The following is a 230686-nucleotide window of genomic DNA, read 5'->3' on the forward strand; positions in this document are numbered from 1 at the left end:
TCTCAAGGAGTTTTCCGTTTCGACTGCGCCGGAAGTGGGGCGAATTATAGACCTCTGGAATCTGCCGTCAACCGTTAATTTCGCTTTTCTTTCAATAACTTGCGTATTGGTTAAAAAACATCCAATCAAATGAGAAAAGAGCTTCTTCTATATAGAAGAAGACTTAAAGGACGCCTTCCTCCTTCAACGCAGCCACCGCGCCTGCCCCCAGACCCAGCACCCGCTGCAGAACCTCTAATGTGTGCTCACCTAATAAAGGAGGCGCATGAAGATATTCAACGGGCGTCTCCGACAATCGAATCGGGCTGGCCACCTGAGGCACCATCCCCGCCAATGCATGCGGCAGCTCTATCGCCAGACCGCGCGCCTTCACCTGGGGATCTTTAAACACCTGCGACAGATCATTGATCGGCCCACAAGGCACACCCGCCTGCTCCAGTTGAGCAACCCACTCGGCCGTGGTCTTGAAGACCGTAGCTTGGCGGATCAACGGGATCAGCACCGCGCGGTTCGCTACCCGCAGCTTGTTGGTCGCGAAGCGCGGATCATCCGCCCACTGCGGTTGGCCAGCCACCTCTGCGAACTTGCGGAACTGCCCGTCATTACCCACGGTAAGAATGAAGTCACCATTCGCCGTAGGAAAGTCCTGATAAGGCACGATGTTGGGATGCGCATTTCCCAGACGCTTTGGCGCATTGCCCGTGGTCAGGTAGTTCATCGCCTGGTTCGCCAGACACGCGACCTGCACATCCAGCAACGCCATATCGATGTGCTGGCCGCCACCGTCGTGATCGCGATGAGCCAACGCCGCGAGAATCGCCACCGTTGAATACAGCCCAGTAAGAATATCCGTGAGCGCGACACCGACTTTCACCGGACCGGCGCCCTCATCTCCGTCAGGCCGGCCGGTCAGGCTCATCAAGCCGCCAAGCCCCTGGATCATGAAGTCATACCCTGCGCGCTTCGCGTACGGGCCGGTCTGGCCGAAGCCGGTGATTGAGCAGTAGATCAGATTCGGGTTGAGAACCCTTAGCGACTCATAGTCCAGACCATAGGCCGCCAGACCGCCCACCTTGAAATTCTCGATCAGAATGTCCGACTTCGCCGCCAGGTCGCGCACCAGCTTCTGCCCTTCAGGCCGGGTGAAGTCGATGGTCACCGATTGCTTGTTGCGGTTTGCCGAGAGGTAATAAGCCGCTTCCGATGTGTTCTCGCCGTAAGCGTCTTTAAGAAAGGGCGGGCCCCAGGCGCGGGTATCATCACCATTGCCCGGGCGCTCGACTTTGATCACTTCGGCGCCAAGGTCGGCGAGGATTTGCCCGGCCCAAGGCCCGGCCAGCACTCGCGATAAATCCAGTACCCGTAGATGCGACAGCGCGCCCATGGTCCGCCCTCCTATTAATAGAACGCCTGCAGACCGGTTTGCGCACGCCCGAGGATCAGCGCGTGAACGTCGTGGGTACCTTCATAGGTATTCACCACTTCCAGGTTGACGAGGTGACGGGCCACGCCGAACTCATCGGAGATACCATTGCCACCGAGCATGTCGCGCGCCATCCGCGCAATATCCAGCGACTTGCCGCAGGAGTTGCGCTTCATGATCGAAGTGATTTCAACGGCGGCGGTACCTTCGTCCTTCATCCGGCCCAAGCGCAGGCAACCTTGCAGCGCCAGAGTGATCTCGGTCTGCATGTCGGCGAGTTTCTTCTGTACCAGTTGAGTCGCGGCCAACGGTCGACCGAATTGCTGACGATCCAGAGTGTATTGACGCGCGGTGTGCCAGCAGAACTCGGCCGCGCCCAGCGCCCCCCAGGAAATGCCGTAGCGTGCGGAGTTGAGGCAGGTGAACGGACCTTTCAGACCTCGGACGTCCGGGAAGATGTTTTCTTCCGGCACGAACACATTGTCCATGACGATCTCGCCGGTGATGGAAGCGCGCAGGCCGACCTTACCGTGAATCGCCGGAGCGCTCAGACCTTTCCAGCCTTTCTCCAGAACGAATCCACGGATATCGCCGGCATCATCCTTGGCCCAGACCACAAATACGTCAGCAATAGGGCTGTTGGTGATCCACATCTTCGCGCCGGTCAGGCTGTAGCCGCCATCGACCTTGCGCGCCCGGCTGATCATCGCGCCCGGATCGGAACCGTGGTTCGGCTCGGTCAGACCGAAGCAACCGATCCATTCGCCGGAAGCCAGTTTCGGCAGGTACTTCTGCTTCTGTGCTTCGGTACCGAATTCGTTGATCGGCACCATCACCAATGAGGATTGCACGCTCATCATCGAGCGATAGCCAGAGTCGACGCGCTCGACCTCTCGGGCAATCAGGCCATAACTGACGTAATTCAGACCACTGCCACCGTATTGTTCGGGAATGGTCGCACCGAGCAGGCCGACTTCACCCATCTCGCGGAAGATTGCCGGGTCGGTCTTTTCATGACGGAAAGCTTCGAGCACACGCGGGGCGAGACTCTGTTGAGCGAACTGCGCGGCGGTGTCGCGGATCATCCGCTCTTCTTCGGTGAGCTGTTGATCCAGCAGTAGGGGATCGATCCAGTTGAAGCTAGCTTTACCGCCCATGAGTGTGCCCTCGCAATCGGATGAATTAACGTGGCATTGATCCTAGGCGCGGTTCGCCGTCGGGGCAAACGAGGATTTCGCATTCTGTTGTGCTAATTTCTCACTCCGTACCGTCGCGAATAGCCTTTTATGCGACGTATTAGTGAGGTTGACGTACATGCGCAGGAAGATCCCCAGCACCGCCGCCCTGATCAGTTTCGAAGCTGCCGCCCGCCATGAGAGCTTTACCCGTGCTGCTGAAGAACTGTCGCTCACCCAAGGCGCCATTTGCCGACAGATCGCCAGCCTGGAAGATTTCCTCAGCGTGGAACTGTTCCGACGCTCGCGACGTGGAGTGAAACTGACCGAGGCGGGTCTTTCCTACAGTCGTCGGGTGGCGACTCAGCTTGATGCGGTGGAGCGCGACACCCTCTCGGTGATGGGCCAGCAGGGCACCAACGTCATCGAGCTCGCCGTCGTCCCGACCTTCGGCACGCAATGGCTGCTGCCACGCCTCAAGGATTTCCAGCTCAAGCACCCGGAAGTGACCGTCAACCTGACCAACCGCACCCGGCCATTCCTGTTTGCCGACACCGAATTCGATGCCGCGATTTACTTCGGCGACGCCGACTGGTCGGGTACCGAATCCCACAGATTGATGGGCGAGAATCCGATGCCGGTGTGCAGCCCCGCCCTACTCGGCGATCACACGCAGCTGACAGCGCAAGCCATCGCCGAGCTACCGCTGCTGCAGCAGACCACCCGACCTTACGCCTGGCGCCAATGGTTCAACTCGCAACAGCTGAATATTCCGCGCGACATGACAGGTCCACGCTACGAGCTATTCTCCATGCTTGCCCAGGCAGCCATGCACGACATGGGCGTTGCGCTGATTCCGCCCTTTCTGATTCAGCGCGAGCTGACAGAGAAACGTCTGGTGGTTGCCAACTCTCAAGCGCTCTCCAGCATCAAGGCCTATTACCTGATGATTCCGGAGCGAAAGGTCGAATCGGCATCGCTGAAAGCATTTCGTGACTGGCTGGTAAATCAGGCGCAGAGCTACAGCCTAGAAGAATAAGGGCTTTGCGCAATACATAACCCCGTAGTCAGAAAAATCGAAGCCCTACAGATATAACTATTTGTCGCTTCTGAGCAGACTGTATCCGAATGTCGTACAGACGTCCCACAAGCTGCCAAACACGTGGCTTTGAGCCTCTAATGGCGACTCATTGCTGCCTATTCACGCCACCGATGCGAATTTTTTTCAAATTCAGCCAGAATCCTTGCAGGGCACGGCCTGCAAGGGGTTCAACTGGCCATCTGCGACATTCGGTCACGGCATGACTTGTAGTTAATTTTCCGTCACCCGTCATAATCCCTTGAAGGGCATAAAGTTCGCCTGCAAAATGCCGCGCCCCGCCCTGATTCGGCGGGATCGTGCTGATCGGCCGCCCCAGTCGCACCATCCGTAGTGCATGGGTTTACTCAATAAGATCACGCAGGAGATTTGACGTGCACATTGGTGTTCCTCTCGAAACCCAGACCGGTGAAACACGGGTTGCTGCAACCCCGGAAACCATCAAGAAGCTGATCAGCCAAGGCCATAAGGTCACTGTGCAAAGCGGCGCTGGCGTCAAAGCCAGTGTCGTCGACAGTGCCTATGAAGCGGCCGGCGCAAGCATTGGCAGCGCCAATGACGCGTTTGGCGCCGAGCTGATTCTCAAAGTGGTCGCGCCAAGCGATGCCGAACTGCCGCTGATCAAGCGCGGCACGGTGCTCGTGGGCATGCTCAACCCGTTCAACAACGAGACCATCGCGAAGATGGCCGAATGCGGCATTACCGCATTCGCCCTCGAAGCGGCGCCGCGCACCTCGCGGGCGCAGAGTCTTGATGTGTTGTCGTCGCAGGCGAATATCGCCGGCTACAAAGCGGTGTTGCTCGCGGCTCACTATTACCCACGCTTCATGCCGATGCTGATGACTGCTGCGGGTACCGTGAAAGCGGCGCGGGTGCTGATTCTTGGCGCAGGCGTGGCCGGTTTGCAGGCGATTGCCACGGCGAAACGCCTGGGTGCGGTGATCGAAGCGTCCGACGTGCGCCCAGCGGTGAAGGAACAGATCGAATCCCTCGGCGCGAAGTTCGTCGACGTGCCTTACGAGACCGATGAAGAGCGCGAATGCGCCGTCGGTGTCGGCGGTTACGCGCGGCCGATGCCGGCGAGCTGGATGCAGCGTCAGGCCCAGGCCGTGCACGAGCGCGCCAAGCAGGCCGATATCGTCATCACCACCGCGCTGATTCCGGGCCGCAAAGCGCCGACGCTGCTCAGCGCCGAGACCGTGGCGCAGATGAAGCCGGGCTCGGTGGTCATCGACCTAGCGGCCGCTCAGGGTGGCAACTGTCCGCTGACCGTCGCCGATCAGGTCGTTGTGGAAAACGGTGTGACGATCGTCGGTCCGACCAACCTCGCCGGTGAAGTCGCCGCCGACGCTTCGGCGCTGTACGCACGCAACCTGCTGGACTTCCTCAAGCTGGTGTTCACCAAGGAAGGCCAGTTCGACGTCAACCTCGAAGACGACATCGTCGCCGCGTGCCTGATGTGCCGCGACGGCCAAGTCATCCGCAAAAACGCCTAAGCAGGGATTCAGACGATGGAAGAGCTTATCTCCCCCGGTATCTACAACCTGATCATCTTCGTGCTGGCGATTTATGTCGGTTACCACGTGGTCTGGAACGTTACGCCTGCGCTGCACACGCCGTTGATGGCAGTCACCAACGCGATCTCGGCGATCGTGATCGTCGGCGCCATGCTCGCCGCTGCGCTGACAGTCACGCCTTTGGGCAAGACCATGGGCACGCTGGCTGTGGCACTGGCGGCGGTCAATGTGTTCGGTGGCTTCCTGGTCACCCGCCGCATGCTTGAGATGTTCAAGAAGAAAGCCCCGAAAGCAAAAGAAGAGGCGCCGAAGTAATGAGCATGAATCTCGTGACGACGCTCTACCTGATCGCGTCGATCTGCTTTATCCAGGCCCTCAAAGGCCTGTCGCACCCGACCACCTCGCGGCGCGGCAACCTGTTCGGCATGCTTGGCATGGCACTGGCCATCATCACCACGGTCGGCCTCATCTATAAGTTGGGCGCTGAACTGGCCACGGCTGGCATCGGTTATGTGATCGTTGGCCTGCTGGTCGGCGGCACCGCCGGTTCGATCATGGCCAAACGCGTTGAAATGACCAAGATGCCGGAACTGGTAGCGTTCATGCACAGCATGATCGGCCTCGCGGCGGTGTTCATTGCCATTGCGGCAGTGGTTGAGCCGCAGTCGTTGGGTATCGTCAAACAGCTGGGCGATGCGATCCCGGCGGGCAACCGTCTGGAGCTGTTCCTCGGTGCGGCAATCGGTGCGATCACTTTCTCCGGTTCGGTGATTGCCTTTGGCAAGCTCTCGGGCAAGTACAAGTTCCGCCTGTTCCAGGGCGCACCGGTACAGTTCAGTGGCCAGCACAAGCTCAATGCGATTCTGGGTCTGGCAACGCTGGTTCTCGGTCTGACTTTCATGTTCACCGGCAACCTTACGGCGTTCGCACTGATGCTGGCGCTGGCGTTCGTGATGGGCGTGCTGATCATCATCCCGATCGGCGGCGCCGACATGCCGGTGGTGGTGTCGATGCTCAACAGCTATTCCGGCTGGGCGGCGGCGGGGATCGGCTTCTCGCTGAACAACTCGATGTTGATCATTGCCGGCTCGCTGGTGGGTTCGAGCGGTGCGATTCTCTCGTACATCATGTGCAAGGCGATGAATCGGTCCTTCTTTAATGTGCTGCTCGGTGGCTTCGGCAATACGGCAGATGCAGGTCCTGCCGGTGCGCAGGAAGCCCGCCCGGTGAAATCCGGCTCGGCTGACGACGCAACCTTCCTGCTGACCAACGCCGACACCGTGATCATCGTCCCGGGTTACGGTCTGGCAGTGGCCCGTGCACAACACGCACTGAAGGAATTGACCGAGAAGCTGACCCATCGCGGCGTAACCGTGAAGTACGCGATTCACCCGGTGGCCGGTCGGATGCCTGGGCACATGAACGTTTTGCTCGCCGAGGCCGAAGTGCCTTACGACCAGGTGTTCGAGATGGAAGACATCAACTCCGAGTTCGGTCAGGCCGACGTGGTGCTGGTGCTCGGCGCGAACGACGTGGTCAACCCGGCCGCGAAGAACGATCCGAAGTCACCGATTGCCGGTATGCCGATTCTCGAAGCGTTCAAGGCCAAGACCATCATCGTCAACAAGCGCTCGATGGCCAGCGGCTATGCCGGTCTGGACAACGAACTGTTCTATCTGGACAAGACCATGATGGTTTTCGGCGATGCGAAGAAAGTCATCGAAGACATGGTCAAAGCGGTCGAGTAATTCACCACTGCAATAGCGAACGCCCCGACTTGTCGGGGCGTTTTTGTTTGCGCCAGACGCTGGACAATTTGCCGCGTTGTTGCAGATCCGGTAACGGTGTTTTACTGCAAACCCGCGAAATAGAGGCCTCGTTTGCGACCTTGGTAGCGGGACAGGCGCCGGCCAAATTCACTAGACTGCGCATCCTGCTACTCGTTGCCCGAGATAATAATCCATGTACCGTGACCGTATTCGCCTGCCTTCGTTGTTGGATAAAGTGATGAGCGCTGCCGACGCCGCTGCTCTGATTGAGGACGGCATGACCGTCGGCATGAGCGGTTTCACCCGCGCCGGCGAAGCCAAGGCCGTTCCCCACGCACTGGCCGAGCGCGCCAAGGTCACGCCGCTGAAGATCAGCCTGATGACTGGCGCCAGCCTGGGCAACGACCTCGACAAGCAACTGACCGAGGCCGGCGTGCTGTCGCGGCGCATGCCGTTTCAGGTCGACAGCACGTTGCGCAAGGCAATCAACGCCGGTGAAGTGATGTTCATTGACCAGCATCTCTCGGAAACGGTCGAGCAGTTGCGCAACCAGCAATTGAAGCTGCCGGACATCGCCGTCATCGAGGCAGTCGCCATCACCGAACAAGGCCATATCGTGCCGACCACTTCGGTGGGCAACTCGGCCAGCTTCGCGATCTTCGCCAAACAAGTGATCGTCGAGATCAACCTGGCCCACAACGCCAACCTCGAAGGCCTGCACGACATCTATATCCCGACGTACCGCCCGACGCGGACGCCAATCCCGCTGGTGAAAGTCGACGATCGCATCGGCAGCACGGCGATCCCGATTCCACCGGAGAAGATCGTTGCGATTGTCATCACTCAGCAGTCGGACTCGCCATCCACAGTATCGGTACCGGACGTTGACACCAATGCCATCGCTGAACACCTGATCACTTTTTTCAAGCAGGAAGTCGCGGCCGGGCGCATGACCAACAAGCTTGGCCCACTGCAGGCAGGCATCGGCAACATCGCCAACGCGGTGATGTGCGGCTTGATCGACTCGCCGTTCGAAGACCTGACCATGTACTCGGAAGTGCTCCAGGATTCGACCTTCGACCTGATCGATGCCGGCAAGCTGAGCTTCGCCTCGGGCAGTTCGATCACCCTGTCCGAGCGCCGCAACAGCGACGTGTTCGGCAACCTGGAGAAGTACAAGGACAAACTGATTCTGCGGCCGCAGGAGATCTCCAATCACCCGGAAGTGGTGCGGCGCCTGGGTATCATTGGCATCAACACCGCGCTGGAGTTCGACATCTATGGCAACGTCAACTCCACCCATGTCTGCGGTACGCGGATGATGAACGGCATCGGCGGTTCCGGCGACTTCGCACGCAATGCGCATCTGGCGGTATTCGTGACCAAGTCGATCGCCAAGGGTGGCGCGATTTCCAGCGTGGTGCCGATGGTCAGCCACGTCGACCATACCGAGCATGACGTCGACATTCTGGTGACCGAAGTCGGCCTCGCCGACCTGCGTGGCCTGGCGCCACGGGAACGTGCACGAGTGATCATCGACAACTGCGTGCATCCGGACTTCCGCCAGGCACTGAATGATTACTTCAGCGCTGCCTGTGCAATCGGCGGTCACACCCCGCATATTCTGCGCGAAGCCCTGAGCTGGCATATGAACCTGGAAGAAACCGGGCGCATGCTGGCAGTGTGATTCACACAGATAACCACCGAGGCAAACACAGTTTTGCGTCGGTGGATGTTCGCAAAGAACACGATCACCAAAAACTGTACTGCTGTACCGGTCTTTTCCTACAGCAAAGCCCCACTCAACCCCCTGATACAAGCCAAAATGCACCAATCAAGTGCAGACAGGTACAGTTTGCTCAATTTAGACCCGTACACCACCCATAAACAGTTAACTGCTCACTCACAATACAAATGAACTGTATCTACAGAGACTAGGCAAACGAGAGGATCATGGGCACCAGTCAAACCACTACCTGATCCCGCCACAAGCGGAAGGATGTCAACCATGGAACGTACACTCAGTTCCGAACTGTTCTTCGAAGACAAAGCTGTAAACACCCAGGCTTCCCTGCCTCTGCGCGTTATCGCCAACCTGATGTTGTGGCAGCGCCGCATCTCCAGCCGCCACCAACTGGCCCGTCTGGATTCGCGTCTGCTGGCCGACGCCGGTATCAGCGAAGCACAACGCTACGAAGAGCTGAGCAAGCCGTTCTGGCGCTAAGCAGCGTCGCTGGCTCTGGTCGTCAGACCCACCGCCAGCAACCCGAATTGCACAAGCAAAACCCGTCGTGGGCAACCACGACGGGTTTTGTCGTTTCAGGGCCTTGAATGCTCTAAAACGTATAACTGAATGAGTAGAGGTACAATTCACGAAAGCCCCAGATAACACCAGTACAGTTATGCAGAACCTTTGGAGTATCACTGGCCACCACTGGGCGAACCGGATTTGGCAGCCTAATATCCATGCAGAACGTGGCGAACGTTGCGCAACAGGCGTCTGACTCCTCAGATACCGAGCCACCTCTCACTACGGTTTATCCAAAGGAGTTACATCATGACCCGTCTTCGCCTGCTCAGTGCCGCCGCTCTGCTGGCCGTGGCTGCCAACGCCAGTGCTACCAGTTTCATCGTCACCACCGACTCGATCGTCGGCGCGCTGAAAGCCACTTCCGACGCCACTTCCGATGTGACCTCCTCGTTCCGTGACGACAAGATCGTCCTCGCCGCCCGCGACGATGCCGCCAGCTTCGTGGCCAGCGAAGGCGATATCCGTGGGGTAAAGCTGGAAAGTGCGCTCGATCACATCCGCCATCAGGCGCCACAACTCAATGCCACCGATGCCCAATTGGCTCAGGCCATTCTGACGCTCTGATCGCTTGCGGTATTGCGGGACACGCCAGCCGTGTCCCGATGTTTCAACGCTGGCTCTGGCCCGGGCATTTGCGCTAGCCTTCAGGCTCGCTAACAGTTGTCGAGTCCCATGCGCTTTCTTCCAACTTTGCTCATCTCTTCTACTCTATTCACCGCCTGCTGGGCGATGTCTGTCAACGCCTTCGATGCTTTCAATGCATCGACCCAAGGCACGGTTGTCAGCGGTTACGCCACCAGCATGGTGTCTTCTGCGCCGTTCGACCGTAAACTGCTGCGCGCCGCCCATGATGACGCGGCCGCCTTCGTCGCCAGTGACGGTGAATGGCGAGGCGCACGGCTGGAGTCCGCGCTGCATTACCTGCGCAAAACCCGGCCGAAACTTCATGCCAGCGACCTTGAACTGGCAGAGGCAATTCTCGTCCAATAGTTATCCTTGTCCTTCCGGAGTCGTTCCATGCGTAGCCCGCTGATTGCTGCCGCCCTTGGCCTGTTTGTGTTGGCCGATGTGGCCCAGGCGCACACCCTGGTAGCCACCAGTAACATCATCGTTCGTGCCTCCCAGCGCAGCATCGATTTCACTTCCGATACCACCACGTCGATTCGCGATTCGAAAATCATCCGCGAAGCCCACGACGACGCCGCCAGTTTCGTCGCCAGCAACGGCGACATCCGTGGCGCGCACCTCGAGGCCGCTCTCAACACATTGCGTACACGGGTGCCGGAAGCGCGCGACGCCAGTGATCAGGTACTCGCCGAAGCCATCCTCGCACTGTGAGGTCCGTTGGCGCCTGGCTGCTGGCCGGGGCGTTGTTGCTGCTTGGCAACAGCGCCCACGCCGGCCTGCAATTGCGGCTCAAGACCGAGGGTCTGAGCCCCGCTCAACAACAGGCCAGTCAGGCGCTGATCGATGAGGCCATGGCGAAACTGCCGCCGAGCTTCATCGAGCGGCTGGATCGGCGTATCGATGTCGGCTGGACCGACGACATGCCGGCCAATGCTTACGGGCAGGCGACGCTGGTTGCCGAACTTGATCTGAATCGCAAGCTTCTCGCAGCTCTCACCGATGGCAGCGCGGCGAAAGAGAAAACAAATCGCCCCCACGGCACTGTGCGCCAGGAACTGCTAGCCACAGTGCTGCACGAAATCACGCATATCTACGACCGCGCGCGTTTATGGCCAAGCGCCGAACGCACGTTGATCCAGCGCTGCACCCGACGCTTCAACAGCGCCGGGCTGATCGGTATTCCCGATGAGTGTCGCGGGCAGAACCGTCGGCGCTTCACCATCAGCGACGACCCGCGCCTGCTTGACCTCGCCGGGTGGCAACAGTACGTCGGCCGCCGTGGCGAGCGTGAACAACACAACCGCCAGATCGCGCGCAGCCCGGATCTCTACGAGATTTCCAGCCCCAAGGAGTTCGTTGCGGTCAACATGGAGTACTTCCTCCTCGACCCGAGCTACGCCTGCCGCCGCCCGGCGTTGTATCGCTACTACAAGGAACATTTCGGCTGGGCGCCGCCAGCGCAGGACACCTGCAGCAAGAGCTTTGCCTTTCTCAATGCGGGCAATGACTTCGCCAAGCAGCCTCTGGGGCAAGTCGATCCGGAGCGCGTCTACGCTGTCGATTACCTGCTGGCCGAGGCCAATCAGAACTGGGTCAGTCGCTGGGGCCACAGCATGTTGCGCCTGGTGATCTGCGCCCCCGGTCGCCCGCGCGGTCCGGATTGCCGCCTCGACCTTGACCAGCACCTGGTGCTGTCCTATCGCGCCTTCGTTGGCGATGTGCAGCTGTCGAGCTGGGATGGACTGGTCGGCAAATACCCGTCGCGGCTGTTCGTGTTGCCGCTGGCACAGGTGATCGACGAGTACACCAAGACCGAGCTGCGCAGCCTCGCTTCAGTGCCGCTGAACCTGTCTCGCGAGGAGATCGAGGGCGTGGTCGAACATGCCGCCGAGATGCACTGGAGCTACGACGGCAACTATTTCTTCCTGTCCAACAACTGCGCGGTAGAGGGTTTGAAACTGTTGCGCAGCGGCAGCAATAACAGCCAACTGGTCGGCCTCGACAGCATCATGCCCAACGGCTTGCTGGAAGTGCTCAAGGGCCGTGGTCTGGCCGACACCAGTGTGCTCGACGATCCGAAAGAAGCGCTGCGTCTGGGTTACCGCTTCGACTCGTTCCGCGATCGCTATCAAGCGATGTTCGATGTATTGAAGAAGCAGCTGCCGATCAAGCAGACCACTGTCGAAGACTGGCTGTCACTCAGCGCTGAGCAACGCCGCGAATGGTTCGACCGCGCCGACCTGCGCACCAGCGCGGCGCTGTTGCTGCTTGAGCAGGCGAGTTTCCGCCGACAGTTGTTGCTGGCACAGGATGAGGTCAAGCAACGTTACCTCGGCGCCCGCGAGCTGGAAAACGGCGGCATGGACAAGGCCAACGCGACCTTGCAGGAGATTCTCGCCAACAGTGGTTTCCTCAGCCGCCCGGCGGAACTGCTCGACTCTAAAGGTTACGGACTGCCCCAGCCGAGCGAGTTTGGCCGACTGGAAGCGGAAAGCAGCCAGCGGCAGAAGAAGCTGCTCGCCCTGTCCGGCGACCTCGATACTGAAGTGCGCAAGCTGCTCGAACCCAAGCGCGCCGCCGAGATTGCCGCCAGCGAGGCCAACGTCAAGCAGATTGGCGAGCATTTGCGCAAACTGCACAAGGCTTCGGGCGGACTGCAATTGCCCTGAGCACAAAAAAGGCTTCAGAACGCCTGTTCTGAAGCCTTTTTGTTTTCCCCTGCGGCCTTAGACGCGAGCCTTGCGCACGCCTTGGGACAGCGCCGAACACAGACTCAACACGCCATCGATGGCCTGCTCAGGCGTATCGGCACTGGCGATGTGATCAATCAGCGCCGAGCCCACCACCACACCGTCAGCCAGACGCGCGATGGCCGCAGCCTGCTCCGGTGTACGGATACCGAAGCCAATGCTGATCGGCAGGTCGGTATGCCGACGCAGACGTGCAACCGCCTCTTCCACGTGTTCCAGAGTCGCTGCACCGGCGCCGGTGACACCCGCGACCGACACGTAGTAGACAAAACCGGAACTGCCGTTGAGCACACGCGGCAGACGCGCGTCGTCGGTGGTCGGCGTGGTCAGGCGGATGAAATCCAGCCCGGCAGCCTGCGCCGGGTCGCACAGTTCTTCATTGTGCTCTGGTGGCATGTCGACCACGATCAGGCCATCGACGCCGGCATCCTTGGCTTCTGCGATGAAACGCTCGACGCCGAATTTGTGAATCGGGTTGAAGTAACCCATCAACACCAGCGGCGTGTCGCTGTTGCTTTCACGGAATTCGCGCACCATTTGCAGGGTTTTCGCCAGATTCTGTTTGGCGCCCAGGGCGCGAATGTTGGCCAGCTGGATCGCCGGGCCATCGGCCATCGGATCGGTGAACGGCATGCCCAGTTCGATCACGTCGGCACCTGCGGCAGGCAGGCCTTTGAGGATTGCCAGCGAAGTGTCGTAGTCAGGATCACCAGCGGTGACGAAGGTCACCAGCGCGGCGCGGTTCTGTTGCTTGAGGTCGGCAAAGCGGGTTTGCAGGCGGCTCATCAGTGTTTCTCCTGCTGCGACTGTTGCATATGGTGCATCACGGTTTGCATGTCCTTGTCACCACGGCCCGAGAGATTGACCACCATCAGGTGATCCTTCGGCAGCTTCGGTGCACGTTTGAACACTTCGGCCAGAGCGTGGGCGCTTTCCAGGGCAGGAATGATCCCTTCCAGACGGCAGCATTTGTGGAACGCTTCAAGCGCTTCGTCATCGGTTACCGAGGTGTACTGGACGCGGCCGATGTCATGCAACCAGGCGTGTTCAGGACCGATGCCCGGATAGTCGAGGCCGGCGGAGATCGAATGGGCGTCGATGATCTGCCCATCGTCGTCCTGCAGCAGGAAAGTGCGGTTACCGTGCAGCACGCCCGGCACCCCGCCGTTGAGGCTGGCCGCGTGCTTGCCGGTTTCGATGCCGTAACCGGCGGCTTCGACACCGATGATCTCCACGCTCTTGTCATCGAGGAACGGGTGGAACAGGCCCATGGCGTTGGAACCGCCACCGATGCATGCCACCAGACTGTCCGGCAGACGACCTTCTTGAGCCTGCAGCTGATCGCGGGTTTCCTTGCCGATGACGGCCTGGAAGTCGCGGACCATTGCTGGATAAGGGTGTGGGCCGGCCACGGTGCCGATCAGGTAGAAGGTGTTGTCGACGTTGGTCACCCAGTCACGCAGGGCTTCGTTCATCGCGTCTTTCAGGGTGCCGGTGCCGGCCACGACCGGAATGACTTCAGCGCCCAGCAGCTTCATGCGGAAGACGTTGGCCTGCTGACGTTCGATGTCGGTGGTGCCCATGTAGATCACGCAATCGAGACCGAAACGCGCAGCAACGGTGGCCGTGGCCACGCCGTGCATGCCGGCGCCGGTCTCGGCGATGATGCGCTTTTTGCCCATGCGCCGCGCCAGCAGGATCTGGCCGATGCAGTTGTTGATCTTGTGCGCGCCGGTGTGATTCAGCTCTTCACGCTTGAGGTAGATCTTGGCGCCGCCGCAGAACTCGGTCAGGCGTTCGGCGAAATACAGCGGGCTCGGACGTCCGACGTAATCACGCTGGAAGTAGGCCAATTCTTCTTTGAATGCCGGATCTTCCTTGGCCGCTTCGTATTCGCGAGCCAGGTCAAGGATCAACGGCATCAGGGTTTCCGCTACATAACGGCCACCGAATGCACCAAACAGGCCGTTGGCGTCAGGGCCGTTACGCAGATCAGAGGTGTTCGAAGTCTGGGTCATGGGTCGCTCCAGGTGAATTCGGTCAGAAGACAATGACGACCACTCTACCCCTGACTTTCCAGGCTGAAAACCGATAAGATCGCCACAACCTGTCAGGAAAACTCACAGATACCATGAGCCACGACCTTCCCCCGCTCAATGCCTTGCGCGCCTTCGAGGCCACCGCCCGTCTGAACAGCGTCAGTCAGGCTGCCGAGCAGCTGCATGTCACTCACGGCGCTGTCAGCCGCCAGCTGAAAGCGCTTGAAGAACATCTCGGCGTGAGCCTGTTCGTCAAGGACGGGCGCGGCTTGAAACTCACAGATGCCGGCGTGCGTCTGCGCGATGCCAGCGCTGAGGCGTTCGATCGCTTGCGCACTGTTTGTGCGGAATTGACCCAAAGCACTGCCGATGCGCCGTTCGTGCTTGGTTGTTCGGGGAGTCTGCTGGCGCGCTGGTTCATTCCGCGTCTGGGACGGCTGAATGCCGATTTGCCTGATCTGCGCTTGCACCTGTCGGCCGGTGAAGGCGATCTCGATCCTCGGCGCCCGGGCCTTGATGCGCTATTGCTGTTCGCCGAGCCACCGTGGCCGGCCGATATGCAGGTCTACGAACTGGCGGCGGAACGCATCGGCCCGGTGATGAGCCCGTTATTCAGCGGTTATCAGAACCTGCACGACGCTCCTGGCGCAGAATTGCTCGAGCAGCCCTTACTGCATACCACTTCCCGCCCACAAGCCTGGCCCAGCTGGGCGCAGCAAAACCACCTCGATCCCAAGGCGTTGAAGCTCGGGCAAGGTTTTGAGCATTTGTATTATTTGCTGGAGGCGGCTGTTGCAGGTCTCGGCGTGGCAATCGCACCGGAGCCGTTGGTAATCGAAGATCTGAAGGCAGGACGCCTGGTTGCGCCATGGGGCTTCTGCGAAACCCCGGCGCAACTGGCGTTGTGGCTACCCAAGCGCGCCGCGGACGGGCGCGCCCGGCAACTGGCGCAGTGGCTCAAAAACGAGCTGCGCCAGCCTGATCACTCACCGCGCTTGAACAAAAAGTAGGCAGCGAGCAGACCGATTGCACCGACAGCCACGCCAGCCGTGGTCCATGGGTGTTCCTGCGCATAGTCACGAGTGGCAATGCCGGTCTCGCGGGTTTTCACTTTGACTTCTTCGTACGCGTCGCTGAGCAGATGACGGGAATGTTTCAGTGCACTTTCGGCATTGCTTTTCAGCGCCTTGAGGGTCTTGCGCGACTCGTCCGAAGCATCGTCTTTCAAGCTTTCCAACGATTTGAGCAGACTCTCGATCTCGGCTTCCATGCTTTGCAACGAGGCTTTACGTAAAGAGGTGTTGGCCATGGTGGCTCTCCTGCATTGGTGATGAGTGGCGTGTGTTGGTTGGGACTTCAGCATGTCGAGAAAGTGCAGAAATTCTGAACTTCGGCAGCGCAGCGCCGCCGAAATCAACAGTGCAATTGCCTGCTAGGCTCAATTTCACACGCCATTCCAACCCAAGGAGAACGCCATGAGTGACCATCACACGTACAAGAAAGTCGAGCTGGTCGGTTCGTCCACCACCAGCATCGAAGACGCCATCAACAACGCACTGGCCGAAGCCAACAAAACCCTGCGCAATCTGGAATGGTTCGAAGTGACCGAAACCCGTGGCCATATCGAAAACGGCCAGGTGGCGCACTTTCAGGTCACGCTGAAAGTCGGCTTCAAGATTGCCGCCAGCTGAGTTTGAGCTAGTCTTCTGAACTTGCGCGCTGGCCGAGTGCCATAGGGAATGGCAAAGCGCTACAAGGTGAGCGCATCGGGTGGATGACCCGATGCCCGCCTCATTCAATCCGACCAGGGAGTGCGACCGATGAAGAAGTTCATGTTGGCAGTAGGTTTGTTGAGCCTTGCGGGTGGTGCGTTTGCAGCCGGCAAGCCATGTGAAGAGCTGAAAAGCGAAATCGCCGCGAAGCTCGACGCCAAGGGCGTATCCGGTTATTCGCTGGAAGTTGTCGACAAGGGTGCGGCCGCTGATGGCGACGTCGTCGGCAGTTGCGAAGGCGGCAGCAAGGACATCGTCTACAAGCGAGGTTGATTGCACCTGAAATACAAAAGCCGACGTGGATGCGTCGGCTTTTTTGTGGACGATGATTTTCCGGGTAGGAGCTGCGGGACGCTGCGATCTTTTGATCTTGATTTCAAATCATAATCCAAAGATCGCAGCCTCGTTGCACTCGACAGCTCCTACAAGGGTTCGCGTTATCCCTTCATGACTTGGGCCAGCAATTCGTAGGAATGGATGCGATCGGCGTGTTCGTAAAGATCACTGGTGAAAATCAGCTCATCCGCCTGGGTCTGCTCGATCAACACTTCCAGTTTGGCGCGGATCTTCTGCGGGCCGCCGACCATGGCGAGGCCGAGGAAATCGCCCACCGCTTCACGTTCATGGGGCAGCCACAGACCGTCCATGGTTTTCACCGGCGGACGCTGCACGAGACTCTGACCACGCATCAGCGCAAGAATGCGCTGGTACACAGACGTCGCCAGGTAATCGGCTTGCTCATCGGTATCGGCGGCCACCAGCGGCACGCCGAGCATTACGTACGGTTTGTCGAGCACCGCCGACGGTTTGAAGTGGTTGCGGTAGATGCGGATCGCCTCGTGCATGAAGCGCGGCGCGAAGTGCGAGGCGAAGGCGTAAGGCAAGCCGCGCTCACCCGCCAATTGCGCACTGAACAGGCTTGAGCCGAGCAGCCAGATCGGCACGTTGGTGCCGGTGCCGGGCATGGCGATCACCCGTTGCTCCGGGGTGCGCGGGCCGAGGTAGCGCATCAGTTCGGCAACGTCTTCAGGGAAGTCGTCAGCGCTGCCCGAGCGCTCACGGCGCAAGGCGCGGGCGGTCATCTGGTCAGAGCCGGGCGCGCGACCCAGACCCAGGTCGATCCGTCCCGGGTACAGGCTCTCGAGGGTGCCGAACTGCTCGGCGATCACCAGCGGCGCATGGTTGGGCAGCATTACCCCGCCGGAACCGACGCGGATGGTCGACGTGCCTCCGGCCAGATAACCGAGCAACACCGAAGTTGCCGAACTGGCGATGCCGTCCATGTTGTGATGTTCGGCGACCCAGAAGCGCGTGTAGCCGAATTTCTCGGCATGCTGCGCCAGATCCAGCGAGTTGCGCAACGATTGCGCTGCGCTGCCGTTTTCGCGCACTGGCACCAGGTCGAGGGTGGAAAATTTTACGTCGGACAGTTTTTTCATGAACCTGCATCTCCGGGTGGGGAGGCAGGTTTTTCTTGCGAGCGAAAACCTGCCAAATCCATAAGCGTGTTTTATGGAATGAGGGCATATACCCGAGATTCAATAGCAGCGACGAAATTTCCTACTAAAAAAGTCAACGATTCAGCCAGGCTGAACTTTGTTCCGCCGTCTATCCTCAGAAGCCTTGCTAGTAAAAACCGCGACGGCGCGGCGTTCCGCGCCACATTTGAGGAGGCAGACATGGCTATCGTGAAAAAGGCATCGGCGCATTGGGAAGGCGATCTGAAAACCGGTCTCGGCTCGATCTCCACCGAAACCGGCGTACTGCGGGAAGCACCGTACGGCTTCAAGGCGCGCTTTGAGGGCGGCAAGGGCACCAACCCGGAAGAACTGATCGGCGCGGCTCACGCCGGCTGCTTCTCCATGGCGTTTTCGATGATTCTCGGCGATGCCGGCCTGAAGGCAGACAGCATCGACACCAACGCTGAAGTCACCCTCGATCAGGTTGACGGCGGCTTCGCAATCACTGCGGTAAAGCTGATTCTCAAGGCGAAGATTCCAGGCGCAACTCAGCAGCAGTTTGAAGAACTGAGCAACAAGGCCAAGGAAGGTTGCCCGGTTTCCAAGGTGCTGAATGCGAAGATCACGCTTGAGGCTTCGCTGGTCAGCTGATTCGGCGTTTGCCGGGCTGACGCCTTCGCGAGCAGGCTCGCTCCCACAGGGGATTTGTGCACGTCGCAGATCCAGTGTGGGAGCGAGCCTGCTCGCGAAGGCAGTCTCGAAACCTGCTCAGCGGCCGGCAATTAATACAAGGTGTGAGCAAAGTCAGAACCCGCTCTGCAGAATTGTGGTCGAATAATCGACAGCAGCTTCAGCGCACACCCGTGCGCGCTGCCTCAAGGAGCTTCATCGATGAAACGTATTGGCTTGGCGATCCTTTGCAGTGCACTGGCCACTTCCGCTTTCGCAGCCCCCAAGGACTGCGAAAAGCTCAAAAAGGAAATCGAGGTCAAAATTCAGGCGAAAGCGGTCCCTACGTACACCCTGGAAATCATCACGGCGGAGGAGGCGAAGCAGCATGACTCAGCCATGATCGTCGGTTCTTGCGAGAACGGCACCAAACGGATCATCTACCAGAAAAACGACAGCTGAAGCGCTAGATGATGCAGTGGAACTCGCGGTCTTCAGCAACGATCTCGCGCTTGGCATTGTACAAACGCGCGCTCGGCGTAAACGCCAGCGAGCGGCCTTCCAAGAGATAACGCTGGCCGGCCTCGAAGTGGTCATAGCGGATCGTCAGATAACACAAACGCTCCACCGGGCCGGTGAGCAGACTGCCACCACCGCCAAACACTTCGAAGTCGAAACGCACCCGCAGCTCGTGGCTGCCGGGCGTCACCTGAAAGAAGCGCCCGTCGCTCAAGCGCTGGTTATCGAGACGCTCGGCCATCAGCAACTTGCCGCCGGGGCTTGGCGTAGAGAAGTCGACCCAGGCCATGTGCGGGTCAACCGGTGGCAATGGCGTCTGGCAACCGGCGACAAGACCGACAACGAGCAACAGTAGCAAGGTACGCATGATGGATATCCGCAGATTCGAATAGCCAGCATAGCGCCGATCAACTGCTCTGACAGCCCGCCGGTGTGCCCTGACCGACAACCTTGCGCTGTTCGTCATACAGCTTGGCCCAAGGCCGGAAGCCGATGCTGCCCGCCTGCAGCTGATAGCGCTGGCCGGCATTGAAATCCTTGAATTTCACGCTCAACTGGCAATCGCGCCACAGCGGTTCGGCAGTCGGGCCGATGTTGGTGGCTTCGACCGGAAATTGATAGCGCACCTTCAGCTCATGGCTGCCGGGCTGCACTTCGAAATAGCGTTTGTCGATGGCCTGGGTGGCATCGACTTGTACGGCTTGCAGCGCCGTGTCGTGTTGGCGAGCGTCAAGATCGATCCAGGCTTGCGAAGGGTCGGGGTCGGGCATTCCGAATCCGGCACAACCGGCCAGCGTCAGCAGGCCTCCTGTCAGCATCAACATGCGCATAGCGGTGCTCCTTGAGGCGGGATAGTCTTGGGCAGACTTTCCGGGGAATTTCTTATTTTGATCAGGCCGTTTTCCAGCCTTGGGTTACTTGATCGCGTTTTTCCGATTTTGTTTCCGGGTGTATTGTTTTTGTTGCTCAACGGTTGCGCCAGCGTCAGCTATTACAGCCAGCTCGCCAGCGGCCAATTGCAATTGCTGCGCGCCCGGGAGCCGGTGGAGAAGGTCATTGCCGACCCCAGCCGCGATGCCAAATTGCGCGCGCATCTGGCTCAATCACAAAAGGCCCGTACCTTTGCCAGCGAGCATCTGCATTTGCCGGATAACCAGAGCTATCGCCTTTACGCCGATATCCATCGCCCCTACGTGGTGTGGAATGTGTTCGCTACTCAAGAGTTCTCCCTGACACCGCAGAATCACTGCTTCCCGATTGCCGGCTGCGTGGCCTATCGCGGCTACTACAGCCAGAGCGCAGCCCGTGGCGAAGCGGCGATTCAACGCTTGCAGGGCATGGACGTGTCGATCGGCGGGGTCGAGGCGTACTCGACGCTCGGCTGGTTCAATGACCCGATCCTCAATTCGATGATGGGCTGGGGCGATGAACGACTGGCCACACTGATCTTTCATGAGCTGGCGCACCAGAAGTTCTATGTGAAGGACGACACCGAGTTCAACGAGTCATTCGCCACCTTCGTCGAGCAGGAAGGCACGCGGCAATGGCGCGCCTTTCGCGGGCTACCGGCAGAGTCGGATGCGAGGCTCAAGCAGCGTGACCAATTCATCGAACTGGTACTCGCCACGCGCTCACGACTGGAGAAGCTGTATGCGCAGCCGCTGTCGGTTGAGCAAATGCGTGAGCACAAAGCAGCTGAATTCGAGCGCTTGCGCCGGGAGTATCAGGCAACGCGCGACAGTCAGTGGGCCGGGGACAAACGCTATGACGCTTGGGTCAATGCGCCACTGAACAACGCGCGATTGTTGCCGTTCGGGTTGTATGACCAGTGGGTGCCGGCGTTTGCGGCGCTGTTCAGGCAAATGGATGGGGATTGGCTGAGGTTTTATGCCGAGGTTGAGCGGTTGGGACGGTTGCCGGTTGATGAGCGTAAGGCGGCGCTGGAAGCGCTGGCCCAGTCCTAAGGAACTCGGAGGCATAACGGCTCTTTCGCGAGCAGGCTCGCTCCCACATTGGATCGCGCTGCCTCTGTGGGAGCGAGCCTGCTCGCGAAGGCTATTTCATCAGCGCTGCAAAAACGCCTGATGCAACTCGTCCAAGGTTTCAAAGTGATAAGCCGGCGCCTCGGCATTCAGTTCTTCAAAACTGCCGAACCCATAGCCCACCGCCGCCGCATCCAGGCCATTGCTGCGCGCGCCGATCAGGTCGTGCTTGCGATCGCCGATCATCAGGGTCTGCGCCGGGTCCAGGCGTTCTTCCTCAAGCAAGTGCGCAATCAACTCAACCTTGTTGGTCCGCGTGCCGTCCAGCTCGCTGCCGTAGATCACCTTGAAGTGGCGGGCGAAGTCGAAGTGCCGGGCGATCTCGCGGGCGAACACCCACGGTTTGGAGGTGGCGATGTACAACTGCCGCCCCTGCCCGCTCAAGGTTTCCAGCAACGGCGTGACCCCGTCGAACACCCGATTCTCATAGAGGCCGGTCACCTTGAAGCGCTCACGGTAGAAATTCACCGCTTCCCAGGCCTTGGCCTCGTCGAAGTCGTAAAACTGCATGAACGCTTGCAGCAGCGGCGGGCCGATGAAGTGTTCCAGTTTGCTCAGGTCCGGCTCGTCGATGCCGAGATTGGCCAAGGCAAATTGAATTGAGCGGGTGATGCCCTCACGCGGGTCGGTCAGGGTGCCATCGAGGTCGAACAGTACAGTCTGGTAGTGCATGGAAATTCCCGAGCAGGTGTAAGGCGATTCAGAGCTGGTCGTAGCCTTCGGCCAGATGCAGGTCCTTGAGCTTGACGTAATTCGCCGCGCTGTAGGTGAAGAAGGCGTTTTCCTTGTCGGTCAGCGGGCGCACTTGCTTGACCGGGCTGCCGACATACAGGAAGCCGCTCTGCAGGCGCTTGCCCGGCGGCACCAGGCTGCCGGCGCCGATGATCACATCGTCTTCCACCACGGCACCGTCCATGACGATGCTGCCCATGCCGATCAATACGCGGCTGCCAACGGTGCAGCCGTGCAGCATGACCTTGTGGGCGATGGTCACATCATCGCCGATCAGCAAGGGAAAACCGTCCGGGTTGAACGGGCCGGCGTGGGTGATGTGCAGCACACAGCCGTCCTGCACGCTGGTGCGCGCACCGATGCGGATGCGGTGCATGTCGCCACGGATCACCGTCAGCGGCCAGACCGAGCTGTCTGCGCCAATTTCGACGTCGCCGATCACCACCGCCGAACCGTCGACGAATGCGCCGTTGCTCAGGCGTGGGGTGTGATTCTGATATTTGCGAAGGGACACGATTAGTTCTCTCTCTGTCGCCGATAGCTGCGGTGAGTGTCGATTGTAATTAAGATGGGCGCATGTTTCTTCCAGCCAAGGTGCCAACCGTGAGCGTGAACAACCCTCTTTTGCAGTCCTACGACCTGCCGCCGTTCTCCACGATCCGTGCCGAACACGTCCTGCCCGCCATCGAAACCATCCTCGCGGACAACCGCGCCGCCATCGCCGAAATTCTCAAGACCCAGGGCAAGAACCCGACATGGGCCGGTCTGGTGCTGGCGATGGACGAACTCAACGATCGCCTCGGTGCGGCATGGAGCCCGGTCAGCCATCTTAACGCCGTGTGCAACAGCGCCGAATTGCGTGAAGCCTACGAGTCGTGCCTGCCGGCTCTGAGCGCCTACTCCACCGAGATGGGCCAGAACCGCGAACTGTTCCAGGCGTATGAAGCGCTGGCCAACAGTCCGGAAGCTGCCAGTTTCGACGTCGCGCAAAAAACCATTCTGGAACACGCCCTGCGCGATTTCCGCCTGTCGGGTATCGACCTGCCGGAAGCCGAGCAGAAACGTTACGCCGAAGTGCAGAGCAAGCTGTCCGAGCTCGGCAGCCGCTTCTCCAACCAATTGCTCGACGCCACTCAGGCGTGGACCAAACACATTACCGATGAAGCCGCCCTCGCCGGCCTGACCGATTCAGCCAAGGCGCAAATGGCTGCCGCCGCCCAGGCCAAAGGTCTGGATGGCTGGTTGATCACTCTGGAATTCCCCAGCTATTACGCGGTGATGACCTACGCGCAAGACCGCGCGCTGCGCGAAGAAGTCTACGCCGCCTACTGCACCCGTGCCTCGGATCAAGGCCCGAATGCTGGCCAGAACGACAACGGCCCGGTGATGGAAGAGATCCTCGACCTGCGCCAGGAATTGGCCCGACTGCTGGGCTTCGCCAGTTTCGCCGAGCTGAGCCTGGCGACGAAAATGGCCGAATCCAGCGATCAGGTGCTGAGCTTCCTGCGGGATCTGGCCCAGCGCAGCAAGCCGTTCGCCGCGCAGGATCTGCAACAGCTGCGCGCTTACGCTGCCGAACAGGGCTGCGCCGATCTGCAAAGCTGGGACAGTGGTTTCTACGGTGAAAAACTTCGCGAGCAGCGTTACAGCGTCGCCCAGGAAACCCTGCGTGCCTACTTCCCGATCGATAAGGTCCTGAGCGGTCTGTTCGCCATCGTCCAGCGTTTGTACGGCATCGAGATCGCCGAGCAGAAAGGCTTCGACACCTGGCATCCGGACGTCCGCCTGTTCGAGATCAAGGAAAACGGCCAGCACGTCGGCCGCTTCTTCTTCGACCTGTATGCCCGCGCCAACAAGCGTGGCGGCGCATGGATGGACGGCGCCCGCGACCGTCGTCGCACCGTCGACGGCGTGCTGCAAAGCCCGGTGGCCAATCTGGTGTGCAACTTCACCCCGGCCGACAGCGGCAAGCCTGCGCTGCTGACCCACGATGAAGTGACCACCCTGTTCCACGAGTTCGGCCACGGCCTGCATCACCTGCTGACCCGCGTCGAACACGCTGGCGTATCCGGCATCAACGGCGTGGCCTGGGACGCGGTCGAGCTGCCGAGCCAGTTCATGGAAAACTGGTGCTGGGAGCCGGAAGGCCTCGCGCTGATCTCCGGCCACTACGAGACCGGCGAGCCACTGCCGCAGGACCTGCTGGAAAAAATGCTCGCGGCGAAGAATTTCCAGTCCGGGCTGATGATGGTGCGTCAGCTGGAGTTTTCGCTGTTCGACTTCGAACTGCACGCCACCCACGGCGATAGCCGCAGCGTGGCCCAAGTGCTGGAGGGCGTGCGTGACGAGGTGTCGGTGATGCGTCCACCGGCGTACAACCGCTTCCCTAACAGCTTTGCGCACATTTTCGCCGGCGGTTACGCAGCCGGTTACTACAGCTACAAGTGGGCCGAAGTGTTGTCCGCCGACGCCTTCTCGAAATTCGAGGAGGACGGCGTGCTCAACGCTGAAACCGGTCGTGCGTTCCGTGAAGCGATTCTGGCGCGCGGCGGTTCCCAGGCACCGATGGTGCTGTTCGTCGACTTCCGGGGCCGTGAGCCGTCGATCGACGCGCTGCTTCGCCACAGCGGCCTGAGTGAGGACGCGGCAGCATGAGCGACGGCCCTGTGATCACCAAGAAGCGCTTCATCGCCGGGGCGGTCTGCCCGGCGTGCAGCGAGCCGGACAAGTTGATGATGTGGAACGAAGACGGCGTGCCGCACCGCGAATGCGTGGCCTGCGGTTACTCCGACACGCTCAACGAGCAAGGCCTGTCGGTGCCCAAAGAGCTGGGCACGCGGGTCAATACCAGCGCGCTGAAGCCTGCCGCCGACAAAAAGGTTCAGGCGGTGCAGTTCTTCCCCAACCCCAAGTTGAAGAAAAAGCCCGACGAGCAACAATGACAACGACCGCTGCCTGCCGATCATCGTCGGCAGGTGGCGGTATCTATCCACCACCTTGCCTCTGCGCTTCCTGATTAGGCTGGCCAATCCAGCCCTCTCTCACGGAAGACGCCATGCCTGACACCAACCCACTCCTGCAACATTGGCAGTTGCCGCCCTGGGCGGCGATACGCGCCGAACATCTGCTGCCAGCAGTCGAGCGCATCGTTGCCGACAACCTGCTGATCATCGAAAACGTCATCGCCACTCAGGTCGATCATCCCAACTGGGACGACGTGGTAATTGCCATCGATGAAGCCGATGCGCGCCTGGATGAAACCATGGCGATCATCGAATTCCTCTCGATCAGTCATGCCGATGAGCCCCAGTGGTTGATGCAGGAAGCCCTGAGTACGCACGCCGCGCAGCGTTACAAGACTGCGAAGGCCGGCAATCGACAGTTGCTCCAGGTTTATCAACGATTGGCACAGAGCTCCATAGCCGCTAGCTTCAGTGATGCACGCAAAGCCTCGCTGGCGAAAATCCTGCGCCGGTTTCACTTGGCGGGAAGCGAATTGTCGAGTGCGCAGCGCAAGGATCTGGCGCGATTGAACGGCGAAATCGATCTGCTGGAAAAGCGCTTCATGAGCAACCTCAAATCGGTCAACGCGGCATGGAGCAAGGACATCGACGATGCCGCGCTATTGGCGGGACTGCCGGCCGAAATGCAGGCGCATCTGGCCGCCAATGCCCACAAGGCCGGCCTGCCCGGGTGGCGGCTGACCCTGGATCAGAACACTTACCAACAGGTCATGAGGCGGGCACAACACCGCGGACTGCGCGAGGAGTATTTCAAAGCCTGGTGCACCCGCGCTTCGGATCAGGGGCCACAGGCCGGTCGCTTCGATAACGGGCCGGTTTTGCAGACGCTGCTGGCCGCACGTCATGCCAAAGCCCGGCTCTTGGGTTTTGACAACTTTGCCCATCTGCGCCTGCACAACCGGATGGCTACCGGCACCGATCAGGTTGGCCGTTTTTTGCGCCAGCAGATCGCCCGCAATGCCGTGTCACTGGCGGGCGAGACCGATGATTTGCAGGCCTTGGCCCGCGAGCACGGGGTTGAACAGCTAGAAGCGTGGGATCACGATTTCCTCGCCGAGCAATTACGCCTGAGGCAGTCCGGCGGCACGGAGCAGGACCTGCGCGAGTTCTTCGCGCTGCAAGCCACACTGCACAGCCTCTGCCGCTTCAGCGAGCATATGTTCGGTATCAGCATCAGCGAAAATACCGTCCACGAGCGTTTCGCCGAAAATGCTCGCCTGTTCGAAATCAGCGAGCGTCAGCAACCGGTTGGTTACATCTACATCGACCCGTTCCACCGCGACGCGGGCAACGACTATGCCTGGACCGGTGTACTGCGCAATCGACGGATCACCGCCGAAGGCCGACCATTACTGCCGATTGCCTCGCTTCAATGCAATTACCCGGCAGCGGAAAACGGGCAAACGCACCTGCTGGATCCGCAGGATCTGCGCGTTCTGCTGCACGAATTCGGCCATTGCCTGCATCACGTGCTGACGCGTTCGCCGCATTACAACCTGTCCGGCATTTCGCATCTGAGCCGCGACGCTGCCGAGTTTGTCGGGCAACTGTTCGAAAAATGGGCGTTATCCGGGCAATTCCTGCGCTGGCTGGGTACGCATCACCAGAGCGGTGAGCGTCTGTCCGAAGCGCAGGCCAATACCGCGTTTTCCGCCACAGGCATCCAGCGCAGCCGGGAAACGGCAATGCTGTTGCTGAACGCGCTGGTCGACTTCGAACTGCACCGCTGTCACGGTGACGGTCGCACTGTTCAGCAAGTAGTCGAGGATGTGCAAAGTGAGTTCGCGCACCTGTCCATCCCGGCCTACTGCCGCTTCGCCAACAGCTGCGATTATCTGGTTACCGGTTATGAGGCTTCGCTGTACGCCTACAAATGGTCGGGTGTGCTGGCGAGCGAGGCGTTCAAGCGCTTCGAACGTGAAGGTCTGTTCAACGAACAGACGGGCCGCGACATGCGCGAACACCTGCTCTCGGGGGACAGGCAGGCACTGCCCGCCGCACTGCAAGCCTTTCTCGGAAAACCCATCGACAACGCGCTATTTCCTGCGCCAGCCGCTTGAGCTGATCAACGCTGAACGTGGGCCGAGTCGAACCAGCTCTTCATCGAACACATGGCGAATGCACTGGTGCTGCATTCGCCATTGATCAAGGCTTCATGCAACCGATCGACATCGGCCTGCATCACGTAGCGCACGCTGTCGTGGAAATGCTGACTGTCACCAAAACCGCCCTCGGTCATTTCCTTGAGCGCCTGCTCTTTACTCCAGCCCTGTACCACCACGCGGTACATCGCCGCCATCAGTCCGGTGCGGTCAGAACCGTGCTTGCAGTGCATGAGCACCGGGCCGTCGGCTTCGGCGGACTGAATCGCGCGCAGAGCCTTGAGCACATCGCTGTCGTCGACGTGATTGGTGCGATACGGCAGTTGCACCTGCTTGATGCCCGGCGCGGAGAGCCAGTCGCTATCAGCGTCAGGCAGGAAGTTGATCACCGTGACGACATGCAGATCGTTCAACAGCGGCACCGCACTGCGGCTGGGCAAGGCGCTGCGATACAGCGTCGGTGACATGCGGAACAGGTTGAACTGCGCCTCTACCGGTTGCGCCCACTCGGCCGGGCGAGATGGCGTGGCGTCGGCCGCCCGGGCGGCAATGCCATGCAACAGTGCAACAAGCGAAAAACATAACGCGGGGAAAAAGCGCACTCGAGACATGCTGGGCTGACCGTTTCGGCAATCTTCATGGGAGGAATTGCAGCTTCGCTATCAAGCGGTCAATACGCCGTGAGCCGGCCGTCAAAGAAACGTGAATCGGCGCCTCGCCGGGCTTTTTTCCGTGCAAACGGTTTTTCTTGATGCTTAGCCTGCTACCATTTGTCACATGATGTTGCAGAGGGAACGGCTTTTACCCGACCGGACCCTGATCGTCGCAACGCAAAATTCCTCGAGCTGCTCGCAGAAGCGGCTGACTTCTATGCCTGATGAGGTGCCCCCCATGTCTGATCAAGATCGAGACAACCCGCGGCGTGAGTTCTTGCGCAAATCCCTGACCCTGATTCCGGTGGTCACGCTTGCCGGTACCGGCCTGGGCAGCAGCGTGCTGCAAGCCGCACCTGAAAGCACACCGGCGCCGGCCGCAGCAAAACCGGCCTCTGTCGCTGGTGACTATCAGCCGAGCTTTTTCACCGCTGAAGAATGGGCATTCATCAATGCCGCCGTCGCCCAGTTGATCCCCAACGACGCGCAAGGCCCCGGTGCCCTCGAAGCCGGCGTGCCGGAATACATCGACCGGCAGATGAACACCCCGTACGCCGCCGGTGCCCTGTGGTACATGCAAGGCCCGTTCAATGCCGACGCGGCACCGGAGATGGGCTGGCAGAGCAAACTGGTGCCCAAAGACATCTATCGCCTCGGCATCGCCGCCACGGATCAGTGGGTAAAAGGTTTGAGCGGTAAAACATTTGCCGAGCAAGACAGCGCTACCCGAGACGATTTGCTCAAGCAACTGGAAGCCGGCAAGCCGCAGTTCGATGCGGTGCCGGCGAAGATCTTCTTCAATCTGCTGCTGCAAAATACCAAGGAAGGTTTCTTCTGCGACCCGATCCACGGTGGCAATAAAGGCATGGTCGGCTGGACCATGATCGGTTTCCCCGGCGCCCGCGCCGATTTCATGGATTGGGTGGAACGCAACGAGCAATACCCCTTCCCGGCAGTGTCGATTCGCGGCGAGAGGGCGTAAGCATGGCAACGGTAATGAAGAAGGTTGATGCAGTCATCGTCGGTTTTGGCTGGACCGGCGCGATCATGGCCAAGGAGCTCACCGAGGCGGGTCTGAACGTGCTGGCGCTGGAGCGCGGGTCGATGCAGGACACCTACCCCGACGGCAACTATCCACAGGTGATCGACGAACTCACCTACAGCGTGCGCAAGAAACTCTTTCAGGACATCTCCAAAGAGACGGTGACCATTCGCCACAGCGTCAACGACATCGCCCTGCCCAACCGCCAGTTGGGCGCGTTTTTGCCGGGTAACGGCGTCGGCGGCGCCGGTCTGCACTGGTCGGGCGTGCACTTTCGCGTCGACCCGATCGAGTTGCGTATGCGCAGCCACTACGAAGAACGCTACGGCAAAAGCTTCATCCCCAAAGACATGACCATCCAGGATTTCGGCGTCAGCTATGAAGAGCTGGAACCGTTTTTCGACTTCGCGGAAAAAGTCTTCGGCACCTCCGGCCAGGCCTGGACGGTGAAGGGCCAACTGGTCGGTCAGGGCAAGGGCGGCAACCCATACGCGGCGGATCGTTCCAACCCGTTCCCGCTTGAAGCGCAGAAGAACACCGTATCCGCACAGCTGTTCGGCAAAGCGGCCACAGAAGTCGGTTACAAACCCTACAACCTGCCTTCGGCTAATACTTCGGGGCCGTACACCAATCCCTACGGCGCACAGATGGGGCCGTGCAATTTCTGCGGTTTCTGCAGCGGCTACGTCTGCTACATGTATTCCAAGGCCTCGCCGAACGTGAACATTCTGCCGGCGCTCAAGCCCCTGCCGAATTTCGAGCTGCGGCCCAACTCCCATGTGCTGCGGGTCAATCTCGACAGCACGAAAAGCAAAGCCACCGGCGTCACCTACATCGATGGCCAGGGCCGCGAGATCGAGCAGCCGGCGGATTTGGTGATCCTCGGCGCATTCCAGTTGCACAACGTGCGTCTGATGCTGCTGTCCGGGATCGGCAAACCGTACGACCCGATCAGCGGCGAAGGCGTGGTCGGGCGTAACTTCGCCTACCAGAACATGGCCACCATCAAGGCCTTCTTCGACAAGGACACCCACACCAACAACTTCATCGGCGCTGGCGGCAACGGCGTGGCGGTGGACGATTTCAACGCCGACAACTTCGACCACGGCCCGCACGGCTTCGTCGGCGGTTCGCCGATGTGGGTCAACCAGGCTGGCAGTCGACCGATTGCCGGCACCTCGAACCCGCCGGGCACACCGGCCTGGGGCAGCGCATGGAAACGCGCGACCGCCGATTACTACACCCACCAGGTGTCGATGGATGCCCACGGCGCGCATCAGTCCTACCGTGGCAACTACCTCGATCTCGATCCGGTGTACCGCGATGCCTACGGCCTGCCGCTGCTGCGCATGACCTTCGACTGGCAGGAAAACGACATCAAGATGAACCGCTTCATGGTCGAGAAAATGGGCAAGATCGCCCAAGCCATGGGCCCGAAAGCCATTGCAGTGATCGGCAAGCAGGTCGGCGATCACTTCAACACCGCCTCGTACCAGACCACCCACCTCAACGGTGGCGCGATCATGGGCACCGATCCGAAGACCAGCGCCCTGAACCGCTATTTGCAGAGCTGGGATGTGCACAACGTATTCGTCCCGGGCGCCTCGGCGTTCCCGCAGGGCCTGGGCTACAACCCGACCGGGCTGGTGGCGGCGCTGACCTACTGGTCGGCAAAAGCGATCCGCGAGCAATACCTGAAAAACCCCGGCCCGCTGGTGCAGGCTTAAGGAGCGATGACCATGAAAACCCTCGTTATCGCCACCGTCGCCCTGCTCGGCAGCACTGCAATTTATGCGGCCGATGTTGATCAAAATCTGATCAAGCAAGGCGAATACCTTGCCCGCGCCGGCGACTGCGTGGCCTGCCACACGGCCAAGGGCGGCAAGCCGTTCGCCGGCGGTCTGCCGATGGAGACGCCGATCGGCACGATCTACTCGACCAACATCACCCCGGACAAGACCGGTCTGGGCGACTACAGCTTCGAAGACTTCGATCAGGCCGTGCGCCACGGTGTGGCCAAAAACGGCAGCACGTTGTACCCGGCGATGCCGTATCCGTCCTACGCGCGGGTCAACCAGGCCGACATGCAAGCGCTGTACGCCTACTTCATGCACGGCGTCGAACCGGTGGCGCAGGAGAACAAGGCCAGCGACATTCCCTGGCCGTTGAGCATGCGCTGGCCGCTGATGGGCTGGCGCTGGCTGTTTGCGCCGAAGGTCGAGGATTACCAGGCCACATCGGCCGATCCGGTGATCGATCGTGGCGCATACCTGGTCGAAGGCCTCGGCCACTGCGGTGCCTGTCATACCCCGCGCGCGCTGACCATGCAGGAAAAATCCCTGAGCGCGGCGGACGGCAGCGAATTCCTCGCCGGCAGTGCACCGCTGGAAGGCTGGATCGCCAAGAGCCTGCGCGGCGATCACAAGGATGGCCTCGGCAGCTGGAGCGAAGAACAACTGGTGCAGTTCCTCAAGACCGGGCGCAGTGATCGCAGCGCAGTGTTCGGCGGCATGAGCGATGTGGTCACCCACAGCATGCAGTACATGAGCGACGCCGACCTCACCGCGATTGCCCGCTATCTCAAATCGCTACCGGCCAATGACCCGGCGGATCAGCCGCATCAGTACGACGAGAAAGTGGCCAAAGCGCTGTGGAACGGCGACGACAGCCAACGCGGCGCGTCGGTGTACATCGACAACTGCGCAGCCTGCCACCGTACCGATGGCCAGGGCTACACCCGGGTGTTCCCGGCGCTGGCGGGCAATCCGGTGCTGCAGACGGATGACCCGACATCGCTGATCCACATCGTGCTCAAGGGCGGGACTTTGCCGGCAACGCACACCGCGCCATCGACCTTCACCATGCCCGGTTTCGCCTGGCGCCTGTCGGATCAGGAAGTCGCGGATGTGGTGAGTTTCATTCGTGGCAGCTGGGGCAACAAGGGTGCGCCAGTGAAAGCTGCCGATGTTGCCGAGTTGCGTACGGAGGATATGAAGCAGACCTCCGGTGACGATCTTGGGCAGCTCACCTCGCATAACTGAGCGAAATGTGTCGACAGACCGCTGGCACGACATGACTTCGCATGTTGAGTCAGCGGTGTTCATCGTGTCGATTTCAGACCTCTGAACTGCACAAACGCATCCGCCAACTGCAAGTACAGTCTCTTGTCATGGTTATCGATATCGCCATCCCCGTCGCTATCGATAACCTCTTCGGAAAGCAGGTCATAGCGATCGTTTGCCTGCGATGAAGAGGCAAATAGCGCGTAGTCGTAGTCCATCATTTCGGTGGCGTTATCACCATAATGATAAAAAACAACCTCGGGACTTCCGTCGCGTTCCATGTCTGTAATTTCAAGCAAAATTCTGATTGGCATCACATTCAATCCATTCCGGTTGGCAAGACGTTATTAGTCATGAGGCTTTAACCTAAGACGGCGCTTGCAACCACGTCTACTGTCATATCTGACAGGGTGTATGTGCACACAGTTGTGGGAACGTCGGTTACGATCAGAGAAAGCCCTGAATGCTGTTCCTCTCCGCGAACATAGCGGACATGAACAACCACAACTGACCACTCGCCCGACGGCACTAGCCAGATGAGGATCGCCCCGATACTGTGCGCATATACAGTATCGGGGCGTTTTCATGTCTACTCCATTGCCACCTCGCGGTCGCGGCACCGCAACCAACCCGCACAACCGCTTTGCGCCCAGTCGTTCGGTGGCCGAGGACGATGGCTGGTATCAGGAAGTGCCAGAGACGCAAAACACCGAAGTGATCATCGAGAAGGCCAAATCGATCATCAGCCGCAACACCTCGCCGGATCTGCCCTTCGATCGTTCGCTCAATCCCTATCGCGGCTGCGAACACGGCTGCATCTATTGCTACGCACGGCCCAGCCACGCCTATTGGGACATGTCGCCGGGCCTGGATTTCGAAACCCGGCTGATTGCCAAGACCAATGCCGCCCAGGTCCTCGAGGAACAGCTGAGCAAACCCGGCTATCAATGTGCGCCGATCAATCTCGGCTCCAATACCGACCCGTATCAGCCCATCGAGCGCGAATACAAAATCACCCGTCAGACCCTGGAAGTGCTGCTGCGTTACCGGCATCCGGTGACCATTGTCACCAAAGGTTCGCTGATTCTGCGCGATCTCGATTTGCTGACCGAGTTGGCGCAGCAACGGCTGGTGTCGGTGATGATCAGCCTGACCACCCTGGACGACGAACTTAAACGCATCCTTGAACCGCGCGCCGCTGCGCCCAAGGCACGCTTGCGCGCGATCCGGGTGATGCGCGAAGCAGGCATTCCAGTCGGCGTGCTGTGTTCGCCGATGATTCCGATGATCAATGACAGTGAAATCGAAAGCCTGCTCAACGAGGCCCACGCCGCCGGTGCGCAAAGCGCTGCCTACATGATGCTGCGCCTGCCGCTGGAAGTCGCGCCGCTGTTCGAGGAGTGGTTGCAGGCGCACTATCCGCAACGTGCCGCCCATGTGCTGAGCCTGATCCGCCAGAGTCGCGGCGGTGAACTCTACGACAGTCGATTCGGCGCGCGGATGCGTGGTGAAGGGCCGTTTGCCGACCTGCTCGCACAAAGATTTGCCAAGGCCATCAAAAAGCTTGGCCTGAACAAACGCGAGGGCTATAACCTCGACTGCTCGGCCTTCTGTCCGCCGGGTCGCCAGATGTCGTTGATTTAGCGACAATTGGCTTTGGGTTGACGGGTTGGAATCCTTCCGCCGAAACACGCCGGTCACGTTTTTTGTGACCTGGAACACACGTTCTAGAGCGTTTGATTCAGTTTCAGTTAAGTTTCGGCGGCTACCTTGTTCATCGAGTGACTGACGGGTCGGGATGACCCGGATGGTTTAAACAGCCACTGGCTTCATACCGGAATACCGGGGAAGACTCCCTGAATCCGCACAAGAGGATGAATCATGAGTGACAAGGATAAACAGTCGTTGGCTGCCTCGGCGCAAAGCCCTGAAGCACAATCCGCCGATGCAGCACTGCGACAGATCGTTGATGGCTTTTTACGCTTTCACCATGACGTTTTTCCGCAGCAGGAAGAATTGTTCAAGAAGCTCGCCACCGCTCAGGCGCCCAAGGCGATGTTCATCACTTGCGCCGACTCGCGCATCGTTCCCGAGCTGATCACCCAGAGCTCGCCGGGCGATCTGTTCGTTACCCGTAACGTCGGCAACGTGGTGCCGCCCTACGGTCAGATGAACGGCGGCGTCTCCACCGCGATCGAATACGCGGTACTGGCGCTGGGCGTGCAGCACATCATCATTTGCGGCCACTCCGATTGCGGCGCCATGCGCGCGGTACTCAACCCCGACAGCCTGGAAAAAATGCCGACGGTCAAAGCCTGGCTGCGCCACGCTGAAGTCGCAAAAACCATGGTGCACGACAACTGCAACTGCACCGACGAAAAAGACAGCATGCCGATCCTCACCGAGGAAAACGTCATCGCCCAACTGCAGCACTTGCGTACCCATCCTTCGGTAGCCTCGCGCATGGCGAACGGTCATCTGTTCATCCATGGCTGGGTCTACAACATCGAAACCAGCGAAATCAAAGCTTACGACGCGGACCAGGGTCGTTTCCTGCCTCTCGACGGCAGCCATCCGATTCCTGTGGCGACGCCCAAAGCGCGCTTCTAAATCTTCCCAACAATCTGTGTGGTATGACGCCGGCCGCTGATTCAGCGGTCCGGCCTCGCCACGCCTGAAGAAAACTTCGGGAGAATCGCCATGCGTGCGGCTCAATTGAAAGCTGTGTTGCCACGGGAGCTGCTCGCTTCCGTGGTTGTGTTTCTGGTCGCCCTGCCGCTGTGCATGGGCATCGCGATTGCGTCAGGGCTGCCGCCGGCAAAAGGTCTGATCACCGGCATTATCGGCGGTCTGGTGGTCGGTTGGCTGGCGGGGTCGCCGTTGCAGGTCAGCGGTCCGGCGGCGGGTCTGGCAGTGCTGGTTTTCGAGCTGGTGCGCCAGCATGGCGTCGAGATGCTCGGACCGATCCTGCTGCTCGCCGGTTTTCTGCAACTGGTCGCCGGGCGGCTGAAGCTTGGCTGCTGGTTTCGGGTCACGGCGCCAGCGGTGGTCTACGGCATGCTCGCGGGCATTGGCGTGTTGATTGTGCTCTCGCAAATCCATGTGATGCTCGATGCCAAGCCGCAGCCTTCCGGGCTGGACAACCTCACGGCGTTCCCGGCGGCCGTGGCGCAGGCCTTGCCATCGTTGGGCTGGCAGGCGGGTCTGCTCGGCTTGTCGACGATTGCGGTGATGTGGCTGTGGGAAAAATTCCGTCCGCATTCGCTGCGCTTCATTCCCGGCGCATTGCTCGGTGTGGGTCTGGCGACGGTGGCGAGCCTGATGCTGGCGTTGCAGGTCAAGCGCGTTGAGGTACCGGCGAACCTGGCCGAAGCGATCGATTGGCTCAAGCCGGCCGACCTGATGAATCTGGCCGACCCGACACTGCTGATTGCCGCGTTCGCCGTGGCGTTTATCGCCAGTGCCGAAACCCTGTTGTCGGCGGCAGCGGTGGACCGCATGCACAGCGGCGTGCGTTCGGACTTCGACCGTGAACTGTCGGCGCAAGGTGTCGGCAACATGCTCTGCGGTCTGGTCGGCGCGCTGCCGATGACCGGGGTGATCGTGCGCAGTTCGGCCAACGTCCAGGCCGGTGCGACCACACGCTACTCGACGATTTTCCATGGCCTGTGGCTGCTGGCATTCGTGCTGTTGCTGTCGAGCGTGCTGCAAAGCATTCCGGTGGCGAGTCTGGCGGGTGTGCTGGTGTATACCGGCTTCAAGCTGGTCGACCTGAAAGCCTTCCGTGGTCTGGGCCGGTACGGGCGGATGCCGATGTTCACCTACGCCGCTACAGCGTTGGCGATCATCTTCACTGATCTGCTCACCGGTGTGCTGATCGGCTTCGGTCTGACCATGTTGAAGCTGGCGTTCAAGGCTTCGCGCCTGAAGATCAGCCTGATCGACTTGCCGCAGGACGGCGAGATGGAACTGCGTCTGGTTGGTGCAGCGACGTTCCTCAAAGTGCCGGCGCTGACCCAGGTGCTGGGCAGCATTCCTCACGGCACCACAGTGCATGTGCCGCTCAACAACCTGAGCTACATCGACCATTCGTGTCTCGAGTTGCTTGAGGAGTGGGGCCGGGCGAATGCGGCGAAGGGGTCGAAGCTGTTGATCGAATCGCGTGGGTTGAAGCGACGGCTTGAGGGGCGGGTGCGGACCAATACCGGGATTGGTGCGGCTGGCTAGATCTTCCTGCCTGAGCACAAACCCTGTGGGAGCGAGCCTGCTCGCGAAAGCGGTGTATCAGCCAACAGAGATGTTGAATGATCGACCGCATTCGCGAGCAGGCTCGCTCCCACATTGCATCTATGGTGTATGAGGGTTACGCAGCAGGCTGATCCAGCTCAAGCCCCACACCCAACCGGCGGCTCATGCACGGCCAGCGTTTCCACGCCGCGCCAGTGTCCGGGCTGCTGAGTTTTTCGCGGTAGGCTTCTACCGATTCCAGGGCAAAACTTTCCTCGTTGAGCATCTCGTCGATCGCGTGATGCACCGCTTCGTCCAGTTGGTTGGCAAATTCCTCACCGATCAATTGGTGAGCAATCAGGTTGGCGACCGTCATGTCCAAGGGGATCAACGGCTGGCCGAAGTGCTTGATGTACAGGTCGTTGACCTCTTCGACAAAACGGTGTGCCAGATAGGCCTCGTCGAGCAGGCTGTCCAGGCCGACATGTCCGGCCATGATCGCTGGCGGCTGGAGGAAATACTGCTCGGCGATCTTCAGCACCGGTTTGATCTGCGATTCGATGCCGGCTTCCCTGGCGACTTCATTGGCTGCATCCAGCAGATCGGGTACTTCATCGATGTAGGCGGCGACAAAACGTGTCAGAACGCCCTGGGCGTCGGCTTCCGGCAACTGGATCGCCGGGTGCAGGTGAGGCAGCTTGCTTTCCAGCTGACGGGTCAGCAGGCCGGTGTCTTTTTCGTGCTGTTGGGCTTGTTGGATCTGCTCGCGCAATGCGGCGGTGTTCATGAAAACTCCAGGAAACAAGGCAATGAAATAGGGAAGACATAACTTAGCTGGCTTACGAAAAACGCTAAGACGCATTTGTCATAATTATTTCATCCTTGATGCAGCTGCGTTATATCCATTCGCCACCACTCGTCTGCATCCTTCTCCATTCGGGCACTTGAACGCAAGCGCCGGGTGTTTCAGCTCATTTACGTGCCCGGGTTGCAAATCCCGGGCGCTGTCTATACTCGCCAATGAATGGAGTTAGCTGATGACGCCCGACTGCACCCGCAGCAAGGCCCGGCGATTCAAGTTCGTAGTCTGATGCAGCCGCTCCCTTGCCGCAGGCGATACGCCGGCGGGATAACAAGAACGATAAGGGGAACCCGCAATGATGCGACATCCACATGTCTGGATGGGCCTCCTGTTGTGGTCGATTTTCAGCCCGGCCAACGCGGCCTGGACTGTGAATATGGCGCCTGGAGCGACTGAAATCAGTCACGCAGTATTCGACCTGCACATGACCATTTTCTGGATCTGTGTGGTGATCGGGATCATCGTCTTCGGCGCCATGTTCTGGTCGATGATGGTGCACCGCCGCTCTACCGGCCAGGTCGCGGCCAAATTCCACGAAAGCACCGGCGTCGAGATCATGTGGACCATCGTGCCGCTGCTGATCCTGGTGGCCATGGCCGTCCCCGCCACCGCGACGCTGATCAAGATGTACGACACCAGCGAGCCGGACATCGATATCCAGATCACCGGTTATCAGTGGAAGTGGCACTACAAATACCTGGGCCAGGACGTTGAGTTCTTCAGCAACCTGGCCACCCCCGCCGAACAGATTCACAATAAAGAAGCCAAGGGCGAGCACTACCTGCTCGAAGTCGACAAGCCGCTGGTGCTGCCGATCGGCGCCAAGGTGCGCTTTCTGGTGACCTCGGCTGACGTCATTCACTCATGGTGGGTGCCGGCGTTTGCGGTCAAGCGCGACGCGATCCCCGGGTTCGTCAACGAAGCCTGGACGCGCATCGACAAACCCGGCCTCTACCGTGGCCAGTGCGCCGAATTGTGCGGCAAGGACCACGGCTTCATGCCGATCGTGGTCGAGGTCAAGGAACAGGCCGACTACGAAAAATGGCTCGCCGAGCGCAAGGCCGAGGCCGCGCAGCTCAAAGAACTGACCAGCAAGGAATGGACCCTCGACGAGCTCAAGGAACGCGGCGACAAGGTTTACCACACCACTTGCGTGGCCTGTCACCAGGCTGAAGGCCAGGGCCTGCCGCCGATGTTCCCGGCGCTCAAGGGCTCGAAAATCGCCACCGGGCCGATCAAGGACCACCTGAGCATCGTCTACCACGGCAAACCGGGCACCGCCATGGCGGCGTTCGGCAAACAGCTGTCGGAAGTCGATATCGCAGCGGTCGTGACTTACGAACGTAACGCCTGGGGCAACAACAAGGGCGACATGGTCACGCCAAAAGAAGTGCTGGAGCTGAAACAGGCGGAAAGCAAATGAGCCGGTCAATTGCGTATTCAGTGAACCGGTCGGGGCAGCGCGCCCTGGCCTGCCCCGTCCACTTTCGTGAAGGAGACCGGCCATGAGCGCTGTCATCGATGACCACGGTCACGCCGACCACGCCCACGGCCCCGCCAAAGGCCTGATGCGCTGGGTGCTGACCACCAACCACAAGGACATCGGCACGCTGTACCTGTGGTTTGCCTTCTGCATGTTCCTGCTCGGCGGCTCGTTCGCCATGGTCATTCGCGCCGAGCTGTTCCAGCCCGGCCTGCAGATCGTGCAGCCGGAATTCTTCAACCAGATGACCACCATGCACGGTCTGGTCATGGTGTTCGGCGCGGTGATGCCGGCCTTCGTCGGCCTCGCCAACTGGATGATCCCGCTGATGGTCGGCGCGCCGGACATGGCGCTGCCGCGGATGAACAACTTCAGCTTCTGGCTGTTGCCGGCGGCGTTTCTGCTGCTGGTCTCGACCCTGTTCACCCCCGGTGGCGGGCCGAATTTCGGCTGGACGTTCTACGCGCCGCTGTCGACGACTTATGCACCGGAAAGCGTGACGTTCTTCATCTTCGCCATCCACTTGATGGGCATCAGTTCGATCATGGGCGCGATCAACGTAGTCGCGACCATCCTCAACCTGCGCGCACCCGGCATGACCCTGATGAAAATGCCGCTGTTCGTGTGGACCTGGCTGATCACCGCGTTTCTGCTGATCGCAGTGATGCCGGTGCTCGCTGGCTGCGTGACGATGATGCTCATGGACATCCACTTCGGCACCAGTTTCTTCAGTGCTGCCGGCGGTGGTGATCCAGTGCTGTTCCAGCATGTGTTCTGGTTCTTCGGCCACCCCGAGGTGTACATCATGATCCTGCCGGCGTTCGGCGCGGTCAGCCAGATCATCCCGACCTTCGCGCGCAAACCGCTGTTCGGCTACACCTCGATGGTCTACGCCACGGCGAGTATCGCGTTCCTGTCGTTCATCGTCTGGGCGCACCACATGTTCGTGGTCGGCATCCCGCTGGTGGGCGAGTTGTTCTTCATGTACGCGACCATGCTGATCGCCGTGCCTACGGGTGTGAAAGTGTTCAACTGGGCCAGCACCATGTGGCAGGGCTCGATGACCTTCGAGACGCCGATGCTGTTTGCCGTGGCGTTCGTCATCCTGTTCTCGATCGGTGGTTTTTCCGGGCTGATGCTGGCGATCGCCCCGGCGGACTTCCAGTACCAGGACACCTACTTCGTTGTCGCGCACTTCCACTACGTGCTGGTGCCCGGGGCGATCTTCGGCATCTTCGCCTCGGCCTATTACTGGCTGCCGAAGTGGACCGGGCACATGTACGACGAAACCCTCGGCAAGCTGCATTTCTGGCTGTCGTTCGTGGGCATGAACCTGACCTTTTTCCCGATGCACTTCGTCGGCCTTGCGGGGATGCCGCGACGGATTCCGGACTACAACCTGCAGTTCGCCGACTTCAACATGGTCTCGTCGATCGGCGCGTTCATGTTCGGCGCCACGCAGATCTTCTTCCTGTTCATCGTCATCAAGACCATCCGTGGCGGCGCACCGGCCCCGGCCAAACCGTGGGACGGCGCCGAAGGGCTGGAGTGGAGCGTGCCGTCGCCGGCGCCGTATCACACCTTCACCACGCCGCCGGAAGTGAAATGAACACCTCCTGTTTTTTGCAATGTGTACAGAGGCACAGATCCCCAGTGGATGCTCACATATCTTCTGTGGATGTACACAGATCCCCCGTGGCGAGGGGATTTATCCCCGTTGGGCTGCGCAGCAGCCCCAAAATCTGCAATCGGGGTGTATCAGGCACACCGCATGCGCCGGGTTTACGACTGCTGCGCAGCCGGTCGGGGATAAATCCCCTCACCACAGCATCACCGGCCACCAGGGAACACGAGGGAGGCATGAACCATGGCTGACTCGATCTCGCTGGAGAAGCTCGTCACCCGCCTGCTGCTGGTGGTGGTGGCGATGTTCGTCTTCGGTTTCGCCTTGGTGCCGATCTACGACGTGATGTGCAAAGCCTTCGGCATCAACGGCAAGACCGGCGGCCAGTATGCGGGGGAGCAAGTAGTGGACACGTCGCGCCAGGTGCGCGTGCAGTTTCTCTCGACCAACACCGCCGACATGCCGTGGGACTTTTACCCGAAACACGACGAGATGACCGCCAATCCCGGCGCCGTGAACGAGATGGTCTTCATCGCACGCAATCCCACCGACAAACCGATGAGTGCGCAAGCGGTGCCGAGTATTGCGCCGAGCAACGCCGCGGCGTTTTTCCACAAGACCGAATGCTTTTGCTTTACCCAGCAGGTGCTGCAACCCGGTGAACAGATCGAGATGCCGGTGCGTTTCATCGTTGACCGCGACATGCCCAAGGAAGTGAAGCACCTGACGCTGTCCTACACGCTGTTCGATATCACCGCCCGACATCCGCCGGTGGCTGTTAACACTGGCGGTTGAGCGTGGCCGATAAGGAGAACAATAAATGGCAACTCATGAGCATTATTACGTCCCGGCCCAGAGCAAATGGCCGATCATCGCCACGCTCGGGATGTTCGTCACCGTGTACGGCCTCGCCACCTGGTTCAACGATCTCAAGGCCGCACGCCCGGATTCCCACGGCCCGCTGATCTTTTTCGTCGGCGGCCTGCTGTTGGCGTACATGCTGTTCGGCTGGTTCGGTGCGGTGATCAAGGAGAGTCGCGCAGGGCTATACAGCCCGCAGCTGGACCGCTCGTTCCGCTGGGGCATGAGCTGGTTCATCTTTTCCGAGGTGATGTTCTTCGTCGCCTTCTTCGGCGCGCTGTTCTATGTGCGCCATGTGTCCGGGCCGGCGCTGGGCGGTGAGGGGCCGAAAGGCATCGCGCACATGCTCTGGCCGAACTTCGAATTTGTCTGGCCGCTGCTGCACACACCTGATCCGAAACTGTTCCCGCCGCCAAAAGAAGTCATCAGCCCGTGGGGCCTGCCGCTGATCAACACCATTCTGCTGGTCAGCTCCAGCGTGACCATCACCATCGCCCACCATGCGCTGAAGAAAGGCCATCGCGGTGCACTGAAACTGTGGCTGGCGATCACCGTACTGCTGGGCATCGCGTTCCTCGGTTTCCAGGCCGAGGAATACATCCACGCCTATAAAGAGCTGGGGTTGACCCTCGGCTCGGGCATCTACGGCGCGACGTTCTTCATGCTCACCGGATTCCACGGCGCCCACGTGACCATCGGCACGATCATCCTGTTCGTGATGCTGATGCGCATCATGAAAGGCCACTTCGACAACGAGCACCAGTTCGGTTTCGAGGCGGCGAGCTGGTACTGGCACTTCGTCGATGTGGTGTGGATCGGTTTGTTCTTCTTCGTTTACGTCCTCTGACTGCTGGCGCTACCAGGGCGCATGGGACACCAACTGGCCGCTATAGAAACCCCAGGCCATCAGGCCGACGGTGACCACGGCCAGCGCCACCCGAACACTCAAGGCGATGACCAGGCGATTGGAGCTGCTGTCGTCCTTGACCAGGAAAAACAGGCCGCTGAACAGGCTGACGACCGTGGCAATCAGCATCAGGACGATCGCTGCTTTGAACATGGCAAGACTCCGGGGGACAGGCGATGCAATTGAGTATAGCGATCGCGATGACTGACTTTATGGCGCGCCCATGAAGCGCTTTCGCCCGGGCGTGATTCCCACTGTCGTGGTGGCGCTGTTGCTGCCGCTGATGGTTGCGCTGGGCTTCTGGCAACTGGGCCGGGGCGCGGAGAAAACCGCGCTGCTGGCCAGTTATGCCGAACGTCGCGTGGCCGAACCGCTGGCCAGCAGTGAACTGCTCGCCAGCGCCGACCCGGCTTACCGCCGCGTGCGCCTGCACGGCCAGTTCGACCCCGCCCATACCCTGTTGCTCGACAACCGCCAGCGTGGCGGCAAGGTCGGCGTTGAACTGCTGCAACCGTTTCAGGATCAACGCAGCGGTCTCTGGCTGCTGGTCAATCGCGGCTGGCTGCCTTGGCCCGACCGGCGTGTGCCGCCGCAATTCACGACACCCGCCGAGGCGCTGACGCTCGACGCCTGGGTCTATGTCGCCCCCGGCGCAACGTTCCAGTTGCACGCCGATCCGGTCAGCAGTGTCTGGCCGCAGACCATCACCGCCGTCGAGCCGGGCAAATTGTGGCAAACCCTGGAGCGCGACGGCTTCGCCTACGAATTACGGGCCGAACCCGGCCCGGTCAGCTATCAGACCGATTGGCCGGTAGTCGCGATGGGTCCGGAAAAACACCTCGGCTACGCCGTGCAATGGTTCGCCATGGCCACGGCCCTGCTCGGTCTTTACCTCTATTTGGGCTGGCACAACGCAAAGGAGAAACGCCATGGGAAGCGCCATGAATCCACCCAGCATGTCTGAGGCCAAACCCGTTCCCAGCCGCCGGCGCGGGCGCATTCAGTTGTTGCTGATCGTGCTTGGCGTGGTCGGGCCGATGCTGCTCGCCACCGGCATGTACAAATTGCAGTTCTGGGTGCCGGAAGGACGCAGCTATCACGGCGAGCTGATCGGCAACGGCCAGACCCGCGCCGACCTCGGCGTGCAGGCCGACGAGCAGCGCTGGCAGATTCTGGTCACGGCGCCGAAGGATTGCGCCGTCGATTGCCAGCAACTGGTTTATCTGGCGCGGCAGATCCAGATCAGCCTCGGCCGCGAAGCCGGCCGCGCCAGCCACGCCCTCGCCGCCGCGCAACCACTGAGCGCCGATTACGCCGCCAAGCTCGACCGTGAATATCCGCAGCTGCAGCGCTATCCGCTGGATGCCGGGGTGTTCAACAAGACCACCGGCGACAAAGCCGTGCCGCAGCTGTGGATCGTCGACCCACACGGCAATCTGGTGCTGCGTTACGAGCCGAATGTGAAGGGCAAGGATCTGCTTAACGACCTGCGGCATCTGCTGAAACTGTCGAACATCGGATGAGGGCATCGTCATGGCCAAACCTGGATTTCGCCTCGCGCTGTTTGCCACCCTGCTGGCACTGATTGTAGTGCTGCTCGGCGCCTACACCCGCCTGACCCACGCCGGCCTCGGCTGCCCGGACTGGCCAGGCTGCTACGGCTTTATCAGCGTGCCGAAAAGCGAGGCGCAACTGGCCCATGCCGAACTGCACTTCCCTGACGCGCCAGTGGAGGCGCACAAGGGCTGGAACGAGATGATTCACCGCTACTTCGCCGGCACCCTCGGTTTGCTGATTTCAGTGCTGGCCGGGCGCGCGTGGGTCAACCGGCGCCATCCGGGCCAGCCGCTGAAACTGCCGCTGTTTCTGCTGGCGGTGGTCATCGCCCAAGCGGCGTTCGGTATGTGGACGGTGACGCTCAAGCTCTGGCCACAAGTGGTCACCGGACATTTGCTCGGCGGCTTTGCCACGTTGAGTCTGCTGTTTCTGTTGACGCTGAGGTTATCCGGCGTGCTGCCGGCGCTGACGGTACCGAAGCGCCTGCAATATTGGGCGACGGCGGGGCTGCTGCTGGTGATCGGCCAGATCGCCTTGGGCGGCTGGGTCAGTTCCAACTACGCAGCGGTGGCCTGCATCGACTTCCCCACCTGCCACGGCCAATGGCTGCCGCCGGCGGACTTCGCCAACGGTTTCCACCTGACCCAGCACATCGGCCCGAATTATCTCGGCGGGCAACTCGATAGCGATGCACGCACGGCGATTCACCTGACTCACCGCATCGGCGCTTTGCTAGTGACGGTCGTACTGCTCGGTCTGGCCTGGCAGTTGAAAGCGGTAGGCATGACCCGATTGGCCGGATTGCTGCTGATCGCCCTTGCGGCGCAGATCACCCTCGGCATCAGCAACGTGCTGTTTCATCTGCCGCTGCCGGTGGCCGTCGCCCATAACGCTGGCGGTGCGGCGTTATTGCTGACGCTGGTACTGGTCAATTACCACGCCCGCACCAGCCTGCTGCGGGTGAGCCAACCGGTGCTGGCGCGCTGGCGCTTGAGTGCGCACAAACCTGCCGTTGCGCCCATCGCATTGAAAGGAGAAACGCCATGGCGAGTCTGATCGGCGAGCGTGCGGCGCAAGCGCTGTGGCGCGATTATCTGGAGCTGACCAAACCGAAAGTCGTGGTGCTGATGCTGATCACCTCGCTGGTCGGCATGTTCCTCGCCACCCGCGCGGGCGTACCGTGGACAGTGCTGGTGTTTGGCAATCTGGGCATTGCGTTGTGTGCCGGCGGTGCGGCGGCGGTCAATCATGTGGTCGATCGGCGTATCGATGCGGTAATGGCGCGCACGCACAAACGTCCCTTGGCCGAAGGCCGGGTTTCACCTGCGGCGGCGCTGACCTTCGCCTTGGTGCTGGCGCTGCTCGGTCAGGCGCTGCTGCTGACTTTCACCAATCAGCTGACCGCGTGGCTGACCCTCGCCTCGCTGCTCGGTTACGCGGTGGTCTACACCGGTTTTCTCAAGCGTGCGACGCCGCAGAACATCGTCATCGGCGGCCTCGCTGGCGCGGCGCCACCGCTGCTCGGCTGGACCGCCGCCACCGGCCATGTCAGCGCCGAACCGCTGTTGCTGGTGCTGATCATCTTCGCCTGGACCCCGCCGCATTTCTGGGCGCTGGCGATTCATCGCAAGGAGGAATACGCCAAGGCCGACATTCCGATGCTGCCGGTGACCCATGGCGAGCACTACACCAAAGTGCACATTCTGCTCTACACCTTCGCGCTGCTGGCAGTGAGCCTCTTGCCCTACGTGATTCACATGAGCGGCGTGCTGTATCTGGTCTGTGCGCTGGCGTTGGGCGCAAGGTTTCTGCAATGGGCCGTGGTGCTGTACCGTGGCACTAGGCCGCACGCGGCGATCAATACCTTCAAGTACTCAATCTGGTACTTGTTCCTGTTGTTCATCGCCCTGCTCGTAGACCACTACTTACTGTTGAACCTATGACCCGAACCCAGAAAACCGTCTTCATCCTCGTCGCCGTGATCGCGCTGATCCTCGGGCTTACCGTCAACAAAGTGCTCAGCGGCAAAGGCCAGGGCGACCCGACTGCGCTGATCGACGCCGGAATCATCCTGCTGCCGCAGAGCCGCAACCTGCCGGACGTGACCATGACCGATCAGGACGGCAAACCGGTTGCCATCGATGAGTTGAAAGGCAAGTGGAGTCTGTTGTTCTTCGGCTACACCTTCTGCCCGGACATCTGCCCGACCACCCTGGCGCAACTGCGACAGATCAAGAGTGAATTGCCGAAAGAGGCTGTGGATAAATTGCAGATCGTACTGGTCAGCGTCGACCCCAACCGCGACACGCCGAAGCAGTTGAAACAGTACCTGGGCTACTTCGATCCGCAGTTCATTGGCCTGACGCCTTCATCTATCGAAGAGCTGCAGAAGGTGGCGAATGCGGTGAGCATTCCGTTCATTCCGGCGGATACGAGTAAGCCGAATTACACGGTGGACCACAGCGGCAATCTGGCGGTGATCGGGCCGGATGGTACGCAGCGCGGGTTTATTCGCGCGCCGTTGAATAACACCAAACTGGTGGCGCAATTGCCGGTGATGCTCAACCGCAAATAAACGCAGAAAGCGAAAAGCCCCTCACCCTAACCCTCTCCCAGAGGGAGAGGGGACTGATTGGGGGATGCTGAAGCAATACGCCGACTTGTAAGCGCTGTGCTGAATCCATAATCGACTGGATCTTTCAGGTCGATGCATAGCGCCAGACACCTCGGTCGGCCCCCTCTCCCTCTGGGAGAGGGCTGGGGTGAGGGGCAGCTTCAAAGCAGGTCCAAAGCCAGACACCAGACACAAAAAAGGGGACGCCATTGGCGTCCCCTTTTTCATTGCAGCCATCCAAATCAGAACGCCGGCAATACCGCGCCTTTGTACTTCTCGGTAATGAACTGCTTCACTTGCGGGCTGTGCAGTGCAGCCGCCAGTTTCTTCATCGCGTCGCTGTCCTTGTTGTCAGCGCGGGACACGAGGATGTTCACGTACGGCGAGTCATTGCCTTCGATCACCAGCGCATCCTTGGACGGATCAAGCTTGGCTTCCAGCGCGTAGTTGGTGTTGATCAGCGCCAGATCGACCTGGGTCAGCACGCGCGGAATGGTCGCGGCTTCCAGTTCACGGATCTTCAGGTCTTTCGGATTCTCGGCGATGTCTTTGACGGTCGACAGGATGTTCTTCGAATCCTTGAGCTTGATCACGCCAGCCTTGTCCAGCAGCAACAGCGCACGGCCGCCGTTGGTGGCGTCGTTCGGGATCACCACGTTGGCACCGCCGGGCAGGTCTTTCAGATCCTTGATCTTGCTCGAATAAGCGCCCAGTGGCTCCAGATGCACACCGGTCACGGCTACAAGATCCGTGCCCTTGGCCTTGTTGAACTCATCAAGATACGGCTGGTGCTGGAAGAAGTTCGCGTCCAGACGCTTTTCCGCGACCTGTACGTTCGGCTGAATGTAGTCGGTGAAGACCTTGACCTTCAGATCCACGCCTTCCTTGGCCAGGGCCGGTTTGACGAACTCGAGGATTTCCGCGTGCGGCACCGGAGTGGCGGCAACGGTCAGGGTCTCGGCGTGGGCCGAAAACGCCGCAACAGCGGCGAAAGCAGCGATCAGTTTTTTCATTCAGCTAACTCCTTGTGAGGGCGCCCGCCAGCGAATGGCCCGCGCCTCTTGATTAAAAAACCGCTTATTTGCGCGAGAAATGCACGACCAGGCGGTCGCCAACCATTTGCAGCACTTGCACCAGAATCAACAGCAGCACCACGGTGACGATCATCACGTCGGTCTGGAAACGCTGGTAGCCGAAACGGATCGCCAGGTCGCCCAGACCACCGGCGCCGACCACACCGGCCATCGCCGTGTAGGACACCAGTGTAATCGCTGTCACTGTAATCGCTGCGAAGATGCCCGGACGGGCTTCCGGCAGCAGGGCGTTCATGATGATCTGCCGCGTGGTCGCGCCCATCGACTGGGTCGCTTCGATGATGCCGCGATCGACTTCGCGCAGCGCGGTTTCCACCAGACGCGCGAAGAACGGCGTGGCGCCCACCACCAGCGGCGGGATCGCCCCGGCCACACCCAGCGAGGTGCCGGTGATCAGCACGGTGAACGGGATCATCACGATCAGCAGAATGATGAACGGCAGCGAACGCAAAATGTTCACCACCAGCGACAGCACGGCGTAGAGGCCACGGTTCTCCAGCAACTGACGCGGGCTGCAGAGAAACAGCAGCACCCCCAGCGGCAGGCCGAGCAGCACGGTGAACAGCAACGAACCGCCGAGCATCAGCATGGTGTCGCCAGTCGCCAGCCAGATTTCGTACCAGTCGATATTGGCGAAGAAACTCATCAGGTCGGCCATTAGCGCAACACCTCCATGTGAACGTCAGCGGCGGTGAAGCGGGCGAACGCCGCCTCCATGTCGCCACCGGTGACAGCGAGGGTCAGTTGCCCGTACGGAATGTCTTTGATGCGGTCGATGCGACCGGCAAGGATGCTGTAGTCGACGCCGGTTTCCCGGGCGACGGTGCCGAGCAACGGCGCGTAGGTCGCTTCACCCTGGAAGGTCAGACGCACGATGCGCCCGGGCACGTGGGCGAAATCGTCACGCTGCTCGCTCTCGTCAATCTGCTCGCTTTCCTGGACGAAACGCTTGGTGGTCGGGTGCTGCGGATGCAGGAACACATCGGCCACCGGACCCTGCTCGACGATCACGCCGGCGTCCATCACCGCGACCTGATCGCAGACGCGCCGGATCACGTCCATTTCGTGGGTGATCAGGACAATGGTCAGTTTCAGTTCGCGATTGATTTCGGCCAGCAGTTGCAGGACCGATGCGGTGGTCTGCGGGTCGAGGGCGCTGGTGGCCTCGTCGCACAGCAGAATCTTCGGCTTGGTCGCCAGCGCACGGGCGATGCCGACGCGCTGCTTCTGACCGCCGGACAGTTGCGCCGGGTACTTTTTCGCGTGGTCGGACAGACCGACCCGCGCCAGCAGCTCGGCCACCCGTTGATTGATTTCACTGCCCGACAACTCACCGGCCAGGGTCAGCGGCAGGGCCACGTTGTCGGCGACGGTCTTGGAGGCGAGCAGATTGAAGTGCTGGAAGATCATCCCGACCTGCTGGCGGAAACGGCGCAGTCCGTTGGCGTCCAGTGCGGTGACTTCTTCGCCGTCGACGATGATCTTGCCGCCACTGGAGTCTTCCAGGCGATTGATCAGACGCAGCAGGGTACTTTTGCCCGCACCGGAATGGCCAATCAGGCCGAACACCTGACCGTTCTCGATGGCGAGACTGGTCGGGTGCAGCGCGGGAATATCCTTACCGGCAACGCGGTAAGTCTTGTGGACGTTTTGAAACTCGATCACGTAGCGAACCTTGTGGGGCGCGTTGGAAAAGGATCAGCGGTTAGCCGGGCGCGCATTTTAGCCTGTCCGTATAGAGGTTCTTAGCATTTATTTCGCAATTAACCTTCAATTTGGCAATAACGCGATCAAAGGTCAGATAAACGGAACGGCTGAAACGCTCATCAGTCACTACTTAAGCGACTTGAAACCCCTGGGTGCCGTGCCCGGGAATCACTCAAGGGTCTTCGGAAGGCATCCGGGGCCAAACGAGGAGTTTACGTCTGATGAGCATCAAAAAGCCTGCACCTGATAAAAGCGAAATGGCCGGGACCGATACCCCGGATCGCGCCAACACCAACGCCAAGCTCGACAGCCTGGAAGAATTCCGTTCCGACGCCACCGGTCAGGCACTGCGGACCAATCAGGGCGTGAAGATCGCCGACAACCAGAACACCCTCAAAGCCGGGCCGCGCGGGCCATCGCTGCTGGAAGACTTCATCATGCGTGAAAAGATCACGCACTTTGACCATGAGCGCATTCCGGAGCGTATCGTCCATGCGCGCGGTACCGGCGCCCACGGTTTCTTTCAGACCTACGAGAACCATGCAGCACTGACCAAGGCCGGTTTCCTGCAGGATCCGGGCAAGAAAACCCCGGTGTTCGTGCGTTTTTCTACGGTGCAGGGGCCACGGGGTTCCGGCGATACCGTGCGTGACGTGCGCGGCTTTGCGGTGAAATTCTTTACCGACGAGGGTAACTTCGACCTGGTCGGCAACAACATGCCGGTGTTCTTCATTCAGGACGCGATCAAGTTCCCGGACTTCGTCCACGCGGTGAAACCCGAGCCGCACAACGAAATCCCGACCGGCGGCTCGGCTCACGATACGTTCTGGGACTTCGTCTCGCTGGTGCCGGAATCGGCGCACATGGTGATCTGGGCGATGTCCGACCGGGCGATCCCGAAAAGCCTGCGCAGCATGCAGGGCTTTGGCGTACACACCTTCCGCCTGATCAACGCCGAGGGCAAATCACGCTTCGTCAAATTCCACTGGCGCCCTACCGCCGGCACTTGCTCGCTGGTGTGGGACGAGGCGCAGAAGCTCGCCGGTAAGGACACCGACTACCACCGCCGCGACCTGTGGGAAGCGATCGAGATGGGCGATTACCCGGAATGGGAACTGGGCGTGCAAATCGTCGAAGAAGAGAACGAACACGATTTCGACTTCGACATCCTCGACCCGACCAAGATCATCCCCGAAGAAATCGTCCCGATTACGCCGTTGGGCAAAATGACCCTGAACCGCAACCCGGACAACTTCTTCGCCGAAACCGAGCAGGTCGCCTTCTGCCCTGGCCACATTGTGCCGGGTATCGACTTCTCCAATGACCCGTTGCTGCAAGGTCGGCTGTTTTCCTATACCGACACGCAGATCAGCCGACTCGGCGGGCCGAACTTCCATGAGCTGCCGATCAACCGTCCGGTGGCGCCGTTCCACAACGGCCAGCGTGACGCGCAGCACCGCACCACCATCGACAAGGGTCGTGCCTCGTACGAGCCGAACTCGATCGACGGCGGTTGGCCAAAAGAAACCCCGCCAGCGGCACAGGACGGTGGTTTCGAGAGCTACCCGGAGCGCATCGATGCGGCGAAGATCCGTCAGCGCAGCGAATCGTTCAGCGATCACTTCTCCCAGGCCCGCTTGTTCTTCAACAGCATGAGCGACCACGAAAAAGAGCACATCATCGCTGCCTACAGCTTCGAGCTGGGCAAGGTCGAGCGTGAGTTCATCCGTGCCCGTGAAGTGAACGAGATCCTCGCCAATATCGACCTGACCCTGGCCAAACGTGTGGCTGAAAACCTTGGTTTGCCGGCACCAGCCAAAGGCACGGTCGAAGTGCGCAAGACCTCGCTGGAGCAATCGCCAGCGCTGAGCCAGGCCAACCTGCTGCCAGGCAACATCAAGACGCGCAAAGTGGCGATCCTTGCTGCCAACGGTGTTGACGCTGCGGCCATCGATGCGATGAAGAAGGCGCTGGAAGCCGAAGGTGCCCACGCGAAACTGCTTGGCCCGACCTCGGCGCCAGTGAAGACCGCTGATGGCAAAGCATTGCCGGTGGATGCCTCGATGGAAGGCATGCCTTCAATTGCGTTCGATGCGGTGTTCGTACCGGGTGGCGCGGCGTCGATTACCGCGTTGAGCGGTGACGGCGTAGCGCTGCATTATCTGCTGGAGGCCTACAAACACCTGAAGGCGATCGCGCTGCACGGCGAGGCCAAGCAGTTGCAGGACTTGCTGAAGCTCGACGCGGATGCGGGGCTGTTGCAGGGCGCGGATGTGGGTGCGTTGACCAAACCGTTCTTCGCCGCGATCGGCGAGCATCGGGTCTGGGCGCGGGAGCCTAAGGCCAAGGCTATTCCAGCGTAAAAGCAAAAGATCGCAGCCTTCGGCAGCTCCTACAGGATGTACTCGATCCCATGTAGGAGCTGCCGGAGGCTGCGATCTTTTTATGGTTTACGCGGGCTTAAAACCATCTGCGCCGGAACCGTGCGCAAGATCTGCTTCTCGATCTGCAAATCAAAATCAGGATCGAGCTTCTTGACTCGCTTGCTCAGCAACGTCGCCAGCCACGGATAATCCGCGGTGCGCGGCGCCTGAATGCTGACGGCGCATTCGTAATTCACCACATCGGCGGCGATCGCATCGAGTTGTCGTTGCAGCTTGTGAATATCGCCGATGTTCAACGCAACAGTGGTGCTCTCGGCGGTCGGGTCGATGACCTTGGCTTTCGGCCTGGCTTCGGCAGCCAGCAGCGCGGCCTCAGCCTTTTCCAGCTCGGCCTTGCGCGCTTCGGTGATCGCGCCGTTGACGCCGCCGGTCAGCGCTGGCGCCTTGGGCATCAGAGCACGGGCGCGGCTGAGCGCGGTGGCGGCAGCGTTGACATCGCCCTTTTGCAGAACGATCTGGCTGCGGCGCAGGTACGCCTCGGCCAGCTGCCGCTGGTACTGCTCAAGGGACTGATCGTTGGGGGTCGCGGCCTGCAAAGCGGCCAACTGGTCTTCGGCGGTGGCCAGTTCGCTGCTGGCCAGGCTTTGCTCCAGCTGTGCGATGGCCGTAGCCCGCGCATCGGGGACTTCAGCCACCGGCGGCGTGCTTTGGCAGGCGCCCAGCAGCACTGAAAATGCGACAAGGAGCAGATAACGGGAGGCGAACGGCTTCATTCCTGCGACTCTCTAATTGCGCAAAAAGCGGCCAAGTCTACACCCCACGACGGGGCAGAACAAAACTCAACAGAAACAGCGCGGCTGCCGTCACAACGATAGACGGCCCCGCCGGGGTGTCCTTGAACCACGACAACGCCAGCCCGCCGCACACCGCGAGCATGCCCAGCAGGCTCGCGCCCAAGGCCATCTGCTCCGGCGAACGGGCGTGACGCTGTGCCGCAGCCGCCGGGATGATCAGTAGCGATGTAATCAGCAACACCCCGACGATTTTCATCGCCACGGCGATCACCACCGCGATCAACAGCATCAGCGCCAAGCGCAAACCCGCAACCGGCAAGCCTTCGACCCGCGCCAGTTCTTCGTGCACGGTGACCGCCAGCAGCGGTCGCCACAGCGTCACCAGCAACACCAGCACCGCCGCGGTGCCACCGAGAATCCACGCAAGATCGCTCGGACTGATTGCCAGCAAGTCGCCGAACAGATAGGCCATCAGGTCGATCCGCACTTCATGCATGAAGCTTAGTACCACCAGGCCGAGAGAGAGCGTGCTCGGTGCAAGAATTCCCAATAGTGTGTCGGACGCCAGTGGCTGACGCTGTTGCAGCGTCACCAAGAGCACCGCCAGCAGCAGGCAACCGACCGTCACCGCCACGGTCGGGCTGACGTCCAGCAAAAAGCCCAGTGCCACGCCGAGCAATGCGGCGTGGGACAGGGTATCGCCGAAATAGGCCATGCGCCGCCACACCACAAACGAGCCGAGCGGTCCGGCCACCAGCGCCAGGGCCAGACCTGCAAGCAGGGCGTACAAAAGAAAATCAGCCATGCTTGCAGCCGTCTCCATGAACATGAGGTTGCCCGCCGAGCGGGCCTTTGACCACCGAACCGTGCAGGTCGTGGGCGTGGTCGTGATGGTGGTGATAGATCGCCAGACTCGGCGCGTTCTTGCCGAACAACTCGACAAATGCCGGATCGCCGCTGACCTGCTCGGGGTGCCCGGAGCAGCAGACGTGACGATTGAGGCAGACCACCTGATCGGTAGTGCTCATCACCAGATGCAAATCGTGGGACACCATCAGCACGCCGCAACCGTGGCGGTCACGCAGACGGGTGATCAGGCTGTACAGCTCGGCCTGCCCGGCCACGTCGACGCCCTGCACCGGTTCATCCAGCACCAACAGTTCCGGCTCACGCAGCAGTGCCCGAGCCAGCAGCACACGCTGCATTTCGCCGCCGGAAACGCTCTGCACCGGGCTGTCGATCACGTGTTCGGCGCCAACTTCCTTCAACGCGGCCAAGGCACGCGAACGATCGACGCCAGGCACCAGGCGCAGGAAGCGCAGCACTGACAGCGGCAGCGTCGGGTCAACATGCAGTTTCTGCGGCATGTAACCGACGCGCAATTTCGGCTTGCGCCAGACGCTGCCACTGTTCGGCTTCAACAGCCCGAGCACGGCGCGTACCAGCGTGGTCTTGCCGGCGCCATTGGGGCCGATCAGGGTGACGATCTGCCCCGGCTCGACGCTCAGCTCGATGTTGTCCAGCACGGTCTGCCCGGCAAACGTGACGGCGACCTGCTCCAGACGGATCAGCGCGTTGCTCATCAGGCCCCCTGGCAACCGGCGCACAGACCAACCACTTCGACCGTCTGCGCTTCGACGATGAAACCGACATCTTTGGCGCTGCTGATGATCGCGTCGCTGATCACTTTTTGCTCAAGTTCGATGGCGGCGTGGCACTCGCGGCAGATCAGGAACTGGCCTTGATGCGCGTGTTCAGGATGCACGCAGCCAACGAAGGCGTTGAGCGACGAGATGCGATGGACCAGGCCGTTTTCGAGCAGGAAATCCAGTGCGCGGTACACGGTAGGCGGCGCGGCGCGGCGGCCGTCCTGCTCGCTGAGCACCGCGAGGATGTCGTAGGCTCCCAGCGGCTTGTGGCTTTGCCAGACCAGTTCCAGCACGCGGCGGCGAAGGGCAGTCAGACGCAAACCTTTCTGCGCGCACAAGGTATCGGCCTCGGACAGAGCGCTGTGCACGCAATGGGAGTGGTCGTGGGGACGGCTGGCAATCGGTGTAATAGGCATGAGCGGCGACGAGATTTGCTGGAGACGTTATTATGTTACCCGTTCTCGCTTCCTTGAGTGGTCATCGTGTCCCGACTTTTTTCTGTTTTTGTGGCTTGTGTTGCCAGTTTTCTGCTGATCGGTACGGCCCAGGCCGAGGTCAAAGTGCTCACCAGTATCAAACCGTTGCAGCTGATTGCGGCTGCCGTGCAGGACGGCGTGGCGATTCCCGAGGTGCTGCTGCCGCCGGGTGCCTCCCCACACAATTACGCCCTGCGCCCATCCGACGTACGGAAGGTGCAGTCGGTCGATCTGCTCTACTGGATCGGCCCGGACATGGAAGGTTTCCTGCCGCGCGTACTCGGCGGTCGCAGCCTGCCGAGCGTCGCCGTGCAGGATCTGCCGGGGCTCAAGCTGCGGCATTTCGGCGCGGACAACCATTCCCATGCCGAAGAAGCCGACGAGCATGATCACGATCATCGCCCCGGCTCGCTGGATGCACATTTGTGGCTGTCACCGGTCAATGCGCGGGTGATCGCCGACAAAATGGCCGCCGACCTCAGCGCCGCCGACCCGGCCAATGCGCAGCGTTATCAGAGCAATGCCAACGCCTTCGATGAACGTCTGGATGCGCTGGATCAGCGCTTGAAGACGCGTCTGGCCAATGTCGAAGGCAAGCCGTACTTCGTGTTTCATGAGGCGTTTGATTATTTCGAAGACGCTTACGGCCTGAAGCATGCGGGCGTGTTCGCGGTGGCCGCTGAAGTACAGCCCGGCGCCCAGCATGTCGCGGCGATGCGCAAGCGTTTGCAGGAAGTAGGCAAGACCTGTGTGTTCAGCGAGCCGCCATTGCGTCCGCGCCTGGCAGAAACACTGGTGGCTGGCCTGCCGGTGAAGCTGGCGGAACTGGATGCGTTGGGCGGGTACACCCCGGCGACGGCTCAGGGCTATGAGCAGGTGCTGGAAAAGTTGGGCAATGATTTGGCGGGATGCCTGGAATCTCTGTAACCACATAGAAATAGATCGCAGCCTTCGGCAGCTCCTACAGGGTGTACATCAATCCCTTGTAGGAGCTGCCGAAGGCTGCGATCTTTTGATCTTAAAGGGCGAAAGGCAACGGTGTGTGCACCTTCTGCCGCTGCGCCAGGCGCTGCTCGAATTCCTGCGGATCGTGAATCAACACATCCTGCCCGGCGAACTGCTCGGCGGCGATCAGGCGTGACAGCCAGAAACGCACACAAGCCACACGCAACATCGTTGGCCAGAGCTCAGCCTCCGCCGCCGTGAACGGGCGCAGCGCCGCGTAGGCACCGAGGAATGCCCGGGCGCGCGGGCCATCGATCACGCCCTCCTCGTCCGAACACCAGTCATTCAACGCGATCGCCACGTCGTACAGCATCGGCCCCGAGCAGGCGTTGTAGAAGTCGATCAACCCGGTCAGATGGGTGCCTTCGAACATGGCGTTGTCGCGGAACAGATCGGCGTGAATATTGGCGCGAGGTAGCGCAAGAATCTTCTCTTTGCGCTCGGTGATCTCATCCAGCGCCTTTTGCAGCAAGGCACGCGGCTCATCGCTCAGGTGCGAGAGAAATTCAGTGCCCTCCTCCAGCATCCAGTCCAGGCCGCGATCGGTCTTGCGCTTGATCATGCGCTCGCCCTGGGTTGCCAGATGCAGATGCGCCTGCAACTCGCCGACCTGCGCGCAATGCTGGGCGTTGGCGACCTTGATGTGCTTGCCCGACAGACGCGGTTGCAGCAGCGCCGGTTTGCCTTTGAGCTCACGCAGGGCCAAGCCGTCGGTGGTGCGCAGGGCGTAAGGCACCGGCAGTTCGGCTTCGTGCAGCACGTCGAGCAGGTCGATGAAGAACGGCATCTCCTGCACCGGGCCGCGTTCGACCAGGGTCAGGACAAACTCGCCCTGCTCCAGACTGATGAAGAAATTGGTGTTTTCGCTGCCGGCGGCGATCCCCTGGAAATCGAGCAGGCGGCCGAGCCCGTAAGGGGCGAGAAAGGTTTCCAGCTCGGGCCGAGCCAGGGGAGTGAACACAGACATGTCTTAACTGCCAGTACGGGCGCCGCAACGGCGGCGCCACAAGTGAATTAAAAATCTACTACCACTCGAATATCTTCCATTCAGGGATCAGCATATCCGGCTGGTCCGAGCGGATGAAGTTGGCATCCGTTCCGTCGGCGCGCACCAGAAAGTACGGCGGCGCGCCCTTCGGCGTGACCTTGATCGCATACAGGAAACCGTTCTGACGGTACTCCTGAATAGTCTTGTCGCCCTCCGTGCGGATGGTGACCTCGGGGTCGCCGCCCGGCGCATCATCCGCCGCAATCGCGGCCAGTGGTGAGACAGCGATCAACCCGACCAGCAGCAAGCGATTTAACGTACGCATGATAACCTTGTCCCTTTGTCGTCAACGGTCCCGCTATTCTAGCGCCGGACCCGCCGAAAAGGTTGATCCTGCTCATGAGCCAAGCCCCCCTCGTCCTGGTGGACGGTTCGTCTTACCTGTACCGCGCCTTTCATGCACTGCCACCACTGACCACGTCCAAAGGCCTGCCGACCGGTGCGGTCAAAGGCGTGCTGAACATGCTCAAGAGTCTGCGCAAGCAGTACCCGGACAGCCCCTTCGCCGTGGTGTTCGACGCCAAGGGCGGAACATTTCGTGACGAGATGTACGCCGAATACAAGGCCAACCGGCCGAGCATGCCCGATGACATGCGCGTGCAGATCGAGCCGCTGCACCAGAGCGTGATCGCCCTCGGCTTCCCGCTGCTGTGCGTGGACGGCGTCGAAGCCGACGACGTGATCGGCACCCTCGCTCGCAGCAGTGCGGCGGCCGATCGCCCGGTGATCATCTCCACCGGTGACAAGGACATGGCGCAACTGGTCGACGGCCACATTACCTTGGTCAACACCATGTCCGGTAGCTCGATGGATGTGGAGGGCGTTAAGGAGAAATTTGGCGTCGCACCGGAACAGATCATCGATTACCTGGCGCTGATGGGCGATTCCTCCGACAACATTCCGGGCGTGCCGGGCATCGGCCCGAAGACGGCGTCCGGCCTGTTGGTCGGCGTCAACGGCGGTCTGACCGAGCTGTACGCCAACCTCGACATCGTGCCGACCCTGCCGATCCGTGGCGCAAAAACCCTGCCGGCCAAGCTCGAAGAGCACAAGGAAATGGCTTTCCTGTCCTATCAACTGGCGACTATCAAGGTCGACGTGCCGCTGGATATCGGCCTCGATGATCTGCAGATGGGCCAGGAAGATCCGGCCAAACTCTACGAGCTGTACACCCTGCTGGAATTCAAGAGCTGGCTCAATGATCTGGATCGCGATGCCAAGCGTCTGGAACTGAGCGCGGCGGCCGAACCTGCGCCCGCCCATGATCTGTTCAGCGCCCCGCAAGCCGAGGCACCTGCTGCCCCTGCCGAAGCCGCCTACGAAACCATCCTCGATCAGGCTCGCTTCGACGTCTGGCTGGAAAAACTGCGCAACGCCAAGCTGATCGCCTTCGACACCGAAACCACCGGCATCGACGCGCAGCGAGCGCAACTGGTCGGTCTGTCGTTCGCCGTACAGGCCAACGAAGCTGCGTACATCCCGCTGACCCACTCCTACATCGGCGTGCCGGAGCAGCTGGATCGCGACACCGTGCTGCGCGCACTCAAGCCGATTCTGGAAGACCCGAGCAAACTCAAGGTTGGCCAGCACGCCAAGTTCGACATGAACATTCTGGCCAACTGCGCCATTGGCGGCGATCAGAGCCAGGGCATCAGCGTGCACGGCATCGCCTTCGACACCATGCTCGAGTCCTACGTACTCAATTCCACCGCGACCCGTCACGACATGGACAGCCTCGCGCAGAAGTACCTTGACCACACCACGGTGAGCTTCCAGGACATCGCCGGCAAAGGTGCCAAGCAACTGACCTTCGACCAGATCGCTCTGGAACAGGCCGGGCCGTATGCCGCCGAAGACGCCGACATCACTCTGCGCCTGCACCAGATCCTGTTCGACAAGCTCAGCGCGATTCCGAGCCTGGCCAGCGTCTTGACCGACATCGAAATCCCACTGGTACCGGTATTGGCGCGCATCGAACGCCAGGGCGCGTTCGTCGATGCCGAACTGCTCGGCATTCAGAGCATTGAGCTGGGCAACAAAATGGTCGCGCTGGAGCGTGAAGCCTTCGAAATTGCCGGAGAGGAATTCAACCTCGGCTCGCCGAAGCAGCTGGGCGTGATTCTCTATGAGAAGCTCGGCCTGCCGGTGCTGAAGAAAACCGCCAAGGGCCAGCCGTCCACCGCTGAAGAAGTGCTGGCGAAACTCGCCGAAGACGATCACCGCTTGCCGAAGGTGCTGATGGAGCACCGCTCGATGAGCAAGCTGAAAAGCACCTACACCGATCGCCTGCCCGAGCAGATCAACCCGCGCACCGGGCGCATCCACACCTCGTATCACCAGGCTGTGGCTTCGACCGGACGCCTGTCCTCCAGTGATCCGAACCTGCAGAACATTCCGGTGCGCACCGCCGAAGGCCGACGCATTCGTCAGGCGTTCGTCGCGCCGAAGGGCTACAAACTACTGGCGGCGGACTACTCGCAGATCGAACTGCGGATCATGGCGCACCTGTCCCGCGACGAAGGCCTGATGAACGCCTTTCGCAACAATCTCGACGTGCACACTGCAACCGCTGCCGAAGTATTCAAGGTCGAGCTTGATCAAGTGTCCTCGGACCAGCGCCGCAGCGCCAAGGCGATCAACTTCGGTCTGATCTACGGCATGGGCGCGCAGAAGCTCGGCAAGGACATCGGCGTCGACACCAAGACCGCCAAGGCCTACATCGATACTTACTTCGCCCGTTATCCAGGCGTTCGCGAATACATGGAGCGCACTCGTGCGCAGGCGGCGGATCAGGGTTACGTCGAAACTTTCTTCGGTCGTCGCCTGTACTTGCCGGAGATCAACTCGAACAAGCCGCAGGAACGCGCCGCTGCAGAACGCACAGCGATCAACGCGCCGATGCAGGGCACGGCAGCGGATATCATCAAGAAAGCCATGGTCGCAGTGGACAACTGGCTGGCGACGTCGGGGCTGGATGCCCGGGTCATCCTGCAGGTGCACGATGAACTGGTGCTGGAGGTTCGCGAGGATCTGGTCGAGCAGGTCAGTGCCGAAATTCGTACGCACATGAGCGAAGCGGCGAAACTGGATGTGCCGCTGCTGGTGGAAGTTGGCGTGGGCAACAACTGGGATGAGGCGCACTGAGTTTGTATAGGTGCCGCGACGCGACGTCGCGGCAAGCCCCGTAAACCGGCTTAGAACGATAAATGCTTGAGGCTATTCCAAAGCTTTTTGAAAAAAATCTGAACTAATCTGTCGACCGAACACTCAGAGGTACTGAATGGCTGGTGAAGCCCTTCGATGCTCCTATGTTGTGTTAAGTGTTGGCAGATATCTGAACCCCGCCCTAGCGGTTCGGAACTTGAACCCCGGAACTTCTCCCTCCCCAATGAAGTCCGGGGCTTTTTTTGCCCCAAAACTGGCTGTGATGCCGTCATGCTGCGTTAAAAGCACCGCTAAAAATGCTCATTTAGGTACCCTAAACTCCGCTTTTTAGCGGTGCTTTCACCTTGCCTGACAGCACCACAGTCAGTTTTGAAATTGTCTTACTCGGCTGCCGCCTCGGTGTTTTTGTCTGCCAGTTCCATCCAGTCGGCCAATACGGTGTAGGCCTCTTCCAGGCCCATGCGTTTTGGTGCCGAGAACAGTTGGATGGTGATCGAGTCGCCCCAGCCCTTGCGGATTTCCGACTGTACTTTCAGCAGGGTGTTCTTGGCTGCGCCGTAGGTGAGCTTGTCGGCTTTGGTCAGCAGAATGTGCATCGGCATGCCAGCGGCGACGGCCCAGTCGAGCATCAGCAGGTCGAAGTCGGTCATCGGATGGCGGATGTCCATCATCAGAATCAGACCTTTCAAACTCTCCCGACCACCGAGGTAAGCCTCAAGGTGGCGCTGCCAGTGTTGCTTGAGCGGGATCGGTACTTTTGCATAACCGTAGCCCGGCAGGTCGACCAGACGGCGATCTTCGTCTAGCTTGAAGAAGTTCAACAGCTGTGTGCGACCCGGAGTTTTCGAGGTGCGCGCCAGGCTGGCGTGAGTCAGGGTGTTCAGCGCGCTGGATTTGCCGGCGTTGGAACGACCGGCAAACGCCACTTCGAAGCCTTCGTCGTCAGGGCATTGATCGACTTTGGCGGCACTGAGCATGAACGTGGACTGTTGGCACAGGCCGAGGATGGGATTCTTGAGTTGCATGGGATTTCCGATGTGGGCGGCGCCGGGATTGGGCGCGGAACGCGGTGTCGCTTCCGTTTCAGTGACGCCAGTATATAATGCCGCAGATTTTGTGTGTGCTTTGTCCCAGCGAAGGATGAAGTTCACGAGAGCGACAGACTTTGATTGCGCATTAGAACGCAGAACGCTCTCAACCCTGAAAAGGTCGTTTTATGACGAAATGGCTGCTGGCTGCCGGAGTCTTGATGCCGCTTTGCAGCGCACAGGCTACACAGGATCCAGAAGCCGTGTACAACCGTGTTTGTGGTGCCTGTCATTCCGGCCAACTACCCATGGCGCCCGCAAGAGGCGATCAGGAAGCTTGGACGCCGAGGTTGGCGAAAGGTATGGGGACGCTGGTGCAACACGTGACCCAGGGTTTCAAGGCGATGCCGCCGCGTGGTTTGTGCATGGACTGCAGTGCCGAGGATTACCAGGCCATCATCCTGTGGATGAGCGAGAGTAAGCCCGGTCCATAACTTAACCCTTAGCCGTAGTTGGATTAGCTGATGAACAAATTGATCGTGAGTCTGCTGTTGACCGTGGGAATTTCAGGTATCGCCCATGCTGCCGGCGATGCCGCAGCAGGCCAGGCCAAAGCTGCCGTGTGCGGAGCCTGCCATGGCCCGGACGGCAACAGCATGGCGCCAAACTTTCCGAAACTGGCAGGTCAAGGTGAACGCTACCTCGACAAGCAATTGCACGACATCAAGTCGGGCAAGCGCGTAGTGCTGGAAATGACCGGGCTGCTGACCAACCTGAATGACCAGGATCTGGCCGACATCGCTGCGTACTTCGCCAGCCAGAAAGGCAGCGTCGGCGCCGCCGATCCGAAGATCGTCGCTCGCGGTGAAGCGCTGTTCCGTGGCGGCAACCTGGAAAAAGGCCTGCCAGCCTGCACCGGCTGCCATTCGCCGAACGGCTCCGGCAATGCTGCAGCAGGCTTCCCGCATCTGGGTGGCCAGCATGCGCAATACATTGCCAAGCAACTGACCGATTTCCGCAAGGAAGACGGCGGTCGCGCCAACGACGGCGACGCAATGACCATGCGCACCATCGCACGCAAGCTGAGCGACGAAGACATCGCTGCGGTTTCCAGCTACATCCAGGGCTTGCACTGAGACCCTGATTCGAGGGTTGCACGAGGCGCGTAACGCCGGCCACGTTAACGCTCGATTAATCCTTCGCAGCAAGTATAAAAAGGGTGGCTTTGGCCGCCCTTTTTTGTGGCCGCTGCCGTTACACTACAGCACTCATGCCCGCCAGGATCTGTGTCGAAACAGGTCGAGCGAGGCGACCCAAATTGTTCAGGAGTAAAGCATGCGTAATCTGATCATCAGCGCCGCCCTCGTCGCTGCCAGCCTGTTCGGCGTCACCGCCCAGGCCGCTGAAGCCCCTGCCGCCCCTTATGTCGAACTGGCCAATCCGGTGCCGGTTGCAAAGCCTGGCAAGATCGAAGTGGTCGAGCTGTTCTGGTACGGCTGCCCGCATTGCTACGCTTTTGAGCCAGTGATCAATCCATGGGTTGAAAAACTGCCGTCCGACGTCAACTTCGTGCGCATTCCCGCCATGTTCGGCGGCCCATGGGACGCTCACGGCCAGATGTTCCTGACCCTCGAAGCCATGGGTGTCGAGCACCAGGTACACAACGCCGTGTTCAACGCGATCCAGAAAGAACACAAGAAGCTCACCGACAAGAACGACATGGCTGACTTCCTCGCCACTCAAGGCGTGGACAAGGACAAGTTCCTCGCCACTTTCGACTCGTTCGCTATCAAAGGCCAGATCGTCAAGGCCCGTGAGCTGGCGAAGAAGTACGAAATCACTGGCGTGCCAACCATGATCGTCAATGGTAAATACCGCTTCGACATCGGCTCTGCCGGTGGTGCCGAGCAAGCATTGAAGCTGGCTGACGATCTGGTCGCCAAAGAGCGAGCGGCTAACAAGGCTGCTGCCAACTAAGCGCGGCATTCGCCATGCGCCGCTGGAAGTCCGAACGCATCGTTGGCCTGCATGATCCGCAGGTCAACGAGCATCATCTGGCGTCTACGGGCCTGCCCGCAGACCAGCGTCTGCGCTTGCTCAGTTTCAACATTCAGGTCGGCATCAGCACCGAGCGCTATCGGCATTACCTGACCCGCAGCTGGCAGCATCTGCTGCCGCACACCGGGCGTTCCGGCAATCTGCAGAAGATCGGTGACCTGCTCGGCGACTTCGATCTGGTCGCCCTGCAGGAAGCCGATGGCGGCAGCCTGCGTTCGGGCTACGTCAATCAGGTCGAACATCTGGCCCACCTCGGCGCCTTTCCCTACTGGTATCAACAACTCAATCGCAACCTCGGTCGACTGGCCCAGCACAGCAATGGCGTGCTCAGTCGCCTGAAGCCGTGGGCGATCGAGGATCATCCGCTGCCCGGCCCGAAAGGTCGCGGCGCGATCCTGCTGCGCTTCGGCGAAGGTCCGGAAGCGCTGGTGGTGGTAATGATGCACTTGGCCCTCGGCGCGCGGACCCGCAGCCTGCAACTGGCCTACATTCGTGATTTGATCAGCGGTTACAAGCATCAGGTGCTGATGGGCGACATGAATACCCATGCCAGCGACCTGCTCGAACACTCGCCATTACGCGATCTCGGCCTGCTGGCCCCGCAGGTGGAAGCGACCTTCCCCAGCTGGCGCCCACAGCGTTGCCTTGATCATATTCTGCTCAGCCCGACCCTGACCCTGGAAAAGGTCGAGGTACTGGCCCAGCCCATTTCCGATCACCTGCCGGTCGCGGTGGAAATTCGTCTGCCGGGTTCGCTCACGGCCGACGCATTGCCCGCGTTGAGCCCTGCCCCTCGCGGAACCTGTGAATGAGCGACGACGCCCAGCGCTGGAAAGAGAAGTACCTCAAGAGCATCGAACAGCAGGACAAGCTCGAACGCCGCTGGGCCGCGCGACTGGACCTGCTGCGGCGCGGTCTGGTGCGCAGCACGCTGGCGGCCGAGGGCACCGACAAGGTCGTCGATCAGTGCATGAAAGAAATGCGCGAAGTCGTGCGCACCGATGACATGGACGCCGGCCTCGCGGCCCTGCTGCCGCGTCTGGAAAAAGCCGTGCTCGACTCCGAGCAGCGCCGTGAGACCCGCATTGATCAGGTCAGCACCGCGCTGACCGCGCTGGTCACCCAGTTGCAGGCTTTGCCGCTGCCGCGCGAAGTCGCGCAACCGCTGAAGAAATTCGCCAAACAACTGGACAGCCGCGTCGGTCAGGCGCGGGAAATGCCACTGCTGCTGAGCGAACTCAGTGGCTTGCAGGGCAAGGCCTTGAGTCAGTTGGAAACGCCTGCCGAGCCGGGTCGGCCGGGGTTGTTGCAGCGTTTGTTTGGTAGTCGCGACGGTGAAGAAGCCGTTGCACCGGCGGCCGACATACCAGCAACACCAGTGCCGCAGCCGGTCGAAGCCCGGCAGCCTGAACCGGAGCCTGCGCAATCGGCACCGGTGGCCAACGCGGAGCCAGCGATCGCAGCGCCCGCGACCATCATCGAAACGCCCGCCCAGACCCCGCCTGATGTGCCGCAAGTCGTTGCGTTCGCTGCGCCTGTGGTCGTCGTTGAAGCCGAGCTAGCGCAAGTTGAACCCGCCGCGGACGCCGAGATGACCGTCGCTGCGCAAGCAACCGAAGCACTCAACCCCGACGAACTGATCCACCCCGGCGATCCCTCGCCGCTGCTCCTCGACAGCCTGCCCTTGCCCGAGCCAATCGCTCAAGCATTGGCCGCTATCGACCCGGAGCAGTCGGAACACGACATCCTCTTCGCTCTGCCGGATTCCCCGGAGCCGTCCTACAGCTCCGTGGCCAGACACATCGAAGACACGCTGATCGGCCTGCTCGACGACCTGACCCTGCCCGAGCGCCACCGGCCGCAAGCCGAAGCCATGCGCGAACGGCTCAAACACGGACTGAACTGGTACGAGCTGCTACCGATCCTCGACGATCTCGCAACCTTGATGCTGGCGATTACCGATAGCGGTCAGCACGAATTCGAAGCCTATCTGCAACAGCTCAACGAACGCCTTGAAGCGTTCCAGAGCAACCTGCAAGCGGCCAGCGAAGGGCATGCCGACAACAGCTCGGCGGCGCGGGCCATGGACACGCAGATTCGCGAGCAGGTCGACGGCTTGCAGAGCAGCGTCCAGCAAGCAGCCGACCTCGATGACCTCAAGCATGTGCTGGAGAATCATCTGGAAGGCCTGCTGGGAACGATGGATCAGCACCAGAAGCAGCGCGACGCCCGCGAGCAGGAAGTCGCCGCCAGGTTGAAGAGCCTGTCGGAGCGCGTGGCGCATATGGAGCAGGAAGCCATGGGCTTCCGTGAACATCTTGAAGAGCAGCGGCAGAAAGCCCTGATCGATCCGTTGACCGGCCTGCCTAACCGCGCGGCGTGGAGTGAACGCCTGGAGCATGAAATCCAGCAATGGCAGCAGCACGGCAACACCCTTAGCCTGGCCATGCTCGACCTCGATCATTTCAAGCGCATCAACGACAGCTACGGCCACCTGGCCGGCGACAAAGTCCTGAAGATCATCGCCACAGTGCTGCGCAAGCGCCTGCGCGGCTCGGATTTCATCGCCCGTTTCGGCGGTGAAGAGTTTGTGCTGTTGCTGCCGGCGACGCCGCCAGCGGTTGGCGCAAAACTGCTGGAAACCCTGCGCGCGGCGATCGAAGCCTGCCCGTTTCATTTCAAGGGCGAGCGAGTGACCATCACCATTTCCATGGGACTCGCGTCATTCCGGGTGGGAGAACACAGCGATCTTGTGTTGAAAAGAGCCGATCAGGCGCTGTATAGGGCAAAAAACGCCGGGCGCAACCGAGTGGAGCTCGGCTAAGGCAATTGTTCCATTTTGTTTAAATCCGCCCGCTGGCGGACTCTGAGCAAATCCGTACGTTACACTGTTGCATTATCGTTTTCAGCGTATCGTCCCCTGCCATGAAATTCCTTGCCCTTGTTGCCTCGCTGCTCGTCCTCGCTGGTTGCGCCAGCGGTCCGCGCTATGACACCAGCCACCCTTCGGCCAATTACGACAGCCGCATCCAGTTCGTTGTGGTGCATTACACCTCGGCGTCGCTGGAGCGTTCGCTGCAATTGCTGACCCATGGCGACGTCAGCAGCCATTACCTGATCGGCGATGACAACAACGCCACAATCTACAAGCTGATGGATGAAAACCAGCGCGCCTGGCACGCCGGCGAAAGTCAGTGGCAGGGCCGTACCTGGCTGAACTCCAGTTCCATCGGCATCGAAATCGTCAATCCCGGCTACAAGGACACCCCGACCGGGCGCCTGTGGTATCCGTACAGCGAAGCGCAGATCGAATCGTTGATCACCCTGCTCAAGGACATCAGCAAGCGCAACGGCATCAGCGCGCGGCACATCATCGGTCACAGCGACATCGCGCCGCTGCGCAAGCTTGATCCGGGGCCATTGTTTCCGTGGAAACGTCTCGCTGATGAAGGGTTGGGTCTGTGGCCGAACGAGCAAGCGGTAGCGCGTCAGCAAGCCGTGTTCAACAGCAGTCCGCTGCCGGAACCAGGCTGGTTCCAGGCGCAACTTGCGCGCCTGGGTTACGACACGCCGCAGACCGGCGAGCTGGACGTCGCCACGCGCCACGTCCTCGCCGCGTTCCAGATGCATTACCGCCCTGCTCGCTTCGACGGGACGCCGGATGCGCAAACCGCGGCACTTCTTCTGGTCCTCAATCAGACAAAATAATGACGCCCGCCCGACGGTCAGGGCGAAATCGCAATCAGCAGCTATAACTCATGGTAATTCTTCGGAAAATCCTTGATGGCTGCGACCCGAGAGACGCTGCGTAGCTGGTTTTATCGCCCTGCTTTTTTGGCGATGATCGCGGCTGTCCTCAGCGCCAGTCTGTTGATCGCCGGCGGTATGTTCGCGGCGATACGCCAGATGGAAATGCGCGAGAGCCAGGAAATGAACGCCCAGGGCGAGCGTTTCCTCGCTCGCCTCGAACAATTGTTCGGCCAGTTGCGCGAAAGTCTCGACGATCTTGAAGCCCAGCCCTTGCGTGGCTGCGACGAAGAAATGATCGCGACCCTGCAGCAAGTCACCTTCAACTACCGCTTCGTCTATGAAGCGGCATATATGGACGCTTCGCGATTCTGCTCCAACCGTCCGCGCCAGGAAGGTCTGTCGTTGGTGCGCGCGCCGGACATTCAGGGCCCGACCTACAGCTATTGGCTGAATACCACCACCGAACCCGATGAAAACCGCGCGGCACTGATGCTCGGGCGCGGTAACTTCCGTGTCGCTACCTCGCGCGGACATTTGACCGACATGGTCGATCTGTCGCCCGGCAGCAGCCTGCTGGTGGTACTCGATCACGGCACTCGCGCGATTCCGGTGCTCGGCACCGCACAGACCTGGCCACCGACCGAACCCTGGCCACCGAAGAGCCGTGATGCGCTGCAAGTCACGCAAACGCGGCTGATCTATCGCATGCCCACCGACAACCCGGAATATCAATTGGTGCTGATCACGCCGCGCACGGGCATGCACGTCCCGGCTGTGTGGTGGTGGCTGTTGCCGGTGTGCCTGATCGCCGGCGCCGTTGTCGGCTTTCTGACCTTGCTGCTGGTGCGTCAGCGCCAGTCACTGGATGCCGAGCTGCACGGGGCGATCCGCCGGGGTGAGTTGCAGGTGCTGTATCAGCCGATCTTCGACCTCGACAGCCGCCACTGCGTCGGCGCCGAAGCGCTGCTGCGCTGGCGGCGCCCGGACGGCACCCTGACCAGCCCCGACCTGTTCATTCCCATGGCGGAGAACACCGGGCAGATCCGGCAGATGACCGACTTCGTGTTGCAGCGTCTGCTCGAACAACTGGGCCAGTTACTGCGCGCCAATCCGCAGCTATATATCTCGGTGAACCTCGCGGCCTGCGATGTCATGGTGCCGCGCATCGGCCAGGTCATGGCGCGGCTGCTGGCGCTGCACCGTGTCGCCGCGCGGCAGATAGCCTTCGAAGTGACCGAACGCGGTCTGATCGATGTAGTGGTGGCGCGGGAAAACCTGCAAGCCTTGCGCGACGTTGGCCATCAGGTGCTGATCGATGATTTCGGCACCGGCTATTGCAGCCTTGCCTATCTGCAGACCTTGCCGGTGGACTGCCTGAAGATCGACAAGGCGTTCATCGATGCGCTGGGCCATGACGCGGCGAGCAGCGGCGTCGCTCCGCACATCATTCACATGGCGCAGGCGCTGGATCTGAAAGTGATTGCCGAAGGCATCGAGCTGGAATCCCAGGCAGCGCTGCTCAGCAGTGAGGGGGTCAAGTTCGGTCAGGGCTGGCTGTTCGCCCACGCCTTGAGCGCCGTGCAATTCATCGAACTGATCACCCGAGGTCGACGCCTGGCCGGGCGGCGTATGGACGACGAGGCTTAAACCGCCAGCGCCATGTAGAACTGGGTGCCCTGCCCAGGCCGCGAGTAGACGCCCATGCGCCCGCCGTGCAGCTGGACGATTTCCTTGCACAGCGCCAGGCCAAGGCCGGCACCGCCCTTCTTGCGCCCGACCTGCACGAACGGCTCGAAAATCCGCCCCTGCTGGCCGTAGGCAATGCCTTCGCCATTGTCTTCGACGCTGATGATGACCCGCTCGCCATGGCGGCGCGCCTGCAGACGGATCTGGCCGTCGCGGGCGGTATGGCGCAGGGCGTTGTCGATCAAATTGTCGAGGACCCGATCGAGTTGCGCCTGATCAGCCTGCAACCTCGGCAGCGGGCCTTGAATCTCGACGTTCAGCGCAACACCTTTGGCCGCAGCCACGTCGGCAAAGCGCAGTTGCGCCTGCTCCAGCAGGTCCTCAATGGAACATGGCGCCAGGGTGAGTTTCTGTAGACCGTTCTGGTAGCGCGAGAAATTCAGCAAGTCGTTGATCAATTGCATCAGCCGCTGCATTTCTTCGTTGACCGTATCCAGCAGGTCAGCTTCGCGCGATTCAGCCGGGAATTTCGCCCTCTCGCGAAACAGTCCGAAGGCCATGTGCATGCCGGTGACCGGCGTGCGCAGTTCATGGGAAGCGCGCAAGACAAACTCACTGCGCACGCGCTCGAACGCGCGTTGCTCGGTGACGTCGTGCAGCACCATCACCGCACCGAGAATATGCCCTTGGGTATGACTGACCGGCGTCAGGCTGTAAGTCAGCAGGCGCGATTCGCCATCGACTTCGATGCTCAGATCTTCCGGCGCCCGCTCCAGCGTGCCGCCGCGCAGGACCAATTGCAGTTGCGCATCCAGTTCCGGGCGGCCGAGCGCGGTGCCCAAGCCTTGGCCCAGTCGATCGTCTTCCCAGCCCAACTGGCGCTGAGCAACAGGGTTGAGGTGCTCGAGCTGGCCCTGGCGATCAATCATCAATAAACCGTCGTCGATGCTGTCGAGCACCGCTTGCAAGCGCTGCTGACCGGCCAACAGTTCGTCGACATTCATCGCCTGGTGTTCGCGCAACGCCTCGGCCATCAGGCCGAAGCGCCGCGACAGCAGGTTGACTTCCATGGCCGTGGAAATCGGCAGAGTCACGTCATAGTTGCCCTGGCCGATGTTGTCGGCAGCCTTGGCCAGCGCTTCGATCGGTGCGCCGAAGCGCCGAGCAATGCCCTGCGCCGTGACAAAACCGATGATCAGCACCGCCAGCCCGACCAGGCCAAGCAGCCCGGCTATCAGCAGGGCACGTTCGCGAGCGGCGTGCTGCACCTCATTGATACTGTCCAGCGCGTGCTTGTGCTCAGCAATCAACCCATTACGCAGAATATTGAAGCGCTCGCGGAAATCCGTGCTGGTGCTGGCGTTCTTTGCCGCTTCGGCAGTCACGTCGAATGAGGCGAGGAAGTTCAGGTAATCGGCCTTGGCCTGGCGGAAACCGTAAGGCTGGCCATCGCCCTCCTGCTGCTGGGCGATGCCTTGGTCGAGCAACTCGAAGTAGTGCTGCTTGGACGCTTCGAACGCGACGGGGTCGGGCTTCTCGGCGAGCATGATGATCAATTGATCACCGAGGGTCTGGCGCAGCTTGAGGCCCAGATCCAGAGTGACAAAGTTGCTGCGCACCAGCGCTTCCTGCGACCCGGCCATCTGCATCACGCTGACCAGCCCGAGCAAGAGCCCGAGCAAGGCCACGGTGATCAACGCAGAAATGCTCAGGAACAGGCGCGTGCGCAGCTTGATCGCCAGTTTCATCGCGCAGTGCTCACAGGTTGTACTGCTTGCGTTTGCGATACAGGGTCGAGGCGTCGATGCCGAGGGTTTTCGCCGCTTGATCCAGAGTGCCGGCGGTGGCCAGAACCGCGCCGATGTGCGCTTTCTCCAGCTCGTCCAGGCTCAGTGCCGCGCCGACCCGTGGCGCGTTGTTGGCCGGTTGTTCGGCCATGCCCAGATGGCTGATTTCCACGCGTTCCTGCGGGCAGATGATGCTTGCTCGCTCGACCACGTTGCGCAGTTCGCGAATGTTGCCCGGCCAGCGATAACCGAGCAGCGCTTCGCGCGCCTCATCGCTAAAGCCGCGCGCTGGGCGTGCGTACTCTTTGACGAAGCGTGCGAGGAAGCGATCGGCGAGGGTCAGGATGTCTTCGGCGCGCTCGCGCAATGGCGGCAGATGCAGGGTGATGACGTTGAGACGATAGAGCAGGTCTTCGCGGAAGCGGCCGTCACGGACCATGTCTTCGAGGTTGAGGTTGGTGGCGGCGAGGATGCGCACATCGGCGCGGCGAGTGACCGGATCGCCTACCCGCTCGTATTCCTTGTCCTGGATGAAGCGCAGCAATTTTGGTTGCAACGTCAGAGGAAAGTCGCCGATCTCGTCGAGAAACAGCGTGCCGCCATCAGCCTGATTAACACGCCCCAAGGTGCTTTCACTGGCACCGGTAAACGCGCCACGACTATGGCCGAACAGCTCGCTTTCCATCAACTCGGCAGTCAGCGACGGGCAGTTGATGGTGACGCAGGACTTCTTCTCGCGCTTGCTCCAGCCGTGGATCGCACGGGCCAGTTCACCTTTACCCGTACCGGACTCGCCAAGGATAAGAATGTTGGCGTCGGTGCTTGCGACCTGCCGTGCGGTTTCCAGCACGACTTTCATCGCCGGGCTGTGGGAATCGAGACCGTCTTTCGGTTTGCGGATCTCGCCTTCCAGCGCTTCGAGCCGCGCGGAGAGCTGGCGCACTTCCAGTTGCTTGGCGGTGGCCAGGCGCAGTTGATCAGGGCTGCACGGCTTGACCAGATAATCGGCGGCGCCAGCCTGGATGGCATCAACCGCGGTGTCGACCGCCGAGTGGGCGGTGACGATCACTACGCGCATCCACGGCGCCTGAATGCGCATCTGCGCGAGGACGTCGAGACCGTTGTCCTCGCCCAGGCGCAAATCAAGGAAGCACAGATCGAAGACCTGACGTTGCAGCAAAGCATCGGCTTGGGCCGCGCTATTGGCGGTGGCTACCGTATAGCCTTCGTCTTCGAGGCAATAACGAAACGTACGCAGGATGGCGGATTCATCGTCCACCAGCAGAATGCGGCCTTGTTGCTCAGTGGCAGATTCCATTTTTCCTACGCTCCATAGTGATTAGTCTTGGGTTAGTCCCGGAAAAATCGGGCAAGTTGCATGGTTGATTCTGAACGATACCAGCCATAGGAGGGTAGCTCTCTACTGCCATAACGGCCAATTCATTGATTTCGTTGGGTTTTAAAACATTCTGCGTTTTGCAGGGCAGATCCTGCGTCCTCTTCTGACATCTGCGTACCGGTAGCAATTCCATATCATCGAAATTTCCCACGAAATAATCGTGCATTGCGCACGACCGCAGAAGAGCCATCGTGCAGGATGCGTCTTAGGAAATTTCTCAACCACGTATAACTCATTGTTTTCATTGGTTTTTTCACAGATTAAAAAACTGGCATGCAGGCTGCAATACCTCACTCAGCCCGGGCAGAACAGCACTGCCCCAACCGAACAAGCGTGAGGAACACAGGATGACTCGCCCAATCGCCGCCCAAGTACGTATTTCGCCACTGCAGATCCAGCAAGGTCTGTTCGGTGTACTGGCGTTGCTGATCACCCTGATCGTTTGCCAGCAGTACATGAGCTGGGAAAACAGCCGCAAACCCGAGCCACTGATTTCGATGCAGCACAGCACTCAAACGCACTTCAGTGCCGTGAGCAGCAGCCAGGCCGAGAAAGCTTCGATGCACATGATCGATGTCGACCAGGCGCAACCGCTGGATCAATTGCCACGGGAAGAGCGCTGGGTTTTCTAAGCCTTTGAACACATTCAGGCGCGTAGCGTCGGAAACCGGAAACACCCCTAAATAGAGAAGTAAGGAGAATCACCATGTTGAGCTGGGCAATTACATTCTTGATCATTGCCATCATCGCCGCCGTTCTGGGCTTCGGTGGTATCGCGGGCACCGCCACGGGTATCGCCAAGATTCTCTTTGTCGTGTTCCTGGTGATGTTCATCGCTTCCTTCTTCTTTGGCCGTCGCGGCCGAGGTTAACGATGATCGGTCTCAAGACATTGGCCGCCGCCCTGCTTCTGGGCGGCAGTGCCATGGCCATGGCGGCCAATGACGGCCAGACCCGGGTCAACGAACTGCTCGCCTCCGACGCGCAGTACCGTGAAACCTGGGAAGGCGTGATCAAAAAGGAAGAGCGCGTACCGGAATGGGTGATCAACCTGTCCGGCACCTCCGAACAACAGATGCATGCCGTTACGGAAGATGGCGATCAGTATCTGGTCGGCCCGCTCTGCGAGAGTCAGGACAAGTGCCTGAATCACCGTTTAATCGTGGCCTTCAGCTTCGACAAGGATGACGCCTACGCCATGCTGGTCGATGTGCCGGAAGGTCTGCCGCAGGACAAGTCGCCGACGCGACACGCGACTTATCGCTTCTTCGGCAAACCTGATCAGGGCATGCAGGATCTGCTGATGGAAACCCTGAAGAAAGATCCGAAGTGGTACTGACGCAGGACGCAAAGGTTTCGAACACGAATGCAGCGCCCCGCTGCTTTCCATTGCACCGCCCGATGAGGGTCGGTGCATGACCAGGGGGCCGGGATGTTCTGACTGATACAGGGTCGGAGTGACCTACGGGTACAGGGAGTACCTGCGCAAGGGCCGGGTCAGGGTAAAAGCTGCGCCGCAGGTTCGTCGACCCGGTGGTCTGACGAATCTGCGCTGGGCTTTGAATCCGCTAAAACATTGATCCAGCACGCCAAATTCCTTTTTTCAATCGTCGACACTGCGAGGAAAACATTTCGCGGTGTTTCCTGGCGACCGTATATCGACAAAGATCGCGCTCGTTCCGTGTGACTTCTAGTCTTGCGATTCAGACTTTTTCCGGAAATTTCCGCCGGTTTTGCCTGTGCAAAATTTAACCAGCCTACGCTGTAACGGCCGGTTCACGGCACTTATGCTGGCACAAATGTCACAATCGAACCGCTTGGGACGCCAGTTTCAAATGAAAAAGCTCATGCCGATTAGGCATAGGGTAGGCGTTTACGGCATTAGACGGCGCCACCTTGCATCGGAATAGTTGCGCCTTTTTTCGCCTGCCGAAGAGCCGTAAACACGCGCTTCGGGGCACCTTATACGGAGGCAGATGCACAGACTTTTCCGCTGATGAGCGTTCCAGTTCCTGCATGTGCCTGAGTCAAACGCAAGTAAGGGTAAAGATAATGAAGAAGGCAAAAATCAGCCTCGCCTGGCAGATCCTCATCGGTCTGATTCTGGGGATTGCAATTGGTGCGTTGCTCAACCACTTCAGTGCTGAAAAGGCCTGGTGGATCAGCAACGTCCTGCAACCGGCAGGCGATATCTTTATCCGTCTGATCAAGATGATCGTGATCCCGATCGTCATTTCCTCGCTGATCGTCGGCATCGCTGGCGTCGGCGACGCCAAGAAACTCGGGCGTATCGGCCTGAAGACGATCATCTATTTCGAGATCGTCACCACCATCGCCATCGTCGTCGGCCTGGTGCTGGCCAACGTGTTCCATCCGGGCACCGGCATCGACATGAGCACCCTGGGCACGGTGGACATCTCCAAGTACCAGGCTACCGCCGCCGAAGTGCAGCATGAACATGCGTTCATCGAAACCATCCTCAACCTGATCCCGTCGAACATCTTCGCGGCCATGGCTCGCGGCGAAATGCTGCCGATCATCTTCTTCTCCGTGCTGTTCGGTCTCGGCCTGTCGAGCCTGCAGTCGGACCTGCGCGAGCCGCTGGTGAAGATGTTCCAGGGCGTTTCGGAAAGCATGTTCAAGGTCACCCACATGATCATGAACTACGCCCCGATCGGCGTGTTCGCACTGATCGCGGTGACCGTGGCCAACTTCGGCTTCGCCTCGCTGCTGCCGCTGGCGAAACTGGTGATCCTGGTTTACGTCGCCATCGCCTTCTTCGCCTTCGTCGTGCTGGGCCTGATCGCCAAGCTGTTCGGCTTCTCGGTGCTCAAGCTGATGCGCATCTTCAAGGATGAGCTGGTACTGGCCTACTCCACCGCCTCCTCGGAAACCGTGCTGCCACGTGTCATCGAGAAAATGGAAGCCTACGGCGCGCCGAAAGCCATCTGCAGCTTCGTGGTACCGACCGGTTACTCGTTCAACCTCGACGGCTCGACCCTGTACCAGTCGATCGCGGCGATCTTCATTGCCCAGCTGTATGGCATCGACCTGTCGATCAGCCAGCAACTGCTGCTGGTGCTGACCCTGATGGTCACCTCCAAAGGCATCGCCGGTGTACCGGGCGTGTCTTTCGTGGTGCTGCTGGCGACTCTGGGCAGCGTCGGCATCCCGCTTGAAGGCCTGGCGTTCATCGCTGGTGTCGACCGCATCATGGACATGGCGCGTACCGCACTGAACGTGATCGGTAATGCCTTGGCGGTGCTGGTTATCGCGCGCTGGGAAGGCATGTACGACGACGCCAAGGGCGAGCGTTACTGGAACTCCCTGCCGCACTGGCGCAGCAAGGAAAAACTGCCGGCTGGCGAAATCTCCAAGAACTGACACCCCCCTGTAGGAGCTGCCGCAGGCTGCGATCTTTTGATCTTGCTTTTAAAAAACAAAATCAAAAGATCGCAGCCTTCGGCAGCTCCTACAGTAGATTGAGGCCACCCAGTAAATCGGGGGGCGGCAGATCCATACGAACCCCGGAGCAATCCGGGGTTTGTCGTTTCTGGTGACCCCGCTATCATTCGCCGCATTCTTCGGGGGATTTGACTGATGCTTAATGGCCTGTGGCTTGGCTTCTTCATCGTGGCAGCCGTGTCGGCGCTGGCGCAGTGGCTGATCGGCGGCAACGCCGGGATCTTTGCGGCGATGGTGGAAAGCATTTTCGCCATGGCCAAGCTGTCGGTCGAAGTCATGGTGCTGCTGTTCGGCACCCTCACCCTGTGGCTGGGCTTTCTGCGCATCGCCGAAAAGGCCGGGATCGTCGAGTGGCTGGCCAAGGTGCTCGGTCCGCTGTTTCTGCGGCTGATGCCGGAAGTCCCGGCCGGCCACCCTGCCCTTGGCCTGATCACGCTGAACTTCGCCGCCAACGGTCTGGGCCTGGACAACGCCGCCACGCCGATCGGCCTCAAGGCCATGAAAGCGCTGCAGGAGCTGAACCCCAGCGCCACCATCGCCAGCAACGCGCAGATCCTGTTTCTGGTGCTCAACGCCTCGTCGCTGACCCTGCTGCCCGTGACCATCTTCATGTACCGCGCCCAGCAAGGCGCGCCGGATCCGACGCTGGTGTTCCTGCCGATTCTGCTGGCGACCAGTTGCTCGACCATCGTCGGCTTCCTCTCCGTTGCCTTCATGCAACGCCTGCGCATCTGGGACCCGGTGGTGCTCGCCTATCTGGTGCCCGGCGCGCTGATCCTCGGCGGCTTCATGGCCCTGCTTGGTACGCTTTCTGCGACAGCACTGGCGGGATTGTCGTCGATCCTCGGCAATCTCACGCTGTTCGGCTTGATCATGCTGTTCTTGCTGATCGGCGCGCTGCGCAAGGTCAAGGTGTACGAGGCGTTCGTCGAAGGCGCGAAAGAGGGCTTCGATGTGGCGAAGAACCTCTTGCCGTATCTGGTGGCGATGCTCTGTGCGGTTGGCGTGTTGCGCGCCTCTGGTGCGCTGGATTTCGGCCTGGACGGTATTCGTCATCTGGTCGAGTGGGCCGGCTGGGACACGCGCTTCGTCGATGCGCTGCCGACGGCGATGGTCAAACCGTTCTCCGGCAGCGCCGCGCGGGCGATGCTCATCGAGACCATGCAGACTTCCGGCGTCGACAGCTTCCCGGCGCTGGTCGCGGCGACGGTGCAGGGCAGTACCGAAACCACGTTCTATGTGCTGGCGGTGTACTTCGGCGCGGTAGGGATTCAGCGCGCACGGCATGCGGTGGGGTGTGCGTTGCTGGCGGAGTTTGCTGGTGTGGTGGGCGCTATCGGGGTCTGCTACTGGTTCTTTGGTTGATAAAGAACCCTGTGGGAGCTGGCTTGCCAGCGATGAGGGAAGCACATCCGAAATATCTGGTAGCTGACACACCGCCATCGCGGGCAAGCCCGCTCCCACAGGGATTGTGTTGGGCTTAAGGCCTTTGGGGGGCCAGTTTCTGGCCTTGCTCCACGGCCCAGGCCACAACCTTGGCCGTAAGGCGATCACTGGCCTGGCCAAACCCGGCGACCACCGCTGGCACCTGCACATCATTCAACGACTGGCGCTCTTCAAAACGGCGGCTGGCGAGGATGCGCTGGTCGTAACCACGCACCAGCAACGCATCAACCCGCACCACAACGCCGGCCTGGGTGCCCTGATATTCGGTCTGAAACGCCTGCAAACTGCCGCCCAGTTCCAGATCCGCCTGGAAGTTGCTGTCGTCGGTGCTCAGCAACGTCACTCTGCCGTCACGCTGGAATCCATCGAGCAGGCGATTGCGCAGCAGCACCGGCGCCGGATCACTCCAGCGCGAGCCTTTGTAGCTGCTGATCACATCGCCCTGCGGGATAACGGCAATGCTCGGCCGGTTCAGTGCTTCGCTGGCCTGCAATTTATTCAAGCGCAGCGACCACGACTGCGCCGCCGCCGGGCTGGCCGAGGCGGGCGCTTGCGCGGCGGGCAGGCGGTAGACATCCGAAGGTTCCGACTTGGGCAAGATCGAGCACGCGCCGATCAGGGTCAGGCCAGCGCCGAGCAGGGCGATTCGAGTCAGCTTCATGGGGTGAATTCCTTGTTCTTGTCGCTGCCCAGCAGGTAGCCGCTGGGGTTGGCCTCAAGGCGTTGGGAAATGGCGCGCAGCGAGGTCAGCGTCTCGCGCAGTTCGCGAATCGCCGGGGCCAGGCCGTTGAGGCCCTGCATGCCGTTATCCAGCGAATTCTGGTTTTTGCTGAGCAAGCCGTTGATGGTCACGCTGCTTTGCTCCAGCGACTTCATCGCCTGCTCGGCGCTGCCAAGGGCCTGTTTGCCCTGATCGTTGAGCAGGCCGTTGGCGTTGCGCATCAGCAGCGAGGTCTGCTCGAGCATGCTGCCAGCCTGTTTGCCGACGGTCGCCAGTTGCTGCATGGCTTGCTTGATGTCGCCGCGCTGGTCATTGATGGTGCCGGTGGTCTGTTCCAGATGGGCGAGGGTCTTGCTCACGCGCTCGACGTTTTCCGCGGAGAACATGTGGTTGGCGTTCTGCAGCAGGGCGCTGATGCCGGTCATCAAGTCGCTGCTGTCGTTGAGCAGACGCGAGATAGGCGAGGGCGAGGCGACCAGCGTTGGCAGCTTGCCGTCGTGCCCGCGCAATTTCGGGCTCTCGGGTGTGCCGCCGCTGAGCTGGATGATCGACGTGCCAGTAATACCGGTCAGTGCCAGCTTGGCCTGGGTGTCTTCTTTGACCGGCGTGTCGCCCGCCAGACGAATCCGCGCCAGCACCCGGCGCGGGTCCTGCGGGTCGAGGCGCAGGCTGACCACGTCACCGACCTTGATGCCGCTGTACTGCACCGAGCTGCCCTTGGACAGACCGCTGACCGCCTCGTTGAACACCACTTCGTAATCCTTGAACTCGGTGTCGACGCTGGATTTGACCAGAAACAGGCCGAAGAGCAGGGCGCCGGCCACGAGGATCACCGTGAACAGGCCGATCAACACATGATGGGCTCGGGTTTCCATATCAGACCTCGTTGAGCAGTTTGGCGGCGTCCAGCGCCGAGCGGCCGCGCGGGCCGTGGAAGTATTCGTGAATCCACGCGTCGGCGGTTTCCGAGACGACGTCGATAGGGCCGGCAACCAGCACTTTCTTCTGCGCCAGCACCGCCACGCGATCGGTGATGGTGTACAGCGTGTCGAGGTCGTGGGTCACCAGAAACACGCTCAGCCCCAAGGCATCGCGCAGGGTCAGGATCAATTGATCGAACTGCGCCGCGCCAATCGGATCAAGGCCGGCGGTGGGTTCGTCGAGAAACAGAATGTCCGGATCCAGCGCCAAGGCCCGCGCCAGCGCCGCACGCTTGATCATGCCGCCGGACAGCGACGCAGGGTATTTGTCCGCCGCCGACAACGGCAGCCCGGCCAGCGCCAGTTTCACCGCCGCCAGATGCTCGGCGTCGTGACGGCTGAGGCCGGCGTGTTCGATCAGGGGCAGGGCGACGTTCTCGGTCACGGTCAGCGACGAGAACAGCGCGCCCTTCTGGAACAGCACACCAAAGCGCCTTTCGATCAGCGAGCGCTCATGCTCGGGCAGATTCGGCAGGTTCTGGCCGAAGACCTTGACCATGCCCTCGCTGGGCCGATTCAGCCCGACGATGCTGCGCAGCAGCACCGATTTGCCGGTACCGGAGCCGCCAACCACGGCGAGGATCTCGCCCTTGTACACGTCCAGATCAAGGTTCTCGTGCACGCTCTGCGGGCCGAAGCGATTGCACAGGCCACGGACTTCGATCACCGCCTCCGAGGGCGCGCGGGGTAGACGACTCACCAGCCCATCTCCATGAAAAACAGCGCGGCCACCGCATCAAGCACGATCACCACGAAAATCGACTGGACCACGCTGGAGGTGGTGTGCGCGCCGACCGATTCGGCGCTGCCGCTGACCTTGAAACCTTCCAGGCAACCAATTGCCGCGATCAGGAAGGCGAAGATCGGCGCCTTCACCAGCCCGACCAGAAAATGCTGAATGCCGATGTCCGATTGCAGTAGCGAAAGGAACATTGCCGGCGAAATGTCCAGCGACACCGCACAGACCACACCGCCGCCGACGATCCCCGAGAGCATCGCCAGAAACGTCAGCATCGGCAGCGCCACCAGCAGCGCTAGCACACGCGGCACCACCAGCAATTCGATCGGGTCAAGGCCAAGGGTGCGGATCGCGTCGATTTCTTCGTTGGCCTTCATCGAGCCGATCTGCGCGGTGAATGCACTGGCGGTGCGCCCGGCCATCAGGATCGCCGTGAGCAACACGCCGAATTCGCGCAGGAACGAGAAGCCGACCAAGTCCACGGTGAAAATCGTCGCGCCGAAACTGGCCAGTACCGTGGCGCCAAGAAACGCCACCACCGCACCGACCAGAAACGTCAGCAAGGCCACGATCGGCGCAGCGTCGAGGCCGGTCTGCTCGATGTGCGCGATCATCGGCGTAATGCGCCAGCGCTTGGGCCGCAACAGACCACGGGCGATGACTTCGAGAATCAGGCCGACGAAGCCGAGCAGCTGCATCGTGTCTTTCCACACCGTATCCACTGCGCGGCCGATGCGCGTCAGCAGTTGCACGCTGACGCTGACTTCCGGCTCCTTGATCGGCACGCAGAAATCGCTCAGCGAGCAATACACGGTTTGCAGCAAGGCGCGATCAGCCGTCGAAAGGGTGCAATCGGGGTGTTCGGCGGTTTTGCCCAAGCGCTCGGAACCGAGCAGCTCGACCAGCAACGAGGCGCCGGCGGTGTCGAGGGCACCGAGGCCGTTCAGATCGATGGAAGTGTTGGCGTCGTACTGGCCGCGGAGCTTTTCGCTCAGATGCTTGAGCGCGGTGTAGTGGGCGAGCGTCCAGTCGCCGCTGACCCGCAGACGGGCAGGGCTGAGCGCGGTGTCCAGGTGGGCACTGCCGGGGGTTGGGCTGCTGGTCATAAGCTCCGTGCTTGTACGGCCGTTACGAGATCCTACGTAATAGCACGAACCGGATTACTTTTCTTTGGCCGGTGTGCTGTCGGTAATTGCGAAACGCAGCACGCCGATCAACTGGCCATCCTCGGTCAGCACCCGCACCTGCCACTTGCCCGCCGGGTTGCCGGGGAAATTCTGTTTGTGCGTCCACGCCCGGTAGCCTTCCTTGCGCCCGCCATGGATGTCGAGGGCGATGCGGTCGACCTCTTTGCCGTTGAAGGTCCACACGTGATAAATCCGCTCGTCGAGACCGCGCGGCGCGTTGATCGCAGTGTAGGCGTAGAGCCCGCCGCTGCGGATCTGCTCGGCACTGACGGTGTCGAGGCTGGCGCCGGGGGTGCGATCCTGCAATTGCGTGCTGATCGCTACGTCGGTCATCCACAGCGTTGCCGGCGGCACCCACGAACGCAGCGCCCAACCGACGCCGCCGATGCCGAAGGTAATGAACAGAATCGCCAGGGCATTGCGCACTGTGCGGATCGGGAAGATTGACGCCAGGCTCGGGAACGACAGCAGCACGGCAATTCCCAGCGCCCATTTGAAACTCTGCGCGGTGGTCAGGTGCATGATCACCGGCAACGCAGTGAGCAGTGCGGCGAACAGGGTCAGGGTGTGCAGCGCGAGAAACGCCCAGCGCCGTGGCGCCAGCCATTTGTAGTACAGCGGATCGACGATGGAGATCAGTGCGGCAACGCTGAGCAGCCCCGTGAAGACAAACTGGCCGCTGTTCCACGTAGTGGTGATGAAGAAGAATGGCAAAACGAAAAACAGGCTTTCCTGATGGATCATCTGCGTCGCGTAACGCAGCAGCGGCTGGGGAATTTCGCGTTTGAAGATCCGTGTGAACAGCCCGGTCAGGGTGTTTTCCAGCATCAGCCAGATCCAGCTGAGCAGCATGATCACCGTGATCCAGCTCGCCAGACCCTGTTGGCGATCGACGAGGATGAAACTGCCGACCCCGGAAATGAACCCACCCGCCGCGATCAACCCGGGGTAGCGCTTCATCAGCTCGAGAAGGCGCTGGATAAGGAGGGTCAGTTTTGGCATTTTGGCGGTTCACGACGATATGGGGAAAATCCCGGAAAGGTTAACGCCGCATGACCCCTGTGGCGAGGGGATTTATCCCCGATCGGCGGCGCAGCCGTCGTAGATCCTGCGAGCGAATTCTGTCTGGATATACCGAGCTGCCCTTATCGGGGCTGCTGCGCAGCCCATCGGGGATAAATCCCCTCGCCACAAGTGCTCACTCACCACAGGATTAATGGCTTCCAGCAATTTTGTGGCGACGATACACACGCCAGCCGATCAACATCAGCAGCACCAGACCGACGCCGCCTGCAGCCAGCCACAACACCTGATCATCACTGATCAACGGCTTCTCGATCCGGATATACCCCGGCTGCAACAGCAGCTCGCGCATGGCCTTGTTCGCCGCTTCCAGCGTCACCCCTTGCAGCTCGCGCGCGGGATTGGCAAAGCGGCCATCCTGATAGTCGGCCAGCGCGCTCCAGTAATAGTCCGCCAGTGCGCTGTTGCCCTGCACGGCCCAGGCCTGGTGGGCGATGGCGGCTTGCTTGATGCGGGCGAAGGTGCTCGGGTCGAGACCGTTTTGCAGCAGGTCGGCCTTGAGGTCTTCAAGCACCTGGATGGCTTCGTCGACGTCATCGCGATCCAGGTCAGCGTTGAGGCTCATGAAGCCGACACCGCCGAACACTTCGCGCTCGGCCCACGGTCCGTACGACAAGCCATGGTTGAGACGAATCTGCCGGTACAACGCCCAGTCGAGGTAATCCTTGAGAATGTCGAACGTCTGATCGTACTGATCGTCGAGCACCGGTTCCGGCACCAGCCAGTGCAGCTTGGCGCTGTCGCCGATAAAGCCACGGGTGAGGGTGCGTTCATGGGCAGCGCTGGTGCGGATGTCCGGCAGCGCCCGATGTTCGCTCGGCTCGACCGGCTCCAACTCACCCCAGGTACGCTCCAGATAGGCCGGCAGCAGTTTGTCGAGTTCGCCGACGACGATCAGGGTCATGTTGTTCGGCGCATACCAGGCCTTGCGCACCTTCTCCAATTGCTCCTGGGTCAGATGGCCGACCTCGGCGCGCTGCGGGCATTTCAGTCCCAGCTCGACAGCCAGTTGATTGCTCGCGGTATGACCGAGGTCCTGACGGTCGAGGAAACGTTGCAGCTTGGTGTAATGCCCGCCGTCCTCACGCTCGACCACTCGTTTCGCCGCGTTGATTGCGTTGTCGTCGATGCGTGTCTGGGTCAGCAGCGCGAGCAGCAGGTCGAGCACCTTGCGCTGATTTTTCGCCGGGGCTTCGATGACGAACGTGGTGTCGGCATTGCTGGTGAACGCATTCCAGTCCCCGCCCAGCGCCTGCATGCGTTCTTCCAGGCCGCCTTCGCCAGTGGCGTCGATACCGCTGAACAGCAGGTGTTCGAGCAAATGCGGCAGCTCTTTCTCGTCGCAGTCGAAGTCATCCAGGCCGACGCCGACCACCAGCCGGATCGCCACATGCCCACGCTCGGTGCCGGGTTTGAGCATAAGTTGCAAACCGTTGGGCAGCGCATAGCCTTCGACCTGAAACCGATCCAGGGCAAAAGCGGGCAGGGAACCGAGCAACAGACAGGCGAACAACAGGCAACGCATAACAGGCTTCCATACGGCTGATTTGGAGATCCGTGTCGTCAGTCAGGTCCCCATCGCTGGCAAGCCAGCTCCCACAAGGATCTGCGGCACTTACAAAACCCTGTGGGAGCTGGCTTGCCAGCGATGACGGTCTCAAGGCTGAACCACTGTAACTGACTGACCCCAGCCTCAGACGTTCAAGGCGAATGCGTAATGTCGGCCATGTCATCCACGGCCAGCGCGCCGGTGTCCGCCGTTTCCAGCACCACATAGGCGCTGCTGCAGAACAGCGAATTGAGCCGTTTCATGTCGGCGATCAACTCCAGATGCAGCGAGCTGGTCTCCAGGCTCTGAACGATCTTGCGTTGCAAACGGCTGACATGCGCATGGGCCAGACGCCGTTCCTGCGCACGAAAGCGGCGTTTCTCCCGTAACAACTGCCGCGCGCTTTCGCGGTCGCCGCTGAGAAACACCGACAGGCCCAGGCGCAGGTTGGCGATCAGTTGCTGTTGCAGCCCGGCAAGATCTTCCAGGCCTTCTTCGGAAAACGAACGACGCTGCGAAGTCTTCTGCTGCTGGATCTTGCGCAGCATGCGCTCGATCAGGTCTGCGGCGAGTTTCAGGTTGATCGCCAGTTCGATGATCTCGGCCCAGCGCCGACTGTCGTGCTCGCCGAGATCCTCGCGGGGCATCTGCGCCAGATACAGCTTGATCGCGCTGTACAGCGCTTCGATGTCGTCGGTCAGTCGGCGCATCTCCTGGGTGACGGCGGTCTGCTTGCCGCGCAACACATCGAGGGAGGCGTCGAGCATGTTGTCGAGCAGATCACCCATGCGCAGGGTTTCCCGCGCGGCATTGGCCAGCGCCAGGCTCGGCGTGACCAGCGCGGTCGGGTCGAGATGGCGTGGTTTGGCGGCGCCGTTGACCTCCGGCCGCTCGGGCAGCAGCCACGCACAAAGCCGCGCCATCGGCCCGACGCTCGGCAGCAGGATCAGGCAGCGCGCGGTGTTGTAGAGCAGGTGGAAGCCGATGACCATTTCCTGCGGGCTGAAATCAAGGCTGTCGATCCAGTGCACCAGCGGGTCGAGCACCGGGATGATCAGCAGCAAACCGATCAATTTGTACAACAGACTGCCCAGCGCAACCTGGCGGCCGGCGGCGTTCTGCATGCTGGTGCTCATGAAGGCAAGAATGCCGCTGCCGATATTGGCGCCGATCACCAGACCGATCGCCACCGGCAAGCTGATCACCGCAGCACCGGCCAATGTAGCGGTGAGCAGCACGGCGGCGAGGCTGGAGTAGGAAATCATCGCGAACAGGGCGCCAACCAGGGCGTCGAGGAGGATGTCGCCGGTCAGCGAGGCGAAAATCACCTTCACCCCCTGCGCATGAGTGATCGGCGCAGCGGCCTCGACGATCAATTGCAGGGCGAGAATGATCAGCCCCAGCCCGATCGACACCCGGCCCATCTGCCCGAGCCGCGTCTGTTTGCGCGACAGAAAGAAAATCACCCCGAGGAAAATCAGCAGCGGCGACAGCCATGACAGATCGAGGGTCAGCACCCGCGCCATCAACGCGGTACCGACGTCTGCGCCAAGCATGGTCGCCAGCGCCGGGGTCAGCGCCATCAGACCCTGACCGACAAACGAAGTGACCAGCATCGCCGTGGCGTTGCTGCTCTGCACCATGGCGGTGACGAGAATACCGGCGATGAACGCCAGCCATTTCTTCGACATGTTCTGGCCGATGACATGTCGCAGATTGGTGCCATAAACCCGCAGGATGCCGGTTCGGACGATGTGCGTGCCCCAGATCAACAGGGCGACGGCGGACAACAGATTGAGCAGGGTGAGCATGCAGACCCCCTGTAGTAGCAGCGCCCCAGAGGGGCAAGTGGAAGGCACCGCGCGGTTTCTACGTTCTTGATACTTAAGCTGTAGTTGGCTAACGGCCTCGGCGCCAGCATTGCACAGCTAAAGCGTGGATTGAAACAAAAGTGTCATGAGAAGCGCTTCATACACTCCCATTTAAATCAACGCCGTCTCCTGTGGGAGCGAGCCTGCTCGCGAAAGCGGTGGGCCAGCCAACATTGTTGTCGACTGGCACTCCGTCTTCGCGAGCAGGCTCGCTCCCACAGGGGTGTAGCGCGCTGCCGGGACTACCGGATTATTGGCCTGGAACATCCTTGCGCAGTTTCACCGGATCCTGCTGTTTCTTTTTCCGGGCCATCGCGCCGCGCAGTTTGATGTTGATAGCCTCAACCGCCAGCGAGAACGCCATGGCGAAGTAGACGTAGCCTTTTGGCACGTGCACGTCGAACGATTCGGCGATCAGCACGGTACCGACCACCAGCAGGAACGACAGCGCGAGCATTTTCAGCGACGGGTGCTTGTCGATGAATTCGCTGATCTTGCCCGACGCCAGCATCATCACCAGCACGGCCACAACGATCGCCGCAACCATCACCGGCACGTGGGAAACCATACCCACTGCAGTGATCACCGAATCCAGCGAGAAGACGATGTCGATGATCGCGATCTGGATGATGGTGTAAAGGAAGTTGCCACCCTTGCCACCCGGGGTTTCGTCGCTTTCGTCTTCGCCTTCCAGCGCGTGATACATCTCTTGCGAGCTCTTCCACAGCAGGAACAGGCCACCGAAGAACAGGATCAGGTCGCGGCCGGAAATGCCCTGACCGAACACCTCGAACAGGTCGGCAGTGAGGCGCATGACCCAGGTAATCGACAGCAGCAACAGGATCCGGGTGACCATGGCCAGGCCAAGACCGAAGATCCGCGTGCGCTGCTGCATGTGTTTCGGCATGCGGCTGACCAGGATCGAAATCATGATGATGTTATCGATACCGAGGACGATTTCCAGGGCGGTCAGGGTAAAAAAGGCAACCCAGATTTCGGGGTTGGTCAGCCAATCCATGTGTATTCCTTTGAGCGAGTGTTAAACCGAAACAGGTCCGGGCTTCAAACCGCGAAGCCGGGACCCGTAACGGTGAGTCTTGGGCTTATAGAGTGCTGAACAGCGGGAAAGTCCCCAACAGCAGTGCAGCAATCAGAATGCAGATACACACCAGGATCGCCCATTTCAAGGTGAAACGCTGGTGATCACCGAAATCGATGCCGGCCAGCGCCACCAACAGATAGGTCGACGGCACCAACGGGCTCAGCAAGTGGACGGGCTGGCCGACGATCGAGGCACGGGCCATTTCCACCGCAGTGATCCCATAGTGGCTGGCCGCTTCGGTCAGCACCGGCAATACACCGTAATAGAACGCATCGTTGGACATGAAGAAGGTGAACGGCATGCTCACCAGCGCCGTAATCACCGCCAGGTACGGGCCGAGGAATTCCGGAATCACCGCCAACAGGCTCTTCGACATCGCATCGACCATGCCGGTGCCCGACAGGATACCGGTGAAGATACCGGCCGCAAAGATCAGCCCGACCACTGCCAGCACGCTGCCGGAATGCGCGGCGACGCGATCCTTCTGCATTTGCAGGCATGGGTAGTTGACGATCATCGCAATACTGAACGCCACCATGAACAGCACCGGCAGCGGCAACAGGCCGCCGATCAGCGTGCACATCAGGCCGAAAGTCAGTGCGGCATTGAACCAGATCAGCTTCGGACGGCGTGCGTCGGGGAATTGCGAGACGCTGATTTCACTGTGATCGATCTCATCGCCAACCAGGTGCAGCTCGCCGAGGCGGGCACGTTCACGCTTGCCGTAGAAGTAGGCAATCACCAGGATCGCCAAGACACCGGCGGCCATGGCCGGGATCATCGGTACGAAAATGTCCGAAGGATCCACATGCAGGGCACTCGCCGCGCGGGCGGTCGGGCCGCCCCACGGGGTCATGTTCATTACGCCACCGGCGAGGATGATCAGACCGGCCATGATTCGCGGGCTCATGCCGATGCGGCTGTACAGCGGCAGCATCGCAGCCACGCAGATCATGTAAGTGGTCGCGCCGTCACCATCGAGGGAAACGACGAGCGCCAGAACGGCGGTACCGACCGAAACTTTCAGCGGGTCGCCCTTGACCAGTTTGAGGATCTTGCGCACGGCCGGGTCGAACAGGCCGGAGTCGATCATCAGGGCGAAATACAGAATGGCGAACATCAACATCACGCCGGTCGGCGCCAGTTTGGTGATGCCTTCAAGCATCATCGGGCCGATCTTCGGCGCGAAACCACCGAACAGGGCGAACAGGATCGGGATGATGATCAGGGCGATCAGCGCGGACAGGCGCTTGGTCATGATCAGGAACATGAACGTGATGACCATGGCGAAGCCAAGGAAAGTCAGCATGGGAATACTCCAGGCGTAGCGCGGCTAGTTGAATGAGCGGATCGGGCGGGATCAGCGCAGAACGGGAGGCGCGAGGCGTACGGGCGGAGTGACCAGCAGGAAGCGGGAGAAACGGCGGGTTGCAGAAGACATCAGAATCACCATTGTTGTTGTTAATTGGGCCGGGCCTGTGGAAAAAACACAGGGCTTGGGCCAACCGGTCTGTTGCCGGGAGTGGGGCGATCCTAATCGGGGAAGCTTTCAGCTACCTTTCGCGACCGAAAGCGATGAATGAATGGTCAACCGGCGGTCGGATGCAGCGACAGCCAATGAATACGGGACGACAAGCGATACGAGGGAACGGATAGACAACGCTGGCTGGCAGTCTGGACATATTCGTTATCAGTTCAGTCCAAGCACCTGGTTAAAAAATCGACAGATCCAGCGGCCGCACCGCGCCCATCCAGATCGCGTGTTCGGTGTGGTCGAGCAGGTCATCGCCAGTGTCCGGATGCAGGAACACCACCAACCCCTTGCGGTTAAGCGCCAGCCACGGCAGCACCTCGCCGATCAGCTCGGGACCGAAAGCCAGTTGGCAGCTCCAGTCGGGGTGCGGCCCCACCGGGCGTTCGTGCACGCGGCCCATTTTCAGCGCAAACAACTGCGCGGCCTGTTCGCACAAGGCCCGCGCCTGGTCGGTGGTTTGCGCGTCGAAATAGACATGGGCGTGATAGCCCTTGATCCCTTGCATCGTGTCGCCTCTCAATCGGTTCGAACCCTTGGCTGTTTCCACCGTCACAGGTCATATAGGACAACTATAAGGAAAACAGCCATGAAAAATGCCGAGACCCCAGTGGTCAAAGTGGTGCTTTATGGTGCCATGGCCAGCCTGGGCGGTGCATTGATGGCTGAATTGCTGCGTCGCCAACACGAAGTCATCGCCATTCTCGACGATCTCACCGCACTCGCGCCGCGTCCGGGGTTGCGCACCAAGACCGGCGATCTATTCGATGCCGAGCGGGTCAATCAGAGCGTCGCCGGCAGTTCGGCGGTGATCTGCCTGCTCGATGCTCCGGGGTTGCCGTTCAGCAGCGATCATGTCGAACGCTCGGTAACGCTGGGGCCGGTCGAACAGGTACTGGCAGTCGACGCGCTGGTCGAAGGTTTGCAACTGGCCAGCGTGCCGCGCCTGTTTCTGGTCGGCAACTTCGGTGTGCTCGACGAGCCTGACAATGACGAGCGTCTGCAGCGTCACGCCGCCGAAGAAATCCTTGAGGCGGTACAAAGCAGCTCAATGCGCTGGACCTTGGTCAATGCGCCCCATGGCGTGGCCGGATTGACCATCGAGCACTTCAGTCAGGTCGGCGGCAATCTCGAACCGGGATTGGCCGAACCGCTGGAACGCTTGAACCGTGTCGCGGTGGGGATTGCCGATGAACTGCGGTTGAACCTGCATGTGGGGCAGCATGTGAATTTTGTGGCGGCTTCTGATTCGTAAAAGATCGGACGATCTTTTGCTCTTCACACCGCAATCGAGGGCAGGGCCAGACCGTTAAGCGATTCGGCACTGCTGGCCTGTTCCGCCATTAACCAATCAACAAAATCCTGAATCAACGCACCCCGACGCTTGCGTTGCGGCAACACCACGTAATACCCCAGCCGCGACAGCGTGGTTTCCGCCAGCGGCCGGCACAGCAAACCCTGCACCAGCAAGTTATCCACAAGGTGCCGCCAGCCAATCGCCACGCCTTGTCCGCCGATCGCCGCCTGAATCAGCAAGGTGTAATTGTCGAAGCGCAATTGCCCCGGCGCTGGCGGCGTAGTCAGGCCCAACTGACGAAACAAGCCACTCCAGTCGAACCAGTTGCTGCTGTTTTCCCCACGCAGATGCAACAGCGGAAATTCCAGCAGAGCCTGCGCGGGCAATGGCAGTGAACGCTCCTTGAGCAGCAGCGGGCTGCACACCGGGAATACTTCTTCGCTGAACAGCCAGTGGCTCTCACCCTGCTTGAATCGACCATCGCCAAACAGGATCGCCACGTCGATGTCGGTGCGCAGCATGTTGTGGTTGCGCTCGCTGGTGACCAGGCTGACATCAATGTGCGGATTGGCCTCATGGAAGCGATGCAGGCGCGGCATCAGCCAATAAGCGGCGAAAGCGAAATCCGTGGCCACTTGCAGCACTTCATGTTGCTGCTGAGTGCTGATTGCGCTTAATCCTGCGTCGATATTCTGCAAACCGAGGGCAACTTGCTCGAAAAGCAGGCTGCCCACCTCAGTCAATTCGATGCCCCGGTAGATCCGGTCGAACAGGCGCGTACCGAGCTGCTCTTCCAGACGTTTCATTTGCTGGCTGATCGCCGGCTGCGTGGTGCCAAGCTCCACCGCAGCAGCGGTAAAACTGCGATGGCGGGCCGCCGCTTCAAAGGTGCGCAGCAGATCGAGGGAGAGGTCACCGAGGGCGTCATACATAAGCTGTACTTATCCTAGTCATTGTCCGGCGCGGGCTTTACCGGAACAGGCATGGAATCCATGCTCGATCGCAGCACTCTCGCATAAATATTCAACATGGAATGACGCGATCACATGAAGCGCAAGAACATTCTTTTCATCATGGCCGATCAAATGGCCGCGCCAATGTTGCCGTTCTACGGCCCATCGCCGATCAAACTGCCGAATCTGTCCCGCCTCGCCGCCCAAGGCGTGGTGTTCGATGCTGCCTATTGCAACAGCCCGCTGTGCGCGCCGTCGCGCTTCACCCTGGTCAGTGGCCAGTTGCCGAGCAAGATCGGCGCCTACGACAACGCCGCTGATTTCCCTGCCGACATTCCGACTTACGCGCATTACCTGCGGCGTCTCGGCTACCGCACCGCGCTGTCGGGCAAGATGCACTTCTGCGGGCCGGACCAGTTGCACGGTTATGAAGAACGCCTGACCAGCGATATCTATCCGGCCGATTACGGTTGGGCGGTGAACTGGGACGAGCCGGACGTGCGGCCGAGCTGGTATCACAATATGTCTTCGGTACTGCAGGCCGGGCCGTGCGTGCGCACCAATCAGCTGGATTTCGACGAAGAGGTGGTGTTCAAGGCGCAGCAATATCTGTTCGATCACATCCGCGAGGACGGCGACCAGCCGTTCTGCCTGACTGTGTCGATGACCCACCCGCACGACCCGTACACGATTCCCAAGGCGTTCTGGGATCTGTATGACGATGCTGATATCCCGTTGCCTACAGCTTTGAACCAGGGCGAACTCGATCCGCACTCGCAACGTCTGCTCAAGGTTTACGACCTGTGGGACAAGCCGCTGCCTGTGGATAAGATCCGCGATGCCCGTCGCGCCTACTTCGGCGCTTGCAGCTATATCGACGCCAATGTCGGCAAACTGCTGCAAACCCTTGAGGAAACCGGGCTGATCGATGACACCGTCATCGTCTTCTCCGGTGACCATGGCGACATGCTCGGCGAGAAAGGCCTCTGGTACAAAATGCACTGGTTCGAGATGGCTGCTCGAGTGCCGCTGCTGATCAGCGCCCCGGGACAATTCGAGGCCGGCCGGGTCAGCGCCGCCGTTTCCACCGCCGACCTGCTGCCGACCTTCGTGGATCTGGCCGGTGGCACGCTTGAGCCGGGCCTGCCACTGGACGGCCGTTCCTTGCTGCCGCACCTGCAAGGGCAGGGCGGGCATGACGAGGTGTTCGGCGAATACATGGCCGAAGGCACTGTCAGCCCGCTGATGATGATTCGCCGGGGCGCCTACAAATTTATCTACAGCGAAAGCGACCCGTGCCTACTCTTCGATGTGGATAACGATCCGCGCGAAGAAGAAGAGCTGAGCCAATCGCCGCAACATCGTCCGCTGTTCGAAGACTTTCTCGCCGAAGCGCGGGCCAAGTGGGACATTCCGGCGATCCATCGGGACGTACTGGCCAGCCAGCGCCGACGCCGTTTCGTCGCCGATGCGTTAACCATCGGCAAGTTGAAGAGCTGGGATCACCAGCCGCTGGTCGATGCCAGTCAGCAGTACATGCGCAACCACATCGACCTTGATGATCTGGAGCGCAAGGCCCGTTATCCACAACCCTGCCAAAACCAAAAATGTTAAGGGGAAGTCCATGCGCAAGTTATCCACAGCTGTCACTGTCGGCCTGATCGCATTGAGCAGCGCCTCGGCGTTCGCCGAGCAAAGCTGCGAGACCGTGAAGATGGCCGATCCCGGCTGGAGCGACATCGCCGCAACCAATGCCATCACCGGGTTTCTGCTGGACGGCATGGGCTATAAGGCGAAAGTCGACACCCTTGCGGTGCCGATCACCTTCGGCGGCTTGAAGGATGGCCAGGTTGACGTGTTCCTCGGCAACTGGATGCCGGCGCAGCAGGGCTTCTATGACAAGTTCGTCGCCACCGGCGATGTGACGCAATTGGCCAAGAACCTGGAAGGCACCGAATTCACTCTCGCCGTCCCCGACTATGTCTGGGAGGCAGGCGTGCATGATTTTGCCGACCTGAACAAATTCGCCGACAAGTTCGACAAGAAGATCTACGGCATCGGCTCAGGCGCGCCGGCGAACATTTCGCTGCAGGAGATCATCAAGAAGAACGACTTCAACATGGGCCAGTGGAAGCTGATCGAGTCCAGCGAACAGGCGATGCTCGCCGAAGTGTCGCGGGCGGTGAAGAAACAGAAATTCGTCACCTTCCTCGGCTGGACCCCGCACCCGATGAACGTGCAGCTGAAAATGCGTTACCTCAAGGGCGGCGAAAAATACTTCGGCGACACCGGCAGCGTATTCACCCTGACCCGTAAGGGCTACGCCGAGGCCTGCCCTAATGTGGGTAAATTGCTGACCAATCTGGCGTTCACCCAGGACATGGAGAACAGCATCATGGCCGAGGTGGTGAACAAGAAGGTCAGCAATGCCGAAGCGGCGAAGGCGTGGATCAAGGCCAATCCGGCGGTGCTGGACAAGTGGCTGGATGGCGTGAAGACCGTGGATGGCAAGGATGCGTTGGTGGCGGTGAAGGCCAAGCTTTGATCTCAGGGTTGCTGGAATAGCGTTCGGCTGGAGATTTTTTCCCCCTCACCCCAGCCCTCTCCCCCAAGGGGGCGAGGGGGAAAGGGAGCCGATCGCTGTTGAATCGAAACTTGCGTTCAACGCCGAAATCGCAGGTCGGTGAATCTTCAACAAACAGCTCGGTCAGTCCCCTCTCCCTCAGGGAGAGGGCTAGGGTGAGGGGCTTTTACACCTGACACCCTGATAACCTTGAACAAAACCCCAACCGCGAGGACCCATGGCCTTCCCCAGCCGCCATTCACTTTTTCCTTTCCTGAGCTGGTTGCCACGGCAAACCCGCGCCAGCGTCGGGCGGGACCTGATCGTCGGCCTCAGCGGTGCGATTCTCGCCTTGCCCCAGTCGATTGCCTACGCGCTGATTGCCGGACTGCCACCGGAATACGGCCTGTATGCGGCGATCATCCCGGTGTTGATCGCCTGCCTGTGGGGGTCGTCATGGCATCTGATCTGCGGCCCGACGGCGGCGATTTCGATTGTCCTGTACGCCAGCGTCAGCCCGCTCGCGGTGCCGGCGTCCGAGGACTACATCACTCTGATCCTGCTGCTGACGTTCCTTGCGGGGATTTTCCAGTGGTTGCTCGGCTTGCTGCGCTTTGGCGCACTGGTGAATTTCGTTTCGCATTCGGTGGTGCTCGGCTTCACCCTCGGCGCCGCCGTGGTGATCGCCATCGGGCAATTGCCCAATCTGCTCGGGCTGGAATTGCCGGCCAACACCACGGCGCTCGCCAGCCTGATGGATCTGCTGCGACATCTGGGGGCTGTGGATAAGCCCTCGCTGATGCTCGGCGTCGCTACAGTGATCGTCGGCGTGGCCCTGAAAAAACTCCTGCCGCGCTGGCCGACGCTGTTGATCACGCTGGTGCTGGCCAGTCTGCTGGTGTGGATCTGGCCAGCGATGTTCGGCCATGTGCATCTGGTCAGCGCTTTCGTCGGACGCCTGCCGCCGCTGAGCGCCTTGCCGCTGGATCTGGAGGTGATCCTGCGCCTGCTGCCAAGCGCGGTGGCAGTGGGCATGCTCGGGCTGGTCACCAGCCTGTCGATTGCCCGCTCGATTTCGGCGCGCTCGCAACAGTTGCTCGATGCCAATCAGGAAGTCCGCGCACAGGGTTTGTCGAACATCGTCGGTGCGTTCTTTTCCGGGTCGCTCTCAGCCGGATCGTTTACCCGTTCGGGATTGAGTTATGAGGCGGGTGCCTGCTCGCCACTGGCCGGAGTGTTTTCGGCGATCTGGGTGGCGCTGTTCGCGGTGTTCGGCGCAGGGCTGATCGCGCACATTCCGATCCCGTCCATGGCCGGCAGCATCCTGTTGATTGCCTGGGGTCTGGTCGACCACCGGGGCATTCGCGCCTTGCTGCGGGTCAGCCGCGCCGAGTTCGTGGTGATGGCCCTGACCTGTCTCGCGACCTTGCTGCTGGAATTGCAGACGGCGATTTACGCCGGGGTGCTGGCGTCGCTGTTTTTCTACCTCAAGCGCACCTCACAACCACGGGTACAGCATTGGCGCGACGGTGACGACGATGTGTTGCGCGTGGGTGGTTCGATCTTCTTCGGCGCCAGCCATTACCTGCAAGTGCGCCTGCAACGCCTGCATGGCGCACGGGTGGTGATCGAGGCGCAGCAGATCAACTTCATCGATTATTCGGGGGTGGAGATGCTGCATCAGGAAGCGCGACGCCTGCTGGGCCAGGGTCGCAGCCTGACCCTGCGCCGGGCGCGGTCGCCGGTCGTGGAGGAGTTGAGGAAGCTGGAGGGGGCGGAGAAGTGCCCAATCAGGTTTGAGGATTGATCTGATATCGCGGTGGTGATGCGATTCGCGAGCAGGCTCGCTCCCACATTGATCGTATTTCAATGTGGGAGCAAAGCTTAAAGGGCCAGTTGGCGGCGCAGTTCGGCGAGTACCGGCGCGGTATCCGGGCGTACGCCACGCCACAGCCAGAACGCCTCGGCTGCCTGTTCGGCGAGCATGCCCAGACCATCCATCGCCAGCGCCGCGCCGCGCTCAGTGGCCCAGCGGCAGAACGCGGTCGGTTCCTTGCCGTACATCATGTCGTAGCACAGCGTCTGGCCTGGCTCGATCAGGCTTGGCGCAATCGGCGGCACGTCACCCGTCAGGCTGGCGGAGGTGGCGTTGATGATCACGTCCACCGGTTCGCGCAGCCAGTCGAAACCACTGGCCGACACCGGCCCGAGGTCGCAGAACAACTCGGCCAGCAGTTCAGCCTTGTCCACGGTGCGATTGGCGATGATCACCGAGGCCGGCTTCTCCGCCAGCAATGGCTCCAGCGCACCGCGCACCGCGCCGCCAGCGCCGAGCAAAAGGATGCGCTTACCGGTCAGGCTGAACCCGGCATTCACCGTCAGATCGCGGACCAGGCCTGCGCCATCGGTGTTGTCGCCGAGCAGTGAGCCATCGTCCATTTTGCTCAAGGTGTTCACCGCACCGGCGCGCTGCGCGCGGGCGGTCAGGCTGTTAGCCAGACGGTAGGCGTCTTCCTTGAACGGCACCGTCACATTGGCGCCGCGCCCTTCGCGAAAGAACGCCTTGGCGCAGCCGACAAAATCATCCAGCGGCGCCAGCAGCGTGCTGTAGTCGAGGCGCTGGCCGGTCTGTTCGGCGAACAACTGGTGAATCATCGGCGACTTGCTGTGGCCGATCGGATTACCGAAAACGACGTAACGATCCATCACCCGTCCTCAGGCCTCGGCCAGCCAGTCGCGATCCTGCAGGAAATAATCGGTCAGGCGCGCTTCTGCGCTGCCCGGCTCGGCCTTCCAGTCATAGCCCCAGCGCACTTGCGGTGGCAGCGACATCAGAATCGATTCAGTGCGGCCACCCGATTGCAGACCGAACAGCGTGCCACGGTCGTAAACCAGGTTGAATTCGACGTAGCGGCCTCGGCGGAATTCCTGGAATTCGCGCTGCTGGGCAGTGAAGGCGTCGTTCTTGCGCCGTTGCACGATCGGCAGGTAGGCCTCGATATAGGCATCGCCGATGGCGCGCATGAAGGCGAAACTGGTGTCGAAATCCCACTCGTTCAGATCGTCGAAGAACAGACCGCCAATGCCCCGTGGCTCATGACGATGCTTGATATGGAAATAGGTGTCGCACCAGGCCTTGTAACGCGGATAGACGTCCGCACCGAACGGCGCACAGGCTTGCTCGGCGACGCGGTGCCAGTGGATGCAATCTTCCTCAACGCCGTAATACGGGGTCAGGTCGAAACCGCCGCCAAACCACCAGACCGGTTCTTCGCCTTCTTTTTCAGCAATGAAAAAACGCACGTTGGCGTGGGAGGTCGGCACATGCGGGTTGTGCGGGTGGATCACCAGCGACACGCCGAGCGCCTCGAAACCACGCCCGGCCAGTTCCGGCCGATGGGCGCTGGCCGAGGGCGGCAGGCCGCTGCCGAACACGTGGGAAAAATTGACGCCGCCCTTTTCGATCAGCGTGCCGTTTTCCAGCACGCGGGTGCGCCCGCCACCGCCCGCCGGCCGGGTCCAGGCGTCTTCGACGAAGCATTTGCCGCCGTCTTCGGTTTCCAGTGCAGCGCAGATGCGGTCTTGCAGATCGAGCAGATAGGCCTTTACGGCGTCGGTGCGGGTCGTCATGGCTTCACCTTGAATCGGGCGGCGCCCCGGCAGGCGGGCGGCGCAAATGGGCGCGTAGCATACCATCGCAGACCGGCGCGCCGCAGTTGACGAAGATCAAGCAGGGGAGTTGGATAGAGGGCTTAGCAACGACCCAAGGAGAGCAGACAGATGGCAAAGCGTATCCAGTTCCGCGCCCACGGCGGTCCCGAAGTGCTCGAATATGTAGACTACGAACCCGCTGCGCCCGGGCCGAATCAGGTGCGCGTGGCCAATCAGGCAATCGGCCTGAACTTCATCGACACCTATTACCGCAGCGGCCTCTATGCACCGCCCGCGTTGCCGTTCGGCCTGGGTTCGGAAGGCGCCGGCACGGTCGATGCGGTGGGCAGCGAAGTCACCCGTTTCAAGGTCGGCGATCGCGTGGCATACGGCAGCGGCCCGCTCGGCGCCTATAGCCAGCTGCATGTTCTGCCGCAGGACAATCTGGTGCATCTGCCCGATGAAATCAGTTTCGAAACTGCCGCCGGGGTCATGCTCAAGGGTCTGACCGTGCAATACCTGCTGCGCCAGACCTACCAACTGCAGGGCGGCGAAACCATTCTGTTCCACGCCGCAGCCGGTGGCGTCGGCTCTCTGGCCTGCCAATGGGCCAAAGCGCTGGGCGTGAAGCTGATCGGCACCGTCAGCTCGAAGGAGAAAGCCGAACTGGCCAAGGCCAACGGCGCCTGGGCCACCATCGACTACAGCCATGAAAACGTTGCCGAGCGCGTGCTGGCGCTGACTGACGGCAAGAAAGTCCCGGTGGTGTATGACGGCGTCGGCAAGGACACCTGGCTCACGTCCCTGGACAGCGTGGCACCACGTGGCCTTGTAGTGAGTTTCGGCAATGCTTCGGGCGCAGTCGACGGCGTCAACCTGGGCATTCTTGCCGCGAAGGGCTCGTTGTACGTCACCCGGCCTACGCTGGCGACCTACGCCAACAACGCCGAGAACCTGCAGCGCATGGCCGACGAGCTGTTCGAGATGATCATCAGCGGCAAGCTGAAGGTCGACATCAGCCAGCGCCATGCATTGGCCGATGCGGCAAAAGCACAAACCGAACTGTCGGCACGGCGCACTACCGGTTCCACGATTCTGTTGCCATAACGCTTCAAGTTGATACTCGGTGAACTCTTCCATGAGTTCGCCGAGTATCTTTCAGCTATATCAAGTACATCTTCCGGTGAAGCTTCTTCGCCGCTGGCCTACGACCGGAAAACTTCCTGCGCAACTTCTTCGACTCGTATACAAGCCATTTCTCTGCCCACTCTTCGATTATTGGCGGATCAATACTGACGGTTGTGAACATCACGATACTCCGGCTGATGCACGTTCATGTTCACTGGCTGATCCAGGGCCATCAGAATTTGCCGCCATTCGGCGGACAACAGCCAATAATCGCCCCGGGCACGCTGCTCGATATGCATGGCGTGCGAAGCGATCGGTGTCAGGCCGAAGCGCTGAAACAGTTGCCGCTGTGGCGATCTGCACAAGGCCGTCACCCCCTGATATCCGCGATCGATCGCCCATTCGGCGGCGGTGGCGAGCAAGCCATTGATCGACACCGGCCGGTGCTGCTGGGAATGGGTAATCAAGCGACTGAATTCGACATGCCGCGCCAATGCCACAGTGGGAGACACATGATGCTGCGCCAGTGAGGCCCATTCGAACGGCGCCGGGGTTGCCCGCAGCACTGCAATGAGTTGATCTCGCTGGTAGAGCAGGAAGTGCGTACTGCGCGAGGTGATCGCCAAGCGGGTTTCCAGCGCCCGGGCTCTGGAGGTGAGCATGTAATGCTGCAATCGCAGGCGAAACTGCCGACCAATGAAACGCTCGAATTCTCCGGCGTCCGACCCCGCCTCAAGAATGGCCACTCGATAGTCGGCCTGTTGATTCTTGAGTGTCTCCTGAAAGCCCTGCAGATAATCCTTGAGGTGTAAATCCGTAATATCCATTACTTCTCCGCAGCCATTAACATTTCGAATGTTGTATCAAGCACATTGAAAGAATGGATGCTTTTGAAAATCTCGCCACTGCACGCGTTCTGATAATCGCGTGGGAAAACTTACAGATATTGCAGAGTCGAAGATCCGTCTGACGCATGCAAGAACAATGGCAACGGATAAGTTTTAAACGAGTGCAGGAATAAACTGCAGGCATGCGCAGAACTCCTCGTCGATAGCGCCGAGGAGTCCGCAAAAAAATAAAAAGAATGGCGTCAGTCAGGACGAACGACGTTACCGGTGGCCAGGTCGCGGATCACGCTGGGATTCTTGCGCCCGCCAAGGCTGCCGCCGAGCACCAGATCGACCTGCCCACGGAAATACTGCTCGATGCGCAAACGCGTGCGCGCGGGCGGTCGCCCCTGTGGATTGGCTGATGTCGAGATCAGCGGCCCGACCAGCGAGCACAAGTCGCGCACCTGCGGGTGATCGCTGACTCGCAGCGCCACGGTGTCATGCACGCCTGTGACCCATTCCGGCAACAGGTTCTGGTGCGGCACCAGCCAGGTGTTCGGCCCCGGCCAGGTGCTGGCCATGCGGTCGATCCAGTCCTGCGGGAAGTCCTCGAAGAGGAAATCGAACTGGCGGATATTGTCGGCGACCAGGATCAGCCCTTTGCTCACCGAGCGATTCTTGATCGCCAGCAAGCGGTCCACTGCGTCTTCGTTCCACGGGTCGCAACCCAGCCCCCAGACGGCTTCGGTTGGATAGGCAATCACCGCGCCGGCGCGAACTTCCCGCGCGGCTTGTTGCACACGCCAACTGTTGACCATGAAAAAACTCTCCACAAACAGGTTTCGCGCAGTTTACCGATCTTCATCGTAAAACCTAGCTTGACCGCGCCAACCAGCGACCGTTTTCGCATACCGCACGGCCTTCGATTTCCAGCTCGGTCAACGTTGCCAGCACTTTCGGCAACGCCCAGCCACAGCTCGCGGCCAACGCCTCGCTGGTGTGCGGCGCCGCGTGCAGCAGCGTCAGCAACGGGTGATCAGCCTGCGGCGGCGCTGTGGATAGCAACGGTTGCTGCCAGCCGCGCAGCGCTTCGAGGATATGTTCGATAGTCTCCACCAACACCGCCCCGTCGCGAATCAACTGATGACAACCGCGCGCGCCGGGGTGATGGATAGAGCCCGGAATGGCATAAACCTCGCGCCCTTGCTCTGCCGCCAGCCGCGCGGTAATCAACGAACCGCTGGCAACACTGGCCTCGACCACCAGCACGCCAAGGGATAACCCGCTGATGATGCGATTACGCCGGGGGAAGTTGCTCGCGGTTGGCCCGGCGTCCAGCGGAAACTCCGAGAGCACCGCGCTGCCCGACGCAATCATCGCCTCAGCCAGGCGTTTATTGCGCTGTGGATAAAAATTCTCCAGGCCCGTGCCAAGCACCCCCACGGTCAACCCGCCAACGTCCAGAGCAGCCTGATGGGCAGCGGCATCGATGCCCAGCGCCAGACCACTGGTGATGACAAAACCGGCCCCGGCCAGACTGCGAGAAAACGCCGCCGCCGTGTCCATGCCCGGGCGCGAAGCGCGGCGGCTGCCGACCATCGCCAGTTGCGGTTTTTCCAGAATCGACGGATCGCCGGCGACGAATAACAGTGGCGGCGGGTCAGGAATCTGCGCCAGCAACGCTGGATAGTCCGCCTGGTCCCACATCAGCAAATGTTGACCGGGGCGCTCTAGCCAGCGCATTGCGTGGCTGGCGCCGTCGCGCACCGTCGGACAACGCCGTGCCTCGGCGCACGCCGCCGGCAACCCCAGCGAGCGCCAGGCACTGGCCGGCGCGCTGAGGGCTTTGGACGCCGAGCCGAAGGCTTCGAGCAGTTTGGCAAAACGCTTGGGGCCGATATCCGGCATGCGGTGCAGGCGCAGACGCGCCTCCAGTTCCGCCGGGGAAATGGCTGTACTGACAGACAACATGAATGGATCATCCTTGATCGTTCTGTGCTCCGAACCATTCGGAACAAGTTGTGGATAACTCTGTTGGTAACTTGTTAAGCAAGCTTACGGATTTCGCACCTTGTCGAGCACCGCCAGCGAGCGTGAAGCATTGAGGACCAGGCCGTAACTGAGTTTGTCGTAGGTGCGGAACACCATCAGCAGGCCGGCGCGTTCATCGGGAATCTTCAACGGCTGGCCAGTGATCCGGTCGCGCACCGTTTCGCCGGTTTTCATCACCGCCAGGACATTGCCTTCGGCCAGACCGTCACGTTTGCCTTTGTTCAGGGTAACCACGTCCATCACACCGATCTGCGTGACGCCGCGTGGCACGTCGATGATCAGGCCGTCGATGGAACGCTTCGGCGCGCTGGGCATGAACGTTGAATTGATCGAACGTTCTTCACCGCCGAACAAGCGGTCACCGAGGCGCACTTCCTGGGTGGTGCGTTGCAAGGCGAGAGTGGCGACGTCGCCTTCGGTGGCAACAACCTCGCCGCCGCCGATATCGTCGGCGTTGATGCCGAGGAATTCCTTGGTCTGCGGGTCGGTGTAGACCTTGCCCTGGCGGAAGATGCCGTACACCGGCTGCTCCGGATCGAAATGGCCACGGGCGAAGATGCGATCGCCTGTACCGCTGAGCACCCGTTCGGCATCGCCGGCGACGATATACGGCGCCTTGTCGAAGTCTTCGGCCTTGTCGACGATGCGATTGCTCAGCAGAAAACTGTTGATCGATTTCAGCGGAATGCTCGGAATCGCCTCGGCCACCGGGCTGGTGCGAATCCGTGGCGAGAGTTTGATGGTGCCGCGCGACTCGCCACGATGGACGGTCAGTTGCGGCTGGCCGTTGACGTAGCTGAGGGTCAGCGTGTCGCCGGGATAGATCAGGTTGGGGTTTTCGATCTGCGGGTTGGCCCGCCACAGTTGTGGCCACTGCCACGGCTCGCGCAGGTATTTGCCGGAAATGTCCCAGAGCGTGTCCCCGGAAACCACCGTGTATTGCTGTGGAAAACCATCCTTGAGTTGCACTTGCCCTTGCGCGGCGCCGGCCGAAGCCAGGAGCAGCAGGGCGAGTAGTGTTTTCCTCATGCAGTGAATCCCTTTATCATGTGCGTTCGCGTGAATCGTCAGAGCCCCCGTGGCTCGCTTCTGTTTTTCAGAAGCTACGCTTCACAACGGTAGCCTGCATCCTCGGACCCGCCAGGCCATCGACCCGACTTTACTCAACGTGTGCAGCAAGCGAAGCCTATGGCCATTTTAAACATCCTCGAATTTCCGGACCCGCGTCTGCGCACTATCGCCAAACCAGTGGCTGTAGTGGACGACGAAGTGCGTCAGTTGGTCGACGACATGTTTGAAACAATGTATGAAGCGCCGGGCATCGGCCTCGCCGCGACCCAGGTCAACGTGCACAAACGTATCGTCGTGATGGACCTGTCCGAAGACCGTACCGAGCCACGGGTGTTCATCAACCCCGAGTTCGAATCGCTGACCGACGAGATGGACCAGTATCAGGAAGGTTGCCTCTCGGTACCGGGCTTCTACGAAAACGTCGACCGCCCGCAGAGGGTCAAAATCAAGGCGCTGGACCGCGACGGCAAGCCCTATGAGCTGATCGCCGAAGGTCTGCTCGCGGTGTGCATCCAGCACGAATGCGACCACCTCAACGGCAAATTGTTCGTCGATTACCTGTCCACGCTCAAACGCGACCGGATCAAGAAGAAGCTGGAAAAGCTGCACCGCCAGAACGCTTGATGCCCCTCTTCAAAGGCTTGCTGCGGCAAGCCTTTTTCTTTTTATGAGACGCCTTTCATGACTGAGCCACTGCGCATTGTTTTTGCCGGTACCCCGGAATTCGCCGCTGAACACCTCAAGGCCCTGCTGAGCAGCCCGTACGAGATCGTTGCGGTCTACACCCAGCCGGATCGCCCGGCCGGACGTGGGCAAAAACTGATGCCAAGCCCGGTCAAACAACTCGCCCTGGAAAATAATATCCAGGTGTTGCAGCCGCCGACGTTGCGCAATGCCGAGGCCCAGGCGGAGCTGGCCGCGCTGAAGCCGGATCTGATGGTGGTGGTCGCCTACGGTTTGATCCTGCCGCAAGCGGTGCTGGATATTCCGCGTCTGGGTTGCATCAACAGTCATGCATCGTTGCTGCCACGCTGGCGTGGTGCGGCGCCGATCCAGCGCGCGGTCGAACACGGCGATGCCGAAAGCGGTGTGACCGTGATGCGCATGGAAGCCGGGCTGGATACCGGGCCGATGCTGCTCAAGGTCGTCACGCCGATCAGCGCTGAAGATACCGGCGGCCGCCTGCATGATCGCCTCGCCGAGATGGGGCCGCCCGCCGTTGTGCAGGCGATTGCCGGTCTGGCTGCCGGCACCCTGCAAGGTGAGGTGCAGAACGACGAACTCGCCACTTACGCGCACAAACTGAACAAAGACGAAGCACGCATCGACTGGAGCCGTCCGGCGGTGGAGCTGGAACGTCTGGTCCGCGCCTTCAATCCATGGCCGATCACCCACAGCACGCTCAATGGCGAAGCGTTGAAAGTGCTGGCCGCGACCGTGGCCGAAGGCACTGGCGCTCCGGGTGAAATCCTCAGCGCCAGCAAGGACGGCCTGATTGTCGCCTGCGGTGCACAAGCGCTGTGCCTGACCCGCCTGCAATTGCCCGGCGGCAAGGCGCTGAACTTCAGCGACCTGTTCAACAGCCGTCGTGAGAAATTCGCCGTCGGCAGCGTCCTCGGCGCTGCGGTGGAAGCGCAATGAACCCGCGTCTGGCCGCCGCCAAGGCGCTCGCCGCCGTACTCAGCGGCAAGGCTTCGCTGAACAGCTCCCTGCCGACGCAACTGGACAAGGTCGAGGATCGTGATCGCGGTTTCACTCAGGATCTGGCCTTCGGCACCGCACGCTGGCAGCCACGCCTGTCGGCATTGGCGGAAAAACTTCTGCAGAAACCGTTCAAAGCCGCCGACGCTGATGTCGAGGCGTTGCTGCTGGTCGGTCTGTATCAACTGCTCTACACCCGGGTACCGGCCCATGCCGCGATCGGCGAAACCGTCGGCTGCGCAGACAAGCTGAAAAAGCCCTGGGCCAAAGGTCTGCTCAACGCCGTGCTGCGCAATGCCCAGCGCGAAAGCGAGACGATCTTCGCCGAACTGGAACGCGACCCGGTGGTGCGCACAGCTCACCCGCGCTGGCTGCAAAAATCCCTGAAGGCATTTTGGCCCGAGCAGTGGGAAGCGATCTGCGCAGCGAACAACGCGCATCCGCCAATGATCCTGCGGGTCAACCGCCGTCATCACAGCCGCGATGCTTATCTTGCGTTGCTGGGCAAAACCGGGATCGCCGCGACACCGTGCGTTTACAGCCGCGACGGCATCGTCCTCGAAGCCGCTGCCGACGTGCGCAGCCTGCCGGGTTTCGCCGAAGGCTGGATCAGCGTGCAGGACGAAGCCGCGCAACTGGCCGCCGACCTGCTCGATGTGGCCCCGGGCCAGCGCGTACTCGACGCCTGCTGCGCCCCTGGCGGCAAGACCTGCCACATCCTCGAAGCCGAACCGGCGCTCGCTGGCGTGGTAGCGGTGGATCTGGAAGCCAAGCGTCTGGTGCGGGTGAAGGAAAACCTTGAGCGCCTCGGCCTCGACGCTGAACTGATCGCCGCCGACGGTCGCGATATCGACAAATGGTGGGACGGCAAACCGTTCCAGCGCATCCTCCTCGACGCGCCATGCTCGGCCACCGGGGTGATCCGCCGTCATCCGGACATCAAGCTGACCCGTCAGCCCGACGACATCACAGCCCTCGCGCAACTGCAAGGCGAACTGCTCGACGCCATGTGGAAAACCCTCGAAGTCGGCGGCATCCTGCTCTACGCCACCTGCTCGACGCTGCCGACCGAGAACACCGAAGTCATCGCCGCGTTCCTCGAGCGCACCCCCGGTGCCCGTGAACTGGATCTGGCCACAGCGGCCGGCATCAAGCAGCCCCATGGTCGCCAGTTGCTGGCCCAGCAGGGCGGGCATGACGGGTTTTACTACGCCAAGCTGATCAAGATCGCCGCCGCGCGCGGCTAAACGGATTCATGGAGTGACTGGATGAAAATCATCATCCTCGGTGCGGGACAGGTCGGCGGTTCGCTGGCCGAACATCTGGCCAGCGAGGCCAACGACATCACTGTGGTCGACACCGATGGCGAGCGCCTGCGCGACCTCGGCGACCGCCTCGATATCCGCACCGTGCAGGGCCGGGGCTCGCTGCCCTCGGTGCTGCGTCAGGCCGGTGCCGACGACGCCGACATGCTGGTAGCGGTGACCAACAGCGACGAAACCAACATGGTTGCCTGCCAGGTCGCGCACACGCTGTTCCACACGCCGACCAAAATCGCCCGGGTGCGCGAAGCGTCATACCTCAATCGCGAGGAACAACTGTTCCAGAACGAAGCGATTCCGGTCGACGTGCTGATCAGCCCCGAGCAGGTCGTGACCAACTACATCAAGCGCCTGATCCAGCATCCCGGCGCCTTGCAGGTGATCGACTTCGCCGAAGGCGCGGCGCAACTGGTGGCGGTGCGCGCCTATTACGGCGGGCCGCTGGTGGGCCAGCAACTGCGCCAGTTGCGTGAGCACATGCCGAACGTCGAAACCCGCGTAGCGGCGATCTTCCGCCGTGACCGGCCGATTTTGCCGCAGGGCGACACAGTGATCGAGGCCGATGACGAGGTGTTCTTCATCGCTGCCCGTGAGGACATTCGCGCAGTGATGAGCGAAATGCGTCGCCTCGACGAAACCTACAAACGCATCGTTATCGCCGGGGGCGGGCAGATCGGCGAGCGCCTGGCCGAGGCGATCGAAAGCCGTTATCAGGTGAAGATCATCGAGATGAGCCCGGCGCGCTGCCGCTACCTCTCCGATACCCTCGACAGCACCGTGGTCTTGCAGGGCAGTGCGTCGGATCGCGATCTGCTGCTGGAAGAGAACATCGCCGACGCCGATATCTTCCTCGCCCTGACCAACGACGATGAAGCCAACATCATGTCGTCGCTGCTGGCCAAACGGCTGGGGGCGAAGAAGGTCATGACGATCATCAACAATCCGGCCTACGTCGACCTGATCCAGGGCGGCGACATTGATATCGCCATCAGCCCGCAACTGGCGACCATCGGCACCTTGCTCGCCCACGTGCGCCGAGGCGATATCGTCAGCGTGCACTCACTACGGCGCGGCGCGGCGGAAGCGATCGAGGCGATTGCCCACGGTGATGCGAAGTCCAGCAAGGTCATCGGCAAGCCGATCGAGAAGATCGGCCTGCCGCCGGGCACCACCATCGGCGCAGTGATCCGCAACGAGAACGTGATCATCGCCCACGACGACACGGTGATCGAAGCGGGTGACCATGTGATTCTGTTCCTTGTGGATAAAAAGCATATTCGCGATGTGGAAAAGCTGTTTCATGTGGGGTTGAGCTTTTTCTGACCTGAAGACAACGTTGCCCGTGATGGCCCCTTCGCGAGCAGGCTCGCTCCCACAGTGGAATGCATTCCAAATGTGGGAGCGAGCCTGCTCGCGAAAGCGGTTTGACAGACTCGCAGGTTCTCTGACGAACAATAGAAAGGAATCCGCCAATGCTCGAATCCCTGGAAAAAATGCTCGCCAAGGGTGTGGATAACGCGCTGTTGCGCTTCGGTCTGGGCAAGGGTTATCTGGACCTGGGTGAAAACGCCAAGGCTGCCGAGCATTTTCAGCGTTGTGTCGCTTTCGATCCGAAATACTCGGCAGCGTGGAAGCTGCTGGGCAAGGCGCAGCTGGCGCTAGGCGATCACGCCGCTGCGCGTCAGGCCTGGGAACAAGGCTTGGAAGCGGCCCGCGCCCACGGTGACAAACAGGCCGAGAAGGAGATGACGGTATTCCTGAAAAAGCTTGAGCGGCAGGCGCCTTGAGCTACCGATTGAGCAAGGCGAGCCCGTCTGCATCAACCGTCACCCCATCGAAGTTGCTCAGTACCAGCGCGCCTCGCCCGGCGGACGCTTCTTGAAGCGTTTCATGCTCCACATGTACTGGCTCGGATACGCCGCAACATAACGTTCCACTACCTTGCTCATCGCCGCGCAGGACTCTGCGGTATCGGTGCTGTACATCGCTTCGGGCGCGGCTTCGAGAATGACTTTGTAGCCCGAGCCGTCAGGCAGGCGCAGGGCGTGCAGGAACACACCGACCGCTTTGCCGCCGGCCAGCATGTTCGGCACGAATTTGCTGGTCAGTGCCTGAGTGGCAAAGAACGGCACGAAAATCCCTGCGGATTCGGCCGGTTCCGGGTCGGCGGGGATGCCCACGGCACCGCCCTTACGCACTTCCTTGATGACGCTGAGAATGCCTTCCTTGGTCGACGCCGCGACCTTGTTGCCCAGCTGCACGCGCTGTTTGCGCAGCAATTCATCCACTGCCTTGAGCTTCGGCGGACGGTAGAAAATGATCGGTTTGCACTGGCTGCAATAGAAGTGGTTGAGCACTTCCCAGTTGCCGAGGTGGCTGGTGATGCCGACCACGCCTTTACCCGAGGCCAGCGCGTCTTTCAACACATCTAGGCCTTCGACTTCGCGGACCAGATCGATCGAGCGCTGCGCCGGCCAGATCCACGCGCAGGCGCTTTCGGTCAGCGACTTGCCGATGTCCTTCAGACTCTGTCCGACCAGACGCTCACGTTCGGCCGCATCCATCTGGGGAAAACACTTGGACAGGTTGATCCGCACCACGTCGCGGGAACGGTTGGGGATTTTCCACATGATCCAGCCGATCGCCGAACCCACGGCCTGCACGGCTCGCCATGGCAGCAGGGCAAACAGCCGCAGAGCGCCTACCAGCAAGGCGCCTTTAAACTTTTCCACAGGTCACTCCTGATCTTTGTGCTGTGCGCGAGGCGGGCATTCTAACCGGCGTTGGCAAGCTGCGCGTAGCGGTCGCAATCCTGGGTGTGGTCCATGACCATGCCCGAGGCCTGCATCAGCGCGTAGCAAATGGTCGGACCGACGAAGGTGAAGCCGGCTTTTTTCAGCGCCTTGCTCATGGCCAGCGCTTCCGGGGTGATCGCCGGGACTTCGCTGCGATCCTTGAAATGATTGATGATCGGTTGGTCGCCTACGAATGACCAGAGCAACGCCACCGGATCCTCCAGCGCCAGCCACGCCTGGGCATTGCGCCGCGCAGCGTTGAGTTTCAGGCGATTGCGGATGATGCCCGGGTCGAGCATCAGCTCGTCGATTTCGGCATCGCTCATCTGCGCGACGCGCTGCACGTCGAAGCCAAACAGCACCTGGCGATAGCGCTCACGTTTGCGCAACACAGTGATCCACGACAACCCGGCCTGGAACCCTTCGAGCAAAAGCAACTCGAACAAACCCTGCGCATCGCGCAGCGGCGTGCCCCACTCCTGATCGTGATAAGCCATGTACAGCGGATCTTCGGTACACCAAAAGCAGCGTGGCATAAGGCTCCAGGGGGCGTGCGCAGCAACGAATCGGGTATACTCCCGCTCTTTAAATCGCAGCCCAAGAAACAGGTGAATTTCGTGAGCCAGCCTACGCCAGCCGTGCGTACCTTCCAAGACTTGATCCTCGCGCTCCAGCAATACTGGGCCGAGCAAGGTTGTGTGGTACTTCAGCCCTACGATATGGAAGTAGGCGCCGGCACTTTCCACACCGCGACCTTCCTGCGCGCCATCGGCCCGGAAACCTGGAACGCCGCGTACGTGCAGCCAAGCCGCCGTCCGACTGACGGCCGTTACGGCGAAAACCCGAACCGTCTGCAGCACTACTACCAGTTCCAGGTAGTCCTGAAGCCGAACCCGGACAACTTCCAGGAACTGTACCTGGGCTCGCTCAAGCATGTCGGCCTCGACCCGCTGGTGCACGACATCCGCTTCGTCGAAGACAACTGGGAATCGCCGACCCTCGGCGCCTGGGGTCTGGGCTGGGAAGTCTGGCTCAACGGCATGGAAGTCACCCAGTTCACCTACTTCCAGCAAGCGGGCGGCATCGAGTGCTACCCGGTGACCGGCGAGATCACCTACGGTCTCGAGCGTCTGGCGATGTACCTGCAAGGCGTCGATTCGGTCTACGACCTGGTCTGGGCTGACGGCCCGTTCGGCAAAGTCACCTATGGCGATGTGTTCCACCAGAACGAAGTGGAGCAGTCCACCTACAACTTCGAACACGCCAACGTCGACAAACTGTTCGAGCTGTTCGACTTCTATGAAAGCGAAGCCAAGCGCCTGATCGAACTCGACCAGCCGCTGCCGTTGCCGAGCTACGAAATGGTGCTGAAGGCGTCGCACACCTTCAACCTGCTGGATGCGCGCCGGGCAATCTCGGTGACTGCGCGTCAGCAATACATTCTGCGCGTGCGCACCCTGGCGCGTTCCGTTGCGCAAGCCTACCTGCTGGCCCGCGCCAAGCTGGGCTTCCCGATGGCGACCCCGGACCTGCGTGACGAAGTACTGGCCAAGCTGGAGGCTGCACAATGAGTGCGCAAGATTTTCTGGTTGAACTGGGCACCGAAGAACTGCCACCCAAAGCCCTGAACACTTTGGCTGATGCGTTCCTCGCCGGTATCGACAAGGGCCTGCAAGCCGCCGGCCTGAGCTACGAAAGCAAAACCGTTTATGCCGCGCCACGTCGTCTGGCCGTGCTGATCACTGCGCTGGCCACTCAGCAACCGGATCGCAGCATCAACCTCGATGGCCCGCCACGTCAGGCCGCGTTCGACGCTGATGGCAATCCGACTCAGGCCGCCCTGGGCTTCGCCAAGAAGTGCGGCGTCGAGCTGAGCGAAATCGACCAGAGCGGTCCGAAACTGCGCTACAGCCAGAACATCGCCGGCAAGCCGACTGCGAGCCTGCTGCCGACCATCGTCGAAGATTCGCTGAACGACCTGCCGATTCCGAAACGCATGCGTTGGGGTGCGCGCAAGGAAGAATTCGTGCGTCCGACGCAGTGGCTGGTGATGCTGCTCGGTGATCAGGTCATCGACTGCACGATCCTCGCGCAGAAGGCTGGCCGTGAATCCCGTGGTCACCGTTTCCATCATCCGGAGAGCGTGCGCATCGGTTCGCCATCGAGCTACCTCGCCGACCTGCGTGCCGCTTACGTATTGGCCGATGCCAACGAGCGTCGCGAGATCATCAGCAAGCGCACCGAAGAGTTGGCCACCCGTCAGGAAGGCACGGCAATCGTTCCGCCGGCACTGCTCGACGAAGTGACTGCGCTGGTTGAATGGCCGGTGCCGCTGGTGTGCTCGTTCGAAGAACGCTTCCTCGACGTGCCGCAGGAAGCGCTGATCACCACCATGCAGGACAACCAGAAGTATTTCTGCCTGCTGGATGCCGACGGCAAGTTGCTGCCACGTTTCATTACCGTGGCCAACATCGAAAGCAAAGACCCGCAGCAGATCATCGCCGGTAACGAGAAAGTGGTGCGCCCACGCCTGACCGACGCCGAGTTCTTCTTCAAGCAGGACAAGAAGCAGAAGCTCGAAGACTTCAACCTGCGCCTGCAGAACGTGGTGTTCCAGGAAAAACTCGGCAGCGTCTACGACAAGGCCGAGCGCGTTTCCAAACTGGCCGCGTACATCGCCGCACGTATCGGCGGCAACGCCTCCTGGGCTGCCCGTGCGGGCCTGCTGTCGAAGTGCGACCTGGCCACCGAAATGGTTGGCGAGTTCCCGGAGATGCAAGGTGTCGCCGGTTACTACTACGCCCTCAATGACGGCGAGCCGCAGGACGTCGCGCTGGCGCTGAACGAGCAATACATGCCACGCGGTGCCGGGGCTGAATTGCCGGCGACGCTGACCGGTGCAGCCGTCGCCATCGCCGACAAGCTCGACACTCTGGTCGGCATCTTCGGTATCGGCATGCTGCCAACCGGCAGCAAAGACCCGTATGCCCTGCGCCGTGCGGCCCTGGGTGTGCTGCGTATCCTGATCGAAAAGAAACTCGATCTCGACCTGAACGACGCCGTGGCGTTCGCCGTGACTGCATTCGGCGGCAAGGTCAAGGCGGCCGGCCTCAACGATGCCGTGCTGGAATTCATCTTCGACCGCCTGCGTGCGCGTTATGAAGACGAAGGCGTCGACGTCGCCACCTACCTGTCGGTACGTGCATTGAAGCCGGGTTCGGCGCTGGACTTCGACCAGCGTGTGCAAGCGGTTCAGGCCTTCCGCAAACTGCCGGAAGCGGCAGCGCTGGCGGCGGTGAACAAGCGGGTGTCGAACCTGTTGAGCAAAGTCGAAGGCTCGGTACCGACCGTGGTCGAGGCGAAGTATTTCGACAATGCCAACGAGTTCTCGCTGTATTCGGCGATCCAGCAAGCGGATCAGGCGGTGCAGCCAATGGCCGCGGCGCGTCAGTACAACGAATCGCTGGCACGCCTGGCGGCACTTCGCGAGCCGGTCGACGCGTTCTTCGACGCGGTGATGGTCAATGCCGACGACGCCAATGTGCGAGCTAACCGCTACGCGCTGCTGGCGCGCCTGCGTGGCCTGTTCCTCGGTGTTGCCGACATTTCGCTGCTGGGTTGAGGGATTGCCGTTGAAACTGCTGATTCTCGATCGTGACGGCGTGATCAATTACGACTCCGATGCCTACATCAAGTCGGTGGAGGAGTGGATTCCGCTGCCCGGCTCGATCGAAGCGATTGCGCAGTTGAGCAAGGCCGGCTGGACGGTGGCGGTAGCCACCAACCAGTCGGGCATTGCTCGCGGCTATTACGACCTCGCCACCCTCGAGGCCATGCACGCGCGCCTGCGCGAGCTGGTCGCGAAGCAGGGCGGCGAGGTCGGTTTGATCGTGTATTGCCCGCATGGCCCGGATGAAGGTTGCGAGTGTCGCAAACCGAAACCGGGAATGCTCAAAACCATTGCCGAGCATTACACGGTGCCGTTGACCAACGTCTGGTTCGTCGGCGACAGCCTTGGTGACCTGGAGGCCGCCAAAGCCGTCGATTCACAGCCAGTTTTGGTGAAGACCGGGAAAGGCGAAAAGACTCAGGGTAAAACCCTGCCGGTTGGCACCCTGATTTTTGACGATCTGGCGGCGATTGCCGCAGAACTTATCCACAACTAGAGTACTTCTGAATTTCCTGGCCAGGGATTGCTCGGGAGTGCGCTTGAACAGTCGGGGCATTGCCCCGTAACGGTAACCGTCGCCATGTCGATACTGCGGGCCTTCAGAATCTTTGTTTTTTATCTGCTGCTGGGCACAACAGCGTTGCTGTGGTGCAGTCTGAGCTTTTTCATCGCGCCGTTTCTGTCCTTCAAGGCGCGCTATCGTTTCATCAACGTGTACTGGTGCCGTTGCGCCCTGTGGCTGACCAAGGTTTTCCTTGGCATCCGCTACGAAATCAAAGGTGCGGGAAACGTGCCTGACCGGCCCTGCGTGATTCAATCGAACCATCAGAGCACTTGGGAGACCTTCTTTCTCTCCGCTTATTTCTCGCCATTGAGCCAAGTGCTCAAGCGCGAATTGCTCTACGTGCCGTTCTTCGGCTGGGCCATGGCAATGCTGCGCCCGATCGCCATCGACCGCGACAACCCGAAGGCCGCGCTCAAACAAGTCGCGGCTAAAGGCGACGAGCTGCTCAAGGACAACGTCTGGGTGCTGATCTTTCCCGAAGGCACACGAGTCCCCTACGGCACTGTCGGAAAATTCTCTCGCAGTGGCAGCGCATTGGCGGTGAATGCGGCGCTTCCGGTGCTGCCGATTGCACACAATGCCGGCAAATTCTGGCCAAAAATCGGCTGGGGCAAACAGGCCGGAGTGATCACCGTGGTCATCGGCGAACCGATGTATGCCGAAGGCAGCGGGCCGCGCGCCATCGCTGATCTGAATGACCGTGTGCAGGCGTGGAACGAGAAAACCCAGCGTGAAATGGGCTCGCTGCCACCGGCGCCCCAGGCACCGGCAGCGAGTGACCAGCTGGCTGTCTGAATTTTGTGGATAACCTGTGTACGCTTTTGCTAAAAAAGACCGCAACTGTTTTCTAACTTATTGATTTTCATAGATATTTATAAATTTATGAATTGAACAAAATCCGTGCATAAGTTTTATTCGGATGTAAAAAAACCGGCCGTTATAGCCGGTTTTTTTGTGCCCCTTTTTCATTCAGCAAGCAGCGGCAACTCGATAAGGAAAGTGGTTCCCGCATCGACCACGCTACGACACTCAATCGTACCGCCATGATGATCAATCACGGCTTTGACCATCGACAAACCCAAGCCCACGCCGTCGATGCCCTGGGCCGAAGAGAAGCGCCGATACTGGCTGAACAGGTCAGGCAATTCATCGGCGGCAATGCCCTTGCCCTGATCGGTCAATTCGCAGCGCAGCCACTGTCCATCACAGCTGACCTTCAGTTGCACAGTGCTGTCTGCGGGGCTGTACTTGATCGCGTTTTCCAGCAGGTTGAACAGGGCGCGCGTCAGTAATCCCTGATCGGCCAGAATCAGCCGCTCCTGGCATTGCTCATCGACCTCGTTGAGCAGCTCGATGCGTTTCTGCTGGGCGATCGGCAACGCCTGATCCAGCACGTCCAGTACCAGCATGGCGAACAATGTCGGGCGGAACTGGTAGGTCTCGGATTCAGCCCGCGCCAACAAGACAAAACCATCGGTCAGATCCAGCGCGCGGCGCACCTGACGCTCAATCTGCTCGAACAGCGGCGCATCAGCACCCGCCTGATGACGATGCACATCCAGCAGGGCGAGGATCGCCGAATGGGGGGCGCGCAGGTCGTGGGAAAGAAAACGCAGCAGGACGCCGCGCTGCTCCTCAGCCGCACGCTCGGCACTCAAGTCCGTCAGGCTGAGCAGCCAACCGATCGGCGTATCGCCGTCGACCGGCAGCAGCGCCGCTCTTTCCAGGCGCAGACTGCGTTCCTTGTGATCGCGAAATTCCAGCAGCGGCAGGGTGGCCAGCGGCGGTCGCGGCGTTGTGGATAATTCCGGATAGCCGAGCCGTGCCAGTTGATCGAGTACGTCATCACCCACCAGCGGAACCTCGAACAACTCTCGAGCTTTGCGATTGCCCAGCAGGATCTTGCCCTGCGGATCACTGATCAGCGTCGCCACCGGCAGGTATTCCAGGCCATCGGCAATGAAGCGCCGGGTGTCGCGGGTGCGGCTCATGGCTTGTTCGAGCGCCATGATCTGGCCCTGCAAACGGTCGGCACCGGTGAAGCGGGTCCGCCGACGTTCAGGGAAGACTTTCGGTTCGCTGTCCAGACGTGCCAGCTCCCAGCCAAAATAGGTCAGCACAACACTCAGGCGTCGCCAGTTCCAGATCAGGTAACCGAACAACATCCCCAGGGCTGCTGGCGTTGGCGACCACCAGTAGCGGACTTCGGCCAGCAGGGCGCTGGCGATCAGCGCACAGGCCATACCGGCCAAGGTTACCCACAGCGCCCAACGCGGCCGCCACAGCAACAATCCCAGCACACCCGCGACCATCGCCACGGACAACAGAGCGCCGGGCGCTGGCGACGGATTGTGCAGATTGATCTGGGCGCGATAAGACAACAAGGCAGTCAGCGGCAACAGCACTAGACTTATCCACAACCACTCGCGCACCAGCCGCCGGAACAGACGCTGGACCTGGCTCGGCTCACGACTTTCACGTCGGCGTTGAGGGTTACGCATGAGGCAAAGGGCAGGGCAGTGGATAGGGTTTCATAGGTCTCGGGTCGGAGGCGTAGACCCGAAGAATCATAGCGGACGTCGACCACCGACGGGCTGCTTCTTTCATCGCGGCCGGGGAGTCGCTATTGTCGACATCCCAGCCCCAGCGACAAGGAACACCGCCGATGCGCGTTGCCATTCTGGACGACGAACCCGCCGAACTGCGCCGGGTTGAGCAAACCCTGGAGCAAATGGCCGAAGCTGGCGAACAGCCGTGGTCACTGCACAGCTTCGAGCGCGGCGAAGACTTGTTGCGCCAGTTGCGCCGGGAAACCTTCGACCTGTTGATTCTCGATTGGCAACTTCCTGATCTCACGGGTCTGGCACTGCTGCGCTGGACCCGCGAACACATGGACGCGCCACCCGCTGCAATCATGCTCACCAGCCGCGATGGCGAGAGCGATATCGTTCAAGCCTTGAATGCCGGGGCTGACGATTATGTCAGCAAGCCGTTTCGCCCCAATGAGTTGAAGGCGAGGGTGGCAGCGGTATTGCGTCGGCATAGCCAACCGCGCAGCGCGGCGGGCGAAATACAGACGTTTCACGATCTGACTTTCGACGACGCCGAACTGACCGTCACCCGTGAAGGCAAACCGATCCTCATGACCGAACGCGAATACCGCTTGGCGCGCTGCCTGTTCAGCAACCTGGGGCGGCCATTGTCGCGGGATTACTTGTACGAGCGCTTCTGGCCGAACGAGGAGACAACTTCCTCGCGGCCACTGGATACGCATATCTACCGATTGCGCAACAAGCTCGGGCTGACAGCGGATCGGGGTTGGCAGTTGCTGACAATTTATGGGTATGGGTATCGGTTGGAGAGTGTCGGCACTGGGAATGAGTGAGGCAACAAAAAAACCCCGGCATTGGCCGGGGTTTTCCATGAGCGGGTAGCAAACAGGATGTCGATGGGCATATTAAGTGTCATGCACACCCTAGGTGGAATCAGGGTTCCACGTGGAACATGGGCACCATAAATGTCGCAGATGAGCCGCAATTAGTGTCGTTTCGCGGCTTTTTGACCTTATTAAATGTCGTTTCCGGAACCAGCATCGTCACGGTAAAAAATAGATCACTCCACGCACAGGAGCCGTCTACCTGTAGTAGTGTAGTAAAAACACGAGGTAGTCGACTCGTACTCAGAAAAACTACAGCTTCATCGAAGCCAGTCGTTCACTCAGAATTGGTGAGTCGGCCCAGGTGGCGCAATGAGAGAGAGTGACATGAGGGATCATGATTTGTTTGAGGACAGACGTAAGGAATTCACTGCTCTGGTTGAAATGGAGCATGACGAGAAAGACAAGGAAAATGACGGCTGGGTAACTTTCGACTGTTTCAGCAGAAAGCAACCTTGGGGTTACGCCCCCCTCGAAAATGAGTTTGACCTACTCGCATTACGAGCATCTTTCACATCCGTAGCACGGCTATTTCCAGGCATTGGAGAATCAGAGGGGCGATGGGTAAAAATCGACGTTGCCCCACAAAAAACGGTGAACTCAATTTCAGCAGAAGTTGTGATGTTTGGAGACAATGCTGAACCAGTTTCCCTTCACATAGTCAGCGTGTCGCCCGTGGAATTGAGTGAATGGGAAAATGGCGTTTTCATGCTTGCTGGAGAGGTGCGCTCACCTGCAAGCTTTATCGCCGGAGTGCTGGATGTTGCGCTACGCAGATCAGGCACTTTCGCGATCGCTACGTACGACGTGGGTCAGGGGAACTGCAACGCAATCGTCGACAAATACGAGCACCCGCGTGTCTTCTTTGATTTGGGCTGGGCTCCGAACTTTCACGCGCACACACGCCCGCCATTCCAGCCTGCTTTTTTCTCCTGCGATCATCATACGGTTGCCCCTGTCGTTCTTTCCCATTGGGATATGGATCACTGGTCTTACGCTATCGCCAGAAGCAAATACGATCCCGCAAACTTGACAACAAAACACGAATGGAACGAGGAGGCTCTAAAGCGCTTCTGGATTGCCCGTGCGCCTGAGATAGAACAACACCAGATCGGCCCGCTGGCGCGAAGTTTTTATAATGCACTGGCAAACGAATATTTACTGCCCGGCATATCGGCAATGCTTTTATGGCCGGATAATTGCGAACGGATTCGTTTCTCCGATGGCTGGCTGGAGGCCTGTGAACCCGCCACGCATCTTACTAGGGACAGGAACAACACCGGTATTGCGATGTTTGTCCGACCGAAGGGTAAAGGACCCGCGATCCTCATGACCGGAGACGCCGACTTTCCATCTATCCCATCTCTGGTGACCAACCAACGGCTTAAATTGGCGGGAATGGTTGCACCCCATCACGGATCAAGGATTACTTCGGCAGCTGTTCCCAAGCCGATGCCGGGCAGCCCGAAGAAACTCGTTCTATCAGTGGGTAAAGGAAACAGTTATGGCCATCCCAAGCAGGATTCGATAGATGCCTATGAGGCCGCAGGCTGGGATTGGACGGTGGTGCTCACTCAGGATCGGCATAAGTGTAATAGAACTTATTCACCGTACGCAGTTGGGCACGAACACAATCACGGCAACATCTTGCTGAAGTTTTCGATTAACGCTAAAGACCCTCAATGCGGATGCGGGAGCGTGCAAGAAGGCAACTTATGCCTTATCCCAAGTGATGTACCCATGAGCACTCCGCTTGCAGCAGTCAAGAAAACGCGCCGGCGGAAAATCAAAGGGGTCACCATCGTATGATTGGAAACGGGGACAAACGATGCCGGTTAATCCTTGGCCAGTGGCGGTTACCACCAACTGCGCTAGACCAGTACCCTTGAGCCCAGTTTGACGCGAGAGCAGCGTGCGCCCATAAAAAATCCGCCAAGTAGGAGTGACTACTATCTTTTAGGGTTGAGGACGGTGAAATACGATAGCAACATCTTCACAATAGGTGCCGTCGAACATTTTAATTGCTTTTACTTTTAATCTTTTAACTATAATAGTATCGAATCCAAAAACATCCGGAACATCTCCGTTTCCGAAATGTGGATGGCAAAGAACTCCCTCAGGCTCAAGCAATGCCTTTAAAAGCCTTGGGGCTTCAGCTTTATTATTAGAGGTAGCTTTGTCTTCAGGAAAATAATCATAAGGATCAAAAAAAATAAAATCATATTTTTCAATTTGGGTTGAGCAACGCCAATCGCCAGAAAATGGCCGTACTGATGTATGCCGTTTAGCGAAGTGTTCTAAATCTTCGAAAATACTTTTTTCTATCTCAAAAATGTCATGCGTTTGGGGGGAAAATTTTTCTTGTATAAAGTTGGCGGAAATCCCCAGCCCAAATCCTATTTCCAAAACCTTTCTCGGCTTTAGATATGCAAGGCTAGTAAATATCGCATCAAAGTACTCCTCTTCGGTTCGGGACATAACTACCTGCCCATTCCAAATAAGAACCTCGTCATTTTTTTCGTCAAACTTCAAACTTATAGAGTTCAAACGAGACCGTCTCCATCTTCAGGGGTATCGCGACGGCACCAACGTAGTATAAGTTGCTTACAAGAAGAAGGTGTTGCGTCGACGAAACCTGCAAAATTAGCTGCTTTTCGTGAGGCTATATTTGATTTGCGCATGTGAGCGTATATAACAGTATACTGGCTACTTTCGCATGCAAGACCATAAGCAACGCGGCCTATTCCCAACCCAATATTTTTTGCATTTAGGTAAATTTGAATAGATGCGTGGAGGCCAACGGGGTCTTGGTCGATCAAATTAATAAAAACAATACCAACACGCTTTTGGTACAACTCAATACGCCAACATTCACCTCCAACTCCTCCCCCCCTTCGTGGCGTACCTTTTGTGCGGACGAGGTGAATGTCCTCCGCGGAAACAGGACATTTAGGTACTTTCTGATTTAAGAGGATCATCTGATTCCAGCCAATCTGAGACCCTGTTGAATTTTTTGGGAGGCCGACTCCCAAAGTTCCGCAGGAAAAAAACCTGGCGAATACGCAATAACAACATCAACAACTCTTGGGCCTATTTCAGCCTTCAAAAGCATCGCTGTGAATTTCTCAATTTGGCGGATCACTTCCTGGTTCGGAGGATCAAGTCGCGTGGAACTCAAACTCCAATCGCTGTCTCCATCGAACCGATTATTAAAATAATCCATATCGATATGTAGAAATATAGGCCGGGTATCTTTACGATCCAAACCTGATAGCCAGTCTTCCATAACTAATGTGCTGCGGTAGCATCCTTTTCCAAATTTCTCCTCTGGCCCTAACGGAGAAAGACTGATGCTCGGGCGCTCGGCCCCGACCTGTAAAAGAGTATCAATGTCCACAGTTAGATTAAGTTTGTAATCTAACGTTTGTGTCACCTTCGGGGGCTGGCACAAATGTCGTACTTCTGAGTTCGGATAGACATGTAGAAATGGTGTCATGAAGCTGCCCATTCCGACAGCCCCTGATATTATGCTCGCCTCGACTGAGCGAGGATCGCTAAGATCAAATTCATCTTCAGTTATTGCATCGAGAAAATTAGCATTTCCAAAAATCAGTCGCGGCGATGCTAGATCTCGGTGATCATCAACATGAAGGATCACACATTCAACGTCGGAAGCTGATTGACGACTAAGCCATTCGCTCCAGCTATGTAACGTCCAAGTATCATAAAGCGTTTCTAGAATTAAACCTTGTCGCCTATACGCCAACGACATCATAGATAAGCTAATTCCGCCTCCCCACCACCTTAGCCCTTCAGCAAGTCTAGGATCTATGTGTCGATCTATTCCGTCCGGCCAATACAACTCAAGCTTCCAACCTTCTGAGACCTGAGTGACACTCGCATCTTTATCACAAAAATAATCGCGTAACGCCTGATGCCTATCAATCGCCTTGCTAGATAGGCTTTCGTGTGAAAGGATTATTTCACGCTTCACTATAGAATGCTCTTTCTAGTGATTCCAAGAGAGCCACTCCTGTACCTGACAGCGGGCACTTCTTCAAAATAGAAAACGCCGTGAGCAAGCGCTCGTTTGTAATCGAGACCTGATTTTTAGCACGTGAAAATAATCTGTCTGGGCCGTTGTTTAGGATATGCATCCAGAACCGTCGCAGCTCGATAAATACAAAAACTGCGTGCATTACGCCGGAGGGAGGTCTTAGCTCCTCACGCCACGGTGAAGGTACTTTATGGTAATAGGGTTGAACGGTCTGCGAGAGTCTTTCTAATAGATAAAGCTTTTGGTGGCGGTGCTCATGAATTATGGAGTCTGCCAGATCATAGGCGTCGATTAAAGCACGCCCTTGCGTTACAGAAACGTACAGGGCGCCAGGTACAGAGTCGTCGCTGAAGGAAATGATTTTCTCTGGATCAGCGGTAGGATCTTCTACAAATTGGATAGTTCTGCATGCCGCATTAATTTCTGCATATAATGCGGGGCGCCAGTCACTAATAATTGTCAGGGCGTTTTGCACCACCGCCTCGACTTCTCGTTGGTCATAACCTATTGGAAAAGTAATAGCATTCCCGAATGGGGATCTGAGCCACTCGTCCGCGACTCCGACCAATAGCCCCTCACCCGTATTCAGTTGATTCGCGACCAAATAGCTTAGATATTCTTCTTGCGCAAATATTTCTTTACCGTCAACAGCTAATACTGACCGTCCGCTTATCCGCTCCTTATAAGCTCTCGTCCATGCTATAGAACCTGGCCAACACGCGAGCTTCTGAATAACTTCATTTGGGCCATTTAGCAAACTCAATGCCAGCTCACTGTATGGGCTTTTCTGATTGGCTATATGTTCAAGGACTGTAGCAAATCCGCTAACGTATTCTAGCGAAGAGTTATGACATAGCCGACCGAGCGTCTCATGTGCCAATTCAGCTCGCTCAAAACCTGCAAAATCGAAATCAATTGATTCAACAGGCGAGGGAGGGTCATTCAATAACCCTTCTAAACGGTGCTGCACATGTGTAATTAAAGTAAACATTTCGTGGCAGTATACAGTTGGATTATTAAATCCATTTTCGCCATAGCGGTGCGGTACTGATCCACCACCACAGATGTCAACCACTTGGCACTCTCTACATTTCGCACACAGCCCATCTTTTTTCAGCATTGCTCGATGCGTCTTTAGCTGCTCTGAATTCGCAACCACATTAATAGGCGTGTCAAGAACGGTCCCCTCTAATCGGGAAGCACCTTCATGCGTAATTTTAAGCACATCAAGGTCATGGTACGTACCATTAGTCTCAATAGTGATGAGACTGACATCACCATATCCAAATGCGTCGGTCTTTGAAGGCAAGCCAGAAATTGAATCCAGTATTGATTCAAATGTCCTGATTGCTAAGCTTGGATAGTGATCCAACCAAGTATCAAATGCTTGGATTAGCCAGTCCTGATATAAACTGGGAGAAGTAGATCTTCCGGGCGGCTGCCGTAGATGATTTGCGTCAGGCAGTAGAAAGTCTAATTTTGGAACATTCTGCTGAGTAAAGAATTCGAAAAGTTCTAAAGGTGATGTTCTCGTATCTATTACTGATATTACACCTGCAAATACTTGAGGTTTATTTTTTAAGAGATCGAGACCAGCCATGACTTTGTCAAAGCTTGAACGCCCCTTGCGCGTAGTCCGATGAAGGTCATTAGCTTCTCTTGGGCCATCTAAGCTGAGTGACACATCAATCGATGCGCTCTCAAACAAATCTAGAACGTTATGGCTTAGTAAAAGGCCATTAGTTTGAATTCCAATATCTAGCTGAATATCAGGGCCAACCGCTGCCCTCAATTTCGATGCGTACGCAACAATAGCATCCGCCCCTATCAACAGAGGCTCGCCACCATGAAATACAACCACAGCTCTTTTTATGCTAGCAGATCTTAAATATTGACCGAGCTTTTGAGCGAAACCTAACTGATGCTCATCGCTCAAAAATCGAGGCATGGATCTCCAGCTTTGATCAGCGTGGTGATACATATAACAGTAGTCACAATCAAGATTGCATCTGGATGCAATCTTGATCAGAAAAGCAGTGAGCGTAACAGGAGTGTCACTCACGAGCTTACGATCGATTGTGCCGATGATGCATACGATCAAGGCTAGTAATCACTTCGCTAGGCTTGGTCTCAGTGAGAATCCGTACCTTCAGTCTCTGCAAAGCAGGATTCTCTACAGTGCCACGCACCAAGGCTTCCCGTAGCATTTGCTGCGACGCATTGGTGTTTACAATCTGAGCTTGCGTTGACATTGGCTTTCCTTGCTTGAGTAATGGCAACATGATTCTATTACTAAGCAGCAGGGACTTCTAGCCCTAAAATCGCCGTGCTCAGGAGGAAATTTCCGCTGAGTTAAAGGTCGTAGCTCAGCGTACATGGGGCGAAACTCTAATTCGCAGCGCCAGCTGACTTTTTCGGCCCGAAGCCTTGGTGAGCTTGCTGTGTAATAGGAATCACTTCAATCCAGCACTTTGAAGAATTGGTCTTTGTCATGGAGGCCGTGAGATCAGATGCTCGTCACTTAGAGCGTGAGTAGTCATCTTCCTAAAACGATCCTCGCGGCCGCAACGGTATCGCCTGACTTCTGGTTATCCACAACTACCCCTCCAGATTTTCAGCATCGGCCATTTAGAATGCCGCTAAAGCCGGCTCATCACCAACCGTTTTCTCGCTCGTGTACAGCCAACGTACAAACGGTTTCTGAAAATAGGCTGAGCAAGGTCATAGCTATCAATCATCGGAAGCAAGACCACATCAAACTCTAGTCCCTTCACGTTTAAAACAGACGTGAAATGCACTAGGTATTTTTTCTCAAGATCGATGTGCTCCGACATGCTCATCCTGCGGAAACTGCCCACAAGACGTTGCTCGCAGTAGCTGTGCAACTCACGTGCGGTGTCTTGATCTGGCAGCACAATAGCGACTGTCTGATCTTCAGGAATGCTAGCGATAACCTCGCTGAGATATTCGAACTCAGCTTCACGAGATGACATTCTCTTCAGCGTGTACGCACCATGATCGTCATCCTGGAGGTTTAGCAGGCCCTCATTTAACAATTGGAGGTCCATGCCTCCCCCCTGCTCGAATAACTGCCGCAAGGTCTTCGTAAATGCGGCAAGCGAAGGCCGACTTCTCTGACGTAAGTTTTCTTCCAATCGAATAAATTCTGGCCGTTGCCCCAGGGGGAAGCAGTCGTCGATACGCATCGGCTCATTGCGCAGGAGCTGTTGTGATCTGTCACCTACGACAGTAATTGCGCTGTACTCTGGATCAGCTAGGGATGTCATTAGGTAAATCTGTTGTTCGGTAAAATCCTGTACTTCATCCACGAACACGCTTTGGTAATAAACGGGAGCGTGGAGCCCCACCGGCAACGACTTTGATTTCGAGCCAATCGTGATGTCGTGGGCAAGGCAGAGCAATAGATCAATATCATCATCGCTCAGCGTATTTTCCCGCAGGCGCGCAAGCACTTGAGCGGCCACAGATGGCTCTGGGAATGATGCTGCCTCCGATTCCAACGCGAGCCGATACAAATGGGCGAAGTTCTTCAAAGGTGCTATGAGATTGGTCCGCATCGTACGTCCAAAAACCTTGGCTGGTGACTCGATACCTTCAGGGGCTCGTGTACCTGCCCCCGTCATAATCTTCAATCGCTTTAGCGCAGTACCGCTACGGAACATCAGGGGCATGCTGTGCCCGAGACGTATGAACAACTCATTTGCAGGCATAAAGGAAGCGGTGAATGAATGGTTAAGTGATGGGATCTGCACACTGACCAATTTTCCTATTTGCGACTTTTTGACTGCGTCGGCAAGACTCAGTGCAGCACCGCTGTCATCGAGGAATTCATACCCGGCACTGGAGGCACATGGAAGAATCCTGTCATCGCTTTCTAGTCTGGCCTCACTACCATCGTTCGTTTCACGATAAAGAACCAAGACGCTTTCTTGGTTTAAGAAAAAATCTATCGGCACTTGGCTAAGCGAATTTGCTAATTCTGGAAGGCCAGTTCCATACGCCTGCAATTCGTCCAAGTGAACGCTCAGTACATTGACACCAAGCGTACGCTCTGAGGCTAACCGTATCTGATCAGACAGCCGAACCACTAAACCTTGCATAACTCCCTGAGTCTCAGAGGGGGCTTCAAGATGCAAGCATGTTGCTTCAATAGACTGGGCCAGCTTGCGCCTGGCCTCATCGAAAAGATTTCGCTGATGCAGTGAAAAGTTTTTTGTATCAGTTGGGTCTAGCTGCGATACCTCCTGGCGGAGCTGTTTCGCAACGATGCAGCCTACCGCACGGGTGGTAGCGCTTAACCATGACAGGGCGGTAACTAGCGAATGGGTGTCAGCGGCGCTGTGCTTGAGAGCTTTGTTAGAACCCCCTGAGCTTTCCAATTTTCGCTGGTTCCTTAAGCGTGAACGCAGGTCGTGATATTCCTGAACAGGTAAATCGGACAACCCCAACCGACTGCAAGTCTCCCTCAAGTATTTAATTAGCTCGGCTGTACGTACGAAACCTACGCTACCTTCTTGGGAAAATTTTCCAGCGAAACGCCCCTCCCAGTAATCAAAATCGTCTCCCAAAATCGCACGAAAAACCTCTCGATCTGAAACATCATTCGAGTTGAAGTCACAGAGCATCTTTGTACGCCCCAGGGCCGCAGATGTTTTTCCCGAACCCGCTACCCCCTCCACCCACATAGGGCCTACTGGTGCACGAGAAATGATTTTGTCCTGTAGCAGCGTCCGATTGAGGAAGAAGTCTTCGTCCAATCCAACGTACTCAGATGGACCTTCGCTTTCGCCTTCGCTATCGAGGTCAAACTGGGCAATCTCGGGAGAGTCGTTTTCATCATCCTCATCGAGGATTTCGAGGAGGATGGGCATGGGAGAGACTTCCCGATATTCCACCTCAGAACGATCTGCGCCTTTACCCAGAGTTTGTGTAGATAGATGAGGCGCTTCTGACAGCTGAGGATCGGCCAACTCTTTCCCGGCGGTCTCGCTGACTAGGTCCATTGCATGCTCTTGCCCGAGCACTGTCTCGGTTTCATCCGTGTCCCCCCGGAGAAACAGGAGATTGCTGGTTGCTAGACGCGACTCAACAAACGCACGTAGGTCCTGCACTTTGCCCTCACCATCCTGCTTTTCGATTCCCATGGCTCGAAAGTTTCTGGCTTGACGATCCAGCTCCTCGAAAACATGGCGGCGGAAACGGCGGACCTCACTGACATAATAATCTCCCCAAGCTTGGGAAGACCCTTCAAAGCCAAGACCAACCACGGAGCAGAGTCGACCGACGGGGGAGTGTGGTGTTGCATAACCGGAGCTTTCCTTTGGGTAGGTGATCGAATCCATCCCAAGCCGATACATGGTCTCCTCACCGTTTTCCTGCGTGACACAAACAGCTTTTCCATATGCCTCACGTCGCAAGGCACGGTACTCAAGGCTTCCCTCGCGGATCATCCGCTCGGCGTAATCCATTATCTCAGCCAAGGTTTCCAATTCTTCCTTAGCGGCGTTCAGCAGGTAGGCTTTGCTGAGCTGTTCGGGCATGACAATCACTCAATATTGGTGGGCTAGCAGCAGCTCTGAATGGGCGGGTGACGGAGTTATCCGCAGTGTCATCTCAGCGTCAGTCCTGCTTCGGTGGTATCAGCATCGCTTTCTACATCTTCGCCTTCCTCCTGCACATCTCCTTTGTAAGCAGTTTTGCAGGTGGCTTGCTCAATCAGCGCCAGGAGCTGTTGCTGCCTATCCTCCATAAACTCCTCAAAAGCATCTCTCCTGAGTACGTCAGGATCGATAAAGTGAGATATGAGGTAATTGTTTAGGTTTTTCGAATTCACACCAGGCGTGGAGGCATCACCCAACTCCAGTTTCTGTAGATAAACGGAGGGAGCCACTCCGCCGATGATCCGGTTCGTCCGGAATGACAAAGGTGTCTTGTTGATGATGGAGTCGTAAACCTGTGGTGGGATGTTGCGCTTCTTGCACCAATCCTGAGGAAAGATATGGTGGATGTCGACTGACTCGCCGAAAAATACCGTGTGATCGAACTTCTGACCTGAACGAATATCCCGAGCACCTTCCTTCATCAGCAGTGCGTTTACGCCTTTATAGGCGGCAGAGAGACGCATGCGCATGCTTTTCAAGCGATCAGGCCGGAATATTGTTTCGCTTACCGTCGATGGCTCTGGACCGCCCTTCAGCCAAGCCGGAACCTCCGTGAAATCTCGCGCGATGCGAGTATCGACGGCAGAACCATAAAGCTCGCCAAAGACTCCGTTCCAATACCACTGAACCAATTTCGCCCGGTTAGCATCGTGCTCCCAAGCGTCTCCGATATCAGCCAGAATCGCAGCTAGAGGTACAATTTGCGATTGGTACGGCAAGTCGAAAATTCGATAAATATGAAGCGTGTGTAGAAATTTCGCAGCCTTGATAAAACCCGCTTCCACCTGGTGCTCGTATTGCTTGTAGGCCTCAAGCGGCAGGTTGAGCAACGCGTGGCGATTCCCCGTCACTGCGGGAAGATCTTTGCCCTGTTTCCCTTGTTGCTCCGCGAGCCGGCGGCGATCTCGTGTATGGAACAAAGAGATTGCTTGCAGGAAATCGGTGTTGGCAACATTGGCAATGATTCCGCTTTCAGCATCCGCTGGACGCAACGCTTCAGTAAAACGACGATGACGCCCTTTTGTGTGCTCATCGCCATACCAATCTTTACGCAGCTCATGGCCCGAAGCGGCATACATTGCCGTTACCAATTCAAATGCGTCGAGAGGTTTGCCTCCTGTGTTCACCTTCTCAAACACGACGCAGACGGCCTCCTTGCTCGTGGCCCGATCCAGCGCAATAACCGGCACTCTGTAGGATTTGAAATTCTCTAAGATTTCTTTTTTGAACGTCCGAAACTCACTACGCGTCGTTTTGTCGTCAGTGGTGGACCAGTACTCATCAAATCCGTCCTGCCACTGATCCCAATCGAAAACCTGGGAAACAGGAAACATCATCGATGCGTATTCTTTGTCCGGCGTGGACAGGTCGGAAATTACCTCTCGACCGAAAGCACTTCGCAGTACACGATCTTCTGGGAGACCAACTATTGCGTCTTCCCTATCTACAGATGGGTCCAATGCCTTTCGAATATCGATGTAAAACCATCGTTTTACCTTCTTCTTTTTGGGCGTCACTGTTTCAACGACCTGGCCACGTAACGTGACCTGATACATTGACGTCATACGCTGCTGCCCGTCCAACAGCAGTGATTGAGGTGGCATAGATTTGGACGCGGAGGGTGCGCCCTCAATAAGGCGCGGCTTGAAATCCACGGATCCCCCTGTGTCTAGGGTCATAAGAGCACCTACAGGAAAAGCCCGTGAAATCGAAGCTATGAGGCTTTTTATACGGTCTTCGTCCCAAACCCAGCTCCGCTGAAAATCTGGGAGTTGAAGAACACCTTGATGACTATCGGACAGAAGTTTTAACAGGTCGATAGGGTTGGTTTGAAATGTTGAACCCGCCATCGGGGCAATCCTTCGCGAACTGATGTAAGAAAGCCAGCATGCCTTTTTGGTTCGTATCCGCATAGCTCTTCTTGAGCCTGGGTGTATTCAACATTTCTTTTAAGCGTTCATCGTCTCGCCCGGCCGTAGTGACAGGGCAATTCACCTCCCTAGGGGTTTCAACCGACCATGACCCACCTCACTCACCGGCACAGCAGCTATCGAGGAATCACAATCTCTTCATCTAACACGTCCACCACGCCTGGTTTGAGGGGATCGATCCAGTCTGCTTTGGCGCGTCCCCAACGGAGCAGTTCGAGTTGCTCCATAGAATGCTCACGGCGGTCGGCGCTCTCTTCCAGAGCATTGAGATACTCACGAATGACTTGCGCCCGCCGCCAGTTCTGCGCATCGACTTCAAGTTTTGCCAGCCGCTGCTTTTCCGCGTCTTGTCGACGCTTTCGCTCCAGCGCAACTTCGCTAACTCGCTGGCGCTCGGCGTCTTCAATCGCCTGACGTTCATTGCGAACCAGAAACCCGACCGCTCTGGTAGCCATCAGGCCAACGAGTTTGTTGAGCTGTTGCTCTACCGAGTGACGATCCGAGTCCGTGATTTTTCCGCCATAACCATCATCGGCCATCACCTGAAGTCGACCGGACGGCGTGAATTGCCATTTCGGCCAGTAGCTCCAGCCGCCCTTGGCTTTTTCGGCTAACTGAGCAGCTGATGGCACGTAATCTGAACGCAAGGACGGTTCATAAAGGCGTAAACGCAGAGCGTCGCCAAACATCACGACCTCGACCTGGTGTTTCCCTTGCTGAACGATATACCCACGTTTCTCCAGCGCCTTCAGGAGCGTGTCCGCCACCCTCAATGCGCGACTTTGCAGCGCGGCAGATACCGAAATATTCAGCCCGTTACCGCGTCTGAGGCATTCCGCGCTTATCAATAATCGGTCGAACTAAAGCTTCGCGCGCAGCCGCGACAACGGGATGCCACACCTTGATGCGCTCCGGTACCACAATCTGGTTTTCGGGCTGCTGCTCAAAGGTCAGTACTTGCTGAAGACGGCGGTCCACCACTTCAGTGGCCTGAGCCTGAGGAGAGGGCTGCCCGACGGGGCGATACAAATAACCGGGATGGCCGGTGTATTCGCGCAGCTTGGGGCGCGGGGACACGCGCTTACCCACCTTGACCTTGGCCCAATGACCCCGTGGCGGCGTGGGGATTTGCAGGCGTGAGCAGAGCTTTTTCAGCCCGACGTCGGACAATCCGTAGCGCGGAGCGACCGCCTGCACCGGCTCGGACCAGACTTCCTCCAGCAGCTTTATCCGGTCATAGCGTTCCACCATTTAACTCATCCTCGATTATGCGCAGCGCGGTTCGACTCCCTATAGGCTGCGCTGAGCACCACTCAACAAGCCCCCGGTGCCCACACGGCCATCAACCCAGCGATTCCCAGCCCTTTACCCGCGAGTCTTCAGGTGTCTCGGCGAGCAGTTGCTCCAGACTCAGCTTTTTGCGACCAGGCCGCACGATGAGCATGTCCTGACCGACCCTGATGCATTCCACCACCGAACCCGTCTTCAGGTGGTTCTGCGCCACAAATTCATCCGGCAAGCTGAGGACCAGGGCCCCCTTGAAGCGACGCAGTACCAGCGTATTCATCAGGATGTCCTCAGGTTCATTACAACTGCTCGGTGGCAGAAGGGGCAGATCGACCCGCAGCTGAACCCAGTGCAATTCGCAGTAGGCCGTTTGAAGGACGATCCGAATTCGCTGTCAACTCAGGACGCCATGTTCGACTTGTCCAATCAACGTTAGCAGCGCCTGTCTCTCGACGGCCGTGGCCAGCATGTCCTTTGGACGACGCCCGCCGAGTCCATACTGCGGCGTGTCCATCCACCCATTGGCCATGCCGGTATCACCCTCGAAGAGACAGCTCGCGTGCACCAGCACCAAAGCAATTTGAAACAGTTGATCGCTTTCACGGCTATTAAACCGCCCATGCTGGCGTCGGCGCCTCAACGTTGAGGGGGACATCGACAGCCATGCTCTCAGTGCAGGGGACGTCAGCTGAAACACACTGATCAGGTGATCCCACACAGCAAAGGGGAAGCCAAGGCGAACCAAGCCCAGCAGGTGCTCACCTTGCGAAGGAAGGCCCAAACGCTGCCAATAGGCATCCTTCATCTGGCCGTCACGGGCTAACAGGCTCATCGCGTTCCTCCGAGCGGTAGAACACCTCAATTCAATGCAGGCAGTATCGCGAGCCCAGCCGCGCAGCGGTGCTGAATAAGCTCAGCAAATGCGTCAGGGATTTGCGTCCTCCGTGAGTGTGAAAATTCACGATGAGAAAGCGCTCGCGGTCGCTTGTTTCAATCAAATACCGATGCTGATACTCCAGCACTTGGCTAATTGGCTCCGAAAGGATCAGTGCCCCATCACGGTACTCCAAGCTCTTGTAAACCGTCCCTATCACGCAATAGCTGCTGATATAGGCATCGAGGAGGTAGCCGGTGATCCACTGCTCGGGGTAACTTTCCAGCAGGGCGCTGAGCAACATTCGCACTTTTCGGTCGGTCAGCATTAATTCACCTCCACCTCGGGATGGACGCATCGATGGATGCCGAGTCAGCCAACGGAACGCACCTGACAGTCTCGACTGAGGCTGCGTAAACCTGTTTTTTTGCGTAAACCGGTGCGGTTTACGTAAAAAACAGGTTTACGCGGCCTCTACTGGCAGTGGCGTGCCGTGGGATGAACCCCTTTCAGCGAAATCCTGAGAAATGCGTCCAAGGATCGACGGCCACCCTCTCGGGCAAAACTGACGATCACATAAAAGCTGCCGCTCGCTGTAATGCAGATCCAATGAGGTTCCCGCTCCTCGACGCGATAAATGTCCGACGTTCGAATCGTGTGTCCGTCACGCAGCCAACCATCCGGTCTCGCTTTCGCATGACCGTACACTTGCCCGACACAACAACAGGCAACCATCCGCACGTTGATCAGATACCCCGTCACGGGAGCCTCAAACTCCGTGCGCTTGGCGCGCGCCAGCTGGCGCAAAGCGTAAGGACTGACAGGAGCCATTGCTTACCTCCAGACCCTACCTCGCCAGCCATCACACTCACTGCGAGGGCGCGCACATTTAGGATCGATACGCGCACATGGCTCAGTTACTTCGCCACTCAATGCTCGCGCCGTACAACCAGCTCTTATGGCAAAACAGGAGAGGTACTGAAACGCTCTCGTTTGCTGGGCTGGGCTGCCCTGACCAAATCGTCGATGCGCAGCAATACGCCGCGTCGAGTACCCTGGCCGGTTCTTGGTGCGAGTGCAGGTTCAACCCCGCCGGGTACCAATCCTCGCAACATCCAAATGGATTTCGTATCGTTGCGGCGCGCCAAGTCGGCTAGCACGGCAAACTCAGAGGTGAACTCCAACAACCCGGACAGCGGAATCACCCAATGCAATTTGCCATTGACTGACTCTCGATGCGCCTTCAAAAAACCGGTCTCAATCCATTCCTTAATCGACTCATGCTTCCAGCCGCGAAGACGCGCGAGCTGGGTAATGCTCAATACCGGTTCGAGCTGTTCCTCTGCAAAACAGCCTTTGATTTCATCCATGTTGTAGCGCAGACCCGCGATGCCCGGCACTTCAGCAATGACCGCCACAGGAAGAATTTCCTGGTGCAGAATTTTTTGCAAAACCTGACAAATGTGCGTATCCGGGATGCCGTTTTTGCTTGAGATGCCTTGCAGCCCCACCCAGGCTGACTCGTCAACCGCTCGCGATTGAACGCCCTTATGCAGGCGCTTCACCAATGTATCGACATCGACAGCCAGAAATTCGGCGGATACCAGCGAGGGACGTTGGGCCTTGGTCTTTCTATCCAAAGCACCGGATTGCATGAGCTTTTCAAATACCACTTTGCTGACACCTAGCCGACGTCGAACCTCGGTCGCGGTCAGGTATTGCAAGCGATCTTGTCGCACTTTCTCGACGACGTCCCGGTGAATGGACACGAATCGATTTTTGCCATTAACAGTGACTTTGCCCCGGACTTCGCCGGTGGTCACCGCACTACGAATCAATTGCGAGCCAATTCCAATCAGACGTCCAGCTTCTTCCGAAGTCAGCCAACACTTGTCTTTTAGGTGTTGCGGATCGATGGTGCTGAGCCGCAGGTTAAGGTGTCCGTCAAAGTTATGGGTCAGATGCTGGACCAGCGCTTGCCGAATGCAGTCATACGCCGGATCGGTGTAGCGCTGATGCAACTCGCGGTACCAGCCTCCCAATCGTTTGGCCAAACCGGGCCCCTCAGTGCTGGCTAGGCGGCTGCGCAGAGCCTCATCGAAACGCGTCGGCCATTGCAACAGCAGGCCAAAACCGGTGTGCGCCTCTACCATCATTTCATCGGCCGTCGACTTGCCACGTGAACGACTCTGGCCGGTGAACTGCTTGCCGAGCAGACACAACAAATCGACCAGATCGGCGGGAGGCACACCACTGCGCCAAGCCGGTGGCAGCGAGTGTCGAGCCGGATGCTCTACACCCAGCATGAGTGCTGAAAGGGCCAGCGTCTGCTCGCTGGCTGTGACGCCAGTATTTTGCGCGTAAGGCTGGCCGCAATCGCAGCGATCAAGCTGACCGAGCGCATTGAAGCCTTGGTTACAGGCGACGCAGCTCGACACCAACTGGATGTCGTGATGAGGGCAGGCTGTCATCAGCACATGGCCCCAACCGATGCGTTGATAAGGATGCTGTGCAATACACCGGGGGCATACCTTGTAACCCTCACGGATCTGATATTTGGGGCGAAGCATGACGTTGCAACTGTCTGGAGCAGGTTGGCGAACGGCCAACTGGGCAGCATCGAGGTGCAACATCTCCGCCAGCCGGGCAAGCTCCGTGTCACTGTAGGCCAACCGGGATTTCACCCCGAAGCTGGCCAAGAAGGCTTTAAGGCTTGGGGCCAGGTTACGCTCACTGACCCGTCGCAGAAAACCGTGCAGAGACTCATCGGAATGCGGTTGCAGACGCACGATCAAGCTCATGACGCCACTCCCTTTGCGACGGCCCGGGGCACAGACATGTGTGCCTCGGTCAACATTCTGGCGAACCCTTGCACCAGCAGACTTTCTACTGGGGGGTTGCCTTCAAAGGGATTAAATTCGAGAAAGCGGGTGTTGATTGCTTCCGCGTAGGCGCGGACCAAGGTCCGCTCCGTAATGCGCTGATTCGTTGCCAAATGCTCCGCGGCATGGAACAGCTTCACCAGCATGCCAATGCGCCCCAAGCAGGCGGCATAGACGCGTCTGGCATAATCCAAGTCTGTCGCATCGGGAATGACCCAGCCAGCATCACTAAATGCTTCAGTCAATGACAACAGGGCACGGCGAAACTCCAATTGCTCGCCTTCGTGATTCCAGTTGTAGGGACGAAACTCGAACACGGCTTCAGCGCGGTCGCGCAGTTGTTCATTGCGGATCAAGACCTCATTTGCCAAAGGCAATCCAGTGAGCACCAAGGTCAGCCCCATCTCTTCGCCGAGCACCTTCAACCAGTCCGCCGCTTCCCGGGCAGCAGTGCGAGAACCACGCTCGGCAAAATGTTGCATTTCATCGAAGACCAAGACTCTCGTCCCGGTAATCTTGATCAACTCGCAAGCCATGCGAGTCAGCTCTTCAGAGCTGTAACGGTTATAGCGCGGGGAACCCAAACCCTCCAGCAAGGCAATAGGCAGGGAGCGACGCGTTGGATTTACCGGCGTTACGACGCGCACAATGGGCATACGTCGAATGCCGTCGACCACTTTTGGCACGTTGTCGGCCATGACAGTTTTCACCAGTTCGCTCTTGCCGACCCGGGTCGGTCCAAAGATCGGCAGGATCAAGGATTCGCCGGCCAGACCACGCTTGACCGTCGACTCCAAACGGCTAAGTGCCTGGCTGAAGGTTGCGTGCTCAATCAACTCGTACTTCACCAGAGCACTCATTGTGGGTCTCCTTCAACGGATTTCTTGCGACGCGGCGCGGCTGAGAGCACTGCTGTCATAGACGGAGTGTCAAGAATCGTCTCGACTGCCGGACGAGACGATTCTTGGCGCAAGGTCTTGAACCGCTCGTCTTCACGCTCCCGCCCTCGCGCAGCATGATTCCTATTTTTCATACTTCCACCGACCGCCCGCTCACGACCCTCTTTCAGCATCTGCACATGAGCGATTTGGTAGTCCTCGCCTGACAACTCGGCATCGCTTTTCCCGAGGAAGCGGCGAATATTGCGTGCCTCTTCAAAGCCGATCAAAGGCATCCCAGGCCGCTTGTTGTGCGCTTCGATCAACGCATTGGCATCGTCGGGATCGACCACGAAAACCGAGCGGCAATCGAGCGGATTGAGTCGTACCTTAACCTTGGTTTTTTGCCCCCGGCGCTGATACAGCTTGCTCAACTCGGAACTGTTGTATTTCATGGTGTCGTGACAAACACCCTCCCGACCCAACGTTTTTTCATCGGCGTGATAACGCAGACAAGCATTCCTGAACTCCACAGGGTCTGGCGGTGGCATCACTGAATGTTGCCTCTTCAACAACTCCATGGCCCGTGCCGGCGAGCAGCCGGGTTCAAAGCGGTGCTCCAACCGTTGAAGAGGGGATTGCATGTACACGTCCGCTACCCATTTGATGATCAAAGCCTCAAGCTCCACGACGGTGTACAAACGCTCCTTCATCGCACGACCAATGGGGTCACGCTCCAATGACGACTGCGACTTCGTGGATCCAGGTAGCGTATTGATCAGACCAGACTTCAGCGTGCCGAAAAACCGCTCGATAAATGGTTTGGCCTGCGGCTTTCCAGCCATCGGGTAGTCAATCGTGGTGTTCAGATAACGCAGTGCATTCAGCACCACACCGCCGTGATGTTCCTGCGCATTGTCGAGAACGATCGTCTCGATTGCCGCCGGAACCAACCAGGGATTGTTTAGCCGATAACGCTCGCTGAATGCCTCACCTTTTGGCGAAAAGCAAAATTCAAGCGCGGACAATACGAAGTCCTGAGAGGGCTTTTTGATACTGCATTTGAGCATGACAATTGCACCAGTAGCCGCGTCGATACCTGCATAACAGGTAGCCCGACCAATCGGCTGGCCCTGTGCATCGCAGCAAAAAATGTCCAGCGGCGTGGCATCAACTTCGACTCGTTGGTAAGGGCGCTCGACCAGCAACTTGCGGATCGCCGTGCGCATCTCTTGATCGTGCGTAGCTTTCGACACTCGGCCTTGGGTGATCATAGTGTGCTCCATCGCATGAATACGACGACTGACGCTGCGGCGCGAAATGCCACGAAATGGCGCGTTTCGCTGAGCAGCACGCTCTCGACACTGGTGGTTCACCAATTTGGTGATCTGACTGACGTTAAATTTGTCGGTCTGAAAGTACGACCGCATGATTTCATCGGTCACGGTTTCCTCGAAATCCAGATCTTCAAGGGTCTCCATCCGACGTTTATTGCCACGGGCACTAAATCGCGGTGCCATTTGGTCCATTGAGCTAGCGAGGTTCGACGACTTGCGCCAGCGCTGAATTGTCCGCGTGGAGGGTAGGGCCACCTTCAACTGGTCGCAGCGGGCCTTCAGACGCTCAACTGTCTCTGGCCAGGAGCAACCGTCACGACGCGCTTCGTCAATGTACTCAAGCAGCTCAAGCCGTTGATCCAGCGTATCGCGCTCACTCTGCGTCAAGTTGCGCACCGGCAAGGGCTGGACGGCGGACATCGTTGGACCGTAGATACGACGGTATTGGCCTTGCGCGAAACGTTGCTGGAATTCATCGATGTTTAGGACGAACTCTTCACCCAACGAGCCTTGCAACACAATTTGAGCGATCTCCGGGCGAATGGACGTTACCCGGCGCACCTGGCCGCGTTCGAGGATGATGCTGTCGACTGACAAGGCGCGGTTCATGGGTACACCTCCAAAAACTGGAGGTGAGACAGATCGCCATTAGCCGCACGTACTGTGCTGGTTGGCGAGAAGAGGGGAATTGACAAATCGGCCGTCAGCAACCCAATCAGCAAACCCGCTAGTACTCCGATTCGGCCAGACGTCAAACGCAAGGAAAGTTCTTCGGTCAACCAGTCGGAACGGGAGTCGAGCAAGGTGCATATTTCTCTTTCCGCTGTCGCACGAGTCGACTCAAGATAATCTGCTCGCAGATGGTGCAGGCTAGACAGTGCCTGCATGACCGTGGGCGACACTACGGTGTCTGGGATGATCATGAAGCCAATACCGTGCTGGCGAAGACCGCTCTCAATGCCTGCACGCTTAGCCTCGAACTCCTCAATAAACTGAGAATGCTTGGCATCAATGGCCAGAGCGCTCCCATCATCAAGTCGGCAGAGGAAATCGGGTGTGTAGAAACGCGGCTTAACGCCAGGCCGTGGACAGTAATGCTGACGAGATGGCAGCACCTCGTTGCTCTGCAATTCGAGAGAGAAGGGCTGCGCCGTCAGTTCGATCACGCGCGGATCAATATCCAGCATCACGCCGATATCGCGCTCAAGCGCGCTTTCAACGCGCAAATCGCCACCCTTGCTTTTCAGCGATTTGAATACGAGTGCGCGTCGCCCACGCTTTATTCTGCGGGAAACATCCCTTGCAAAAGAGGGACTATCGATGTCTTTGATCATGCTGGTGTGCTCCTACGATGCACTGGAAAGTGTTATTCGTCGTAGAAGAAAGTCAAATGACTTTAATATCTAATTAACTACAAAAACTGTGCTTACTTAAACAACAAAAAACATCGAGACAAAATTTTTACCAGCAATTCAATAAATTGAAAACCTCACACAATTCAACTAGATATAATAAGTAAAGTAAGTTACGAATAATTTTCGACCAGTGGTAGCGGATAAATGCCTACGTAACTAACCCCAGGCAGCAATCGCCATTCTCGGCACCTCTACTACCGTCCAAAAAACGGTGTCGGAGATGGTTCGTTAGCGTTCAAACCACCCCCATCAGCTTGCTTTAATGAGCCGAAGCATAGCGAGACCTTAAAAAGTAATCAATACTTTTTTGACGATGGCTACGATTTTGTCTAACCTAATGCGCTCTGCCCCTCCACCTGCACGAGACGCCAATGACCCAAGATGAGCAACTCCTCGAACAGTTGATGGAGGTTTTAGTTGGCCTGTCTTGGGCCGAAGCTCTGCCGCTGGTTTTGCAAACCACAGCGTGGGCCAGCTTATCGCGTACCGAATCTCTGCCGGTGGATCTCACGCTACCCCGTCAAATGAACTTGTCGCCGCAGGAGCAAGCAGACAATTTCAGACGCGTACAGCCGCTGATTTCCTCTCACCTGACCAGTACGTCTTGGACAGTCGACGCGACTCTCTTGCAGCACCTTCCGCTGTTGATTGAAAAGGTCGTCATGCTAGAGAAGCATGAGCTACGGAAATGGTGCGCCGACGACGTACTGTATTGGTCACCTGAACCAACACCAGCGACGAGCGCTATCGCCCCGAGCCTGGCCAATTTTCTGGTTTCCCTCGCGACTTTTGACGCTCCTGATCAAATCTACCTGCCATGGGAACGGTCGGGCCAACTCGCGGCACGCTGTCGACGCAGAAACATTGATTGCTGGATCGACTCCCCAGCCCCCTTGATGGTGGATCTGGTGTTGGCTCAGCTCAGTGGTGCGCATCCCAATGCTCACCGAAACGACCCGGTTCTCTCACCTGTCGAATTAGGGCCGGGCCAACTCAAACAATTCCCGGTCAGCCTGAGCATCCTTGAACCAGCTCAGCGTTATTCATTGAAAGACATCGAGAACGATCCACACCATCGTTTTCCAGAAAAGACTCATTCGAACATCGTTCTAAGTATCAGACACCTCCTGGCCCAGACTCAGGGCAAAATCGTGGTCGTCGTCCCGAATGGTTTACTCTTTAATGCGGGCGCTGAAAGGCTGCTTCGAGCTGATTTGCTTCAGAAACGGATGATCCACACCGTCATCGGACTACCTGACGGGCTGTTCTCTCGATCTTCGACTGCCAATTCAGTGCTTATTCTCGATACGGTGAAACCTTCCGACTCCATTCGATTCGTGAAGATAACGGAGGAGTTCACCGCCAGCGGCCTCAGAAAAGACACCGAACTGGCCAAACTTCCACAGCTGCTTAGGGCAACGCGGGACCGCGATGACAATCTGATGGCGATCAATGTCGCCGTCAGCGCGATTGCGCGAGACGAATGCAATCTTGAGATAGGTCGTTATTTGCTCGACGAGCAAACACGCAAACTGAGCGCAGTGCTGGCCATGCAGCACACCACCAAAATGTTCGATCACTTTGAAGTTGTTCGTGCGCGTCAGCACGCAACGAGCGCGCGAGGAGTATTTGTTCGAGAAATTCAGGCTGCCGACCTACCCGACTATGGCCATGTGCTAAGCGCAAGCAAAGACTCATTATTCGATCTCAGCACCGCGAAGGCACAGAGTTATTTTATCCAGCGAAACGACGTGTTGATTTGCCTAAAAGGGGCGGTGGGGAAGGTCGGCATCGTGAAATCCGCTCCTGAAAGAGGAGCGGGTGGGTGGGTTGCAGGCCAATCGTTGGCCATTCTACGCGCCCGGCCGTCTGGCCATTACGACCCAGGAGCGCTGATGGTCTACTTGCGTTCGCCCATGGGACAGGCCCAACTCAGCCGACTAACCGTAGGGAGCAGCATTCCCACTCTGCAAGGTTCGGCGCTCAAAGAACTGGAAATACCGACGATGAATATCGTACAACAAGGAATGGCCGTCGAAGCTTTGGAAGAGGAGGCGTCCGTGCAATCGGAGATTGAGGCGTTGCGTCAGAAGCAATCCAAGATCGCTTCAGCGCTGTGGAAACTCTAAACCGATTTGCACCGTAGCCTTCTGACGTTTCTCCGCTCAGCGGCAGGCCAAGTGCCCCGAGTCGCTTGATGGTCGGGGCGACGATGCCTACGCTGCAACTCGCATCACTTAAAGAGTTGTCGGTTTCTGTGCCGGATGAACTGGATGCCGAGAAAATGCGCGACGCAGTGGACTCCGAAGCGCGGCTTCAAGCGGCCACTGAAGAGCTTAAACACGAACAGGCAGCCCTTTCAGACGAGTTTTGGCGCTAGCTACGACAGGGCCGCGCGACCCAGCTCGTCGCTGAGGTCGCTCAGCGACCCCTGAAGGCCACCAAAAATCAAACTTACAGGTTGCAACTTAATATTGACAAGTTACCAGTGACAAGATAGATTTGCTCCTACAGCCACCGCCTAGGAGTCATCATGCTTCCCTACCCATCCTCTCCCGAGTTCCCAGCCGCCCTGAAAGCCCGTCGTGAGTCGCTTGGCATGAGCCGCTCGGCCTTGGCCCGCGAAGCCAAGATCCATGTGGTCATGCCGCGTCGCTACGAAGAACCTGACTGCGGGGAGTTCGCTCGACCTCGCGTCGACACCACCTGGCTGGCCTTGAACAAGGCACTTGGGTACGACATTCCGGATGACATTTTGGGATCGCTGATGCAAGCGCCCCTTACGCCATCAGTCGATGGGGATGCCATTACCGCGAAGGCAGGCGAGGTGAAGGCCCTGACCCTCGCGGAAGCCAAAGCCGGTCTGGCGCTCACGTTTGATGTGGACGTCGACCGCATCGAAATCACCATTCGTGGTTGATGCGAAAATAAAACATCATCAACCAATACAAAAGTTGTAACTTTTAAGGTGCTACAGATGAACACGACGCAGACTTCGGATTGGGACAAGGCTTCGGAAACCCTGAAACACAACGTTGCAGCAATGCCGCTCGGCCAAGAGCGCAAGATTCGCGAGATCATTGGCGAAGTGACCTGGGCGCCACTGCACCGATCCACGCGCCATCGCTTCGGGAAACACGTACGCGCCAATCTTGAACACTATGGGCTGGTGTTTGCACGCATGGCCGGCCGTATCGCCGTGTATAAAAAGTCAGCCATCTGAACGGTTTTACTCGGGTCTGGCGCACCTGTCGCCAACGGATCGGGTTTGCTCAGTAAGCCCACTGCGTTGTTCCCAGGTTGCCCGGCCGGCCTCGCTGCATGTGTTTGGACGTTATGGTCAATCACCGCCCTCCTGTTTGCCGCTCCTGGTGTGAGCCCTTCTCAGAATTGATCACCCCCCCCCCCCGATCTCCGGTCAGTAGCCACCCATGTGGTAGAAAAATGGTTCGACCACTAGTCTGCCCTCTTTAGGAGCTGGATTTGGGTCTAGAACAACGGAAAAAAGCGGGGGGAGCAGGACGCGCTGGTCGCGTTGATCAAGAGCGGGGCGGGAGTTTAGGGTGACGTGCGGGTAGGATTGGTTGGGAGGTTTTCATATTCCCCGCGCTTCACATCGATAACTACAGCACAAACTCATCGTAATAGAGCTGACATCCATTTAAAATCAACGCTGTATTGTCATGTGGTTCGGACGATTTGATTGCTGAGCAGGGAAGGCAAAAGCTACAAACATTAGTAAATGGGCACCGTTGCACCGATTCTGAAAAGTCAAAGATGTAATCAAGAATAATCATGTATTAAAGGGCACGGATAACAATATGCCAGAGTTAGGTGCGGCGCCGGAGCAGGGACAGATTGTGAAGCTGCGCCACAAAATATGGTCGGTCACAGCGGTCAATAAAACAAAAACACAGCCAAATCAGACCATCCATAGAGTCGCACTAGAATGTCTGAGCGATGATGCTCTTGGAGAGAGTATCCAGGTTATCTGGGAGCGGGAAATTGCCCCATCCATAATTGAGTCCACCTCTCTTCCCAGTATCACTGCCCACGATGAACCCGAACTTTTTGATGCGTTCATCAGGTCTATGCAATGGGGAGCCAGTTCGTTGGCCATTGGAGACACACTCCAAGCTCCGTTTCGTGGTGGTGTACAGATGGAGGAGTATCAGCTCGCACCTGTGATGCGGGCCATCAACATGCCTCGGGTGCGCCTCTTGCTGGCCGATGATGTAGGACTGGGTAAGACCATTGAAGCTGGTTTGGTTATGCAAGAACTCATTCATAGCCACAGGGCCAGCCGGGTCTTGATCGTCTGTCCAGCTCACCTGAAGATCAAATGGGTCGATGAGATGGCTGAGAAGTTTGGCCTTGAATTTAAAATGATTGACCGAGACGCCGTACTTAAAATGAGAAAAGAGTACGGCCCTAGCATTAATCCGTGGGCAAGCTTTCCCAGACTTGTGACCTCAATTGATTACCTAAAAACCGAACACCCACGTCGATTGTTCGATGAGTGTACCAGGCGCAGACTTGATGAGAGGCCTAACAACCGCCCTTGGGATTTGCTAGTTCTAGACGAAGCCCACAACGCAGCCCCATCAGGTAAAAAGCAATACATACGTGACTCTGAACGCACATCACTTCTGCGTTCTATTTCTGAACAGTTCGAGCACAAGATGTTTCTTACTGCCACCCCCCATAACGGCTACCGTGAGAGCTTCACCGGTTTATTGGAGATACTGGACAATCTTCGTTTCTCACGCGGCACTGACCTAGATAAAGCTCAGCTTTCCGCCGTTACCATTCGCCGTTTAAAGCAAGAGATCTCCAATCCAGATGGGACACCGCGTTTCCCCAGAAGGATCATACTCCCACGCAACGAAACTTGTGATCCGCAACTCTACGTCATGCAGAATGGGGATGAGCAGAAGCTTTTTAATCTGCTCAAAGCGTATACCAATAGCCGTTTGGCCTCGGTCGATAAGCGCTCAGAACGGCCTCTTCAATTCATTCTCACGCTTTTGAAAAAGCGAGCGTTGTCCTCTCCCTTGGCGTTTCGAGAGAGCCTCATTGTTCATACGACAAATGCTGGTGTTAAGGGAGCGCTTGGTATCGGGGAATCTCTGTTCAATAGCTTCGAGCAAAAAGAGTCAGAAGATTGGAGCGATGATGAAGACAAAGAGGACAACCTGGAAGCCGCTACCAATGCCGCATCTCAACTAATCAATGAGTTAACGGATGCTGAAAAAGGCATGCTTCAAGGCATGTTTGAGATTGTCGATCATCAGGTTTCCCACTTTTCGATACAGGAAGATAGCAAAGCAGCAGCTTTAATAGCATGGATCAACCTTAATTTGCGGTATGGGGATCAATGGAATGGCCAGCGTGTAATTATTTTTACTGAATACAAACACACGCTCAACTATCTGGAACGCATCCTAGAAAAAAATGGTTTCCTTGAAGCGACAAGAACCATTGTTGGCGGCATGAGCGATATTGATCGTAAAAAAATCAATGATGAGTTTCAAGCATCTAATAGTGAAACTACTGTACGTATTTTGCTGGCCACAGATGCTGCATCCGAAGGGGCGGATTTTCAGAAACATTGTCGCAATCTTATTCACTACGAAATCCCGTGGAACCCTATTCGGTTAGAGCAGCGTAACGGCCGTATTGACCGTCACGGTCAGAAAGCGGATGAAGTGCGCATTCATCATTTTGTTTATAAAAACCAAGAAGACTCTGAGTTTCTCAAGCATATCGTCGATAAAGTTGAAGTTATCCGAGGTGACCTTGGCAGTGTTGGTGCTTTAATCGCAGACAGCGTCAGGAAAAAGGCACTCGGTCAGGCTGTCAGTCTTGCTACTATCGACGATGATACGCGTTTGCGGCTAGCGCGAGAAGAAATAGCCATCGAGGCTCGCGAAAATGAAAGTGTTGCGCAAATAGTTCAGGCCCTGAATAGAGCAAGAAGTGCGCTTGATATATCCGATAGCAACCAGCTTGCGTTATTAAAGCAGGCTATATACTTGGAAGGCTGTAATGAGTCCGTTCGGGAGCTGAATGATGACGAATTCATTTTAACGCGGATTCCAACCGCTTGGACTGAATGCAAAGTCTATGTCAGTACAGATTATCTGCAAAAGCGCCTTTCCTTTAATCGTAATAGAGCTAGAGAAGACGATGCCGTGGGTATCGTCCATCTTGATCATCCGTTAATGAGAAGGGCAGTTTCCGCGTTCCGAATCCAGATGTGGGGAAAGCAATCCTCCCGTATCCGCCTCAACAGAGTTTCAATCTCAGAGTCGAGCCTGATTACGACCCCTGCCATTATTGCTTGGGGTCGACTAGTTTTGCTGGGGCCAGAGCATAATCGCCTGCACGAAGGCTTAATCCGCTGCCAGATGTCGATCCAAAATGGTGTAGTTATAGAGCGGGATGTCACTCGGCCTGAAGATGCTAAGGTCTTCACCGGTGGCATCGCTAGCGTGCAGGAACTAATTTCGCCTCATGTTCCGGCGATCACTAAGCAGCTTTCCATTAGTGCCGATGATCAAGCCAAACTATTGATTCTGACCCTTACTGCTCGGGGCGAGGTTGCGCGCAAGCATGCTAAAAGTCTGGCCACCGAGCGTATTGCGGCCATCAGAAATGCCATACAGAACTGGCAAAAGCGTTCTGCGGATATGCAGATGCAATTTGCTTTCGATGATGAAGAACAAGCGCAGCGCGAGCAGGATTTTCTTGCTCTTCAGCGTAGGCTCGAACAGCTTCAACAGGAGCGTGAGATCGAGCCAAAACGCCAAAGAGATTTATATAAAGTGACAGACCAAAGAATGTACCCAGTTGCCCTAGAGGTCATCCTTCCTAAGGTGGGTAGCTGATGGCCACGAATAAACGCGTAGCAAGCCGACAGCATCGCTGGCTTTCCAGCGTAGAAATTACGGGAGTGGTATTAAGCGAGCCAGTGTTAGCCGACGCCGGCAACTTCAGATCACTCGATAAGGCAGAGGTCGCAGCTTTCCGAAAGCAGCGTGAGATATGGAGCCTGCCCAAAGGCATGGTGGAGGGCAACGGTCAGCCGGCCTGGATTAGTTTTATTCTCGAAGATTTTCTAGGCCTGAAAGACAAAAACTACTGGCAAGTCGGTGCAGCGATTCCCTTCGACAAAGTAGTAAATTTGCATGAGCAGCAGGAAGTTCTGCGCCCGAGTCGCGTCCTGTTGGATGAAGAAAACGCCATCATGCTAGTGCTTGAAGTGCCGCGTGAGCAGTCGTTAGATAAACCTTGGCAGCAAGAGAAAGGCCGCTGGAAGGCATCGCCCACCACTAAGTTTGAACGATTGTTGCGAGAAGCCGGTGTGGAACTCGGACTGTTAACTAATGGCGAGGCTTGGCGTTTAGTCGTTGCAACACCTTCAGAAACCACTTCCTGGATGACCTGGACGGCGCAAACGTGGAATGACGACCCGTTAACCTTGGCGGCCTTCAAGGATCTGTTGGGTGAATCGCGCTTTTTTGCTGGGCCTCGGAATCAGGTCATTCTCGAACTGATCAAGCAGAGCCGTCAGCGACAATTGGACGTAGCCGACCAATTAGGCAATCAGGTACGCGAGGCATTGCAGATTCTGGTGCACGAGTTCGATAGAGTCGATGCCGAACTCAGCGGCGACTACCTTCACGGGTATAGCGAAGCTGAGATGTTTGAGTCCAGTGTCGCTTTTATCATGCGACTACTGTTCACCCTCTATGCTGAAGAGAACGGCTTGCTGCCGCACGGCAATGTCACTTACGACAGAGCCTATGGCGTGCTGCACCTGTTAACTGAACTAGAAGAAACCCGCCGGCTAGCCCCAGAAAAACTCAAATACTCCTACGCAGCTTATGCCCGCCTGCTAGCAAGTTCGCGTCTCTTGCATGACGGCAGTGTCGACCCCGACATTCGAATTGCCGCCCATGGAGGGCAGCTGTTCGACCCAAATCGATACCAATTACTGGATGGAAGGAAGAAGGGCGGTACCTGGCCGAGCGATATACCGGAACCGCCAAAGGTTAGGGATGTTGTGATACGTGATATTTTGCGTAGCCTCAAATATGCCAAGGTTGACGGCGTCCGCCAGCTGGTGAGTTACCGGACACTGGCAGTAGAACAGATCGGTCATATGTATGAAGGCCTTCTCGATCGACGCGTAGCCAGAGCGCCTGCTAATCAAACCCTTTTGCTGTTGCAGGGCGGGCACAAAATTGTCGAACCGGAACCTGTAAATGCAAATGAATTTGCAGGTTTGGAACAAGAGGCACTGATCAAGGCCATTGCCCGGCACACCAGTAAAACTGCTGGCACAATCAAAAAAGTGCTGGCACGAAACGAAGATCGACAGACTCTGGTTAACATCGGGACTGATGATGCAGAGCTACTGGCGCTAGCCAAACCGGTTGAACGATTTTTGCAACCCTTGGGCATCGTCCGGCCGGGCGGACTGTATGTTACCCACGGGCAGGATCGCCGTTCCAGTGGCGCTCACTACACACCCCCTACTCTCACCGAACCTGTGGTGAGACGTACGTTAGAGCATCAGATCTATGCGAGTGTTGAAGGTAAGCCCGGGCTACTTTTAGAGCCCAGGTTAATCAAGACACCGCAGGAAATCCTAAATCTTAAGGTTTGTGACCCTGCAATGGGCTCTGGCGCATTTCTCGTACAGGCTACTCGGTATCTGGCGGAGCGATTGGTAGACGCCTGGGAGCGTATGACTGCCGAACAGCCGGACGCCATATTAACCATGCCGTTTGCCACTCAATCGCTAGGTCGCGCCAGCGAAAACCTCATGCCGGATTCCCGCGAGGAACGGTTAGTATTCGCTCGCCGCTATGTGGCCGAGCGCTGTATCTATGGCGTGGATATGAATCGGTTAGCGGTGGAAATGGCCAAGCTATCCCTCTGGCTAACCACGCTCTCTACCGACCGTCCATTTACCTTTGTGGATCATGCACTCAAGCATGGCAACTCCCTAATAGGGCTTTCATCTGAGCAAATCCGCAACTTTACGTGGAAGCCGGTCAGAGATGATTTTGGCCCCTTGTTTGCCAACCAACCTGATCAAGAAGTGGAAGAAGCCGAGCTACACCGGGAGGCGATTCATTCCATTCCGGATCATGACTTCACTTCTAAAGAAAAAGAAAACCGAACTGCCGAAGAAGCACTCGCTAGTATCCGATTAAAGGCGACCCTAGCTATAGCTGCCTTCTTTAACGGTGCTAACACCAAACAGCGGGAAGCCAAACTGTTGGAGTATCGTTATTGGCTTGACCGGTTAGGCATAGATGAGAAGGCCACCGAGGAGATTGATAAAATTGTCAAAGGGATTACTACCGGTGACAAGCCAATTATTCCATTTTGCTGGGAAGTCGAGTTTCCAGAAGTCTTTCACCGAGAGAATGGTGGTTTCGATGCCTTCGTGGGTAACCCTCCATTTGCCGGTAAAAATACCACCATTGAGGGCAATCGGGACTACTTTATCGACTGGTTAAAACTCGTGCATGAAGAGTCTCATGGCAACTCTGACCTGGTTGCACACTTTTTCCGCAGTACTTTTAATCTGCTCCGAAAGCAGGGTAGCTTCGGATTGATTGCTACCAAAACTATTCGCCAAGGTGATACCCGCAGTACAGGACTTCGATGGATTGTTAATCATGGAGGCGTCATCTTTAATACTCAGCGACGAGTGCCATGGCCTGGCAAAGCAGCGGTTATTGTAAGTTTGATTTTTATCAACAAGGGACAAGCTGAACAAGCCTTTTATCTTGATCAGAAGAAAGTCGAGAAAATCACCGCTTATTTGTTCGATAAAGGAGACAGCGAAGACCCGCACGTGCTTGCCTCTAATTCAAACAAGAGTTTTGTTGGTAGCTATCCTTTGGGTATGGGATTCACCTTTGACGATACCGACACTAAAGGTGTCGCCAGCTCTATTGCTGAAATGAATCGGCTGTTAGAGATAGATCCAAAAAATCAGGAAAGGATATTTCCTTATATCGGAGGGGCTGAGGTTAACGACTCGCCAACCCATCAGCACCATCGATCCATTATCGATTTCTTTGATATGGATGAGACGCAGGCACAGCAATGGCCTGACCTTTACGAGATCGTTAAAGCAAAAGTTAAACCTGACAGAGACAAACAAAAGCGACCCGCAGTACGAGATCGCTGGTGGCAATATTGTGAAAAGCGGCCTGGGCTCTATAGAACAATTAAACCACTTGAGCGCATCATGGTAGCCACTCAAACGAGCAAGTACCGGACGTTCACATTCTTGCCCAACGGCATGGTGTACGATCAAAAGCTAATCGTCTTTGCTGTGGAGTCTATGGCTGAGTTCTGTGTAATGCATTCAAGGTTTCACGAGGAGTGGGCATTGTTTTTTGGCTCCTCCCTAGAAGACAGGCCAGTTTACGCTCCCTCAGACTGTTTTGAGACATTTCCTTTCCCTGAATTATCGCCCAGACACGACGCGCTCAGAGATGCTGGTCAAAAATACTACGACTATAGAAAGAAACTGCTAATAGAGCTGGACAAAGGTCTAACGGATACATACAACCTATTCAATAACCCGAATGAACAATCCGAAAAGATCACCTTTCTTCGTGATCTTCATTCAGCGCTGGATCAAGAGACCCTTTTGGCCTATGGATGGGATGATTTAGTGTTGGATTACGACTTCATACCCGAGTACGAGGTTGAAGAGGGTAAAAATATACCCTGGAAGTATCGCTGGCCCGATGATGTTCGCGACGAAATACTGGCTCGACTTTTGGCTCTCAACAAAGAACGCCACTTTCAATAGACGCACTAAACATCATAAGGTACAAGAATTTCCTTATACCTTAAAAGTTCGAAATGCTGGGCAATCCGCTCACTGGGTTGTCCTTGCGCTCTAACACCCATTTCCATATTGCGATCCAGTGCATACATGGTCAGGTTGGCGGAAGTAACCAGTGCATCGTGACGATCCGCCACCAGAACCTTAGCGTGCAGCTTCAGGTGTTTATCGTTGGGGGGTATTTTCCAAGTCAGCAGCTGTGGTGATGCAATACCTTTTGGCCAGAGGGCAATCAAGGTATCGCGGTTATTTGTACCGTAACCTTTTTCGCCCTCGTCCAATACCATTATGACCTTCACTCCCCGCGTAACGGCATTGGCGATTAACTCAATGACGTCGTTGATAATACCTTCGTAATCTTCTTTTCCTGCCAACCAATAGCCAACTACTAAAAGTTCAAATTGAGCTGCGGAAATAATATCCTGCACCACTTGGCGGGTAGCGCGCAGATAAGAGCCCTCCACCTTGGGCCCTGTCCACACCACTTCGGTTTTGGTGGCTTCGCTTTCAGTCAGTAACACTGCTTCTTTCAGTGCTATCAGCTGCAAGGCAAATGCAGCACTGCTGAGCGCAGTGAACTCAAACGTCCAGATAGTTATCAAGCTGGATAGCGCACTTTGAACGGTCCCCCGCCCTGCGGCCAGTTTGGCAATGCTTGCAGAGCCGGATTGTGAGGTTAGCTCCCCCGATTCCAATGCCACGATAACTTCGGCAAAGCTACCCGCATTGATTAATGCGCGCACGTTCTGTGCCAGAGTATAGGCAGTTTTATTTTTGGTATCTGGCACGGCCTTTCCTTATTTGAAATAAGCCATATCGCTATATGCCATGGTAGGCACCAGGAAGCTGCGATCCAGAAATCGGTTAAAGGCTTCACAAGAGGTTTCCGGAGCTAAGACACAAGCGTGGCAGGCCGCACCGTTTATGGTGGCATGCACATCCGGTTGGTGATCTGCGCAAAGGGGGTCCGACGAGCAGCGCTTGGCGTTTTCTAAGGCGCTGTGAATCAAATTGGGAAAGCGCTCCTTACTGCCTAGATCCACCAAACCACCCAGACTGCCTTCGGAATCGGCACTAGCGGTGTACAACAAGATACCCGCCATTCTGCGTTCAGGATCGGTGCTGCTGTAAATACGCTCTCGAACTGCGGATTCGGAGTAACCACAATCCAAAGCAAGCTGCCGCATTAATACGTGAGCCAGACTGTGCAGCAGAATGTATCGCGCACCGGGGAAATCATCCGCATCAACACCACGTTCGGCCGCCCACTCTCGGTATTTTTGCTCAATGGCGGCCGCCCGTTTTTTTACCGCAGGTATAGCCTCCCAATTTGCCAGGGCGTCTTCTTTTAATTCGATAAAAATACCTTCGCCTCGCACCTCGACGGCAGGAAGCCAATCCTGCCGCTCCTTGTAAATTGGCGCACGAGAGGCGCCCATACCGTCGTCATCCATACCTGAGGCGTAGTCGATGCGCGTAAAACTGGTGAGCGCCCGAACTTCTAATAATTTTCTAGCAAGCACTATTCGATCGATTTTATTGCTTTGCAGATCGGGAACCTCTCCCGCCTCTAAGAAAAAATCGGATTGATCGCCTTGGTTGCTGCCTTCGATATCTCTAAACGCATTCCATTCCGGTAGGCGTAAATCGATTTCATCGGTTTCAATTTCGCCCCGCTCTTTCAGTAAGGTCAGCCAAATATCTTCTACCTTGAAGTCTGACAAAGTAGGGAACATTTCCATATCGAGAAGCGTTTTCAGCTTTTCTTTGGAGTCGATTTTTTCCACTTGATGTTGTGGGCATTTTTTTAGCGCCTGTCCTATGGGGGTAGCGGCTTCTTTAATGGACAAGGCACTGCGCACCAAGGGGAACCAGCCGTTAGTGGCGCCACGTTGAATGGCACGCAATTGGCCTGCGTGTTTACATTCATGAGGGTCTTTATTTTTGATACCCAACCAAGGACGCTTGCGGCTACATTCGCCCAAGGCGAGGCTGCGATTTTCACCAAAGGCATCACTGACGCTGCGCTTGGCATCGCAGGCACAATAGACCCAGATATCAGACACCGACCCTGTGGTGCCGGAATACACCAAGCGCATGCGCTTCTTACAGTTGTTATCGGCGTCCCGGTGCACATACGCACGCCAAGGAAAGTCATCAATATGACCGCTCGGACAGGCAACTACAAACGGCGCTGGAGTGGTGGGAGCCCGGTACTTACCACGGCCCTTGCAATTCGGTGCCTTGCATTCCATTTCCTGCGTTTTTTCGTTGTATTCAACCAGTTCTTCGCCAGGTTCGGAAAGGGTTGCGCATTCGGGATGAGTGCAAACCTGATAGCGAGGAAACAGAAAGGTTGGTACGGTTCCGCGTTTTGTAAAATAGTTGCCGCTGGTCGGCTCTGCGGAAAAAAAGCGCTTTACTTTCAGGGCTCGCTGCAAGCGCGGCTCGTGAATTACTAGTTCTTCATCCAAATGCCAGCCGTCAATGCCGGCGACGATAACCGACAGAGTTTGCAAGTCCACAATGGCACCAGGACCAAAAGTGGTAATCACCTGACTCGGACGAACGTCTCCGATAGCTCTTTTGCTCGACATTCGTGTTACTCCTCGTCACTAAGATAAAATGCTGCGGTGGGTTCAACTTCGCGCAACGATCCTGGCGTTGTCCATTGGCCTTCGTTATCCGTCCCCGATGTTTTAAGTAATACGCGGGAGTTATTTGGGGGGCGTTCACCACTTTTCAGCCAGGAATAGCGCAAAAGATCATCGGCGTAGTGCGCCCAATCATCGCGGCTCGACATCAGTCGATCATTTACCAGTTTGGCGTTTTTCTTACCCACCAAATCTGCCGCGCGCAGGGTGATATTAGTGATCATCAGATCTGTGCTGGGCAAAGCCGGATCAAAATTTTGGGCTTGAACTTCACGAGCCATGTTTTGCCCACCCAGGCGCTGCATGGCAGCAAAGGCACCAAGTAAGCCTCTATCCAAAGCTCGTGACGAAAAAGGTGTGACGCTGATGGCCTCAACGTATCGATAAAGCGCCGCATGGTAAGCTCGGAAATGTTCGTAGTGAGAAAGATCACGCGTACCAAGCCAGTTGTACATCGTGATCACCAAACCAGGATGCTTTCGGCCCACCCGACTGGTAGCTTGGATATATTCTGAGGTACTTTTAGGTTGGCCTGTAACAACCATCAAGCCGAGTCGATCGATATCCACGCCTACGGAAATCATGTTGGTGGCTAGCAGAACATCGACGGGGTACTGCTTGTCTTTTTCGCGCGGGAATTTGTTATCAAGCCTTTTTAACAAGCCGGGAATTCGCCAAGAATCGAGTCGACTGGTCAGCTCGTCTGGGTCATTGATATAACGCTGAGGAAAGCCTCTTTGGTGAGCTAAATAACGAAGACGTTTTTTTATGTCGTCTTCAACCAGTCGGCGTGCACCACCTAGTGCGCGAAGGCTATTGAAATAGCCGACAACCGTAGCGTAGGGATCTGCCGCTTCATGGTCACGGGTGATTTCCGCCTCACCGGCCGCCAGCAGCGCTGCATATACGCGAACGAGCAAGGTTTTGGTACTGGAGCCTGGCGCGTTCAAACCCACATACAATCGACCGGCAGTCTTATCGTCGTCCTCTTTGATTTCCTGCTCTTTGGCAAAGAAGGAATCTTTGGATGACAAACCACTCGCCGGGAAGATAGCCAGATCGCGGTTATAGAGTTGGCGAATTTGCTCGCGAGCGCGGCGTATTGTGGCAGTGGAAGCAATGATCTTTGCCGGAACTGAGACCCCTGTTTCGGTTTCAATGCGTGTTAAAAAATCAACGGCTGTTTCATATAGGCCGACCATGGTACCGAGTGGGCCAGAAATCAGATGTAGTTCGTCCTGAATGATCAATTCTGGCGGCACTAATCGGCGTGCCGGGTGATCGTCTTTTACCACTCGTTGATTGGGTTTTTCGCCGTGAGCTGGCGTCAGGTGCCCGTAGGTTGGGCTGTATCTATCTCGCAATCCGAACAGTGCCTGCGTTTCACCCTTGAATGGCATGCGGGCAAATTTGTCCACCGTGGCGATAACCAATGATGGACATTCGCGATAAATTTCATCATCGACCACTACTACCGGTAGACCTTGGTCGTTAGAACGGCGGGCACAAAATTCACATTTTGGATTGGGGCAGCGAACGAGCGTTCTTAACCTGGCGTTATCGAAATCGTAAGTTTGGTTTTCTGGCTTGCCTTGTGGGGTTACCAATGAGGTGCCGCAACGGGGGCATGAAACTAACTGTACTGGACTACCGTCCCGTGGTTTCTTGCCTTCTTCCAAATCTTCCAGCGCCTTGCCAGATGCTTTGGCGTCATTGGGCGTGGTAGCTTTCCCGACCCATAGGCCAATTTTGAAAGGTTCGTAGCCCCACTTACCAGGGTCACTTTTGCGTACCAACTCACAGGCGCAGATCAACGCAGTCGCACGTTGAAATTGCTGCACCGTCAGCAGACGCAGTGTGTAACGCATGATAATGGTTACACCGGCGCTAGAATCAAGACCATTTACGTCGCCGCGTAAACGTCGATACGCCAATGTGAACGCTGCTAAGCCGAGATAGGCTTCCGTTTTACCGCCACCTGTTGGGAACCACAGCAAATCAACAAGTTTTCGATCTGATGCAATCTTTTCACCCGTTTTAGGCTTATTCACCATGCTCGCAATATTGAGCAAAATAAAGCCCATTTGAAATGGTCGCCACGTACGGTTGTTTGGCATATCAAAGTCAGTAGGCGCTCCGACAATTTGCCCTTTGTCTCGATTTCTGCCTGCCCAAATGGCGTGAATGCGCTGATCCCACATAACGTAGTTGGCAAACAAAAATGCTTCAAAGGCCTTCGATTCATTTTTGATTAGTTCTAAACCTTCGCGCATTCTTCGAGCAGCGTCTTCGCACGCTTCTATGAGAACTTTTGCTGTATCCCGGTTCTCTGGTGTGGAAACAAAGGGCGCGTTTTTTGCGTCTTGTTTTCTATCTTTAATCCATTGGTCATACGCTGAGACCAGCGGTTCGATGGCGTTGAACACGTCGGTAGGGGAACTGCACCTGCTCAGTTGCCACATATCCAGATTCAGATCGGGAATATCTCCACTTTGAGCGATTAAGCTTGGCACTTCGGAGTTGGGGATAAAATCGGTAAACAGGACGCTGGCACGATCACGCGTAGCGTTCACCCCGTCCCAGCCAGCGGCTACTCCATGGCCAGTTGCAAATTCTTTCGCATCCCGATAGAGCATGTTGGCCGTAGTAATTTCTGGATCTTGTGAAATTTCCCTATCAAAATCCTTAGCTACAAATATGGGGTTTTTTTCAGCTGAAAACAGTTCTAGTTTAGGCTGCATCAACCATTGCTGATCTTTTGCCCTATCGGAATCGTCACCTTTTGGTCGCCTGTTAACTAGGAACAGACTAATTGCTTTGGCCCCATCGATATGGTGGACGACTCCTTCGAGGAATACTTGAGCGTCTCCATCGCCATTCTCCCCAGGCCCTCGGAAACCTTCCGGTGTAATAATTATAGAGGCTGGAGCAATGGACTTAGATAGGGCGATTGGCTTGAGTTTGCCGATTGTGTCAACAGGGATGGTCTCTACTGAAACTGACCTCTGGTAACGCTTCCAATAGGTTCCACCTTCGGACTCATCCTTTTCGCGTCTGTAGTCGCCCCACGAAGCCCTGGCATTAATTGTTTGAGTATCTTGGGATATGAGGAATGAGAGCCCCATGGAGGAAGGGCTAAAGCCCCCAATGAGCGGTGGTTGAGGCTCGTATTCACCGCCTTCATCATCATCGTTCCCGGCAGCAATCTGGTCGTGCTCCAGTTCTGGAATCTCTGACTTCAAAGGTGCCAGCCGTCCAACAACATAACGAGTGGTTGGAAATTCAGTGATTACCTCATCCGTAGAGGAGGGGCCCATTAACTCACGCTCAAGCGCTTCGAGAATTCGTGAGCGCGACTCTCGTTTGCTGCTATCTGGCATGGACGTGTTCCTTCTGTTCGCGTTTTTGTGCTCCAGGACCTTTCCCTGTTCCGGGGTGGGCATCGTGAGCGCCACTTAATGACAAATACTTTTTCGGTACCGATTTTGGCTTTTCCGGTGATGGACAGTCAGTCCTTTTTTCAGGAATGAGCTTTAGCTTTCTACGAACTCGCTCCCCAAGAAGTTGACTCCGTATTTCCAATCCAAAAAGCTCCCCAATCGCCGGAGGGACCGCATTGCCGATCTGGATGTGAGCAGCACGTCGATCTCCTGCAAACATGTAGTCATCTGGGAAGGTTTGGATTCGGGCGAGTTCACGAACCGACAGCAATCTTCCTTGCCAGTGAAAAGGGCCTGTTGCAGGGCCAGGCTGAGCCTGAATCGTCCAGCTTGGCTTATCTTTGGCTAGCTTTAGAAGAAACGACCAAAACCGTGTTCGCCAACCAAACAGCGGTAATCCCCCCATCTTTTCTGTGTGCCACAGGTAGTTTTGCCCTTCGGGTATTGTTGGCAGTAGATCAGCCCATTTTCCTGAAGGTTTAACATCATCAGGCCAAATATCAACGTCCAGGTCGCCAATCGCATCCCACGATGTTAAATAGGGCAAGCCTTTACCCTGAGATTTTTCAGGATCGAAATGTGTGGGCGCTGGAGGATTGAAGTGCATACCATCCCTACTAGCAAGAATGAATACACGCTCCCTTGATTGAGGTACTCCATAATCAGCGGCATTCACTGTAATTACATGAGGTTTGTAGTTGGTTTTCTTTGCTCTATTGATATTGTTTAGTTCATTTATCAAAAGCTGTAAACCTTCATCCTTCTCTGAGAAGGCTATGCCTTTGACATTTTCAAGCAAAATAACTTCCGGTTGAGCTTCACGGACGATATCTAAATAGGCTTTTAACGTTCTAGCTCGTGGATCCGTCAGACGATCTGTATCCCCTGTTGCCCAATATCCGGACTTAGAGAAAGGTTGGCATGGCGGCCCGCCAGCGAGGAGGGTGAGTTCTCTAGGCTTAAGATTTGCTTGTTTTAGCAATTCGCTAGGTGTTAATGCGTGGATATCGCCAGGACAAGCTATTTTCCATTTTGGATGATTTAAGGTAAGCGTCTGTTGAGCAATTTCGTCGATTTCCACACATAATTTGTTGGTAAATCCGGCCGCGCTCAATCCAAGATCCAGCCCACCTGCTCCACTGAAGAGAGAAATCATTGTTTTCGTTGGTTTGCTACTCACACCTTATTCTCACTTTTTTGTATTCGAGCAACTCGCCCCCACAGAAACTGATAGATATGGGTGCGAGAGAGAGCTACCGATTACGCTGTGCGGTAAACCTAACAAGCCGCGCCGATCAAATTACAGAAGCTACGAGAAGCATCGCTGCAATCCAAGCGAAGGTGTGGCCCGGTGCTTCTAGAGCCCAGCAGCTTCTGGTACTACCCTTGAGTGACTTTGTACATTTTCCGAAGCATTTACCAATGTGTCTGGATCGCGGTATTTCCGATTCGTCTGTTGCTGAGCCAACCCTTTGAACGAAAGTCCTGACGCATATCTTCCCACTGAGGCTTGGCAACTCACCATCTGCTCGACCTTAAGCATGGTCGCCCTGGGCCGGATGACCCTGGTCTTTCCATTCGAGGGAATGACGATCATTGGGACATATTTATAGATCAATACATAGAAAAACCCCGGCACGAGGCCGGGGGTTTTCATTAGAGAGCGACAATAACCCGCCCACTCGCGACACTTAATGTGCCCATCGACACAGGATCAGAAGTCCAGGTTGGAAACCGCCAGTGCGTTGCTCTCGATGAAATCTCGGCGAGGTTCGACCGCATCACCCATCAGGGTGTTGAAGATCTGGTCTGCACCGATGGCGTCTTCGATGGTGACTTTCAGCATGCGCCGCACGCTTGGGTCCATGGTGGTTTCCCACAGCTGATCCGGGTTCATTTCGCCCAGACCTTTGTAGCGCTGGATGGTGTGGCGCTTGGTGCTTTCGGCCATCAGCCAGTCGAGGGCTTCCTTGAACTCGGTAACGGCTTTCTTGCGCTCGCCACGCTGGATGTACGCGCCTTCATCGAGCAGGGTGCTCAGTTGCGCGCCCAGGGTGACCACGGTTTTGTAGTCGTTGCTGCCGAAGAAGTCGCGGTTGAAGGTGACGTAGTTCGACAGACCGTGGGAGATCAGTTCGACCTCTGGCAGCCAGACGCCACGTTCGCGATCCTCACGCAGGCTGGCCTTGTAGACCAGACCCGACTTCTCGTTGGTACGCAGACGGACTTCATACTGCGCCAGCCACTCTTGCATCGCCGCGTGGTCGCCCAGGGTTTCCAGACTGACGGCCGGCAGATAGATGAAGTGCTCGGTCAGCTCCTGAGGGTACAGACGCGACAGACGCTTGAGGGTCTTCATCACCATGCGGAAGTCGTTCACCAGACGTTCCAGCGCTTCGCCGGAAATGCCCGGGGCTTCTTCGTTCAGGTGCAGGCTTGCATCTTCCAGGGCCGACTGCGTCATGTACTCTTCCATGGCGTCGTCGTCTTTGATGTATTGCTCTTGCTTGCCTTTTTTGACTTTGTACAGCGGTGGCTGGGCGATGTAGATGTAGCCACGCTCGATCAGCTCGGGCAACTGACGGAAGAAGAAGGTCAGCAGCAGGGTACGGATGTGCGAACCGTCGACGTCAGCATCGGTCATGATGATGATGTTGTGATAGCGCAGCTTGTCGATGTTGTACTCTTCGCGACCGATGCCACAGCCCAGCGCGGTGATCAGCGTGCCCACTTCCTGGGACGAGATCATCTTGTCGAAACGGGCTTTCTCGACGTTGAGGATCTTGCCCTTCAACGGCAGGATCGCCTGGGTCTTGCGGTTACGTCCCTGCTTCGCAGAACCGCCCGCGGAGTCACCCTCCACCAGGTACAGTTCGGACAGCGCCGGGTCTTTTTCCTGGCAGTCGGCGAGCTTGCCCGGCAGACCGGCGATGTCCAGCGCGCCTTTGCGGCGGGTCATCTCACGGGCCTTGCGCGCGGCTTCACGGGCACGGGCGGCGTCGATCATCTTGCCGACTACCAGCTTGGCTTCGTTCGGGTTCTCCAGAAGGAAGTCGGAGAAGTATTTGCCCATCTCCTGTTCCACTGCAGTCTTCACTTCGGAAGACACCAGCTTGTCTTTAGTCTGCGAGCTGAACTTCGGATCCGGCACTTTCACCGAGATGATCGCGGTCAGGCCTTCACGAGCGTCGTCACCGGTGGTGGCGACTTTGTGCTTCTTCGCCAGACCTTCCTGCTCGATGTAGTTGTTCAGGTTACGCGTCAGTGCCGAGCGGAAGCCCACCAGGTGAGTGCCGCCGTCGCGCTGCGGAATGTTGTTGGTGAAGCACAACAGGTTCTCGTTGAAGCTGTCGTTCCACTGCAGGGCGATTTCCACGCCGATGCCGTCTTCACGCTGGATGTTGAAGTGGAACACCTGATTGACCGCAGTCTTGTTGGTGTTCAGGTATTCAACGAACGCACGCAGGCCGCCTTCGTACTTGAACAGCTCTTCCTTGCCGCTGCGCTCGTCCTTGAGGACGATGCCGACACCGGAGTTGAGGAAGGACAGTTCACGAATGCGCTTGGCGAGGATGTCCCAGCTGAAGTGAATGTTCTTGAAGGTTTCGCTGGAAGCCTTGAAGTGGATCTGGGTACCGGTGGTTTCGCTGTCGCCAACGATGGCCATCGGTGCCTGAGGAACGCCGTGGACGTAGGTCTGTTCCCAGATCTTGCCACTGCGGCGAACGGTAAGGACCAGTTCTTCGGACAGCGCGTTCACCACCGACACACCTACGCCATGCAGACCGCCGGATACTTTGTAGGAGTTGTCGTCGAACTTACCGCCAGCGTGGAGGACGGTCATGATGACCTCTGCGGCGGAAACGCCTTCCTCTTTATGCACGTCTACCGGGATGCCACGACCGTTGTCTTTAACGGTGATGGATTCGTCCGGGTGAATGATGATGCTGATGTCGTCGCAATGGCCGGCGAGGGCTTCGTCGATCGAGTTGTCGACCACCTCGAACACCATGTGGTGCAGACCGCTGCCATCGTCGGTGTCACCAATGTACATACCGGGACGTTTGCGTACGGCATCCAGGCCTTTCAGCACTTTAATGCTCGTTGAGTCGTACGTATTTTCTTCGCTCAATGCCTTCACTCCCGATGGTCGTGGGTCTGGGTGATACGGCCCTGTTCCACGTGGAACAAAGCGACTGGCGTTTCCGTCTGCCAGCCTTCCCTCAGTAATTCGTGATCTACACAGGTGATAAACACCTGGCAGCGTAAGTCTTCCAGCAAGCGGCACAGCGCGCGGCGGTGGCTCTCGTCCAGCTCGGACGGCAAATCATCCACCAGATAAATACACTGTCCGCGACGGGCCTGGCTGACCAGGTGCCCTTGGGCAATCCGCAGTGCACACACCACCAACTTCTGCTGACCCCGGGACAAAATGTCCGCGGCATTGTGTGCGCCCAATCTGAGACGCAAATCAGCTCGTTGCGGTCCGGCCTGGGTGTGCCCCATCTGCTGGTCCCGTTGTACGGAAGCGGCGAGTACGGCGCTCAATTCGCGGTCCTTGTCCCAGCCTCGGTAATAGCTGAGCGTCAAACCCTCGAGCTCAACCAGTTCGCTCAAGGTCTGTTCGAAGACCGGTTTCAAGGCTGTGATGTAAGCGCGGCGGTATTCATCGATTTCAGCGCTGGCCTGGCACAGTTCCCTGTCCCAAACCGCTTGCGAAACGGCGTCAAGTGTACCATGCCGCAGCCAGGAGTTTCTCTGGCGCAGCGCCTTCTGCAAACGCTGCCAAGTGGCCATGAAACGCGGTTCGACGTGGAACACGCCCCAGTCGAGAAACTGCCGGCGAATCTTCGGTGCGCCTTCCAGCAGACGGAAGCTGTCCGGGTTGATCAACTGCAGCGGCAGGATCTCCGCCAGCTGCGCAGCGCTACGGGCGTTCTGGCCGTCGATGCGAATCTGGAACTCGCCCTGACGGTCGCGGGAAATCCCCAGCGCACTGTGTCCGCCTTCAGCCAGTTCAACCTGACCGAATACGGTACAGGCGAGCTGTTCGTACTGAATGACAGGCAACAGCCGCGTACTGCGAAACGAACGGGCAAGCCCCAGCAGATGAATGGCTTCCAGAACACTGGTTTTGCCGCTGCCGTTGGCGCCGTAAAGAATGTTGATGCGGGGGGAGGGGGAGAAGGTCACCGGGTGCAGATTGCGCACCGCGGTGACCGAAACACGACTTAACGACATTCAGGATCAGCTGATTACAGACGCATCGGCATGACAACGTAAGCCGAATCGTCATTGTCGGACTCTTGCACCAGCGCACTGCTGTTGGAGTCGGACAGGATCAGGCGAACCTGCTCGGTGGTCATCACGCCCAGCACGTCGAGCAGGTAGCTGACGTTGAAGCCGATCTCCAGCGAGCCGCCGTTGTATTCAACGCCCACTTCTTCTTCCGCTTCTTCCTGCTCCGGGTTGTTGGCCTGGATCTTCAACTGACCGCTGGCCAGTTGCAGACGGATGCCGCGGTACTTCTCGTTGGACAGAATCGCGGTACGGCTGAACGCTTCACGCAACGCCTGACGATCGCCGAGTACCAGCTTGTCACCACCTTTCGGCAGGACGCGCTCGTAATCCGGGAATTTACCGTCGACCAGTTTCGAGGTGAAAGTGAACTCGCCCGTGGTGGCGCGGATGTGGTGCTGGCCGAGGACGATGCTGACATTGCCATCCGGCTCGGTGAGCAGACGCGCCAGTTCGAGGATACCTTTGCGCGGCACGATCACCTGATGGCGATCCGGCTGACCGATATCGGCCTGCATCGAGCACATCGCCAGACGGTGTCCGTCGGTGGCCACGGCGCGGATCACACCAGCGGAAACTTCCAGCAGCATGCCGTTGAGATAGTAACGCACGTCCTGCTGGGCCATGGCGAAGCTGGTGCGTTCGATCAAGCGACGCAGTTTGCTCTGCTCCAGGCTGCACGTCAGCGAGCCCGGGCCTTCTTCAACAGTCGGGAAGTCGTTGGCCGGCAGGGTCGACAGGGTGAAGCGGCTACGACCGGCCTTTACCACCAGCTTCTGCTCGTCGACCTTGATGTCGATCAGCGCATCGTTGGGCAGGCTTTTGCAGATATCCATCAGCTTGCGCGCCGGCACGGTGATGGAACCGGTTTCGGCCGGCTCTTCGAGTTGCACACGACCGACCAGCTCGACTTCCAGGTCGGTACCGGTCAGCGACAGTTGCTGGCCTTCGACGACCAACAGCACGTTGGACAGTACCGGCAAGGTCTGTCGGCGCTCGACGACGCCTGCGACCAGTTGCAGGGGTTTCAACAGGGCTTCGCGTTGAATGGTGAAATGCATGGTCTAGTCCCTTGCCTTAATAAGCTGCGCTGGTGTTCATCAAGTGGTCAGTGTACGCAGCAGGTTCTTGTAGTCCTCGCGGATGTCCGCGTCGGATTCCTTAAGTTCGTTGATCTTGCGGCAGGCGTGCAGCACGGTGGTGTGGTCGCGGCCGCCAAACACATCGCCGATTTCCGGCAGGCTGTGGTTGGTCAGTTCCTTGGACAACGCCATGGCCACCTGACGCGGACGAGCCACCGAGCGCGAGCGGCGCTTGGACAGCAGGTCGGAAATCTTGATCTTGTAATACTCGGCGACGGTGCGCTGAATGTTATCCACAGAAACAAGTTTGTCCTGCAACGCCAGCAAGTCTTTGAGGGATTCGCGAATCAGCTCGATGGTGATGTCGCGGCCCATGAAGTGCGAGTGAGCGATCACACGTTTCAGCGCACCTTCCAGCTCACGGACGTTAGAGCGAATGCGCTGAGCAATGAAGAATGCGGCGTCGTGTGGCAGATCGACTTTGGCCTGATCGGCCTTCTTCATCAGGATCGCCACGCGGGTTTCCAGCTCAGGCGGCTCGACCGCAACGGTCAGTCCCCAGCCGAAACGGGACTTGAGACGTTCTTCAAGGCCTTCGATTTCCTTCGGGTAGCGGTCACTGGTGAGAATGACCTGCTGACCACCTTCAAGCAGCGCGTTGAAGGTGTGGAAAAACTCTTCCTGGGAACGCTCCTTGCGGGCGAAGAACTGAATATCGTCGATCAGCAAGGCATCCACCGAACGGTAGAAACGCTTGAATTCGTTGATGGCGTTCAGTTGCAACGCCTTGACCATGTCGGCCACGAAGCGCTCGGAATGCAGGTACACGACCTTGGCATTCGGATTCTTCTTTAATAGATGGTTGCCCACCGCGTGCATCAAGTGGGTTTTACCCAGGCCGACACCACCATAAAGGAACAGCGGGTTGTAACCGTGCTTGGGATTGTCCGCCACCTGCCAGGCCGCCGCACGGGCGAGCTGGTTGGATTTACCTTCAACGAAGTTTTCGAAGGTGAACGTGCGATTCAGGTAACTGGTGTGCTTGAGCGCACCTTCTACCTGCACGGTGCGCTGCTCCGCGCGAACCGGGGCCTGCTGCGAAGCGGCGCCGGCCATCGGGTCGAAGCTGTCGCGGGAAGGTTCTTCGCTGACTTCAGCGGCCTTCTGTGTGGAACGTTTGGCCGGAGCAGGGGCTGGCGTCGGTGCCGGATTGCTCGCTGGCACATTATTGGCCTGCGCCTGAGCAACTTGCGCGGCCGCCAGCGGCGCATTGGGTGCGGCACGAGGTGCCGAGCTGCGCTTGCTGCCTATTAACAAGGACAGCGCCGGTGTCGAGCCATTGCCGTGCTCATCCAGCAGTTCAAGAACGCGGCCCAGGTACTTTTCGTTGACCCAGTCCAACACGAAACGATTCGGTGCGTAGACGCGCAACTCGTCGCCTTCGGCTTCGACCTGTAGTGGACGGATCCAGGTGTTGAATTGTTGGGCAGGCAGCTCTTCGCGCAAAAGCTCCACGCACTGCTGCCAAAGTTCCACTGACACGGATATCCCCTAAGTTGAAAGCCGGTGAGGCAAAAACAAGCGGCCATTGTAGCGGCGAGCGGTTCACTTATCCACATGCAGGTAGGTCCATCGCCATCATTTATCAATGCGTTAACGCATTAAAAGGCGACCAACGGCACATGAATAAGCCCTGTGGATAAACGCCTCTGAGGGCACTGGACAACTGGGGGTTAAACCCGGTGGATAACCAGCCTGTGGATAACAAGCCCTTTCACACACAGCTTTTCCGATAGCGCAGCACAGGCTGAACACGGTTTTCCACTGTAGTTGTCATTCTCTGTACACCCCGAAGAATAAGGCCCCATGGCAGTTATCCACAGAAGATGGCGTGTCTAGCTTTTACAAGCTTTACAGAAAAGCTTTAAATAATTCCCTTCTTTATTTCTATATCTAGCTGACAGGCTTTCGAGCTCAAACCCTGCCCTGATCTATTTATAAGGAAACGCTGGTTGGAAATTGACCTGAAGGCTTGCTTTCTCTAGAATCCCCGGTCTCTTAAAACGGGGGCCATTCCGGCCCGTTGTGGACGAACCAGGTAACACGACATGAAACGTACTTTCCAACCAAGCACTATCAAACGCGCTCGTACCCACGGTTTCCGTGCTCGCATGGCTACCAAGAACGGCCGCGCAGTCCTGTCGCGTCGTCGCGCCAAAGGTCGTGCGCGTCTGGCAGTTTGATAATCCGGTACTGGAGGTGAGTCAGGACTTCAGTCGGGAAAAGCGTCTGCTTACCCCCCGGCATTTCAAGGCAGTCTTTGACTCCCCTACCGGCAAGGTTCCGTGGAAAAATCTCCTGCTCCTTGCACGCAACAACGATCTTGATCACCCCCGTCTCGGGCTGGTTATCGGGAAAAAGAGCGTAAAGCTCTCCGTTGAGCGCAATCGCCTCAAACGTCTGATGCGCGAATCGTTCCGTCTGCACCAGGATTCACTGGTCGGCTGGGACATCGTTATCGTCGCGCGCAAAGGTTTGGGTGATGTAGAAAACCCCGAATTGATTCAGCATTTCGGCAAACTCTGGAAGCGTCTGGCACGCAACAAGCCCGTTCCGGCAGTCAAAACCGAAACTGTAGGGGTAGACAGTACCGATGCGTAAACTGGCCCTCGTTCCGATCCAGTTTTATCGCTATGCCATTAGTCCTTTAATGGCCAGCCACTGTCGCTTCTACCCCAGTTGTTCCTGCTACGCGTATGAAGCCATTGAAAATCATGGCCTTCTGCGCGGTGGCTGGCTGACCTTTCGTCGTTTAGGTCGCTGTCATCCGTGGAATCCCGGTGGTTATGACCCGGTTCCACCTGTCCCTACCTCCCGTTCTTCTTCGATGGCCGAGTAATCATGGATATCAAACGCACGATCCTGATCGTCGCCCTGGCAATCGTGTCCTACGTCATGGTTCTTAAATGGAACCAGGATTATGGCCAGGCTGCCCTGCCGACTCAGAATGTTGCTTCCAGTACGACTACATCCGGTTTGCCGGACACCGCCACTGGCACAAATGCTGCCAGTGACGATATTCCGCGCGCCGCCAGCGATACCAGCGCACCTGCCGAAACGCCGGTCGCCGCCAGCAAGGATCTGATTCAGGTCAAGACCGATGTGCTCGATCTGGCGATCGATCCACAGGGTGGCGACGTTGCGCAACTGACTCTGCCTTTGTATCCACGTCGTCAGGATCGTCCTGACGTTCCGTTCCAGCTGTTCGATAACGGCGGCGAACGTGTATATCTGGCGCAAAGCGGTCTGATCGGTACCAACGGCCCGGATGCAAACCCGGCCGGTCGTCCGGTTTATTCCTCGGAGAAGAAGGTTTACCAACTGGCTGACGGTCAGGATCAACTCGTCGTTGACCTGAAATTCAGCAAGGACGGCGTCAACTACATCAAGCGTTTCACCATGAAACGTGGCCTGTACGACGTCGCTGTCTCCTACATTGTGGATAACCAGAGCGCTCAGCCCTGGAACGGCGCAATGTTTGCCCAGTTGAAGCGCGACGCCAGCGCTGATCCTTCGTCGACCACGGCTACTGGCACCGCGACTTACCTGGGCGCCGCCCTGTGGACAAGTTCCGAGCCGTACAAGAAAGTGTCGATGAAGGACATGGACAAGGCGCAGCTCAAGGAAACCGTCACCGGTGGTTGGGTAGCCTGGCTGCAGCACTACTTCGTGACCGCGTGGATTCCGGCCAAGGGCGAGAACAATATCGTCCAGACCCGTAAAGACAGCAAAGGCAACTACATCATCGGTTACACCGGTCCGACTCTGACCGCTGCTCCAGGTGCAAAAGTTGAAACCAGCGCTGTGCTGTACGCAGGTCCGAAAAGCCAGGCTGTGTTGAAAGAGTTGTCCCCAGGTCTGGAACTGACCGTCGACTACGGCATTCTGTGGTTCATTGCCCAGCCGATCTTCTGGCTGCTGCAACATATCCACGCCATTGTCGGTAACTGGGGCTGGTCGATCATCTTCCTGACCATGCTGATCAAAGGGATCTTCTTCCCGCTGTCGGCCGCCAGCTACAAATCGATGGCGCGCATGCGTGCCGTGGCTCCGAAACTGGCTGCGCTGAAAGAGCAACATGGCGATGACCGGCAGAAAATGTCGCAGGCCATGATGGAGCTGTACAAGAAAGAGAAGATCAATCCACTGGGCGGCTGCTTGCCGATCCTCGTGCAGATGCCGGTCTTCCTGTCGCTGTACTGGGTTCTGCTGGAAAGCGTGGAAATGCGCCAGGCGCCGTTCATGCTGTGGATCACTGACCTGTCGATCAAGGATCCGTTCTTCATTCTGCCGATCATCATGGGCGCAACCATGTTCATCCAGCAGCAGCTGAACCCGACGCCTCCGGATCCGATGCAGGCGAAGGTCATGAAAATGATGCCAATCATCTTCACCTTCTTCTTCCTGTGGTTCCCGGCGGGCCTGGTACTGTACTGGGTTGTGAACAACTGCCTGTCGATTGCACAACAGTGGTACATCACGCGTAAGATCGAAGCGGCGACGAAAAAAGCCGAGGCGTAACTTGCACTGTGGATAACACCACTCAAAGCGCCCCCTAGTGGGGCGTTTTGCTATCTGCCACTTTTGTCTGGATGCCGCTTTATGAGCACACCCCGTGAAACCATCGCCGCTGTCGCCACCGCTCAAGGGCGCGGCGGTGTGGGCATCGTCCGTATTTCCGGGCCGTTGGCCAGCGTTGCGGCAATAGCCATCAGCGGCCGAGAACTGAAACCACGTTACGCTCATTACGGGCCGTTTTTCAGTGACGACCAGCAGGTGCTGGACGAAGGTCTGGCTTTGTATTTTCCGGGTCCGAACTCGTTTACCGGCGAAGACGTCTTGGAATTGCAGGGCCATGGCGGCCCGATCGTTCTGGACATGTTGCTCAAGCGTTGTCTGGAACTGGGCTGCCGTCTGGCCCGTCCAGGTGAATTCAGCGAGCGCGCCTTCCTCAATGACAAACTCGATCTGGCCCAGGCCGAGGCAATCGCCGATTTGATCGAAGCCAGTTCTGCACAGGCTGCGCGCAATGCATTGCGTTCATTACAGGGTGCGTTTTCCCAGCGTGTGCATAACTTGACCGAGCAACTGATCGGTCTGCGTATCTACGTCGAAGCCGCCATCGACTTCCCGGAAGAGGAAATCGACTTTCTCGCCGACGGTCATGTATTGGGCATGCTCGATAAGGTACGCGATGAGTTATCCACAGTGCTGCGTGAAGCGGGGCAGGGCGCATTGTTGCGTGATGGTATGACCGTCGTCATCGCTGGGCGGCCGAATGCCGGAAAATCCAGCCTGTTGAATGCATTGGCCGGTCGCGAAGCCGCCATCGTCACCGAGATTGCCGGTACTACGCGGGATATCCTGCGCGAACATATCCACATCGACGGGATGCCGTTGCATGTGGTCGATACTGCAGGACTGCGTGACACCGATGATCATGTGGAAAAGATCGGTGTGGAACGGGCGTTGAAAGCCATTGGTGAAGCGGATCGGGTTTTGCTGGTGGTCGATGCGACCGCACCGGAGGCACTGGATCCTTTTGCCTTGTGGCCAGAATTCCTTGAGTCTCGACCGGATCCGGCGAAAGTCACCCTGATCCGTAACAAGTCCGATCTGACCGGTGAAGCGATTGCTCTGGAAACCAGTGACGACGGCCATGTGACCATCAGTCTCAGCGCCAAGTCCGCTGAAGGCCTCGACCTGCTGCGTGATCATCTAAAGGCGTGCATGGGTTACGAGCAGACCTCGGAGAGCAGCTTCAGCGCACGTCGCCGGCATCTGGAGGCACTGCGCCACGCCAGCGCGGCATTGGAACATGGCCGCGCGCAACTGACCCTGGCGGGCGCTGGGGAGTTGCTCGCTGAGGATTTGCGCCAGGCTCAACATTCCCTGGGTGAAATTACCGGGGCGTTCAGTTCTGATGATTTGCTCGGAAGGATTTTCTCCAGCTTCTGCATCGGCAAATAAAGAAAGGGGCTGTGGATAATTCATCCACGGCCCCTTTTTCCATTCACCAGTTATAGGAAACCGTACCGAGCAAAGTACGATCCTCGCCCCAGTAACAGCGACCTGCGTCGTTGCATCCCGAAACGTATTCCTTATCGAACAGGTTCTTCGCGTTCAAATCGACACTCCAGTGTGTATCGATCTGATATCCAACAGCCGCGTCGACCAATGTCACGTCGCCGGCATCCAGTTTTCCGTAGAGAGAAGGCGAAGTGTAGGCAAACGCACTGTCGAAATAACGCACGCCACCGGCCACATACAAGCCTTTCAAATCACCGTCGAGGAAGCGATATTTCGCCCAGGCCGACGCTTGATTACGCGGCACGCCGGTCATTTGGTGGCCCTTGACCAGCGACGTCGCCGAATCCTTGGTAATTTTTGCGTCGGTGTAGGTATAAGCCGCCGTGACATTGAGGTTCTGCGTCAAATTACTGTTGAGTTCCAGCTCCACCCCTTTGGCGCGGCTTTCGCCCACCTGGCGATAGGTTGACGTCGTTGCGTCGAAATAGGTGTCGTCCTTTTTGCGCAGGTCATACACCGAAGCGGTGAAAGCGGTGTCCCAGCCCATCGGTTCGTACTTCAAACCCACTTCGTACTGGCTGCTGGTGATCGGATCAAGCGGTGCGCCGGCATTGGAAATCTGCTGTACCGGCACGAACGCTGTTGAATAGCTGACATACGGCGTCATGCCGTTGTCGAACTGATACATCACGCCGCCCTGATAGGTGAACTTCTTGTCCTCGGAGCTGATGTTGCTGCCTCGCGCCACCTTGTCGCGGAAGTCACTGTCGACCCAGTCCTGGCGCCCGCCCAGCAGGAACAGCCAGTGGTCGTACTTGCTCTGAATCTGTGCATAAACACCCTTCATCTGCTGCTCGAGCAAAGTGTTCTGCACGGCAATTGGCGTGGTCGGATCGCGCAGGTAAACCGGGTTATACACATCGATCGGCCCGACAACGCCGGCATTCCAGTCCTGGTTGAACGAGGTGCGATCGTAGCTGACGCCAAACAGCACGGTGTTTTCCAGCTCGCCCGCCTCGAACTTGCCTTCGAGCTGGTTATCCAGCGAATACACCATGGATTTGTTGAAGCGATCGTAAGCGGTCACGTTCAACCGCGTGCCGAAACCGGCGTTGTTCAGATTGCCCGGCCAGGTTTCGTGGCGGGTGATGCGCGACTGCATGTAACGCGAGTTCTGGCGGAACTGCCAGTCATCGTTGAACGAGTGGCTGAACTCGTAACCGCTGCTCCAGGTTTCCCGTTCGAAGGTATTCCAGTCCGGATCGCCGAGCATCGTGTCTTTGGATAACCGGCCGTTGGGATTGCTCAGCAACGTACCGGCGGCCGGCAGGCCAAGCTCCATGTTGGTGTGGTCTTTCTGGTAGTTGGCCAACAGCGTCAGCGTATTGAAATCGTCGAAATTCAGGGTCAGCGAAGGGGCGACATAAATCCGGTCGTCAGGAACGTGCTCGGTCTGGGTATCGGATTTGCGCCCCAGCATCACCACGCGTCCGAGAACGTTGCCGCTGTCATTGAGCGGGCCGGAGACATCTACGCCGATTTGCCGGCGATTGTTCGAGCCATAGCCCAATTGCACTTCGCCCTGAGGCGCGGCGGTCGGGCGTTTACTGACCAGATTGACCAGACCGCCCGGCGCATTTTCGCCATACAGCAGCGACGACGGGCCACGGAATACCTCGACCCGTTCAAGTCCGTACGGCTCGGTGCTGGTGTCATAGCGATTGCCCTGCACGCGCAGTCCATCGCGCAGCAGACCGTAGCCGTAATCGGTGGCGTTGAAACCACGGATATAAAACAGGTCTCCAGCCAGGCTGTCACCGGCGGCGAACGGTGGGGCGAAGATTCCCGGCACGTAGCCGAGGACGTCGGTGAGAGTCTGGGATTTCTGATCCTTGATCCGCTGACCGGTTACCACTGACACCGAACGCGGTGTTTGCGACAGCGGCGTACTGGTTTTCGTACCGATCCGGCTGTTTTGCGCCTTGTAGCCGACGTCGGCGGCGTAATCCAGATGCATTGGATTGCCCAACTGCGCATTGATGTTGGTCGGCGCCAGTTCCAGGGCGTCACCGTTAGGCACGTTCTGCAGAATGTAACTGCCAGGAGCTTGTGGCACTGCCTGTAAACCCGAGCCTTGCAGCAATCGGGCAAAACCCTGGTCGACGCTGAAATCGCCGTTCAACCCGGCACTGTGCAAGCGGCTGGTCTGCTGCGGCGAGAACGACAGAATCACATTGGCGGCAGAGGCGAACTGGCTCAAGGCACTATCCAGCGGGCCGGCGGCAATGGCGTAACGCTGGGATACCGACGCCGCGAAGGCGCTGTTGCTGATCACCAGACAAGACGCAGCGCTGGCCATCAATAAGCTGCATGCAATGCAATGTGGAGAAAAGCGCTGACGGAACGTGGGAAGACGCATGTGTGGATTAGCCCTGAAGGTGGCGAAGAGCCGCGTTTATCGCGATTACCTGTAGGGCCGGGTCAGGGCGAAAAAAGATAACCCTGCTTGAAATTATTTTTCCCCAGGCATTTTTTGATCAAGCGCTATGGCTGATCGAGACCCAGTAACGGCTGAAATAACGCACGTTGATTGGCAACGAGGCCTGAAGGTTGGCCAGCACTGCGTCGGTCGAATCGAGCCGGAAAGTCCCGGAGACCCGCAGATCCCGGGCGCGGCGATCACAATGCAATACACCACTGCGATAGCGTCCCAACTCCGCGATTACGTCGCCCAGGCGCGCGTCGATAACGTTTAACTGGCCGTTGATCCAGCCGACGTCTGATGGTTGGAAGGGATGACTGAGGCCGATATGTCGACTATCGAAATCCGCGCCTTCGCCTGCTTTCAGAATGAGCGCAGCAGTGGATGACTGCGCGGGTTGAGCGCTGACTCGATCCTCCAGCACGCCGACCCGGGTTGAGTCCGGCATCTGATGCACCGAGAACCGGGTGCCCAAAGCTTGAATCCGCCCGTCGCGGGTTTGCACATAAAACGGCCGCTGATCGCCAAGCTTGCCGGTTTGGATGAGGATTTCACCGGCACGCAGTTGAATCAGGCGTTGCGCTGCGTCGAAAGAAACATCAATGGCCGAGTCGGTGTTGAGCTGGATTTGGCTGCCATCGGCCAGGCTGATGGTGCGACGCTGGCCCACACCGGTTTTATAGTCGGCCCAGACGTTGCCCAGGGATGTGTGTCGTTGAACGTTCCAGCCAACGAAACCTGTTCCCGCTGCAAGCAACAGCAGTTTGAGTGCCTGGCGTCTTTGTTGGCCGCTATTGAGCGCACGTCGTTTCAGATCCTGCGGCAGCGTACCTAGGTGGCGCTGCAATTGTTCCATCTGGTTCCACGCCGCCAGATGCGCTGGATCGCTGTCTATCCACAGCTGCCAGGCCTTTTGTTCGGCAAGGCTCGGTGGCTGGGATTGAAACTGCACGTACCAGCTGGCGGCAGTTTCCAATACCTGACGGTTTGCAGCGGCGGCCATCATGGCTGCGCCATGACCAGGGCGCACTCAGTCAGGGCGCGGATCATGTGTTTTTTTACTGTGGTCAGCGAGACTCTCAATTGCACGGCGATCTGTTGATAAGTCAGTCCGTCGACTTGCGAAAGCATGTAGATCTGCCGTGTTCGCGGACCCAGCCCGGTCAATGCTTTATCCACAGCGATCAGGGTTTCAATGATCAGCGCCCTGTCTTCTTCGCTAATGACTGACGCTTCCGGCCGAGCTGCGAGGGCCTGCAGATAAGCGCTTTCAATCGCCCTGCGTCTATAACGATCGATGACCAGGCCGCGCGCAATAGTCGTCAGGTAATCCCTCGGCTCACGAATATGAGCTGCATTGCGCGCCGCCAGAACTCGCAAAAACGTGTCATGCGCCACATCGGCTGCATCGCAGGCGTTGTGCAGTTTGCCATTGAGCCAACCATACAGCCACGAATGATGTTGCTCGTAGATTTGCTCGATCGCAGCGGTGTGGGCGGGTAGGGGCATGGGAGAAACTGACGTGTTAATGATAATGGCTATTATTAGCTTCTGTTACGTCCTCTCACAATAGCCATTTCCTGCAATTGGCTTGCCGAGCGTCACCAATCCCTCGCTGACGCTTTTTTTGCGTCCGGAAAAAGACATGTCGGCGATTTTCTGTGGATTAAGCCCTGTGAATAACTGCTCCTGAGGTCAGTTGATAAAGGGGGTTGAAAACTGGATATAACCCGCTCTGTGGATAACCATCCCTTTCATCCACAGGCTTACACCGGTTATCCAAGGGCCTCATTGCCACATGAGCACAGAGTTTTGAACATCTGTACACACTGTAAAACATGGCCTGTAGCGATCTATCCACAGAAATGGTGCTCAGTAAGAATAAACATAAAAACAAAGGTTTTATAAATTTCTCTCTTTTTTATTCTTTTAACCTCGAGTTCTCCACAGCTGGTTAAATTTTGTGCAAAGGGTTCTTTAGAAAGGGCGAAGTCCCTATACTTGCCGACCAGGTCCAGAAACCTGGTTTCAATATTTCCTGAATGACCTACTTAAGCAGGCACGAGGTGCGTGGTGGATTTCCCTTCCCGTTTTGAAGTGATCGTCATCGGCGGCGGTCATGCCGGTACCGAGGCAGCACTGGCGTCAGCACGCATGGGGGCAAAAACCCTGTTGCTGACGCATAACGTGGAAACCCTCGGCGCCATGAGTTGCAACCCGGCCATCGGTGGCATCGGCAAAAGCCATCTGGTCAAGGAAATCGATGCCCTCGGCGGCGCGATGGCCATGGCTACCGACAAGGGCGGCATCCAGTTTCGTGTGTTGAACAGCCGCAAAGGCCCGGCAGTACGGGCGACCCGTGCGCAAGCCGACCGGATTCTCTATAAGGCCGCTGTCCGCGAAATCCTGGAAAACCAGCCAAACCTGTGGATATTTCAACAGGCTGCTGACGACCTGATTGTCGAGCAGGAGCAAGTCCGCGGTGTCGTCACACAGATGGGTCTGCGTTTCTTCGCCGATTCCGTGGTGTTGACCACCGGTACATTCCTCGGTGGACTTATCCACATTGGTTTGCAGAATTTCTCTGGCGGTCGCGCCGGTGATCCACCGTCGATTGCTCTGGCCCTCCGTCTGCGTGAGTTGCCATTGCGTGTCGGGCGCCTGAAAACCGGTACACCGCCGCGTATTGATGGCAAATCTGTGGATTTCTCGGTGATGACCGAGCAGCCGGGTGACACTCCGATCCCGGTGATGTCGTTCATGGGCAGCAAGGAGCAGCATCCGCGCCAGGTCAGTTGCTGGATTACCCATACCAACGCGCGTACCCACGAAATCATCGCGGCAAACCTTGATCGTTCGCCCATGTATTCCGCTGCCGGGGAGATCGAAGGCGTCGGCCCGCGTTATTGCCCGTCGATCGAAGACAAGATTCATCGCTTTGCCGACAAGGAAAGCCATCAGGTGTTCATCGAACCGGAAGGTCTGACCACCCATGAGCTGTATCCGAACGGGATATCCACAAGCCTGCCGTTCGACGTGCAATTGCAGATCGTGCAGTCGATCCGCGGCATGGAAAACGCACACATCGTGCGTCCGGGTTATGCGATCGAGTACGACTACTTCGATCCGCGCGACCTGAAGTACAGCCTGGAAACCAAAGTCATCGGCGGTCTGTTCTTCGCCGGGCAGATCAACGGCACCACCGGTTACGAAGAAGCCGGCGCTCAAGGTCTGCTCGCCGGGGCCAACGCTGCACTGCGCGCGAAGGGCAAAGAGGCCTGGTGTCCGCGCCGCGATGAAGCGTACATCGGCGTTCTGGTCGACGACCTGATCACCCTCGGCACCCAAGAGCCGTACCGCATGTTCACGTCTCGAGCCGAGTACCGCCTGATTCTGCGCGAAGACAACGCCGACCTGCGTCTGACCGAAAAAGGTCGCGAACTCGGTCTGGTCGATGACGCGCGCTGGGCGGCCTTCTGCAAGAAACGCGAAAGCATCGAGCTTGAAGAACAGCGCCTGAAAAGCACCTGGGTACGGCCGAACACTCCGCAGGGCGATGCGATTGCCGAGAAATTCGGCACGCCGCTGACCCACGAATACAACCTGCTCAACCTGTTGAGCCGTCCGGAAATCGACTACGCCGGTCTGGTCGAAGTGACCGGGCAGGGCGCCGAAGATCCACAGGTCGCCGAGCAGGTTGAGATCAAGACCAAGTACGCCGGTTACATCGACCGCCAACAGGACGAAATCGCCCGTCTGCGCGCCAGCGAAGACACGAAATTGCCTGTGGATATCGATTACACCAACATCTCCGGTCTGTCCAAGGAGATCCAGAGCAAGCTCGGCGCCACACGTCCTGAAACGCTGGGCCAGGCTTCGCGGATCCCGGGCGTGACCCCGGCAGCGATTTCGCTGTTGATGATTCATTTGAAAAAACGCGGCGCGGGCCGTCAGTTGGAGCAAAGCGCTTGAGTGCCAAGGTCACTTCGCAGCACGCCGAAGAGTTATCCACAGGAGCCCGCGAGCTCGGTGTCAATCTCACAGAAACCCAGCATGAATTGCTGCTGGGTTATCTGGCCCTGTTGATCAAATGGAACCAGGCCTACAACCTGACCGCTGTGCGCGATCCGGACGAAATGGTTTCGCGGCACTTGCTCGATAGTCTCAGCGTGATGTCGTTCATCGAAAACGGTCGCTGGCTCGACGTTGGCAGTGGCGGTGGCATGCCTGGTATCCCGCTGGCGATCCTGTATCCGGACTCGCAGGTGACCTGTCTGGACAGCAACGGCAAGAAAACCCGCTTCCTGACTCAGGTCAAACTGGAGCTGAAGCTGGATAACCTGCAAGTTATCCACAGTCGCGTCGAAGCGTTCCAGCCTGCGCAACCATTCAACGGGATCATTTCCCGGGCCTTCAGCAGCATGGAAAACTTCACCAACTGGACTCGCCACTTGGGCGATGCCGATACACGCTGGCTGGCAATGAAGGGCGTTCATCCGGCCGATGAGCTGGTAGCATTGCCGGCAGATTTCAAACTCGATAGCGAACACGCCCTGGCCGTCCCCGGTTGCCAAGGCCAACGCCATCTGCTGATACTGCGCCGCACGGCATGATTGGGAACACAAGCAAGAATGGCTAAGGTATTCGCGATAGCGAACCAGAAGGGTGGTGTGGGCAAAACCACCACCTGCATCAACCTCGCAGCATCCCTGGTCGCGACCAAGCGCCGGGTGCTGTTGATCGATCTCGATCCACAGGGCAACGCCACCATGGGTAGCGGTGTGGATAAACATGGTCTGGAAAACTCGGTCTACGATCTGCTGATCGGTGAATGCGACCTGGGTCAGGCCATGCACTTCTCCGAGCACGGCGGTTATCAATTGCTGCCGGCCAACCGCGATCTGACCGCGGCCGAAGTGGTGCTGCTGGAAATGCAGATGAAGGAAAGCCGTCTGCGCAGCGCGCTGGCGCCGATCCGTGACAACTACGATTACATTTTGATCGACTGCCCACCGTCGCTGTCGATGCTCACACTCAACGCACTGGTCGCCGCTGACGGGGTGATTATCCCCATGCAGTGCGAATACTTTGCGCTGGAAGGTTTGAGCGACCTTGTGGATAACATCAAGCGCATCGCCGAGCTGCTCAACCCGAACCTGAAAGTCGAAGGCTTGCTGCGGACCATGTACGACCCGCGCCTGAGCCTGATGAACGATGTTTCGGCGCAGCTCAAGGAACACTTCGGCGATCAGCTGTACGACACGGTGATCCCGCGCAACATTCGCTTGGCCGAAGCACCGAGCTACGGCATGCCGGCGCTGGCTTACGACAAGCAATCGCGTGGTGCCCTGGCCTATCTGGCTCTGGCAGGCGAGATGGTTCGTCGTCAGCGCAAAAATTCACGCATTGCTGCTGCTCAGCCAACTTAAGGAATCCCCATGGCCGTCAAGAAACGAGGTCTCGGACGTGGACTCGATGCACTGCTGAGTGGTCCGACGGTCAGCGCGCTGGAAGAACAAGCCGCGCAGGCCGACACCCGCGAACTGCAACACCTGCCGCTGGACCTGCTGCAGCGCGGCAAATATCAGCCGCGCCGCGACATGGACCCGCAGGCCCTGGAAGAGCTGGCGCAGTCGATCAAGGCCCAAGGCGTGATGCAGCCGATCGTGGTGCGCCCGATTGGCGGCGGTCGCTTCGAGATCATTGCCGGTGAACGCCGCTGGCGCGCCAGTCAGCAGGCCGGGCAGGAAACCATCCCGGCGATGGTCCGCGATGTGCCGGATGAAACCGCCATTGCGATCGCGCTGATCGAGAACATCCAGCGCGAAGATCTCAATCCGATCGAAGAAGCCGTCGCCTTGCAGCGCTTGCAGCAGGAATTCCAGCTGACTCAGCAGCAGGTTGCCGAGGCTGTGGGTAAGTCGCGGGTGACTGTGGCTAACCTGTTGCGACTTATTGCACTGCCTGAAGTGATCAAGACAATGCTGTCGCACGGTGACCTGGAAATGGGTCACGCGCGTGCCCTGCTCGGTCTGCCGGACAATCAGCAGGTCGAAGGGGCGCGACATGTTGTCGCACGAGGACTGACTGTGCGCCAAACCGAGGCACTGGTTCGCCAGTGGTTGAGTGGCAAACCGGAGCCTGTGGAAGCTGCAAAACCTGACCCGGACATCGCTCGCCTCGAGCAGCGTTTGGCCGAGCGCCTAGGCTCTGCGGTGCAGATTCGCCATGGCAAGAAGGGCAAAGGCCAATTGGTGATTGGTTATAACTCGCTCGACGAGCTTCAAGGTGTGCTCGCACACATCCGCTGAAACATTTCCTCATGTAGCGCGCAGTCGGAAATCACTACCTGACAGTTGAATAGGGGCAGAACCGCCCCTATACTCTGCGCGCATTTTGTCGGCACAAATTATGCCAAGTTATTGAATTTCGGCAGCCGACCATTGGAGAGCAACTGTGATGGAAACCCGCACGCCAAACCGCTTGCCTTTCCATCGCCTAGCGGTTTTTCCGGTGTTGATGGCTCAATTTGTCATTCTGCTCATTGCCGCTTTGGCGCTCTGGCAATGGCATGGAGTCGTTGCCGGATACTCGGGACTTTGCGGAGGCCTGATAGCCTTGCTGCCCAATGTTTATTTCGCTCACAGGGCATTCCGGTTTTCCGGCGCCCGAGCAGCCCAGTCCATCGTCCGGTCTTTTTATGCCGGCGAGGCAGGCAAACTTATTTTGACGGCAGTGCTGTTTGCACTGGTGTTCGCAGGTGTGAAGCCACTGGCGCCGATCGCAGTATTCGGCGTGTTCGTGCTGACGCAGTCGGTCAGCTGGTTCGCTCCCCTGCTGATGAGAACAAGACTTTCGAGACCTTAGGGCGTTTGAGGCAACCATGGCAGAGACAACCGCTTCGGGCTATATCCAGCACCACTTGCAGAACCTGACTTTCGGTCAGCTACCCAACGGCGGCTGGGGCTTTGCCCACACCGCAGCAGAAGCCAAGGAAATGGGCTTCTGGGCTTTCCACGTCGATACCCTCGGCTGGTCGGTCGCGCTGGGTCTGATCTTCGTTCTTCTTTTCCGCATGGCGGCAAAGAAAGCGACTTCGGGTCAGCCGGGTGCCTTGCAGAACTTCGTTGAAGTATTGGTCGAATTCGTCGATGGCAGCGTGAAAGACAGCTTCCATGGCCGTAGCCCGGTGATTGCACCGCTGGCACTGACCATCTTCGTCTGGGTGTTCCTGATGAACGCCGTCGACCTGGTACCGGTCGACTGGATTCCTCAGCTGGCCATCCTGATCTCCGGCGATGCCCACATCCCGTTCCGCGCCGTGTCGACTACCGACCCGAACGCGACTCTGGGCATGGCGTTCTCGGTGTTCGCACTGATCATTTTCTACAGCATCAAGGTCAAGGGCATCGGCGGCTTCATCGGCGAACTGACCCTGCACCCGTTCGGCAGCAAGAACATCTTCGTTCAGGCCCTGCTGATCCCGGTGAACTTCCTGCTGGAATTCGTCACCCTGATCGCCAAGCCGATCTCTCTGGCTCTGCGTCTGTTCGGCAACATGTATGCCGGCGAGCTGGTGTTCATTCTGATCGCTGTGATGTTCGGCAGCGGCCTGCTCTGGCTCAGCGGCCTGGGCGTAGTTCTGCAGTGGGCGTGGGCTGTATTCCACATCCTGATCATCACCCTGCAGGCGTTCATCTTCATGATGCTGACCATCGTCTACCTGTCGATGGCGCACGAAGAAAACCATTAAGACCAGTCTCGACTAGTCTGATGTTCCTCCCGGTCAAACGGGAGGGAGCTCCTTGCGGGGCAGCTGAAACGATTTGTTTTACCGCTTTAATCTAAAAAACCTAAACCATACGACGTAAAAGTCGGGAGGAAAGATGGAAACTGTAGTTGGTCTAACCGCTATCGCTGTTGCACTGTTGATCGGCCTGGGCGCACTGGGTACCGCAATTGGTTTCGGCCTGCTGGGCGGCAAGTTCCTGGAAGGCGCAGCGCGTCAGCCAGAAATGGTTCCAATGCTGCAAGTGAAAATGTTCATCGTTGCCGGTCTGCTCGACGCCGTAACCATGATCGGTGTTGGTATCGCTCTGTTCTTCACCTTTGCGAACCCGTTCGTTGGTCAGATCGCTGGCTGATTACTCGGATCTTCCGGGTAATTTGGTGTGATGGACAACGTAACTGCGAGGTGTTGGCGTGAACATTAATGCGACCCTGATTGGCCAGTCCGTTGCGTTCCTGATTTTTGTACTGTTCTGCATGAAGTATGTATGGCCTCCGGTCATCGCTGCTCTGCACGAACGTCAAAAGAAGATCGCTGATGGTCTGGACGCTGCCAGCCGTGCAGCTCGCGACCTGGAGTTGGCCCAAGAGAAAGCGGGTCAGCAACTGCGCGAAGCGAAAGCTCAGGCAGCTGAAATCATCGAGCAAGCCAAGAAACGCGGTAACCAGATCGTCGAAGAGGCTGTTGAAAAAGCCCGTATCGACGCTGACCGTGTGAAGGTTCAGGCTCAAGCCGAGATCGAACAGGAACTGAACAGCGTCAAAGACAAGCTGCGTGCCCAAGTGGGCTTGCTGGCTGTTGGCGGCGCCGAGAAGATCCTGGGTGCCACAATCGATCAAAACGCGCACGCAGAGCTGGTTAACCAACTGGCTGCTGAAATCTAAGCGAGGGCGATCATGGCAGAACTGACCACGTTGGCCCGACCTTACGCTAAGGCGGCCTTCGAGCACGCTCAGGCCCACCAGCAACTGGCCAATTGGTCAGCCATGCTCGGCCTGGCAGCAGCGGTGTCGCAAGACGACACCCTGCAGCGCGTGCTCAAGGCCCCGCGACTGACGAGCGCAGAAAAGGCCGCCACGTTCATTGACGTGTGCGGCGACAAGTTTGATGAAAAGGCACGCAATTTCATCAACGTCGTTGCCGAGAATGACCGTCTCCTGCTTCTGCCGGAGATCGCCGCTCTGTTCGACCTGTACAAGGCCGAACAAGAGAAATCGGTAGACGTTGAAGTAACCAGTGCATTTGCATTGAACCAAGAACAGCAAGACAAACTCGCCAAGGTTCTCAGTGCACGACTCAACCGGGAAGTGCGCCTGCAAGTTGCGGAGGACGCTGCCTTGATTGGTGGTGTCGTGATCCGCGCCGGCGACCTGGTTATCGATGGCTCGATTCGCGGCAAAATCGCGAAACTTGCCGAAGCATTGAAATCTTGAGTTTGAAGGGGCAGCAGAGCAATGCAGCAACTCAATCCTTCCGAAATAAGTGAAATTATCAAGGGCCGCATCGACAAGCTCGATGTGACCTCCCAAGCCCGTAACGAAGGCACTGTCGTCAGCGTATCTGACGGCATCGTGCGGATTCACGGTCTGGCCGACGTCATGTACGGCGAGATGATCGAGTTTCCGGGCGGCGTCTACGGTATGGCCCTCAACCTGGAGCAGGACTCCGTAGGTGCCGTGGTATTGGGCTCCTACCAGTCGCTGGCTGAAGGCATGAGCGCCAAGTGCACCGGCCGCATCCTCGAAGTTCCTGTTGGTAAGGAATTGCTGGGCCGCGTAGTCGATGCTCTGGGTAACCCTGTTGACGGCAAAGGTCCACTGGGCAACACCGAGACCGACGCGGTCGAGAAAGTTGCTCCAGGCGTGATCTGGCGTAAGTCGGTAGACCAGCCTGTACAGACTGGCTACAAGGCTGTCGATGCCATGATCCCTGTCGGCCGTGGCCAGCGTGAGCTGATCATCGGTGACCGTCAGATCGGTAAAACCGCTCTGGCGATCGACGCGATCATCAACCAGAAAGACAGCGGCATTTTCTGCGTCTACGTAGCCATCGGTCAGAAGCAATCGACCATCGCCAACGTGGTTCGCAAGCTGGAAGAAAACGGCGCCCTGGCCAACACGATCATCGTGGCTGCCAGTGCTTCGGAATCTCCTGCGCTGCAATTCCTGGCACCGTACTCCGGTTGCACCATGGGTGAATTCTTCCGCGACCGCGGTGAAGACGCGCTGATCGTTTATGACGATCTGTCCAAGCAGGCAGTGGCTTACCGCCAGATTTCCCTGCTGCTGCGCCGTCCACCAGGCCGTGAAGCTTACCCAGGCGACGTGTTCTACCTCCACTCCCGTCTGCTGGAGCGCGCATCCCGCGTTTCGGAAGAATACGTAGAGAAGTTCACCAACGGCGCAGTGACCGGCAAAACCGGTTCCCTGACCGCACTGCCGATCATCGAAACCCAGGCTGGCGACGTTTCCGCGTTCGTTCCGACCAACGTGATTTCCATCACCGACGGTCAGATCTTCCTGGAATCGTCCATGTTCAACTCGGGCATCCGCCCTGCAGTGAACGCCGGTGTTTCGGTATCCCGTGTGGGTGGTGCCGCTCAGACCAAGATCATCAAGAAGCTCTCCGGTGGTATCCGTACCGCTCTGGCTCAGTACCGTGAACTGGCGGCATTCGCCCAGTTCGCTTCTGACCTGGACGAAGCGACCCGCAAGCAACTTGAGCATGGTCAGCGCGTTACCGAGCTGATGAAGCAGAAGCAATACGCACCAATGTCGATCGCTGACATGGCGCTGTCGCTGTATGCCGCTGAGCGTGGGTTCCTGACTGACATTGAAATCGCCAAGGTCGGCAGCTTCGAACAAGCGCTGATTGCTTTCTTCAACCGCGATCACGCCGATTTGATGGCCAAGATCAACGTTAAAGGTGACTTCAATGACGAAATCGACGCTGGCATGAAAGCCGGTATCGAGAAGTTCAAGGCCACCCAAACCTGGTAAGCCGCAGCGGGAGCCGCGAGGCTCCCGCTTGCTAACCTGATAGGTGTTACATGGCAGGCGCAAAAGAGATTCGCAGTAAGATTGCGAGCATCAAAAGCACGCAAAAGATTACCAGCGCCATGGAAAAAGTGGCGGTCAGCAAAATGCGCAAGGCACAAATGCGCATGGCTGCTAGCCGTCCTTATGCGGAGCGTATCCGCCAGGTAATTGGGCATCTGGCCAACGCCAACCCGGAATACCGCCACCCGTTCATGATCGACCGCGAAATCAAGCGCGTCGGTTATGTCGTCGTGAGCAGTGACCGTGGTCTGTGCGGCGGCTTGAACACCAACCTGTTCAAGGCCCTGGTCAAGGACATGGCGGTAAACCGCGAAAACGGCGTCGAGATTGATCTGTGTGTAGTCGGTAGCAAGGGTGCGGCCTTTTTCCGCAACTTCGGCGGTAACGTCGTTGCAGCTATCAGCCACCTGGGTGAAGAGCCGTCGATCAATGACCTGATCGGCAGCGTCAAGGTGATGCTGGATGCCTACCTGGACGGCCGTATCGACCGCCTGTCCGTGGTGTCCAACAAGTTCATCAACACCATGACGCAACAGCCTACCGTGGAGCAGTTGATTCCACTGGTGGCAACCCCGGATCAGGATCTCAAGCACCACTGGGACTATCTCTACGAACCGGACGCCAAAGAGCTGCTTGACGGCTTGATGGTCCGTTACGTCGAGTCGCAGGTCTACCAGGCGGTGGTCGAGAACAACGCGGCTGAACAGGCTGCGCGGATGATCGCGATGAAGAACGCTACCGACAACGCCGGTGATTTGATCAGCGATTTGCAGCTGATCTACAACAAGGCGCGTCAGGCTGCGATCACCCAAGAGATCTCGGAAATCGTCGGCGGCGCTGCCGCGGTTTAACGGTTCAAATATTCAGAGGATCCAGCTATGAGTAGCGGACGTATCGTTCAAATCATCGGCGCCGTTATCGACGTGGAATTTCCACGCGACAGCGTACCGAGCATCTACAACGCGCTGACTGTACAAAGCGCGGCCGCAACCACTCTGGAAGTTCAGCAGCAGCTGGGCGACGGCGTGGTGCGTACCATTGCGATGGGTTCCACCGAGGGCTTGAAGCGCGGTCTGGAAGTCACCGACTCTGGCGCAGCCATCTCCGTACCGGTCGGTAAAGCGACCCTGGGCCGGATCATGGACGTCCTCGGTAACCCGATCGACGAAGCTGGCCCGATCGACACCGAAGAGCGCTGGGGCATTCACCGCGCAGCACCTTCGTTCGCCGAGCAAGCAGGCGGCAACGACCTGCTGGAAACCGGCATCAAGGTTATCGACCTGGTCTGCCCGTTCGCCAAGGGCGGTAAAGTCGGTCTGTTCGGTGGTGCCGGTGTAGGCAAAACCGTAAACATGATGGAACTGATCCGTAACATCGCCATCGAGCACAGCGGTTATTCCGTGTTCGCCGGTGTGGGTGAGCGTACTCGTGAGGGTAACGACTTCTACCACGAGATGAAGGACTCCAACGTTCTGGACAAAGTGGCACTGGTTTACGGTCAGATGAACGAGCCGCCGGGAAACCGTCTGCGCGTAGCACTGACCGGCCTGACCATGGCCGAGAAGTTCCGTGACGAAGGTAACGACGTTCTGCTGTTCGTCGACAACATCTATCGTTACACCCTGGCCGGTACTGAAGTATCCGCACTGCTGGGCCGTATGCCTTCGGCAGTAGGTTACCAGCCGACCCTTGCTGAAGAGATGGGCGTTCTGCAAGAACGTATCACTTCGACCAAGGAAGGTTCGATCACCTCGATCCAAGCGGTATACGTACCTGCGGACGACTTGACCGACCCGTCGCCAGCGACCACCTTCGCCCACCTGGACGCCACCGTCGTTCTGTCCCGTGACATCGCTTCCCTGGGTATCTACCCAGCGGTAGATCCACTGGATTCGACTTCGCGCCAGCTGGACCCGAACGTGATCGGTCAGGACCACTACGACACCGCTCGCGGCGTTCAGTATGTTCTGCAGCGTTACAAAGAGCTGAAAGACATCATCGCGATCCTGGGTATGGACGAGCTGTCGGAAGCCGACAAACAGTTGGTTAACCGTGCTCGTAAGATCCAGCGCTTCTTGTCGCAGCCGTTCTTCGTGGCTGAAGTCTTCACCGGTGCTTCGGGTAAATACGTTTCCCTGAAAGACACCATTGCTGGCTTCAAAGGCATCCTCAACGGTGACTACGACCACCTGCCAGAACAAGCGTTCTACATGGTTGGCGGCATCGAAGAAGCGATCGAGAAAGCCAAGAAACTGTAATCCCGGCGCCCGGCAACGGGCGCTAATTTAGGTTGAGGCAATCAGATGGCTATGACAGTCCATTGCGATATCGTCAGCGCGGAAGGGGAAATCTTTTCCGGCCTGGTCGAGATGGTGATTGCGCACGGTGCACTGGGTGATCTTGGTATCGCTCTGGGTCACGCGCCGCTGATCACTAATCTCAAGCCGGGTCCGATCCGCCTGATCAAGCAAGGCGGGGAAGCCGAGGTGTTCTACATCTCCGGTGGTTTCCTCGAGGTTCAGCCGAACATGGTCAAGGTACTTGCCGATACCGTGCAACGTGCCGCCGACCTGGATGAAGCTCAGGCTCAGGCAGCTCTCAAGGCTGCCGAGAATGCCCTGAACGAAAAAGGCGCGGACTTCGATTACGGCGCCGCTGCCACTCGTCTGGCCGAGGCTGCAGCCCAGCTGCGCACCGTCCAGCAGATCCGCAAGAAGTTTGGCGGTTAATCCGTCATCCGCTTGTTGTGCGATTGATAAAAAAGGGTAGCCTCGGCTACCCTTTTTTCTTTTCCGAATTCCCACAAACCGGTCGCAGTTGCTGACCACCCAGGATTGGTAGCCAGTCATGTCTCTCGAAATCGTTATCCTCGCGGCCGGTCAAGGCACTCGCATGCGCTCGGCGCTGCCCAAAGTGCTGCACCCGATTGCCGGCAACTCCATGCTCGGCCATGTTATCCACAGCGCCCGGCAACTTGATCCACAGCGCATCCACGTAGTGATCGGGCACGGTGCCGATGTGGTGCGTGAGCGTCTGGCAGCTGATGACCTGAATTTCGTGTTGCAGGACAAGCAACTGGGCACTGGCCATGCCACCGCCCAGGCGGTGCCGTTCATTGATGCCGACACTGTGCTGATTCTTTACGGCGATGTGCCGCTGATTGAAGTCGAAACCCTGCAACGTCTGCTCAAGCATGTCGTGCCGGGCCAGATGGGTTTGCTCACTGTCGAGCTGGATGACCCGACCGGTTACGGCCGCATCGTGCGTGATGCTGACGGCAAGGTCGCGGCAATCGTCGAGCACAAAGACGCCAGCGAAGCGCAACGTGCGATCACCGAAGGCAACACCGGCATCCTCGCTGTGCCGGCCAATCGCCTGGCGGACTGGATGAGTCGCCTGTCGAACAATAACGCGCAGGGCGAGTACTACCTTACCGACGTGATCGAAATGGCGGTCAGCGATGGTCTGGTGGTTGCCACCGAACAGCCGCACGACCCGATGGAAGTGCAGGGCGCCAACGATCGCAAGCAGCTCTCTGAACTGGAGCGTCATTACCAGTTGCGCGCCGGCCGCCGCCTGATGGCTGAGGGCGTGACCCTGCGTGACCCGGCCCGCTTCGACGTACGCGGCGAAGTCAGCGTCGGTCGCGATGTGCTGATCGACATCAACGTGATCCTCGAAGGCAAGGTCATCATCCAAGACGACGTACAGATCGGCCCGAACTGCGTGATCAAGGACAGCACCCTGCGCAAAGGCGTGGTAATCAAGGCCAACAGTCATATAGAAGGCGCCATTCTCGGTGAAGGCAGTGACGCTGGTCCCTTCGCGCGTTTGCGCCCGGGCACTGTGCTCGAAGCGCACGCCCATGTGGGTAACTTCGTTGAGCTGAAAAATGCACACATGGGCGAAGGTGCCAAGGCTGGCCACCTGACCTATCTGGGCGATGCCGAAATCGGCGCACGAACCAACATCGGCGCCGGCACCATCACTTGCAACTACGATGGCGCGAACAAGTGGAAAACCGTGCTGGGTGCTGATGTGTTCATCGGTTCCAACAACTCGCTGGTCGCGCCTGTGGATATCTCCAACGGTGCGACGACTGCGGCCGGCTCGACCATCACGCAAAATGTGGATAACGCTCAGTTGGCGGTAGGCCGAGCCCGCCAGAAGAACATCGACGGCTGGAAGCGGCCGGAAAAAATCAAAAAATCCTGATTTATCCACAATCCTTTGTAGGAGCGAGCCTGCTCGCGAATGCGGTTTTCCGGTCACGTCTTCAGTGGCTGAGACTCCTTTCGCGAGCGGGCTCGCTCCCACAGTCATTTCAATCTTTCTGAATTTTTCTCCCCGCGTCTTGACGGCAACCTTTCGATAGAGTTTCATTGCTTGCGTTATCTTTCGAATCGAAACTTAAGCTGCCATGTCCAAGCGCAATACTCCTCAACGTCGCCATAACATCCTCGCCTTGCTCAATGAGCAGGGCGAAGTCAGTGTCGACGAGCTGGCCAAGCGTTTCGAAACTTCCGAAGTTACGATTCGCAAGGATCTCGCCGCGCTGGAAACCCATGGTCTGTTGCTGCGTCGTTACGGCGGGGCGATCACCATGCCGCAAGAGCTGGTCGCAGAAACGGCGCAGAGTATTTCCAAGTACAAGCAGGCGATCGCTCGCGCGGCTGTAAAACGCATCCGCGAGCACGCGCGCATCATCATCGACAGCGGCAGCACCACCGCCGCAATGATTCCCGAACTGGGCCAGCAACCGGGCCTGGTGGTGATGACTAACTCGCTGCATGTTGCCAACGCCTTGAGCGAACTGGAACACGAGCCGGTGCTGCTGATGACCGGTGGCACCTGGGATCCGCACTCGGAATCCTTTCAGGGCCAGGTCGCCGAGCAGGTACTACGCTCTTACGACTTCGACCAACTGTTCATCGGCGCCGACGGTATCGATCTGGTTCGCGGCACTACAACCTTTAACGAGTTGCTCGGCCTCAGCCGGGTCATGGCCGACGTTGCGCGAGAAGTCATCGTCATGGTCGAGGCCGACAAGATCGGTCGCAAGATTCCCAACCTGGAGCTGCCCTGGAGCAGCATCCATACCCTCATTACCGATGATCGCCTGTCTGTCGAGGCACGCGATCAGCTTCAGGCCCGCGGGATCACTTTGATCTGTGCGGCTGTCAGTCAGGAGAAATAACCATGTGTGGCATTGTCGGCGCTGTAGCTGAACGTAATATCACCGCCATCCTTCTCGAAGGCCTGAAGCGCCTCGAATACCGCGGCTATGACAGCGCCGGTGTGGCGGTTTATACCAATGACCAGACCCTGGAACGCATGCGCCGTCCGGGCAAGGTCAGTGAGCTGGAAACCGCCCTGACCGAACAGCCGCTGTCCGGTCGTCTCGGTATCGCCCACACCCGTTGGGCGACCCATGGCGCGCCGTGCGAGCGCAACGCTCACCCGCATTTTTCCGGTGACATCGCGGTGGTGCACAACGGCATCATCGAGAACCACGAAGCCCTGCGCGAACAACTCAAAGCCTTGGGTTACTCGTTCAGCTCGGACACCGACACCGAAGTCATCGCCCACCTGCTGACCCACAAGCTCAAGGAACAACCGGACCTGACTGCCGCGCTCAAAGCGACTGTCAAGGAGCTGCACGGTGCCTACGGTCTGGCGGTGATCAATGCGAGCCAACCGGATCGCCTGGTTGCCGCGCGCAGTGGCAGTCCATTGGTGATCGGCCTGGGTCTGGGCGAGAACTTCCTCGCTTCCGACCAACTCGCTCTGCGTCAGGTCACTGACCGCTTCATGTACCTGGAAGAAGGCGATATCGCTGAAATCCGTCGCGACAGCGTGCAGATCTGGGACGTGAACGGCAACGCTGTCGAGCGCCAGACCGTGCAGTACACCGACGGTGCCGAAGCCGCCGACAAGGGTGAGTTCCGCCACTACATGCTCAAGGAAATCCACGAGCAGCCGGCCGTGGTCCAGCGCACCCTCGAAGGTCGCCTGGGCAACAATCAAGTGCTGGTTGAGGCCTTCGGTCCACAAGCTGCCGAGCTGTTTGCCAAAGTGCGCAACGTGCAGATCGTTGCCTGCGGCACCAGTTATCACGCCGGCATGGTCGCGCGTTACTGGCTCGAAGAACTGGCCGGCATCCCGTGCCAGGTGGAAGTCGCCAGTGAATTCCGTTATCGCAAAGTGGTGGTGCAGCCGGACACGCTGTTCGTGACCATCTCGCAGTCCGGCGAAACCGCTGACACCCTCGCGGCCCTGCGCAATGCCAAAGAGCTGGGCTTCCTCGCCAGCCTGGCGATCTGCAACGTCGGCATCAGCTCGCTGGTGCGTGAATCCGACCTGACTCTTTTGACCCAGGCCGGCCGCGAAATCGGTGTGGCCTCGACCAAAGCCTTTACCACGCAACTGGTCGGCCTGTTGCTGCTGACTTTGTCGCTGGGTCAGGTGCGCGGCACTCTGGCCAATGGCGTCGAAGCCACGCTGGTCGAAGAACTGCGTCGCCTGCCGACTCGCCTCGGCGAAGCGCTGGCGATGGACAGCACCGTGGAAAAAATCGCCGAGCTGTTTGCCGAGAAAAACCACACCCTGTTCCTCGGCCGCGGCGCGCAATTCCCGGTAGCAATGGAAGGTGCCTTGAAGCTCAAGGAGATCTCCTACATCCATGCCGAAGCCTACCCGGCCGGCGAGCTCAAACACGGGCCGCTGGCACTTGTGGATAACGACATGCCAGTGGTGACCGTCGCGCCGAACAACGAACTGCTGGAGAAGCTCAAATCCAACCTGCAGGAAGTCCGCGCTCGCGGCGGCGAGTTGATCGTGTTCGCGGATGAGAAGGCTGCGATGACCAACGGCGAAGGCACCCACGTGGTGCAAATGCCGCACATCCACGACATTCTCTCGCCGATCCTTTATACGATTCCGCTGCAACTGCTGTCTTACTACGTGGCCGTGCTCAAGGGCACCGACGTTGATCAGCCGCGCAACCTGGCGAAATCGGTCACCGTGGAATAAGTTATCCACCGTTGATCTACGCTCCCACAATCGCAGCCTCGGCTGCGATTGTCGTATCCGCCGCCGAGGAACCCCATGGACCGCTTTCAGGAAATGCAGATCTTCGTTGTCGTCGCCCAGGAGCAAGGCTTTTCGGCGGCGTCGCGGCGTCTGGGTCTGTCGGCGGCGAGTGTCACCCGGGCGGTGGCGGCGCTGGAGCAGCATATCGGTACGCAGCTGCTGGTGCGTACCACGCGCACCGTGCATCTCACCGAAGCCGGGCAGCGTTATTTCGATGACTGCCGGCGGATTCTTGCCGAGGTGCAGGAGGCCGAGGATTCGGCGGCGGGCAGCCATGCCTTGCCGCGCGGGCAGTTGACGATTACTGCGCCGGTGCTGTTTGGCGATCTGTTCGTGACGCCAGTGATGGCCGATTACCTTTGTCGTTATCCGGATGTGTCGATCAACGCGCTGTTGCTGGACCGGGTCGTCAACATGGTCGAGGAGGGCATTGATGTCGCGGTACGCATCGGTGAGCTGCCGGACAGCAATCAGCATGCGATTCGCGTCGGGGAAGTGCGGCGGGTAATCTGTGCTTCGCCGGGGTTTCTGGCTGAACATGGCCGCCCGGAGCATCCGCAGGCCTTGGCCGGATTGCCGGTGGTGGCGACATCGGCGATCGGTCAGCAACGCAACTGGCCGTTTCTCGACGGCGGTGAAGCACTCAGTGTGCGCACCGAACCGCGCCTGACCGTCACGGCCAATCAGTCGGCGATCACTGCCGCGCGCAAAGGCCTGGGCCTGACGCGAGTGCTGTCGTATCAAGTGGCGGACAAAGTCGCGGCGGGGGAGCTGGAAATCGTCCTCGCCGAGTTTGAATTGCCACCGTTGCCGATCCATGTGGTGTATCAGGGCGGGCGCAAGGCACCGGCGCGGATCCGCAGTTTTGTCGACTTCGCCGTGAAGGCGCTGCGTGAGCATCCAGCCTTGAGTGCTGCGGCGTTATTGCACGAGATGAAATAATCGATTGCAGTGGCTGGTTATTCTGTTGTTCCGACAACCCATAGATGATGACTCCATCGACGCGCTCATCCCCGTAGCGACGTCACTTTCCAGCGGAGTCGACCATGCAAGCGATCAAACTCTACAACTTTCCCCGTTCCGGTCACGCCCACCGCGTCGAGTTGATGCTGTCGCTGCTGCAACTGCCGACCGAGCTGATCTTCGTCGATCTGGCCAAAGGTGAGCACAAGCAGCCGCAGTACCTGGCGATCAACAGCTTTGGCCAAGTGCCGGCGATTGATGACAACGGCGTGGTGCTGGCCGATTCCAACGCGATTCTGGTTTATCTGGCGCAGAAATATGGCAACGGACGCTGGCTGCCGGCCGATCCGGTGGGCGCAGCGCATGTGCAGCGCTGGTTGTCGGCAGCGGCGGGACCGATTGCCTTTGGCCCGGCGGCGGCACGCCTGATCACGGTGTTTGGTGCGCAACTGAATGCCGAGGAAGTCATTGGCCGTGCGCACAATCTGCTCAAGGTCATGGAGCTGGAGTTGGGCAAAACAGCGTATCTGGCGGGCGAAGAACCGACCATCGCTGACGTGTCTGCCTACAGCTACATTGCACATGCGCCGGAGGGCAATGTCGCGCTGGATGACTACGCCAACGTTCGCGCCTGGCTGGCACGGATCGAAGCGTTGCCGGGTTTTGTCGCAATGCCGCGCACGGTGGCCGGGTTGCAGAAAACCGCGTGACCTCCACTCAAGCGTAGGACAGAGCCTTTTCAGCCAGCAGTTCCTGATACAGCTCTGTCCACTTGCGACCCATCTCATCGGCGGTGAACAGCTGCCGATAGCGCGCTTCCGCTTTGACCCCCATCTCGGCAGCACGCTCAGGGTTGTCCCATAGCGTACGCATGGCTTCCCGAAAGGCCTGTGGATTGCTCGGCGGCACCACCAGTCCGGTTTCGTTGTGGATATTGATGAAACTGGTGCCGGTGCCGATTTCGCTGGAGATCATCGGTTTACCGTACATCGCGCCTTCGAGCAACGAAATCCCGAAAGCCTCGGAGCGCAGGTGCGAAGGAAATACGATCGCGTAACTCAATTGCAGCAACGCCACTTTGTCCTGGTCACTCAGACGGCCGAGGAAATGAATATTGCGCAGGCCCAGCGCGGCGGCCTGTGCATGCAGTTCCTGCTCCAGCGGACCGGCACCGACAATCACCACGGGATAATCGATGTCTTTGAGCGCGTCGAGCAGGATGTGCAGACCCTTGTAATAACGCATCACCCCGACGAACAGAAAAAACTTATCCCCAAGCTGTTGGCGCCAGCGGTTCATGCGTTCGGTATCGGGCTGTGGATAACCTGCTTTATTCAGGCCGTAGGGGATAACGCGGGTCTTGTCCTGAAACTGCTGCAGCACATCGCTGGTGTGCAGATAGTTCGGCGATGCAGCAACGATGCGGTCGGCGCTGGCGAGGAAGCGATTCATCAGTGGCCGATAGAGCTTGAGCAGATGCTTTTGGCGAATGATGTCCGAGTGATAAGTAACTACGCTCGGCTTGTTCACAGCGCTGGCGAAATGCACCAGGTCCATGAATGGCCACGGGAAGTGATAGTTGATCACGTCGGCTTCGGCGGCCAGCTCACGGAACTGCTTGAACACACTCCAGGAAAAGCCAGTGGAGGCGAACTGGACATCCAGCTTCGCCCGATGTACTTCGTGCTGACCCAGTTGCACCACGGGCGGTGTCGGATTGGTGCTGAGGGTCAGCACTTGCCCATCGATGCCATGCTGAGCGCCGCTTTCGCACAACTGAAAGATGACTTGTTCGATGCCGCCGACCGAATCGGGCAGGTACGTCTTGAAGAAATGAAGAACGCGCATTCAACCTCCCATGGCCTGGCGGTAGGCACCAGCCGTAGCCTGTGCACAACGTTGCCAGGAAAAAAGTGCCGCCTGCTGCAATCCCGCTTCGCGGCAGGCCTGCCAATGCAGCGAGTCGTCGATCAGCCGGCCCATTGCATCACGCAGACCCTCGGCATCGTCCGCTTCAATATAGTTGCCAGCCGCGCCAGCCACTTCCGGCATCGCCGAAGAACGGGTGGTCACCACCGGTGTGCCACTGGCCATGGCTTCCAGCACCGGCAAGCCAAAGCCCTCATACAACGACGGAAATATCAGCGCCCGGGCGCCGGCCAGCAGTTGCGCCAATTGCTCATCGGGCAGATAGCCGAGCAGGCACACGTGGCCGCTGGCCAATGCCTGGCGCAGTGGCTCGCTGAACTGCTCGCGCTGCCATCCGGCCATGCCTGCAATCAACAAGGGAAAGCGCTGGCGCACGGCGTCTGGCAGCAGGGCGTGGGCCTGCAACGCCAGGCTCAGGTTCTTGCGCGGCTCCAGGGTGCCGACACAGAGGAAATATTCCCGTGCCTGGACGGCGTGAGCCTTGAGCACACTGTCGATTTCCTCAAGTGGCCGGGGACGGAAGCGTTCGGACACACCCAACGGCGCCACAACGAATTGCTGTGCAGGGAGATTGAAATAGGTTTGCGCCTCGTCAGCGATCGCCTGCGAATCGGTCAGAATGACCCGCGCCTGCTCCACGCCGGCGGCCAGACGACGTTCGATCTCCCTCAGCCGTGCTGGCGGTTGGGTTTCTGGAAAATGCAGGTGCGTCAGATCATGCAGGGTGATCACGGTTGGGCCGTCGAAGGCCAGCGGCCACAGGCTCGGCTCGTGATAAAGATCGAGCCCTTGTGCACGCCCCTGATCAAAACGTTTCTGCTCCAGCCAGCGGCGTGCCTGATAGGCCCCGGGAATTTTTCGCAGCAATGGCGTCATGCGCGAGTAGCCGGGCATGGCCGCGTCCGGCAGGGCCGAACTCCAGCCCCAGCCATGAAACAGGCTTACGTCCACATCAGGTTCGCTGCGCAAGGCGTTGACCAGTTCGGCGACGTAGTGGCCAATGCCGGTGCGCGGCGCCTGCAGGATGCGGGCGTTAAGAGCAATGCGCATGCGGCCTCGCTTGCACGCGCAGGGCCTGCTGAACATGGGCAAGGCTGCGTGTCGCCAAATGCTCACTGGCCTCGCGCCAGCCGATCCAGCGCCAGTCAGCGACGTCGCGGGCGGCGGGAAACTGTCCGCTGCGCTGATAGGTTTCGATCAGATCGGCAAGGCTTTGTGGGTCCTGCAGATCGAAATAAGCCATGAACTCGCCACCGATTTCGCGGAATACCGCGATGTCGCTGCCCATTGCCGGCAACCCGCGTTGCATCGCTTCCACCAGCGGCAGGCCGAAGCCTTCGACGAACGAGGGGAAGACCAGCGCACTGGCCTGCGCGTATGCGTATTCCAGGCTGGTGTCGCTCAGGTCATTGAACATGAACAGGCGCCGATTCAGTTCCGGATGATTGCGGATTCGCTCAAGCAGCGCCTCGCATTTCCAGCCGATACGCCCGGCGATGCACAAGCGTGCGGTCGAGCCGGCAGCCCAGGCGCGTTCGAAGGCGTCGAGCAGGTACCCATGGTTCTTGCGCGGCTCGATGGTGCTGACCATCAGAAAAACCGCTTCGGTCGCAGTGAACAGGTCACTCAGGCGCGGTTCGACCGTGGCTTGGCTGTGCTGCAGATCGAGCTCGGACCCCAGATAAAAGTAATCGAACCAGCGCTTTTCAGTCTGCTCGGCACCGATTCTGCGTTGCAATTCACCACGCACCTGATCACGCACTGTGGCGGAAATCGCCATGTAGCCATCGGCCGTGCGGGTGATCCAGGCGAACCACTCATTGAAAACTTCGACCAGCCGCGTGTCGTAAAACTGCGGATGCGTCAGCGGAATAAGGTCGTAGATCACCGCGATCATGCCGACGCCGTCGCGTTTGAGCTGCTCGACATGGGCGAAAAAGTCCGAGTGCCAGGATGAATCCAGCAGCACCAGTTGATCGCCCGGGTGGTGTTGAAGCGGCGAGCAACGTTTAAGCAGCTGCCTGCGATTGATCCGTCTGACGAGCCGAATCGGCAGGCCGAGCACGGCAAACTGGGTCAACCGATAGCTGGCGTAAAGGAGCCGCCGCGCCAGTTTCGAAGTGCATAGCGCATCGCGGCGCTGATGCCACTGCCAGAAACGATGGGCGAGGCGCTCCAGGCGTTCACCGAAGGTTTCGAGGCTGTTCCAGAACGGTGTATCGAGTGGCGCCAGTTGCAGCACGCGGTAGAGCTGGCGATTGATCACCACCACCGGCATGCACTCGACGCCGTCAGCGCTGGCGGGCAGCTGCTTGATGACGTTGCGCACCACGCGCTGGATCCCCGAATTGATCTTGGGGTGTTTGAATACGTGAGTGCATTCAACCAAGAGGCGGGTCATGGCGCACGCTCGACAGGCCGGGCCTCGGTGTCGCGGCTGATGGTGGTTTTAGCGTCCAGCCAGGTACAGCCGACGAAGTCTTCCCGACGGCTGTTGATCACCTGGAACACCATCCCGTAGTCACGCCACTCGAAATTGCGATCCAGATGTGAGTCCAGACGCGACAGGCTCAGCGACACCGAATAGTTGCCTTTGCCCAGGCCCATGATGAAGGCGAAGCGATAGGTGAAGCGTTCACCGGCGCGCAGATCGGTCAATGCCTTGTTCAGCCGGTGGGTGTTGATGCCGTACATCATCTGGCCGAGGCGATCCTTGAGAATGAAGCCCAGCACCAGCCGTTCGATGTCCTTGCGCACTTCGACCTGCACTTCGAGCACCACCGGTTGGCCGACTTCGACAGCCTCAATGCTGCGCTGGTTTTCATCGAGCAGGCGTACGCTCAGAATCGCCGCCTCGCCGGTGCCGGAGACCGTTTGCACCTCGCCGCCGGCGAGCGTTTCCTGGCGTACTACCTGACCCTCACGTTCGGCCATCAGCGCATTGTAATAATCGAGAACCGGCTCCGGTTTGCCGCGCATGGCCACGCGCCCATCCTTGAGCAGGATCGCCGAGTCGCAAATCGACTGAATCGCGAAGCGATCATGGGACACGATCAATAACGTCGTGCCGGATTTGCGAAAGCTGCGGATGCGTTCGAAGCTCTTGTGCTGGAAATAGGCATCGCCCACCGACAGCGCTTCGTCGACGATCAGGATGTCCGGGCGCCGGGCGGTGGCGACACTGAACGCCAGGCGCATCTGCATGCCGCTGGAGTAAGTGCGGACCGGGTGATCGATGGCTTCGCCGATTTCGGCAAAACGCTCGATATCGGGCATCAGGGCCTGGATTTCTTCAAGCTGCATGCCCAACAACTGACCGGCCATGATTGCGTTCTGCCGACCGGTAAAGTCTGGGTGGAAACCCATGCCCAGCTCCAGCAGCGCTGCGACGCGCCCTTGCAATTCAATCTTGCCTTGGGTGGGTTGAGTGGTGCCGGTGATCATTTTCAGTAAGGTGCTTTTGCCTGCTCCGTTGGCGCCGACGATACCCACCGCTTCACCCGGAGCAATCTCGAATTCGACATCTTGCAGTACCCAGTGCTGTTGATGCCGAAGCGGCGAAAACGGAATCAGCCACTCGGCCAGCCGTGCCCAGCGGTTTGGGTATTGCTTATAGGCCTTGCCCAGGCCGGTGACGCGAATATGTCCCATCAGAGTTCATCCACCATTTCGCCGACGCGCTGGCGAAACAGCCGCAGACCGATCAGACAGAACACCACGCCAGTAATGAAAACCGGCAGCAGCGAACTCCATACCGGCCACTGACCGTAGAGAAACAGGTTCTGATAACTGCTGAACAGGTTGGTCAGCGGGTTGAGTTGCAGCAGGCGCTGCACCCATTCCGGCAGGATCGTGATCGGGTAGACGATCGGTGTCAGCCAGAACCAGAACTGCAGGCAGATGCCGAACAACTGGCCGACATCGCGAAAGAACACGTTCAACACCCCTAGGACCATGCCCAGCCCGGCGCAGAACATCATTTGCAGAGCAATCAGCGGAATCAGCGCCAGCAAAGCCATTCCCGGCCAGCGCCCGGTGATCAGCAGAAAACCGAGAAACAGACTGATGATGATGGCGAAATTGATCCCGGCATTGATCAATACAATCACCGGCAGGCAGATCCTCGGGAAGCTGATTTTCTTCAGCAGGTTGGCGTTTTCCAGAAACATGTTCTGACTGCGCAGGGTTATTTCGGAAAACAGTCCCCAGGCCAGCAGACCAGCGCACAGGTAGACGCTGTAGGCCATGCTGTCGTCCACACCCGGTAAACGTGCGCGCATGATCTGGGAAAAGATCACCGTGTAGACAATGATCATCGACAGCGGATTGAAAATCGGCCATAGCGCGCCGAACAGCGAATTGCGATAACGCGCTTGAAACTCGCGCTGCACGCTGCCGAGGATGAATCCACGGTAGCTGCGCAGCGAGCGGTACAGGGAAAGCAGCATTCAGACCGTCCTGCCGTATTGATCTTCAAAGCGAACGATATCGTCCTCGCCCAGGTATTCGCCGCTTTGCACCTCAATGATGACCAGGTCGATCACCCCGGGGTTCTCCAGGCGATGCTTGTGGCCGGCGGCGATGAACGTTGATTCATTCTTGGCGACCAGGGTCGTGCCGGAACCGTTGTTGGTGACCTTGGCCATGCCTTCGACCACCACCCAGTGCTCGTTGCGGTGATGGTGCATCTGCAACGACAATTTGCCACCGGGTTTGACCACGATGCGCTTGATCTTGAAGCGCGGGCCTTCTTCAAGAACGGTGTAGGTGCCCCAGGGCCGGCTGACGGTGCGGTGCAGGCGATAGGCTTCGTGGGATTTGTCCTTGAGCTGCTTGGCGACGCGCCGCACATCCTGAGCGCGGTCGGCATGGGCCACGAGCACCGCGTCGGCGGTGTCGACGATGATCAGGTTATCCACACCGACGGTCGCCACCAGCCGGCCTTCGCTCTGCACGAAGTTGTTGTGGCTGTCGATGAAGATCGCTTCGCCGCTGGCGCGGTTGTTATCAGCATCGGCGGGAATCAGCGCGGCGACCGCGTTCCACGAACCGATGTCGCTCCAATCGAAACCGGCGGGCACTACCACGACTTTTTCCGAGCGCTCCATCAATGCGTAATCGATGGAGATGTCAGTGATCTCGGCAAACAGGGTCGACGACAACTCCTGTTGCAGGCAGCCGACCGTTTCGACCGGTGCGCTGACGGCCATGCAGGCGCGGGTCTGTTCCAGCAACTCGGGTGCGTGCAGTTGCAGTTCGGCAATGAGCGTCGCGGTGGTGAAGCAGAACATCCCCGAATTCCACAGGAAGTTGCCGCTCTCCAGGTAATGCGTGGCGGTCTGCAGGTCGGGTTTCTCGACGAAACGCTGCACCTTGGCCGCGCCTCTGGCATCCAGCGGCGCACCGGTTTCGATATAGCCGAAGCCGGTTTCCGGCGCGGTAGGGACCACGCCGAAGGTCACCAGATAACCGTCCTTCGCCAGATTCACTGCGTGCTCGACCGCACACTTCAAGGCGTCCTGATTGACGATCAAATGATCCGCCGGCATCACCACCATGATTGCGTCGTCACCATGCAGCGCCTGCAATGACAGTGCTGCCGCTGCGATCGCCGGTGCGGTATTGCGCCCGCTCGGCTCCAGCAGAAAGTGCCCGCGATGGCGCGATACCTGAGCCGCGCAATAGTGATCCTTGCTCTGGAAGTAATACTCGCGGTTGGTCACCGTGACGATGTCGCCCCAGCCGTCCAGCAACGCCGCCGCTCGCTGGTAGGTCTTGCCCAGCAGCGACTGGCCGTCGGGCAGGGTCATGAACGGCTTGGGGTGGCCCTCACGGGACACCGGCCACAAACGGGTGCCGGCACCGCCGGACAGAATCACCGGAATCAGCATGGCCTACTCCTTGGCGACGCGTTTCATGTCCGCATCCATCATCATGCGGATCAAGGTATCCAGGTCGGTTTTCGGTTTCCAGCCCAGCACGCGCTGAGCCTTGGCCGGATTGCCGAGCAGCACTTCGACTTCGGCCGGGCGGAAAAACGCCGGGTCGATCTTCACGTAGTCACGGTAGTTAAGGCCAACGTGATCGAAGGCAATGCGGCACATTTCGCGCACGGTGGTGGTGACGCCCGTGGCGACCACAAAATCGTCGGGTTTGTCCTGTTGCAGCATCAACCACATGGCCTCGACGTAATCGCCGGCAAAGCCCCAATCGCGCTTGGCGTCAATGTTGCCAAGCGCCAACTCGTGCTGTTTGCCCTGCTTGATGCGCGCGGCGGCGTCGGTGACTTTGCGTGTGACGAACTCAATACCGCGCAACGGTGATTCATGGTTGAAGAGGATGCCGCTGCTGGCGTGCAGGTTGAAGCTTTCGCGGTAGTTGACGGTGATCCAGTGGCCGTAGAGCTTGGCTACGCCGTAAGGGCTGCGCGGGTAGAATGGCGTGTTCTCGTCCTGTTGCTCAGCCTGGATCAGGCCGAACATTTCGCTGGTCGAGGCCTGATAAAAACGCGTGTGCGGACTGAACTGACGGATCGCTTCGAGCAGGTGTGTCACGCCCAATCCATCTACGATGCCGGTGGTCACCGGTTGATCCCAGGAGGCGGCGACAAAACTCTGTGCGGCGAGGTTGTAGACTTCGTCCGGTGCCGATTTGATTACCGCACGCTGCACCGAGCAGGCATCGGCCATGTCGCCGTCGAGGTAGACAATGTCGGCTTCGACACCCATCTCGCGCAGGCGCCAGCGTGAATCGCTGCTGCGTCGAGCAACGAGGCCGTGAACCTTGTAACCCTTGTCCAGCAGCAGTTTGGCCAGATAGGCGCCATCCTGGCCCGTGATCCCGGTAATCAGTGCACTTTTTGTCATTCTTGTCGTACTCGCATCTCCCAGTCGGACAGGATCGCCCGCAGGGATTGTTGTGTGGTGGTGGCTGGCGCCCATCCTGTGGCGTTGGCCAGTTTTGCGTGGCTGCCGCAGACGCGGCGCTGGTCGGCGCGACGCATGCGCGCCGGATCCGGCACCAGTTCAACGTCGACTTCGGCCAGATCGGCCAATTGCTCGATCAGGCTGCGAATGCTTTGCTCGCGGCCCGAGCAGATGTTGTAGACCTGCCCCGGTGTGCCGTTTTCCAGCAATGCGAAGTACGCGCGAATCACATCGCCGACATCGAGGAAATCGCGGGTCACGTCGATATCGCCGACTTGCAGTTGCGGTGCTTGCAGGCTCTGTTTGATGCGGCAGATCTGCCGGGCTGCGCTAGCGATGACGAAGCTGTCTTTCTGCCCGGTGCCGATGTGGTTGAACGGACGCGCCACCAGCACTGGCCAGCCTTCACTCAGGCCCCATTGCAAACTGAGGAACTCCGCTGAAAGTTTGCTTACCGCGTACGGATTGCGTGGCAGCGGTGGTTGTTGCTCGGTGATCGGCAGGTGCTGCTCGCCGACTTGCCCGTAAACGTCGCCGGAGCTGACGTACAAAAACGTCCCGGCAAAGCCGCGAGCCTTGAGCGCCTGCAACAGATTGAGGGTGCCGAAGAAATTGATGTCGAGGGTGCGGGCCGGGTCACGAAAGGCTTCCGGCACGAAGGTCTGTCCGGCCAGATGAATGACTGCATCCGGCATTTCGGGCCAAAGGTCGATGAGGCTGTCGGCGTTCGTAAGGTCGTAGGCCGATGCGGCAGGCAGCAGCTCCCACGACGAGCCCGGCGACGCCAGACGAGACTGAATGTGTTGTCCCACGAAGCCGCTGAGGCCCGTGACGAACAGACGTTTTTTCAAACAGCGACCCCTTGGTCATGACTCGCGCCGCTTTCCCGGATGCTTTTGGGATAAGTCTGAAATACAGCGGGGAATATCCGCGCAAACAGCAGGCGAAGCCGTTGTTGTAGTTGTTTGGTTGCCAATCTGTGCCAATTGCTCGGCAATTTCAACCGGGCAAACCGTGACTGGTCAGTTCTCGTCAGCATAGTCCGATTTATTCTCGCCCGGCGGTTCCCGGACTCGCGATGGATGTGTTTAGAATGGCCTTCGTCGCGAGTTGGCCGATTGTTTTCCGGACGCCGCGACGCGGGGTGAAACTGACCACTAAAACAAGAACAGAGACGTGCCCGATGATGACGGACGAGTGCCGGCCCTGCCGACCCGATCCGACGCGAGGCCGTCATAGCATGAAGTCGCCGGGATGGCGCTTCATCGTGGGATGCCATGAATTTCATTCTCTACTCGGACGTCAACGACAGCTCCATCAGTGCCAGTCTGGGGCGTCCGGAATACAGCTATTACTTTGTCCTCAAAGCCTATCGCCCGGTGCTGGAAAGCCTGGGGCGCGTGCACGTGGCCGGATCTGTCGCCGACGTCGATGTGATTTACCGGCAATTGCTCGCCGCAGGTGAAGACACTGTGTTCCTGTCCTTCACCCCACCGCAGAAGACCCCGGTTGATCTGGAATGCCCGACGATTTGCGTGGTGGCCTGGGAGTTCGATTCGATCCCCGATGAACAGTGGGACGACGATCCGCGTCAGGACTGGACACGCATGCTCGCACGCCACGGCCGGGTCATCACTCTGTCGAGCCACACGGCAACGGCCATCCGCCGCGCCATGGGCGAAGCGTTCCCGGTGCTGGTTTTGCCGACGCCGTTGTGGGACAGCTTCGCAACGATTCGTCAGCAACACCAACCCATGCCGGTCAATTCCGGGACTGCACTGGCGATCAAGGGCTGTATTTTCGATTCACGCACCCTCGGCCTGTCAGCCGATGCGCTGATCCCAACGCCAATCAGCCCTGAAGAGCAGGCTGCACTGGCCGCAGCAATTGAAGCCGCGCGCCCGCCACCGTTGACGTTCAAACGCCGACTGGTCATTGCTCGACATTATCTGCGCCTGTGGGTGCTGGATCTGGGACACGAGCAGGTGGAACCAGTGCCACGGGTGAAATTTCTGCACAACTGGTACTGGGAGGGCATTCGCGATCTGCTGCCGGACGCTTTGCATGGCTGGCTGCAACAGCGTTGGCCTGAGGTGTGCGGCGCTGCGCCGGTGCCCGTGATCGAACCGGCGCCACTCGATCTGCCGGACACCTCATCGGTGGTCGAAACCACAGTCGAGGGTGTGGTGTACGTCTCGGTATTCAATCCCAAGGATGGCCGCAAGAACTGGCATCGACTGATCAGCGCATTCTGCTGGGCGTTCCGCGAAACGCCCGACGCGACGCTGGTGCTCAAGATTACCCAGAATGATCTGGCGTCCTATTACAGCGAGTTGATGACCCTGCTGGCGCAACTCACGCCGTTCGCCTGTAGGGTCGTGGTGATGCACGGTTACCTCGACGACGCGCAGTACGCCAGGCTCTATCAGGCGGCCAGTTTCTACGTCAACGCGTCACGCTGCGAAGGGCTGTGCCTGCCCTTGATGGAGTTCATGTCCAGCGGTAAACCGGTGATCGCCCCCGATCACACGGCGATGGAAGATTACATCGATGACTCGGTGGCGTTCGTGGTCAGGTCCAGTGAAGAGCTGACGATCTGGCCGCAGGACACGCGGATCATCTACCGCACGCTGCGGCACCGCCCCGACTGGGGCTCGCTGAAAAGCGCCTACGAAAACAGCTATCGAATGGCCAAGGCCCGGCCGCAGGAGTATCAGCGGATGTCTGCCGCCGCCGTCGCGCGCATGCAGCAATACTGCGCCTTCGCGCCGGTGCGCAAACGGCTCGCGGAGTTCTTTGCGCTGACAGCAGGCCCCACCGATGCTGCGCCTGTGACGGATAACGCCTCATGCTGATCATCATTCATTCGGAAACCAACCGGCACACCATTGCGCAGAACCTCGGGCGTTCGGAGTACAGCTATTACTTCGTGCTCAAGGAGTATCGTCCGGTGCTCGAACGCATCGGTCGGGTCGTGGAAGTGGCCGATCCGCAGACAGAAGTCGATGCTCTGTATCTGGAATGTCTGAGCCGTGGCGAGCCCTGCGTGTTTCTGTCGTTCTCGCCGCCGCATCGCACTCCCGTTCACCTGGCCTGTCCGACGCTGCCGGTGTTTGCGTGGGAGTTCAGCACGATCCCCAATGAAGCCTTTGCGGGCGAGCCGCGCAATGACTGGCGTAGCGTCTTGCATGCCTGTGGCGCAGCGATCACCCACTCCAGCTACACGGTCAATGCCGTGCACGAGGCGATGGGTGCCGAGTACCCGATCGTCGCGGTGCCGGCGCCGGTCTGGGACCGCTTTGCTGCCCGTGGCGCGAAAATGCCCGAGCAAGCCCTGGCCACCGCCTACAGCCTGACGATCAAAGGTCTGGTCGCGGACAGCCGCACCCTCAATCTGAATGCATTCGGGCCGGCGCACCTGCGCAGCGGCAACGGCATCGACTTCGCCGCGCCGGCCTCCGAGCAGACGCTGGTGCTTGACGGCGTGGTTTATACCTCGGTGTTCAATCCCGGTGACGGGCGCAAGAACTGGGAAGACATGCTCAGCGCTTTTTGCGTTAGTTTTCGCGATGTCGAAGACGCGACGCTGGTGCTCAAGCTCACTCACCACGACGCCGAAGAAGCGCTCAGCGATATCCTCCATCATTTGTACAAAAACCAGTCTTACCGCTGCCGCATCGTTCTGATCTACGGTTACCTCGCCGATCCGGACTACGAGCAACTGGTGCAGGCCACGCGGTACGTGGTCAACACCTCCTACGGCGAAGGTCAGTGTCTGCCGCTGATGGAATTCATGTCCTGCGGCAAGCCGGCGGTGGCGCCGCGTACCACGGCGATGATCGATTACCTGAGCACGGAAAATGCCTTTCTCATCGAGTCCACCGACGAGCTGACAGCCTGGCCCCACGACCCGCGCAAAGCCTTCCGAACCCTGCGTTATGTGACCAACTGGAGCTCATTGTGCGAGGCCTATCGGGCCAGTTACGACGTCGCGAAAAACCAGCCGCAGCGCTATGCCGAGATGTCGGCGCAGGCAGTCGTAAGTTTGCAGGCGTTCTGCAGCCAGACTGTGGCTGAACAGCGTTTGCGAGGGTTTCTGACGCAGTTGTTCGAGCATCGTGCGGCTGCCTTGGAAGCCCCCCAAGCATGAACGCCAAGCGCATCATGGACGTTGAAGTCCTGCGTGCGGTCGCGGTGCTTGCGGTGTTGTTCCACCATTTGCCGGACAATCTGTTCACTGACCCGGTGCCGTCGCTTGCCCGGATCCACGAATGGGCGCAGACGTGGTGGGGCGTCGACCTGTTTTTTGCGATCTCCGGTTTTGTCATCGCCCGCAGCTTGATCCCGGTGCTGCAAGGCTGCACGACGGGCCAGGAGCGCTGGCAACAGGTGCGCCATTTCTGGCTGCGCCGGGCTTTTCGCCTGTTGCCTTCGGCCTGGTTATGGCTGGCGGTGATCCTGCTGGCCTGTGTGTTTTTCAATCGATCCGGTGCGTTCGGCACGCTATCCGCCAATCTTCAGGCGACCTTGGCCGGGGTGCTGCAATACGCCAATTTCCGCTTCGCCGACAGCTTTTTCCAATACGAATACGGCAGCAGTTTCGTCTACTGGAGCCTGGCGCTGGAGGAGCAGTTCTACCTGCTCTTTCCGTTGCTGATCCTGTTGTTTCGCCGACACCTGGTCTGGGCATTGCTGGCGCTGGTGGCGGTGCAGATTCTGACTGTGCGCACGCCTTTGCTGATGGTGGTACGCACCGATGCGCTGGCCCTTGGCGTGCTGTTGGCGATGTGGAGTGCGCAGCCGGGTTTTCAGCGCTGGCAGCCCTCGTTCTTGCGCCGACCATGGCTTGGCATTTCAGCGTTGATGGTCATTGGAGCGCTGTTGAGCTTCATGGCCACCGACCGTTTTACCCTGGCCAATTATCGGATCGGTTCGATCGCCGTGCTCAGTGCGCTGCTGGTCTGGATCGCCTCGTACAACTGTGACTACCTGATGCCTGCCGGACGCTTGCAGCGGTTGCTGGCATGGATCGGCAGCCGCTCCTACGGTATCTACCTCATTCACATTCCGGCGTATCTATTGGTGCGTGAACTGATCTTTCGCTTGCAGAGCAGTGGCCTGCCGAGCCCCGCCGGACATCCCATCATTACGATGCTGATTGCCTTTGGCCTGATCGCGCTCCTCAGCGAACTCAACTACCGCGTGGTCGAAATGCCGATGCGCAATCGCGGTGCTGCACTGGTCAAGCGCCTCGACACCTCCCGAACTGCAGTTACCTCACCCGGAGCCACCTCATGCTGAGCTTTTTGAAGAAACTCTCGGCGATAACGCCTGCACAGACTGCAGCAGAACCGGTCGCTGCGGTTGCCGACAAGGTTGATCCGTACTCGCTCGGCCTTTACGACGCGAAACTCAGCGGCTGGTACAACCAGGCAACCCACGAGCTGTACACGGGATTCCCTGTGAGTGCCGACGATACGTTGCTTGATGTCGGCTGCGGTGATGGCGGCAACGTGCACTTCTGCGGTATGCGCGGAGCGAAGATCATTCTTGCCGATATCGATGGGGCCAAGGTCGAAGCCACCCGCCAGCGTCTGAGCGACACGCCGGCCCGGGACATCGAATGCCACATTACCGACTGCAACCCGCTACCGATCGCCGACGCAACGGCGACGCGTGTGGTCTCCACCGAGGTGATCGAGCATGTTGATGATCCCGCGCAGTTTCTTGCCGAACTGGTGCGTGTCGGCAAGCCGGGCGCTTTGTATCTGCTGAGCGTGCCGCATCCCAGCTCCGAGGACCTGCAAAAGGACATCGCCGCGCCGGAGTATTTCCAGAAACCCAATCACATACGCATTATCAGCGAAGACCAGTTCAAGGCCATGGTCAGCGACGCCGGGCTGGAGATCATCAGCCACAGTAAATATGGCTTCTACTGGTCGATGTGGATGATGTTGTTCTGGGAAGCCAAGGTCGATCTCAGCAACCCCGATCACCCGATGCTCGAGCACTGGGCCAATACCTGGCAAGCGGTGCTGGATTCCCCGCGCGGCGCGCAGATCAAGCAGGCGCTGGATGCGGTGGTGGCCAAGAGTCAGGTGATTATCGCGCGCAAGCCTGCGGCATCCCTGTAGGCGCTACGGCACGCTGCGATCTTTTGATCTGGAGTCTTGAAGCAAGATCAAAAGATCGCAGCCTCGTTTCACTCGTCAGCTCCTACACGGTTTTTGTGTAACCTTGCAGCCCTGTGGTTTCAGGAATTTTCAAGGTATGCGGTTGATTGTGTGTCTGTTCCTTGGCGTCTTGCTTGCGGGTTGCGAGCAACACGTCGCGCCGGCCCTCGACCAGCAACTCTACGTCTGGCAGCGCCAATGGACACCTGCGCATGAACCGGCATTGCGTGACAGTCGCGATGATTTCTCGACGCTGCGCGTACTGGCATTGCAGGCCTTTCCCGGCGAGCGGTGGAGCAGGGCGCGGGTTGATCCAGCCTTGTTGAGAGCCGATGGCCGGCCGTTGATTGCAGTGATTCGCCTTGATGGTCAGCTGCAATCACTGGACCAGCAGCAGGTCACCGCGCAGATTCTGCAAGTCATCGCCGATTGGCAGGCGCAGGGCCTCACGTTGAGCGGCGTCGAGATCGATCACGACGCCGGTACAGCACGGCTGCATGCGTATGCCCAATTGCTCAAAGATCTGCGCGCGACCTTGCCGCCATCGTTGCCTTTGAGCATCACCGCACTGCCGGCCTGGCTCGACAGCGCGCACTTGCCGGCGCTGTTGCAGAGCGTCGACAGCAGCGTGCTGCAAGTCCACGCCGTGAGCGATCCGCGACTGGGTCTTTTCGACGCCAGGCAGGCGTTGAAGTGGGCCAAGGCCTGGGCACATGTCAGCGACAAACCGTTCTATCTGGCGCTGCCGGCCTACGGCGTTGCGCTGTTGAGCGATGATGGTGGCGCGCCGGTAGTGGAAAGCGAAGTGCAACTGGAGCGCGGCGGGCAGCGCCGGGAATTGCTCGCCGATCCGCAGCAACTAAGCCAATTGGCCAAAACCTTGCGCGAGGATCCGCCTGAGCATCTGGCCGGGTTGATCTGGTTTCGCTTGCCGCTGACCAACGATCGTCGCGCCTGGAGCCTGACTACTTTGCGCGCCGTGGCGCGGGGCGATGGGCTGAACAGTCAGTTGCGCTTGTCATTCAAAGAGCAGGGTGGACTCTATGACATCCTGCTCGATAACCGCGGCAATCTCGACAGCCCGTGGCCCGCGCAAATTACGCTCAAGGCGCAGGATTGTGCAGACGCTGATGCGCTCGCCGGTTACTCGTTGCAACAAAGTGCCAATCTACTTACCTTCACCCGCCTGCGTGACGGCCGCTTGCCGGCGGGCGGGCAGCGCGCTGTCGGTTGGGCGCGTTGTGCACATATTGATCAAGGAGGTTCGCATGTTGACCCGTAACTGGCCCCGCCATCTGCTCTGCCTGAGCCTCAGCCTGCCGCTGGGTTCGGCGCTGGCCTGCGGCCCGGACTTCCCGATGCGCCTGCTCGACAACCGCGCGCAGACCTTGGCCGATTTGCCCGAGGGCAGCTTCAGCTTCGAAATCAGTCGCCTGGGTAAAACCATTGCCGGGCTGAAAAACGTCACCGCAGCGACCCATAACCCCAACGACTATGCCGAAGACAACGCGTCAGAGCTGGCGCGCGAACAGGCTGAGCAGGTGGGCCTGAGCGCTGAGCAATACGCCGTGGTCAAGCGACTGCGCGGGCTCAGCGATGCACGTCAGGCCGAGGAGCAGGGCGCCAGTCTGCCGGTGGAAATCCGTTTGTACGTTGCCGGCGCGGTGGCTTTTGCCACCGGTGATCATCAATTGGCCAGTGAGTATTTCAACAAGGTGCTGGCCCTGCCGGCGGACCAGCGTCCGTTGCGCAGCACGTGGGCGGCGTATTCCCTCGGGCGCATCGCCTTCGCCATGAGCAACGAGGCGCACGATCGCATCGAAGCGCTGGAGCAGGCGCGCGATGCCTTTCGCCAAGCCCGGCAACTGAGCATCGACGGCTTCAGCGATCCGCTGGAACTGGGCGTTGCCAGCCTCGGTGAAGAGGCGCGGGCGTTGCGCAGCGCGGGCGACTGGAGCGGCGCCATCGAACTGTACGAATCGCAGAACCTGCACGGTTCGGCCGTCGGTTATACCTCGCTCAAGCAACTGATGAACGAACTGGCCGAATTGCCGGAATCTCAGCTGGCCAAACTGCTGCAGCAGCCAGCAGTGCAGCAACTGGTCACGGCGTCGCTGGTCAGCCGCCAAGGCTGGTCATTTGGCGAGCAGCCGGCCAACGAAAAGAAATTGGTAACGCTGTTGCAGAGCAGCACCCGTGGCAGCCTCGACAATGCCGATCGACTGGCGGCGATGAGTTATCAACAGGGCGACTACGCGTCTGCCAAGGCCTTTCTGGTAAACGCCGGGGACGGCGGACTGGCCTGGTGGCTGCGGGCAAAACTCGCAGTGCGTGACGGCGACACGACTGCCGCTGCCGCCGCCTACGCCAAAGCCGCCCAGGCCTTTCCGCAGAATGAAGACTGGGGCTATCGCCGCACGCCGGACTGGGCGTTTGAAACGGTACAGCCAAAATGCCGGGTCGAGGGCGAAAGCGCGATCCTAGCGCTGCAACGCGGCGAATACCTGCAAGCATTCGTGCAGCTGTATCGCAGCAACAGCCTTTACTGGTTCGATGCCGCCACCGTTGCCGAGCGGGTGCTGACGGTCGATGAGCTCAAGCGGTACGTCGATGAGAACGTGCCGGCGCCGCCGCCATTGACGCAGCAAGAGCGCGATAACTATGTGCCGCTGTCGGTGGCCGCCAATCTGCGCAATCTGCTCGGTCGGCGCTTGCTGCGAGAAGGGCGATACGAGGAGGCGGTCGGTTATTTCGCCAGTGACGATCTGCAGCACAAGGCCCGGCTCTATGGCGAGCAACGGCTCAAGGCCGAGTCGGCGTGGTGGCCGAGCAAACGCGCCAGTGCGTTGTACAACGCCGCGTGGACAGCCCGGGAGTGGGGCATGGACATCCTCGGTTATGAGATGGCGCCTGATTACGCCACCTTCGGCGGCAATTACACGCTGGAGAGCACGAAGCTGGATGTCGGCCCGCTGATTTCCACGGCGGAAGTGCAGCGCCAGCAGGCCAGCGCCGCGCAACCGGATCAGCGTTATCACTATCGTTTCGTCGCCACGGCACTGGCCAGTCGCGCCGCCGATAACCTGCCGCACACCAGTCAGGCGTTTGCCGCCGTGTTGTGCAACGCGGCCGGCTGGAACAGCAGCCTTGAGGACCAGAGCGCGCTGTATCAACGCTACGTCAAGGAAGGCCCTTATGTGCCGTGGGCGCAAGACTTTGGCAATCAATGCCCGTACCCGGACTTCGAAAATGCCGACAAGCGCTACGTCACCCAGGTGACCGATGCCGTGCGTGGGACGCTGCGACCGTACAAGTGGCCGGTACAGATCGGCGCGATCGTCGTAGTCGCGGCCATCGCGTTATTGCTGATCACCCGTCGTCAGCGCAAGGTGCGCAAGGCTTAAGTCTGCTGAAGGAAGCTCAGGCGTACGGCGAAGCCAATCAACAGGCTGCCGAACAACCATTGCTGAACGCGCTGGGCGGTTGGACTGTGTTGCAGCCAACGGCCCAGTGCCGCGCCGGTCAGGGCAACCACGCTGTCGAACAGCAGACCTACGGCGACCAGCACCATGCCAAGCAAGGCAAACTGGCTCAGCACCGGCGCGCCGTGACTGACGATGAATTGCGGCAACAGCACCGAGCAGAACAGCAACGCCTTGGGATTAAGCAGGTTGGTCAGCAAGCCGCGACGGATCGCATCGCGCCACTGGCCGGGAGCAGGTGCCCGCTCTTGGTTTTGCAGACGCGGTACCAGCGAGCTGCGCAAACACTGGATACCGATCCACAACAGATAGGCCGCGCCAGCGATGCGCACCACGTCAAACGTCCACGGCGCCGTTTTGAACAGCGCCGCCAGCCCCAGTGCCGCCAAGGCAACGTGACAGGCGCGGGCGATGGCCAGGCCCAGTGCGGTGGCCAGCGCCGCACCGCGACCTTGCCGCGCACCGGTTTGCAATAGCAGGATCATGTCTGGTCCCGGCAGTAGCAGAACTACAGCCAGCGTCAGAATAAACAGCCAAAGACTTGCCACATCACACCCCGTTTTCGATGTCGATTTTCTCGCGCCAGTCTAGAGCGAGACGGCAGGGCAGGTGCTTGCGTAGTCGGCTTCAATTGTTCACAGCTTTGGCATAACCTGCTGGTTTTCAACCGTCAAACTATCGGGATCTGCCAAAGATGAAACTCGACGCTTATGACCGCAAGATTCTCGCTGCGCTGCAGCGCAACGGCCGCCTGAGCAATGTCGAGCTGGCGGAACAAATCGGCCTGTCGGCCTCACCGTGTCTGCGCCGGGTGCGCATGCTGGAAGTGGCGGGGGTGATCCGGGGCTACCAGGCCAATCTGGATCGCGATGAAGTCGGGCTGGGGCTGACGGTGTTTGTCGGGGTCAAGGTCGAGCGGCACAACGAAGAACGCGCCGAGGCTTTTTATGCGGCCGTCACTGCGTTGCCTGAAGTGGTCTCAGCATTTCTGGTGTCCGGCGAATCGGACTTTTTGTTGCAGGTAGTGGTGCCTGACTTGCGCGCTTATGACCGCTTTGTCAGCGCGCACCTGCTGAAACTGCCGGGTGTGAGCGATATTCGCAGCAACTTTGCCATTCACACAGTGAAAGCGCCGGGGGCGTTGCCGTTGGGGCATCTGCCGTTGTAGACCGGGTGGCACTATTCGCGAGCAGGCTCGCTCCCACAGGGGGGAACGCATTCCAAAGTGGGAGCGAGCCTGCTCGCGAAGACGGCGGCAAGGTTTGGAACCTACATCTGCGTCGCCATCCCCTCGACATTCATCGCTGCCTGCCGCAACGCTTCCGAACGCGTCGGGTGCGGATGGCAGGTCAGGGCGATGTCCTCGGCCGAGGCGCTGAACTCCATCGCCACACAGACCTCGCCGATCATCTCGCTCACGCTCGGCCCGACCAGATGCACGCCGAGCACTTCGTCCGTGCGCTCGTCGGCGAGGACTTTGGCAAAGCCTTCTGTTTCGTGATTGATCTTCGCCCGGCTGTTGGCAGTGAAGGGAAACTTGCCGACCTTGTAGGCGCGGCCCTCGGCCTTGAGTTGTTCTTCGGTCTGGCCGACGCTGGCCAGTTCCGGTTGGGTGTAGATGACATTGGGGATCAGCGCGTAATTGACCTCACCGGCCTTGCCGTGGATCTGCTCGACGCAGGCCATGGCCTCGTCTTCAGCCTTGTGCGCGAGCATCGGCCCGGACGTGACGTCGCCGATCACCCAGACCCCGGCGGCTTCGGTGCGATGTTGCTTGTTGGCGAGCATGCCGCGTTTGTCGGTACTGAGGCCGACGTTCTCCAGCCCCAGGCCCTGGGTGTACGGCCGGCGCCCGATGGCCACCAGCACATAGTCGGCTTCGATCAGCTCAGCCGTGCCACCGGCGGCAGGCTCGACGCTCAGCTGCACGCCTGTAGCTGAGCTGGTGGCGCTGGTGACCTTCGAGCTCAGTTTGAAGGCAATGCCTTGCTTGCTCAGCGCGCGCTGCAAGGTCTTGCCGGCCTCGCCATCGACGCCGGGGCAGATGCGATCAAGGTATTCGACCACGGTGACCTGCGCGCCGAGTCGGCGCCATACCGAACCCAGCTCCAGGCCGATCACCCCGGCACCAATGACCACCAGATGTTTGGGTACTTCACTCAATGACAGCGCGCCGGTGGAATCGAGGATGCGCTGGTTGTCGATCTCGACGCCGGGCAGGGGAGTGGGCTCGGAACCAGTGGCAATAATGATGTCCTTGGCGCTGAGTTCGCTCTTGTTGCCTTGGGCGTCGGTCACCGTCACTTTGCCCGGGCCGTCGATATGGCCCCAGCCCTTGATCCAGTCGACCTTGTTCTTGCGAAACAGAAATTCGATGCCCTTGGTCAGGCCGGCGACGCTTTCGTCCTTCTGCTTCATCATCTGCGCGAGGTTCAGCGTCGGTTTGACCTCGATGCCGAGATTGGCGAACTCTGTCCCCACCGCAGCGGCGTACAGCTCCGACGCGTGCAGCAAGGCTTTGGACGGCATGCAGCCGACGTTCAGGCAGGTGCCGCCGAGGGTTGCACGTCCTTCAACGCAAGCGGCCTTGAGCCCGAGCTGGCCGGCGCGGATCGCCGCGTTATAACCGCCGGGGCCGCCGCCCAGAATCACTACGTCATAGTTGCTCATGCGCTTGCTCCAGATTGCTCGATGGGGATAGCCAAGGTTAGTCGCGATAAAAATTATGTGCGTAATATGAGCTTCGTCGAACATTTCGGTCAAGGCTTCAGGCAAGCGACAGCTGCGGCATCTTTGAATAGATGAAATTGTGTACGAATATTTCACAGTGTCCGTTATATCGTAACGCTATGAACGCTGAGCCTACATTTCCGGGGTTTTATGCAAGTCGATCTTGAATTGGACGCCACGCCAGTCACCGGGCTGCCGCGCTTTCAGCAAGCAGATGCGCAGTCACGCAAATTACGTCGGCTGGCTTATGGACTCGGCGCATTGGCCGGTTTGGGCTGGGTGCTGGCGTTTTTCGTCGGCCTGTTTGCGCCGCAGTCCCTGTGGTTATCGTTATTGGTCAATCAGAGCGCGGCGTTGCTGGTACTGGTCGCCGGGTTGCAATCGGCGTGGTGGGTGACGCAATGGCGCGCGCGGGTGATGCATCCGCCCGCCTCGCAATCGACCGTCGAGGAAGAGGGCGCCGCAGCCGAGGGCTGGTACGAAAGGCTTCTGGAGCGCTTGAGTCAGCAGAGCCGCCATCTGCTTGGACAAATCGGTGCGCCGACGTTGTGGCTCGGCGGTTGGGCGTTGCTGGTTCTGCTTGGTATTGAGCAGGTGTGGAATCTCACGTTGCCTGCGGCGGCCTTGGGGCTGTCGGCGAGCATCGGTGCGGCATTGGCGTTGTTGCTGGCGTTTGCCCTGCTGGTGCTGGAGCGGCAACTGGCGCAGGAACCGCCGGCGCAGTGGCCGGAAGCGGCTGCGCTGGCACAACTGATCCGGGTGGTGATCATCACTCTGTTGATCGGTGCGCTGTGTCTGTTGTTTGCCAGCGAAGACGCAGTCTGGCCGGCGCGTGTTGCGGTATTCAGCGCAATCCTGCCGATGTTGGTTGCCATCGAACTGTTATTGCGCGCAGTGCTGTCTGTTTTCAGCCCGCGCCGCGAACAACTCGAACCGACCCTGCTGGCGCGCAGTTATATCGCCGATATGCTGCGTTGGCCGCCGCAGCCGTGGCTGGCGTTACAGCATGAAATGCACAACCGTTTCGGCATCGATTTGCGCCAGATCTGGGCCTTCAGTTACATGCGCCGGGCCTTGTTGCCAGTGTTGGCGGTGGTCGCCCTTAGCGGTTGGCTGCTGACCGGCGTACATGAAATTCCCCTGCAAGGTCGCGGCATCTACGAGCGCTTCGGTAAAACGGTACAGGTTTTCGGCCCGGGTTTGCATAGCGGGTTGCCTTGGCCATTGGGGCGTGTGATCTCCGTTGAAAACGGCGTGGTCCATGAACTGGCAACCAGTGTCGGCGACAAGCCAATCGCCGTGCAGTCCGACTCCGCTGAAGGCCCGGCGCCGCTGACCGCCAACCGTTTGTGGGACGCCAGCCATGTCAATGACAAATCCCAGGTCATCGCCAGCAGCCGCGGCGCGCAACAGGGCCTGCAAATCGTCAACATGGACGTGCGCTTCGTTTATCGCATCGGTTTGAACGACGAGGCGGCGCTCGCCGCGACCTATAACAGCGCCGATGTACCGACGCTGATTCGCAGCACCGCCAGCCGCATTCTGGTTCACGATTTTGCCTCGCGCACCCTCGACGGTCTGCTCGGCGACGACAGGGCAGGGCTGGCCGAGGAAATCGGTCGCGCGGTGCAAAGCGATCTGAACAGATTGAACAGTGGCGTGGAGATCCTTGCCACAGTCGTCGAAGCGATTCATCCACCGGCCGGCGCGGCGAATGCCTATCACAGTGTGCAAGCGGCGCAGATCGGCGCGCAGGCGTTGATCGCTCGCGAACGCGGGGCGGCTGCGCAGGCCACTAACGAGGCGCAGTTGCAGGCGAGCGCGGCGCGGGATCAGGCAATGGCAAACGCGCGGGAGATCAACGCCGCTGCGCAAACCGCCGACCTGAAGTTCAGCGCCGAGCAGAAAGCCTTCGCCAGTGCTGGCCAGGCGTTTGTGCTGGAGCAATACCTCAGCCAGCTCAGTCAGGGCTTGAGTAAAGCCAGGTTGCTGGTGCTCGACCATCGACTTGGCGGGAGCGCAAATGCGCCAACCATCGATCTGCGTACTTTCGCACTGCCGACTGATCCGTCGCCCGCCCGTACCACCGCTCAACCAGGAGCCACCCATTGAGCCAGTCGCCTGTTCATGACGTTCACGACCACAGCGGCCACGACCACGGCCACGGCGGGCATCACCATCATCATGGTCATCATCACCATCACGGCGATCCGCAAGAGGCCGGGCCATTTCAATGGCGGCGTATGGCCTGGGCTGCGTTGCTGGTGGCGTTTGCCATTACCGCCGCGAGTCTGGTGCAAGTGCGCTCCGGCGAAGCCACGGTCATCACCCGTTTCGGAAATCCGTCGCGGGTATTGCTTGATCCCGGTTTGAGCTGGCGCTGGCCTGCGCCGTTCGAAGCGGCGATTCCAGTGGACTTGCGTCTACGTACCACCTCAAGTGGTTTGCAGGACGTCGGCACCAAGGACGGTTTGCGCATCATCGTTCAGGCCTACGTGGCGTGGCAGGTGCAGGGTGATCCTGAACATGTGCAGCGTTTCATGCGTGCCGTGCAGAATCAGCCGGATGAAGCGGCGCGGCAGATTCGCACCTTTGTCGGCTCGGCACTGGAGACCACGGCCAGCAGTTTCGATCTGGCCAATCTGGTCAACACTGATGCCAAACAAGTGCGCATCGGCGATTTTGAAGCGCAGTTGCGTCAGCAGATTGACCAACAGTTGCTCGCCACTTATGGCGTGCGCGTGGTGCAGGTCGGTATCGAGCGGCTGACTTTGCCCTCGGTCACGCTCAGTGCAACCGTCGATCGCATGCGCGCCGAGCGTGAAACCATTGCTACCGAACGTACAGCGATCGGCAAACGCGAAGCGGCGCAAATTCGCTCCGCCGCCGAGCGCGATGCGCGAATCGTCCAGGCTGATGCAACGGTGAAAGCCGCTGACATTGAAGCGCAATCGCGAGTCGAGGCTGCGCAGATTTATGGGCGCGCCTACGCCAGCTCGCCGCAGCTTTACAATCTGCTGCGCTCGCTCGATACCCTCGGCACCATTGTCACACCGGAAACCAAACTGATTCTGCGCACCGATGCTGCGCCGTTCCGTGTGTTGGTCGACGGCCCACCGACGCTCGACAACAAAGTCGGATCGCAGCCATGAGCGAAGAAGTTCCACGTGGAACACATGCGTTGAACAGTCCATGGATTCAGGCGGGGCGGCTGGCTTTTATCGCGCTGTATGCGATCACGGTGCTGGCGGCGCTGGCATGGGCATTCTCCAATGTCCGGCAGATTGATCCGCAAAACCGCGCAGTAGTACTGCACTTTGGCGCGCTTGATCGCGTTCAGAATGCCGGGCTGTTATGGGCGTGGCCGCAACCCTTTGAGCAGGTGATTCTGTTGCCGGCGGCTGATCGGGTGATCGAGCGTCGAGTGGAAAATCTGTTGCGCAGTGACGAGGCGCTGAAGGCTGACCGGGTGGCGTCCTTCGCTACGCCATTGAGCGATGCACTTGCCGGGTCTGGTTATTTATTGACCGGTGACGCCGGCGTAGTGCAACTGGACGTGCGAGTGTTTTACCAAGTCTCCGATCCCTATGCGTTCGTGTTACAGGGTGAACATGTGCTACCGGCGCTCGATCGGTTGGTGACGCGCAGCGCCGTAGCCCTGACCGCCGCGCGAGATCTCGACACCATTCTGGTCGCTCGCCCGGAATTGATCGGCGCCGACAATCAGGCAGCCGAGCGCCGTGAGCGATTGCGCGGTGATCTGGTGCAAGGCATCAACGCGCGTCTCGCTGAACTGAAGGCGAGCGGGCAGGGCATCGGTATCGAGGTGTCGCGGGTCGATGTGCAATCGAGTCTGCCGGAGCCAGCGATCACTGCCTTCAATGCGGTTCTGACGGCCAGTCAGCAGGCTGACAAAGCAGTGGCTAACGCGCGCACCGATGCCGAGAAACTTGCCCAGTCCGCCAACGAACAGGCAGACCGCACGCTCCAGGTGGCTCACGCGCAGGCAGGCGAGCGTCTTGCAAAAGCCTCAACCGATACCGCAACCGTCACGAGCCTGGCCACGTCTGCCGACCCGCAAATGCTCCTGCGTCTGTATCGCGAGCGCATACCGAAGATCCTGGATCAGGCCGGGTCGGTCACCACCGTCAATCAGAAAGACGATTCCCGGTTGATCATTCAAGGAGCCAGTCAATGACGGCGACCACCGCTGCTCCAAGTCTGTTGTCCTCGGCCGAACAACGTCGCGCCGCGCGCCAATTGACCCTGGCGATGCTTGCGCTCGGGCTGCTGGGTCTGGGGCTGGTCTGGCGCTGGATACTCCCGGAGCAAATCGGTGTCAGCCAACTGCTGCTGGGTTTCGCTTCTTTGCTCGTAGCGGTTCCGGTAATGCGTTCGGCCTGGTACAGCCTGCGTTATCCAAGCCTGCACGGCATTACCGATCAATTGATTGCGCTGGCCATGCTCGGTGCCTGGGCAACCGGTGATCTGCTCACCGCGGCGTTGTTGCCAATCATCATGATCTTTGGCCATGTGCTGGAAGAGCGTAGCGTCATCGGTTCCCAGGAAGCGATCAATGCGCTTGGCCGGCTGACCCGCAGCCATGCGCGCAAGCTGCAAGCGGACGGTTCGATCATCGAAGTGGACAACGGCACGCTCAGTGCTGGCGATATTGTCGAGGTGCGGGCCGGTGATCGAGTGCCGGCCGACGGTCGGGTGTTGTCCGGCCAAGCGAGCCTTGATACCGCGTCGATTACCGGTGAGTCAGTGCCGGTAGAAGCTGGCGTCGGCATGCTGGTGTTTGGCGGCGCGATCAACCTCGATGGATTGCTGCGCGTCGAAGTCACCCGCACCGGCGACGAATCCACCTTGGGCAAAGTCATCGCCCTGATGCAAAACGCCGAGCGCTCGAAACCGCCGATCACGCGATTGCTCGAACGCTATGCCGGCAGTTACATGGTGCTGGTCTTGTTGCTGGCGGCGGTGACCTGGTTCGTCACCCATGATGCACAAGCAATGCTGGCGGTGTTGGTGGCGGCGTGTCCGTGTGCGTTGGTGCTGTCGGCGCCTGCGACGGCGATTGCCGGTGTCGCCGTCGCCGCGCGTCACGGGATTCTGATTCGCAGCTCGGCGTTCCTCGAAGAACTTGCCGATCTGACCTCGCTGGTGGTCGACAAGACCGGCACGCTGACTTACGGCACCTTGCGTTTGCAGTCGATCGACAGCCTCAGTGTGGACACTAAAGAAGTGCAGGCGCTGGCCGCCAGTCTTGGTGCGGCGAGCAGTCATCCGGTGAGCCGGGCACTCGCCGGGATGGCCGATCAGGAAGCCTATTGGCCTCTGACCAACATCCATGAGCGCCAAGGCTTGGGCGTAGTGGCGACGACAGAGAAGGGCAAAGCTGCGCTCGGTCGTCCAGAGTTGTTCGCGCAACTGGGTATCACAACCACCCTTGTTCCTGAGCACGATGGCCCGATTGCCGGCCTGGCTTTGAACGGTGAATTCCTCGCCTGGCTGCTGCTAGCAGACAGCATCAAACCCGAAGCGCGCTTTGCCTTGAGCGAATTGCGCGAACTGGGGCTGGGACGCCAACTCCTGCTGACGGGGGATCGTCAGAGCGTTGCCCTAACCCTGGCGCAGGAAGTCGGGCTGAATGAAGTGCAGGCGCAAGCGCTACCGGAGGACAAACTCAATCGCGTGCTCAAGGAAATCGATCACGGCTTCCGCCCGATGGTGGTCGGTGACGGCATCAACGATTCACTCGCGCTCAAGGCCGGCGTGGTCGGCGTGGCGATGGGCGCTGGCGGGGCCGATATTGCGCTGGCTTCAGCGGACATTGTGTTGATCGGCAGCGATTTGCGCCGCCTCGGTACCTGCGTGCGCTTGAGTCGTCAGTGCCGGCGTACTTTGCAGGTCAATGTGATCATCGGTCTGGGCTGGACCCTGGCGATCGTGGTCTTCGCGGCTTTCGGTTGGCTTGGCGCGGCCGGGGCGATGATCGCGGCGCTGCTGCATAACCTGAGTACCTTGTTGGTGTTGGGCAACGCCGGACGTTTGCTGCGCTTTCAGGAGCCATTGCTCCGGCTCGACCCTCAGGCTAAATGAAAGAAAATTCATCGAACCGCCGAGTGCACAGGCAGTCATCTATCGTAAGGCACGCCGCCTGTGGCGTTCAGCCGATGTGCCGATCACGATAGACAAGGCCGATCGAATCGATAGCCTGCTATTTTTCAAGGTTGGTCTACCCTCAGATCAGACGTCTGAAACAAGGGGGGATTTTCCATGCTTGCGCAACTTCCACCGGCCTTACAGAATCTGCAGTTACCGCTTCGCCTGCGACTCTGGGACGGCCACGAGTTCAATCTGGGGCCGACGCCCAGCGTAACCATCGTGGTCAAGGACCCGCAGATGGTCACTCAATTCACCCACCCAAGCCTGGATGCGCTGGGTGCGGCGTTCGTCGAAGGCAAACTGGAACTGGAGGGCTCGATCAGCGAGGTCATCCGGGTTTGCGATGAGTTGAGCAATGCGCTGCTCGACGAAGACGAAGACAGTCAGCCGGTGCGCGCGCAACACGACAAGGACACCGACGCCAAAGCCATCTCCTATCATTACGACCTGTCGAATGCCTTTTATCAGCTGTGGCTGGACAGCGACATGGCGTATTCCTGTGCCTATTTCGAAACCGGCAGCGAAACCCTCGAACAGGCTCAGCAAGCCAAATTCCGCCATCTGTGCCGCAAGCTGCGCTTGCAGCCGGGCGAATATCTGCTGGATGTCGGTTGTGGTTGGGGTGGTCTGGCGCGATATGCGGCGCGAGAGTTTGGCGTAAAAGTGTTTGGTATTACCTTGAGCAAGGAACAATTGGCCCTGGCGCAGGAGCGAGTCAAAGCCGAAGGGCTGGACGATCAGGTCGAACTGCAATTGCTCGACTATCGCGATTTGCCGCAAGACGGCCGCTTCGACAAGGTTGTCAGCGTCGGCATGTTCGAACATGTTGGTCATGCCAATCTCGCCGAGTATTGCGCAACGCTGTTTGGTGCGGTGAAGGAGGGCGGCCTGGTAATGAACCACGGCATTACCGCCAAGCACACCGATGGCCGCCCGGTTGGACGCGGCGCAGGCAACTTCATCGAAAAATACGTGTTTCCCAACGGCGAGTTACCGCACCTGGCGATGATCTCTGCCGAGATCAGTGAAGCCGGGCTGGAAATCGTCGATGTCGAAAGCCTGCGCCTGCATTACGCGCGCACGCTCGATCACTGGAGCGAGCGACTGGAGGACAACCTCGAAGCTGCGGCGAAACTGGTGCCTGAGCAAGCACTGCGTATCTGGCGTCTGTATCTGGCCGGTTGCGCTTATGCCTTCGCGCGGGGCTGGATCAACCTGCATCAGATCCTCGCTGTGAAAGCGCATCCGGATGGCAGCCACGAACTGCCTTGGACCCGCGACGACATCTACCACCCCTGAAGCGGGGCGCTCAGAGAATCGGCGAAATCAGCCGGGCGATCCGCATGCCGACCTGTTGCAGGCGGTGGATCTCCCGGCTTTCTTCTTTGGCCACCTCATCGGCCAGGGCGAAATCGTCATTGAGCATTTGTTCCACGGCGGCGGCGAACTCACTGTCTACGGTCAGCAACATCACTTCGAAATTCAGGCGGAAGGAACGGTTATCCAGATTGGCGCTGCCAATGGCGCTGATCTCGCTGTCGATCAACACCACTTTCTGGTGCAGAAAACCCGGTCGATAACGGAACACCCTAACGCCGGCACGCACCGCTTCAAAGGCATACAGGCTTGAGGCGGCATAGACGATGCGATGATCAGGCCGCGACGGCAACAGCAGGCGCACATCGACGCCACGCAACACCGCCAGCCTCAATGCCGCGAACACCGCTTCGTCCGGGACAAAGTACGGGCTGGTGATCCATACGCGTTGCGTTGCTGCGTGGATGGCTTCGACGAAAAACAGCGAGCAGGTTTCGTAGGCGTCCGCCGGGCCGCTGGCGAGCAATTGGCAAAGCACGCCATCCTCCGGGTACGTATCCGGCAGGATCAACGGCGGCAGAGTACGAGCAGCCCAGAACCAGTCTTCGGCGAAGGATTCCTGCATGCAGGCTACCACCGGCCCGCGGACTTTGACGTGGGTGTCACGCCATGGCGCCAGCGGTGGTTTCTCACCCATGTATTCATCGCCGACGTTATGCCCGCCGACAAACCCGACTACGCCATCGACCACGACGATTTTGCGGTGGTTGCGGAAGTTGACCTGAAAGCGGTTGAGCCAGCCACTGCGCGTGGCAAAGGCTTTGACCTCGACGCCGGCATCACGCAGCGCTTGCACGTAATGATGGGGCAGGGCATGGCTGCCAATGCGGTCATAGAGCAAATGAATCGACACGCCTTCGGCGGCTTTCTTCAACAGCAAATCACGCAAGCGCTGGCCGAGCCGGTCGTCGTGAATGATGAAGAACTGGATCAGCACGGCTTCCTCCGCTTGTGCGATCGCCTGAAAAATCGCATCGAAGGTCGCGGTGCCGTTCACCAGCAGTTGCACCTCGTTGTTCGCCAGGCACGGCATGCGCCCCAGTTTCGGCATCGCGCGCAATGAGGCGTAGGCGCTCGAAGCGCGAGCGGCCAGAGCCTCCTCCACCCATGGACGCCAGTTCAGTTCTGAAATGGCCAGGCGCATCTGCTCGTTGGCCTGGCGCCGGGCCTTGATGTAGCCATCGAAGGTACTGCGACCAAAGACCAGATACGGAATAAGCGTGAAGTAGGGAATGAAGATCAACGACAATGCCCAGGCGATCGAGCCTTGCGCTGTGCGCACGGTCAGCACCGCATGGATCGCAGCGATCGAACCGAGTGTGTGCAACAGGGCGATCAGGTAACCGAAAATGTGCGGTCCGAAAAAATCCATGGGGCAGCCTTGCTCCGCGAGATGCAATGCTTAACAGACCATGTTCTGCGGCGAATGTCTCTATTTAATCGGCGCATGAACCGACACAATCGGCCGGCGTCTAACGGCCACAACTGATCAGGAGTTACTCGATGAACGTTCGTCTGCTGGGTTTGGCGCTGGGCCTGGGTTTGGCATTACCGGTGGTTGCGCAGGCACAAATGCTGCAGCCGGGGTTGTGGGAAATGTCTTCGAGCAATCTGAAGGTCGATGATCAGGCCATGGACGTGCAATCGATCCTTGGCCAGATTCAAGGCCAGATCACCCCGCAGCAGCGCGCTGCGCTCGAGAAAAACGGCATCAATATTGGCGGCAAGGGGATCCGTGCCTGCCTGACGCCGCAGCAGGTGGCAACCAACGATATCCCGCTGGCCGATCCGCAATCGGGCTGCAAACAGCAGATCACCGAGCGCACCGGCAACCAGTGGAAATTCCGCTTCAGCTGCCCGAAAGCCCAAGGTACCGGCGTGGCGACATTCCTCAGTGACCGCGAATTCACCACCGTTGCCAATGGCACCTTCAACGCCATCGGCATTAACCAGAAGGGTAGCCTGGAAACCCGTGCGGTGTGGCTGGGTCAGGATTGCGGCACGGTAAAACCCCGCGCTTAAAACCTTCGCAGCGCTCCACAGTTGGAACCCATTCCAACTGTGGGAGCGAGCCTGCTCGCGAATAGATCGGAAGTTCGCCTCAAGTCATGGCTGACTCAACGCCTTGTACAACGTATTGAGGTTGTATTCGAACAGCCCGGTAAAGGTGCTCGCCGGTCCACTCACCGCCAGCGCATCCGAGTACAGCGTGCCGCCAATGTGCGCGCCGCTTTCATCCGCGATCTGCTTGAGCAGACGCGCGTCCTTGATGTTCTCCATGAACACCGCTTTGACCTTCGCCTGGCGAATCTGCGTGATCAGCGCAGCGACTTCGGCGGCGGAGGGTTCGCGTTCGGTGGACAAACCCTGTGGCGCGATAAAGTCGATGCCATAGGCCTGTCCCAGATAGCCAAAGGCATCGTGGCTGGTGACGATCTTGCGATTACCCGGCGGCAGCGCGCCGAGTTTGTTTTTGGCTTCGGCGAGCAGGGCATAGATCTGCTTGAGGTAGGTCTGGCTGTTGCGCTCGTAGTCAGGCTTGTTGGCCGGGTCGGCGGCGATCAGCGCCTTGGTGATGTTGGCGACGTACAACTCAGCGTTCGCCAGATTGTGCCAGGCGTGTGGATCCGCAACAGTCTCGCCGTCTTCATCGAGCGAACGTGGAATCACCCCGCGACTGGCGCTGATCACCGTCGCCTTGCTGTCGGTGCTGGTCACCAGGCGATCCAGCCAAGGCTCGAAACCGAGGCCGTTCTTGATGATCACTTTGGCTTTGAGCAATGCCTTGGCATCGTCCGGTGTTGGCTCGTAGGTGTGCGCATCGGCATCTGCGCCGACCATGTTGGTGATCTCAACGTGTTCGCCGCCGACCTGATGAACCATGTCGGCAAGGATGCTGAAGCTGGTAACCACCGGCAGTTTTTCGGCAGCCGACAGTGACATCGACAGTATCAGGCTGAACAGCACGAGTAGAGCGCGCATCGGGAAACACCTCATTGGGATGTGAGCAAAGGCGGGCGGCGCAGCAAACCGTGAACCGGTCCAAACACCACCGACAGCAGATAGCCGGCCCCGGCAACCAGGACGATGGCCGGGCCGCTGGGCAGCGAGTAATAGAACGACAGCAGCAAACCGAGCCACACCGACACGCAGCCCATGACGGCGGCGACGCCAATCAGTATTGGCAGACGGCGACTCCAGAATCTCGACGCGGCAGCCGGAAGCATCATCAGCCCGACTACCATCAGTGCGCCGATGGCCTGAAAGCCGATCACCAGATTCAGCACGACCAGGGTCAGGAACACGCCATGAGCCAGTGGCCCGAGACGACTGACCGTGCGCAAGAACAGCGGGTCGAGTGTGTCCAACAGCAGGGGTCTGTAGATCGCGGCCATAGCCATGAGGCTGATGGCCGAGACCCAAAGCATGCCGGTCAGCGTCGGTCCATCCACGGCTAGCGCCGAACCGAACAGCAAGTGCAGAAGGTCGAGGCGCTTGCCGGCGATGCCAAGGATCAAAACGCCGCTGGCCAGTGAGATCGGATAGATCGCGGCGAGGCTGGCATCTTCTCGCAACCCCGTTCGCCGGGTGATCCAGGCTGCAAGTCCGGCCATGCTCAGGCCGGCGCCGAGGCCGCCGAGCGTCAGGGCAGGAAGGCTCAAACCGGCAAGCCAGAATCCCAGCGCTGCACCAGGGAGAATGCCGTGGGCGACAGCGTCGCCGATCAGGCTCATCCGTCTGAGAATCAGAAACACGCCCAAGGGCGCCGTGCTGCACGCCAACACCAGGCCGCCGAGCAAGGCGCGGCGCATGAACACGAATTCGCTGAACGGCTGCCAGAAATGGCTGACGGTGGCGAGCATCAGGCGACCTGCATGTGCGGTGTTGGCTGGATCAGTTCTCGGCTGGTTCCGTACACGCAGTGGCCGTTTTTGATCAACAGGGTATGCGGAATGTGTTGGCGGACAGCCGCCAGGTCATGGCAAACCACAAGCAGTGTCCGGCCTTCGGCGTGCCAGTGGTGAATGTGCTGCCAGAGCAATTGCTGGCCGAGTTCGTCGAGTGCGGCGTGCGGTTCGTCCAGCAACAGCACCGGGGCGTCAGCAAGGCTCAGTCGCGCGAGCAGGGCACGTTGTAGCTCACCGCCGGACAGGGCCATCAACGGGCGCTGTTCGAGTCCACTCAAATGCCAGTCTTCCAATGCGTTTTTCAGTCGCTGCGTGCGCAGCTGTGTCGAGAGCCGACGGCCCCAGAAACCTGCGGCGATGAGCTCTTCGAGGCTGATTGGAAACTGCCGATCCAAATGTTGCTGTTGCGGCAGAAAGGAAATGCCGCTTTGGCGTGGAACAGCCATTTCCACCTTGCCGGCCAAGGGCTTCTGCAAACCGGCGATGACTTTCAGCAGACTGCTTTTGCCGCAGCCGTTGGCGCCGATGATTGCGGTCAGGCTGGCGCTTTCGAACTCAAGACTCAGAGGCGTCGTCAGCGGTTGGCCGGGTGCGCCCCAGACCAAGGATTGGCAACGGATCATTTTTGCTCCGGTCGCCAGCTGCTTTCGGCGACGGCGTCATGGGCATGCAGGCTTTCGGCATGGATCACGCGGATGTGGAATTGGTTGATGCCGGGTGTGCGTTGCAGTGCCAGGTTGAGGCGGCGCGCGGCGTCTTCACAGAACATCAGGTTCTGCCCATTGGCGAGTGCGAAGGCTTGCTCGTCGGGGCGCTTTACTGCGGTCTGCACGGCTGTGCCGAGGGCTGCTTCAGCGTCATCGATGATCGCTGTCAGCGGTAGCTCGTCGATGAAATTGTCGAGATGCAGGTGCAGTTGCGCATAGCTACGTTGGCTGTGCGGCGTCGCTACGATCCCTTTGGTTGAGCCAAGCCATGCCAAAACATCGGCATGTTGCAGAGCGTTGTTGGCGAAGTCGTCGATGAATTGCTGCTGGATCAATTGCCTTGCCAAGGCTGCCGAGCAGGGGCATGTCGAGGAATAGGGCACCTCGAGTTTTAGTTCCACGTGGAACATTTGCTGTTTCAGGCTTGCTGAAATGGTTGTCGGATAGGATTTCCAGCCGGCTAGGGGGCTGACTAACGCCGGCCGTTTCAGCAATAAGTCGGTGTGAATGTTCAGATATGCGCAGGCGGATAGACCTTGGTGACTTATCAGAAAACCCTTGAGTACCTGATGCAGCAGAGCGGGAGAAAGGCTTCGCTGTTCGAGGGCTTCGAGTGCCAGATACAAGCGCGACATGTGAATACCACGCGCTTCACCATCATCGAGACTCACGCCAGCGTCGACTCTGGCGCTGAGGCGTTGGCTTTCGAGCACAACGGGTAGGGCAATCCCACGCATGCCTACCCAATCGAGTGGCAGTGCCTGGCGCGCAGATTGGGCGGCAATATCCGGGAGAGTAAGAGCATTCATGGTTGAGACCGTCGTATTGATCTCTATTTACGTTACATTATAACAATCCATTCAGCGATGCTTTTTTCATGAAAAGGTTTTCACTAGCAGCCCGTCATCCGGCTGCAAGTGAACCTTGCGCTGCTACCACCCGAGCTGGAAAAACGGTTGATGGTCGTCCAGCCGACACGGCGGGTGTAGCCAACCCAAGCCTCGCCATCGGAGGCGATGCCGGTAAAAAAGGTTAATTGGCCGAAGCGGCTGTTGGTTTGCGCCCAATAGCGATGGCCGTCCTTCTCGAATCCGCGCAGGTAAAGCGTGGTGCCGACCGTATTGACGCTATAGGCATTGCCGTCGGCGTCCACACATGCCAGCAAATTAGCGCTGCGCGTGCAGTGCGCGAGCGCCGGCATTTGCGCTTGGGCTTGGCCGGCCAGCGACGTAGCGCAGCTCAAAAGCAGGTATTTCAACCCATTGTTAATTGCGAGTTTCCACGATCGGTGGTGCGGCAATTTGCGAAATCTCCTGCGTCGGACTGGCAAGCTCAGGTTGTTATACTATAACATAAATCGCCACCAGCCTGAGCTGCCGATCACAATCGTTTGCCTTCATTGTCCCGAGTAATGGAGCGCAACACGCCAAGCGCACACCTGAAAGCGCAAATCGGCTGCCATTTATGAGGATTATCCAATGTCAGCCAAATTGCCCGTCACCGTACTTTCCGGATTTCTCGGCGCGGGAAAAAGTACACTTTTGAATTACGTACTACGTAACCGAGACGGCTTGCGTGTAGCGGTGATCGTCAACGATATGAGCGAAATCAACATCGATGGCAGTGAAGTCCAGCGTGATGTCAGCCTGAACCGCGCTGAGGAAAAACTCATCGAAATGAGCAATGGCTGTATCTGCTGTACGTTACGTGAAGACCTCCTTGAAGAAGTCAGCAAACTCGCTCGCGAGGATCGTTTCGATTACCTGCTGATCGAATCAACCGGCATTTCCGAACCGCTTCCGGTCGCTGAAACCTTCACCTTCCGCGATGAACAAGGGCAAAGCCTCGCCGACATCGCGCGCCTGGACACCATGGTCACGGTCGTCGACGGCGTGAATTTCCTGCTCGATTACCAGGCGGCCGAAAGCCTTGCCTCTCGCGGCGAGATTCTCGGTGAAGAAGACGAGCGCTCCATCACCGATCTGTTGATCGAGCAGATCGAGTTCGCCGACGTCCTGCTGATCAGCAAAATCGACCTGATCAACCAGCACGAGCGCGAAGAACTTACCGCGATCCTCAAGCGCCTCAATGCCCAGGCTGAAATCATTCCAATGGTGATGGGCGAAATCCCCCTGGAGAAAATCCTCAACACCGGTCGTTTCGATTTCGAGAAGGCCGCACAAGCGCCTGGGTGGCTGCAGGAATTGCGCGGTGAGCACGTCCCGGAAACACAGGAATACGGCATCGCCTCGACGGCCTACCGCGCGCGCCGGCCATTCCACCCGCAACGCTTTTTCAGCTTCATTGACCGCCCATGGCTGAACGGCAAGCTGCTGCGCTCCAAAGGCTTCTTCTGGCTCGCCAGCAAACCCACCGATGCCGGTAGCTGGTCTCAAGCCGGCGGTTTGATGCGGCATGGATTCGCCGGGCGCTGGTGGCGTTTCGTAGCAAAGAATCAATGGCCCGAAGATCAGGAAAGCGTGCAGGCGATCATGGAAAACTGGACTCCAAGCGTAGGAGATTGCCGCCAGGAGCTGGTTTTCATTGGTCAGAACATCGATTTCCTACAGCTCTCCGCCGAACTCGATGCCTGTCTTTTGACCGACGAAGAAATGGCCATGGGTGTAGAAGGCTGGCGTTCGCTGCCTGATCCATTCGGCCCTTGGCAAGAAGAGGCCGCCTGATGCTCGCACTCAAGGATCAGCCGCTTCTTACCCGTCAGCAGCACCAGGGTGTGACACCGCAAACGTTGACGCGAATCCTGGACGACCAGACCAATCTCGCCGTCTGGCAACGCCAGCTACCCGTGCACATCGCCGATTTTGCGCAATTGGTGCTGTCGCTCAACGAGCCCTTGGCCGAGTCGCTGTGTCTGGAATTGCCCGACGAAGATGCCGAACCGGATCTCGCCGGTCTGGCTGCAGGGCTGCGTGATCTGCACGGTTTCGAAGGTTTCATCAGCGACCTCAAATGGCTGATCAGTGCCTTCACCTGCCTGCTGGGCGCGCGGCGTATTGGCGTGCGTTTGCGCGTGCTGGACAAGGCCATGTGTCCGCGTTTCCACGTCGATCACGTGCCGGTGCGCCTGATCACTACTTACGCTGGCATCGGCAGCCAATGGCTTGAGGAGGGTGCGATGGACCGCGCGCAACTTGGCCAGGCCGATGCCGAACCGCAAGATCCAGCGTCGATTCGCCAGCTCAACAGCGGCGACGTCGCGCTGCTCAAAGGCGAAAAGTGGCACGGCAATGAAGGCTTCGGCCTGATCCATCGTTCGCCGCAACCGGCACCCGGTGAGCGCCGTCTGTTGCTGACCCTCGACTGGCTCGGCTGACACATCAGGGCTTGCGCCAGACGCCCTGGCTCTGGCCTTCGCAATATGGCTTGAGATACGCCGTATCGGTGGCCACGCCGTAATAGTGGATATCCTGGCGATAGGGCATATTGGCGACTTGCGCGTTGCTGCACACGCCGAAAGCGCCGCTCGGGCACTGGTCGACGTATTCCACCTCGACCTTCTGCCCGGCCAGCGTCGGTTGGCAGAAGCCGTCATTGAACAATTTCTGCGGAATCGTCCGGTTCTGCTGACAGACTTTGACGTCGAGCCGTTCGCCCTGTGTGTGCACCACGCAGGCCTGAGCCCACGCTTCACTCGACAGCAGCGCCAACAGCAACGACCATCCCGACCAGCGCATCTTCGATCTCCTCAATAACTGTCCGCAGAAAGTACCCGCCATGTTGCAGAACATTCCGACCCACGTCATCGCCGGCCCGTTGGGCGCCGGCAAGACCAGCCTGATTCGCCAGTTGCTGGCGCAACGGCCTGCGGACGAACGCTGGGCGGTACTGATCAACGAGTTCGGCCAGATTGGTCTGGACGCCGCGCTGCTGACTCGCGACGACGATGGTATCGCACTGGGTGAGGTGGCCGGGGGCTGCCTGTGTTGCGTCAATGGCGCGCCATTCCAGATCGGCCTTGGCCGCCTGCTGCGCAAGGCCAGGCCGGATCGACTGTTTATCGAGCCATCCGGGCTGGGCCATCCGGCGCAATTGCTCAAGCAACTGAATGAGGCGCCGTGGCTGGGTGTGCTGGCGGTTCAGCCCTGTGTTCTGGTTTTGGACGCTCAGGCATTGCACGCAGGTAGAGCCTTGCCGGACGCTCAGCAGCAAGCGTTGGCCAGTGCGGGGTTGTTGCTGCTGAACAAAGCGGAAGATCTCGATGAAACAGCTCGAAACAGAATCGCCAGCCAGTTGCCGCCCGTCAGGCTGATCTGGACGCAGCAAGCGCAACTGCCTCTGAGCGAGCTTCCGGGGCTGGCAGTAAAGGCGAACGAAGACGCAGGGCATCTGCCGCTGCCCACTGGATTGGCACAGCTGCCAGCGGTCTGGAGCGATCCGGCCGAACCGATCTGCCTGAGTCAGGCTCAAGAGGGGGGCTGGAGCATCGGTTGGCGCTGGCATCCGGGGCAGGTATTTGATCAAGCACGCATCGCCGATTGGCTGAGCGCGCTCGACTGGAACCGGGCGAAACTGGTTATCCACAGCACGGATGGCTGGGTTTCGGGCAATGCGCTGGAGCATGCCGAGCTGAGTTGGCAAGCCAGCGAATGGCGAAAAGACTCAAGAATTGAGCTGATCTTCGCTGAACCGCAGAACATCGAACAGCTGCAAGCCGGTTTGGCTGAATGCCGGATTCAGTGAGTCAGCTCAAGGCTTCCACTTGGTATGTTCCTGGCGCCACTGGCTCAGCTCGATGACTTCTGCGCGAGGCTTGTGCACTTCGACCACCGGCGGCGTGTCGTCGAACGGCGCCGGGTAGGGTGCCAGTTCAATCTGCGCACTGTGCGCGCCGAACTGGGTGACGGTGCCGTTGTGGCGGCTTTCGCCAGTCACGGTGAACTCGAAGTTGTAGACCCGCGCCAGTCGTCGGCGACCGTTGGCATCCCTGATCAGCCCGATCTTTTTCAGCGCGACGTTACCGTCCAGCAGCTCGACGCCAACATTGGTGCAATGCTGTTTGACCCGCTCCAGCGCGCGCTCGCGCAAGCCGTGGTTGTGCCATAGCCAGGCACCGGCGGCGGCGAACAGCATCAGCACGAAGATGTTTTCCAGGGTCAGCATCGACATCGAACTCCAAAAGATGGCGTCAGCTTAACTGTCTCGCCGGTCTGTCGTACAGGCTGTGTTTCGTCGCATACTGCGCGGCTTGAATTTCAATCGTTTTACGGAATGACCCGAATGAAACGTACGCCTCATCTGCTCGCCATCCAGTCCCACGTGGTGTTTGGCCACGCCGGCAACAGCGCTGCGGTTTTTCCGATGCAGCGGGTCGGGGTCAACGTCTGGCCGCTCAACACCGTGCAGTTTTCCAACCACACCCAGTATGGTCAGTGGGCCGGTGAAGTGCTGGCACCGCAGCAGATTCCCGAGCTGATCGAAGGCATCGCTGCGATTGGCGAGCTGGGCAATTGCGACGCGGTGCTGTCCGGCTATCTCGGTAGCGCCGCGCAGGGCCGGGCGATTCTCAGCGGTGTGGCGCGGATCAAAGCGGTCAATCCGAAGATGCTGTATCTGTGTGATCCGGTGATGGGCCATCCAGAGAAGGGTTGCAGCGTGCCCACCGAGGTCAGCGATTTCCTTCTCGATGAAGCGGCTGCCGTGGCGGACATCATGTGCCCGAACCAGCTGGAGCTGGACAGTTTTTCCGGGCGCAAGCCGCAGTCGCTGTTCGATTGCCTGGCGATGGCACGTGCGCTGCTGGCGCGCGGGCCGAAAGCGGTACTGGTCAAGCATCTGGATTATCCGGGCAAACCGGCGGATGGCTTCGAAATGTTGTTGGTGACGGCTGAGGGCAGTTGGCATTTGCGCCGTCCCTTGCTGGCGTTTCCGCGTCAGCCGGTGGGGGTGGGCGACCTAACGTCCGGCCTGTTCCTGGCGCGGGTACTGCTGGGCGACACGCTGTTGGCGGCATTCGAATTCACCGCAGCGGCAGTGCATGAGGTGTTGCTGGAAACCCAGGCGTGCGCCAGTTACGAGCTGCAACTTGTGCGGGCGCAGGATCGCATTGCGCATCCGCGGGTGAAATTCGAGGCGACCGCGATCAGTCTTTAATCTCGTCGTTGTTCAAAAAAGATCGCAGCCTTCTGCAGCTCCTACATGGGTTTGCATTCCAAAATGTAGGAGCTGCCGAAGGCTGCGATCTTTTGCTTTTTGGTCTCAGGCGTCGCCCTTGATCTCCTGATAACGCTTCTCCAGTTCCTGACGAATCTGCCGGCGCTGCTGCGCCTGCATGAAGCGGCGTTTGTCTTCGCTGTTCTGCGGTTGCAACGGCGGCACGGCGGCCGGTTTGCGCTGATCATCCACCGCGACCATGGTGAAGAAGCAGCTGTTGGTGTGGCGCACCGAGCGTTCGCGGATGTTTTCGGTGACCACTTTAATGCCAACTTCCATCGACGTGTTGCCGGTGTAGTTGACCGAGGCCAGGAACGTCACCAGTTCGCCGACATGAATCGGCTCGCGGAAAATCACCTGATCCACGGACAGGGTCACCACGTAGCGCCCGGCATAACGGCTGGCGCAGGCGTAGGCCACTTCGTCGAGGTATTTGAGCAGGGTGCCGCCGTGGACATTGCCAGAGAAGTTGGCCATGTCGGGGGTCATCAGTACCGTCATCGACAGCTGGGCGTTTCCGGGTTCCATAACGTTCTCACGGATCAAGGCTGATTGCAGGAAGCGCCTCTGCGGGCACCTGGTGGCTTTTCAAAAAGCACCGTTATCGGGACGCCGCGCGGCGGGCCGCCGTCACGCCGGTAGCGATCTGTTTCCATATATTGCACCGGCTTCCAGAGCGAAGTCGCGGTGTTAACCTGCAAAAGCCCTGCCCAAGGGCAATTCCTACATTAAAAGCGGATTTTTACCCTGCTCGCGCAGAACGTCTGACGTCTGTCCGCGCGCCTCGTCATCAAGGAGCCTACGCCATGCATGCCATCAGTTTTATTCAGGATCTGGCAGTGATCATGCTGGTCGCGGGCGTAGTAACCGTACTGTTTCATCGTTTCAAACAACCGGTGGTGCTCGGCTACATCGTCGCCGGCTTCATCATCGGCCCGCATACGCCGCCGTTCGGCCTGATTCACGATGAAGAAACCATCAAGACCCTGGCCGAACTCGGGGTGATCTTCCTCATGTTCTGCCTTGGCCTGGAGTTCAGCCTGCGCAAGTTGTTCAAGGTCGGCGCCACGGCGTTCATTGCCGCGTTTCTCGAAATCATCCTGATGATCTGGATCGGCTACGAAATCGGCCGCTGGTTCGACTGGAACACCATGGATTCGTTGTTCCTCGGCGCGATTCTGGCGATCTCCTCCACCACGATCATCGTCAAAGCGCTGAATGACCTGAAGATGAAGAACGAGCGCTTCGCGCAGTTGATCTTCGGTGTGCTCATTGTCGAGGACATCCTTGGCATCGGCATCATTGCGCTGCTGTCGAGCATCGCCGTCAGCGGCACGGTGAGCTCGGGGGAAGTGTTCTCCACGGTCGGCAAGCTGTCGCTGTTCATGATCGTCGCGCTGGTCATCGGCATCCTGCTGGTGCCGCGTCTGCTGGCTTATGTGGCGAAATTCGAAAGCAACGAGATGCTGCTGATCACCGTGCTCGGCCTGTGTTTCGGCTTCTGCCTGCTGGTGGTCAAGCTCGAATACAGCATGGTTCTCGGGGCTTTCCTGATCGGTGCGATCATGGCCGAGTCGAAGCAGTTGTTGAAAATCGAGCAGTTGGTCGAGCCGGTTCGCGACTTGTTCAGTGCGATCTTTTTTGTCGCCATCGGCTTGATGCTCGACCCGCTGATTCTCATCGAATACGCCTGGCCGATTGCGGTGATTACCGTGGCCGTAGTGCTGGGCAAGATGTTGTCCTGCGGCCTCGGTGCGTTTATCGCCGGCAACGACGGACGGACTTCGCTGCGAGTCGGCATGGGTCTGTCACAGATTGGCGAATTTTCCTTCATCATCGCCGCGCTGGGCATGACCTTGCAGGTGACCAGCAACTTCCTCTACCCGGTCGCTGTAGCCGTGTCGGTGATCACCACGCTGCTGACGCCGTACCTGATTCGCGCGGCAGATCCGTTGTCGATCAAGCTCTCGGCAGTCGTGCCCAAGCGTCTCGGGCGTGTACTCGGCATGTATGGCGAATGGTTGCGCAGCATCCAGCCGCAAGGTGAGGGCGCGCTACTGGCGTCGATGATCCGACGGATCCTGTTGCAGGTCGGGGTCAATCTGGCGCTGGTGATTGCGATCTTCTTTGCCGGCGCATATTTCGCCGAGCGCATTTCGTTGTGGCTGCAGGACTGGATCAGCGATCCGAGCTGGCAGAAGGCACTGATCTGGGGCGGGGCGTTGCTGGTCTCGCTACCGTTCCTGATTGCGGCTTATCGCAAGCTCAAGGCGCTGTCGATGCTGCTGGCGGAGATGGGCGTCAAGCCGGAGATGGCCGGGCGTCATACACAGCGAGTGCGCCGGGTGATCGCCGAAGTGATCCCGATTCTCTCGCTGCTGGTGATTTTCCTGCTGTTGGCAGCCTTGTCGGCCAGTATCCTGCCGACCAACAAGCTGCTGGTGCTGATCGCCGTCGTCGCGGCCGCCGTTGCGGCGCTGCTCTGGCGCTGGTTCATCCGCGTGCATACGCGGATGCAGGTGGCCTTGCTGGAAACCCTCGACAACCATAAGGAATCGTCGGGGCATTGACCCACAGGGGCGTTTGGCGGCTCAGCTTTCCAGCCAGACGTCCCGCGCCCAGTGCCACACCGATTCCCAGGTTTCTTCAGCAATCAGTTCTTCTTCGGCCTGCCACAGCACCACGGTGCCGTCTTCTTCGACACAGTAGTAGTCATCGCCGTCCTGACAGATCGGGATCAAGCTGCGATCAACACCCGCGTCCCATGCATTGGCCGCCACGTCCGGCAGATAGGTGCGCGATTGCGGATCAGTGACGGTCACTGGCTCAAGGCTGCCATAGACCACATCGCTGACGGTCAGCAAAAATTCTTTGAAGACGAACGGAATGTCGATGAACAGTTGTTCTTCGATTTCCACCAGCAGGTCTTCGTCAGGCAATTCCAAAGGAACCGGCACGGGTTCGTTGGCTTCGCGCAGTTGTTCGATGATTTCTTCCACGTCCGGGATCCTCTTGCTGAATGGCGCGGTTTATATGGGCCGGTTTATACAGTAGCTCGCCATAGATGCAACCGTGAAATGAAAAACCCCGGCCGTGGCCGGGGTTCTGTTACCGCAAGTGAAGCGCAGCAGGGATCAGCCGTTCTGGCGGATACCGGCGACCAGCCAAGGCTGGTTGTCGCCCTGCGGACGTTCCATGTTCCAGCTTTCGCTGAACACTTCGCCCTGGTCGAAACGCGAGGTTTTCGACACGCCGGTAAAGGTCAGGGTGGCGATGGTCTTGTCGGCACGATCGTCGACGCCGTCCAGTTGCACCTGCAGGTTGTCGATGTAGGTCGACTGGAAGCCATCGCCCAGATCCGCACGCTCACGCTTGAGGAACTCAAGCATTTGTGGGGTCACGAACTCGGCGATCTTGTCCATTTCGTTGGCGTCCCAGTGCTGCTGCAGCGACTGGAAGTGGCTACGCGCAGCTTCAAGGAAGCGCTCTTCGTTGAACCAGGCCGGTGCGTTGATCACTGGACGGGCGGCAGCCGGAGCAGCCGAACCACCGAAGATCGAACCCATGGCGGCAGGCTTCTGCTCGAACACTTCACGCTGCATCGGCGCGCCGGCCGGAGCGAATTGCTCCTGCTGCTTGCGACGACGGGCGGCGATGAAGCGGAAGATCACGAACGCGATCAGGGCCATGATCAGGATGTCGAAGATCTGCATGCCCTGGAAACCGTCGCCCATGAACATCGACGCGAGCAGGCCACCGGCGGCGATGCCCGCCAATGGGCCGAGCCAGCGCGAAGCACCGCCGGCCTTGGCCGCGGCGCCAGCAGCACCGGCAGCGCCAGCGGTCGCTGCTGCGCCGCCCACGCCTGGAGAAGAGGGAGCCATCTGGCTGGTCTGGTGCGTCGGCGCAGCGCCGGCGCTTTTGCCACCACCAAAGCGCTTGGCGTTGGCGTCGAGGCTCATCGTCAGGCCGATGCACAACGCCATGGCGATGCTAAGAAAACGTTTCATAAAGGGTATTCCCGTTTTGTGGAGACACGCGCGCCATGTTGCACAGCTGAAGTGTTACTGGCTAGCGAGAGAGTGTTTCGGGCTTTTGCCTGACAGGTTGCGTTCAGCTTGGCGAGGCAATCAGCCGATGTACTTTTGTCTGTAGGAAAAGGCGATAGGTTCAGAGGGATTGATGCACTTGCGTCGCATAACCTGTGGGAGCGAGCCTGCTCGCGAAGGTGTCGTGTCAGGCAAATGATTGCTTGATGACACAGCGCTTTCGCGAGCAGGCTCGCTCCCACATGGGTTCAGTGCCGGTGATTAGATCGCTTCCAGCTTGGCATAGCCGAGCATCAGCCACTTGCTGCCTTCGCTGAAGTTCACCTGCACCCGGGCCTGGGCGCCGGAACCTTCGAAGTTGAGGATCACCCCTTCGCCGAAGATCGAGTGACGTACGGCCTGACCGAGCACAAAACCGGTTTCCGGAATCTCGCTGCCGTTGAACAGGCTGCTGCCGCTCATCGACTGGTTGCCGCCGAACGGTCGGCTGACGCTATTGGACAGGCGCACTTCCTGGATCAGGCCTTTCGGCACCTCGCGGACGAAACGCGACACCTTGTTGTAGGTTTCGCTGCCGTACAGGCGCCGGGTTTCGGCGTAGGTCATGACCAGATTCTGCATCGCCCGGGTGATACCGACGTAAGCCAGACGCCGTTCTTCCTCGAGACGCCCCGGTTCTTCCAGGCTCATCTTGTGCGGGAACAGGCCTTCTTCCATGCCCACGAGGAACACGTAAGGGAATTCCAGGCCTTTGGCGCTGTGCAGGGTCATCAGCTGCACGCTGTCTTCGTGCTCGTCGGCCTGAGTGTCGCCGGCCTCCAGCGAAGCGTGGCCGAGGAACGCCGCCAGTGGGGTCAGTTCTTCGTCCTCTTCGGTGTTCTCGAAGTTACGTGCGGCGCTGACCAGTTCCTCAAGGTTTTCCACCCGGGCCTGGCCTTTTTCGCCTTTTTCCGCTTCGTGATAAGCGATCAGGCCGGATTGCTCGATGACGGTTTGCGTCATCAGGTGCAGCGGCATCTCGGCGCACTTGGCGGCGAGGTTCTCGATCAGTTCGATAAATGCACCGAGCGCGCTCGCTGCACGGCCGGTCAGGCCTTTGTTGGCCACCAGCTGGCGCATCGCTTCCCACATCGATACGTCGCTGTGCCGCGCATGCTCGCGGATCGCTTCGACGGTTTTCTCGCCGATGCCCCGCGCCGGTACATTGATCACGCGCTCCAGCGCCGCGTCGTTGCCACGACCTTCGAGCAAGCGCAGGTAGGCCATGGCGTTCTTGATTTCCGCGCGTTCGAAGAAGCGCTGACCGCCATAGATGCGGTACGGGATGCGCTCGCGCAGCAGGGCTTCTTCGAGCACCCGCGACTGGGCGTTGGAGCGGTACAGAATCGCAATATCGCTACGGGCCAGACCGGTTTTCAGCGCGCTTTCGATGGTTTCCACCACGTAACGCGCTTCGTCGTGTTCGTTGAACGCGGCGTACAGATTGATCGCTTCGCCATCGCCGCCATCGGTCCACAGCTCTTTACCGAGGCGCCCGGTGTTGTTGGCGATCAGCGCGTTGGCGGCTTTGAGGATACCGGCGGTGGAGCGGTAATTCTGTTCCAGACGAATCGTTTCGGAGTCCGGGAAGTCCGAAGAGTACTGATGGATGTTCTCGATCTTCGCCCCGCGCCAGCCGTAAATCGACTGGTCGTCGTCGCCGACCACCATCAGGCTGTCGCCGCCCTTGCCGAGCAGGCGCAACCAGGCGTACTGCACGGCGTTGGTGTCCTGGAATTCGTCGACCAGAATATGCCGGAAGCGCTTTTGGTAGTGCGCCAGCAGGCCCGGGTGATCGCGCCACAGATCGAGGGCGCGCAGCAGCAGCTCGGAGAAATCGATCACGCCAGCCCGCAGGCATGCCGCCTCGTAGGCTTCGTAGATGCCGCGCATGGTGGCCAGGAACAGGTCGCCGCTGGCCTGAATGTGTTGCGGCCGCAGACCTTCGTCTTTCTGGCCGTTGATGAACCACTGCGCCTGACGCGCCGGCCAGCGTTGCTCGTCCAGGCCCAGCTCGCGGATCACCCGCTTGACCAGACGCTGCTGGTCATCGCTGTCGAGAATCTGGAAGGTCTGGCTCAGGCCCGCTTCCTGCCAGTGCGCCCGCAGCAAGCGGTGCGCGAGGCCGTGGAAGGTGCCGACCCACATGCCGGCCGGGTTGATGCCCAGCAACTGCTCGATGCGATGGCG

At 58.6% G+C, this 230686-nt stretch carries 206 protein-coding genes (1 of these 206 cut by a window edge); 112 read left to right on the top strand and 94 right to left on the bottom strand.

Translation table 11 applies throughout. The features are described from left to right. Positions 1-163 precede the first annotated feature (163 nt). Complete coding sequence (locus J2Y39_RS14670; protein WP_310218438.1) at positions 164-1384, bottom strand: CaiB/BaiF CoA-transferase family protein; 1221 nt, start codon at positions 1382-1384, stop codon at positions 164-166. A 14-nt stretch (positions 1385-1398) separates the two neighbouring features. Then, positions 1399-2580: an acyl-CoA dehydrogenase gene (locus J2Y39_RS14675; RefSeq protein WP_024015035.1), complete on the bottom strand. Its 1182-nt coding sequence runs from the start codon at positions 2578-2580 to the stop codon at positions 1399-1401. Between the two features lie 157 nt (positions 2581-2737). Between J2Y39_RS14675 and J2Y39_RS14680 the strand changes: the two genes are divergently transcribed. The 10 genes from J2Y39_RS14680 to J2Y39_RS14725 all read left to right on the top strand — a co-directional run bounded on the left by J2Y39_RS14680 (position 2738) and on the right by J2Y39_RS14725 (position 12590). After that, positions 2738-3637, top strand: coding sequence for a LysR family transcriptional regulator (locus tag J2Y39_RS14680; RefSeq protein WP_095182267.1), 900 nt, complete (start codon positions 2738-2740; stop codon positions 3635-3637). Positions 3638-4071: 434 nt separating this feature from the next. Beyond that, a complete protein-coding gene (locus tag J2Y39_RS14685) occupies positions 4072-5193 on the top strand; it encodes a Re/Si-specific NAD(P)(+) transhydrogenase subunit alpha (RefSeq protein ID WP_041476446.1) in 1122 nt (373 codons plus the stop codon). Positions 5194-5208: 15 nt separating this feature from the next. After that, complete coding sequence (locus J2Y39_RS14690) at positions 5209-5529, top strand: NAD(P) transhydrogenase subunit alpha (protein WP_003220416.1); 321 nt, start codon at positions 5209-5211, stop codon at positions 5527-5529. Continuing rightward, positions 5529-6962: an NAD(P)(+) transhydrogenase (Re/Si-specific) subunit beta gene (locus J2Y39_RS14695; protein ID WP_041476447.1), complete on the top strand. Its 1434-nt coding sequence runs from the start codon at positions 5529-5531 to the stop codon at positions 6960-6962. Before J2Y39_RS14690 ends, J2Y39_RS14695 begins: the two co-directional genes overlap by 1 nt. 214 nt (positions 6963-7176) lie before the next feature. Next, complete coding sequence (locus tag J2Y39_RS14700; RefSeq protein WP_071173986.1) at positions 7177-8670, top strand: acetyl-CoA hydrolase/transferase family protein; 1494 nt, start codon at positions 7177-7179, stop codon at positions 8668-8670. A 321-nt stretch (positions 8671-8991) separates the two neighbouring features. Then, a complete protein-coding gene (locus J2Y39_RS14705; RefSeq protein WP_007911656.1) occupies positions 8992-9207 on the top strand; it encodes a DUF1127 domain-containing protein in 216 nt (71 codons plus the stop codon). Positions 9208-9540: 333 nt separating this feature from the next. Further along, positions 9541-9858, top strand: a complete 318-nt coding sequence (locus tag J2Y39_RS14710) for a DUF2388 domain-containing protein (RefSeq protein ID WP_016772298.1) — start codon at positions 9541-9543, stop codon at positions 9856-9858. A gap of 108 nt (positions 9859-9966) precedes the next feature. Beyond that, a complete protein-coding gene (locus tag J2Y39_RS14715; RefSeq protein ID WP_041476449.1) occupies positions 9967-10284 on the top strand; it encodes a DUF2388 domain-containing protein in 318 nt (105 codons plus the stop codon). A 27-nt stretch (positions 10285-10311) separates the two neighbouring features. Then, entirely contained in the window at positions 10312-10632 is a 321-nt protein-coding gene (locus J2Y39_RS14720) for a DUF2388 domain-containing protein (RefSeq protein WP_041476450.1), read from the top strand. Next, a complete protein-coding gene (locus J2Y39_RS14725; protein ID WP_041476451.1) occupies positions 10629-12590 on the top strand; it encodes a DUF4105 domain-containing protein in 1962 nt (653 codons plus the stop codon). Before J2Y39_RS14720 ends, J2Y39_RS14725 begins: the two co-directional genes overlap by 4 nt. A gap of 57 nt (positions 12591-12647) precedes the next feature. Here the strand turns inward: J2Y39_RS14725 and trpA are convergent, their stop codons facing one another. Together trpA and trpB are read right to left on the bottom strand one after the other, a co-directional pair. Then, positions 12648-13457 carry a tryptophan synthase subunit alpha gene (gene trpA, locus J2Y39_RS14730; protein ID WP_076564881.1) on the bottom strand — a complete coding sequence of 270 codons (810 nt, stop codon included), beginning with the start codon at positions 13455-13457 and terminating at the stop codon, positions 12648-12650. After that, positions 13457-14689 (bottom strand): tryptophan synthase subunit beta, encoded by a 1233-nt coding sequence (gene trpB / locus J2Y39_RS14735; protein ID WP_016772302.1) that lies wholly within the window; start codon positions 14687-14689, stop codon positions 13457-13459. The genes trpA and trpB overlap by 1 nt, the downstream gene beginning before the upstream one ends. 113 nt (positions 14690-14802) lie before the next feature. On the opposite strand from trpB, the gene J2Y39_RS14740 reads away from it, so the two are divergent. Next, positions 14803-15720, top strand: a complete 918-nt coding sequence (locus tag J2Y39_RS14740; protein WP_310218448.1) for a LysR family transcriptional regulator — start codon at positions 14803-14805, stop codon at positions 15718-15720. On the opposite strand, the gene J2Y39_RS14745 is transcribed toward J2Y39_RS14740, so the two are convergent. Then, positions 15693-16019 carry a YqjD family protein gene (locus J2Y39_RS14745; protein WP_039757078.1) on the bottom strand — a complete coding sequence of 109 codons (327 nt, stop codon included), beginning with the start codon at positions 16017-16019 and terminating at the stop codon, positions 15693-15695. The two genes, J2Y39_RS14740 and J2Y39_RS14745, sit on opposite strands and share 28 nt — an antisense overlap. A gap of 166 nt (positions 16020-16185) precedes the next feature. Here J2Y39_RS14745 and J2Y39_RS14750 point away from each other — a divergent pair, with 166 nt between their 5' ends. Beyond that, positions 16186-16401 carry a dodecin gene (locus tag J2Y39_RS14750; protein ID WP_016772305.1) on the top strand — a complete coding sequence of 72 codons (216 nt, stop codon included), beginning with the start codon at positions 16186-16188 and terminating at the stop codon, positions 16399-16401. Between the two features lie 129 nt (positions 16402-16530). After that, positions 16531-16755 (top strand): DUF1161 domain-containing protein, encoded by a 225-nt coding sequence (locus J2Y39_RS14755; protein ID WP_071173980.1) that lies wholly within the window; start codon positions 16531-16533, stop codon positions 16753-16755. Positions 16756-16919: 164 nt separating this feature from the next. Here J2Y39_RS14755 and J2Y39_RS14760 read toward each other — a convergent pair whose 3' ends face one another. After that, complete coding sequence (locus tag J2Y39_RS14760; RefSeq protein WP_041476454.1) at positions 16920-17921, bottom strand: LLM class flavin-dependent oxidoreductase; 1002 nt, start codon at positions 17919-17921, stop codon at positions 16920-16922. A gap of 240 nt (positions 17922-18161) precedes the next feature. Here J2Y39_RS14760 and J2Y39_RS14765 point away from each other — a divergent pair, with 240 nt between their 5' ends. Beyond that, complete coding sequence (locus J2Y39_RS14765) at positions 18162-18593, top strand: OsmC family protein (RefSeq protein WP_016772308.1); 432 nt, start codon at positions 18162-18164, stop codon at positions 18591-18593. 240 nt (positions 18594-18833) lie between these two features. Then, positions 18834-19073 (top strand): DUF1161 domain-containing protein, encoded by a 240-nt coding sequence (locus J2Y39_RS14770; RefSeq protein WP_252879192.1) that lies wholly within the window; start codon positions 18834-18836, stop codon positions 19071-19073. A gap of 4 nt (positions 19074-19077) precedes the next feature. On the opposite strand, the gene J2Y39_RS14775 is transcribed toward J2Y39_RS14770, so the two are convergent. After that, positions 19078-19497 carry a hypothetical protein gene (locus J2Y39_RS14775; protein ID WP_150743242.1) on the bottom strand — a complete coding sequence of 140 codons (420 nt, stop codon included), beginning with the start codon at positions 19495-19497 and terminating at the stop codon, positions 19078-19080. 40 nt (positions 19498-19537) lie between these two features. Continuing rightward, a complete protein-coding gene (locus J2Y39_RS14780; protein ID WP_252885100.1) occupies positions 19538-19960 on the bottom strand; it encodes a hypothetical protein in 423 nt (140 codons plus the stop codon). 57 nt (positions 19961-20017) lie between these two features. Between J2Y39_RS14780 and J2Y39_RS14785 the strand changes: the two genes are divergently transcribed. Beyond that, positions 20018-21094 carry an aminopeptidase gene (locus J2Y39_RS14785; protein ID WP_095182276.1) on the top strand — a complete coding sequence of 359 codons (1077 nt, stop codon included), beginning with the start codon at positions 20018-20020 and terminating at the stop codon, positions 21092-21094. A 99-nt stretch (positions 21095-21193) separates the two neighbouring features. Here J2Y39_RS14785 and J2Y39_RS14790 read toward each other — a convergent pair whose 3' ends face one another. Both J2Y39_RS14790 and J2Y39_RS14795 read right to left on the bottom strand, forming a co-directional pair. Continuing rightward, positions 21194-21844, bottom strand: coding sequence for an HAD family hydrolase (locus tag J2Y39_RS14790; RefSeq protein ID WP_024015022.1), 651 nt, complete (start codon positions 21842-21844; stop codon positions 21194-21196). 28 nt (positions 21845-21872) lie between these two features. Further along, the gene (locus J2Y39_RS14795) at positions 21873-22418 is read right to left on the bottom strand and encodes a gamma carbonic anhydrase family protein (protein ID WP_016772314.1); all 546 of its coding nucleotides are present in this window, start codon (positions 22416-22418) and stop codon (positions 21873-21875) included. Between the two features lie 62 nt (positions 22419-22480). On the opposite strand from J2Y39_RS14795, the gene prlC reads away from it, so the two are divergent. The 3 genes from prlC to J2Y39_RS14810 all read left to right on the top strand — a co-directional run bounded on the left by prlC (position 22481) and on the right by J2Y39_RS14810 (position 26987). Next, on the top strand, positions 22481-24559 hold the full coding sequence (gene prlC / locus J2Y39_RS14800; RefSeq protein WP_310218459.1) for an oligopeptidase A: 2079 nt from the start codon (positions 22481-22483) through the stop codon (positions 24557-24559). Further along, positions 24556-24846, top strand: a complete 291-nt coding sequence (locus J2Y39_RS14805) for a YheV family putative zinc ribbon protein (RefSeq protein WP_016772316.1) — start codon at positions 24556-24558, stop codon at positions 24844-24846. The genes prlC and J2Y39_RS14805 overlap by 4 nt, the downstream gene beginning before the upstream one ends. A 113-nt stretch (positions 24847-24959) precedes the next feature. Then, positions 24960-26987, top strand: a complete 2028-nt coding sequence (locus J2Y39_RS14810) for a M3 family metallopeptidase (protein ID WP_310218462.1) — start codon at positions 24960-24962, stop codon at positions 26985-26987. Positions 26988-26992: 5 nt separating this feature from the next. On the opposite strand, the gene J2Y39_RS14815 is transcribed toward J2Y39_RS14810, so the two are convergent. Further along, positions 26993-27640 (bottom strand): tyrosine-protein phosphatase, encoded by a 648-nt coding sequence (locus J2Y39_RS14815; protein WP_024015019.1) that lies wholly within the window; start codon positions 27638-27640, stop codon positions 26993-26995. A 280-nt stretch (positions 27641-27920) separates the two neighbouring features. On the opposite strand from J2Y39_RS14815, the gene J2Y39_RS14820 reads away from it, so the two are divergent. From J2Y39_RS14820 to J2Y39_RS14830, 3 genes are read left to right on the top strand one after another with little or no spacing between them, the layout of a single operon-like run. Then, positions 27921-28664: a gluconate 2-dehydrogenase subunit 3 family protein gene (locus J2Y39_RS14820; protein WP_056791272.1), complete on the top strand. Its 744-nt coding sequence runs from the start codon at positions 27921-27923 to the stop codon at positions 28662-28664. Between the two features lie 2 nt (positions 28665-28666). After that, positions 28667-30451: a GMC family oxidoreductase gene (locus J2Y39_RS14825; protein WP_310218468.1), complete on the top strand. Its 1785-nt coding sequence runs from the start codon at positions 28667-28669 to the stop codon at positions 30449-30451. Between the two features lie 12 nt (positions 30452-30463). Further along, on the top strand, positions 30464-31765 hold the full coding sequence (locus tag J2Y39_RS14830; protein ID WP_310218471.1) for a cytochrome c: 1302 nt from the start codon (positions 30464-30466) through the stop codon (positions 31763-31765). Between the two features lie 59 nt (positions 31766-31824). On the opposite strand, the gene J2Y39_RS14835 is transcribed toward J2Y39_RS14830, so the two are convergent. Next, a complete protein-coding gene (locus tag J2Y39_RS14835; RefSeq protein ID WP_252868552.1) occupies positions 31825-32100 on the bottom strand; it encodes a hypothetical protein in 276 nt (91 codons plus the stop codon). A 271-nt stretch (positions 32101-32371) separates the two neighbouring features. Here J2Y39_RS14835 and J2Y39_RS14840 point away from each other — a divergent pair, with 271 nt between their 5' ends. The 3 genes from J2Y39_RS14840 to J2Y39_RS14850 all read left to right on the top strand — a co-directional run bounded on the left by J2Y39_RS14840 (position 32372) and on the right by J2Y39_RS14850 (position 36013). Beyond that, the gene (locus tag J2Y39_RS14840) at positions 32372-33430 is read left to right on the top strand and encodes a PA0069 family radical SAM protein (RefSeq protein WP_252868551.1); all 1059 of its coding nucleotides are present in this window, start codon (positions 32372-32374) and stop codon (positions 33428-33430) included. A gap of 237 nt (positions 33431-33667) precedes the next feature. Then, positions 33668-34396, top strand: coding sequence for a carbonic anhydrase (locus J2Y39_RS14845; RefSeq protein ID WP_016772323.1), 729 nt, complete (start codon positions 33668-33670; stop codon positions 34394-34396). 90 nt (positions 34397-34486) lie between these two features. Then, positions 34487-36013, top strand: coding sequence for a SulP family inorganic anion transporter (locus tag J2Y39_RS14850; protein WP_095182284.1), 1527 nt, complete (start codon positions 34487-34489; stop codon positions 36011-36013). A 136-nt stretch (positions 36014-36149) separates the two neighbouring features. Here the strand turns inward: J2Y39_RS14850 and J2Y39_RS14855 are convergent, their stop codons facing one another. After that, positions 36150-36800 (bottom strand): hypothetical protein, encoded by a 651-nt coding sequence (locus tag J2Y39_RS14855; protein ID WP_041476468.1) that lies wholly within the window; start codon positions 36798-36800, stop codon positions 36150-36152. A gap of 370 nt (positions 36801-37170) precedes the next feature. Here J2Y39_RS14855 and coxB point away from each other — a divergent pair, with 370 nt between their 5' ends. The 4 genes from coxB to J2Y39_RS14875 all read left to right on the top strand — a co-directional run bounded on the left by coxB (position 37171) and on the right by J2Y39_RS14875 (position 41690). Then, on the top strand, positions 37171-38298 hold the full coding sequence (gene coxB, locus J2Y39_RS14860) for a cytochrome c oxidase subunit II (protein WP_016772326.1): 1128 nt from the start codon (positions 37171-37173) through the stop codon (positions 38296-38298). Between the two features lie 82 nt (positions 38299-38380). Beyond that, complete coding sequence (gene ctaD / locus J2Y39_RS14865; protein ID WP_016772327.1) at positions 38381-39967, top strand: cytochrome c oxidase subunit I; 1587 nt, start codon at positions 38381-38383, stop codon at positions 39965-39967. A 258-nt stretch (positions 39968-40225) separates the two neighbouring features. Continuing rightward, positions 40226-40777 (top strand): cytochrome c oxidase assembly protein, encoded by a 552-nt coding sequence (locus J2Y39_RS14870; RefSeq protein ID WP_252877194.1) that lies wholly within the window; start codon positions 40226-40228, stop codon positions 40775-40777. A gap of 25 nt (positions 40778-40802) precedes the next feature. Beyond that, positions 40803-41690, top strand: coding sequence for a cytochrome c oxidase subunit 3 (locus J2Y39_RS14875; RefSeq protein ID WP_095182286.1), 888 nt, complete (start codon positions 40803-40805; stop codon positions 41688-41690). A gap of 9 nt (positions 41691-41699) precedes the next feature. Here J2Y39_RS14875 and J2Y39_RS14880 read toward each other — a convergent pair whose 3' ends face one another. Further along, a complete protein-coding gene (locus tag J2Y39_RS14880) occupies positions 41700-41903 on the bottom strand; it encodes a twin transmembrane helix small protein (RefSeq protein WP_016772330.1) in 204 nt (67 codons plus the stop codon). A gap of 70 nt (positions 41904-41973) precedes the next feature. Here J2Y39_RS14880 and J2Y39_RS14885 point away from each other — a divergent pair, with 70 nt between their 5' ends. From J2Y39_RS14885 to J2Y39_RS14905, 5 genes are read left to right on the top strand one after another with little or no spacing between them, the layout of a single operon-like run. Further along, positions 41974-42714, top strand: a complete 741-nt coding sequence (locus J2Y39_RS14885; protein ID WP_252877193.1) for an SURF1 family protein — start codon at positions 41974-41976, stop codon at positions 42712-42714. Continuing rightward, on the top strand, positions 42680-43273 hold the full coding sequence (locus tag J2Y39_RS14890; RefSeq protein WP_236167896.1) for a hypothetical protein: 594 nt from the start codon (positions 42680-42682) through the stop codon (positions 43271-43273). The genes J2Y39_RS14885 and J2Y39_RS14890 overlap by 35 nt, the downstream gene beginning before the upstream one ends. Positions 43274-43283: 10 nt before the next feature. After that, positions 43284-44363 carry a heme A synthase gene (locus tag J2Y39_RS14895; RefSeq protein WP_041476472.1) on the top strand — a complete coding sequence of 360 codons (1080 nt, stop codon included), beginning with the start codon at positions 43284-43286 and terminating at the stop codon, positions 44361-44363. Beyond that, positions 44351-45250 (top strand): heme o synthase, encoded by a 900-nt coding sequence (cyoE, locus tag J2Y39_RS14900; RefSeq protein WP_236167895.1) that lies wholly within the window; start codon positions 44351-44353, stop codon positions 45248-45250. The genes J2Y39_RS14895 and cyoE overlap by 13 nt, the downstream gene beginning before the upstream one ends. Then, positions 45247-45882, top strand: coding sequence for an SCO family protein (locus J2Y39_RS14905; protein WP_071173962.1), 636 nt, complete (start codon positions 45247-45249; stop codon positions 45880-45882). Before cyoE ends, J2Y39_RS14905 begins: the two co-directional genes overlap by 4 nt. Before the next feature lie 281 nt (positions 45883-46163). Here J2Y39_RS14905 and J2Y39_RS14910 read toward each other — a convergent pair whose 3' ends face one another. From J2Y39_RS14910 to J2Y39_RS14920, 3 genes are all read right to left on the bottom strand, one after another. Continuing rightward, on the bottom strand, positions 46164-46934 hold the full coding sequence (locus J2Y39_RS14910; protein ID WP_095182290.1) for a MetQ/NlpA family ABC transporter substrate-binding protein: 771 nt from the start codon (positions 46932-46934) through the stop codon (positions 46164-46166). Positions 46935-46998: 64 nt separating this feature from the next. Next, a complete protein-coding gene (locus J2Y39_RS14915; RefSeq protein ID WP_016772337.1) occupies positions 46999-47673 on the bottom strand; it encodes a methionine ABC transporter permease in 675 nt (224 codons plus the stop codon). Continuing rightward, positions 47673-48680: a methionine ABC transporter ATP-binding protein gene (locus J2Y39_RS14920; RefSeq protein ID WP_095182291.1), complete on the bottom strand. Its 1008-nt coding sequence runs from the start codon at positions 48678-48680 to the stop codon at positions 47673-47675. Before J2Y39_RS14920 ends, J2Y39_RS14915 begins: the two co-directional genes overlap by 1 nt. A gap of 263 nt (positions 48681-48943) precedes the next feature. Between J2Y39_RS14920 and katE the strand changes: the two genes are divergently transcribed. Beyond that, complete coding sequence (katE, locus tag J2Y39_RS14925; RefSeq protein ID WP_024014993.1) at positions 48944-51085, top strand: catalase HPII; 2142 nt, start codon at positions 48944-48946, stop codon at positions 51083-51085. A gap of 80 nt (positions 51086-51165) precedes the next feature. Here katE and J2Y39_RS14930 read toward each other — a convergent pair whose 3' ends face one another. From J2Y39_RS14930 to J2Y39_RS14945, 4 genes are read right to left on the bottom strand one after another with little or no spacing between them, the layout of a single operon-like run. Then, complete coding sequence (locus J2Y39_RS14930) at positions 51166-51879, bottom strand: PA5502 family lipoprotein (protein ID WP_016772339.1); 714 nt, start codon at positions 51877-51879, stop codon at positions 51166-51168. A 37-nt stretch (positions 51880-51916) separates the two neighbouring features. After that, positions 51917-52705 (bottom strand): zinc ABC transporter permease subunit ZnuB, encoded by a 789-nt coding sequence (gene znuB, locus J2Y39_RS14935; RefSeq protein WP_016772340.1) that lies wholly within the window; start codon positions 52703-52705, stop codon positions 51917-51919. Continuing rightward, positions 52698-53483, bottom strand: a complete 786-nt coding sequence (znuC, locus tag J2Y39_RS14940) for a zinc ABC transporter ATP-binding protein ZnuC (protein ID WP_024014991.1) — start codon at positions 53481-53483, stop codon at positions 52698-52700. The genes znuB and znuC overlap by 8 nt, the downstream gene beginning before the upstream one ends. Further along, on the bottom strand, positions 53483-53965 hold the full coding sequence (locus J2Y39_RS14945) for a Fur family transcriptional regulator (RefSeq protein WP_024014990.1): 483 nt from the start codon (positions 53963-53965) through the stop codon (positions 53483-53485). The genes znuC and J2Y39_RS14945 overlap by 1 nt, the downstream gene beginning before the upstream one ends. A 66-nt stretch (positions 53966-54031) precedes the next feature. On the opposite strand from J2Y39_RS14945, the gene J2Y39_RS14950 reads away from it, so the two are divergent. Beyond that, the gene (locus J2Y39_RS14950; protein ID WP_310218484.1) at positions 54032-54952 is read left to right on the top strand and encodes a metal ABC transporter solute-binding protein, Zn/Mn family; all 921 of its coding nucleotides are present in this window, start codon (positions 54032-54034) and stop codon (positions 54950-54952) included. A gap of 91 nt (positions 54953-55043) precedes the next feature. On the opposite strand, the gene J2Y39_RS14955 is transcribed toward J2Y39_RS14950, so the two are convergent. Both J2Y39_RS14955 and J2Y39_RS14960 read right to left on the bottom strand, forming a co-directional pair. After that, the gene (locus J2Y39_RS14955; protein WP_310218487.1) at positions 55044-55997 is read right to left on the bottom strand and encodes a homoserine kinase; all 954 of its coding nucleotides are present in this window, start codon (positions 55995-55997) and stop codon (positions 55044-55046) included. Positions 55998-56055: 58 nt separating this feature from the next. Beyond that, on the bottom strand, positions 56056-56343 hold the full coding sequence (locus J2Y39_RS14960; RefSeq protein ID WP_095182295.1) for a DUF2782 domain-containing protein: 288 nt from the start codon (positions 56341-56343) through the stop codon (positions 56056-56058). Between the two features lie 74 nt (positions 56344-56417). Between J2Y39_RS14960 and polA the strand changes: the two genes are divergently transcribed. Next, on the top strand, positions 56418-59222 hold the full coding sequence (gene polA / locus J2Y39_RS14965; protein WP_310218491.1) for a DNA polymerase I: 2805 nt from the start codon (positions 56418-56420) through the stop codon (positions 59220-59222). Positions 59223-59623: 401 nt separating this feature from the next. Here polA and yihA read toward each other — a convergent pair whose 3' ends face one another. Then, positions 59624-60268 (bottom strand): ribosome biogenesis GTP-binding protein YihA/YsxC, encoded by a 645-nt coding sequence (gene yihA, locus J2Y39_RS14970; protein WP_150637305.1) that lies wholly within the window; start codon positions 60266-60268, stop codon positions 59624-59626. Positions 60269-60459: 191 nt separating this feature from the next. Between yihA and J2Y39_RS14975 the strand changes: the two genes are divergently transcribed. The 7 genes from J2Y39_RS14975 to J2Y39_RS15005 all read left to right on the top strand — a co-directional run bounded on the left by J2Y39_RS14975 (position 60460) and on the right by J2Y39_RS15005 (position 67726). Beyond that, entirely contained in the window at positions 60460-60765 is a 306-nt protein-coding gene (locus J2Y39_RS14975) for a cytochrome c5 family protein (RefSeq protein ID WP_150637303.1), read from the top strand. Between the two features lie 30 nt (positions 60766-60795). Further along, positions 60796-61407, top strand: coding sequence for a cytochrome c (locus J2Y39_RS14980; RefSeq protein WP_256807444.1), 612 nt, complete (start codon positions 60796-60798; stop codon positions 61405-61407). 199 nt (positions 61408-61606) lie between these two features. Then, the gene (locus J2Y39_RS14985) at positions 61607-62248 is read left to right on the top strand and encodes a thiol:disulfide interchange protein DsbA/DsbL (RefSeq protein WP_016772349.1); all 642 of its coding nucleotides are present in this window, start codon (positions 61607-61609) and stop codon (positions 62246-62248) included. A gap of 14 nt (positions 62249-62262) precedes the next feature. Next, the gene (locus J2Y39_RS14990) at positions 62263-63141 is read left to right on the top strand and encodes an endonuclease/exonuclease/phosphatase family protein (protein ID WP_024014985.1); all 879 of its coding nucleotides are present in this window, start codon (positions 62263-62265) and stop codon (positions 63139-63141) included. Further along, positions 63138-65153 carry a diguanylate cyclase gene (locus J2Y39_RS14995; protein WP_310218500.1) on the top strand — a complete coding sequence of 672 codons (2016 nt, stop codon included), beginning with the start codon at positions 63138-63140 and terminating at the stop codon, positions 65151-65153. The genes J2Y39_RS14990 and J2Y39_RS14995 overlap by 4 nt, the downstream gene beginning before the upstream one ends. Before the next feature lie 101 nt (positions 65154-65254). Further along, the gene (locus tag J2Y39_RS15000; protein ID WP_310218502.1) at positions 65255-66037 is read left to right on the top strand and encodes an N-acetylmuramoyl-L-alanine amidase; all 783 of its coding nucleotides are present in this window, start codon (positions 65255-65257) and stop codon (positions 66035-66037) included. A gap of 75 nt (positions 66038-66112) precedes the next feature. Then, complete coding sequence (locus tag J2Y39_RS15005; protein WP_095182299.1) at positions 66113-67726, top strand: EAL domain-containing protein; 1614 nt, start codon at positions 66113-66115, stop codon at positions 67724-67726. Here the strand turns inward: J2Y39_RS15005 and J2Y39_RS15010 are convergent. After that, the gene (locus J2Y39_RS15010; RefSeq protein WP_252868538.1) at positions 67723-69513 is read right to left on the bottom strand and encodes an ATP-binding protein; all 1791 of its coding nucleotides are present in this window, start codon (positions 69511-69513) and stop codon (positions 67723-67725) included. The genes J2Y39_RS15005 and J2Y39_RS15010 overlap by 4 nt on opposite strands. 10 nt (positions 69514-69523) lie before the next feature. After that, positions 69524-70870, bottom strand: a complete 1347-nt coding sequence (gene algB, locus J2Y39_RS15015) for a sigma-54-dependent response regulator transcription factor AlgB (protein ID WP_024014980.1) — start codon at positions 70868-70870, stop codon at positions 69524-69526. Positions 70871-71298: 428 nt separating this feature from the next. On the opposite strand from algB, the gene J2Y39_RS15020 reads away from it, so the two are divergent. The 5 genes from J2Y39_RS15020 (at position 71299) to J2Y39_RS15040 (ending at position 75780) form a co-directional block, all read left to right on the top strand. Further along, on the top strand, positions 71299-71583 hold the full coding sequence (locus J2Y39_RS15020; protein ID WP_122692259.1) for a hypothetical protein: 285 nt from the start codon (positions 71299-71301) through the stop codon (positions 71581-71583). A gap of 74 nt (positions 71584-71657) precedes the next feature. After that, positions 71658-71822 carry a DUF1328 domain-containing protein gene (locus J2Y39_RS15025; protein WP_003177151.1) on the top strand — a complete coding sequence of 55 codons (165 nt, stop codon included), beginning with the start codon at positions 71658-71660 and terminating at the stop codon, positions 71820-71822. 2 nt (positions 71823-71824) lie between these two features. Further along, positions 71825-72289, top strand: coding sequence for an inhibitor of vertebrate lysozyme family protein (locus tag J2Y39_RS15030; RefSeq protein ID WP_016772356.1), 465 nt, complete (start codon positions 71825-71827; stop codon positions 72287-72289). Positions 72290-73002: 713 nt separating this feature from the next. Further along, entirely contained in the window at positions 73003-74334 is a 1332-nt protein-coding gene (gltP, locus tag J2Y39_RS15035) for a glutamate/aspartate:proton symporter GltP (protein WP_024014978.1), read from the top strand. 216 nt (positions 74335-74550) lie between these two features. Next, entirely contained in the window at positions 74551-75780 is a 1230-nt protein-coding gene (locus J2Y39_RS15040; RefSeq protein ID WP_041476489.1) for a nucleoside recognition domain-containing protein, read from the top strand. 115 nt (positions 75781-75895) lie between these two features. Here the strand turns inward: J2Y39_RS15040 and J2Y39_RS15045 are convergent, their stop codons facing one another. From J2Y39_RS15045 to J2Y39_RS15090, 10 genes are all read right to left on the bottom strand, one after another. After that, on the bottom strand, positions 75896-76522 hold the full coding sequence (locus J2Y39_RS15045) for an ABC-type transport auxiliary lipoprotein family protein (protein ID WP_310218509.1): 627 nt from the start codon (positions 76520-76522) through the stop codon (positions 75896-75898). Further along, positions 76519-77457, bottom strand: coding sequence for an MlaD family protein (locus J2Y39_RS15050; RefSeq protein ID WP_310218512.1), 939 nt, complete (start codon positions 77455-77457; stop codon positions 76519-76521). The genes J2Y39_RS15045 and J2Y39_RS15050 overlap by 4 nt, the downstream gene beginning before the upstream one ends. Position 77458: 1 nt before the next feature. Then, the gene (locus tag J2Y39_RS15055) at positions 77459-78262 is read right to left on the bottom strand and encodes an ABC transporter ATP-binding protein (protein WP_071173945.1); all 804 of its coding nucleotides are present in this window, start codon (positions 78260-78262) and stop codon (positions 77459-77461) included. Further along, positions 78259-79407 carry an ABC transporter permease gene (locus tag J2Y39_RS15060; protein ID WP_305381897.1) on the bottom strand — a complete coding sequence of 383 codons (1149 nt, stop codon included), beginning with the start codon at positions 79405-79407 and terminating at the stop codon, positions 78259-78261. Before J2Y39_RS15060 ends, J2Y39_RS15055 begins: the two co-directional genes overlap by 4 nt. A gap of 54 nt (positions 79408-79461) precedes the next feature. Continuing rightward, entirely contained in the window at positions 79462-80490 is a 1029-nt protein-coding gene (locus tag J2Y39_RS15065; protein ID WP_041476494.1) for a DUF5924 family protein, read from the bottom strand. Positions 80491-80701: 211 nt separating this feature from the next. Continuing rightward, complete coding sequence (locus J2Y39_RS15070) at positions 80702-82096, bottom strand: insulinase family protein (protein WP_310218518.1); 1395 nt, start codon at positions 82094-82096, stop codon at positions 80702-80704. Positions 82097-82272: 176 nt separating this feature from the next. Then, on the bottom strand, positions 82273-83931 hold the full coding sequence (locus J2Y39_RS15075; RefSeq protein ID WP_056791186.1) for a Na/Pi cotransporter family protein: 1659 nt from the start codon (positions 83929-83931) through the stop codon (positions 82273-82275). A 310-nt stretch (positions 83932-84241) separates the two neighbouring features. Beyond that, a complete protein-coding gene (locus J2Y39_RS15080; protein WP_310218523.1) occupies positions 84242-85009 on the bottom strand; it encodes a TerC family protein in 768 nt (255 codons plus the stop codon). Positions 85010-85094: 85 nt separating this feature from the next. Then, complete coding sequence (locus tag J2Y39_RS15085) at positions 85095-86402, bottom strand: CitMHS family transporter (RefSeq protein ID WP_056791180.1); 1308 nt, start codon at positions 86400-86402, stop codon at positions 85095-85097. Between the two features lie 403 nt (positions 86403-86805). Continuing rightward, entirely contained in the window at positions 86806-87132 is a 327-nt protein-coding gene (locus J2Y39_RS15090; RefSeq protein ID WP_310218525.1) for a DOPA 4,5-dioxygenase family protein, read from the bottom strand. An 81-nt stretch (positions 87133-87213) separates the two neighbouring features. Here J2Y39_RS15090 and J2Y39_RS15095 point away from each other — a divergent pair, with 81 nt between their 5' ends. Next, entirely contained in the window at positions 87214-87879 is a 666-nt protein-coding gene (locus J2Y39_RS15095) for an NAD(P)H-binding protein (protein ID WP_310218528.1), read from the top strand. Positions 87880-87902: 23 nt separating this feature from the next. On the opposite strand, the gene J2Y39_RS15100 is transcribed toward J2Y39_RS15095, so the two are convergent. Beyond that, positions 87903-88853 (bottom strand): choline sulfate utilization transcriptional regulator, encoded by a 951-nt coding sequence (locus J2Y39_RS15100; RefSeq protein ID WP_310218531.1) that lies wholly within the window; start codon positions 88851-88853, stop codon positions 87903-87905. Between the two features lie 114 nt (positions 88854-88967). Between J2Y39_RS15100 and betC the strand changes: the two genes are divergently transcribed. The 3 genes from betC (at position 88968) to J2Y39_RS15115 (ending at position 93244) form a co-directional block, all read left to right on the top strand. After that, positions 88968-90488, top strand: a complete 1521-nt coding sequence (gene betC / locus J2Y39_RS15105; RefSeq protein WP_310218534.1) for a choline-sulfatase — start codon at positions 88968-88970, stop codon at positions 90486-90488. Between the two features lie 10 nt (positions 90489-90498). Then, a complete protein-coding gene (gene choX, locus J2Y39_RS15110; RefSeq protein ID WP_056791166.1) occupies positions 90499-91419 on the top strand; it encodes a choline ABC transporter substrate-binding protein in 921 nt (306 codons plus the stop codon). Positions 91420-91675: 256 nt separating this feature from the next. After that, positions 91676-93244: a SulP family inorganic anion transporter gene (locus J2Y39_RS15115; protein ID WP_310218537.1), complete on the top strand. Its 1569-nt coding sequence runs from the start codon at positions 91676-91678 to the stop codon at positions 93242-93244. A gap of 77 nt (positions 93245-93321) precedes the next feature. Here J2Y39_RS15115 and aroE read toward each other — a convergent pair whose 3' ends face one another. Beyond that, positions 93322-94143 (bottom strand): shikimate dehydrogenase, encoded by an 822-nt coding sequence (aroE, locus tag J2Y39_RS15120; protein ID WP_310218538.1) that lies wholly within the window; start codon positions 94141-94143, stop codon positions 93322-93324. Between the two features lie 9 nt (positions 94144-94152). Beyond that, positions 94153-95067 carry an oxygen-dependent coproporphyrinogen oxidase gene (gene hemF / locus J2Y39_RS15125; protein WP_024014963.1) on the bottom strand — a complete coding sequence of 305 codons (915 nt, stop codon included), beginning with the start codon at positions 95065-95067 and terminating at the stop codon, positions 94153-94155. A gap of 150 nt (positions 95068-95217) precedes the next feature. Here hemF and J2Y39_RS15130 point away from each other — a divergent pair, with 150 nt between their 5' ends. After that, positions 95218-96195 carry a quinone oxidoreductase gene (locus tag J2Y39_RS15130; protein WP_310218540.1) on the top strand — a complete coding sequence of 326 codons (978 nt, stop codon included), beginning with the start codon at positions 95218-95220 and terminating at the stop codon, positions 96193-96195. A 179-nt stretch (positions 96196-96374) separates the two neighbouring features. Here J2Y39_RS15130 and J2Y39_RS15135 read toward each other — a convergent pair whose 3' ends face one another. The 4 genes from J2Y39_RS15135 to J2Y39_RS15150 form a co-directional block, all read right to left on the bottom strand. Then, positions 96375-97043 (bottom strand): hypothetical protein, encoded by a 669-nt coding sequence (locus J2Y39_RS15135; RefSeq protein ID WP_052392118.1) that lies wholly within the window; start codon positions 97041-97043, stop codon positions 96375-96377. 263 nt (positions 97044-97306) lie between these two features. Further along, the gene (locus tag J2Y39_RS15140) at positions 97307-97864 is read right to left on the bottom strand and encodes an L-threonylcarbamoyladenylate synthase (protein ID WP_039757175.1); all 558 of its coding nucleotides are present in this window, start codon (positions 97862-97864) and stop codon (positions 97307-97309) included. Positions 97865-97919: 55 nt separating this feature from the next. After that, complete coding sequence (dprA, locus tag J2Y39_RS15145) at positions 97920-99017, bottom strand: DNA-processing protein DprA (protein WP_236167870.1); 1098 nt, start codon at positions 99015-99017, stop codon at positions 97920-97922. Positions 99018-99101: 84 nt separating this feature from the next. After that, a complete protein-coding gene (locus tag J2Y39_RS15150) occupies positions 99102-100127 on the bottom strand; it encodes a LysM peptidoglycan-binding domain-containing protein (protein ID WP_056791148.1) in 1026 nt (341 codons plus the stop codon). Positions 100128-100286: 159 nt separating this feature from the next. Here J2Y39_RS15150 and def point away from each other — a divergent pair, with 159 nt between their 5' ends. From def to J2Y39_RS15175, 5 genes are all read left to right on the top strand, one after another. Further along, a complete protein-coding gene (def, locus tag J2Y39_RS15155; protein ID WP_252868529.1) occupies positions 100287-100793 on the top strand; it encodes a peptide deformylase in 507 nt (168 codons plus the stop codon). 57 nt (positions 100794-100850) lie between these two features. After that, positions 100851-101810, top strand: coding sequence for a methionyl-tRNA formyltransferase (gene fmt, locus J2Y39_RS15160; protein ID WP_310218547.1), 960 nt, complete (start codon positions 100851-100853; stop codon positions 101808-101810). Then, positions 101807-103117 (top strand): 16S rRNA (cytosine(967)-C(5))-methyltransferase RsmB, encoded by a 1311-nt coding sequence (gene rsmB / locus J2Y39_RS15165; RefSeq protein WP_310218549.1) that lies wholly within the window; start codon positions 101807-101809, stop codon positions 103115-103117. Before fmt ends, rsmB begins: the two co-directional genes overlap by 4 nt. A 21-nt stretch (positions 103118-103138) precedes the next feature. After that, positions 103139-104515 (top strand): Trk system potassium transporter TrkA, encoded by a 1377-nt coding sequence (gene trkA / locus J2Y39_RS15170; RefSeq protein WP_041476512.1) that lies wholly within the window; start codon positions 103139-103141, stop codon positions 104513-104515. 149 nt (positions 104516-104664) lie between these two features. Continuing rightward, complete coding sequence (locus tag J2Y39_RS15175) at positions 104665-104979, top strand: tetratricopeptide repeat protein (protein WP_041476513.1); 315 nt, start codon at positions 104665-104667, stop codon at positions 104977-104979. A 57-nt stretch (positions 104980-105036) separates the two neighbouring features. Here the strand turns inward: J2Y39_RS15175 and J2Y39_RS15180 are convergent, their stop codons facing one another. Both J2Y39_RS15180 and J2Y39_RS15185 read right to left on the bottom strand, forming a co-directional pair. Beyond that, complete coding sequence (locus J2Y39_RS15180; RefSeq protein WP_310218551.1) at positions 105037-105924, bottom strand: lysophospholipid acyltransferase; 888 nt, start codon at positions 105922-105924, stop codon at positions 105037-105039. 41 nt (positions 105925-105965) lie between these two features. Then, positions 105966-106523 (bottom strand): DNA-3-methyladenine glycosylase I, encoded by a 558-nt coding sequence (locus J2Y39_RS15185; protein ID WP_056791133.1) that lies wholly within the window; start codon positions 106521-106523, stop codon positions 105966-105968. Positions 106524-106604: 81 nt separating this feature from the next. Here J2Y39_RS15185 and glyQ point away from each other — a divergent pair, with 81 nt between their 5' ends. The 4 genes from glyQ to J2Y39_RS15205 all read left to right on the top strand — a co-directional run bounded on the left by glyQ (position 106605) and on the right by J2Y39_RS15205 (position 111017). Next, positions 106605-107558, top strand: coding sequence for a glycine--tRNA ligase subunit alpha (gene glyQ / locus J2Y39_RS15190; protein ID WP_003187265.1), 954 nt, complete (start codon positions 106605-106607; stop codon positions 107556-107558). Continuing rightward, positions 107555-109609: a glycine--tRNA ligase subunit beta gene (glyS, locus tag J2Y39_RS15195; RefSeq protein ID WP_150637269.1), complete on the top strand. Its 2055-nt coding sequence runs from the start codon at positions 107555-107557 to the stop codon at positions 109607-109609. The genes glyQ and glyS overlap by 4 nt, the downstream gene beginning before the upstream one ends. A 4-nt stretch (positions 109610-109613) precedes the next feature. Next, positions 109614-110153 (top strand): D-glycero-beta-D-manno-heptose 1,7-bisphosphate 7-phosphatase, encoded by a 540-nt coding sequence (gmhB, locus tag J2Y39_RS15200; protein ID WP_191636991.1) that lies wholly within the window; start codon positions 109614-109616, stop codon positions 110151-110153. Positions 110154-110237: 84 nt separating this feature from the next. Next, complete coding sequence (locus tag J2Y39_RS15205) at positions 110238-111017, top strand: 1-acyl-sn-glycerol-3-phosphate acyltransferase (protein ID WP_150637265.1); 780 nt, start codon at positions 110238-110240, stop codon at positions 111015-111017. 170 nt (positions 111018-111187) lie between these two features. Here J2Y39_RS15205 and J2Y39_RS15210 read toward each other — a convergent pair whose 3' ends face one another. Next, positions 111188-112723, bottom strand: a complete 1536-nt coding sequence (locus J2Y39_RS15210; protein ID WP_305381883.1) for an ATP-binding protein — start codon at positions 112721-112723, stop codon at positions 111188-111190. 164 nt (positions 112724-112887) lie between these two features. Between J2Y39_RS15210 and J2Y39_RS15215 the strand changes: the two genes are divergently transcribed. Together J2Y39_RS15215 and J2Y39_RS15220 are read left to right on the top strand one after the other, a co-directional pair. After that, positions 112888-113607: a response regulator transcription factor gene (locus tag J2Y39_RS15215; protein ID WP_073470814.1), complete on the top strand. Its 720-nt coding sequence runs from the start codon at positions 112888-112890 to the stop codon at positions 113605-113607. A 378-nt stretch (positions 113608-113985) separates the two neighbouring features. Beyond that, the gene (locus J2Y39_RS15220) at positions 113986-115467 is read left to right on the top strand and encodes a hypothetical protein (RefSeq protein WP_310218555.1); all 1482 of its coding nucleotides are present in this window, start codon (positions 113986-113988) and stop codon (positions 115465-115467) included. A 147-nt stretch (positions 115468-115614) separates the two neighbouring features. On the opposite strand, the gene J2Y39_RS15225 is transcribed toward J2Y39_RS15220, so the two are convergent. From J2Y39_RS15225 to J2Y39_RS15290, 15 genes are all read right to left on the bottom strand, one after another. Beyond that, positions 115615-116205, bottom strand: coding sequence for a hypothetical protein (locus J2Y39_RS15225; RefSeq protein WP_141062787.1), 591 nt, complete (start codon positions 116203-116205; stop codon positions 115615-115617). Between the two features lie 427 nt (positions 116206-116632). Next, positions 116633-117652 (bottom strand): hypothetical protein, encoded by a 1020-nt coding sequence (locus J2Y39_RS15230; protein ID WP_310218558.1) that lies wholly within the window; start codon positions 117650-117652, stop codon positions 116633-116635. After that, complete coding sequence (gene yhhB, locus J2Y39_RS15235; protein WP_310218560.1) at positions 117642-119777, bottom strand: cyclophane-forming radical SAM/SPASM peptide maturase YhhB; 2136 nt, start codon at positions 119775-119777, stop codon at positions 117642-117644. The genes J2Y39_RS15230 and yhhB overlap by 11 nt, the downstream gene beginning before the upstream one ends. A gap of 4 nt (positions 119778-119781) precedes the next feature. After that, positions 119782-119997, bottom strand: coding sequence for a YhhA family cyclophane-containing RiPP (gene yhhA / locus J2Y39_RS26550; RefSeq protein ID WP_409037432.1), 216 nt, complete (start codon positions 119995-119997; stop codon positions 119782-119784). A gap of 357 nt (positions 119998-120354) precedes the next feature. Continuing rightward, entirely contained in the window at positions 120355-123276 is a 2922-nt protein-coding gene (locus tag J2Y39_RS15240) for an ATP-binding domain-containing protein (protein ID WP_310218562.1), read from the bottom strand. A gap of 68 nt (positions 123277-123344) precedes the next feature. After that, a complete protein-coding gene (locus J2Y39_RS15245; protein ID WP_310218563.1) occupies positions 123345-125246 on the bottom strand; it encodes a DUF262 domain-containing protein in 1902 nt (633 codons plus the stop codon). A 197-nt stretch (positions 125247-125443) separates the two neighbouring features. Continuing rightward, positions 125444-126094 (bottom strand): hypothetical protein, encoded by a 651-nt coding sequence (locus J2Y39_RS15250; protein ID WP_310218565.1) that lies wholly within the window; start codon positions 126092-126094, stop codon positions 125444-125446. A gap of 49 nt (positions 126095-126143) precedes the next feature. After that, positions 126144-126578, bottom strand: coding sequence for a hypothetical protein (locus J2Y39_RS15255; RefSeq protein ID WP_310218567.1), 435 nt, complete (start codon positions 126576-126578; stop codon positions 126144-126146). Between the two features lie 91 nt (positions 126579-126669). Continuing rightward, positions 126670-126894, bottom strand: a complete 225-nt coding sequence (locus J2Y39_RS15260; protein WP_310218568.1) for a hypothetical protein — start codon at positions 126892-126894, stop codon at positions 126670-126672. A gap of 114 nt (positions 126895-127008) precedes the next feature. Next, on the bottom strand, positions 127009-127446 hold the full coding sequence (locus J2Y39_RS15265) for an antitoxin Xre/MbcA/ParS toxin-binding domain-containing protein (protein ID WP_310218570.1): 438 nt from the start codon (positions 127444-127446) through the stop codon (positions 127009-127011). Positions 127447-127477: 31 nt separating this feature from the next. Beyond that, positions 127478-127816, bottom strand: coding sequence for a hypothetical protein (locus J2Y39_RS15270; protein WP_186611276.1), 339 nt, complete (start codon positions 127814-127816; stop codon positions 127478-127480). A gap of 628 nt (positions 127817-128444) precedes the next feature. Beyond that, positions 128445-130289: a TniQ family protein gene (locus J2Y39_RS15275; protein ID WP_310218573.1), complete on the bottom strand. Its 1845-nt coding sequence runs from the start codon at positions 130287-130289 to the stop codon at positions 128445-128447. Next, the gene (locus J2Y39_RS15280) at positions 130286-131230 is read right to left on the bottom strand and encodes a TniB family NTP-binding protein (RefSeq protein ID WP_186728453.1); all 945 of its coding nucleotides are present in this window, start codon (positions 131228-131230) and stop codon (positions 130286-130288) included. The genes J2Y39_RS15275 and J2Y39_RS15280 overlap by 4 nt, the downstream gene beginning before the upstream one ends. Next, positions 131227-133194 carry a Mu transposase C-terminal domain-containing protein gene (locus tag J2Y39_RS15285; RefSeq protein ID WP_310218577.1) on the bottom strand — a complete coding sequence of 656 codons (1968 nt, stop codon included), beginning with the start codon at positions 133192-133194 and terminating at the stop codon, positions 131227-131229. Before J2Y39_RS15285 ends, J2Y39_RS15280 begins: the two co-directional genes overlap by 4 nt. Continuing rightward, positions 133191-133919 carry a TnsA endonuclease N-terminal domain-containing protein gene (locus J2Y39_RS15290; RefSeq protein ID WP_310218579.1) on the bottom strand — a complete coding sequence of 243 codons (729 nt, stop codon included), beginning with the start codon at positions 133917-133919 and terminating at the stop codon, positions 133191-133193. Before J2Y39_RS15290 ends, J2Y39_RS15285 begins: the two co-directional genes overlap by 4 nt. Before the next feature lie 452 nt (positions 133920-134371). Between J2Y39_RS15290 and J2Y39_RS15295 the strand changes: the two genes are divergently transcribed. From J2Y39_RS15295 to J2Y39_RS15320, 6 genes are all read left to right on the top strand, one after another. Beyond that, positions 134372-136129, top strand: coding sequence for an N-6 DNA methylase (locus tag J2Y39_RS15295; protein ID WP_310218581.1), 1758 nt, complete (start codon positions 134372-134374; stop codon positions 136127-136129). Positions 136130-136212: 83 nt separating this feature from the next. Continuing rightward, entirely contained in the window at positions 136213-136380 is a 168-nt protein-coding gene (locus J2Y39_RS15300; protein ID WP_186728450.1) for a hypothetical protein, read from the top strand. 153 nt (positions 136381-136533) lie between these two features. Next, the gene (locus tag J2Y39_RS15305; RefSeq protein WP_310218582.1) at positions 136534-136920 is read left to right on the top strand and encodes a helix-turn-helix transcriptional regulator; all 387 of its coding nucleotides are present in this window, start codon (positions 136534-136536) and stop codon (positions 136918-136920) included. Positions 136921-136977: 57 nt separating this feature from the next. After that, positions 136978-137223, top strand: a complete 246-nt coding sequence (locus tag J2Y39_RS15310) for a hypothetical protein (RefSeq protein WP_186728448.1) — start codon at positions 136978-136980, stop codon at positions 137221-137223. A 598-nt stretch (positions 137224-137821) separates the two neighbouring features. Beyond that, positions 137822-140890 (top strand): DISARM system SNF2-like helicase DrmD, encoded by a 3069-nt coding sequence (gene drmD, locus J2Y39_RS15315; protein ID WP_310218584.1) that lies wholly within the window; start codon positions 137822-137824, stop codon positions 140888-140890. Further along, entirely contained in the window at positions 140890-144849 is a 3960-nt protein-coding gene (locus tag J2Y39_RS15320; RefSeq protein ID WP_310218586.1) for an Eco57I restriction-modification methylase domain-containing protein, read from the top strand. Before drmD ends, J2Y39_RS15320 begins: the two co-directional genes overlap by 1 nt. Before the next feature lie 5 nt (positions 144850-144854). Here J2Y39_RS15320 and drmC read toward each other — a convergent pair whose 3' ends face one another. The 8 genes from drmC to dnaA form a co-directional block, all read right to left on the bottom strand. Beyond that, positions 144855-145673 carry a DISARM system phospholipase D-like protein DrmC gene (gene drmC, locus J2Y39_RS15325; RefSeq protein WP_310218588.1) on the bottom strand — a complete coding sequence of 273 codons (819 nt, stop codon included), beginning with the start codon at positions 145671-145673 and terminating at the stop codon, positions 144855-144857. A gap of 9 nt (positions 145674-145682) precedes the next feature. Next, positions 145683-147482, bottom strand: coding sequence for a DUF1998 domain-containing protein (locus tag J2Y39_RS15330; RefSeq protein ID WP_310218590.1), 1800 nt, complete (start codon positions 147480-147482; stop codon positions 145683-145685). 5 nt (positions 147483-147487) lie between these two features. Continuing rightward, the gene (gene drmA / locus J2Y39_RS15335) at positions 147488-150919 is read right to left on the bottom strand and encodes a DISARM system helicase DrmA (RefSeq protein WP_310218592.1); all 3432 of its coding nucleotides are present in this window, start codon (positions 150917-150919) and stop codon (positions 147488-147490) included. Then, positions 150909-152159, bottom strand: a complete 1251-nt coding sequence (locus J2Y39_RS15340) for a DNA (cytosine-5-)-methyltransferase (RefSeq protein ID WP_248748343.1) — start codon at positions 152157-152159, stop codon at positions 150909-150911. The genes drmA and J2Y39_RS15340 overlap by 11 nt, the downstream gene beginning before the upstream one ends. A gap of 534 nt (positions 152160-152693) precedes the next feature. Further along, positions 152694-155111, bottom strand: coding sequence for a DNA topoisomerase (ATP-hydrolyzing) subunit B (gene gyrB, locus J2Y39_RS15345; RefSeq protein ID WP_024014948.1), 2418 nt, complete (start codon positions 155109-155111; stop codon positions 152694-152696). 5 nt (positions 155112-155116) lie between these two features. Next, positions 155117-156220 (bottom strand): DNA replication/repair protein RecF, encoded by a 1104-nt coding sequence (recF, locus tag J2Y39_RS15350; protein WP_056791117.1) that lies wholly within the window; start codon positions 156218-156220, stop codon positions 155117-155119. A 14-nt stretch (positions 156221-156234) separates the two neighbouring features. After that, positions 156235-157338, bottom strand: a complete 1104-nt coding sequence (gene dnaN / locus J2Y39_RS15355; RefSeq protein WP_016772390.1) for a DNA polymerase III subunit beta — start codon at positions 157336-157338, stop codon at positions 156235-156237. A 39-nt stretch (positions 157339-157377) separates the two neighbouring features. Continuing rightward, positions 157378-158901 (bottom strand): chromosomal replication initiator protein DnaA, encoded by a 1524-nt coding sequence (gene dnaA, locus J2Y39_RS15360; RefSeq protein WP_130903171.1) that lies wholly within the window; start codon positions 158899-158901, stop codon positions 157378-157380. Between the two features lie 566 nt (positions 158902-159467). On the opposite strand from dnaA, the gene rpmH reads away from it, so the two are divergent. From rpmH to mnmE, 5 genes are all read left to right on the top strand, one after another. Further along, a complete protein-coding gene (rpmH, locus tag J2Y39_RS15365) occupies positions 159468-159602 on the top strand; it encodes a 50S ribosomal protein L34 (RefSeq protein ID WP_003213577.1) in 135 nt (44 codons plus the stop codon). A gap of 16 nt (positions 159603-159618) precedes the next feature. After that, a complete protein-coding gene (rnpA, locus tag J2Y39_RS15370) occupies positions 159619-160020 on the top strand; it encodes a ribonuclease P protein component (protein WP_310219046.1) in 402 nt (133 codons plus the stop codon). Continuing rightward, positions 160013-160258 (top strand): membrane protein insertion efficiency factor YidD, encoded by a 246-nt coding sequence (gene yidD, locus J2Y39_RS15375; RefSeq protein ID WP_027901580.1) that lies wholly within the window; start codon positions 160013-160015, stop codon positions 160256-160258. Before rnpA ends, yidD begins: the two co-directional genes overlap by 8 nt. Before the next feature lie 2 nt (positions 160259-160260). Next, positions 160261-161940, top strand: a complete 1680-nt coding sequence (yidC, locus tag J2Y39_RS15380) for a membrane protein insertase YidC (protein WP_041476523.1) — start codon at positions 160261-160263, stop codon at positions 161938-161940. 81 nt (positions 161941-162021) lie between these two features. Beyond that, positions 162022-163389: a tRNA uridine-5-carboxymethylaminomethyl(34) synthesis GTPase MnmE gene (gene mnmE / locus J2Y39_RS15385; RefSeq protein ID WP_252877171.1), complete on the top strand. Its 1368-nt coding sequence runs from the start codon at positions 162022-162024 to the stop codon at positions 163387-163389. A 43-nt stretch (positions 163390-163432) separates the two neighbouring features. On the opposite strand, the gene J2Y39_RS15390 is transcribed toward mnmE, so the two are convergent. The 3 genes from J2Y39_RS15390 to J2Y39_RS15400 form a co-directional block, all read right to left on the bottom strand. Beyond that, on the bottom strand, positions 163433-165868 hold the full coding sequence (locus J2Y39_RS15390; RefSeq protein ID WP_310218596.1) for a TonB-dependent siderophore receptor: 2436 nt from the start codon (positions 165866-165868) through the stop codon (positions 163433-163435). 118 nt (positions 165869-165986) lie between these two features. Further along, complete coding sequence (locus J2Y39_RS15395; RefSeq protein ID WP_256807481.1) at positions 165987-166934, bottom strand: FecR domain-containing protein; 948 nt, start codon at positions 166932-166934, stop codon at positions 165987-165989. Further along, positions 166934-167440, bottom strand: a complete 507-nt coding sequence (locus J2Y39_RS15400) for a sigma-70 family RNA polymerase sigma factor (RefSeq protein WP_310218598.1) — start codon at positions 167438-167440, stop codon at positions 166934-166936. The genes J2Y39_RS15395 and J2Y39_RS15400 overlap by 1 nt, the downstream gene beginning before the upstream one ends. 564 nt (positions 167441-168004) lie before the next feature. Here J2Y39_RS15400 and mnmG point away from each other — a divergent pair. The 18 genes from mnmG (at position 168005) to J2Y39_RS15490 (ending at position 185544) form a co-directional block, all read left to right on the top strand. Next, complete coding sequence (gene mnmG / locus J2Y39_RS15405) at positions 168005-169903, top strand: tRNA uridine-5-carboxymethylaminomethyl(34) synthesis enzyme MnmG (protein ID WP_310218600.1); 1899 nt, start codon at positions 168005-168007, stop codon at positions 169901-169903. Continuing rightward, positions 169900-170544, top strand: coding sequence for a 16S rRNA (guanine(527)-N(7))-methyltransferase RsmG (gene rsmG, locus J2Y39_RS15410; RefSeq protein ID WP_016772399.1), 645 nt, complete (start codon positions 169900-169902; stop codon positions 170542-170544). The genes mnmG and rsmG overlap by 4 nt, the downstream gene beginning before the upstream one ends. An 18-nt stretch (positions 170545-170562) precedes the next feature. Further along, complete coding sequence (locus J2Y39_RS15415; protein ID WP_016772400.1) at positions 170563-171360, top strand: ParA family protein; 798 nt, start codon at positions 170563-170565, stop codon at positions 171358-171360. 9 nt (positions 171361-171369) lie between these two features. After that, positions 171370-172242, top strand: a complete 873-nt coding sequence (locus J2Y39_RS15420) for a ParB/RepB/Spo0J family partition protein (RefSeq protein WP_007960777.1) — start codon at positions 171370-171372, stop codon at positions 172240-172242. A 148-nt stretch (positions 172243-172390) separates the two neighbouring features. Next, positions 172391-172798, top strand: a complete 408-nt coding sequence (locus J2Y39_RS15425; protein ID WP_016772401.1) for a F0F1 ATP synthase subunit I — start codon at positions 172391-172393, stop codon at positions 172796-172798. 16 nt (positions 172799-172814) lie between these two features. After that, positions 172815-173684, top strand: a complete 870-nt coding sequence (gene atpB / locus J2Y39_RS15430) for a F0F1 ATP synthase subunit A (protein WP_016772402.1) — start codon at positions 172815-172817, stop codon at positions 173682-173684. A gap of 133 nt (positions 173685-173817) precedes the next feature. Then, on the top strand, positions 173818-174075 hold the full coding sequence (atpE, locus tag J2Y39_RS15435) for a F0F1 ATP synthase subunit C (protein ID WP_003097235.1): 258 nt from the start codon (positions 173818-173820) through the stop codon (positions 174073-174075). 58 nt (positions 174076-174133) lie between these two features. Next, positions 174134-174604 (top strand): F0F1 ATP synthase subunit B, encoded by a 471-nt coding sequence (locus tag J2Y39_RS15440; RefSeq protein WP_016772403.1) that lies wholly within the window; start codon positions 174134-174136, stop codon positions 174602-174604. 12 nt (positions 174605-174616) lie between these two features. Then, complete coding sequence (locus J2Y39_RS15445; protein WP_016772404.1) at positions 174617-175153, top strand: F0F1 ATP synthase subunit delta; 537 nt, start codon at positions 174617-174619, stop codon at positions 175151-175153. A gap of 21 nt (positions 175154-175174) precedes the next feature. Next, positions 175175-176719, top strand: a complete 1545-nt coding sequence (gene atpA / locus J2Y39_RS15450; protein ID WP_310218603.1) for a F0F1 ATP synthase subunit alpha — start codon at positions 175175-175177, stop codon at positions 176717-176719. Between the two features lie 50 nt (positions 176720-176769). Next, positions 176770-177630, top strand: coding sequence for a F0F1 ATP synthase subunit gamma (gene atpG, locus J2Y39_RS15455; RefSeq protein WP_007911960.1), 861 nt, complete (start codon positions 176770-176772; stop codon positions 177628-177630). A 27-nt stretch (positions 177631-177657) separates the two neighbouring features. Beyond that, a complete protein-coding gene (atpD, locus tag J2Y39_RS15460; protein WP_016772406.1) occupies positions 177658-179037 on the top strand; it encodes a F0F1 ATP synthase subunit beta in 1380 nt (459 codons plus the stop codon). A 45-nt stretch (positions 179038-179082) separates the two neighbouring features. Further along, entirely contained in the window at positions 179083-179508 is a 426-nt protein-coding gene (locus J2Y39_RS15465; RefSeq protein ID WP_016772407.1) for a F0F1 ATP synthase subunit epsilon, read from the top strand. 118 nt (positions 179509-179626) lie between these two features. Next, positions 179627-180994: a bifunctional UDP-N-acetylglucosamine diphosphorylase/glucosamine-1-phosphate N-acetyltransferase GlmU gene (gene glmU / locus J2Y39_RS15470; protein ID WP_310218605.1), complete on the top strand. Its 1368-nt coding sequence runs from the start codon at positions 179627-179629 to the stop codon at positions 180992-180994. A gap of 205 nt (positions 180995-181199) precedes the next feature. After that, positions 181200-181976: a DeoR/GlpR family DNA-binding transcription regulator gene (locus J2Y39_RS15475; protein WP_016772409.1), complete on the top strand. Its 777-nt coding sequence runs from the start codon at positions 181200-181202 to the stop codon at positions 181974-181976. Positions 181977-181978: 2 nt separating this feature from the next. Continuing rightward, positions 181979-183811, top strand: a complete 1833-nt coding sequence (gene glmS / locus J2Y39_RS15480; RefSeq protein WP_041476529.1) for a glutamine--fructose-6-phosphate transaminase (isomerizing) — start codon at positions 181979-181981, stop codon at positions 183809-183811. A 75-nt stretch (positions 183812-183886) separates the two neighbouring features. Further along, a complete protein-coding gene (locus tag J2Y39_RS15485) occupies positions 183887-184813 on the top strand; it encodes a LysR family transcriptional regulator (RefSeq protein ID WP_041476539.1) in 927 nt (308 codons plus the stop codon). Between the two features lie 104 nt (positions 184814-184917). After that, complete coding sequence (locus tag J2Y39_RS15490) at positions 184918-185544, top strand: glutathione S-transferase family protein (protein WP_252868517.1); 627 nt, start codon at positions 184918-184920, stop codon at positions 185542-185544. A gap of 7 nt (positions 185545-185551) precedes the next feature. Here J2Y39_RS15490 and J2Y39_RS15495 read toward each other — a convergent pair whose 3' ends face one another. Genes J2Y39_RS15495 through J2Y39_RS15530 form a run of 8 tightly spaced genes read right to left on the bottom strand, consistent with a single transcriptional unit; the run spans position 185552 to position 194540 of the window. After that, a complete protein-coding gene (locus tag J2Y39_RS15495) occupies positions 185552-186682 on the bottom strand; it encodes a glycosyltransferase family 4 protein (RefSeq protein WP_150637255.1) in 1131 nt (376 codons plus the stop codon). After that, entirely contained in the window at positions 186683-187813 is a 1131-nt protein-coding gene (locus tag J2Y39_RS15500) for a glycosyltransferase family 1 protein (RefSeq protein WP_252877161.1), read from the bottom strand. Further along, positions 187797-189164: a glycosyltransferase family 1 protein gene (locus tag J2Y39_RS15505; protein WP_256807500.1), complete on the bottom strand. Its 1368-nt coding sequence runs from the start codon at positions 189162-189164 to the stop codon at positions 187797-187799. Before J2Y39_RS15505 ends, J2Y39_RS15500 begins: the two co-directional genes overlap by 17 nt. Continuing rightward, on the bottom strand, positions 189161-190414 hold the full coding sequence (locus tag J2Y39_RS15510; RefSeq protein WP_095181174.1) for an ABC transporter ATP-binding protein: 1254 nt from the start codon (positions 190412-190414) through the stop codon (positions 189161-189163). The genes J2Y39_RS15505 and J2Y39_RS15510 overlap by 4 nt, the downstream gene beginning before the upstream one ends. Then, positions 190414-191211, bottom strand: coding sequence for an ABC transporter permease (locus J2Y39_RS15515; protein ID WP_095181175.1), 798 nt, complete (start codon positions 191209-191211; stop codon positions 190414-190416). Before J2Y39_RS15515 ends, J2Y39_RS15510 begins: the two co-directional genes overlap by 1 nt. After that, positions 191212-192654, bottom strand: a complete 1443-nt coding sequence (locus J2Y39_RS15520; RefSeq protein ID WP_056791065.1) for a mannose-1-phosphate guanylyltransferase/mannose-6-phosphate isomerase — start codon at positions 192652-192654, stop codon at positions 191212-191214. A gap of 3 nt (positions 192655-192657) precedes the next feature. Next, positions 192658-193629: a GDP-mannose 4,6-dehydratase gene (gmd, locus tag J2Y39_RS15525; RefSeq protein ID WP_105704732.1), complete on the bottom strand. Its 972-nt coding sequence runs from the start codon at positions 193627-193629 to the stop codon at positions 192658-192660. Beyond that, positions 193626-194540 carry a GDP-mannose 4,6-dehydratase gene (locus J2Y39_RS15530; RefSeq protein ID WP_310218612.1) on the bottom strand — a complete coding sequence of 305 codons (915 nt, stop codon included), beginning with the start codon at positions 194538-194540 and terminating at the stop codon, positions 193626-193628. Before J2Y39_RS15530 ends, gmd begins: the two co-directional genes overlap by 4 nt. Positions 194541-194966: 426 nt before the next feature. Here J2Y39_RS15530 and J2Y39_RS15535 point away from each other — a divergent pair, with 426 nt between their 5' ends. From J2Y39_RS15535 to J2Y39_RS15560, 6 genes are all read left to right on the top strand, one after another. Then, complete coding sequence (locus J2Y39_RS15535) at positions 194967-196544, top strand: glycosyltransferase (protein WP_310218614.1); 1578 nt, start codon at positions 194967-194969, stop codon at positions 196542-196544. After that, entirely contained in the window at positions 196538-197839 is a 1302-nt protein-coding gene (locus J2Y39_RS15540) for a glycosyltransferase (protein ID WP_310218616.1), read from the top strand. Before J2Y39_RS15535 ends, J2Y39_RS15540 begins: the two co-directional genes overlap by 7 nt. Continuing rightward, a complete protein-coding gene (locus tag J2Y39_RS15545) occupies positions 197836-198990 on the top strand; it encodes an acyltransferase (RefSeq protein WP_310218618.1) in 1155 nt (384 codons plus the stop codon). Before J2Y39_RS15540 ends, J2Y39_RS15545 begins: the two co-directional genes overlap by 4 nt. Continuing rightward, a complete protein-coding gene (locus tag J2Y39_RS15550; protein WP_252887050.1) occupies positions 198984-199823 on the top strand; it encodes a class I SAM-dependent methyltransferase in 840 nt (279 codons plus the stop codon). The genes J2Y39_RS15545 and J2Y39_RS15550 overlap by 7 nt, the downstream gene beginning before the upstream one ends. 136 nt (positions 199824-199959) lie before the next feature. Continuing rightward, positions 199960-201144 carry a DUF3142 domain-containing protein gene (locus J2Y39_RS15555; RefSeq protein WP_056791045.1) on the top strand — a complete coding sequence of 395 codons (1185 nt, stop codon included), beginning with the start codon at positions 199960-199962 and terminating at the stop codon, positions 201142-201144. Further along, positions 201131-203266 carry a hypothetical protein gene (locus J2Y39_RS15560; protein ID WP_310218624.1) on the top strand — a complete coding sequence of 712 codons (2136 nt, stop codon included), beginning with the start codon at positions 201131-201133 and terminating at the stop codon, positions 203264-203266. The genes J2Y39_RS15555 and J2Y39_RS15560 overlap by 14 nt, the downstream gene beginning before the upstream one ends. On the opposite strand, the gene J2Y39_RS15565 is transcribed toward J2Y39_RS15560, so the two are convergent. Beyond that, positions 203263-203892, bottom strand: a complete 630-nt coding sequence (locus J2Y39_RS15565) for a LysE family translocator (protein WP_310218626.1) — start codon at positions 203890-203892, stop codon at positions 203263-203265. The genes J2Y39_RS15560 and J2Y39_RS15565 overlap by 4 nt on opposite strands. Before the next feature lie 146 nt (positions 203893-204038). Here J2Y39_RS15565 and J2Y39_RS15570 point away from each other — a divergent pair, with 146 nt between their 5' ends. Beyond that, positions 204039-204512, top strand: a complete 474-nt coding sequence (locus tag J2Y39_RS15570; RefSeq protein WP_310218628.1) for an Lrp/AsnC family transcriptional regulator — start codon at positions 204039-204041, stop codon at positions 204510-204512. Between the two features lie 101 nt (positions 204513-204613). Here the strand turns inward: J2Y39_RS15570 and lpdA are convergent, their stop codons facing one another. Further along, positions 204614-206014: a dihydrolipoyl dehydrogenase gene (lpdA, locus tag J2Y39_RS15575; protein ID WP_310218630.1), complete on the bottom strand. Its 1401-nt coding sequence runs from the start codon at positions 206012-206014 to the stop codon at positions 204614-204616. Between the two features lie 210 nt (positions 206015-206224). Here lpdA and J2Y39_RS15580 point away from each other — a divergent pair, with 210 nt between their 5' ends. The 5 genes from J2Y39_RS15580 to cfaB all read left to right on the top strand — a co-directional run bounded on the left by J2Y39_RS15580 (position 206225) and on the right by cfaB (position 213544). Then, positions 206225-208186 (top strand): protease modulator HflK, encoded by a 1962-nt coding sequence (locus J2Y39_RS15580; protein ID WP_310218632.1) that lies wholly within the window; start codon positions 206225-206227, stop codon positions 208184-208186. Continuing rightward, the gene (locus J2Y39_RS15585; protein ID WP_310218634.1) at positions 208183-209226 is read left to right on the top strand and encodes a protease modulator HflC; all 1044 of its coding nucleotides are present in this window, start codon (positions 208183-208185) and stop codon (positions 209224-209226) included. The genes J2Y39_RS15580 and J2Y39_RS15585 overlap by 4 nt, the downstream gene beginning before the upstream one ends. Next, a complete protein-coding gene (locus tag J2Y39_RS15590; RefSeq protein ID WP_310218636.1) occupies positions 209223-210272 on the top strand; it encodes a protease modulator HflK in 1050 nt (349 codons plus the stop codon). Before J2Y39_RS15585 ends, J2Y39_RS15590 begins: the two co-directional genes overlap by 4 nt. Beyond that, positions 210269-212179 (top strand): heavy metal translocating P-type ATPase, encoded by a 1911-nt coding sequence (locus J2Y39_RS15595; protein ID WP_310218638.1) that lies wholly within the window; start codon positions 210269-210271, stop codon positions 212177-212179. Before J2Y39_RS15590 ends, J2Y39_RS15595 begins: the two co-directional genes overlap by 4 nt. 177 nt (positions 212180-212356) lie before the next feature. Beyond that, positions 212357-213544, top strand: a complete 1188-nt coding sequence (gene cfaB, locus J2Y39_RS15600) for a C17 cyclopropane fatty acid synthase CfaB (protein ID WP_252868501.1) — start codon at positions 212357-212359, stop codon at positions 213542-213544. Between the two features lie 10 nt (positions 213545-213554). On the opposite strand, the gene cls is transcribed toward cfaB, so the two are convergent. Continuing rightward, complete coding sequence (cls, locus tag J2Y39_RS15605) at positions 213555-214994, bottom strand: cardiolipin synthase (RefSeq protein WP_310218641.1); 1440 nt, start codon at positions 214992-214994, stop codon at positions 213555-213557. Positions 214995-215125: 131 nt separating this feature from the next. On the opposite strand from cls, the gene J2Y39_RS15610 reads away from it, so the two are divergent. Further along, positions 215126-215644 (top strand): DUF3617 domain-containing protein, encoded by a 519-nt coding sequence (locus tag J2Y39_RS15610; protein ID WP_016772436.1) that lies wholly within the window; start codon positions 215126-215128, stop codon positions 215642-215644. Between the two features lie 84 nt (positions 215645-215728). Here the strand turns inward: J2Y39_RS15610 and J2Y39_RS15615 are convergent, their stop codons facing one another. From J2Y39_RS15615 to J2Y39_RS15635, 5 genes are all read right to left on the bottom strand, one after another. Next, positions 215729-216604 carry a metal ABC transporter substrate-binding protein gene (locus J2Y39_RS15615; RefSeq protein WP_310218643.1) on the bottom strand — a complete coding sequence of 292 codons (876 nt, stop codon included), beginning with the start codon at positions 216602-216604 and terminating at the stop codon, positions 215729-215731. 11 nt (positions 216605-216615) lie between these two features. Then, entirely contained in the window at positions 216616-217485 is an 870-nt protein-coding gene (locus J2Y39_RS15620; protein WP_310218645.1) for a metal ABC transporter permease, read from the bottom strand. Continuing rightward, positions 217485-218153, bottom strand: coding sequence for a metal ABC transporter ATP-binding protein (locus J2Y39_RS15625; protein ID WP_122698756.1), 669 nt, complete (start codon positions 218151-218153; stop codon positions 217485-217487). Before J2Y39_RS15625 ends, J2Y39_RS15620 begins: the two co-directional genes overlap by 1 nt. Further along, positions 218150-219046 (bottom strand): GTP cyclohydrolase FolE2, encoded by an 897-nt coding sequence (folE2, locus tag J2Y39_RS15630; RefSeq protein ID WP_310218649.1) that lies wholly within the window; start codon positions 219044-219046, stop codon positions 218150-218152. Before folE2 ends, J2Y39_RS15625 begins: the two co-directional genes overlap by 4 nt. Positions 219047-219129: 83 nt before the next feature. Beyond that, positions 219130-219438 carry a glutamine synthetase gene (locus J2Y39_RS15635; RefSeq protein WP_409037434.1) on the bottom strand — a complete coding sequence of 103 codons (309 nt, stop codon included), beginning with the start codon at positions 219436-219438 and terminating at the stop codon, positions 219130-219132. Positions 219439-219715: 277 nt separating this feature from the next. On the opposite strand from J2Y39_RS15635, the gene zigA reads away from it, so the two are divergent. Beyond that, positions 219716-220921, top strand: coding sequence for a zinc metallochaperone GTPase ZigA (gene zigA, locus J2Y39_RS15640; protein WP_056790996.1), 1206 nt, complete (start codon positions 219716-219718; stop codon positions 220919-220921). Then, positions 220921-221571, top strand: a complete 651-nt coding sequence (locus J2Y39_RS15645) for a DUF1826 domain-containing protein (protein WP_252877144.1) — start codon at positions 220921-220923, stop codon at positions 221569-221571. Before zigA ends, J2Y39_RS15645 begins: the two co-directional genes overlap by 1 nt. Positions 221572-221575: 4 nt before the next feature. Here the strand turns inward: J2Y39_RS15645 and J2Y39_RS15650 are convergent, their stop codons facing one another. Next, positions 221576-221932 (bottom strand): NADH:ubiquinone oxidoreductase, encoded by a 357-nt coding sequence (locus J2Y39_RS15650; RefSeq protein ID WP_310218653.1) that lies wholly within the window; start codon positions 221930-221932, stop codon positions 221576-221578. A 40-nt stretch (positions 221933-221972) separates the two neighbouring features. Here J2Y39_RS15650 and J2Y39_RS15655 point away from each other — a divergent pair, with 40 nt between their 5' ends. Next, complete coding sequence (locus tag J2Y39_RS15655; RefSeq protein WP_310218655.1) at positions 221973-222938, top strand: GTP-binding protein; 966 nt, start codon at positions 221973-221975, stop codon at positions 222936-222938. 6 nt (positions 222939-222944) lie between these two features. Here J2Y39_RS15655 and J2Y39_RS15660 read toward each other — a convergent pair whose 3' ends face one another. After that, the gene (locus J2Y39_RS15660) at positions 222945-223358 is read right to left on the bottom strand and encodes a DUF3301 domain-containing protein (protein ID WP_038861179.1); all 414 of its coding nucleotides are present in this window, start codon (positions 223356-223358) and stop codon (positions 222945-222947) included. 117 nt (positions 223359-223475) lie between these two features. On the opposite strand from J2Y39_RS15660, the gene pdxY reads away from it, so the two are divergent. Beyond that, positions 223476-224348 carry a pyridoxal kinase PdxY gene (gene pdxY, locus J2Y39_RS15665; protein ID WP_041476573.1) on the top strand — a complete coding sequence of 291 codons (873 nt, stop codon included), beginning with the start codon at positions 223476-223478 and terminating at the stop codon, positions 224346-224348. A gap of 105 nt (positions 224349-224453) precedes the next feature. Here pdxY and J2Y39_RS15670 read toward each other — a convergent pair whose 3' ends face one another. After that, on the bottom strand, positions 224454-224936 hold the full coding sequence (locus tag J2Y39_RS15670; RefSeq protein WP_016772447.1) for an acyl-CoA thioesterase: 483 nt from the start codon (positions 224934-224936) through the stop codon (positions 224454-224456). A 278-nt stretch (positions 224937-225214) separates the two neighbouring features. Here J2Y39_RS15670 and J2Y39_RS15675 point away from each other — a divergent pair, with 278 nt between their 5' ends. After that, entirely contained in the window at positions 225215-226978 is a 1764-nt protein-coding gene (locus tag J2Y39_RS15675; protein WP_150743150.1) for a cation:proton antiporter, read from the top strand. Positions 226979-226999: 21 nt separating this feature from the next. On the opposite strand, the gene J2Y39_RS15680 is transcribed toward J2Y39_RS15675, so the two are convergent. The 3 genes from J2Y39_RS15680 to uvrD form a co-directional block, all read right to left on the bottom strand. Continuing rightward, positions 227000-227407 carry an SMI1/KNR4 family protein gene (locus tag J2Y39_RS15680; RefSeq protein WP_056790981.1) on the bottom strand — a complete coding sequence of 136 codons (408 nt, stop codon included), beginning with the start codon at positions 227405-227407 and terminating at the stop codon, positions 227000-227002. Positions 227408-227542: 135 nt separating this feature from the next. Continuing rightward, complete coding sequence (locus tag J2Y39_RS15685; RefSeq protein ID WP_016772449.1) at positions 227543-228418, bottom strand: Tim44 domain-containing protein; 876 nt, start codon at positions 228416-228418, stop codon at positions 227543-227545. A 300-nt stretch (positions 228419-228718) separates the two neighbouring features. After that, a protein-coding gene (uvrD, locus tag J2Y39_RS15690) for a DNA helicase II (protein WP_095181201.1) crosses the window boundary here: on the bottom strand, positions 228719-230686 show its 3' portion. The gene runs 216 nt beyond the window's last position; 1968 of the gene's 2184 nt are visible here — the last part of the coding sequence; its start codon lies beyond the right edge, outside the window; it ends in the stop codon at positions 228719-228721.

Source organism: Pseudomonas sp. 2957, assembly GCF_031456345.1.
Taxonomy (GTDB): Bacteria; Pseudomonadota; Gammaproteobacteria; order Pseudomonadales; family Pseudomonadaceae; genus Aquipseudomonas; species Aquipseudomonas siliginis.

Bases quoted from the DNA above. Each gene is read 5' to 3' on its own strand.
- J2Y39_RS14670 (WP_310218438.1), bottom strand. From the start codon at position 1,384: ATGGGCGCGCTGTCGCATCTACGGGTACTGGATTTATCGCGAGTGCTG.
- J2Y39_RS14675 (WP_024015035.1), bottom strand. From the start codon at position 2,580: ATGGGCGGTAAAGCTAGCTTCAACTGGATCGATCCCCTACTGCTGGAT.
- J2Y39_RS14680 (WP_095182267.1), top strand. From the start codon at position 2,738: ATGCGCAGGAAGATCCCCAGCACCGCCGCCCTGATCAGTTTCGAAGCT.
- J2Y39_RS14690 (WP_003220416.1), top strand. From the start codon at position 5,209: ATGGAAGAGCTTATCTCCCCCGGTATCTACAACCTGATCATCTTCGTG.
- J2Y39_RS14695 (WP_041476447.1), top strand. From the start codon at position 5,529: ATGAGCATGAATCTCGTGACGACGCTCTACCTGATCGCGTCGATCTGC.
- J2Y39_RS14700 (WP_071173986.1), top strand. From the start codon at position 7,177: ATGTACCGTGACCGTATTCGCCTGCCTTCGTTGTTGGATAAAGTGATG.
- J2Y39_RS14705 (WP_007911656.1), top strand. From the start codon at position 8,992: ATGGAACGTACACTCAGTTCCGAACTGTTCTTCGAAGACAAAGCTGTA.
- J2Y39_RS14710 (WP_016772298.1), top strand. From the start codon at position 9,541: ATGACCCGTCTTCGCCTGCTCAGTGCCGCCGCTCTGCTGGCCGTGGCT.
- J2Y39_RS14715 (WP_041476449.1), top strand. From the start codon at position 9,967: ATGCGCTTTCTTCCAACTTTGCTCATCTCTTCTACTCTATTCACCGCC.
- J2Y39_RS14720 (WP_041476450.1), top strand. From the start codon at position 10,312: ATGCGTAGCCCGCTGATTGCTGCCGCCCTTGGCCTGTTTGTGTTGGCC.
- trpA (WP_076564881.1), bottom strand. From the start codon at position 13,457: ATGAGCCGCCTGCAAACCCGCTTTGCCGACCTCAAGCAACAGAACCGC.
- trpB (WP_016772302.1), bottom strand. From the start codon at position 14,689: ATGACCCAGACTTCGAACACCTCTGATCTGCGTAACGGCCCTGACGCC.
- J2Y39_RS14740 (WP_310218448.1), top strand. From the start codon at position 14,803: ATGAGCCACGACCTTCCCCCGCTCAATGCCTTGCGCGCCTTCGAGGCC.
- J2Y39_RS14745 (WP_039757078.1), bottom strand. From the start codon at position 16,019: ATGGCCAACACCTCTTTACGTAAAGCCTCGTTGCAAAGCATGGAAGCC.
- J2Y39_RS14750 (WP_016772305.1), top strand. From the start codon at position 16,186: ATGAGTGACCATCACACGTACAAGAAAGTCGAGCTGGTCGGTTCGTCC.
- J2Y39_RS14755 (WP_071173980.1), top strand. From the start codon at position 16,531: ATGAAGAAGTTCATGTTGGCAGTAGGTTTGTTGAGCCTTGCGGGTGGT.
- J2Y39_RS14760 (WP_041476454.1), bottom strand. From the start codon at position 17,921: ATGAAAAAACTGTCCGACGTAAAATTTTCCACCCTCGACCTGGTGCCA.
- J2Y39_RS14765 (WP_016772308.1), top strand. From the start codon at position 18,162: ATGGCTATCGTGAAAAAGGCATCGGCGCATTGGGAAGGCGATCTGAAA.
- J2Y39_RS14770 (WP_252879192.1), top strand. From the start codon at position 18,834: ATGAAACGTATTGGCTTGGCGATCCTTTGCAGTGCACTGGCCACTTCC.
- J2Y39_RS14775 (WP_150743242.1), bottom strand. From the start codon at position 19,497: ATGCGTACCTTGCTACTGTTGCTCGTTGTCGGTCTTGTCGCCGGTTGC.
- J2Y39_RS14780 (WP_252885100.1), bottom strand. From the start codon at position 19,960: ATGCGCATGTTGATGCTGACAGGAGGCCTGCTGACGCTGGCCGGTTGT.
- J2Y39_RS14790 (WP_024015022.1), bottom strand. From the start codon at position 21,844: ATGCACTACCAGACTGTACTGTTCGACCTCGATGGCACCCTGACCGAC.
- prlC (WP_310218459.1), top strand. From the start codon at position 22,481: ATGTTTCTTCCAGCCAAGGTGCCAACCGTGAGCGTGAACAACCCTCTT.
- J2Y39_RS14805 (WP_016772316.1), top strand. From the start codon at position 24,556: ATGAGCGACGGCCCTGTGATCACCAAGAAGCGCTTCATCGCCGGGGCG.
- J2Y39_RS14810 (WP_310218462.1), top strand. From the start codon at position 24,960: ATGCCTGACACCAACCCACTCCTGCAACATTGGCAGTTGCCGCCCTGG.
- J2Y39_RS14815 (WP_024015019.1), bottom strand. From the start codon at position 27,640: ATGTCTCGAGTGCGCTTTTTCCCCGCGTTATGTTTTTCGCTTGTTGCA.
- J2Y39_RS14820 (WP_056791272.1), top strand. From the start codon at position 27,921: ATGTCTGATCAAGATCGAGACAACCCGCGGCGTGAGTTCTTGCGCAAA.
- J2Y39_RS14825 (WP_310218468.1), top strand. From the start codon at position 28,667: ATGGCAACGGTAATGAAGAAGGTTGATGCAGTCATCGTCGGTTTTGGC.
- J2Y39_RS14830 (WP_310218471.1), top strand. From the start codon at position 30,464: ATGAAAACCCTCGTTATCGCCACCGTCGCCCTGCTCGGCAGCACTGCA.
- J2Y39_RS14835 (WP_252868552.1), bottom strand. From the start codon at position 32,100: ATGCCAATCAGAATTTTGCTTGAAATTACAGACATGGAACGCGACGGA.
- J2Y39_RS14840 (WP_252868551.1), top strand. From the start codon at position 32,372: ATGTCTACTCCATTGCCACCTCGCGGTCGCGGCACCGCAACCAACCCG.
- J2Y39_RS14845 (WP_016772323.1), top strand. From the start codon at position 33,668: ATGAGTGACAAGGATAAACAGTCGTTGGCTGCCTCGGCGCAAAGCCCT.
- J2Y39_RS14850 (WP_095182284.1), top strand. From the start codon at position 34,487: ATGCGTGCGGCTCAATTGAAAGCTGTGTTGCCACGGGAGCTGCTCGCT.
- J2Y39_RS14855 (WP_041476468.1), bottom strand. From the start codon at position 36,800: ATGAACACCGCCGCATTGCGCGAGCAGATCCAACAAGCCCAACAGCAC.
- coxB (WP_016772326.1), top strand. From the start codon at position 37,171: ATGATGCGACATCCACATGTCTGGATGGGCCTCCTGTTGTGGTCGATT.
- ctaD (WP_016772327.1), top strand. From the start codon at position 38,381: ATGAGCGCTGTCATCGATGACCACGGTCACGCCGACCACGCCCACGGC.
- J2Y39_RS14870 (WP_252877194.1), top strand. From the start codon at position 40,226: ATGGCTGACTCGATCTCGCTGGAGAAGCTCGTCACCCGCCTGCTGCTG.
- J2Y39_RS14875 (WP_095182286.1), top strand. From the start codon at position 40,803: ATGGCAACTCATGAGCATTATTACGTCCCGGCCCAGAGCAAATGGCCG.
- J2Y39_RS14880 (WP_016772330.1), bottom strand. From the start codon at position 41,903: ATGTTCAAAGCAGCGATCGTCCTGATGCTGATTGCCACGGTCGTCAGC.
- J2Y39_RS14885 (WP_252877193.1), top strand. From the start codon at position 41,974: ATGAAGCGCTTTCGCCCGGGCGTGATTCCCACTGTCGTGGTGGCGCTG.
- J2Y39_RS14890 (WP_236167896.1), top strand. From the start codon at position 42,680: ATGGGAAGCGCCATGAATCCACCCAGCATGTCTGAGGCCAAACCCGTT.
- J2Y39_RS14895 (WP_041476472.1), top strand. From the start codon at position 43,284: ATGGCCAAACCTGGATTTCGCCTCGCGCTGTTTGCCACCCTGCTGGCA.
- cyoE (WP_236167895.1), top strand. From the start codon at position 44,351: ATGGCGAGTCTGATCGGCGAGCGTGCGGCGCAAGCGCTGTGGCGCGAT.
- J2Y39_RS14905 (WP_071173962.1), top strand. From the start codon at position 45,247: ATGACCCGAACCCAGAAAACCGTCTTCATCCTCGTCGCCGTGATCGCG.
- J2Y39_RS14910 (WP_095182290.1), bottom strand. From the start codon at position 46,934: ATGAAAAAACTGATCGCTGCTTTCGCCGCTGTTGCGGCGTTTTCGGCC.
- J2Y39_RS14915 (WP_016772337.1), bottom strand. From the start codon at position 47,673: ATGGCCGACCTGATGAGTTTCTTCGCCAATATCGACTGGTACGAAATC.
- katE (WP_024014993.1), top strand. From the start codon at position 48,944: ATGAGCATCAAAAAGCCTGCACCTGATAAAAGCGAAATGGCCGGGACC.
- J2Y39_RS14930 (WP_016772339.1), bottom strand. From the start codon at position 51,879: ATGAAGCCGTTCGCCTCCCGTTATCTGCTCCTTGTCGCATTTTCAGTG.
- znuB (WP_016772340.1), bottom strand. From the start codon at position 52,705: ATGGCTGATTTTCTTTTGTACGCCCTGCTTGCAGGTCTGGCCCTGGCG.
- znuC (WP_024014991.1), bottom strand. From the start codon at position 53,483: ATGAGCAACGCGCTGATCCGTCTGGAGCAGGTCGCCGTCACGTTTGCC.
- J2Y39_RS14945 (WP_024014990.1), bottom strand. From the start codon at position 53,965: ATGCCTATTACACCGATTGCCAGCCGTCCCCACGACCACTCCCATTGC.
- J2Y39_RS14955 (WP_310218487.1), bottom strand. From the start codon at position 55,997: ATGTCTGTGTTCACTCCCCTGGCTCGGCCCGAGCTGGAAACCTTTCTC.
- J2Y39_RS14960 (WP_095182295.1), bottom strand. From the start codon at position 56,343: ATGCGTACGTTAAATCGCTTGCTGCTGGTCGGGTTGATCGCTGTCTCA.
- polA (WP_310218491.1), top strand. From the start codon at position 56,418: ATGAGCCAAGCCCCCCTCGTCCTGGTGGACGGTTCGTCTTACCTGTAC.
- yihA (WP_150637305.1), bottom strand. From the start codon at position 60,268: ATGCAACTCAAGAATCCCATCCTCGGCCTGTGCCAACAGTCCACGTTC.
- J2Y39_RS14975 (WP_150637303.1), top strand. From the start codon at position 60,460: ATGACGAAATGGCTGCTGGCTGCCGGAGTCTTGATGCCGCTTTGCAGC.
- J2Y39_RS14980 (WP_256807444.1), top strand. From the start codon at position 60,796: ATGAACAAATTGATCGTGAGTCTGCTGTTGACCGTGGGAATTTCAGGT.
- J2Y39_RS14985 (WP_016772349.1), top strand. From the start codon at position 61,607: ATGCGTAATCTGATCATCAGCGCCGCCCTCGTCGCTGCCAGCCTGTTC.
- J2Y39_RS14990 (WP_024014985.1), top strand. From the start codon at position 62,263: ATGCGCCGCTGGAAGTCCGAACGCATCGTTGGCCTGCATGATCCGCAG.
- J2Y39_RS14995 (WP_310218500.1), top strand. From the start codon at position 63,138: ATGAGCGACGACGCCCAGCGCTGGAAAGAGAAGTACCTCAAGAGCATC.
- J2Y39_RS15000 (WP_310218502.1), top strand. From the start codon at position 65,255: ATGAAATTCCTTGCCCTTGTTGCCTCGCTGCTCGTCCTCGCTGGTTGC.
- J2Y39_RS15005 (WP_095182299.1), top strand. From the start codon at position 66,113: ATGGCTGCGACCCGAGAGACGCTGCGTAGCTGGTTTTATCGCCCTGCT.
- J2Y39_RS15010 (WP_252868538.1), bottom strand. From the start codon at position 69,513: ATGAAACTGGCGATCAAGCTGCGCACGCGCCTGTTCCTGAGCATTTCT.
- algB (WP_024014980.1), bottom strand. From the start codon at position 70,870: ATGGAATCTGCCACTGAGCAACAAGGCCGCATTCTGCTGGTGGACGAT.
- J2Y39_RS15020 (WP_122692259.1), top strand. From the start codon at position 71,299: ATGACTCGCCCAATCGCCGCCCAAGTACGTATTTCGCCACTGCAGATC.
- J2Y39_RS15025 (WP_003177151.1), top strand. From the start codon at position 71,658: ATGTTGAGCTGGGCAATTACATTCTTGATCATTGCCATCATCGCCGCC.
- J2Y39_RS15030 (WP_016772356.1), top strand. From the start codon at position 71,825: ATGATCGGTCTCAAGACATTGGCCGCCGCCCTGCTTCTGGGCGGCAGT.
- gltP (WP_024014978.1), top strand. From the start codon at position 73,003: ATGAAGAAGGCAAAAATCAGCCTCGCCTGGCAGATCCTCATCGGTCTG.
- J2Y39_RS15040 (WP_041476489.1), top strand. From the start codon at position 74,551: ATGCTTAATGGCCTGTGGCTTGGCTTCTTCATCGTGGCAGCCGTGTCG.
- J2Y39_RS15045 (WP_310218509.1), bottom strand. From the start codon at position 76,522: ATGAAGCTGACTCGAATCGCCCTGCTCGGCGCTGGCCTGACCCTGATC.
- J2Y39_RS15050 (WP_310218512.1), bottom strand. From the start codon at position 77,457: ATGGAAACCCGAGCCCATCATGTGTTGATCGGCCTGTTCACGGTGATC.
- J2Y39_RS15060 (WP_305381897.1), bottom strand. From the start codon at position 79,407: ATGACCAGCAGCCCAACCCCCGGCAGTGCCCACCTGGACACCGCGCTC.
- J2Y39_RS15065 (WP_041476494.1), bottom strand. From the start codon at position 80,490: ATGCCAAAACTGACCCTCCTTATCCAGCGCCTTCTCGAGCTGATGAAG.
- J2Y39_RS15070 (WP_310218518.1), bottom strand. From the start codon at position 82,096: ATGCGTTGCCTGTTGTTCGCCTGTCTGTTGCTCGGTTCCCTGCCCGCT.
- J2Y39_RS15075 (WP_056791186.1), bottom strand. From the start codon at position 83,931: ATGCTCACCCTGCTCAATCTGTTGTCCGCCGTCGCCCTGTTGATCTGG.
- J2Y39_RS15080 (WP_310218523.1), bottom strand. From the start codon at position 85,009: ATGGATTGGCTGACCAACCCCGAAATCTGGGTTGCCTTTTTTACCCTG.
- J2Y39_RS15085 (WP_056791180.1), bottom strand. From the start codon at position 86,402: ATGCTGACTTTCCTTGGCTTCGCCATGGTCATCACGTTCATGTTCCTG.
- J2Y39_RS15090 (WP_310218525.1), bottom strand. From the start codon at position 87,132: ATGCAAGGGATCAAGGGCTATCACGCCCATGTCTATTTCGACGCGCAA.
- J2Y39_RS15095 (WP_310218528.1), top strand. From the start codon at position 87,214: ATGAAAAATGCCGAGACCCCAGTGGTCAAAGTGGTGCTTTATGGTGCC.
- J2Y39_RS15100 (WP_310218531.1), bottom strand. From the start codon at position 88,853: ATGTATGACGCCCTCGGTGACCTCTCCCTCGATCTGCTGCGCACCTTT.
- betC (WP_310218534.1), top strand. From the start codon at position 88,968: ATGAAGCGCAAGAACATTCTTTTCATCATGGCCGATCAAATGGCCGCG.
- choX (WP_056791166.1), top strand. From the start codon at position 90,499: ATGCGCAAGTTATCCACAGCTGTCACTGTCGGCCTGATCGCATTGAGC.
- J2Y39_RS15115 (WP_310218537.1), top strand. From the start codon at position 91,676: ATGGCCTTCCCCAGCCGCCATTCACTTTTTCCTTTCCTGAGCTGGTTG.
- aroE (WP_310218538.1), bottom strand. From the start codon at position 94,143: ATGGATCGTTACGTCGTTTTCGGTAATCCGATCGGCCACAGCAAGTCG.
- hemF (WP_024014963.1), bottom strand. From the start codon at position 95,067: ATGACGACCCGCACCGACGCCGTAAAGGCCTATCTGCTCGATCTGCAA.
- J2Y39_RS15130 (WP_310218540.1), top strand. From the start codon at position 95,218: ATGGCAAAGCGTATCCAGTTCCGCGCCCACGGCGGTCCCGAAGTGCTC.
- J2Y39_RS15135 (WP_052392118.1), bottom strand. From the start codon at position 97,043: ATGGATATTACGGATTTACACCTCAAGGATTATCTGCAGGGCTTTCAG.
- J2Y39_RS15140 (WP_039757175.1), bottom strand. From the start codon at position 97,864: ATGGTCAACAGTTGGCGTGTGCAACAAGCCGCGCGGGAAGTTCGCGCC.
- dprA (WP_236167870.1), bottom strand. From the start codon at position 99,017: ATGTTGTCTGTCAGTACAGCCATTTCCCCGGCGGAACTGGAGGCGCGT.
- J2Y39_RS15150 (WP_056791148.1), bottom strand. From the start codon at position 100,127: ATGAGGAAAACACTACTCGCCCTGCTGCTCCTGGCTTCGGCCGGCGCC.
- def (WP_252868529.1), top strand. From the start codon at position 100,287: ATGGCCATTTTAAACATCCTCGAATTTCCGGACCCGCGTCTGCGCACT.
- fmt (WP_310218547.1), top strand. From the start codon at position 100,851: ATGACTGAGCCACTGCGCATTGTTTTTGCCGGTACCCCGGAATTCGCC.
- rsmB (WP_310218549.1), top strand. From the start codon at position 101,807: ATGAACCCGCGTCTGGCCGCCGCCAAGGCGCTCGCCGCCGTACTCAGC.
- trkA (WP_041476512.1), top strand. From the start codon at position 103,139: ATGAAAATCATCATCCTCGGTGCGGGACAGGTCGGCGGTTCGCTGGCC.
- J2Y39_RS15175 (WP_041476513.1), top strand. From the start codon at position 104,665: ATGCTCGAATCCCTGGAAAAAATGCTCGCCAAGGGTGTGGATAACGCG.
- J2Y39_RS15185 (WP_056791133.1), bottom strand. From the start codon at position 106,523: ATGCCACGCTGCTTTTGGTGTACCGAAGATCCGCTGTACATGGCTTAT.
- glyS (WP_150637269.1), top strand. From the start codon at position 107,555: ATGAGTGCGCAAGATTTTCTGGTTGAACTGGGCACCGAAGAACTGCCA.
- J2Y39_RS15205 (WP_150637265.1), top strand. From the start codon at position 110,238: ATGTCGATACTGCGGGCCTTCAGAATCTTTGTTTTTTATCTGCTGCTG.
- J2Y39_RS15210 (WP_305381883.1), bottom strand. From the start codon at position 112,723: ATGCGTAACCCTCAACGCCGACGTGAAAGTCGTGAGCCGAGCCAGGTC.
- J2Y39_RS15215 (WP_073470814.1), top strand. From the start codon at position 112,888: ATGCGCGTTGCCATTCTGGACGACGAACCCGCCGAACTGCGCCGGGTT.
- J2Y39_RS15220 (WP_310218555.1), top strand. From the start codon at position 113,986: ATGAGGGATCATGATTTGTTTGAGGACAGACGTAAGGAATTCACTGCT.
- yhhA (WP_409037432.1), bottom strand. From the start codon at position 119,997: ATGTTGCCATTACTCAAGCAAGGAAAGCCAATGTCAACGCAAGCTCAG.
- J2Y39_RS15240 (WP_310218562.1), bottom strand. From the start codon at position 123,276: ATGCCCGAACAGCTCAGCAAAGCCTACCTGCTGAACGCCGCTAAGGAA.
- J2Y39_RS15245 (WP_310218563.1), bottom strand. From the start codon at position 125,246: ATGGCGGGTTCAACATTTCAAACCAACCCTATCGACCTGTTAAAACTT.
- J2Y39_RS15255 (WP_310218567.1), bottom strand. From the start codon at position 126,578: ATGGTGGAACGCTATGACCGGATAAAGCTGCTGGAGGAAGTCTGGTCC.
- J2Y39_RS15260 (WP_310218568.1), bottom strand. From the start codon at position 126,894: ATGAATACGCTGGTACTGCGTCGCTTCAAGGGGGCCCTGGTCCTCAGC.
- J2Y39_RS15265 (WP_310218570.1), bottom strand. From the start codon at position 127,446: ATGAGCCTGTTAGCCCGTGACGGCCAGATGAAGGATGCCTATTGGCAG.
- J2Y39_RS15270 (WP_186611276.1), bottom strand. From the start codon at position 127,816: ATGCTGACCGACCGAAAAGTGCGAATGTTGCTCAGCGCCCTGCTGGAA.
- J2Y39_RS15275 (WP_310218573.1), bottom strand. From the start codon at position 130,289: ATGAGCTTGATCGTGCGTCTGCAACCGCATTCCGATGAGTCTCTGCAC.
- J2Y39_RS15280 (WP_186728453.1), bottom strand. From the start codon at position 131,230: ATGAGTGCTCTGGTGAAGTACGAGTTGATTGAGCACGCAACCTTCAGC.
- J2Y39_RS15285 (WP_310218577.1), bottom strand. From the start codon at position 133,194: ATGAACCGCGCCTTGTCAGTCGACAGCATCATCCTCGAACGCGGCCAG.
- J2Y39_RS15290 (WP_310218579.1), bottom strand. From the start codon at position 133,919: ATGATCAAAGACATCGATAGTCCCTCTTTTGCAAGGGATGTTTCCCGC.
- J2Y39_RS15295 (WP_310218581.1), top strand. From the start codon at position 134,372: ATGACCCAAGATGAGCAACTCCTCGAACAGTTGATGGAGGTTTTAGTT.
- J2Y39_RS15300 (WP_186728450.1), top strand. From the start codon at position 136,213: ATGCCTACGCTGCAACTCGCATCACTTAAAGAGTTGTCGGTTTCTGTG.
- J2Y39_RS15305 (WP_310218582.1), top strand. From the start codon at position 136,534: ATGCTTCCCTACCCATCCTCTCCCGAGTTCCCAGCCGCCCTGAAAGCC.
- J2Y39_RS15310 (WP_186728448.1), top strand. From the start codon at position 136,978: ATGAACACGACGCAGACTTCGGATTGGGACAAGGCTTCGGAAACCCTG.
- drmD (WP_310218584.1), top strand. From the start codon at position 137,822: ATGCCAGAGTTAGGTGCGGCGCCGGAGCAGGGACAGATTGTGAAGCTG.
- J2Y39_RS15320 (WP_310218586.1), top strand. From the start codon at position 140,890: ATGGCCACGAATAAACGCGTAGCAAGCCGACAGCATCGCTGGCTTTCC.
- J2Y39_RS15330 (WP_310218590.1), bottom strand. From the start codon at position 147,482: ATGTCGAGCAAAAGAGCTATCGGAGACGTTCGTCCGAGTCAGGTGATT.
- drmA (WP_310218592.1), bottom strand. From the start codon at position 150,919: ATGCCAGATAGCAGCAAACGAGAGTCGCGCTCACGAATTCTCGAAGCG.
- recF (WP_056791117.1), bottom strand. From the start codon at position 156,220: ATGTCGTTAAGTCGTGTTTCGGTCACCGCGGTGCGCAATCTGCACCCG.
- dnaN (WP_016772390.1), bottom strand. From the start codon at position 157,338: ATGCATTTCACCATTCAACGCGAAGCCCTGTTGAAACCCCTGCAACTG.
- rpmH (WP_003213577.1), top strand. From the start codon at position 159,468: ATGAAACGTACTTTCCAACCAAGCACTATCAAACGCGCTCGTACCCAC.
- yidD (WP_027901580.1), top strand. From the start codon at position 160,013: ATGCGTAAACTGGCCCTCGTTCCGATCCAGTTTTATCGCTATGCCATT.
- yidC (WP_041476523.1), top strand. From the start codon at position 160,261: ATGGATATCAAACGCACGATCCTGATCGTCGCCCTGGCAATCGTGTCC.
- mnmE (WP_252877171.1), top strand. From the start codon at position 162,022: ATGAGCACACCCCGTGAAACCATCGCCGCTGTCGCCACCGCTCAAGGG.
- J2Y39_RS15390 (WP_310218596.1), bottom strand. From the start codon at position 165,868: ATGCGTCTTCCCACGTTCCGTCAGCGCTTTTCTCCACATTGCATTGCA.
- J2Y39_RS15395 (WP_256807481.1), bottom strand. From the start codon at position 166,934: ATGGCCGCCGCTGCAAACCGTCAGGTATTGGAAACTGCCGCCAGCTGG.
- J2Y39_RS15400 (WP_310218598.1), bottom strand. From the start codon at position 167,440: ATGCCCCTACCCGCCCACACCGCTGCGATCGAGCAAATCTACGAGCAA.
- J2Y39_RS15415 (WP_016772400.1), top strand. From the start codon at position 170,563: ATGGCTAAGGTATTCGCGATAGCGAACCAGAAGGGTGGTGTGGGCAAA.
- J2Y39_RS15420 (WP_007960777.1), top strand. From the start codon at position 171,370: ATGGCCGTCAAGAAACGAGGTCTCGGACGTGGACTCGATGCACTGCTG.
- J2Y39_RS15425 (WP_016772401.1), top strand. From the start codon at position 172,391: ATGGAAACCCGCACGCCAAACCGCTTGCCTTTCCATCGCCTAGCGGTT.
- atpB (WP_016772402.1), top strand. From the start codon at position 172,815: ATGGCAGAGACAACCGCTTCGGGCTATATCCAGCACCACTTGCAGAAC.
- atpE (WP_003097235.1), top strand. From the start codon at position 173,818: ATGGAAACTGTAGTTGGTCTAACCGCTATCGCTGTTGCACTGTTGATC.
- J2Y39_RS15445 (WP_016772404.1), top strand. From the start codon at position 174,617: ATGGCAGAACTGACCACGTTGGCCCGACCTTACGCTAAGGCGGCCTTC.
- atpA (WP_310218603.1), top strand. From the start codon at position 175,175: ATGCAGCAACTCAATCCTTCCGAAATAAGTGAAATTATCAAGGGCCGC.
- atpG (WP_007911960.1), top strand. From the start codon at position 176,770: ATGGCAGGCGCAAAAGAGATTCGCAGTAAGATTGCGAGCATCAAAAGC.
- atpD (WP_016772406.1), top strand. From the start codon at position 177,658: ATGAGTAGCGGACGTATCGTTCAAATCATCGGCGCCGTTATCGACGTG.
- J2Y39_RS15465 (WP_016772407.1), top strand. From the start codon at position 179,083: ATGGCTATGACAGTCCATTGCGATATCGTCAGCGCGGAAGGGGAAATC.
- glmU (WP_310218605.1), top strand. From the start codon at position 179,627: ATGTCTCTCGAAATCGTTATCCTCGCGGCCGGTCAAGGCACTCGCATG.
- J2Y39_RS15475 (WP_016772409.1), top strand. From the start codon at position 181,200: ATGTCCAAGCGCAATACTCCTCAACGTCGCCATAACATCCTCGCCTTG.
- glmS (WP_041476529.1), top strand. From the start codon at position 181,979: ATGTGTGGCATTGTCGGCGCTGTAGCTGAACGTAATATCACCGCCATC.
- J2Y39_RS15485 (WP_041476539.1), top strand. From the start codon at position 183,887: ATGGACCGCTTTCAGGAAATGCAGATCTTCGTTGTCGTCGCCCAGGAG.
- J2Y39_RS15490 (WP_252868517.1), top strand. From the start codon at position 184,918: ATGCAAGCGATCAAACTCTACAACTTTCCCCGTTCCGGTCACGCCCAC.
- J2Y39_RS15495 (WP_150637255.1), bottom strand. From the start codon at position 186,682: ATGCGCGTTCTTCATTTCTTCAAGACGTACCTGCCCGATTCGGTCGGC.
- J2Y39_RS15500 (WP_252877161.1), bottom strand. From the start codon at position 187,813: ATGCGCATTGCTCTTAACGCCCGCATCCTGCAGGCGCCGCGCACCGGC.
- J2Y39_RS15505 (WP_256807500.1), bottom strand. From the start codon at position 189,164: ATGACCCGCCTCTTGGTTGAATGCACTCACGTATTCAAACACCCCAAG.
- J2Y39_RS15510 (WP_095181174.1), bottom strand. From the start codon at position 190,414: ATGGGACATATTCGCGTCACCGGCCTGGGCAAGGCCTATAAGCAATAC.
- J2Y39_RS15515 (WP_095181175.1), bottom strand. From the start codon at position 191,211: ATGCTGCTTTCCCTGTACCGCTCGCTGCGCAGCTACCGTGGATTCATC.
- J2Y39_RS15520 (WP_056791065.1), bottom strand. From the start codon at position 192,654: ATGCTGATTCCGGTGATTCTGTCCGGCGGTGCCGGCACCCGTTTGTGG.
- gmd (WP_105704732.1), bottom strand. From the start codon at position 193,629: ATGACAAAAAGTGCACTGATTACCGGGATCACGGGCCAGGATGGCGCC.
- J2Y39_RS15535 (WP_310218614.1), top strand. From the start codon at position 194,967: ATGAATTTCATTCTCTACTCGGACGTCAACGACAGCTCCATCAGTGCC.
- J2Y39_RS15540 (WP_310218616.1), top strand. From the start codon at position 196,538: ATGCTGATCATCATTCATTCGGAAACCAACCGGCACACCATTGCGCAG.
- J2Y39_RS15545 (WP_310218618.1), top strand. From the start codon at position 197,836: ATGAACGCCAAGCGCATCATGGACGTTGAAGTCCTGCGTGCGGTCGCG.
- J2Y39_RS15550 (WP_252887050.1), top strand. From the start codon at position 198,984: ATGCTGAGCTTTTTGAAGAAACTCTCGGCGATAACGCCTGCACAGACT.
- J2Y39_RS15555 (WP_056791045.1), top strand. From the start codon at position 199,960: ATGCGGTTGATTGTGTGTCTGTTCCTTGGCGTCTTGCTTGCGGGTTGC.
- J2Y39_RS15560 (WP_310218624.1), top strand. From the start codon at position 201,131: ATGTTGACCCGTAACTGGCCCCGCCATCTGCTCTGCCTGAGCCTCAGC.
- J2Y39_RS15570 (WP_310218628.1), top strand. From the start codon at position 204,039: ATGAAACTCGACGCTTATGACCGCAAGATTCTCGCTGCGCTGCAGCGC.
- lpdA (WP_310218630.1), bottom strand. From the start codon at position 206,014: ATGAGCAACTATGACGTAGTGATTCTGGGCGGCGGCCCCGGCGGTTAT.
- J2Y39_RS15580 (WP_310218632.1), top strand. From the start codon at position 206,225: ATGCAAGTCGATCTTGAATTGGACGCCACGCCAGTCACCGGGCTGCCG.
- J2Y39_RS15590 (WP_310218636.1), top strand. From the start codon at position 209,223: ATGAGCGAAGAAGTTCCACGTGGAACACATGCGTTGAACAGTCCATGG.
- J2Y39_RS15595 (WP_310218638.1), top strand. From the start codon at position 210,269: ATGACGGCGACCACCGCTGCTCCAAGTCTGTTGTCCTCGGCCGAACAA.
- cfaB (WP_252868501.1), top strand. From the start codon at position 212,357: ATGCTTGCGCAACTTCCACCGGCCTTACAGAATCTGCAGTTACCGCTT.
- cls (WP_310218641.1), bottom strand. From the start codon at position 214,994: ATGGATTTTTTCGGACCGCACATTTTCGGTTACCTGATCGCCCTGTTG.
- J2Y39_RS15610 (WP_016772436.1), top strand. From the start codon at position 215,126: ATGAACGTTCGTCTGCTGGGTTTGGCGCTGGGCCTGGGTTTGGCATTA.
- J2Y39_RS15615 (WP_310218643.1), bottom strand. From the start codon at position 216,604: ATGCGCGCTCTACTCGTGCTGTTCAGCCTGATACTGTCGATGTCACTG.
- J2Y39_RS15620 (WP_310218645.1), bottom strand. From the start codon at position 217,485: ATGCTCGCCACCGTCAGCCATTTCTGGCAGCCGTTCAGCGAATTCGTG.
- J2Y39_RS15625 (WP_122698756.1), bottom strand. From the start codon at position 218,153: ATGATCCGTTGCCAATCCTTGGTCTGGGGCGCACCCGGCCAACCGCTG.
- folE2 (WP_310218649.1), bottom strand. From the start codon at position 219,046: ATGAATGCTCTTACTCTCCCGGATATTGCCGCCCAATCTGCGCGCCAG.
- J2Y39_RS15635 (WP_409037434.1), bottom strand. From the start codon at position 219,438: ATGCCGGCGCTCGCGCACTGCACGCGCAGCGCTAATTTGCTGGCATGT.
- zigA (WP_056790996.1), top strand. From the start codon at position 219,716: ATGTCAGCCAAATTGCCCGTCACCGTACTTTCCGGATTTCTCGGCGCG.
- J2Y39_RS15645 (WP_252877144.1), top strand. From the start codon at position 220,921: ATGCTCGCACTCAAGGATCAGCCGCTTCTTACCCGTCAGCAGCACCAG.
- J2Y39_RS15650 (WP_310218653.1), bottom strand. From the start codon at position 221,932: ATGCGCTGGTCGGGATGGTCGTTGCTGTTGGCGCTGCTGTCGAGTGAA.
- J2Y39_RS15655 (WP_310218655.1), top strand. From the start codon at position 221,973: ATGTTGCAGAACATTCCGACCCACGTCATCGCCGGCCCGTTGGGCGCC.
- J2Y39_RS15660 (WP_038861179.1), bottom strand. From the start codon at position 223,358: ATGCTGACCCTGGAAAACATCTTCGTGCTGATGCTGTTCGCCGCCGCC.
- pdxY (WP_041476573.1), top strand. From the start codon at position 223,476: ATGAAACGTACGCCTCATCTGCTCGCCATCCAGTCCCACGTGGTGTTT.
- J2Y39_RS15670 (WP_016772447.1), bottom strand. From the start codon at position 224,936: ATGGAACCCGGAAACGCCCAGCTGTCGATGACGGTACTGATGACCCCC.
- J2Y39_RS15675 (WP_150743150.1), top strand. From the start codon at position 225,215: ATGCATGCCATCAGTTTTATTCAGGATCTGGCAGTGATCATGCTGGTC.
- J2Y39_RS15685 (WP_016772449.1), bottom strand. From the start codon at position 228,418: ATGAAACGTTTTCTTAGCATCGCCATGGCGTTGTGCATCGGCCTGACG.